Genomic DNA, 226,625 nt, shown 5'->3' with positions numbered 1-226,625 from the left:
GATGTGTAGCTAGCCTACATGAGAAGCCGATAACGTAGTAGAAATGGCCAGCAAACGCTGCCCGAAGGGTTCAGCTAAAAGCGTTTTACTCTTTGTTGAGGGGGATTTGCTTAGAGTGACTAGGCTACTTCCCCCTCGCCGCGATTAAAACGCTTTTATCTCGAACAAAATTTAACCACGAAAGGTCAACACGCCCTGAACAGTGCCAAATAAGAAGCACAAGGAAGCAAAGATGGAGACAACCACATCCCATGAGCGAGTAATAGACGAACAAGCTTATCAGCAGCTTGAAGCGATACTGGCTCAAAAAATAGAAACAGAACGCATTGTCACGCAAGAGGCAAAGCGCTTGGCTTACGGCACCGATGCGAGTTTTTATCGCTTGGTGCCGAAAATGGTTCTAAGGCTCAAAAACTTAGACGAAGTGATATTTACCATTCAAAGCTGTCGCGAGCTAAGCATTCATTTTACCTTTCGCGCTGCGGGCACCAGCCTTTCAGGGCAAGCCGTTTCAGACTCGGTACTCATCACACTGACCGACGACTGGCGTGGTCATGAAATTGTCGACAACGGCAATCAGATCATCCTGCAACCGGGTGTGATTGGTGCAGATGCCAACAAATACCTTGCCCCTTTCCAACGTAAAATCGGCCCAGATCCAGCTTCAATCAATACCTGTAAAATCGGTGGTATCGCGGCGAATAACGCCAGCGGCATGTGTTGTGGTACTGCGCAAAACTCGTATCGCACCGTTGAGAGCATGAAAATCGTATTGAGTGATGGCTCCCTGCTTGATACGGCAGATAACGCAAGTGTTGAAGCATTCAAGCTATCACATAAAGATCTGTTTGAAGGCATTGTCGAATTACATCAACAGACAGCTTCAAACCAAGAACTCGCAGACAGAATCCGCCACAAGTACCGCCTCAAAAACACCACTGGCTACGCTCTGAATGCCTTGGTTGATTACCACGACCCAATTGAGATCATCAAACACTTGATGATTGGCTCAGAAGGCACACTAGGTTTCATTGCTGAGATCACCTACAACACGGTTATCGAACACCCGAACAAAGCTTCGGCGCTGTTGGTGTTTGCCGACATAGAGCAAGCCAGTAAAGCCGTTACTACGCTATCAAAAACACCCGTTGCTGCCGTTGAATTGATGGACGGCAGAGCGCTGCGCTCAGTGGCTGATAAACCGGGTATGCCTGCGTTTATGCCTAACTTGGATTTAGAAGCCGCAGCGATTTTGGTTGAATCACACGCCAGCTCCCAGCCGGACTTAGATTTACAATGTAAATCAATTTTGGATGCATTAGCTGATTACACGATTGTTGAATCTGTCCCTTTCACTTCCGATCCAAAGACAGTCGCAACCCTATGGGGCATCCGAAAAGGCATGTTCCCTGCAGTTGGAGCCGTTCGTGAAGTCGGTACGACCGTTATCATCGAAGACGTGGCTTTCCCTGTCGAAAACCTCGCTAACGGCATTCGAGAGCTGCAAGAGCTGTTCGACAAATACGACTACAGCGAAGCGATCATTTTCGGCCATGCCCTCGAAGGCAACCTGCATTTTGTGTTTACTCAAGGCTTCGACAGCCAAACAGAAATCGATCGCTACGGCGGTTTCATGGATGACGTTGCCGAACTGGTTGCGGTGAAATACCAAGGTTCTCTGAAAGCAGAGCATGGTACTGGTCGTAACATGGCGCCTTATGTGGAGCTAGAATGGGGCAAGGATGGCTACGCCTTGATGCAACAGATCAAAGCACTGTTTGACCCAGAAAGACTGCTCAACCCCGGCGTTATTATTAACGACAGCCCGAATTCACACATCACCAATTTGAAGCCAATGCCTGCTGCCGATGACCTTGTCGACCGCTGTATTGAATGTGGCTTCTGTGAGCCTGTTTGTCCGTCTCGTACCTTAACCCTATCGCCTCGCCAACGTATCGTGCTGTACCGCGAGTTACAACGCCGCAGTGCTGCAGGTGAAGAAATAGAAGCAAGCGAACTTGAGAAAACCTTCGAATACCAAGGCATTGATACCTGCGCCGCAACCGGCCTGTGTGCCGAGCGTTGCCCAGTGGGAATCAACACCGGTGATTTGATTAAAAAGCTTCGTATTGCCAAGTACGAGAAATTTACACCAATCGCCAAATGGACAGCGGATCATTTCTCGACCACCACAAAACTGACTAAGGCTGGCCTCAAAACCAACCAAGTGGCGAGTGAAGTATTAGGCGCGAATACCGTCGGCAAGCTAACCAACGGTCTGCGCTCAATAACTAAAGGTGCAACACCGGTTTGGATGCCGGAGATGCCGCAATCCAATAGTCACTCGCTAGTCTCATCACCAGCGACAGCAGAATCCTCAAGCAATCATAAGAAGGTGGTTTACCTCCCTTCCTGTGCAAGTCGCACCATGGGACAACAAAGCGATGCGGGCGACCAACGTCCTCTAACTGAAGTGACCATGTCTTTGCTTAACAAAGCCGGATTCGAGGTTATTCTTCCGAAGAAGCTAGACGACCAATGTTGTGGCATGCCTTACGACAGCAAAGGGATGACCGATTTAGCCCAATCTAAAGCACAACAACTCGAAGAAGTGTTGTGGCAAGCCAGTCGTCAGGGTGAATACCCAGTATTAATGGACACCAGTCCATGTGCTAAACGCAGTATTGAACAGTTCACCAAACCGTTAGAGGTATTAGAGCCGACAGGGTTTGTGAACCAGTACCTGCTGGAGCACCTGACACTTGAGCCGCTGCAAGAGACCGTAATGCTGCATGTCACGTGTAGTTCTCGTCGAATGGGCTTAGAAGGCGCGATGTTGAATCTTGCTAAAGCCTGTACCGAAGAGGTGATTGTTCCTGAGCATATTCAGTGTTGTGGTTGGGCGGGTGATAAAGGTTTTACCACTCCAGAGCTGAATGAAGCGGCGGTACACCCACTCAAAGAACAAGTGCCGAGCAACTGCACTCGTGGATTCAGCAACAGCCGAACCTGTGAGATCGGTTTATCACATCACAGTGGCATTCCGTATCAATCAATCTTGTACTTAGTAGACGAAGTGGCGCAGTAGCTTCACTCTTAGTACAGAGCAATTAGCTCTCACTTAAAACAAAAATGGCAGCCCAGTCAGGCTGCCATTTCTTTATTCGTTTGTTCGAAAGATGCTACTTAACTGGATGTTGATGAGCTAACCGTTATTAAGCTAGATATTACAAAGCTAAGCGCATCAACTCTTCTGGCGAGTAGTGTTCTGCTTCTGCACCTTTGGCGATTAAGTCGATCACTTGAAATTCGCTCATGTCACCAAACTCTTTGGTTAAGTAATCACGAAACGCTTTCTCGTTCGGCCACTTACCTCGCACGATATAGCCATCTTCTTTATCAAAATCTTCTGTTTCAAAGAATGAAAAATCGGTCATACCAATATTGTGGCAATACAAAACGAGATACATAATTTTTCCTCAAAATGGGGTTACTAATAAAAACTCACAGGGAGATAGAAATCAAGCTCAAACACTTCATCACTGTTGAGAAAATGGTTCCGATGATAATGCACATACGCGGGAGTCGAGCGCTGTTTGAAACCAGAAGCCGGTAACCATTTTTCTAATACCATACTGATCTGTGGTAGCAGTTCACCATAACGGCCATTCAGTCGAAATACAGCATGTAAACCACCCGGAATCACCATTTGGTTCACGACACTGCGATACTTAATCGGCTCATCAATCGCGATACACGCCACATAGCGGCACTGGTCCATTTCAACCCAAGCAGGGTTTGAGTGATGCAAACCAAATTGGCTCGAAAAGTCGCGCTGTTCTGAGTTCGCCCACGCTTTCAATATCAGCCACGCGTTGCGAATGGAACGGTTATAACCCGTATGTCGAACATAAGCCGCCATGCGCTCTGGTGTTTCAACGATCTTAGGTTCGGGTAACACTCTCTGCGCCACGTTCAAATAACCCGCCGCTACTTCGGGATCTTTCAAATAGGGTTTTTCTGCTATCTGTAAGTCGTGTTTACGCCATTCTCCCGGTGACATGTTAAAGGTCGCTTTGAATGCTCGGCTGAAAGATGACACCGAACTAAAGCCACATTTGCTAGCAATCTCTACCACTGACGACGTGGTATCGAACATCAATTGATTGGCCGCATACTCCATTCGAGTGCGTCGAATGTACTGATGTAGCGACTCCCCAACAACGCTTTTAAAGGTGCGGTGGAAGTGTTGTTCTGAATAAGCCGCAATCTCGGAGAGCGCTTTTGCCGACAAAGGCTGACTGATGTCTTGATGAATATGGAACAGAACATCATTGATTCGGGATAAGTGTTGTCGTGACATCGTTTAAATAGCATAAATGGACATGTTTAAGAGCATAAACGGACACGCTAGTTTTTACAATTGCCGTGTAATATCAAGCGATAGAATAAAAACGAAAAACGACGAGACACAACACATGGAAATCGCACAGTCATTACAACAGATTCAATCTTCATACATTCGAGAGATCCTCGCAGCCGCAAGTGATCCAAATGTCATCTCATTGGCCGGTGGTTTACCGGACGAGAAAACATTCCCAATCGATTTAATGAAGCCAACGCTAGAAAACCTAGCGAACATGCCTGAAGTTTTCCAATACGGTTCGACTGCCGGTTACGGCCCGTTGCTTGACCACCTTACACAAAGCTACCAATTGCCAGAATCACACACGGCAATGATCTGTACTGGCTCTCAGCAAGGTTTGGATTTGATTGCACGTGCGTATGTTGACCCGGGTGATGTGGTTGTGATGGAAGCGCCAAGCTACTTAGGTGCGATGCAGGTGTTTGGCCTAGTTCAAGCAAACATTGCAACCGTGTCTCAAACTGAATTTGGCCCGAACCTAGATGAACTGGAAACGTGCTTTGCACAGCAATCACCGAAGATGTTCTATGCCGTGCCTGATTTCCACAACCCAACCGGCGTGTGCTGGGCAACAGAAACTCGTCAAAAAGTCGCTGAGCTGTGTATCAAATACAACGTGGCATTCATTGAAGATGCACCATACCGTGAGCTACGTTTCACAGGTACAGAACTGCCGTTGGTTTCTTCGTTCTGCCCTGACAACTCTATCGTTCTTCGTTCATTCTCTAAGATCGCATCGCCAGGTTTACGTATTGGCGCAGTAACAGGAAAACGCAGCTACCTTGAGCCACTGATCAAAGTGAAGCAAGGCGCGGATTTACACTCAAGTGTACCAATGCAAGCACTGCTTGTTGGTCTTCTAAAACATGAAGACTTTGGCGTACACATGGAAAACATTCGCACCCTGTACAAGTCTCGTTATGAAGTACTGTTCTCAGAATTAGAGAAACAACTGCCTGCAGATTGCGTCTTAAAAGCCGTAGATGGCGGGATGTTCATTTGGGTAGAAATCCCAGAGTGCGACACCTTTGAACTGGCTAAAACTCTACTATCGAATGGTGTAGCGGTTGTACCAAGCCCAGTATTCTATCCAAAGGCCGATGAAGCCAAAGCCGCACTGCGCTTAAACTTCACCAACGCCAACCCAGAAGAGTTGACTGAAGCGGTGAAACGCTTAGCGGAAGTACTGAACCAAGCGTAATCGCTGATTAAGTCAGACAGATTCAATACCAAGGCCCTGATGTATTTTTACAGCAGGGCCTTTTTGGTTTGGGAATACGTGTTGTAATTCGAACCAGATAAAACGGTTTCATTGCATTTCTTAGTCCAAAAACCACACTGGTAATAATGCTAAATAGCCCTACTTTTGGTTGGTTTTTGTCCTTCCTTGGCTTGGTTATACTGCGGCGGATTTTAATAAGCCAATATGGGCAAACCTGAGTAAATCAAACTCAGTATGTATCATAAAAGGCAACGCTCTGGATTTACGTTCCAGCTCGCAGAAAGGAAAAACCATGTCTCAATATGTTGTATGTGCTCTGTATAAATTCGTAGCACTTGATGATTACCAAGAAATTCGCCAGCCACTCACTGACGTGTTAGAAGCCAACCAAATCCGCGGTACTTTGCTACTTGCGAGTGAAGGTATCAACGGCACCGTTGCAGGTAAGCGCGAATCTATCGACGCTCTTCTTCAATGGTTCAAACAAGATTCTCGTTTGGCTGATGTTGTTTACAAAGAGTCGTTCAACGAAGAACAACCATTCAACCGCACCAAGGTTAAGCTTAAGAAAGAGATCGTAACCATGGGCGTTGAGGGTATCGACCCACGCCACGTTGTCGGCACTTACGTGAAACCAAACGAATGGAACGCTCTGATTTCTGATCCTGATGTAATTCTGGTTGATACTCGCAACGACTACGAAGTCGATATCGGTACATTCAAAAATGCTGTAAACCCAAACACAGAAACCTTCCGTGAATTCCCTCAATACGTTGAAGAAAATCTCGATCCTAAGAAACACAAAAAAGTCGCGATGTTCTGTACTGGCGGTATTCGTTGCGAAAAATCAACGGCCTACATGAAAGAGCAAGGCTTTGATGAGGTTTACCACCTTGAAGGCGGCATTCTTAAGTACCTAGAAGAAGTACCAGAAGAAGAGAGCATGTGGGAAGGCGACTGCTACGTATTTGATGGTCGTGTTGCAGTTAACCACCAGCTAGAGAAGAGCGGTTACGATGTGTGTAACGCGTGTCGTCTGCCAATCACTGACGAAGACAAAGCCTCTGAGCACTTCGAGAAAGGCGTAAGCTGCCCTAAGTGTATTGATAAGCACAGCGACGAGCAGAAAGCCCGTTTCCGCGAACGTGAAAAGCAAGTTCAACTGTCGAATGCTCGTGGCGAAACCCACGTAGGTGGCGAAGCCGCTCACCTTATCGATCAACGTAAGAAAGAAAAGCTAGCACACAAAGAGCAGCAACGCTCTGGTAAGAAAGCGAAGTAAGCTTTCTGCTTTCAACACACATAGTTCTAAACATGTAACGATAAATAGTTAGCTATATACATATAAAAGGGCGCAAGTTCGAAGATGATTCCTCGAGTTTGAGCCCTTTTTTGATCGCTTTACGGCTTTGTGTTTTGAACCACATTTCTTTCGATAAATTGCTTCTATACTGTCAGGGCGTGTTGACCTTCCGCGGTTGGATTTTGTTCGAGATAAAAGCGTTTTAATCGCGGCGAGGGAGAAGTAGCCTAGTCATTCTAAGCAAATCTCCCTTAACAAAGAGTAAAACGCTTTTAGCCGAACCCTTCGGGCAGCGTTTGCTGGTTATTTCTACTACGTTATCGGCCTCTCATGTAGGCTAGCTACACATCAAAGCCTCTGCCTTGTAGAAATACCCAGCAATTCGCCGCAAAAACAAGCTCGAAAGATCAACACGCCCTAAAAATCCGACTAGAGAGGAAGTGCCAATGCTCAATGAAAACCATGCCTTTATCTTAGATTTCCCAGATCTTAAATTAGACATTGTTCAGCTCAACCACGACGACGAAAAATTCAAAGCAGACATGCAGAAATACCACCAACTCGACTACGACATCCGTCAGCTAGAAATCTCTGGCAGCCCTATCGATGACGACAGCATGCACAACCTCAAAGTAGAACGCATGGAGCTAAAAGACTCGCTACACAAACAGCTCACGCGCCATCACGCGCTTAAGATCGTATAGAAAAATCAATCCAATACTTTATTCTAAGCCATGCACTACGCATGGCTTTTTGGTTTCATCACATCGCAAATCTAAGCTAATTCGGCTTCTTCAATTATGTTACTGTTTGCTTATTCAAAGGCGTTTGATAAGGAAGCGGACACTGTGGCAAGACAAGAAGAGAATATACAATTCCAGCTCGTTTCAAATCATGAATTCGAAGAACTATTTGCGTGTGTGAAACAAGGTATATTCATACACGTAGATAGCGTTTTCGGATGGGATGACGACTTCCAACGTCAACGACTTTTAAACGAGTACAATCCCTTTTGGTTTCATTGGGTATACCTAGGAAAACAAAGGGTTGGACTTGTGTGTTTTAAGCCTTATGACAACGCATACCATGTTCACCTTCTGATCATTTCCCATCAATACCAAGATCAGTCTATTGGTAAAAAAGTCATGTCACGCATCCACGAAAAAGCCCATCAAGAGCAACGAAACCAAGTCACTCTGTCGAGCTTTAGAAGTAACACCCGCGCCATCAGTTTTTATCAGGCGCTTGACTACCAAATTGTTGATGATAGTGATACTAATTTCGTGGGGATGACTCTCTATTTAAACTAGAAGCGACTTCGCTAATTAAACGCTCTCGCCACTCGCCCTTTGCTGCTCAATTCGTAGTGACCAATATAGGCTGGGATAAATACCGATTGCCCTTTGGTGAGGGTTAAGTGCTCGCCTTTCTGACTCATTAGCACTAGATCATCATCTATTGCCATTAAAATTTCAGCGCCACTTGTGATAACTTCTTCTTGATGAGGACGATGAAAGATATTGAAATTGAAGTCACTGACCGGGATATCATAACAATCACATTTACCCAGTTTTGATGGCTCTAACAACAAGCCTTCGAACGGAATTGGCGTGAATTTTGTGCAGGCGACTAACTCAGCGACATCAATGTGTTTTGGCGTTAAACCTGCTCGTAGCACGTTGTCTGAATTTGCCATAATCTCAAGCCCGGTACCTTTAATGTAAGCGTGCGGAGTGTTCGCATTCAAATACATCGCTTCACTCGGCTCCAATGTGATCAAGTTAAGCAGCAGAACACAAAACAAACCGATATCGTTCGGGTACTGATGGCTAAGCTCAGTAACCAAAGCAAATTCAGCTTGGTCTTGATGAGACTCTGCGTAAGTCAGAAGTTGATCTAATGCTTGATGTTTACATTGGTCATTAAGCGTTAATAGATCACGGAAAAACGCTTCTAAACCTAGAGAGTCAAGGTGGGTCCCAAACTCTTCAACCAAGCCAGCGAGCACGCTAGAGTCTAATCTTCTGAACAAACCTAATATTTCGTTAAATTCTCGAAAGCCATTCATCGCTTGGTATTCAGTGATCGCGTAAACCAATTCAGGTTTATGGTTAGAGTCTTTGTAATTACGATGCCCTGCAGTCAGAGGGATTCCTGCTTGCTCCTCTCTCGCAAAGCCTAACTCGGCTTGGTGCTTGTTTGGGTGGACCTGGACCGATAGCGCTTTTTCCGCTGCCAAGATCTTAAACAAGAACGGCAGTTCACCGAACTCCTGCGCAATATCAGTAGATAAATAAGCGGGTTTATTCTTGTTAATCAGCTCAGAGAGAGGCACCAAATGTTGGTCAAGCTTAACCATTGAGCAACCTTTTGGATGCGCTCCCATCCAAACTTCCGCTTGCGGCTCTTGTGACTCATTCTTAAAGCCAAACAGTTCACGTATCGAAGAAATACTCCCCCATGCATAATTTTGGATGGTGTTTTCCATTGGGAAAAATGAGTGTTCTGAGAAGTGGCTGAGTGACATGGCGTTTTCCGTAGTGAGCCCTTTGAACACAATTCAGAGAGCTAATTTCTAATAACGTAAATAATTAGAAAGACTACAGAGAGTAGCTAGAACCCACATGAGATGAGGTCTTAGACGCAATAGGAAAAATTCTTAGAAAAAGGTGAGAACCATGAAAAGCGTGAAAAGAGTCACATTTGAATGCTACGTATAAAAAACGCTGAAGATAGGGTAGCTGCATAATAACCAGAGGACCACTAGCAGCTATCTTATTCACGAAGAAATCCCTTAAAAGCCAGAGCGAACCTCTGCACTTTTCTGAGGCGATTGAGCTTGTAGGAAAGGCAGTAACAGCAAGCCAATAACGGCCGCACAAGTCGAGATGGTAATGAAGAACCCACTCCAGCCATAAGTTTCTAGAACGAGCGCTAATGGGTAGCCAGAAAGTGCAGCACCCATATAGGCAAATAAGCCAACAAAGCCTGTCGCAGCTCCTGCGGAGTCTTTATGTGAGCATTCCGCGGCAGCCATGCCTATTAGCATTTGAGGGCCAAACACAAAAAAGCCTACACAAAACAGCCCAGCCGCTTGAAACACAAAGTTGGTTAGAGGCATAAGCCATAAAGCGGATACCGAGAGGAAGATACCAATCGCGAACAGGATATTCATGGGACCACGGTTACCACCAAACAGCCTATCCGATCCCCATCCAGCAACAAGTGAACCAACGAAACCGCCAATCTCAAACAGAGACAACGCAGCGTTGGCGTTTATCAAACTATAATCGTGCTCTTCGGTGAGATATAAATTGCCCCAGTCGTTAACTGCCGTTCTTACGATGTAAACCAACACATAGCTAAAGGCAAGCAGCCAAATGTACTTATTGCTGAACACATAGGTTTTCAGGATCTCTCGATAGCTTAACCCTTGCCCATGGCTCTCTTGCGCCAATTCTAGATGGTCATTGCGCCACTTCCCTACCGTCGGAAGCCCCATGGTCGTGGGCTTATCACGTAAGCGCCAACAGACAATAAGACCAATAAAAACACCAATCACACCCGGCCATATAAACCCAGATCGCCAACTGTATTGGAGAGTTAGATAGCCGACGAGAATAGGAATCAATGCCCCACCAACGTTGTGTGCTGTATTCCATATAGCCCAGCGAAAGCCTCTTTCGGAGCGAGAATACCAGGTCGTCAATAACTTGGAACACGATGGCCAGCCCCAGCCTTGGAACCATGCATTAAGCACCCAAAGCGATATAAAAGCCGCCAACGAACTAGAAAAACCAAACGCGATATTGATCAAGCCTGTCGCGATTAGGCCGAGCCCCATGAAGTAACGCGGGTTCGACCGATCCGATATGGTGCCTGAAATAAACTTAGATAAGCCGTAAGAAAGATAAAAGAGCGTGCCAATCAAGCCGATATCGCCTTTGTCTAAGCCAAGATCGGTGATCATGGCTGGCGCGGCATAATTAAAGGTTTTACGAGTGAAGTAAAAACCTGCATAGCCGACATACATTCCTATCATGATGTGAAGACGCCAATAACGATAACGCTGATTGACCTCATCATCGCTTAGAGTATGACTTTTTGACGTTGTTGAGCGCAGAAATCCAAACATATTCGTTCTCACACTTTAGGTAATGTAACGCTGATATTAGTACCCGAAGAAGAGTCATTAGCGTTGATTGCCATCTTGCCACCGAGCGCCTGAACACGCTCTTGCATACCACGAACACCCATTCCTTTGAGAAGATCCTGCGCTGTAAAACCAACACCATTGTCTGTAATTCGAAGATAAGCTTGATCATCTAGAATCAGTTCTATTCTAATTTCACTTGCTTCAGCATATTTGTGGGCATTGTTTAAAGACTCTTGGCACAGTCGGAAGAGAGTAACCTTGAGCGTGTCACTCAAACATGAGTAGTCACCGTGCCAATTTAGCTGGATATCAACGCCGTGATCTGAAAACTCCATTTCCCGTATGAGCTGTTCAACGGAGTCCTTCAGGTCAAGGTCGTCCAACATTTTTGGTCTTAGCTTTGTTAGCAAACGCTTGGTGGTGTCATAAACATTCAACGACAATGATTCAATCGTACCAGCACAGCGAACGCTCATTTCAGCCGCATCGACACGTTTGATAATGCTCGCTTGAGTCCGAATTGCCGTGATGTTCTGGCCTATCTCATCATGTAACTCACGGGCAATATCACGACGAACCGATTCTTCAGCCGTGATTAGCTGACGGGAAAGGTTTTGATTCCTAGAGAGCTCACTGCGTAATTTCGAGTTGAGATCTTTTTGTTTTTGAACAGCTAAACCAAGCAAAATACCTGTGATGGTCTGAGCGGAAAGAGACAAGAGTAAATCAGTAATTTCGAGTTTGGACGTGCCACTGTGGGCTGCAATCAACGCGACGCTATTTAGCAGGGTAGCGAGCAAGGCGCCTTGCCATCCATAACGAACGGCGAGCAAGATAATAGGGATAGCCATACAGAACGGGGCGAAGCGCCTTAGCTCATCTGGCAAACTGGTTTGTATCAAAATACTGACGACCAACAAGAGGCTGTATAAAGCGATGTGACGGATTTTGAACTCAATGACATTGTTGATTAAGTAAGAGCTCAGTGGCGCCCACTTATTTTGGAATAGGTAATTCCATACCAGATAACACATCGGCACTAACATCAAACCACCGGTGGTGCTCACCAACCACACCATGTAAACAGCCGGAACATGAGAACTGACCGCGGCAACATTGATGAGTGCTGTGACCATGATTAAGCTCGCCATCACCAACAAGTGACGATTCAGGTCACCAGAATAATAACGTTTGGCAATTAGAGTGGCTGGAATACTTAGTCCACTGGCGATTAGTATCGTCAGCCATTGAGGTTCATCAAGTAGGAGAGCGAGGGCAATCGCGAGCCCCCACTCTGCAATATAGATAGCAGGCCAATAGTGAGTGCGAGTGTGCAGCGTCATTCCTAACCGGAGTGAGAATGGGAAAAGCAGAATGGCTAACTCAGGGTCATTAATGAAATAGAAGGCAATAACCCATAAACAGAACCATGCACAGCCAGCCATAAAAACCCCGCATAAGGAGGTGGCTAGATAAGAACGCATTAGTACTGGTCTTGAGCGAACAATTTAGCTAACTCAACGTTGTTCTTAACATTGAGTTTGTCCATGGCATTGGCACGGTGCACATGTACCGTTTTATGGCTAACCCCTAACTCGACAGCAATAGATTTCACGTCGAGCCCTGTCGCCAATAACTGGCACACTTCGCTTTCCCTGCGGGTGAGCTGATTTAACGAGGCTTTATTCTTCATTGGTGTCGCAAGTTTTATGGCGATATCTGGCGTAAGGTAGCAGCCGCCATTTGCGCTCGTGTGTACGGCCTGAATTAACTCATCAGGGCTACAGCGTTTACTGAGATAACCTTTAGCTCCTAACTCTAATGACTTTTCAACCATCGCCGGAGAGTCATGTACGCTCAACATAATACTAGCAATGCCAGATGGAATCTCTTCCAATAAGCTCAGGCCACTTTCATCTTGCATTGAAATATCCAAGATAACGACATCAGGGTGACAACTTGGCAGTCCGAGGCGCGCTTCTGCCGCAGAGTTAAACTCCCCCACGACCGTTATATCAGTTTCAAGACTGAGTAATTGAGCGAAGCCAGATCGAACAATGACGTGGTCATCAACAAGCGCAACATTAATCATGATATTAACCAAAATTAAGAGTGAGAAAGAAAAATAGCCCCAACAGGAGCTATCTAAAATTAAGTTTATTGGTAGAGATGATACTGAATCGAACTAACGATTGGTATGATCTCACGTGCTTTAAACCAATAAAGCACGTGAAACTATCTACCCGAAACTCTCTTTGCGAGAACAAGTACTCAGACAAGCTACGCGTTTTGAGCCGCTAGGTGCATCTTCTTCGCGTGACGAATCTTCTTCTCTTCCGCAATAGCAACGAACAACAGTAAAACAATACAAATGGCAGCAGAAGTATCGAGTGCTGCAAATGTCCCTTTCCAACCTGTTAAGCCGAAAATAGGCGTTCCGTCTGCAATCATGCCTAGGCCAAGTTTGGCAAAACTGTCACCAATTAGGTAAGCAAATGTGCCTTTCACGCCATCAGCCACACTGATTGCTTTCTTAGGAACAAAACCTACCGCAGCAACACCAATCAACAGCTGAGGACCGAATACTAGGAAGCCAAGTACGAATAGTGATGCTAGGTACATGAACTCGCTCGTTGCATGCTGATAAAACTCTAGAGATACAATGATCAGTCCAAGCGATACACAAGCAACTAAAGCACGACGTCCGTTAGCAAGGTCTGATAAATAACCCCACATTAATGTACCGACCAGAGCGCCAACTTCAAACAGAGTAAAGCCTGAAATAGCCGTTTCTTTTGATAGACCTAACTCTTGATACGCATAAACGGTAGACCATTGATCGATACCGATACGAACAATGTACAAAAAGATATTCGCGAAGCAGAGTAACCAGATCACTTTGTTTTTAAGGATATATTCAACAAAGATCTCTTTCTTAGTCATTTGATTTTCTTCAGCAATAGTATCTTCTTCGCTGATTTCTTCGTCAAACAACTCTTCAACTGTACCTAAACCGTATGCTTCTGGGGAGTCGTTACCAAAACGCATCCCAATAAAACCAACCACAATCGCGATGATCGATGGGAACACGAACATACCAATTACGTTGCCATCAAAAAAGTAGTTAGCGCCAAACAGCGCTACACCAGCAGCACCTGCACCACCTACGTTGTGTGACATGTTCCAAAGACCTAAATACGACCCACGCTTATTACGAGGCGTCCATTTAGTAATAGTCGAATAACTTGAAGGACCACCGGTACTTTGAAAGAAACCACTCAATGCGTAGAAGGCAACCATCATGAATAAGCTAGCGCTGCCGCCACCCAAGCTGAAGCTAAAGCCCAACATGGCAAGACCAGATAGGATAAGCATGAATGGCAGGAACTGCTTGGTGTTTTTGCCATCCGCGTAGTAGGAAACAACCGTTTTACCAATACCATAAGTAATTGAAAAGCCAAGACCAATAAGACCTAGATCGGTCATTGATAATCCATAAGTAGAAATCATGTCGTTTTGCGCGACATTGAAGTTCTTACGGATTAAATACATGGTCAAATAGCCAATGAATACGACTAGGTACGATTGTAGGAATGGTTTAAACCACATTTTTCTTCTAGTTTCGACCGGAAGATCCAGCGTCGGTTTTCTAACCTGATCTAGGAACTTTAACATTGTGAACTCTCTTATTATTGATGAGGTCTGCACGGAACATTACTGACCATGCACTCTTTGCAATTCGATGATGAAATAATAAGGAGTCTAAAAAGCGACCGCATGAGAGAGGGTCTTAGAATAACTAGGAAAAATTCTTAGTTCAGAATTGGGAGTCAAGAAAGCGTGAACAGCATCACTTTATTTAAAATGTGTTATGCCGTGAAGAGGTATTGGAAAGGTGTCGTTAGTTAAGATATTTGGTAGGTGCCCCAAGCAAACTAAACATCGATTGTATTGAGCAGTTTATTGAAGTCTAAAGTGGCTAATAAAAGCCACATTAGATTCGCTTTACGGTATCGTAACCTAAACGATAAATAATAGAATTTAATTATTCTTAGACACACCCAACTTATTCAGCAACGACGGAAAACCCCAACCGTTCTCACCTTCGACCACAGGTTCTCCGGTCAAATACTCAAACAGCGTTGGAGCCAAAGAGCCATTAGCTTCGATTTTCAATTGCTGAGAGTTATCGCCAATTGGCGCTCCCCAGAATCCGATGAAGGCATCTTTCTCTAAGTAATCCTCACCAGCATGACGACCCGGCACCTTAGTGTTGTAACCAATTCCCGCTTTAGGGAACAAGTTAACCGTGCCAGCCCTATCTTCAAGGTAGATATTAGCCAGTTGATTCACTGAATCTGGTCGAGGTGTTGGTTGCGTCAATGAAGTCCACTCAGCACTGCTACACCACGTTGTCACATCCGCCTTAACCGCTCGATTAATACATTTTTCTACTAATCGAGAGTACTGTGAAAAACCAGCTTCGCTTGGTGATACTAGGTATGGATTTAACCTTTGCGTATTGAGTAAAATCGGCGCTCGATTGTCTTCCAACGACTCATAGAAAAGCTTGTCACCTTCACGTGTGATCAATTCATCGACCCGTTTTAAATCACGGTTGCCAATCACACGAACAGCGCAACGTTGTTGATCGCATGTGCTTTCTCTTACGACCATATAATCAAGACTCTCAGGCAAGCGTTGCGCTATCTGATTAATGATGTCTATGTTCTGACCAGCTGGCGCTGCAATCGGAGACCACTGCGTGAGTTCTTGGTAAACCGGCTGAACCTGCCACCCTTGAGCCGAATTAAAGAAGTCCATCATGAAGTTACCACCAGCAGTCGAGGCAACCACCACATCCAATTCCTTCGAGCTTGGGTAGCTTAGCGCATTGGTGATTTTAGGCCCTTCCCCCTCGTCCGAAGATATTTTCTTAACCACAATTGGATAATCTAGCTCTGCTTGTAAGCCTTCGAATACCTGCTTTTCGGGGTTGAGCGCGTAGAACACTGGCGTTAAACCATGATCTCCTGCCATGCCCCATAGCGTTTTATCGTAAACGCCTGCACTGCGGTAGGTCGCTTCAATCTGGCGAATCCAATAGTCCAGTCGGTTAAGCTCTCCCGTCGGCATCAGAATTTCGTCACTAAAAGGACCGGTAAAGTGTGCGAAGTGATCCGGCCATGGGTTATAAACCAAGGTGTAGTCTGGCATCCCTTTTCCATCTAACACGGCAAACTGAGTGATCGACTGTTTAACCAGAGCTCTCTTTGAAAACTTAGTGAAAAAATCAAAGCCAGATATAGACTGATACGCTTCAATATCTTCAATCAAGGCTTGACGCTTTTCTTGCAAAACCACTTCGACTTCTGAACGTTCTTGAAGCTCTTTAACGCAACGTTTCTCACCATAATCCCGCAGTGACTCACCCAAACCTAGGTTTACTAGCCCATCGTAAGTGGTGTGAGCATTCCAATCGTATTGAGCGTTGCAGTTCAGCGTTTTGAGGTAATCAAGGCGATCAAACATGGTCTGCACCTTGTTGTTTGCCATCAACACATCCAACTGCAGGGCGTCATTGCCGAAGAAGTAATAAGCTCGGTCGATCTCTCGGTCAACAAAGTGGAAATTAGGGATACCCGTACCACCGTTACCAGACACTTTTGCGCCCGTTTTGATGATCGGTAGATTACGTACGCTGATCGTCGGAGTAGAAGAGATACCCACTCGGCTTATATTATTTCGATTCTCTTGATAGAGTTTTTTGAAGAACGGAAGATAATTCGGATCACGGTAGGTTTGTTCAGACATAACTTCCATGAACCTCACCTGCTGTTGATGTTCAGGTTCAATAACCGTTTCTAGCTTAGGTTTGTATTGCGCTCGGTTTTTATGATTTTGGTAAGCAACAGAAATGAAAGGTGAATCTTCATCGACCAAGCCTTCGATCAACCCCTGCTGTAAACCGTCGACCGTCACTTGGACCGCAAAACGTTTGTGCTGTTGGGATTCTAAGAATTGTATTAGCGCATCAGGCTGGTCACTGAACGCTTGTTGCATCCAATCATCGAGCGCTTCTGCACGTTCTTCTTTAAACACAAATTGTCGGTAAGCTTTCAGCAAGTTTAAGCGTACAAAATCAATAAGCGTGATGGTAAGAGCTTGTGCTTTGTTATTCGGCTTATCAGCGTTTTCTGGTTTACCATCTTCTGCAATCGCCAACATTGCAGACTTCATGTCGCCGTCATCCATTCCCAATGCCGCTTTACCGATCAAATCAACGATGATCGGTTGAATCTGAGCGATGATCGCTAGATCTTCAGGGCTATTGGTTAAGTATGTGTAATTCGCAGGGAGCGTGTCCATATCCTGCCAGACACCAATTTCGAATAACGCATCGTAGATAACCACCATGTTGGCAATGAACTGTTCATCGATACGAATACCTTCATGATGTCCCGTTGCTTCAGTCGAGGTATCTGGCTCGTGATGCTCTGAGGTTGGCTTATCTCCAACATGATAGAGGCTATGTTCAAAGCCCTTTAGTGCCTGCTTATCATAAACCGTCGACAAGTAAGATTTGAACACATCTTCACTGCCCAAGCCTGAATAACGGTCGTAATAGCTATAGAGAAAATAACCCAAAGGAATTGAGTACGTCGGGTTTGATAACTGAGCAACGACTCTGGCTTTGGTTTTGACATCTAAAGGGAGAGCGAGAATATACGCATCTAATGTAACGCCACCAATGGTGAAAAGAGCCGCATCACGAGTGAGTTTGGCAGAATAACTCAGGCTTGAAAGCACCTGATTTTTCAATACTTCACTGGAGCTAAACACGCCACCAATGACGGGCGTTGTTGATATATCAGCCGCACTCGGAGCTGACGCAACCGCCAACGATAAGACACTGAATAAACTGGCGTAACTGCGAACGTGAGAATAAGAGCTCATCAAATTTCCTTTAGATCAACACACTTCTATAAATTTAGCTTATTGTTTCAGCCTGTATTTATTAGTCAACCTATGAAAACGTTTGTTTCCTGATTCGAAGCGCTCGAATACTCTTACAGTCGCTTGCCGCTACCGTCTTCCCACATCACTTCGCATTCATCCTTGATGGCGGCCTTTAATAATTCAACCAGTGGGAACGCTCGGCTACCGATATTAACAGGCGCTTCAACCACCTCTTCTTCATTGTCGTCATCAGTATTTTCTTGCTCTACGGGCTTGCTCTGCTCTGCTGCAATAGCAGCACGTAGATTATCCAGAGCTTTAGGAACCTCTGAAGCATCCATAGCGCCTGGGATGGAGCCGCTATGCCCAAGCATCTTGATAAACTGAAGGCCAACTTCACCAAACATCGTGACACTAGCATGAGCTTTACAACTAAAGGTAATTAACATAATGAGCCTTTCTTAATTTTGGTCGTTTACAAACTATGTGGAGTAACTCACTGGAAAGCAAGTAGATAAACATCAAACAACGGTTACAAGTTTGATGCTTAAATCTAATCTTCTAGAGATGACCAGCACCATCGGTGATATACATCACTATTTGGAATTGATTGAACAGCCTTTCATATGAAACCTTGATAGTAGTCACACTAAATAGACATCTAAACCTCTGCATAGCTTGTTATTTAATCTACTATTAACACCATTATCAAAAACTTTGGCACAGATCACATGAAAAGGCTCGTCGGCAGACACCTAGAAGAAATGGCGGACATACGATCCACCCGCAAGCAAAAAATTGTCCACTCCTTTTCACTGACTGCCGCTGCATTATTCATTTTCTATACTTGGGCTTACTTCCAAGGCCAGCATTACACGCTGTCAATGGTCGAATTGTGCTTCGCCATCATTGCCATCTCTAACGCTTTATATGTAAGAAAAGTCATCAATCCTGAGTATTCCGAATTGATTCTGAGCGGTGTTCTTCTAGTTCAGGGCGTCATCCTATTCTTGTACAGTCACGCCATCCCCGATCGCATACTTTGGCTCTACCCAATTCTAGCCGCGGTCATTTTCATTAATGATTTCAGAATTGGCATTATCTTCAGCACCTCGTTTTGCCTGTTCATCAGCACCTTGATTACAGCAATGCCCAACAACTTTTCTTTGCCATTTAACAGCACACACCGATTTGTCCTTAGCTTATTTACCATGAGCTTGGTGTGCCACACATCCGCCTATTACTACACAAAAGCCGTCAGTTATATTCAACGCCTGTATAAAGAAGGCATTGAAGATCTCGCTTACAGAGATCAGTTAACTGGCTTGGCAAACCGTTGGAGCTTTGAACGCTGGGCGACAGAAAAACTAGCTACCGTGGATAGTGAGCGATCACTTACGGCATTGGTCTTTTTGGATATAGATGACTTTAAAGGCATTAACGACAGCTACGGGCACGATGTGGGAGACAGCGTCTTACAGCATTTTGCCAATCGCTTGAGCAACAACATTCGAACCAGAGACAGAAAAAGCCATGAATACGATTATTCCATCGCGCGCTTTGCTGGAGACGAGTTTGTTCTGATGCTCTACGATATTCCTACACGTAAAGATCTAGACGGTATTCTAGATAGGATTTGCGGGCTGTTCGAAAGTGGCTGCCAAACAAACGAGAGAATCAAGGAGTTGACGCTCAGTGTTGGGGTTTCTTTGTATCCGCAAGATGCACAAGAATTACATGAGCTGACGAGATGTGCGGATAAAGCGATGTATGTGGCCAAGCATTCAGGAAAAAACCGCTACGCTTATTATCACGACAACCCGGTGTCGACCTTGATAGAAGAACTACCAACGAGCCTTGTTAGCTCAACACCAGATTCATCTGAACTTGAAGATTGCTTTGAAGCGAAGATCGAAGGGAACAATGTTACGCTATTAAAAACGCGCCAACGCTAGCCATTCCTATCACTGAGTGGCGCTGCTAACCTGCAAGGTACATAAGCCAAAGACTCACTAACCCGATCATAATAATCCATATGACTTGACGTGTTCGGTTTGGGTTATTCCCTTTAGGTCGCCTCACCACGGTTTTAAAAACGGCTTGCTTAGCTGACTGAATAAACGGCGCTTCTATCTCACGTTTTTTCACTCGGCGTTTAACTGCGCTGTTTGCAACCTCTGTAAAGCGCTGACTTTGCTCCGTTGTAAAGTCGTTATCAAAACCTATCCGACCATGCCTTTCGCCATGTTTTTGCTGAACTGCCATAGCGGCCTCCTTGGCGATATATTCTCTATTGAGTATAGACATAATTTCATATTGTTACCTGTTCAAAATTATTGTGACCTGTTCAAGATTTTCGAATAAGTCACTCAACGCTGTACCATCTTCTTTTTAAATCAAATTACATAAACTACAGCCATTCAAGTTTATGAGGGGTTCAAAATGACGAATGTAAGAGCAGTAGATCATGTGATTGCAGCACATGCCACCTCAGATGGTGATGGCGTCAAAATCCAACGACTCGCGGGTTTTAACAACGCACGTTTCTCTCCATTTTTAATGATTGATGAACTTAAATCGGATGAAAGCAAAGACTATGTTGGCGGCTTTCCTCCACATCCTCACCGTGGGATAGAAACGCTCACTTACATGCTCCAAGGTCACTTCCAACACAAAGACCATATGGGGAATGTTGGAGAGCTGCGCAGCGGTGGCGCGCAATGGATGGCCGCAGGCCGTGGTGTCATTCACAGCGAAATGCCAATGATGGAAGAAGGCGCGCTGCATGGTTTTCAGATTTGGATAAACCAACCTGCGACACACAAAATGCAGCCAGCCCAGTATCACGATTTCCAAAGTGAAAGCATCGCGGAACATCAAAGTGAACAAAGTGGTTTATTAAGAGTGATAGCCGGAGGGTTTGAACTTCACAACCAAGCTGACGATGATTCAGAGGTTTTACAAGCGCAAGGTCCATTACAGAAAACAGGTGTGCCATTAAGCGTTGCGGATTGGCGCTCTCATTCTGGGCAAAAAGTGACGTTAGGGACTAATGTTAATCACAATGCCATGACTTATGTGTACCGAGGCAGCATTAAGATCGGCGACAAAGTGATCAAGCAAGGTCAGCTTGCCCTTCTCACCAAAGCTGACTGGCTGTCTCTGAGTAGTTTAGAAGATTCAGGTGTACTGATTTTTTCTGGTGAGCCGATTAATGAACCTGTTGCGCACTATGGTCCGTTTGTCATGAACTCGATGGAAGAAATTGAACAGACGATTCAGGACTACAACAATGGCGTTTTTGAGACTTACTAATTGACGACGTCTTTGCGCTTTTAGCTTTGAATTGAAGTTAAAGATTGAAGATTGAAGATTGAAGATTGAAGAGATTTTGCAACGAACAACAATTTGGTCATCCATTTGATGACTGTAAAAACAAGTGACACTATCCACTGCCGGTTATTATCACTTATTTAACCACGCTCCTAGAGCGTGGTTTTTTTCTATTAAGCCATAGATAAACGATACTCTGGTTGAACGAACTCAGGCCTTCCTACAAGTATTCACACAGGTAAGCTGTCGCTTCTTTAACCTGTAAATCGAATGAAGAGTCACCCGCAACGTCAAAAGACTCACCAGATTGGAATGTCGTCCAATCGTCATCGCCAACACGCTTTACAATTAAAGCACCTTTAACAACAGTCATCTTTTCCGGAGCTGCAGTACCGAATGTGTATTCACCAGCGGCCATCACACCAACACTCACATCAGCACCAGACTGGTTAAACGCTAACGACTTAACACCGCCTTCAAAGTATGTATTTTCTTTAATCATTGTACTTCCTTGTTATCTCAAAATTGCATTACTAGGCTCAACGAATAAGCCTATGCGTAAATTTAGGTGCTAATTGTTTTAACCAATTCGAGACTGTCCTACAAGAAATAAATGAATATAGCTTAGGATCTGTTGACCTTTCGAAGTTAAATTTCGTTCGAGATGAAATCATTTTAGGCGTGGCATTGGGTATACAACCTAATCATTCTAAGTAAATATTCCTTAACAAAGCATGAAGACTGAATGTGTGGGTAAAAAATCACTGAGGCAGTTTGATTCAAAAGAACATTCGATCCTGCTTCTAACTCTTATAAGAACCTTTGCAACCTATCGTTTTATTTTATAGAATCATCACCAGTATGAGTAACTAAAATGAAGAGATAATGGCTAAAAATACCACGAAAAGCAGCGATATATTGGCCAATTCGTTACTCTACGCCTTCTTAATGGCTGGCTTTATGATTGCCCTCACCGTCGGCTATTTCGGCTACCAAGCCTACCAAAAATCTGTAAGCCCAAGTAACGTCCATGGCACATGGATCGAGATTGGTGCTCCACCTTACAAAACAGATATTCTTACACTTTCCGATGATGGTGTGATGATGAACTATCGATTCATCAGTACCTCGTTTGATTTTGATGGCAAAGATGTCACGATCAACACAGGTTCAGGCCCAACGATTTATACCATTAGCGGTACCTACAATTCACCTCGTTTAAAACGGTTAGTGCCGAACACACCATCCAAACAATTCATAAAAGAAGGGTATGAAGATACTGTTGCGGGTGATACTCAAGGACTCATGCAGCAACGACGTGCCGTATTAGCTGAACAATTCAAAAAATAATACTTTCAACAGCGCTTTGTTTAGTAACCCCTCTTACATCAATACTACCTGCCCCTTACAAGCACCGGTATGACGTGCTTCAGATTGTGATGCCGCTTCAGTTTGCGATATTTAATAATAGCTTACCGCACTTTTTCATAACTTCATGTCGTGTAATTTCACTTATGAGACTTTCCTTCTGGGTGCGGTTTTATTTTATAAAACATGGACTCAGCCTCTCATTCATTAAGCAACAGAATTGTAACAAGATACAATTTTTTAGTTGTCCATCGAAAACGGATTTATTTTCAGTCATGAAATTAAAACTCTCTCGAATACTGACGGTGAAGCTCCTTCAAAACTGACGGGAGCCGATTATAGGGCCACTTGGTTCTAAACCTTCAAGGAATGAGAGAAATAGTATGATTCGTATAAACACCTGTGCTGCGAGTATTGCTCTAGCGCTATCTGGTACGGCATTGGCCGCGCCAACAGCACCTAGCATTGATATGTACGGTTCCAACAACCTACAGTTTTCTAAAATTGAACTCGCGATGGAAACAACCTCTGGTTACAACCAGATGGTTAAGTATCACGACAAAGCAAAGGTCGACGTCAAGTTCAACCAATGGAGCGGAACATCAGGAAACACGTACAACATCTACTTTGATGGCGTTAAAGTAGCCACAGGCCCAATCACTGGCAGCCAAACCACGGCTTCATTCGAATACGGCCAAGGCGGCTTATTCGATATGGAAATTGAAGCGTGTGATGAAACAGGCTGTGCCAAGAGTGCCCCCGCTCAGATCACCATCGCTGATACCGATGGATCACACCTAGCGCCACTTGCGATGAACGTGGACCCGAACAACAAGTCATACAACACAGACCCAAACACGGTAGTAGGTACTTACTTTGTTGAGTGGGGTATCTATGGCCGTGATTACACAGTCGATAACCTACCTGCTGACAATTTGACCCATATCCTTTATGGCTTCATCCCAATTTGTGGCCCTAACGAATCAGTGAAATCAGTGGGCGGCAACAGTTACAACGCACTCATGACAGCATGTCAGGGCGTTAACGATTACGAAGTGGTGATTCACGACCCTTGGGCGGCTTTTCAAAAGAGTTTCCCGCAAGCGGGTCATGAGTACAGCTCCCCTATCAAGGGCAACTACGCAATGATGATGGCGCTAAAACAGCGCAATCCAGATTTGAAGATCATCCCATCAATTGGTGGTTGGACGCTGTCTGACCCATTCTTCGATTTCACAACCAAAGCTAACCGAGACACCTTCGTTGCATCGGTTAAGAAATTCCTTAACACGTGGAAATTCTACGATGGTGTAGATATTGACTGGGAATTCCCTGGTGGAGGCGGTGCGGCGCCAGACCTTGGTGACCCTGTGAATGATGGCCCAGCTTACATTGCACTGATGGCAGAGCTGCGCACTATGCTTGATCAACTAGAAGCGGAAAACGGTCGTACTTACGAGCTAACATCAGCGATCGGTGTTGGTCACGATAAGATTGAAGACGTGAACTACGGCGAGGCTATCCAGTACATGGATTACATCTTTGCAATGACTTACGACTTCTACGGCGGTTGGAACAACGTTTTAGGTCACCAAACAGCACTCAACTGCGGTAACTTCATGCGCCCTGGTCAATGTGATGGCACAGGCCTTGATGAAAATGGCGAACAGTACACTGGCCCTGCTTACACCACAGACAACGGCATCCAATTGCTTCTTGCGCAAGGTGTTCCAGCGAACAAACTTGTGGTTGGTACAGCGATGTACGGTCGTGGTTGGGAGGGTGTATTACCGTCATCACTTTCAGATCCTAGCGATCCAATGACAGGCGTGGGTAATGGCAAACTAACCGGCAGCTCTGCGCAAGGCGTATGGGAAGATGGCGTTATTGACTACAAAGGCATAAAAGCGAACATGCTTGGTGCAAACAACCAAGGCATCAACGGCTTTGAATATGGTTACGACGAAATGGCAGAAGCGCCTTACGTTTGGAACCGTACTTCAGGCAAGTTGATCACATTTGATGATGACCGCTCAGTGAAAGCAAAAGGCGCATACGTTCGTAGCCTTGGCCTTGCGGGTCTATTTTCTTGGGAAATTGATGCGGATAACGGCGATATTCTGAATGCGATGCACGAAGGTCTTGCGGGCAGTACGACAGATCCTGTCAACCGTAAACCAACGGCAGCTGCAGGTGCGGACCAATCAGTTGAAGGCCCGGCTTCTGTTTCTCTAGACGGTAGCGCTTCAAAAGACAGTGACGGTACGATTGCGAGCTACGCTTGGTCACAAGTAAGCGGAACGGCGGTAACTCTGGCCAACTCGAATGCGGCTGTTGCGAGTTTCGATGTAGTGGAAGTCGCACAACAAGAGACTCTGACATTCAGCCTAACCGTAACAGATAACGAAGGCGCAACGTCAACAGACACAGTTGTTGTGACAGTAAACCCTAAAGACACAGGTCCAGTAAACACAGCTCCGATCGCAGTTGTTTCTGCTCCGGCTGAAGTGAGTGCAGGTGATGTAGTTGTCGTTGATGCTTCGGCTTCGAGCGATGCGGATCAAGACACGCTGACCTTCACGTGGGATGTACCTGCAGGTATTGATGCTACTGTTCAAGGCGCTTCAGTAAGCTTTGTCGCGGCGGAATACACGCAAGACACGACACTTAATTTCTCAGTGACAGTCAGTGATGGTACAGAGACATCAGTCGCGGCTACTTCAGTGAAAGTTCTTAAGAAAACCACAGGCGGTGGCACGTGTACTAACGCTTGGGATTCAAGTGCGGTCTACAATGGCGGTGATCAAGTGACCCAAGGTGGTAAGGTTTGGGAAGCGAAATGGTGGACAACAGGTGAAGATCCAACAACGACTGGCCAATGGGGCGTGTGGAAAGAGATCGGCCCAGCAAACTGTGCAAACTAAAAATAGGGTTTTGATAAACGCTAACTAAGCGTCGACTAAACACCTAAAAGCAAAGGCCAACCAGATAATGTCTGGTTGGCCTTTTTAGTGTTTGTTTTCTTAACCTGCGTTCTACTTGCTTGATTAGTTAAACTTAGCCAATCAAGTTATCAAAGCTCTCAAACACTTGTGGGCACTTCATTACTCGTCCGTGGCCTTGCCCTTGAGTTGCAATCAAGTTAACGCGACCCATTTCATAGGCTGCACGCTTCGACACATCAAACTTAGTAAACTTATCTTGTTCATCATGAACAATGATAGTTTGAGACTCACGAAGCGCTAGCTTTCCATAAGGATCAACAGATTGAATCGGGTAGTTAAATTGCTCTTCTACTTCTCCGACTACCGCCTCAAACAGTTTCATTGAGTAACCAGAACGAGCAACACTGCCAAATAGGTTTTCTAGATAATCCAGTACAGGTGCAATCAGCAATAGCGGCTTGTTTTCCAATTTAACGTGCTTACATTCCAATGCAGAAGCCGTACCCATGCTGTGACCGACCAAACCTGCTACCTCTCCCACTGAATCGAGAATGGCTTCAAGGCCGTTCACAAACGCAGGGATATGACCATGCACACCATCACTGCCACCATGAGCAGGATGATCATAAGCCATTGCAGTAAAGCCTTTTGCGGCAATGTGCTCCATTAAAGGGAAAAACTGACTCGCGGTGCCAGACCAGCCATGAGTCAGTACCCAAACTGGCCCCGTACCCAAAGAATAGGTTTTTAAAACGCCATCACGACCTTTGATTTCACTCTTGATAAGCCCTTGCGGATCGGCATTTTTCTGCTCAGTACGCATTGGAGTGAGCAGCAGCTTACGTGCCGTTTTCTTCGCATGACTTGGCGCTAAAATGTAGTGCAGATTGGTTGTAGCGCCAATCAAGCTACGCTTGAAGCTAAATTTGTTCGATGTATTGAAATAGATTTTGTCACTCATGACCGTTCCTTGTATCGCCATCATTATTGGCGGATCGAGCTCGGCCCAAAAATCGAACGACCGTGCTATTTGTTAGTATAAAAATGGCGATAGCGCCGTTTATGACTGCTTGCCGCCACTTATCTTAAAATCTTTTGCAAACATTAATTAAGCAAGGTCACATGCTTTGCAAGGTCACATGCTTTGCGAGCTCAATGGTTTGCGTACTAAATGGTTTGCGTACTAAATGATTTGCGAGTTAACCTGCTATATGTATTAAACCGCTTTCCAGCTAGCGATTAAGCGCTGTACACCACTCCAAAAATGGGTGTGGCTCGCTTGTTGACCTCGTAACGAGTAGAACAAGTTCGCACTCAAATAAAGGCCATATAATTCAAAGGTTGCCTGTTTGGGATCTAAATCGGCCCTGAACTGTTTGCTCTCAACCGCTTTTGCTACCTGAATCGTCAAGTAATCAATCCACACTGAAATGGTTTTCTGCAGTGCCTTCTGAATCACAGAGGTTTCGCTGCCTGCATCTTTCCAAGCATCAATAAACATACAGCTGCCTTGGAATGAATGATTCCAACCCAGCCAGTTATCGAGCAGTTGTTTAAGCTTGGCTTCAATATCACCGTCGCCCAACTCTCTCGCCGGAATGATGACTCTCTCAGTGAATATGGCGTTGGAATATTCGAGTACAGAGAGTTGCAGGTTCTCTTTAGAGTTGAAGTGCGCAAACAAGCCACTCTTAGACATACCACACTGCTTGGCTAACTCACCAATCGTCAAACTCTCGAGACCATTCTCACTCGCAAGTGCAAATGCATGGCTCAAAATATACTCTTTGGTTATCTTTCCCTTGCTCATTATTCACCAATAATAAATCTGATTCTTTATTTTTAGCACGTTCGTTCTTTTTTGCAATTTTTATTTGCAAAACACTTATTTTGTTTTCTCTGATGTCAGAAACTGTGGAAAAATGCGACATTATTCAAGGGAAATTGAAATCGACTAACTAAAGGAAAAACAATGAACACACTTTGGGAACAGTTTGCGTTTTCGGCGTCGGTAACAGGCCCTATCTGTTTAATGCTGTTTCTTGGTGTGATGCTCAAGCGAATTGGCTTGATCAATGATAATTTCATTGATGTCGCGTCCAAGGTGGTATTTCAAGTCACCCTACCCGCGATGCTATTTCTTAGTATTGTTCAATCAAATCACAATTTTTCAGCCAGTAGCGCGTTAGTTGCTTTTGGCGTCATCGCTAACTTTGTCTTTTTCTTGTTCACGATTTTCTCAACCAAGTTGGTATTCAAAAGCTCTAAAGATCAAGGTGTGATCATCCAGGGTGGATTCCGCGCTAATACCGCGATCATCGGCCTCGCCTACGTGGCTAATATTTATGGCAACCAAGGCGTGGCATTGGCTGCTATCTATGTCGCATCTCTGACCGTGCTGTATAATATTCAAGCCGTGATAGCACTGACACCCAAAGGCAAAGACACCGGCGCTAAAGCCATTAAAGTGATCGCCAAGTCCATCACCAAAAACCCGTTAATCATCGCTATTTTCTTAGCAGTCGTCTTCTATGCACTTTCAATTCCCATTCCAAAAATGGTGACTGATGCTGGGCAATACTTTGCCAACATGACTTTGCCTTTGGCTCTACTTTGTACTGGTGGTTCTCTAGATATTAGTTCGCTTAAACAAGAAAAGTTGTCTACGTGGTTCGCCTCTAGTTACAAGTTAATCGCGTCACCTTTACTGACTACACTGGCTGGCTGGTACTTAGGGTTTGAAGGGCTCGATCTCGGACTTATCTTCTTGATGAGCGCAGCACCAACGGCAGCGGCAAGCTATGTTATGGCGCGTGCGATGGGAGGAAACTCAACACTCGCGGCTAACATCATCGCTCTTACTACTGTTGTTTCTCTTATCACTTGTACACTAGGTATATTTGCACTCACTGCAATGGATTTAATATAGCTGCGACAAGCTTCAAAAAACCGACACAAGCCTTGAAACAAAGGTCATAAGCCTTGATTTAGGACTAACTGGTTGGGCATAAAGGCTGCTAGATTTCGTGAAAATTTTACTGAGAGATCTGATATGTCTTCCGTTCAACATACGCCTTCACAACACATCGCCAGTATCGAGTTAGGCAGAGTGATTGCTATCTTGGCGATCATTGGTTTGCACGGCCAAATGGCACTCACTTATTGGCAAATAGATGAGGTGCCTTGGATCGGTTATGTGCTCAACCAAACCGCTCGTTTTGCGGTGCCTCTGTTCTTCCTTATTTCAGGCTATCTGATTCAACCTAAGCTCACAACATCACCTTGGACAGCCTTCATCAACTACTCCAAACCACTACTCAAAGTTTGGTTGGCATGGAGCATCATTTGCTTAGTGATGCCATTCAATCTCGCGAAAGTAGAAGAGTTTGGCTATCTAGGCGAACGTGAAGGCTATTGGGGTTTCTTAATGAATACCCCACTCAACTCTTTCTTAGAGGGTGGGTTGGTACATTTATGGTTCATTCCCGCCCTTGTGTGCGCGGTTTTGATCATCGCCTTAATGGTAGAGATGAAACTCGATAAGCTTCTACTACCGGTGGCCATTCTGCTTTACGTCTATGGTGTATTGGCGGGCAGCTACACAAGCTTAACCGACCTTAGTGCCCCTTTCTTCACGCGTAACGGTCCGTTCTTCAGCACGTTAATGGTGACCTTAGGTTTCCTCATTCGTCAGCATCAATGGAAAGTGTCCTCAGCCAAAGCATTAGGGTTATTGGCGTTAGGCATGGTCATCCACTTTGCCGAAGCGGCATGGCTAACCCAATTTGATATCGCCTTTAATATTCACGATTTCTTGTTTGGTACAGCTTTGTGGGGGATTGGTGTGTTCATGTGCCTTTTAGTTAATCCAAACATCGGCGATTACGCATGGGTTCGCGCTATCTCGAATCGTATGCTGGGTATTTACGTTTGCCATCTGCTGATCATTATTTTACTGTTCAATGTCTGCGGAGTATTGGGCATCACTGAGCTCGCTAAAGACATCACCGTGTTCTTCGGCACCTTTACCCTGAGCTTTATATTGATCGCTGGTATAGAAAAAACGCCACTGCGCCACTTGTTACTTCGTTAGTGCTCATCTAGCCAACGACGTATTACAGGCCTAGTGACCCCCCTCAGTCTGTAATTTGCCCCGATGTAACATTCTTTTCTGCAATGAAGTTCGCCTTGCCAGTGAAAGCACTAACTCGCTTTCACTGGCAACTTTAAACTTCAAGATCCCTTTCCCTCTTATGCGTTACTCTCTTTTAACCACTGACGTGGCAACACACCCGATACATGCTGAAATGCGCGTGAGAAACCTGAATAACTGTTGTAACCGACTTCATCGGCAACCCAGTTGATGGGCTTATTTTGCAGTAACAGAGATTGAGCAACGGAAACACGCCACTTTTGCACGTAATCTCCCGGCGTTTCACCCACCTCACGCTTGAACGCTTCTATAAACTGAGTTCGAGACATCGCGGCCAATGACGCCATTTCTGCAACCGAAAAGTGACGAGCAGGCAACCGGTGAATAGCCGTCACCACAGCAGCAAGCCTTGGGTGTGCAAGAGCAGAGAAAACGCCGCTATCGATTTTCTGTTGTTCAATGAGATGACGAAAAATCAACGCCATCAACGCATCACTCAACTTGTCCATTAGGTATTGCTTCCCTGACGATTGTTGTCCTGAAGATGCTTGCCCCGACTCTCGAAACAGAACCTCAATCACAGGCATTAAGTTCGGTGCATCTTCAAACGGAATCACTATCATGTCGGGCAGAACCGATAATAAAGGATTCATCTGCCCTGAACGATACTCCACGTTCGCACACACAAGCTCTGCACCCTCTCCCACACCTTCAATTGCATGTGGTGTGCTATTCGGCAGGTAAATAATACAGGGCTGAGAAAGCTGCCGGCATTCCGTATGAGCACCAGACAAGGTCAACTCCCCCGAGCTTAATACATGAAGGTGCCCTTCTTTGCCTTGTTGCGCGTTAAATGACGACACCCCACACAGGTTTCCAGAATAGAAAACGCCAGTGCGTATCGAGAAGTGTTCCATTAATTGTGACAGCAGATCCATGCACCCTCCGAACGATTCGCTTAGTTTTTAGTTCTTTTGTCCCTCTATAGACCGGACAAGTGGGCTAAATTACTTCAAACAAAATAACCAACACTGACAAGGAACTTGATATGTCACACATGAAATCGACCAGTCAAAAAATCACTCTATTGGCCGCGTTACTAGGAACCAGCTTTTCGTTAATGGCAGCAGACCTTGATATGAGTGTCGACAACAATGATCTCGCCATTAAAGGTTATGACCCTGTTGCTTACTTTGCCAATGAGGGGCCAGTTAAAGGCACATCTGAATTCACAGCGACTTATAAGAATGCGATTTATAACTTTGTGAGCAGTGAAAACCGAGATGAATTCCGATCTAACCCATCGGCTTATGCACCTCAATATGGTGGCTATTGTGCCTTTGGTGTGGCAATGGGTAAGAAATTTGAAACGGACCCACTAGCTTGGAAAGTAGAAGGTGGGAAGCTGTACTTGAACTTAGATAAGTCAGTTCAAAAGCGTTGGCTGGAGAATACGCAAGAATTCATCCAAGACGCCAACAGCAATTGGACCACTATAAAAACCGTGGAAGCCTACAAGCTTTAAGTTCTAAGTTCTAAGTTCTAAGTTCTAAGTTCTAGCCTTCAACGTTTATCCATTGCCCACTAACAAAACGGAAGCGACCGAACGCTTCCGTTTTTATTTTCACGGCTCAAATATAGATAAGCAGCCAATTATTGATAACACCAAGATAAACAGCGATGTAACGCTCAAATCAGAGACAAATCAGTGCGATTTCAGCACGAATCAAAACCATTTTTATTCTATACTCCTAAAGATAAGCTTTTCTTTTCATGGAAGAATAATGATATTACCTAGGATTTTAGCAATCGGACTCTATGCTTTATCAACACTGACTTACGCTGCTCCATGGCAGTTCGTAAAAAGTGAAGATGGCATCATCATTGATAAGAGACCTCACACTGAAGGCTTGGTAGAAATACGAGCACAAATGCAAACGCCCACCACTTATTCTGGTTTTTTGCTGTTATTGGAAGACAGCGCGAACGTGCCAAACTGGATAGATAACGTATCGGAAAGTCGTGTTTTGATGCAGATATCTGAGGATGAAAATATCGTCTATACCCAGTTCAAAGCGCCTTGGCCTGCCAGAGATCGCGATATGGTGACCTACTCAAAATACAGCATCGAGGATGGGCAGTTTGTCTTGTCGATCAAGGATGCGTCTGATTATTTGACGAAAGAGTCGGGGTACATTCGAATTTATGATGTAGATGCCTTATGGACCCTGCAACCGCTGACAAATGGTAATACCTATATCACCTATACCGCTTACGCGAACGCAGGTGGCATCCTGCCAAATTGGTTAATGAACAAATTATCGATTGATAGTGCACTGAGCACGTTTAAAGGACTAAAAGAACAATTACAGAAGTACCAAGGCCAGCAGCACCCTAACCTGCCAAGTGAATCTCGCTAGCGATACCAGTCGATGGGTAGATAACTAGGTGGCGAAGTAAATAAGTAAGTAAGTAAATAGATAAATACTAAGGCCTTCTAGCGAGGTCGCGAGCTAAGATAAGTGCTAAACCAAACACCTGAAGAAACAGGGCGATATTCTTGTAGAAAGCCATTTTTTCATCGAGCCTTTGGATTAATTCAACCAAGGTCAGATTATCCAAATAGTAGTCATCAATTCGTGCTCGTTGGGCTTCTTGAGCACTGTTTATCAGCATCATAAGCTTGGGTAAATTAGCCAACGAGATGGCTGGCACCTCCTCACTCACCCAACTCCGGAGTTGGCCGCGCAGCGCTTCATCGAGGATGGTGGCAGGTTGAGCGGTTTCTGTTGAGGGTTTATCTAGGTGGATCAGAATGGCTTCACGCTTGCGCTCTAAGGTTTCGATCGTATTCCAGGCCAGTTGTATTGAGTACACATTGCCGTATTTACGATCGTTGTATTCCGATTTTTCCGCTTCAATTTTGTCGAGCACCAAGCTCGACATGACAATAGCCATGACGTTCAGTATGAGACCTGCAAGGACAATCGCCCAAGCAGGAGGAAGGCGCAATGCCATAATGCTCCCTAGAACATTTTATCAAAAGGTAGGTAAGCTAAGTTTAGGACAATCAAAGAGATCATGCAGATAAGCGTCAACACCATGCCCACTTTTCTACCCTTTAAGTTTTTTGCCAGAATACCTTTTGCATGAATCACACGCCCCAGAATAAATGCAACACCAATGGCATGAATAAGCCACACACTGGCACCATTCATCTCCAAAAAGCCCATCAAAATAACCGTAATTGGGATGTAATCCATTGCATTACTTTGTGCGGAACGTGCTATCTGTAGCGACTCAACACCGCCATCTGCATGAGCAACCAGATTGATTCGTCTTTGCTTAATGACTTCTATCGCCAACCAAATCATTACGACCGTCAGCAAGGCTGCGTAAAGTGCTGTAACCATTATATTTTCCTATTACTTTGAGTTTGTTGAGCGTATTTCGCTCACCTATCGACGGATGAGTTCGACAACGAATGATATTCGCGCCCGAAAATTTGTAAGAGATCTCTCACACCGAACGTAAGAGATCACAGTCAAGCTTCGCAGAAAAAAGTAAAATTACAAACCCAACCCCTTGTTTTATATGAATCCACGCATATTTATTTTAGTTAACGAGGATATTTATTTCCTAAGGCTAATTGCGAATAAAGCCTCCAAAGTGTTTAATACTCATGTCGACAGGGAGTTGGCAGGAACAGGAAAAGCCTAACGGATTAGGTATCTTCAGGATGAAGATTTGATGGCTTAGGATGAGTGATCAGCAAGGAAGTTTTACTCTAGGATAGAGTCACTTGTCAGGATGATGAGTTAGCATGGACACCGCTAGGAAGGCGATGGATTGGATAGGTTAAAGGATTTAGCCAAATCAAGGAACGATGCAAGGAGCATACGTGACCTTATTAAAAAATAAGTAACAACGTCAGTAGCAGGATGGCTACGAAAAAGAATAAACCCCGTTTGGTGAAAACCAAACGGGGTTTCTTTTTTCAACGTCGAAAAGCTATTAGTAGCTGATCGTTCAAATAGTAGCTAACCGTTCAAATAGTAGCTAACCGTTCAAAGCCACGTTACAAAATAATGTTCATCAAAAACATAGCACCAAACGCATTCAATACTGAAATCGCGATCATCACAGGGATATAACGACCTTCAGTACCAATTGGTCCCATGATGCGTCCCATATATTGCACCTGAGAACCCATCAAGTAGATAGCTGGCGCCAAAATAGCAATATGGTTGCCGTTCAGAATGCCTTGGTCAAACAGCGTGATAACCACACCGACTGCACCACCCATCGACATCCACGCGCCAATCAATACTGCTGCCGCTTCGCCCGGTAAACCAAATACCGCCATGATAGGTGCAAACACACTACCCATCAGATCCAGTGCACCAGTAATCTGCAACGCCTTAATAATCACAAACGCCATCAGAACATTAGGTACTGTAGAGGTTGTAGCAATAACCCAGCCTTTCTTAGCACCTTCAACGAAAATATCAGTAACCATTGGTTTCTTTGCTTTAACTTCGCTCATTATGCTACTTCCTCTTCCAGTTTTTGTTCTTTGTCTGATTTTGTTTTGTCTTCTTTACCTTCAGTAATATTGAGGTAAAGGCGGAATAAGTTCGCACCAACAAACTTGAAGATAAACATCACCGCAACAGCAAGACCTATTGACGATGTCACTGCCAAAGAACCATCCATCGCCGTTAGAGTGAACAACACCGCACCTGAAGAGAAAAAGTTAACGATCGCCGCACCCGCAGTAAACTGGAACATGGTGAACACATCGGTTTCACGCTTAGTCAAATGCCCTTCATCTTTGAGCTGACGTGTCATCGCAGCACCCGCATCGGTACTTTGCAGAGAAGCAATCAGTGCCAAGCCTGAGTTACCTGGAATGCCCATTAAAGGACGAAGTAGTGGAGTTAGTAGTTTACGAGCCGCGTCCAGTGCACCGTAGTGCTCAAGTACGTTAATCATGCCCAATGCAAACATCACGGTCGGAATAAGTGTCAATGCAAAAATGAAACCGTCGCGCGCACCACTACCGCCTTTACCACGCAGTGACGTCGTTGCCGCTTGGATACCATCAGCCGACTCACTCACATCGTAAGCGACCTTACCAAATGAACCGTTGAGCGTCGTAAAATCGAGCACTCCATACCATTCATTGGACTGCATTAAGCCTGAAAAGAACACAATCGCGAACGCGAGTGCGATATAGCTGCCGATCGTGACTTTACGATCGGTTTTGGTTGGATTAGTCATAAGGACCTCTATACATCTCGTTTATGTGGAACAGAACACGTATAGATAGTGCAAACTAATGAGCAAAAGGTTAATGACCAAAATCAAATAGTGCATCGGTTTAAATAGAAGAACCAAAGCAACATATAAAACTGTGATTCAAATTTTAAAGTAGAGGTATACGCTAAAAAAATTAGAATACTTCTCATACAAAACTAAACAAACCTAGCTTCAACACCGCAACCAAAAACGCACATAATCGCCACAATAATCAGGCTTCGAATAGAAAGCTCAAAAAAATCTTTCATCGTGATCTCACGTTTTCACCCAATCTACTGTTTTCTATATAATCTATTGAATTATTAAGATATCTATCACACTGAACAGGGTTATTTAGGTCTACGCTTTTACCCGTGTTAATAACTGATTAACTTCGGAGCGTAATCCATGTTAGGTATCCAGCTTTCTGCTGTTCTCTCTTTATTATTTTTTTCTACGGTAGCAGGCGCTGCCACTTCTCAGTTGGGAGAGCCGCTCAAACTAACCAGTTCATTTGCTGGCTACCTATCGCTGACCATTTTCGTTGTCGCCTACATCGTGGTGATGATGGAAGAATACCTAAAACTCCGAAAATCCAAGCCAGTTCTACTTGCAGCGGGCCTGATCTGGATAATCATTGGTTTTACCTACCAAGAACACAACCTTGTTGAAGTCGCCAAACAAGCGCTCGAACACAACTTACTCGAATACGCCGAACTATTACTCTTTCTACTCGTCGCCATGACATACATTAGCGCCATGGAAGAGAGAAGACTGTTTGATGCGTTGCAAGCGTGGATGGTAGGCAAAGGCTTTAACTTTCGCTCTTTGTTCTGGATAACCGGTATTCTGGCCTTCTTTATCTCACCTATCGCCGACAACCTCACGACAGCTCTACTGATGTGCGCTGTGGTTCTTAAAGTGGCAGGTTCTAACCCTAAATTCGTCAACCTAGCCTGCGTGAATATCGTGATAGCCGCCAATGCTGGCGGTGCATTCAGTCCATTCGGAGACATCACAACGCTCATGGTGTGGCAGGCTGGCTATGTGAGTTTTAGTGAGTTTATTCCTTTGTTTATTCCTTCGGTGATGAATTACCTCGTCCCTGCGTTGATCATGTCTTACTTTGTACCCACCACTCAGCCCGACACAGTCCATCAACACGTTGAATTAAAACGTGGTGCGAGGCGCATCGTATTCTTGTTCATCATGACAATAGCGACCGCTGTTGCTTTCCATGCCGTACTCCACTTCCCTCCAGTAATGGGCATGATGATGGGGCTCGCCTATCTGCAGTTCTTTGGCTATTACTTACGCAAGACTTTGCCCAACTCACTCGCCAAGAAAAAGGCGGTAGCGATCGCCAATAACGATGAAGGCGCCCTGAAACGACTCGGTTCTGTTGTGCCATTCGATGTATTTCGAAGAGTTTCTCATGCCGAATGGGACACGCTTTTGTTCTTCTACGGCGTGGTAATGTGTGTCGGTGGCTTGAGTCTACTTGGTTACTTGGAATTAGCTTCGGGCGTGATGTATAGCCAGTGGGATCCAATTTGGGCCAACGTCATGGTGGGGATCTTATCGGCTATTGTCGATAACATTCCGGTGATGTTTGCCGTGTTATCCATGGAACCCCAAATGTCGATGGGCAACTGGCTACTGATCACCCTAACCGCGGGCGTTGGCGGCAGCTTATTGTCTATTGGTAGTGCCGCTGGTGTGGCATTAATGGGGGCTGCACATGGTAAGTACACCTTTTTTGGCCACTTAAAATGGATGCCAGTAATCATGATTGGTTATGGGGTCAGTATCGCCGCTCACCTATGGCTGAACGGTGATATGTTCTAGTCTAAAGGGGAATCAACTAAAGGCTTTTCAACACGTGTCCAGACGTTGCTTAACTGCACTGCTGGACACTGGTTGCAGGTTAACACTGCTCCTTCTTGTTGAATACGCATCATCAGCCCAGAATCCACTCGGCTATTTCCTGAATTCAACTCGATGTTAATCAAATCATTTTCAATACGATAAGTTCTAGTGACCGTGTTACCGATTGTTTGATAGGTCATTTGTCCTGACTCAAAAAGTAGATAGCTGTTATCGTCCGCGTTCTCATACATCCCTTTGAACAAAACAAGCTGCGGTACTTCAAAGGGGCGACTAGTATCAGTTAAACAACCGGTCAGCAATAACACACTAGTGAAAGCTATTATCAGAAAATGATGGTTATTCATTTGGGCATCCTTGCCTAAAAAACATGGCTAAATAATATGCAACCAAATCATTATTTTCCAGAAAGTGGCGAATTTATTGCAAAGTCACGTTTTTATTGCAGAGTCACGCTTGAGGCCTCTTAATATTCCTCCTCAGTCGTACAAACCTTCAACCTTAACCGACAGAACAGAGTTTCAAGTCGCTAGCTAAGTAGCTTTCTAAGTTTGTTTTCTTCCCTCAATCACTAACAAGCGTTGTTTACGTTCTACGCCACCCGCATAACCCGTCAGCTTTCCATTTTTACCTATCACACGATGACACGGCACAATCACAGACACCGGATTTTTGCCATTCGCCAAACCCACTGCACGCACCGCTTTTGGGTTACCAATCGCATCGGCCAATTGTGCATAGCTCCATGTTTCTCCATAAGGAATGGTCATCAGCGCTTGCCAAACCGACTGCTGAAACGGAGTGCCCTTGGCTGCGATAGGCACAGAAAACTGGATAGCTTCACCAGCAAAATAACGATCGAGCTGTTTGATAGCCAACGCAAAGATCGGAAAGCTATCATCTTGAACACCTAACTGTTCAGGCTTGGTAGTGTGAGTTTCAAACCAAAGGCCGAGCAGCCCTTCATCGTTCGCCTGTAACGTCACGGTTCCTAGTGGACTTTGATAATAAGTAAAACGGTTAGTCATAATCTCTCCTAGCTTGGTAATTCCGATGTTTATTCATTGCTTCTATATCAGAGAGGTATCTCTATTCCACTTGAAACATCGTTTAAGACTGATTCCAACAATGGAACGTGGCGTAACTTCCCCAAGGCGAAACACTCTCTGTATTAATGGTAGGGCGATGCTCGATGAATTTCTTCACCACCAAATCGCCTACTAGCAAGTGGTTAGGTTCACTGAGCCCGCGCAGCAGCGCATATTGAATCGTCCAAGGACCAATACCTTTGAGATCAATCCACTTAGAAGGATGCTCAGCTTCGTTATCGACCATGTATTGGGCAAAACGCTTTAAGGTTTCCTTACGACTTCCCGGCATCCTTAGAAAGCTCACATCAGCATCAGCTATTTGTTTAGGTGTAGGGAAATACGCTTTCTCTGATGAATCAGCAATTTGTTGTAAGTCAGAGCACTCTTGTGAATTAGCTTGCTCTTGTGAATCAAACACCTGATATGAACCTGAGAGCTTTCGCACCAACAAGTTGAGCTGACCAATGGCCGCTGTTACCGAGACTTGCTGCCCGAGAATCGCTCTTACTCCGGCTTCCCAAGCACTCCACACACCAGGGATACGAATACCACTCTTAGCCACCAAGTTGGGATCAATGGTGCTAAAGAAATCTTCAACTTTGCTGATATCAACATCAAGGTCGAACATACGTCGAATATTGGCGATCAAACTTCTTAATTGGCTCATATCATCCAACTCAAACTCAATATCCAAACTGCTCTCTTTGGCTAAAGTGGCCTTGAACCAGCCCTTCGAGCCGTTCACGTTCACTGTGCGTTGGTAATAACCGTCGCCCACCTCTTCTAAGCCTTCGATCATTCGTCGTCGATAAAAGCCCAGCAAATGATCCCAGTCCAACGGGCCATGGAAACTGAGTTGGATATGATTACTTAGATTGTTACTTGGCTTAGCTCTTCGTATTTGACTTGGCGAAAGCTGAAGCTCTTTTTGAAAGGCATCATTGAAGCGGCGCGTGCTGTTAAAACCACTCGCAAAACCGACATCGGTAATGCTCATGCTGCTGGTATGCAGTAACTGCTTGGCAAACATCAACTGGCTATAAAGGCTATATTGCTTCGGTGACACCCCGATGTAATTGTCGAACAAGGTTCGTAAATAACGATCTGAGATGCCTAGTCGAGTGGCAAGGTCGACAATCGACCCCGAATTCAGCGCACCGTTGTCGATTAATTGCATAGCTCGCAGAAAGGTAGTTTCAACACCTTTCCAAGCCGGAGAAAAAGGCGCGCTGTCTGGTCGGCAACGTAAGCATGGGCGATAACCCGCTTTCAAAGCCTGAGCTTGATGAGAAAAGTATTCGACATTTTCTTCTTTGGGTGGGCTTGCAGGGCAAATAGGGCGACAAAAAATCCCGGTGGTTTTCACCGCTGTGAAAAACATCCCATCAAAGCGAACATCTCGCGCATATCGAGCCAAATGGCACTGCTCACTCGTTAACGCGCTGTTGTGATGAATATTCTTAGACATACTCTGTCCTTCTCATTAGCCATACTGTGCTCCAATAACTAAAAGTTTACCGTGAACTGTTATTGTCGCTAGCCATTTTCGGAACTGAAGGTTAGATAAATCACAAAAAAGGGTTTTCTTTTTACGCAATTCGACTAAATTTAACCTTGAGAAGAAACTCTTCTCACAACGTCAACGATAGGTACTTAGCACACTAAGATGCAGAGACCTGTCGAATATAAAAAGGAAAAGGCTATGGTTCTTCACACGTGTCGTATTGTTTTATCAAACCAACAGGTTCTCACCAGTCAATCAGTAGAGCAGTCTCTCAGCTTTCTTGAAGAAGAAGCGAGTAAGGGGATTTCTAAAATTGAGATTGACGCAACGGATGGCAATCAAATCCATTCATACCTGTCACACTCTCTTGAAGAGTCTATTGAGAATCTAATGAATCTCTAGAATTTTCGAAGAATAGTGCTTTGAAGTGATAGGGCTTTTAAAAAAGGTTACGCATACCAGGCTTAAACTGATTTATCCGAGTTAGGGTTATCTCTGACTTGGCAATGAAGATCATCTCTGGTTTAAAACGAAAATGGCTCCCAACTATATAACTAGTTAGGAGCCATTTTTTATTGAATCTAATCAACAAAGCCGTTGCTTACCGCGAATGCCGCTACTCTGGTGCTTGTTCAGCGGCTTGTTGCAACGTGTAGGCAGTCGATGGGTCAATTTCATTAACCAACTTCTCAACCTGAATGATCGCATCAACCGAAGTACTGCTTTTACGGTAGCTCAGGTAAATTGGGCGATACCAGTCTTCAACCCCTTTGACCTTGTGCAATTGACCCGACTCGATAAAAGGTTCAACCATAGAAACAGGTAAATACGCACTGCCACCTTTCTCTAAAATAAAATCGAGCGCAATACGTGCAGTAGAGGTACGTAAATACGGCGCGGGCACTTTTGGGTGACGCTCGGCATGTTCAGAACCGAAGCGCGTTCCCCAATCGACATAAACGTATTTATGTTGGAATACAGATTCCAGATCATCTTGTTGTGTTGATACCAACACCAAAACCAAATCAGCGACTTTTTTACAGTTCAGCTCTTCCGCTTTGATCTGATCAAAAGCGAAAGCCATATCTAAGGTTCGTTCTAACAAATTACGGTTCAGTTGCTCGCGCCCCATCACCTCGGCCATAAAGCCGTAGCCACCGAAAGAGTCGGTCACCACACTTAAGCAGTTTTGTAGATACGCATCCCAGATATTCGGTGTGCCACCCAGTGTTAACTGCAACGCTTTTCCACTTTCTAACGACAGCTCAAATTTGGCTTGTTGTAAGGTGGATACCATCACTTCAGCATAACCAATCAAACGCTCACCAGAAGAGGTCAGCTTGATGTTATTGCGGTCACGAATGAAGAGCTGAGTATCAAAATAGCCTTCAAGCTGTTTAATCCGCGCACTCACCGCTGCTTGTGTTAAATACAAGTTTTCAGCTGCACGCCCAAAGTGGCGCACCCTTGCAACCTCAAGAAAGGTTCTAAATACTTTCACATCCATCAAAAATACATCTCTGTAATAAATCTGCTAACTAGCCGATCTAGGATTGTTTATCGTAAAGGCAAAAACGTTTTGTTTCCTATTTTAGCCTTTTAACAATATTTTCGCGTGAGCAATAAACACTAATTTCTATCTAACCACATTACTGAGGCTGATATGTCTGAGACCGAATTCCGACACGGAAAAAAACGTTTTTATGACACCATTAAATTCCCACGAGGGTTTGCTAAGTCGGGTGATTTTACTCTTTCAGAAGAGGAAATCCTAACCTTGTTTGGTGACACTATGCTTGCACTTGAGACTGGCGAACTTTCGCCAAGCAACTCAGAAGAAAAACATTTCATCAAAGTGTTGTCTCACCCTCATAAGGCGAAGTCCAAGTTAGAGCGTGTTTGGTTGAAGTACATTCAACTGGCTCGTGGACGCCGTCGCTTTCATACCCTAAACGGCTGCAAACGCAGCGAAGTTTCTCGGGAAGAATACGAAAGAGAGTTAGTGTTAGAAGATTAGTAAAACAGCTCAAAGTGATACCTCATCACTTTGAGCTTTTTTTGGGTTCATCTCGGATTAGCGGGAACTTAAAATAAACTCGCATCTTCTTCGTAATTAATAAGTTTAGCCAACCTGTCCAGTTTTACCAATATTTATATAAAATTCATAGTGATACCTTTGAATAATCACTATTCTTAAATATACCCAATGATAATTCACGCCTGTCGGCGAAACTTCCTTATTTTTTGTACGGCAGTGCCACATAGCCACCATACTTTGATCGCATTTTCATTGCCCCCTTACTCTTCATCCAATAAAGTTTGTTGATCCTTCAGCCCCTGAATCAAATCCATCCGACGATATATGACAAACGTATTAATCTTGTTTAACGCCACCAAATATCCATACAATAATTGTGCAATTTTGAGAATTCCAATCACAGATATGATCAAAAAGGCAAAAACTTGACCTAAAACAATAGCGGAATCTGATAACTTATTTTATAATGCGAATTAATGTTTCAGAACACTATAATATTTAATTTCTAGGGGCAAAATCAATGAGACTTATTCCATTAAGCAACAAAGCAAAAGTAGGTAAATGGGCTGCTCGTCATATCGCAGATTCGATCAACAAATTCGCTCCAACTGCTGAGCGTCCATTTGTACTAGGTCTTCCTACTGGTAGCACACCTCTAACTACTTACGCTGAGCTAATTGAACTTTACAAAGCTGGCGAAGTAAGCTTCAAGCACGTTGTAACATTCAACATGGATGAGTACGTTGGTATCGAACCAAACCACCCAGAGTCTTACCGCACATTTATGCACGAAAACTTCTTCAACCACGTTGATATTCAAGCAGAAAACATCAACCTGCTAGACGGCAAAGCTGAAGACATCGATGCTCACTGTGCAGCATACGAAGAAAAAATCCGTTCATACGGAAAAATCAACCTGTTCATGGGCGGCGTAGGCATCGACGGTCACATCGCGTTCAATGAGCCAGGTTCTTCTCTATCTTCACGCACTCGTATCAAAACGTTGACTGAAGACACTCGTATCGCGAACTCTCGTTTCTTCGATGGCGACATCAACCAAGTTCCTAAATACGCACTAACTATCGGTGTTGCTACTCTTCTAGATTCTGAAGAAGTAATGATCCTTTCTCTAGGCCACAACAAAGCGCAAGCGCTTCAAATGGCTATCGAAGGTTCTGTAAACCACATGTGGACTGTTACCGCTCTACAGATGCACCGTAAAGCTATCATCGTTGCTGATGAGCTAGCTCAACAAGAGCTAAAAGTTAAGACTCTTCGCTACTTCCAAGAGCTAGAAGCTGAGAACATTCAAGACCTATAATTTGATGTAGATCTTGATTGTAGAATTAAAACCACTTCTTCTATCGGAAGTGGTTTTTTTTTTATGTCACAATCGCTATCAACTAAAAAATATGGAAATAGACATGTTGTTGAATGAAATTGTCGAGGTCATCGAACTGACTGACAGTGATCACCTCTCAGAGGCATTAGAAGAGTTTAATCTACATAACGTAGTTCACTCTAACCACCTTCCTTTTTTAAATATTGTCTACGATAACGCCAAGCCACACTTGCTAAAAAAACTGTGCAGCATTGGCTTTAAAGGACAAATTCAATGTGAAAAATTGATAAGCGGTGACTATATTATTTTCAATGCAGACACCTATACGCCCGAACAAGCTAGCTCAAAATTCAGGTAAAACAGACTTCAATTTATTAGGAACTGACTTAAATGACAGACACAACTAACCTAAGCAATGAACAACTATCTCTACTTGGAAAAGCTCTGCTTTCAGTACAAAGATTGGAAAACTCACTCTACCAGTCGATTAGAGCACTTTGTAAACAAAACAGTTCTAGTGATACCCAAGCCATTGAAAACCTGACTTCAGAGCAGTTTCTGAAAGGCACTATCACAGAGCTAAAGCCAGTTATACAACAGTTATATGATGTGTTTGGGGAGACCCTTGCGCTTTCATCAGCAGAGTTAAATGAGTTCCTATACAAAAGAAACCTAGTCTCACTGAGTTTTTGGCAGGTAACGACAACAAGTGTAAAAGGAAATGAGAAACTTGCGAACCCAACACAATTTTTGCAAGAGCTCATCGATCAGTGTGATCTGTGGTTGACAAAAGTAGATCATAAATAGCACCGAGCTTACTTTCACTACCTAGAGATAGCTTAAGAGGTCAGCACATTCTCTTTCGCTAACTGCTGATGTATATCATTAACCGCTAGCACTATCGTAGAGCGCACTTTTTGAAAATGGCGCTCTAAAAACATCCGCTTCATATCATCAGACATGCCTTCGACCAACTCCGGGGCGTAGTCGATTGGCATCATTTTTTGAATAGCATTGATACGATTAAGTTCAAAAACGACATCTTGGTCCCAGAAATTCACCTGACCTTCTTGAATATTTACCCACTCTTTTAGAGTAACGAAAACTTCAATATCGTCATACACCTCTTTACTGATCACGCCTAACCCTAACAATAATTTTGTTCGAACCAGAATTTCCCCTAAAGGGCCATCGGTGGTGAGGAGAGGGTCAACAACAAATTTTACTGCGTAGTCATCTTTATAGAAGATACTTTTCAACAAAGCGTCCAGCATGTCTTCTAAGACATCGTAGGCGCACAACAGGCACTCCGCAGCATCAGCTGATTCGGCTAGTTCTTCAAGTAACTCTGATTCGTGTGTTGTATGTATGGGCATGGTTGCTCTAAAAGAATAAAGTGCCACTGGTGTGGCACTTTGATGGTTTATCATTTCAATGCTAGATAAGCTTCTTCCGCTAGTTTAACAACTTCTGAGTCACTATTCAGCTCAGAATAATGCGCTAATGTCTCAGCAAAGCCTTTTTCTGCGAACATTGCTTGAAGTTCAACCGCTTGAGGGTCGTCTTCGTTCTTGTAATGGAACGCAGCAGCGATTGCTTTTACTAGGTGAGCATTCGGTAGGCCGTACTCTAATGTACCGTTTAGAGGCTTAACTAGGCGATCTTGTGGGCTCAGCTTACGAATAGGTTGACGACCAACGCGACCCACTTCATCACGTAGGAACGGGTTAGCAAAACGACCGAGAATCTTTTGGATGTAGGCAGCGTGAGCTTCTGGATCAAAGCCGTAACGCTTAATCAGAACCGCACCACTCTCTTCCATCGTCGCTGTTACTTCAGCACGGATTACGTCATCTTCGATAGAATCTTTAATAGTCTCATGACCGGCAAGCACACCAAGGTATGCCGTTACTAAGTGACCTGTGTTTAGCGTAAACAGTTTACGCTCAACGAAAGCCATTAGGTTGTCAGTGCATTCCATACCTGGGATATTTGGAATCTCACCTTTGAATTGTGTTTGGTCTACGATCCACTCGCTGAACGTTTCAACCGTTACCGCTAGAGGGTCTGTTTCGCCCGCTTCTGCCGGTGGAACAATACGGTCAACCGCTGAATCAACAAAGCCAATGTGCTCTTCAGTGAACGCTTTCATTTCATCAGAAAGGTGCTCTAACACGGCTGCTTTTAATTGGCTAGTACCGCGAACCATGTTCTCTGCCGCGATGATGTTCATTGGTGCAGTGTTGTTTGCAGCTGCACGCTTTTCAATGCCTTGAGCGATAGACTTAGAGATGATTTTAAGAACCGTAGGGCCCACTGCTGTCGTCACAAGATCAGACTCAGAAATGCAATCTACTACTGCGCTTGTCGCTGAGTTTACTGCTGACACGTTCTTAACAACTTCGACAACACACTCTTCGCCAACAATCTTAACTGGGTATTCTTGGCGTTCAATTAACGCATTTACAACCGTTTCATTTACGTCAGCAAACGTAACCTTCATACCAGCATCAGAAAGAAGCTTACCAATGAAACCACGACCGATATTACCTGCACCAAAATGTAACGCTTTCATAATTTTGACCTTATAAATATTTGAATCTAAATAGCTAACCACTCAAACACATGCCGCTTTCAATCACGTCCTAGGCATTAAGCAGTGACCTATTCAGACCGAACCTTTATCTACAGATAAAGATTGAGACCGGAAATGAGGCCAGTAGGGGGATACTGGCCTCCTTCACTCAGGAGCTTGACTAGAGCTTGTTAGTTTCCGTTGAGAATACGTAGAACATCAGCAGGGTTTGTTGTGTTCTGTAGGCATTCCACAGCTTCTTCATCGTCGAGTGAATTGGTAATAGCCATCAGCACCATGTTGTGCTCATCGCCTTGTGCGGCAATACCGATAACCATCTTCGCGATATCATCTTCATCTTCATCTTCGCCCCATTGAATACCTTCGGGGTACTGACAGAAAACAATGCCGGTTTTTTGTACGTACTGTTTCGCTTCGATTGTGCCGTGTGGTACAGCGATAGACTCACCTAGGTAAGTAGACACAAGCTCTTCACGAGCAAACATGCCATCTACATATTCTGGTGATACGTTGCCAAGTTTTACTAATTGTTCGCCAGCAAACTTAATTGCGTCTTCTTTCTGAGTCGCTTTAAGGCCAAGGAAGATGCTGTCATTAGTCAGTGCAAGCTTGTTGCCTTCTTGAGCTGGTGCTGCTGCAGGAGCCGGAGCTTCTACTTTCGCTTCACCACTTTGTGCTTCAACAAGTTCTGCTACTAGGTTGTCGTATACTGCGCCATCTAAGAAGTTGTTCAGAGACATGTGCATTGCACCTGGTACGGTGTTACGAGCACGATCTGTTAAGTCTTTATGCGTGATAACAATTTGCGAATCAGCCGGTAGGTTGTTGATTGCGTAGTTTGTTACTTCAATATCTAGGCCTGCTGCTGCTACCTTTTTACGAAGTAGACCAGCACCCATTGCACTCGAACCCATACCTGCATCACAAGCTACATAGACAGCTTTCACATCCGCTAGGTTTACACCAGCTTCTGATGCTGCACCTTTAGAAGACGCTTTCATGTCTTTCATTTGAGCCGATGCTTTTTCTAGTAAATCTTCGTCATCACCTTGAGCTGAAGTCTTAAGTAGGATTGAAGCTACGATGAAAGACACAGCCGTTGCAGCGATTACAGAAAGTACAACACCGATGTAAGAACCTTTTGGCGTCATCAACAAGATAGCAAAGATAGAACCTGGTGATGCTGGAGAGATAAGGCCAGAATCGAACACTACGTTAGTGAATACACCCGCCATACCACCCGCGATTACAGCAAGAATTAGACGTGGGTTCATTAGAACGTAAGGGAAGTAAATTTCGTGGATACCACCTAGGAAGTGGATGATAGATGCACCAGCAGCAGACTGCTTCGCGCTACCTTTACCAAACACCATGTAAGCAAGTAGAAGACCAAGACCTGGACCTGGGTTCGCTTCGATTAGGAAGAAGATTGAGCGACCAATTTCTTCAGATTGCTGGATACCTAGTGGAGAGAAGATGCCGTGGTTGATTGCGTTATTTAGGAATAGGATTTTCGCGGGTTCAACAAAGATAGAGGCAAGAGGCAATGCACCCGCTTCAACCATTACGTTAACACCAGCCGCCAAACCAGAAGACAGAACTTTAACCGCAGGGCCAATCACGATGAACGCGATGATCGCGCAGATCATGCCGATGATGCCCGCAGAGAAGTTGTTCACTAGCATTTCGAAACCACTCTTCACTTTACCGTGAACAGCTTCATCGAATTTCTTAATTGCGATACCACCCAGTGGACCAACAATCATTGCACCCATGAACATTGGGATATCAGTACCAACGATAACACCCATCGTTGTGATAGCACCCACTACGGCACCGCGGTCGCCACCAACCATTTTACCACCGGTATAACCGATCAATAGTGGTAATAGGTATGTGATCATTGGACCAACCATTGATGCTAACGTTTCGTTAGGCCACCAACCCGTTGGAATGAATAGTGCAGTAATGAAACCCCACGCAATGAATGCGCCGATGTTTGGCATTACCATATTGGATAAGAAACGACCAAAGTTTTGAACCTTAATCTTTGCTTCTGGTGATAACATAGGTAGAACCCCGTAATGTATTGGTTGGTCAAATGACCGAAAGTGTGTACTCAAAAGTCGATTAAAATGTATCACAACATTTTTAAAATGCACCTCAGCCCAACTTTCGTGATAACCATCACACGCAAAAAACACTTTCGGGTTAACGAGTACACCTTAGATCACAAAAACATCATGAATTTAAATTACAAAGCCAAATTAATGAGAATAGATATCATTAACGCAAGATCTAGATCACATTTTATTTTGTAATACTTAAAAATAAATAGTGATATAAATCACACTTAATAAAATATAGCATCTGAGATCTATATAACCCGTATAAAAGAACATCGTGTCACGAATAATAAATATGCACCAAGATGGGTAAAAATCCTAAAACTGTAATTTAATTACAAATTAGGCGACATTTTGCTTAACATTCAAAATGAGAGCGAATACTCACTAAAAACATGGACCAGTGAACTGCAGTTAGTATCAACAGTTGTGTTATTGTATTTCCCTATTCTATACAACAGCCCCTCAACATTAATCAGCAGTTCTACTGCTAATTGAGAAACAGACTATGCCAGACAAGATTTCCACATCAGCACTAGCCAAACAAAAAGGGATAGAAGCAAAGGCTCTATTCAGTGATTTGAAAACAGCTGGCTATATCGTGCGTTCACAGGAGCGTTGGGTACTCACAGAACGAGGCGAAAGCTTTGGTGGGGAGTATGTCGAACACAAGAAGTTTGGTGTCTTTATTGTCTGGCCAGAAAAACTACTCATCGACCTAGATTCTTTCTCTGGAAAAACGCTAACGGCAACTCAACTAGGCAGTGCCTTTCAACTTAGCGCAAAAAAAATTAACCTGTTGCTCAGCGAGCTTGGTTGGATAACACGTGAAGAAGATGGTTGGCATGTCACCTCAACAGGCTTAAAAGCAGGCGGTGAGCAAAGGGAAGATAAAGCGACTCAAAACCTATTTGTGGTATGGCACGATTCGTTAGTTCGCAATAAACGTTTGAAGCAATCTGTTGTCGAATTTCTAGGGCATGATGCTGAAAGCCACTCTACCGATGTCTCGTTTTCTAGCTTTCGTCAGAAATTTGAGGCGAAACACCGAACCTTAGACGGACATTATGTGCGTTCAAAGGGAGAGCTGATCATCGATAACTGGCTTTATATGGCGGGAGTGGTTCATGCCTATGAACGTCCGCTCCCGATATCAAAAGAAGTAATGAGCGATTTCTACCTGCCAAGCGGCAAGGTATACATTCAGTTCTGGGGAACAGATTCAGGCCCTATAGAAGAAGACAAACGAAATGCGACCAAGAAAGTTTACCAAGAGCACGGTTTTAGCTTGATTGAACTTAACCCTGAAGATATCCCAAACCTCGACAGTGTACTTCCCTCTTTATTACGCCAATATGGAATCAAAGCGTACTAACTGGCTGATTTTCGAAAACCAACACACATCCAGATCACACTAATCAAATCATTATGGACATTATTAACCATAGTGATTTGATGTGTTCGCTATTTTTCCCAAGCCAATCTTCTATTATCTTACACCCATCAACTTGAGCTACCGCAGATACTCGATTTATTGGGGCATGTTCGATAGCCATTTAAGCGTTCAGCCTTTTAGAGGCTGACTGTTCTAGAAACGACTTCTATAGAGATATAGCCTAAATGCGTTATCCGTTTATTGTTGACGTTACCGAACATAACACCCTACAACATTTATATTGATAGATATTAGGATTCAACATGACTCATCCAATCATTTCAGATCTAAACACTCGCTACACAGCTAAAAAATACGATGCAGAAAAGCGCATCTCTGCGGAAGACATGGAAGTAATCAAAGAAGCACTTCGTTTGTCAGCTTCTTCTATCAACTCTCAGCCTTGGAAATTCATCATCATTGAGAGTGACGCAGCAAAACAACGCTTCCACAATACTTTCGAGAACATGTTCCAGTTTAACCAACCGCATGCGAAAGAAGCGTCACATACGATCCTGTTTGCTCACGATCCTAAGTACACTAAAGAGAAATTCGCAAAGCGTGCTGACACAGAAGTAAGCTCTGGTCACCTACCCGCTGAAATGTACGAGCAGTTCTTAGGGGCTTACGCATTCGCAGAAATGAACACAGATGAGACTGGTTTCAACGGAAACTGGACTAAGTCTCAAGTGTACATCGCGCTAGGTAACACAATGCACACACTGGCTCGTCTTGGTATTGCTTCAACACCGATGGAAGGCGTAGATGCCGCTATGATCGGTGAAGAGTTTGCTGACGAACTAGACGGTCACGTTGTTGATGTAGCGCTAGCAATCGGCTACCACAAAGACGGCGAAGACTATAACCACGGTAAACCAAAAGCGCGCCTAGCTCTTGATGAAATCGTGACGACGCTTTAACGCGTTAATTAAGATGACGAATGAATCAACAGCTATAACACGTTAAACAGTTACAACGCTTTAATTTTTAAAACGCTTTTTCGTTTTACAAAATATAGTTTCAACAGCACTTCAGACTGTTAAATTACACTGCCTTGTTTTGGCCAGACACTCGTCTGGCCTTTTTCATGTCTGTATTTCGCATCCATCCTTTCTATCTCAGCTTTAGCCATTCCAGCCGCTTTTTAGACCACCAATACCTAATCAATCCACGTGTTCTAATTCGCGAAGCGCAGGAGTTACGCTATAATCCCCTTTGTTGAAACAGGTTCCTCACCCTGCTCTTTCTGAGCAAACATCATTAATTTTCTTGCCAAACCGCTATAAACCCACAAAGTCATAAAGACACCTAAGATTCATTTTAACCACAAAATACAGAGCGTCAAAATGACTCACCAAACAACACAAAGACCAAACAAACACATTTAAAACAGATACTTAAAAACATGGCACAACTAGTGCAATGATGACCTTAGATATTTAAATAAGGTATTATCATTATGACTATTCACGTTAAATCAAATGTTCACTGGGTTGGCGTCCACGATTGGGAAACAGAACACTTCCATGGTAAGGAATACCACATGAACAAAGGTACCAGCTATAACTCGTACCTGATTCGTGAAGAGAAAACGGTGCTTGTTGATACCGTTGATCATCGCTTTACTGAACAATTCCTTGCAAACCTTGAGATGGAAATCGACATCAATGAGATCGACTACATCATTTGTCAGCATGCTGAAGAAGACCACTCAGGTGCCCTTTCAGCACTATTAGCCAAAATTCCAAACACACCCGTCTACTGCACAGAAGCTGGCGTTAACTCTATTGTTGGCCATCACCACCAGCCAGACTGGAACTTCCGAACCGTTAAAACAGGCGACACGCTCGATGTCGGTAACGGTAAGCAACTCATCTTTGTTGAGATGAAAATGCTGCACTGGCCAGACTCAATGGCAACATATCTCACTGGTGACGAGATCCTGTTCAGTAACGATGCGTTCGGTCAGCACTACTGTGATGAGAACCTATTCAACGATCAGCTAGACCAAGTCGAGCTTCATGACCAATGTCTGCGTTACTTCTCGAACATCCTCACACCTTTCGCACCTTTGGTGAAAGCGAAGATAGAAGAAGTATTGAACTTAGGTGTGCCTATCGATGTTATCGCCACCTCTCATGGCTGTATTTGGCGCGACAACGCGACGCAAATTGTTGAGCAATACTACGAGTGGTCTAAAGCCTACAAAGAAGATCGTATCACCATTGTCTACGACACCATGTCGAACAACACTCGCATGATGGCTGACGCAATTGCAAAAGGTATCCGTAAAGGCAGCCCAGAAACAGCAATCAAGGTCTTTAATATCTCTAAGCACGATAAGAATGACATCCTTGCCAATATCTTCCGTTCAAAGGGTGTGCTTGTTGGTTCATCGACCATGAACAATGTGATGATGCCGCAAATCGCTGCACTACTAGAAGAGATCCACGGCTTACGTTTTTCAGGTAAAAGAGCCGCTGCATTTGGTTCTTCAGGTTGGACAGGCGGCGCGGTAAAACGCATCGACGCTCGACTACGTGAAGCCAACTTTGAAGTCAGTGCGCCACAACACATCCATTGGAAACCAGACACAGACGCTCTTCGCCAATGTATCGATTACGGCATAACACTGGCCGAGGTTTGGCGTGTAGAAGCAGATGAAGTGAGCACACCGAAACAAGTATCACATCATGTAACACCGCTTGAAGCTACACAAGCACCGGCAAACACCACTACCGAGCTCAAAGACGCAACAGAGCTGAAGCCAGAAGAAGCGCAAGATAAGCCAGCACACAGTGCAGACTGCACTTGCTGGCGTTGCACAGTGTGTGAATGGGTGTACGACCCACAATTGGGCGAACCCTACCAAGGCGTCGAACCTGGAACTCCTTGGGCGCAAGTACCTGATGATTTCCTTTGCCCTGAATGCCATTTAGGCAAAGAAGTGTTTGTGGAGAAGTAGCATGTCGAACATTGTTATTGTGGGCGGTGGTTTCGCCGCCCTACAAACCATAAAGATGGTACGTAAAATTGACCAAGATGTCGCTATTACCATGATCACCGCCGATGCCGGGGTTGAGTACAGTAAGCCGAATCTTTCGCACGCGTTCAGTCAGGAACAAACGCCGGAAACACTGGCAGTACATAACGCTCAACAATTGGCTGAGCAGTACAACGTGGTCATCAAAACCAAAGCACTTGTGAGCGAGATAGATACTGAGCAGCAGTGTGTTCATGTTGATGGCCAATCTATCCACTATTCAAAGTTGGTAATAGCGACGGGTGCGACGCCTTTTATACCACCAGCGAAAGGGCTTAAACGCAGCGCAACCATTACGTTAAATAGTTTGGAAGAGTTTGATAAACACAAAGCTCAGATCGACCGCGCTCAACGCATCATTGTGGTGGGGGGAGGCTTGATTGGGGTCGAGCTCGCATTCGACCTTCAAACTGCGGGTAAAGATGTCACGATTATCGAACCCGCAAGTTATCTATTGAATAACCTAGTGCCACCTTTCGTTTCGCTTGAATTGGAAAGGGAACTGACAAAAGCAGGGGTTACCGTCGAAACCGACTCTGCGATTTGTCGAACGACTTACCTCCACGATGGAGTTAGGCTACAAACTACCGCCTCTCGATTAATACGAGCAGATATAGTGATTGCCGCAGCAGGGTTAAGGCCAAATACGGCTTTAGCCACGCAAGCGGGAATAGACGTCAACAGAGGCATTGTGGTCGATGACACCCTGAAAACCAGCGCCAACAATGTGTATGCGATTGGTGATTGCGCTGAAATTGAAGGGCGCGTGATGGCCTATTTGCAGCCAGCAATCTTATCGGCAAACGTGTTGGCCAAGCAGTTAACTAAGGATAAAGGCGAGATCAAAGTGGGCGATGCAAAGCTCAGCTTGCCTCATATGATCACCAAGGTGAAAACACCGAGTTACCCGATTCAGCTGGCAGGGCGCGATATTCACACAGCTCAGAGCTGGGAAACTCGATTCGATCCTAAAGGCATTGTCGCCAAAGGCTTCAATGAAGATAACCAGTTGGTTGGATTCATTGTCACGGGAGAGCACATCAAGGCTGCATTTCCTTTACTAAAGGAGTTGCAAATCAGTTCACCATCATAAGTACAAAGGTGTAAAAGCAGTCGACTCATTACATATGTTCGGCTGTATTCAACGCAAAAATACACATCAAATTCGGGAAAATTTGATGCTTATACTAGAGCAACTCGAGTATAAGCAAGCAATAAAAAAGCCAGTCAACAAACTGGCTTTCTTGTGTTCATCTTAGTGCGATGAGCTCATCGCGTTTAAGCAAAGGCGAACATTAACCGATAAACGAGATGTAACCTTGAAGGATAATCAGGTTAACGATATCGATAAAGAAGGCACCAACAATTGGCACCACCATGAAGGCTTGTGGCGATGGACCAAAACGGTTCACCAAAGAGCCCATGTTCATTACCGCTGTTGGTGTTGCACCTAGGCCGAAACCACAGTGACCACCTGCCATAACCGCTGCGTCGTAGTTAGAACCCATTACTTTAAACGTCACAAAGTAAGAGAAGATACCTAACACCACCGCCTGAACCGCAAGGATAACCAAGAACGGAATCGCAAGGTCAAAGATGTTCCAAAGCTTAAGGCTCATTAGCGCCATTGCTAGGAACAGTGACAATGACACCGTACCAAGAATATCGACCGTTTCGCTGTCAGTCTTATGCAGCTTGGTCACTTCAAACACGTTAGTGATGAACACACCGATAAACAACGCGTAAACGAAGTCAGGAATCATCAACCAAGAAATTTCAAAAGTCGCCACCCACTGCTCTAGGTACTTCGCACCTGTGATACAGATAAGAAGGATGAACAACACCTCAATCACCTTCTTCGCCGTCACTTTGTCTTCTTCATACTCGTTATAAGTAACAAGTTCAGGGAAGCGTTCGTGCGTATGCGTGCCAGTACCGTACTCAGATTCAAGCTGGTTTTTATCAATCAGCTTTTGCGCCACTGGGCTACCGATAATACCACCGATGATCAAACCAAAGGTCGCTGAAGCCATTGCGATTTCTAGCGTATTTGCAATGCCAAACGTGTCTGCAAAAGTTTGAGACCAAGCCGCGCCTGTACCGTGACCACCCGAAAGGGTGATAGAGCCAGCAATCAAACCCATCAAGGGCTCAAGGCCTAGTGTCGTTGCTAAGGTTACGCCTACACCGTTTTGGATAATGATGTAAACCGAAGCCACCCCTAAGAATAGGAATACCTTGGCACCACCTTTCATCAGCTGTGTGTAGTTAGCTGCAAGGCCGACCGTTGCAAAGAACATCAACATAAATGTGTTCTGCAAGGGCAAAGAAAACTCAAGATCAAGGCCGTTAAAGTGCAGGGCTGTAATAGCAAAAGCGACAATCAAGCCGCCGACAATGGGCTCTGGGATATTGTACTTTTTGAGAACAGGAAGCTTTGCATTGACGAAATGACCTAGAAACAAAACACTAATCGCGATTAGGAAGGATTCTAGTGGTCCAATTGAAATTAATTGATTCATATAACCTCTATTTTTTTACGTTCTCATCTTCCTTAACGAGTCTAGTTTTATCTGTAATTATCTGTGCTGCTCTACCTATATTTATACAAACTGGAGAGAAATTGTAGATTCGAAAAGCGAACACATTACTGCGTTCACTTGGTGCCATGTTAGTAGCACGTTAACTTTTATAGGAGATAAAAGGATTTGTGACAACAATCACCTCTAAAAAGTTGAAAACGGCGTGAGTATTATTACCGCTGACTCTGCTTTTTTAATACCTAAAAAAGCAAAAAGGAGCTATTGCTAGCTCCTTTTTCATCACCATCACTGGCAATTAGAATTTTTTCGGTGCGTAACCAGTCATAACCTCAATGCGAAGCTCTTTACCGATCTTGGTCATTGGGTGAACAATTACTAATCCTTTAACAGACTTTTTAAGTTTACCCATATCCGCTTGTTCAGCCTTAGTAATCTCACGCTTAAATGGCATATCAACCAGAGACTTACGCTCTTGGTTCACATCGTAGCTTTCTTTATGTTTCAGCTGAGCGATTTTCTTGGTTAGCTTCTTAATCTCATCTTCAAATTGACGAACAACAGGACGATCATTACGAGTTTTAGCAGCCGCTAACTTGTTGCGACACTTGTCTAGACGGTTGTTAATTTGTTGAAGTTCGTTTTTAACACTCATAATAATTTCCTAAGATTTAACAAGCCAATTCGGATTGGGGCGCGGAGTATAGCACAATGGTTCACTTGAACCGAAATTTATCTTAAACATCGCTACCTAAACGAATCATTTAAGACCAACACAATAGCTCCAAACACAGAAACGCCCTTATTCTTTCGTGTAAACAATAAGGGCGAATGAGCATTTCCTACGGAGCTGATTGACCCCATATTTTTTCGCGAAATTGAGGAATAAGTTGGCCAGCACCAAATTCATTCAGGTGATCGTCATCAACGTATGTTGGGTGATTGTTGATATCCCCTAGGCACTGCTGATCATCACAAAATATCGGCTCAGGGTCTATAAGAGTAACTCGACAGTTTTGGCTGATTTTTTCATAAGATTTCGTAATCAATGCGGTTCTTTGTCGGTACTCTTCAAGAGGAATAGAAACCGAAATATCAGATTGATTTAAAATCGAATACTTATACATAGTTTTAGGTACATCTTTCTTAAGCTCAGGGATTGGCTTGACCAAATAAACAGGGTTAGATTGACTAAGCTCGCACATGGTCTTTTCAAAACTGGATAAGATTGAGTTCAGGTACTCTTCCGATCTGGTCTGAAACCTTTTATCTCCTGCGATTAAACTGATCTTTTCGTTCTCACTTTGCCACCCATCTTCATTCGAACCATAAAGATAGCCACCCATTCTGTTAATGACAACAACAGGAACGTTAGGGTAATTAGTTTTAGCTTTAATTAACGATGCTGAGACAAAATCCCCACACTCTTCTGATAACTCACCACTTGAAAGCACTCTTTTGATACCTGAAATCGTCGGACATGCGCTTCTCGTCCAGTCGATGACCGATGTATCGTTAGGTGCTGACGCCTCAACACTTCTCACTATCGATGCGCCATGACTATCGCCTAAAACAATCGCGGATACGGGTCCTGAGCCATAGTGACACTCAGGAGATGGTCCAAATTCGACGTGGCACTCTCCGCTTCGTGGATTCCGGTCATAGACACTTTGTGCAATGACGAGCTGTGTTTTATCCAGGCGCCAAAGTAATCCTTCACTTTCATAAATAACCTGCCCTATCAAGGCAATAAAGGAAGCAAGAACTAGAGGGTAATAGTTCAAAAAGAATTTACCGCCTTTGGGTCTCTCCTTAGGCCGGTAACTTTCAATGAACTTAAATGAAAGGATCCCCATCAAGACCGAAACCATTACTCCGATTATATTGTGGGTAATAGTGTTATTTGTGAGGTTTTTAATGAAAACATTAATAGGCCAATGCCAGAGATAAATTGAGTAGGAACATAACCCAACCCCTTGTATCAGCCGTGATTTATGAAAGGTAAAATTGAGGTCCAAATTCAAAAGCAGAATTATCGCGGTAGCAATGACCGGAATAAGCGTCACATGACTCGGCCAAAGTGTGCTGCTGTCGATCATGAAAGGAGATATAAACAGTGAGGCAATAGCAACTAACAGCAATAACTGAACATTGGATTTTTTGAATTCAATGGGCTCTCTTTTCAAAGCAACTACCGAACCTGCGAGCAGTTCCCATGCGCGGGACGGTAATGTGTAATAAGAAGCCGAGCTCCCTAAATACGCATAGTTATAAGCTAGACTTCCGATTAGAGTCGTTCCAATAGCAACGGCTGCACCTTTAGCTCCGAATAACTTGTAGGTCGCCATTAAAACAAGAGGATATAATACATAGAATTGCCATTCTACGGATAAAGACCAAGTGTGAAGTAACCACTTGCTTTGCGCGGCCACATCAAAGTATCCCGACTCTTTTAAATAGGTATGGTTAGAAACAAACCCGACACTGGTGAGAATATGCTTACCTAATTTTCTTAACGCCCAAGGGTCTAGGTAAATAATGCCAACGAGTAACACAACAAGGCACATAACCGCTAAGGCAGGAATAATGCGTTTTGCTCTCGCTAAATAAAAGTCCTTTAATGAGAAGGTATTAGTTTCCAAACTCGACATGATAATTTTTGTCATCAGGAAACCTGAAATGACAAAAAACACATCCACACCTAAAAAGCCGCCAGTGATAAAACCCGGAAAAAAATGGAAAATGACGACGATTGAGACAGCTAATGCACGTAATGCATTGATGTCATACCTGAAATTTTTATTCATTATTTGTTCGTTATAACCTTAAATCAATAAACGCACTAAAACTACCCACAATGAAATTAGCGTAATACGCTGGTTTCATTACGCTTCTTTTCTCACTTGCAGTTTTAGTAGTACTCCAATAAACACAAAGTACATCACAGCTAAATCACCATTCCTGAAAGGTGAATCGAATAGACACATGAAAGAAAAATAAACGACCGGTAACAATACAATGGGCGATAGCTTGTATCTTGAATTAAACAAAGGGTACATCAGGCTAAGCATAAGAAGGGCAATGCCTACCAAACCGGATGAAGCCGCTTTATCAATATAGTTGTTATGAAGATGCGCATTAACGATAAATCTCTTACCCGAATTTGTTGGCGTGAATGAGAGTTTATCTAATTGCGCTTCTTTATCACCTCCAATGCCGAGCAAGGGGCTATCCACAAAGAAATCGAACCCTGCTTGATACATTTGTAATCTTAAGCCTATGGAAGTATCCATGTTGCCTTGTGATATCTCATGGTACTCATGCAAGCTATAGTCAATACGTTCACTTACCACGTCATATTTCGACATCAAAAACACAGAAAAAACGACCATGACACTAATACCAAGCAGCGCCTTGTACTGACGATGCTGCATCATCATTTTGAATAGGACAACTAAACCAATAAAAATAACGGCTAGTAGAGGCCCTCTTGACCCCACCAAAAACATGGATAGAAAGCCTATAAATGCCAAAATAGCCATTGCTTTGGGCTTTTTCCCTTCATACGAAACACACCCAAGTGCGAGCAATAAAATGACAGAGAAGCCTTGAATTGAAGCTATAACAAGAGCATTAGACGGCAAGCTCCCCCGATCCCCAGAGAGAAAAAAGATATAGTAAGCAACAAGGACGGTTGTACTGACAACAGAAGTGAAACATAAGTTCTGTATACCTGATAACTTAACAAAGCCATTTCGATAAAAAAGGAAAAATACCAGAGCAATCAACGTTGCCCTCAATTCTTGACTACTGAAACCATGCAACTCGTAAGATATAGTGGAAAAAATAGAGAGCAAGAGCAGTATCCACACCCAGCCATCTTCAAACCAGTCATGCTTCTCCTTGTTTTTTCGGTACAAAAGAGCACAACAGGCCGCAATCAATAAAGTGATACCCGCAAGAGGCTTACTCCCCTGACCTAACCACACCTGAACGGTAACAATCCAAAACAAAGGCAGTGTAATGAGTATCTTTTGAATTAAATTCGTGTTGATTCTAACCATAACTAATCTAAAAATGCTGAGAAGAGTTGCACTCTAAAACAAACTTGCCACTGTCGCAAACGAACTGTAGTGACATACAGCGGAAAACAAAGAAACTAGTCGCTTTAGGGCATTGTCTATGAATCATTTACCTAAAATTCATATGTCCAAACTCAGCCCATCTAACGGCTTTGGCATCAAACTCCAAAACCACGACTAGATAGGTTAGCTTAAGCCTTCTGTCTTACGTATTAGGAGTTAGGAGCTTAAACCCTAGACCTTTACTTTATATTTAAGATCTTGGGCTTCATCGCCAGTCATGCCTCGAAAGCCCCAGCAATGCGATGGCTGTTCCTTAATGGTAATCTCGATATCAATGGGAGAGATGGCCAGCTGCTTTTCTATTTCAGAAAATATCTTCTTAATCAGGCGCTTTTTGGTGTTCACCGCTCGCCCTTCCATCATATTGATTTCTATGACGGTATAAGCTTCTGTTCGCCCTTCGGGATAAAAGAAATCATCTCTTTCTAATGGTACAAACCGATGCGCTCGTTTGTCATCAGGTAACCCCATCTCACTGTTCAAACATTGTTGTAAGACATTAGAAAGCTGTAACTTAATCGGATTTAAGCACTCTTTGATACCATAAATAACGATCATGACCATTCCTTTGATGTGATGTCAGGTAAAGAAGAACTAAGAAATAAACAACGTAAGATAAGCGTGTCACTTGTTATCTACCCATTGACTAATTCTTAACCCATATTACCTAATGCCGTAAGTTAAAAAAGTTAAACCGATTAAATTGCGAATAAACGCGACAAAAAACCATGTCTCCCTCTCTCTAACTTCCTGTTCAATACATCACCCCACATTGATCGAACTTCAACGAGCACGCGTATACATCTCTGAATTACGTACGAATCAAATCCGTACAGACTCAATCATGTATGAACTAAGGAGTGCTATGTGCCGAATTCAGCTGAGAAGATCACACGGATAGAAACCGAATCAGAAACACCCGTAGAGACTTCTCAAGAGCTTGCGGTGTTTCCTCTCCCGTTATTCATTTTGCCAAGGGGCAGACAAAGACTGCGTATTTTCGAACCCAAGTATTTGAAAATGGTCGCTCATGCTGCGCAAGGAGACGGCTTCATCATTGCGACTCAGGACGACACCAACTCCGAACGTCTGAGTTCTTGGGGGACAAAAGTGTCTATTGTCGATTTCAATATGTCCGATGATCAAATCTTGGAAATCGATGTTGAAGGCGAACAGTTGGTGCAGCTTCACTCCTCCTTCCGCGACACTGATGACCTAATCAAAAGTGATTTCCGCCCTTTGCCTCATTGGCCACAACACAGCTATAAGGTGCCGAACGTGGTGACTGCGTTTCTTGTCGAGTTGTTTCGAGAACACGATTCAATCAGAGCACTTTACCCCACTCCTGACTTTGAAAGTCCTCAATGGATCTGTGCTCGACTCCTCGAAATGATGCCTATCCCATTGGAAAAGAAAACCAAATTCACAGAACCCGCTAGTTTTCCGTCTTTAGTTCCCTTTTTGAATCAAATCATTACAGGGCAATAAGCACTTTTATTCACTATAATTTTGTATAGTAGAAATTAATTTAAAATAAAGTGATCCCTACTCTCACTCTCCACGTAGTGTCTATCAAATTCGCATGATGGTTGATTACTATGCAAGTGGAAAGCAGAAGAACAGGGAACGGCAAGGAGCATGTCATTATCCCCGACAACAAACTACCTACCGAAAGTAAGGTACCTACAGAGCTCTCAAGCTGGCTGATTTTGGTTGGTTCAGACAGAGATAAGCAGGCATTTACTTGCTTGTTTAAATTCTTTGCTCCCAAAATCAAGCGTTTTGGCATCAGTAAGTTGGGCGGTGAAGCCGCTGCCAACGAGCTAGTCCAAGACACGATGACCAACGTTTGGAAGAAAGCGCATCTCTACAACGAAGAGAAAGGCGCAGCAACCACTTGGGTTTATACCGTTATGCGGAACGCCGCCTTTGATATGTTAAGAAAGGTAAAAGCGAAAGCAGAGCAAACCATCGCTGACGACATTTGGCCAATTGACGCCATGGTAGCCGAATCACAAAGTGATCAGCTTCAGTTTGGCGATCATCTAATGAGCCGTCATGTAATGACTCAAATCGAAAAGTTGCCTCTCGCTCAAAAAACCATTGTGAAAGGTGTCTACTTCCAAGAGTTATCGCAAGAGCAGCTCGCCCAACAACTCGATGTCCCGCTTGGAACTGTTAAATCACGTCTAAGACTCGCACTCGCCAAACTAAAAGTTCACATGGGGGAACAAGACCATGATTAAACATCACCCAAATGCGGCAATCTTGAAAGATTTTGTCGATGGCAATCTAGCGGATTCGGTTTCTCTGATTGTTTCTAGCCATGTAGAGCTTTGTGCACACTGCCAAAAACAAGTGAGCATGCTGACGGCGCAAGCTGCTGACACTGTCTTTGAAAGCGATACATCTGCCTTTGAAAGCGATACCTCAGGGCTTCAACTTTCTGACAGCGAAATGGACGCGTTCCTATCCGATGATGGAGAGTTTGATTTTGATACGATTGCTCAAATCACTGCTGATTCATCTCAAGCTATCGAAGTGACACCCGAAGTTCAGCAAGTTACGGTTGCAGACACCACGTTCACTATTCCTCGCGCGTTGAACTCAGTGGCGAGAAAAGACTGGATGAACTTAGGCAAAATTTCGCGAGCGCGACTCGATTTTGACGACGAAGCACACCACACCAGCTTGCTGCACATCGACAAAGATGGACAAGTTCCTTGCCACACCCACAAAGGCTTCGAGATCACGCTTCTTTTAGAAGGCAGTTTCGAAGACGAAATGGGCGTCTACAACAAAGGCGATTTCATCTGGTTAGATGGAGAACACACCCACCAACCTGCGACTAAAGAAGGCTGTGTGTGTTTAACCGTTTCAAGTGATGCGCTTTACTTCACAAAAGGTGTGAGCCAGTTATTCAATCCACTCGGTAAATATATCTATTAACCCTGTTGCACGCTATAAATATACAGGATGGCATGAAGTTATCCTGTATATCGTCAAATACATCTGGCTTAAAACATCAACGCTGTTGAGACTTAAAACACACCCGGCTCTGTAAGTACGATTAGCAATGTTGAAATATAATAAATAGCTCAAAGCAAGAGCAAAGGAGTTGGCCAATGGAAAAGAAAATTAAAATAGGCATTAGTGCTTGTGTTGCAGGACATAAGGTACGTTTCGATACAGGTCACAAACGCTCTCGTTTTTGTACAGATGACCTTGCAGATTATGTTGAACTAGAACCAGTATGCCCAGAAATGGCAGTGGGTCTTCCAACACCTCGCCCAATCATTCGCCAAGTTCGTCAGCTAGACAATATCATTCACGTTTCTAGACCTGACGGTTCTGGTGATGTGACCAATGATCTGATCGAGTTTGGACAAAACTATTCAAAGAGCAACCAGCACATCGCAGGATTCATTGTGTGTCAAAAAAGCCCAACCTGCGGTATGGAAAGAGTAAAAGTGTACCACCACCACGGTCGCGGCTCTGAATCGACAGGCGTAGGCATGTTCACCAAACAAGTGATGGAAGGCAACCCATTACTTCCAGTTGAAGAGAATGGTCGCCTCAATGACCCTATTTTGCGCGAAAACTTCATGACACGTGTCTTCACTTATCAGAAGTGGCTCAACCTTGTTGACGAAGGCGTAACTAAACACAAGCTGATTCAATTCCACAGCGCTCACAAGTACCTGGTAATGTGTCACCACATTGAAGGCTATAAGAGCCTAGGCAAACTTTTAGCGAGTAACGATTTAGAGATTGATGAGCTGGCTGAAAAGTACATCGAAGGTCTGATGACGGCGCTAATGCACCATGCAAACCGCGGCAGTCATGCTAATACTCTGCATCACTTACAAGGTTACTTTAAGAAACAACTGAGCAGCGCTCACAAACAAGAGCTCACGAATCAGATTTCATCATTCAGAGAAGGGCTAGTTCCTCTGTTAGTTCCACTAACACTGATCAACCACTACTTGATGGAATACCCAAACGAGTACCTTGAATCACAGGTTTACCTAAACCCGCACCCACAAGAACTTAAACTGAGATACGGATATTGAGCGACATTCTATGGATAAGACGAGACCTGCGGATTCACGATAACCCAGCGCTCCTCTCGGCAGTTGAAAACGGCGTAACGACCGCCGTTTTCATTTCGACACCTCAAACGTGGCAGCAACACCATCTTGCGCCAATCAAAGCTGATTTTATCTATCGTCATCTAAAACAACTCGATTCCCAGCTCGCTGAATTCGGGATAACGTTGCTTCACCTGAAAGCTAGCGACTTTGACGACCAATCCAAACAGCTCATCGATTTGTGCCAGCAGCTTGATGCCAAGTGCGTCTACGCTAACTCTGAACCAGAGGTCGATGAACAAGCTCGCGATAAAGAGCTGATTTCAAGCGGCCTAAACCTCAAGATCAGCGATTGTGACGTTATGCTGCCACTCGGTAGCGTTCTCAACAAACAAGGCGAGATGTTCAAAGTCTTTACGCCCTTTAAGAACGCTTGGTTAAAAGAAGTTCAGGTGAAAGGCATCATCTGCAGTCCAGCTCCTGTCGTGCCGACTGAACGTTCACAAACACAGCTTCCTGACGACTTACAAGCCTTAACCCTCTCCGCTGGCTATGATTTCGACTTTCCTCGTGTTGATTCAAGTCGCTGGCCATTAAGCCAAGATGTATTGGGCAATGTGATCCCCAATTTCTTAGGCAATAAAGTCAACGACTACGCACGTCTGAGAGATATTCCCTCAGTTAAAGGAACATCGGGCCTATCACCTTATTTAGCAATTGGCGCAGTGAGCCCACGTTGGTTAGCGATTCAATTGATTCAGCAACAACCCGATCTGTTATTTGATACGCAATTACCGGCCTTTTGTTGGCTCAACGAATTGATTTGGCGAGATTTTTATAAGCATTTGATGTTCCACCATCCTAAACTGGTTAAAGGCGCTAACTTCCAGCAAAAATACAATGGTTTAGATTGGTATCACGATCATCCTAGCTTTAAAACTTGGTGCGAAGGAAAAACAGGATATCCATTGGTTGATGCAGCAATGCGTCAACTGGTTGAAACGGGCTGGATGCACAACAGGCTAAGAATGGTGGTGGCAAGCTTCCTAACCAAGCACCTGCTTATTGACTGGCGTTGGGGCGAACGTTTCTTTATGTCACACCTGATCGACGGTGACTTTAGTGCCAACAATGGTGGCTGGCAGTGGGCTTCAAGTACGGGCTGTGATGCTCAACCTTACTTCCGAATTTTCAATCCAATCACTCAGAGTGAAAAGTTTGATCCAAAAGGAATTTTTATTCGTAAGTACATACCAGAGCTGCAAAATATCCCAGATAAGCATGTGCATTTCCCACATGACTTTATCGCTAAAAACGGAATAGACAGCGAATACTGGCAACCCATCGTTGAGCACAAAGAAGCACGATTGAGAGCCTTAGCCTTCTTCAAATAATTAGAGTGAATATTATGGATAACTCTCTATGGCTTGATAACTTTCTCAACATGTATCGAGAACTCGGAACCGACAATTTCGACGTGCTTAAGACAGTTTATCACCCTGATATTGAATTCCAAGACCCGCTGCATCATGTCAGCGGTATTTCGGCGCTTACGCACTACTTCGAGAACCTCTACACCCAGGTAACGAGCTGTTACTTTCATATAGAACACACTTTCGAAGTGAACGACGAAGCTTCGGTGTATTGGACGATGCAATTCGCTCACAAACAACTTAATGGGCAAAAGCCGATTGAAGTTCAAGGGCACAGCCATATCAAAATGTTGGACAATCAAGTGGTTTATCATCGCGATTATCTGGATGTGGGTTCTATGCTGTACGAGCACATCCCAGTATTGGGTTGCGCGATCAAATCCATCAAAAAAAGAGCGAGCCGATAATGCGTATTATGATCACAGGCGCGACCTCAGGTATCGGCCAATCACTTGCTATAGATTACGCCCAACAAGGGCATCAAGTGATTGCTTGCGGCCGTAATCAAGACAAACTGCAAACCTTAGTTGATTCTCACGAGACAGACTTATCGCACTCGTCAATTGACCCACTCTGTTTTGATCTGACCGATTACCACAATTTCCCAGCACTCGACCAAGATAAGCCGCTCGACCTACTGATCTTGAACGCGGGTGATTGTGAGTACATCGATGATCCTGTCAATTTCGACGCAGAGTTGTTCGAGCGCGTCATCAACATCAACCTAATTTCAATTGGCTACGCCCTTAAAGCTTGGCTAAAAAACATCAAGCCCGGCGGCCGCTTGGTTTTGGTCAGTTCAAGCGCGAGCTTTCTACCATTGCCAAGAGCCGAAGCTTATGGCGCTTCAAAGGCTGCTCTCACCTACTTAGGTCGAACGCTCTCAGTTGATCTCGCCGAGCACAACATTCATGTCTCAATTGTGCACCCAGGCTTTGTTGAAACACCATTAACCGAGCGAAACTCCTTCGCTATGCCTATGATTATTAGTAGCGAGGCAGCCACTCAACGAATCGTAAATGGTATTGCTCAAGGAAAGAGCGAGATCGATTTCCCAAGACGATTCATATTAATAATGAAATTACTAAGAATGCTTCCAACTCCAGTTTGGCAAAAACTCGCTTCAAGGATGGTATAACAATGAAGAAAATCGCCATTATAGGTTCAGGCATCTCTGGACTGACTTGCGCACACATATTAGATAAGCACCACGACGTGACCGTATTCGAAAAGAACGATTATGTTGGGGGCCACACCGCTACCGTTGATATTGAACATCAAGGCTCGGCGTTTTCGATAGATACAGGTTTCATAGTATTCAACGATCGAACCTACCCGAATTTCAATCAGCTACTCGTACAACTCGGTGTTGAAAGGCAACCGACCGAAATGAGCTTCAGCGTACACAACACCACAACTAAATTCGAATACAACGGCCATAGCATCAATTCGTTATTCGCGCAGAGGAGTAACATCTTCAAACCTCAGTTCTGGTCTTTAGTGTCAGACATTCTCAAGTTCAACAAACTGTGTAAGGCTCAATTCGAAAGTAACGAGTTCACACCGGATGTTACCTTGGGCAATTTCCTACGTGAAAACCAGTTTTCCGACTTTTTCAGCCAGCATTACATCCTACCGATGGGCGCAGCAATTTGGTCGACAAGCCTAGAGGAGATGGAAGAATTTGAGCTTAAATTCTTTATTCAATTCTTCTACAACCACGGGCTACTCGACATCGCGAACCGTCCACAATGGTATGTAATTCCTAAAGGGTCGCGCTCTTACGTTGAAATCATCCTTTCACGCTTGAACAAATCCGTCGCTTTGAACACATCGATCAAACAAGTGACTCGTCAAGAAACGGGCGTCACGATTGAATTTGAAGATGGCGCTACACAAGACTTCGACGAAGTGATATTTGCTTGTCACTCAGACCAAGCGTTACGTTTACTCGGCGATGCGACCGAGCAAGAGCAACAGGTTCTAGGCGAGATCCCATACAGCCGCAATGAAGTGGTTCTGCACACTGATACCCGATTGTTACCAGACAGAAAGCTTGCATGGGCAAGTTGGAACTACATGTTGGATGGCGACAGTAAACGACCTGCCTGTGTGACTTACAACATGAACATTCTGCAAGGCATCGAAAGCCAAGACACCTTCTGTGTCACCTTGAATCAGAGCGAAGCCATCGACCCAGAAAAAATCATTCGCAGCTTTGTTTATCATCACCCGGTACTTAACTCGAACACAGTAGAGGCTCAGCACAAGCGCGAACAGATCTGTGGCAAAAACCAGACTCACTTCGCCGGCGCGTACTGGTACAACGGCTTCCATGAAGATGGCGTCCACAGTGCACTCGATGTGACCAAACGCTTCGGTTTAGATTTGAGTACGAGTTCAGCGCTATGAACAGTCAAACCCTGGCATCCGAAATGGAGATCGCATCCGAAAAGAGTGAAGAGCTCAGCGGTATCTATTGGGGCAACGTCAGACACCGCCGCTTTGGCGACATCACACATGAGTTCAGCTATCAGCTGTATATGATGGGGTTGGATCTTGATGAACTGCCCCAAACCACAGCGCGTAGTGCGCTGTTCGGAACTCGATGGTACAACCCGATTCGCTTTGTCGAATCGGATTATCTCGCTGAAAAAAAAGAAAATGCCACCACGGATGAACCAAAATCACTTAAACAACGTATAGCTTCCAAAGTGCAAAAACTTGGTGGGGTTTGGTCTGATTCAAACCGTGTGACGATGCTGGCTCAGTGCCGCTGTTTAGGTATCTACTTCAGCCCAATCAACTGTTTCTTCTGTTACGACGAAACAGGAGATTGTAAGTACATGTTGGCTGAAGTGAGTAACACGCCTTGGCGAGAAAGACACTACTACCTGATCGACATGCACCAAGAATTAAAGGTTAAGAAAGAGTTTCACGTTTCGCCGTTCATGGATTTGAATATGACTTATTTTTGGAAGATTAAGCCACCAGCGAAACGCACCTTGGTCCACATTGAAAGCCGCCGAGACGACAAGCTTTTCGATGCGACACTGGCCTTGACGAAACAGTCAGTAACCAAGACAAACATTAGACGAACGGTATTTAAGATTCCGGCGATGACGATCAAAGTCGTGATGGGAATTTATTATCAGGCTCTCAAATTATTCCTGAAAAAAGTACCGTTTGTGGGGCATCCAGACTCAACATCTTAAGTGTCTTCACAGCAACTAAATAATAGAACTCGACCCAAGCTTGGGTTCGCTCCAACTAAGGGGCACAACCCAGCTTAGTTGGCACAAAATATTAGAATGAGTTATCAGCGAGGTTTACATGGAACAGCTTGCCAAACAAAACAACAACATTGAACAACAAGCTAAAGCCGTTGCTGTTTCAAGCAACTGTAAATATCGAGCTTTAATCTTTAAGGTTCTAGAAAGCCTGCAATTCGCGACGCTTGAGATTATTGAGCGCGACCAGCATTCGGTGTTCGGCGATCGAGAAGCAGACTTGAAAGGTAGAATCGTGATTCACGATGCAACCTTTTTTAGAGATGTCGTGATTGACGGCAGTATTGGCGCATCTGAGGCCTACATTGATGGAAAATGGACAAGCCCAGATCTCACCAAAGTGATTCAAATCATGGCTCGAAATCAATCTCAACTCGACGAGCTTGACGATAAAACGCAATGGATTTCTCGCATCAAAAACCTATTATTGCGTCGTAAGAATGCCAATACCGAGCAAGGCTCTAAACGTAATATTCTTGCGCACTACGACATTGGCAATGAGTTGTATGAACGCTTCTTAGACAGCTCGATGCAATACTCTTCCGCTATCTACAGCGGAGAAGCAGAAACTCTATCCAAAGCTCAGCAAAACAAAATGAAAACCATCTGTGAGCGATTAGAGTTGTCAGAGAAAGACAGCGTGGTCGAGATAGGTACCGGCTGGGGTGGCTTAGCGATATTCATGGCGCAACACTACGGATGCCATGTCACCACAACCACAATCTCAGATGCCCAACACGCGCTTGCAGAACAGAGAGTAAAAGCGCTTGGCTTAACCGACAAAATCACCCTGCTTAAAGAGGACTATCGCAACCTCACTGGTGAGTATGACAAGTTGGTCTCTATCGAGATGATTGAGGCGGTCGGACATGAATATCTACAGACCTTCTTTGAGAAATGTTCTTCACTGTTGAAACCATCAGGCAAAATGCTGATTCAAGCGATCACTATTGCCGACAGTCGTTACGACAAATATCGCAAAGGCGTCGACTTTATTCAGAAGTACATTTTCCCGGGCGGTTGCCTACCTTCGGTCTCAGTGATGACCCAACACCTCGCGACCAGTACAGACCTTGTTGTCCAAGAAATTGATGACATTGGCCTGCACTACGCTCGAACGCTTAATGATTGGAATGTTGCCTTTGAAAACAGTTGGGAAGAGTTAGAGTCTCTCGGCTATTCAGAAGAGTTTAAGCGCTTGTGGATCTTCTACTTCTGCTACTGTGAAGGTGCATTCAAAGAGCGCGTGATCAGTACTCATCACTTAGTTGCTAGAAAACCTCGTTACTTTGGAGCAAAAGATGAAACGGTTTTGGATTATTAATCTCGTTCTGTTTCAAGCGACCTGGGTTTGCAGCGCGTTCTTTACCGCGCAAGCCCCGTTCGTGGCGCCACTGATTGTGGCCGTTCACTTCCTTCTCTCCCCTACTCGCAGTAGCGATCTGAAAATACTCATTTTATTACCATTGGGGCTGTTGCTTGATAGCCTCTTACTTCACTTCGGCGTGTTTGCCGTCGACTCTGAAATTGCAAATCAATCTTGGTTCCCAGTGTGGCTAGTTTGCCTGTGGATCATGTTTTTAATCAGTTTTAACCACAGCCTAAATTGGCTTTTAAAATGCTCGAAAGTGATCTTGTTTGTCATAGGGTTCGTAGCAGGTACTAGTAGTTATTGGGGAGGCATCAAAGCAGGCGCCCTTCTGACTACTTGGCCAGACGCATCGGTGTTAGCTGCCCTTGCAATAAGTTGGGGGATTTTGTTGCCCTTACTGGTGGCCGCTTACTCCAACTTAGTACAACCCAAAATGGCAACAACGAGGTGACTTATGGCTTTTCCACGCAACCCTACGCAAGCGTTCAAATCTGAGAGCGATGTTAGTCGCGTTCGCACTCAAACAAGCGAGCAATCAAGAAACCGACTATTTAGCTTAGCCACCCTAACCCTCATTTGCGCAGCACTCCTTTTTACCGGGAATGCCAACGCTTCTGCTGTCGATGATTTAAACAAGCGTGGCCAAGGTGAGATGAGTTACTTGTTTTGGACTTTGTATTCTGCAGAGTTTTACACCACTCCTTCTAACTCTGAGCGTGCTTTGAAACTTGAGTACTACCGAGCAATTGACAGCGAAGACCTTGTAGACGCAACCAAAGACCAATGGAGCAAACTTGGTTACTCCAACAACAATATCCAACGTTGGTTGAAGCCTTTGTACGCAATGTGGCCTAACGTTGAGGAAGGCAGCACGCTGACTATCCGAGTTGCTGAAGACAACGTAAGTCGCTTCTATTTCGATGAGCAACCCATCGGCACCATCCAAGACAAGCAATTTGGTGAAGCCTTTCTCGCGATTTGGTTATCTGAGAACACATCTGAGCCCGGTCTACGCAAACAACTATTAGGGTTGAACAAATGAATCCAAAAACAACAATAATAAAATTTGCTTTGGCACTGTTTTCACTCACTTGGCTAGCGGGTTGTGGCTCTGCAAGTTTAGAAAACCACGTAGACACTACGCCAGAGCTCAAGCTTGAAACCTTTTTCAATGGCGAGCTAATGGCATACGGCATGGTACTCGACCGCTCTGGTAACTTACTGCGCCGCTTTGATGCCAAGCTCATCGCTACTTGGGACGGAGACAACGGAGAAATCAAAGAGTGGTTCTCCTTTGCTGATGGTGAGCGTTCAACTCGCGTTTGGAACCTCATCAAAACCGGTGACAATACCTACACAGGCACCGCCAACGATGTCGTTGGGACGGCATATGGAGAGACCCAAGGTTCAGCGCTTTATTGGAAATATGATTTAGAAATCGAAGTAGACGGTAGCACCTATGAAGTGGTGCTTGATGATTGGATGTTCTTGATGGACGACAAACGCCTGTTCAATAAAACCGAGATGTCTAAGTTTGGCTTTAAAGTCGGTGAAGTGATTTTGTATATCGAGAAACTTTAATTAACTGCCGTTTCTGATTCTTAGCTCCATCAGCGATAACCTCTACTCCAAAAGACAATCTCAGCCCACCTTTTAATATCAGCCCGCAAACAATCTCTACCCACAATGCAATCTCAACCCACAACAGAAAATTGTGGGTTGTTCTGTTTAATCCCTCGAATAGCATACCTGTATGCTCAAGCCTTTGTGCTAAGATGCGCCACCAGCATACAAATGGGCTAAACTCAGTTGAGCGAACGTGATACACAGTTCCACCAATTATGAGCACTTCCCCATTGGTTTCGCTAAGCGTAGATTCCCTACCATGAATAATTGAAAAGGCTTTAAAGCATGAGCAAGTTGACCTCAGCGGAGCGTAAAGCTCGCGACAATGAACGTTTCTCACAACGTGTAAACGACCGCAGAGAAAAAGGCGAAGACGTAGTTGCTTACGCACTGACCAACAAGAAAGCTGTAAAATTCCTGACTAAGTCGGAAAAGAAACGCTTCAATGAAGCGAAAGTCATTCGCCAAGAAGAACAGCGCGTGAAAGATCAAGAAGAGCTCAACAGAATCGAAGACTCATTCACGACCAAACAGTTCGACGACGAGTAATCTGATTTTCAAAAGCGCTGGCCTATGCCGGCGTTTTTACTTTTTAGTACTCCTTCTTTTTTCTTTCTTGGCTTACATCACTTTCTCAAACCTCAATTCTATCGAGCAATCTTAGTCATGAGCCTCAGCATCTTGGTCTTAGATCTCAGAAAACACGCTTTCAAAGCCTTACTATCTCGATTCAATTCAACAATCCCGAGTCCCCATGATTTTAATCACCGGATCAAGCAGCGGTTTAGGCGCAGCTTTAGCTAAGCAATATGCGAACGCATCAAACAGCCGTCAGCGCTTAATGATCACTGGCCGCAGCTCACAGCGTTTAGCTGAATTAGCGAAAAACCTGCCAGCAGATACCGTTAGCCAAACCTGTGATCTATGTGACCCGCACTCCGTGAGCGAGCTGCTTGATGCCTTGCCAGAAACACCAAAACTGGTGGTTCACAGCGCTGGCAGTGGATACTTCGGTAAGATAGAACAACAAGATCCAGCTGCGATCAGTGACATGCTAAAAAACAATATCGAGTCCTCGATATTTCTGATTCGCGAGCTTGTTCAGCGTTACAAAGATCAACCCGTCACCATTGCGGTCGTGATGTCGACCGCGGCTCAAGGCGCGAAAGCAGAAGAATCCACCTACTGCGCAGCAAAATGGGCAGTAAAAGGCTTTATCGAATCGGTAAGGTTGGAGCTCAAAGGTCACCCGATGAAAATCGTTGCGGTTTATCCCGGCGGAATGGCGACAGAGTTTTGGGGAACCAGCGGCAAAGCGATGGATACTTCAAGCTTTATGACAGCTCAAGAGGCTGCTCAAATGCTGCAACAGGCGTTAACCAGCACTGAGCATGGATTTGTATCAGATATCACGATAAACCGCGGTTAACGGCTAATGAGAGTATCGAACAGGTAAACAGAGCTATTCGAGCTAATTATTTGTGAGGGTGAGCATGAAAGTGTGCGACAATGCTCGGCGTAAATTCATATTCAAGGTTTATTATGAAACTTCTAGTTCGTAACCTATCGCGCTCTACTGCTGAGCAAGACATCCGTGTTCTATTTTCTGAGTTCGGCTCAGTAAAAGAGTGCAGCCTAGTTTTAGACCAAAACACTGGCGAATCTAAAGGCTTTGCATTTGTTGAAATGCCAGAGCACGAAGAAGCGAAAGCGGCACTAAACAAGCTGAACATGTCAAAGCTTGGCAGCAACACGATTCGTGTAAAAGTCGCTAACTCTTAATTAGAGCAAGCACTTAGCAAAGGCTGATTGTTAGCTTATAGCTTAAGATTGATTGTTAACATCAGATCGGTTGTTAACAGCAGATTAATCGTTAACAGCAATCATCAAATGACTGGTCTCTTTATCTAGCTTCACCGTAAGCTCAGATAATAAAGCCCGTAACGATATTCCGCTGAAAAAGCATAATATCGTTACGGGCTTTTTGCTGCTCGCGATTCTCTTTTCAAAACCAACCTATTCACTTATCGTTTGCGCTTATAACCCTTCATATTCATCAATAGCACGCCTTGCTTCTGCCATTGAACATCCTGATTCCATCACTAACTGCGCGACCGTCATCGAGGGCGTAGCGGCTAACAACGATGCCAAACACACCACAGGCTTAGGCAGTACTTTGTCGATTGCGATTGCTATCCAACCGTCTTTTTCATGAGTGAGCAGGGTTTTAAATTCAATGAGTTGATGATCCTGAGCCACCAACAACCAGTTGCGTGAACGTCGCACTCGCTTCAACTGGCATCCACACTCAGTCGCATTCGCCATCACTTGGCTTTTATCACTCACACGATGTACAAAACTATTCAGTGGGACACTAAACATAACTCTCTGCCAACCAACCTATACCAATCATTCAAGCGCTCTCTAACTACCACTCGGCAACTCAACATTCTCTATCAATAAAATCATGCTTAGAATTACACAGACACAAAAAAACCGCCAGTGATGCGCTAAACAGCCTCGCGGTTTTTCGTACTTTACAGCCGAATGATCAGCATCAGCGGCTAAGCATTTTCAATTCAACATGGATAATCAGCAGCAGCTTTTTGAATTGCCCTGATCACAGCAGTTTGAATTTTTCTGGCCTCCTTGCTCAAAACCCTCAATCGCATCAGCCAACGCAGTAAATGATTGCTCGATATTGTCGCGTGAAGTCGCGATGTTCATTCGCATAAAATGATAACTCTCAGCGCCAAACCAGCCGCCCGGAGTTAACCCCATTTTAGCCTGCTCAAACACCACGTTCTTTAGATCTTCTTCCGAGAAACCTAACTCAGAAAAATCAAACCACACTTGGTAAGTGCCTTGCGGTTGGAAGACTTTTAACTGAGGAATTCGCTGCTCTGCAAATTCGGTAATCCACTTAACTGTGCCTTGCAGATACGCCAACATACCATCTAACCACTCTTCACCCTTTTCGAAGGCAGCAATCGTCGCAAACGTCGTCAAGGCATTACCATGGTCAAGATACATCGCCGCGACATTGGTTTTGAACGCTTCAAATAGCTCATTGTTGTTGGTGTACACATAGCCGTTTGAAATGCTGTGCATGCCGAAGGTTTTCGCCGGAGAGCCAATCAAGGTGATGACCTTGTCGTAATCAAAGCTGGTTAAGCTCGTGAAAGCGTGACCTTCAAAGATAATGTCTGAGTGGATTTCATCGCTGATGATCAGCACATCGTGGCGCTTGGCGATCTCGATGACTTGTTCAATTTCTTGCTGCGTCCACACACGACCCGTTGGGTTGTGAGGATTACAGAAAATCATCGTTTTTACTTTGTGTTCGATTATCTGCTGTTCCATACCATCGAAATCAATGCGGTAACCTTGCTCATCATTAATCAGTGGGCTGTTCACCACCTGACGATTAGCCTTGTTCGCCAAGTTAGAAAACTGGTGATACGCTGGCGTATGGATTAGCACACCATCACCTTCACCTTCACCTTCATTGGTGAATTGACGCAGTAACAATGCAATACCAGAAAGCACACCCGGTACCTGAACGAACTTATCAGCAGAGAGGTTCAAACCATGACGCTTTGAATACCATTGCGACAGCGCTTCAAACACTGCTTGCTCATGAAATTCGTAAGAGTACACACCGCGCTCAACCAGACGATTCAGCTCTTGAGTGATCGGCTCTGCCACCTGAAAATCCATGTCGGCAATCCAGTAAGGAAATACATCGACAGTGTTGTAAATGCTCTCTAGCATCTCTGGTTTGCTTTTGATAAACGCATGTTCACCGTAATTCGATGCACTGTTAAACGCTGTCATGGAGGGTTCCTCAAATAGTGTGCTTGGTTCTTTTGCAATCAACTGGATTGCCTGAATACCCTTAAGACGATAGCGAGATAAAAAGGACGAAGTTTTTAAAGAAATCTTGTGATTAATTAAGATTAATCTCGCATCTCGACCACAATTTCAGTCTTGACCGAGTTCGCGATAAAGCAGTTTTTGTGCGCCAAGTGATGCAGTTTTTCGAGCTGTTTGGCGGTCGGCTTTTTGGTACCTAAAAACACAATCTTAGGGCGCAGAGTCACCTTAGTGACAGACGAGCGACCGGATTCATCTTCTTCCAGCACACCAATCGCATCATCCACGTAAGAGTCGATCACGTACTTCTGCTTGGCGGCAATGCCCAAAAACGTCAGCATATGGCAGCTAGAAAGTGCCGCGATAAACGCTTCTTCTGGGTCGACATTCGCTTCCACCGAAAACGGCAGTGGCACAACATGAGGAGAAGACGAAGCAGGTACAGTGACACCACCATCGAACTCCCACGTATGACCGCGACTGTATTGGTTGTCGCTAAAGGCTTCATCTTCCGCTTTTTGCCAGCGAATGACCGCTCCATATTCAGACATAATTAATTCCTTTTATATTGTGTAACGACTTAGCGATCAGCAGGGTGATTAACGCCATCGTTGGTCACCACATCACCAATATCAAAAGGGTTCACCCCTTCCAAACAGCCGATGTTAAAACCGTATTCATTTGGGCTAGAACGGCGTTGATGATGGGTATAGATGCCGCAGTTTGAGCAGAAGTAATGCTTCGCAGTATTGGTATTGAATTGATAAAGCTTGAGATGCTCCGCACCTTTGAGGATCTTGATGCCATCCAGCGCAACAGAGCCCACAATCGCTCCCCTGCGACGACAGATAGAACAATCACAACGACGTGGTTTTTCTATCCCGTTAGGTAAGCTAAGCTCTAATTCAACCGCACCGCAATGGCAGGTTGCCTTGTGAAAAGGTTGGATAACCGTGTTACCGACTAGTTTCATTTTTATCTCTCCAATCACGTCCATGTGGTCAAGCTATCTTAACGAGAACGGTTTACGTTGTCCGTAAGGAAGCTTTGAATTTAGCATTTTTAGAACAATCAACTTATCCATAAAATCTTCAATAGTTCTCAGTTTTACAACGACATCGCCCTACATTAATAATCGTTAATCTAAGCACAACCGATCCTTAATCCTTATGCAAGTAAGCTCTCCCTATCAATAAAAATAGAGAGAGAAAAAACGTGAACATACTTGGATACTTACAAAAAATCGGCAAAGCACTGATGGTGCCGATCGCCGTACTGCCTGCCGGTGGTTTGATGCTAGGGTTGGGCTATGCTCTTGACCCATCAGGTTGGGGAGCTAACAGCGCATTAGCCACCATACTCGTATACGGTGGTAAAGGCATTATGGATAACCAAGCGTGGTTATTCGCGGTTGGTGTCGCTTATGGTTTAGCAAAAGACAATAACGGCGCTGCAGCTCTATCTGGCCTATTAGGTCTACTCGTCGTGGAAATGATCGTGGGTAACGTGAATGTTATCTCACAGATCACCGGTGTCCCTGTTGATCAAATGGGCGCATCTGAACTTATCGCTTCTAATGCAGCAGTGAGTGCATTCACTGGCATCATGATAGGTATTGTCGCCGCCACTCTTTATAACCGATTCCACACCATAAAACTGCCTGCGGCTCTCGGATTCTTTGGTGGCAAGCGCTTCGTTCCAATCATCACTTCTCTAGCCGCGATTAGTATCAGCTTAGTCATGGTTTATGTGTGGCCTGTCGTCTACGGAGCACTGGTTGAGTTCGGTATTTCTATTTCTGAAATGGGCGCGACAGGCGCTGGCCTCTATGGTTTCTTTAATCGCTTACTTATTCCTGTTGGCTTGCACCACGCACTTAACCAAGTTTTCCTATTCGATTTAGTGGGCATCAATGACATTTCTAAATTCTGGTCGGGCACTGGCGAACTCGGTGTAACGGGTATTTATCAAGGTGGCTTCTTCCCTGTTATGGGTTATGGCTTACCAGCGGCATGTTTAGCGATGTACCACTGTGCTAAACCAGAAAACAAAAAGAAAGTCGGCGGTATTCTAGGTGCTTCAGCGTTAACCGCTATCTTAACTGGCGTAACAGAACCGATTGAGTTTGCCTTCATGTTCGTGGCACCTGTGCTTTATGTTATTCACGCGCTTCTTGCCGCTATGTCGCTATACTTTGCTGCTAGTATGCAGTGGATCGCTGGCTTTACCTTCAGTGGTGGGTTAATTGACTTCGTGCTGTCTTACAATCTTCCGCTCGCAGTAAAACCTTACATGTTGATACTTCAAGGTCTATTCTTTGCGACGATTTACTACTCAATATTCCGCTTCGCCATCCTAAAGTTCGATCTCAAAACACCGGGACGTGAAGATGTAGGCGTTGCAGAAGTAAACCAAGTTTCATCGAATGAGAAGGCGGCGCAATACTTAAAAGTGCTCGGTGGACATGCCAACCTAACCAGTATCGATTCATGCATCACAAGACTGCGTTTAACACTTAAAGACATCAGCATTGTTGATGAAGCGACACTGAAAGCGATTGGCGCAATGGGCGTGGTAAAAATTGGGGCTAACAACCTTCAGGTTATTATTGGCACAGAGGCAGAGGAGATCGCTCATGCGATGAGTCAAATCCCTAAAAGCCAAGACCTAACATCGGTCCCACTTCCAAGTTAAACCCAGCGTCACTAAAACACAGCACACGTTGCGATTCACATTACAGCACTCAGGCCAAAGCGATTCGCTTTGGCTTTTTTGCACGCGCAGCGTAAAGAGATTATGGGAGCGAAAAAGAGAAAAAGACGGGCTCTTGACGATGGGCATGCATAGGACGAACAACCGCTTTTAAGACGTTGATTAATCGCGAATTCAAAGGCCATTTCAGAGTGAGTGCGTACTCCTCCTAGGCAATGATGCGTGCTTGCAAGGTTACTCATTTAAACAATAAAACTGTTTTACATTATATGCATAGCATTCAGTTGGTTATAAGCAATAATCTTGATATGTTAGGCGGAATAGATTCGTGTATGTACGATATTAAAATGTTAGGCGCTACAGTGGAATATTATGATGAGTCAAAAATTTTTGAATTCTTCTCGCCAAGTTCAAGAACGATGGTGGCGTATGAAATTTCATCAGAAATTTGGAAAGCAGTTGAAAGCATTATTCTTGTGGCGGTTACATCGAAAGCTAAACAAAGAGTTCCAGTTTAGAGATAAAGTGATTAACAACACAATTCATACAGTTGTTGAGCAGATGAAAAAGATCAATGCTGAATATTTCCCTGCATCTAAACAGTTCTTCAACCTTAGTCTTTATTTTCTACTTGCCGAAAGAGACATCCAAGCCTTGAAAGCAGATGCTTTTGCGCATCCGAACGAAACGAAACGAGGCATAGCTTTGCGTACTCTGCTCTTGACCATATATGAATGGGATATGACAAAGGTGACGGGCAAGAAAATGGGGTTTATTTTTGAGTGCACAGGTTTATCTGATGAATCAAAAAAAGAAGTGTCAGGAGCATTAAAGGAATTACGCAAAGCTCATAAAGTCACTATCCAGCAGTTTCGTGAAGTTAGGCTTAATACTATTGCTCATAGAGATGCAGATGCGTTGAACCAGTACGAGATTATCTCAAAGTTGGATATTAGAGATTTTTCAAATCCAATAACAAATTTCTATAGCGCATCCGATAAGTTATTGAAATCGTTAGTCAAGGCAACGATGGAAATTGGCTCTCAGCGCAGTTTATTCAACCAAATACTACACCCTAAAAAACGCGCCTAACGAATAAGGATTAAGGTGTTGAGCAGCCTACAAAGTCCACTAAAGTTAACGTTCAAAATAGAGGCGAGCCCTTAATCCTGGGGTGTTATCTCTTAAAATAAGATGGGCATGGTGACGCTTTACTACGGCATCAACCAGAGACAAGCCAAGGCCGTTGCCAAATTCCGTTCGACTTTTATCAGCACGGAACATAGGCCGACAAACATTCATCTTGTCTTTATCTGATATCCCGATACCGTTGTCTGCCACCGTGACACCAAAGTAATCAACCACCACTTCAATTTTTCCCTTTTCAGGTGTGTATTTCACTGCATTTTCAACCAAGTTAAAAACAGCCCTGAACAGAAGGCTTTTATCACCCAATATTTCGCACTCTTGGTCTAGCCGACAAACCAAACTCTGTTGCTTCATTTCAGCAATCGGGCTGATAAATTCAATAGCATCTTGAGCTATTTTTCCGAGATCTACACGCTCTGTGGCGATCAACGTTTGCCCGCTATTCAGCTTGGTGATCTCTAACATGCTATTGAATAGCGATAAGATGAGCTCCAACTCATCATGGCAAGCCGAGAATTGCTCTTGATGTTCATCGGTCAATGTGGAATCCGATAATACCTCTTCTAAGCGTAACTTTAGCCGAGCCATGGGAGTGCGCATATCATGAGCCATGCCTACTGTTAACGACTTCAATGACTCTTCATTTTTAGCCATTTGCTCAATCATGAAGTTGAGATGGATCGCCAAAATATCAAATTCATCATCTTGTTTGGATACGGGGATTTTTACGCTTTTTTCACCACACAGCACTCGATTCATCGCTTGGTTGACTCTTTCTAAACGCTTTAAGATCAGAACCGTAAAAAACAGAGCCGCGATCAGCATAACGGCAATAGGAAGTACAATGCCCGAAAATACAATCGGGATTAGAGTTTTTCGATACTCTTCTACCGCCTGTCTATCAATACCAATCACCAAGCGATGCGTATCTCCAATGCTAATGTTGGCGGTTTCAGACATAAGCGAAACAACAGGATAAGACGTGGTTAGTAAAGGGCTTGTTCGCTCAGAAAGGCGATAGTAAAAATTAGTGTCGGATGTTTGCTTTACGGCAAGTAACCTTTCAACGTCCTCTTTACTTTGATTGGCAGCATAGCTGAATTCGGATGACTCATCTTGCAGCTGTCGAATGAGTTGTGCCCGATGGAACGCATCTGAGTCTTTGTATACCTGCCTAATCACGATGACATTAATCACTGTCACCAACACAAACAAACCGACTAGAGTCTTAAATACAGAGGAGCGAGTGAGGGAGTAATCATCGACGAAGGACATAACCTGCCCCCTCTCACTGTATGAAGCAAATCAGGGCAACCTGCTTCTTCAAGCTTCCTTCTTAAATTGGCGACATGAACATCAATGACATTGGTTTTCGGGTCAAAGTGGTAGCTCCAAATAGCCTCAAACAAGCGCATTCTTGAAACAACTTGCTCACTGTGCTCAACGAAATACTGAATCAGTTGAAACTCTTTCGGCTGCAATTGGAGATCTTGGTTTTTACACACTACTCTATGAGCGCGTAAATCGATTTCTAAGCAGTCATATATCAAATTTGTCTCAGTAACGGACTGACGTTTAGTTCTATTGATAATGATATCTACGCGTGCAACAAGCTCAGCCAGAGCAAAAGGTTTTATCAGATAATCATCACTTCCTGCTTGAAGGCCATTCACGCGATCTTCCACGCTGTCCATGGCACTCAAAATTAATACCGGTAAATTTTCTTCTGTCGCTTTGATTGCAGAGAGAACTTTCATTCCATCCAAATACGGTAACATGCGATCAAGAATCACCAGTTGATACTCGGAGCTTAACGCCATCATTAAGCCTTTCTTGCCATCTTCTGCTTGGTCGACCGCATAACCATGCTCTTCAAGACCTTTGGCCACAAATTCTCTTGTGGTGGTGTCATCTTCGATAATTAGTATTTTCACTACTTCCCCCTTTATCGGAGATAAATATTATCGTAAACCAAACACTTATCGCCAAAAAAAAGAAAGGCTCGCGTGACTAATGCGAGCCAGATGCAACTTAGGGGGTAAACTGCAATTCGGTAATAAAGTTTATTTGATCAATAAAGCTTCAAAGGCACTATAGATCTATCGTCATTGAGGTTTCATTTTCAATAGATTAACGATAATTAATCTCTGCCAGATCTCTCGACCAAGTCATTAAAATTATCAAACAGAAAATCCAAAAACAGCCGAATACGCTTAGGCTGATACTTCTTGCTGATGTACACCACATTCAAGTCGGCACTCGATACTGACGTCGAGGTATTGAAGTTCTTCATGTAGCCATTAAGTAGCGTCACAAGGCGTTGGTTATTGATGTCGTCTTGTACATCCAGTACCGATTTAAGCGCAATACCCTCACCTTTTAATGCCCAGTAACGAATCACTTCACCATCGTCTGAAAATCGCTTTGGAACAACGGTAATCGACTTCTTCATGTCGTGGTCTTGGAAATGCCATGTCTTAAGTTCTTCATTGCTGCGCAGCATCGCCAAACAATCGTGCTCGACCAAATCTGGTGGTGTTAGCGGCGTTCCATGCTTGGCAAGATATTCTGGTGAAGCACACAACACACGTCGGCTTGGCGATAAGCGTCTGGATATCAAACTGCTGTCGACCAATTCACCATAACGAATCACGATATCCATGCCAGATTCAGCAATGTTCGAGAGGTTATCGTTCAAGTACAGGTAAGGAATAACGTCCGGATACTGCTGACAAAACTCCGACAGAATAGGAAGAATGTACTGCTTTCCGATGTCTTTAGGTGCTGCAATCTTTAGTGGGCCTTTAACCTCTTTGACGCCATTTTGAATCAGGTTTTCAGCCTCGCTGACATTATCCAATATCTCCAGACACGCCTTGTGATACAGCTCCCCTGAGTCAGTTAAAGACACATGTCTTGTGCTTCGGTTCAGCAGCTTCACACCATAACGCTCTTCCAACGCTTGAAGCCTTGCTGTCATGGTCGCAGGAGAAAGCCCTAGCTCTCGCCCCGCCGCTGCTAACCCATGATGCTTAACAATGCTCACGAACATCGCCATATCTGAAAACTTGTCCATTCACCTCTCCTACTATTCAGTTAATCCGAATAATGATTTTATATTTTAACCAATTATCAAATTTAGTCGAATAAATATAATGACAACCATCAGCAGAACACGCAGGAACTCAGAACATGAACAACGAACTTACAAACCAAGAAAAGCACACATTCGTCATCATTGGTGGAACATCAGGTATCGGCAAAGCATTAGCAATGCAATTGAGAAACGAAGACAACACAGTACACATTGCCAGCCGACACACCGGCGTTGATATCAGCAATGAGACATCGGTTTGTGAATACTTCGAATCGATTGGTGCATTTGATCACTTGGTGATAACCGCGGGTTCATACGCTCCCGCAGGAAAAGTGACAGACCTTGCTATCGCAGACGCAAAAGCAGCATTTGATACCAAGTTTTGGGGAAGCTTAAACGTAGCCAAGCACGCCGCACGTTACATGACTCCAAACGGCTCAATCACACTAACCACGGGCATGCTGTCACGCAAAGTGGTTGCTGGTACTTACGTAAAAACCGCAATTAATGCCGCGCTAGAGAGCGTAACTAAAGTGCTTGCCAAAGAACTTTCACCGATTCGAGTCAACGCCGTCAGCCCCGGCCTTACCATGACTGAAGCTTACAAAAACATGGACGATTCAGCTCGTTCAACCATGTACGACAACGCCAAAAACAACCTACCGGCAGGCAAAGTCGGAGAGGCAAAAGATATCGCAATGGGCTATCTATTCGCGATTAACAACCCATACGTAACGGGGTCAATCATCGACATCAATGGCGGGGCTCTACTCGGCTAACACTTCGCAAAGAAGCAAAGAAGCAAAGAAGCAAAGAAGCAAAGAAGCAAAGAAGCAAAGAACAATCGTTAGGGCGTGTATGTAAACGTCCTAACAAACAAGAATTAACACAGGTACTTCATTATGAAACCAGAAGCGATCCATAAAGAAAAGATCCCCTTCCAAGTTTGGATACTGACACTCGCAGCTTTTGCCATCGGCACCGCTGAGTTTGTTATTGCAGGCATCCTTCCACAAATTGCCACATCCCTTTCGATCACCGAAGGTCAAGCCGGATACCTAATCAGTGCTTACGCATTGGCTATCGTTATTGGTGGCCCGATCTTAACCATCTACCTCGCACGTTTTAACAAGAAGATGGTACTGATTGGCTTAATGGCTTTGTTCATCATCGGTAATATCTTGTCAGCCTTAGCTCCTAGCTACCCACTTCTACTTGCAAGCCGCGTTATCGCAGGCTTAGTGCAAGGTCCTTTCTATGGCATAGGTGCCGTTGTCGCGACCAATTTAGTGTCTGAGAAAATGGCAGGTCGTGCTGTTGGTCAGATGTTTGCTGGCTTAACGCTCGCTAACGTTCTTGGGGTTCCCGCAGGTACTTGGGTGAGCTTGCAATTCGGTTGGCACACCACCTTCTATACTGTGGCGGCACTTGGCACGATTGCGATGATTTCTATCCTGACATCTATCAAATCAACGGGTCACAGCGAAGCGAGAGACATCAAAACTCAGCTGTTGGCGTTCAAAAATCCAATGCTGCTTATCAACTTGGCGATCACCGCTTTTGCTTGGTCTGGCTTCATGACGCTTTACGGCTACCTTGCGCCTATCGCTATGCGCATCACGGGTTACGGTCAAGAATCAGTAACTTGGATCTTAGTGATTGTTGGCGTCGGCTTAATCATCGGTAACACCTTGGGCGGACGCTCTTCTGACAAAGATTTAGGCAAAGCATCGATGTTTTGGGCTATCGCGATGATCGTTTCATTAGTAGTGGTTGGCCTTGTTGTAGACAACAAAATCCTATTCGTTGCAGCTGCATTTGTCTTTGGTATTGCATCATTTGCGAACGTTCCTGCTATGCAGCTTCGAGTAATGAACCACGGTGGCGAAGGCCAAGAGCTAGCAGCAACCGCGAATATCTCAGCGTTTAACTTGGCCAATGCCTTCGGTGGCTTCTTAGGCGGCATGGTACTCGACAGCCAACTAGGCGCAGGAATGATTCCATTCGCAGCCGTTGTTGTCCCAGTGATTGGTTTGTTGCTTATTGCAAAAGCCAACCGAGCTGAAAAGCCACAAAACGACTCTATCTTCAGCCCTGCGGAATCGAAATAGTGACCACCGCACGCTAAATCAATCAACACATGACCGACACAAGGTAAATACCATGAGCAAATTATTCGAAACAGCAGAACTCAAAGATCTAGAACTACAAAACCGTGTGGTTATGGCCCCCATGACACGCGCTCGTACAAGCCAACCTGGAAACGTGCCAAATGAAATGATGGCGACTTACTACCAACAACGAGCAAGTGCAGGACTCATCATCACTGAAGCGACACAAATCTCAGATGACTCTCAAGGATACTCATTCACACCCGGCGTTTACACACGCGAACAAGTGGAAGGTTGGCAAGGTGTCACCTCTGCCGCTAAAGAACAAGGCGCTGCGATATTCTGCCAACTATGGCATGTGGGGCGCGTGTCTCATCCAACCTTCCAAAAAGGCGAGTTGCCGATTGCACCTTCAGCACTGGCTCCGGTAGAAACTCAGGTTTGGATTGCTGATGAGAATGGAAACGGCAACATGGTGGATTGCATTCAACCAAGAGAAATGACCCAAGCCGATATAGATCGTGTGGTTCAAGATTTTGCTAACTCAGCGAAGAAAGCGGTCGAGGCAGGGTTCAACGGTGTCGAGATCCACGGCGGTAATGGCTACCTCATCGATCAATTCCTAAGAACCAATTCAAATAAGCGCACCGACAGCTATGGTGGCAGTCGTGAGAACCGACTTCGCTTTCTAATTGAAGTCGTGGATGCGGTAATTGAAGCGATTGGTGCTGACAAAATGGGCGTACGTTTAGCCCCATTCATCACCTTCAAAGACATGAACTGCCCAGACATCGTACCAACGATTTTAGAAGCGTCAAAGGAACTGCAAGCTCGAAATATCGCTTATCTGCACCTATCAGAAGCCGATTGGGATGACGCGCCTGTGATACCTGAAAGCTTCCGTGTAGAGCTAAGAGAACTATTCTCTAACACCATCATCGTCGCTGGCAGCTACACCCCAGAACGCGCCGAAGAAGTGTTAAGCAAAGGCTACGCTGACCTTGTCGCATTTGGTCGCCCATTCGTTGCGAATCCAGATCTAGTTTCACGCCTACAAAACGGCAGTGAACTATCCGATCTTGATGGCGCCACTCTGTTCGGCGGCAACGAAAAAGGCTATACCGATTACCCAGCGTTGTAGTTGGTTTTGAAGTGCTAACAATGCCTTAAGTTTTCTTTCAGGCAAAAGAAAGGCTCGCGTGACTAGTGCGAGCCTTATGCAGTTTAGGGGGTAAACCACAATCTGATATTAATTTGGGATAATTATTTAACTTATGAGCTAGTATGCACCTGTGCGCATTGATGTACTATTTTTATATGATTCATCGCGATAAATCAATCGATAAAAGTTAGAGTTTGGTCAATTTAAACCATACAGATTGAAATGATTTAGCGATCTACATCTCGAAAATCATCGTAAAACCCATAAAAATCAGATCTATAGGCTTCTCATTTGCCAGTAGCCTTCACCATTGGTCGAGAGTTGGCTGTGTAAATAATCAAGCGTATCTGCGACTATTCCTGAAATGCCTTGTGGTGGGTTGAATAACAACAAACCACTGCCGATTAGGCGATCATCCCCTTTCGGGTCTCGAAGGCGAAGCTCCGACTTAATCGGACTTGGCAGCAAACCATCTTTCACTGCAGTAACACAGTGATTCAGAATCAGTGAGCTCTTGTCATCCGTGTAAAGCGGGTACCAAATTAGTGCAGATACCGTCTCAGACTGTTGATACGCCTTAACCAAGGCATCGATCACTGCGAGATATTCAGAATCGGTTTCATAGGGAGGATCGATAACAATCAGGTGATGATTATCGTGTTTTGCTACGTCGTCAGGCAACGCTTTAAGCCCATCACCCGCGGAAATAGTCAGCTTGCTTGAGACATCGAGGTCACGTTGTAACGTCTCAATATTAGTTTGCAGTAAATCAGCTTCATCTTGCTGAATGTCTGAAAAATAGAAACTGTCTTGGCTGCGGCCTTGTTGGTAAGTGATGGCTGCTGAGCCCGGATAGAGAGAGATAAGTTGATTCGGATTGTAGTATTCCAGTACCGACATAAAAGAAGCGAATGCCGGAGGAAGATAAGCCTTATTGCGCCACAAGTACCCGACCCCTTCAGCAAACTCACCGGCGTGATTACTTGGTGCGGTGGTTAGGTCATAACACCCTGTACCTGAGTGCGTGTCGATAACATTGAGGCGTGAATGCTGCTGCATTAATGACTGAACAAGTGCACTCAATACTGGATGCTTCAGTGCATCACCATGGTCGCCTACATGACATTGATGTCGATATTCCATTCCCTTGCCTCATTTCTACTAACGTCATCTAAACATACTTCATATCATGAGGGCTTGCCTGCTCAATCCATCGTTTTTTGAAATAGGCTCACTTTTCTCTAACCAGTTGACTCTTATAAAAAATAAAGCCCCTGAGCTTACTTAGGGGGCTAAGTGAGTTCAGGGGCTTTCATTATTGATTTAGGTTAATAGCGTAAGTAAATCGGCCTAGCGTGCATAAGCTAGCTTAGCTTGACTAAGGGTACTCACCCTCAACTTCTACTGGCGCTTTCACTTGGTAGTGACAAGGCTGTAGGCCAAGTAACTTAGGCAGTGTGATGCCGACAGAAACTGAAGACCACGTACCGCTGACAATGCCAACCACGAGTGCAATAGCGAAACCTTGCAGCGCAGCGCCACCAAGTAGCCAAAGCGCTGATACGGTAATTAGCGTTGTTCCTGAAGTCACCATGGTGCGTGAGAAGGTCGCTTTAACCGATTCGTTGAGCAGGTTATCAGTATCACCGTTTGGATTGCCGCGTAGCATTTCGCGTACACGGTCGGCGATGATGATCGAGTCATTCAATGAGTAACCGAGAATCGCTAGCACGGCCGCCAATACGGTCAGGTTGAACTCAAACTGAGTAAAAGCGAACAAACCCAAGATAAGCGTCACGTCATAGATGATCGCGGCAAGCGCCCCCAGAGCCAAACGCCATTCAAATCGCACACTCAGGTACAGCATGATCATTAGGAAACACACCAATACCGCCAAGCCACCTTGGTCAACCATGTCTTGACCCACTTGAGGGCCAACCACGCTGCTGTTAAGCACTTTTACTTGGTCACTTACCGATGACAAAGCATCCACTAAGTTTGGCTGTGGGGCGTCTGTCAGTTGGCTGTAACGAATAGTCCAGCGATCCTGTTCTGCCATACCGACTACTTGAACGTCTTGTTGGAAAGCCGTGTCGAGCTTGGTTTTTAACGCATCTTTGGTTACTTGATCAGAGAGTTGAACCTCGGCAACCACACCGCCAGTAAAGTCCAAACCCCAGTTAAAACCTTTCACTGCCACCAGCATCACAGAGCTCATGAACAGCACAATAGAAATCACAGACATCACCTTACGAAGGCGAGTCACATTGCTATTTGAAAAATAGCGGTCTGAAATAGTCATTTTTGAAGTACTCATGCTTAAATCCTTACATCGTGGCGTTGGTCACGCCCCCAAACCAAATTGATGATTGCTCGTGAAGCAAAAATACCCGTAAACATACTGGTTAGAAGACCTAAGCCCAGTGTCAGAGCGAAGCCCTGAATCGGTCCATTACCAATGGTATATAGAGCCACAGCAACGATCATGGTAGTGACGTTAGCATCGAAAATTGACGAGAATGCGCTATCGAAACCACGATCGATAGAGCTAGCAAAGCTGCGCCCTTCTTTCATCTTGTCTCGAATACGCTCGAAGATAAGCACGTTAGTGTCCACCGCCATACCAACGGTCAGTACTAGACCCGCAATACCCGGCAGAGTTAATACCGCACCCGGTAGCAGCGCAATCAAACCAAATAATGTGGTCATGTTAACCACCAATGCACAGTTCGCGACCCAACCTAAGCGGCGGTACCATAGCGCCATAAACGTTAGCGTAAGGCCAAGACCAAGTGCCAAAGCAGCAAAGCCGTTGGTTACATTTTCAGCACCCAAAGATGGGCCAATGGTACGTTCTTCAATGATGGTCACAGGCGCAGTCAATGACCCCGCACGCAACAGTAACGCAAGCTTTTGTGCGTCTGCCAAACTGCCTGCGCCAGTGATTCTGAAGCGGCTACCCAGTTGAGATTGGATGTTTGCCACACTAATCACTTCACTGTCTTGCTTGCTGTTGCCCGCTCTATCACGGCTGTATTCGCTGTACACCGTTGCCATTGGCTTACCGATGTTATGACGTGAGAACTCGGACATTTTCTTACCACCAGAAGAATCCAGCGTAATGTTGACTTCTGCACTGCCCATCTCACCAATGCCACTGCGAGCATCAATAATGTGTTCGCCACTCAACACCGCCTTGCGGTCGACGACCACACGGTTGCCGTCTGAATCTTTCAGGGTTTGAGTACTGCGAGTGGCATTGTCGTACACCGAATAGAACGCCAAAGATGCCGTTGCACCAATCACGTCTTTCGCAGCTGCAGGGTCTTGTACACCCGGCAGTTCAATACGAATACGGCTTTCACCTTGACGTTGAATCGATGCTTCCGTGATGCCTAATTCTTCAATACGGCTGCGCATGATTTGCAGGTTTTGTTGAACCGTAAGGTTGCGTAGCGTTCTTTGTTCTTCTTCAGACTGAGTTAACGTTAGTGACTTGTCTGAGCGGTTACGTAGCCATTGTGGGAACTCTTGACGAATCAGCTTCTGGGCTTTTTCGAAATCGGCGTCGGTACGGAAATCAAACTGAACTTGGTTGTTCACCACTTTACCGCGGGCATAACGCACTTCGCTCGTGATCTCGTCGACCATCGCTTGAGCTTGCGCGTGATAAACCGGCTCCATATCCACTTCTAATAAGAACTGCACACCACCACGTAAATCAAGGCCTAGCTGAATCGGCGCGAAGCCCATGTCAGTCAACCATTTTGGTGCTGCTGGCTCCATCGCTAGCGCAACGGTCGCGTTATCCAATAGGCGCTCATTCAGCACCTCTTTGGCTTTCGCTTGTTGCTCAGCATCTTCCAAGATCACGACTAAACGTTGGTCTTTTTGAAATGCAGATTTGGCTTGGATGCCTTCGCTCGCAAGGTATTGAGTAATTTGAGTCGCATCGATTGTCTGCTCAGAGCGATTGCTGATTTGAACCGATGCATTCTCGCCATACCAAGAAGGTAAAGCACTCAGAACCATGATGATAATGGTGGCGATAAGCACCGCGTATTTCCACTTTGAATAGTGGTTGATTTGTTTTCTTGGAATGCGTTTTTTCACAGTCAAGATCTCTTCTTTTTACCAATCACCGTAAACACGTGCTCAAAAATAGCGCCGGGAAAAAGCAGTGATCGAGCGTTTTAACCAGCTTGGATGGCCAGTTATTTACTGCGATTGGTATAACTAATGCTTTGCGAACACGAACGACAACTAGTCACAACCAAAACAAGCTGATTGAGTAATAGTGAGGCTAATAATTGTGTGTCGCTATATTGGGTTAATTGGCGAGTTCAACGGGCACGAGGTGACCATCGATACGACCAATTTAGGGTCAAACGATTAGCTAAGAAGTTCTCGGAAATGCGAGTATTGAATATTGCCCTCTTTCCACCCAGAAAGCCGGGAGGACGGAGAACTCACAATACTGGTCCAGTGCTGCTTGGAATCCAACAACGGCGTGTTAAAGAGCAGAGAAGCCAGTAATGAAGGGGGTGAAAAGTCGATCAGTAGATGATAAGCAGGCTCAAGATCGGCCACGCTTTCTTGCTCGTTGCTGAGCATACGTCTGAAGTTTGCAGCCTGGAGGCTCGACTCGGTGTCATGATAGTTGGAACTGTCACCATAAGGCACGGTGCCAAACGGAGCCTTATCGCACTCTAAATAGGCCGACGGATTATCCGTAGTGGCTTGTTTACACTGTTTTATCGAGGAAGATTGTTCATTCTGCGAAGATTGCTCTTGAGCCGAATGAATTTGGAATGGCTTAGAAGGAAACGAATAGCCGTTAGAATTCACTAAGCCAAAGCTCAGTAAAAACAACATTAAGACTAATCGGGTACCTAGTTTAAGCAATCTAATATCCAAACAACATTCTCGTAGATCGTCAATCTACAATACAAATGAAACGCTGTCTTGATTTAAAACATTTTTTTAGAAAATGATACGATGCAACCGATTAGGCACTCACGGCATTTAGATTTATATACCTCAAAAAGAGCTCAACAAAGCTTGGTGCATAGATATTATGAATGGTGTAAAAACAAGAAAGCCAAGCGATGTGCGCTTGGCTTTGGGTTAAGTGTTTCAGTCTGCTTTAGGCTTTAGGCTTTAGGCTTTAGGCTTTAGGCTTTAGGACGCATGATGTTCTTAACCTTACGGCTATTTTCACCAAAGATGCGTTGGACAAGTTGATTCATATCTTCACGAGAAATTGAGTTAACCGTCGCTTTCACGTTAAACAAGGCTTCTACACCATAGTCGTGCAAAAGATAACGAGACACGAACCATGCTTGATCAACAACACTAGTATCTAAAGGCGTAAAGTCCGCTTCTAGTTGCTTGCCTGCCGCTCTAATCTCATCATTTGATACGCCCTTCAGAAGGTCTCCAATCACTTTATCAATCGCGACCTCTATCTTATCGGCATTTTTAGGGTCGATCAGCGCACCAATAAACCAGTCATGGCTTGTATCACCATCTTGCGATACACAGTAAGCATAAGGTGAGTAATCTAGACTTAAATCTTCACGTATGTACGCGTCTAAACGAGTAACAAGCAGGCGTTGCAGCATGTCTTCCATAAAGATATCTTTCGCCGTTTTCCCTCTTACTATTCCAGTTTGCTCGGAAGGCTCCGCAATGACTCTTAGCATGTACTCAGTGCTATTAGCCGTGTTGACCGACAAATCAATACGCGCTTTAGATGGGTGCTTGTACGCGACGTTAAAGTCAGGCACAACGGCTTTTTCCAATGGAATAGAAGCCAAGTACTGGCGAACCAGAGGTTTCAGTTCACTTGGATCAATGTCGCCCACAATAACCAGCTGATTATTTCGGAATTGACCAAACAACTGCTGATGGACGCTCTTTATCTCTTCAACAGAAACCGTTTCCACATTTTTACTATCGAGCAGCACATGATCACTGTCCGCTTGATAGGTATTTTGGTTCATTGCATATGCGAACTGACCAGTAGGGCTTGCTAAGTAAGAATCTCGATTTTGAATGAACTCTTGCTTAACCGCCTCCAGTTGCTCTGGCGATACCTTGACTGATGTAACGATCGCGTTGAGTGCAGCAAAAGTTTCCGCTAAGCCATTACTGGTGAGCTTAAATTCGACGCCATGGTGAGTAAAATCGATAAACGGATAAACCTGAATATCTTCACGATCCAAATGCGCATCAAGCTCCGTTCCTGAAAAACTGCCAACACCACTTCTACCGATAGCAGCAAGAGCTAACTCTGACGCTGGATATAACTTAGGATCGAGTGCGGCCTTACCACCTAAGCTTGTGTAGTAAATACCTATGTCATCGCCTGCGAGATAGTCACGCAGATACCACATATCGATACCATTGCTAAGCGTCCACTTTTGAACATATGGGTCTACATACATCTGTTCCACTAACTCAATATCGCCTTGCGAACTAGGAACAGCAAAAGCACTGCTGGTCACCGAAAACAACGGTTTGGCACCCTTTTCGCTATAAGTTGCTTTCAAGCTCTCGATGGCTTGGGTAACGGCGACTTTATCTTCACTTTCATTCATACCAACCACTACAAAATAGTCGCTAGAAAGCAAAGCCTTAATATTGGCATTAATCGCATCAAGATCGAGGTTTGCGACAAACTCTTCAAGGCTCGCTTCATAGTCTCGTTGTGATTGCACGATTTGTTCGTTCACTAAAGCCGTCGCTTTCTGGTTAGCGTGCTGCACGCTGTCCATATTGTCCCAATCGATCTCAACATTATCGAGCAAGTCTTGATAATAATGCTGTTCGCTAATTATCTCATTTTCAGAGACGCCATAATCACGCAGAGATGCCAATGTGGCGATTAGCTCCTTTTGAGTCACCTCACGAGCGCCGACAGGAAAGCCAACATCCACCAATGAATAGCGCTGATATTCCATAGAATAATGTTTGGAACTTATCCATTGAGTTGGCAAAGCCGCATCATTGAACTTGGTATTAAGTCGCTGCCTGATCAGTTGCTGTGCTGTCTCATCAAGCCAAAGTTGATGCTGTTGCGCGCGAGTGTCTACCGCACTTGCCCCTCGGTTGATCATCAAAGAGATACTTGGCGCTTCCGATTCTGCATACTCAATATAATCACCTTCATTAAAGGTGGTAATTCTTTGTTTTACTGGCTTGGGAGTTTGTCCTCGCTGCCAATCTGAAAACTTCTGTTCAATTAATGGAATGACGGTTTTTGTGTCAATGTCACCGGAGACAATCACCTCAACGTTCTGAGGTTGATACCAAGTCTGATAAAAGTTATTTAGCCCTTGGGAAGTCGCGCTGAGTACAGACTCTTTAGTACCAAGTGCATCTTGGCCTTCATACTGACCACCCTCAATGAAGTGGTCTAAAAACTGTTCTGCGAATGGCTTGTCGTCTAATCGTGCATAACGGAACTCACCAAGAATCACACCTTTCTCTTTTTCGACTTCTGAACTTGATAGGTCCAGAGCATCACCAATGTCTCGCATCCACGTCAGGGCAGACTGTAATTGGACATTGTCAGGTAAATCTAATTGATACACTGTTTCTTGGTAAGAAGTGTAGGCATTGATATCAGCGCCAAAGCTAGCGCCTGCATCTTCGAATAGACGAATCACGTCATTTTGAGAGAAATTTTTACTGCCATTGAATGCCATGTGCTCCAAAAAGTGCGCATAACCTTCTTGTTGGTCAGTCTCTTGGAACGAACCCGCGTGCACAACTAAACGAACAGATACGGATTCTTCATGATCTGGATAAACATGGTAGGTAAGGCCATTTTCTAGCTGGCCTGATGTCCATGCCGGATCCGGCTGGATTAAGGTTTCGGTGATACTTGATGTTGAACTACAGCCAACCAAGGTGAGGCATACAGCCGCCGCTAAATAATATGTTTTCATAACAACCTCTTAATGTCATTCATCGACAATATACAGATTGAGTTAACGATTATTATTTAATATTGAACCGGATGAGTATCTTTGTGATCTAGATCTTTATTTTATAAATTGCACTCAGTTATATAAGGCGCAAATTACGAGCATTTAAAAGTCAGTAACTAGTTTAAAAGTGACAAGCTTGAAAGTGATGAATTAAAAAGTAACGAGTTTAAAGACTAACCCTAACCCAAATAAAAAAGCCAAATGACGGTGCATTTGGCTTAGGTTCGATATCTTAGATTTAAGGTTGAAAGCGACTTTTCTACAAGGTCACTCTCTCAATGGGCTTAACTTTTTGGCCTTAACAAGTTCTTCAACTGGTAGCTGTTATCTCCAAAAATTTCTTTAGCATACTCCGTCATATCTTTACTAGAAATTGAATCTGTCGTTCCCTGTAAGTCAAACAGTGCCTCAACACCGTAGTCATGAATTAAGTAACGTGAAATAAACCAAGCTTGTTGAGTAGGCTTATATTGAAGTGGCGTGAGGTCAGCCACTAGCTGTTTAGCAGCGGTTCGAGTCTCATCTTCAGAAATGCCTTTAACGGCTTCAGCAATAACTTTATCAATCGCCTGTTCAACCTGATCTAAGTTTTCAGGGGCTGTTAAGGAGCCCACCAACCAGTCGTAACTTGGCTCACTGTCTTGAGCGACCGAATACACGTAAGGTGCATAATCCAAGCCTAATTCTTCGCGAACATAAGCCGTTAGGCGGCTCGACAACACGCGCTGCAGCATATCGTCCATGAACACATCCTTTGCTGTTTTCTCTCGAGCTTGCTGAGAAATAATACGCAATAAGTACTGGCTGCTGTCTTCATTATTGATCGATATATCGATTCGTTCTTTCGAATCAGTGCTATAGGCAACTTGATAATCAGGAGACACAACGGCTTCCAATGGCAATGAAGCAACATATTGGCGTACGAGAGGCTTAATTTCAGATGGCTTAATATCAGCAACGATGACAAGCGTATTGTCTCTTAACTTCTGAAAGAGTTGGTGCTGAACGTCAAGTATATCTTGAGATGTCACGGCTTCAATATCTTCACTTTCCAGCATGATATGACGACTGCTATCTTGATAGCTATTATGGTTAACCATTTTCATAAACTGACCCACTGGGGTTTCTAGATAAGCCGTGCGATCTTGTGCAAATTCAGATTTCACAGCCTCAAGCTGATCGCTGTCAATTTTAGGTGCGGTCACAATGGTATACAGCGCAGCTAAGCCTTCTGCGAGCGTCTTTTTCTTAGTGCTTATTTCCAGCCCATGATGAGTAAAGTTGATGAAGGAATAAATTTGGATGTCTTTGCGTTTCAAATGGGTATTTAATTCCGATCCACTGAATTTACCAACACCACTACGGATCGATGCTGAAATCGCCACCTCTGACGCAGGAAATAAAGACGAATCTAGGGCTGCTTTTCCACCTTCACTCGCATAATAAACACCAACATTATTACCCACCTCAGGGTTTCGTAAATACCAAACCTCGATACCATTGCTCAATGTCCATTGTTGTAAGTTAGGATCCTCACTCACCTGAATTTGTTTCACAATGTCGCCTTGAGATTCTGGCACGCTAAACGCAGAACTTGCGGTAACGAGCAGTGGCTTGTTACCTTTCTTTTCATAGGCTTTTCTGACATCTTTTAGCTCGTTATCCATTGCTAGCATGTCTTCCTTAGACGATAAACCTAACCCCAAAATATAAGGGCTGGAAAGCAAATCATCTAAGTTATCATTCACGGCCTCCAGATCCGTATTCGCAAGAAACGTTTTCAAGCTCGACTTATAATCAAGCTGTGATTGAACGGGTTGGTTAATCACCAATGCTGTCGATTTACCATCAGCATGAGCCACAGCATCCATTTGATCCCAGTTTAGTTGAATGTCGTCAAGGTTCTCTTGGTATTGCTGAAGCACACTCGCCAACTCATATTCACTTACGCCATAGTCACGCAAAGAGGCGAGAGTAGAAACAAACTGCTGCTGACTTTGCTCTCGGCTATTAACAGGAAAACTGACCGTAGTAATCGAATACCTTTGGTACTCTAATAAGTAGGGTGTTGAAAAAACCCACTGCACAGGTAACGCAGCGTCAACAAAGTCAGAATTCAACCTTTGTTGGATAAGTTGTTGAGCAATATCATCTAACCAAAGCTGATGTTGTTGCTCATGGCTCTGTGTCACTCTTTCCCCACGGTCAATGACTATCCCGATGCTCGGTGGCTCGACACCAGATCCATACGCCACAAAATCTTGAGTATTGTAATCCACTGACGTGTTCTTCACGGGAACCGGTGTTGTGCCTCTTTGCCAATCAGAGAAAGTATCTTCAATCAAAGGGATCACTTCTGCCAATGTGATATCACCAGAGACAATCACTTCGGTTAACTGAGGTTGATACCAGGTTTGGTAATAGTTCTTTAATTCTTGAACATTCGCTTTAGAAACGGATTCTTTATTGCCAATAGGATCGTTACTTTGGTAAGTCGTCCCTTCAACCAGATGATCGTAGAACTTAAACGAGAGAGGTTTATCTTCAACTCGCGTGTATCGAAACTCCCCAAGTATCACACCTTTCTCTTTTTCGATTTCAGCTTCGGACAGCAATAAACCATCGCCAATGTCTCTAAACCAAGCCAGCGCTTTGTCTAGGTTCTTATTGTCGGGCAGATCTAATTTATAGAGGGTTTCTTGATAAGAGGTGTAAGCATTTAAGTCTGCACCAAAACTGGCACCAGATTGCTCAAATAGCTCGACCACCTCATTTCCTGAAAAGTTCTTGCTGCCATTAAACGCCATATGCTCAACAAAGTGGGCGTACCCTTTCTGTTGTTCGCTCTCTTGCAAAGATCCGGCATGCACGAGTAAGCGTACCGAGACCGGTTGTTCTTGGTCAGGGTAGACATGGTAGGTTAATCCGTTATCTAACTCTCCTTTGACCCAGTATGGATCGGATTTCAATAACGTTTGTTGTTGAGGAGTAGAGCTGCAACCTAGCAATGTGGAGCTCAATACGACGACTAAATAGTATGCTTTCATAACGATCTCTTTGAAGGGCTTTCCTCCAATATATCCGATCGCAATAGCATAATAATTTCATATAAATTCAGTCATTTAAATTTTGAGAGACAATCTAAACATGCATGAAACTGTCAACTTTATAAATTACACAAGCTGATAGTCATAGATTATAGATCGGGTGATTTCACATCCCTTAAAACTGATTTATTAAATTCCCTTAAACAGGTTTCTCACATCCCTTTAAAAAGAGCTTGCGAGGCGCGGCTGATCGGTAGCTTTTCGCCTGACACATACGCCGACATTTGGCCAGAGAGCCCTTTCTTCACCTTATCAATGGCCGACACTTTAACCACCACCGAGCGGTGAATCTGCCAAAACTCATCTGGGTTAAGCTGGGCGATCAACTCTTTTAGCGACACGCGAAGAATAAACTCCTCTAGCAAACCGCCTTGACCTTTTTTGAATATCGACACGTACTTGTCTTCCGTTTTGAAGTAAGCAACATCATCGACGGCGATAAGGTGAATGTCTTCTCCGACACTGGCTTTGAGCCACGTGAGATGTTTCTTCTGCTGTTGATAAAGGGGCTGCGATAGATAAGGAGGCTGTGTTTGCTGGGAAGACGATTGTGATAGTTGTTGAAGCTGAGCCATTAACGCCGTGATATCGGGCTGTTCTGGCGTAATACCTGATTGTGTTTGATTGCTCGACAGACGCGCTTGCACCTTCTGGCATGTCGCCAGTAAGCGCTCTTCATTGATTGGCTTAAGCAGGTAATCCATCGCATTATGTTCAAAGGCTTTAACTGCGTATTCGTCATAAGCCGTAATGAACACAATCAATGGCGGCGAATCTAGCTTGTTCAATTGTTTCGCCAGCGAGATTCCATCCAGCTCAGGCATACGAATATCGAGAAACGCCACGTCGGGCTTAAGCTGCTGAATACTCTGCATCGCCTCCAAACCGTTTTGTGCCTTGCTGACGATCTCCAGCTCCGGCCAAACCTCAGCAAGGCTCTTGTCTAGGTGGTGCCTTAACAGTGCTTCATCGTCTGCGATAATCGCCGTTACGCTCGGCTGTATTGCTGGGTTGTTCATGGTTAGTCCTTTAAATTCACACTGTAAATCGTCTATTTTTCGTCACTGTTCTGTGCTTTCTGGTCTGTAATTCTAAGTGGCTGCGTCAGTCAGTGGTAACAAGATCGTAGAGACTACCCCACCCTCAGCTTGTTCAGTAATCGTTAGGCTCGCCTGATCACCATAAAGGGTTTCGATTCTTTGACGAATATTGCTTAACCCAACACCATGCCCCGTATTCGCAGAAGGTATTTTCAACCCTGCACCACTGTCTGACACTTCAATCTTCAACTGCTCGGCTTGTTGAGTAATACGGATATTCACTTGGCCACCCGCCGCTTTGGGCTCAATGCCGTGCGTGAGTGCATTCTCGACCAAGGGTTGAATCAAGAACGGTGGAATCACCTGAAAATCACTAATCTCGTGTGTTTCAATCGAGAACGTTAAGCGCTCACCCAAGCGTATCTTTTGGATATTAAGATAAGCGTCTAACAAGTCGACCTCTTGTGCGATGGTCGATTGCTCAGTGCGGCTGTTTTTCAAGGTCACACGCAACAAGTCGGTGAGCTTTTCGAGCATCAACTTGGCTTTCGCGCTATCACTCTCTATCAACACATTGATGGTCGCAAGTGTGTTGAATAAGAAGTGCGGTTCAATTTGGCTTTGCAGTTGCTTAAGCTGACTCAGCACCACCACCTTTTCTTGATCGGCCTGACTACGCTTGGCCACTTCCAATTCGTTATCAGCGCGCAGTTGTTGCTCTCGTGTGTAGAAATAGTAATAGCAAACCGAACAGAAAATCACACCGAGCAACACGACAGATTTAAGGTCCGAGATATTGGATCCAAAATATCCGTTCAACCAATAGTGCGCGTTCAAGGTACCAAAGGTCATCGCGATCACCATTGAGATACCCACTTCAAGCGTTCGAGATGTCCTCTTAAACAACTTCACCAAGATGAAAGAAGAACCCACGGCGCTGTAACCAAAGCCAAAACTGATTGCCAGGTTAACCGTTAATCCGCCGCCCCAAATCGTATGGGTTGTAATCGCAATAAGAACACAAAATAGCGTGGTGAACGCGAAACTCTTAATCCATGAAAATCGACTGTTTGAAGAAGTGTCCATTAAAATCGCCCTTTGATATTTAAGAGAATCATATGACTATCGGGTAAGCTGGCGTAAGCAGAATCATTTTTACCGCCTAGAAAGCGTGCAGCAAGTTCCAAATCCAACGATGAATTGCCATTATCTAATGCTTGATAATTGAGCCACTGAGTCGCAATAAAACCGCCGTCTTGAGGAGACAACATCACATCGAATGTTGGCGTAATATCTTCAAGCCAGCCATGTGTCGAATCCAAAGACCAGTGAAACATGATGTTGTGCTGAACCAAATTGGCGTGTTGATAACCTTGCGCGTAAGACCCTGCCAGTGATGCTGTCATCGAATTAACCGACAAAGACTCGGCACTTTCTATTGCACTTTGCCATTCAGAATTGCTCCAAGCGCGGCTATCAAACCAATATTCCAAGACCACATTGTGACCCGTGTCATTGGCCCATGTTAGTCCTGCCAACGCTTGATAAGCTTCGCCCTGCTCTTCAAGATAAACCGGTTTAAGCATTGAATCAGGCTGACTGTAGCCAAGGCTTTGTCGTTGATAGACCACCGAGCCATGAAACTCCCAAGCGAGGTTCAACACCGACACTAAACTCGCTCCAAGCAAGCCGTGACGTACATCGTCATAATAAGCGACCCACTGATACTCATGATCGCCCACTAGGTTGTAACGACGTAAGCCAACCCCTTGTTGCTGATTCTGCTTTTCGAATTCATTTACGTCTTGAGAAGTCCATGATGAATCACTGTAAAGCAGTGTCCATTCTCCCGTCATATCGAACAGTGACGCCGAAGCCACACCCGCGCCCTCTTCTGCGACAATACCAACCGGGTTCTGACGGTAAGGCTTGATGATGTCTAACGGTCGGTAGCCATAACCCACCCCCCAATCCAAACGAACCTTACCAAGCGTGACATCGAGGTAGTGGTCACCGATTAATGAATTCGACATATCAACACCACCTTGCCAAAACAACTCACGCACAATAAATTCAGACTCAAAGCTCGCGTCTTGTTCTTGAGGGGTGTTGCTTAGAATATCGTTGGCTTTCACTGCGAACAGACCAAGCCAATTGCCATATCCAACCTCAAGATCCAGCAAGCCATTTAAAGACTGACGATTATCAGACGCTAAAGGATTGAATGGCGACTCTCTCGATTCAACGGCTTCTGCACTCAGTTGCCAGTCCCACGCCAAGCTCAGATCGTCCGCTTGAATCGTGTTACTGACACAAGACAAGGCAAGCAAAGTAGCGATTGAAGACTTTATGTGGAATCGGCGATTGGAAACTTTCATGACGTCCACCTACAGCCCAGACACGCTGTTACGCGATAAGTAAGCAGGGTTGTAGTATTTGTCTTCCAAACTTTGTTCAATCACTTCGCGATACTCAATCACGGTTTTCTTACTCGGCTGAATCTTATCGAGCAAGGTCATCGACACCACTGTTGGTAATCCATCACGCACGCCTTCAGTAAACCAAGCTTGTTTCGCCAGTTTTCCAGAACGCAGATACAGATCCGCTTTAACTGGAAATGCACGATCTGCCGTTAACCACAGGTCAATCGATTGATAACTCGCACCCTTGGTTTTCGCCGCGAGTTTTAGGTGATGGGTATCGAGTGTCTCGCCAGTCGGCATCTCAACTTGTTGCTCGGCAACCCACTCGCCTTGATAATCCTCACTCCAAGTGAGTGTCGAGATATCGCCCACCGAGGCTTCACCCAATAGCTTTTGCATCGGTGTAATACGAATTGGACGGCGCGATTTAGGCATCAACAACCAATAGTTATCTTCTATCATTAGCATCTTTTGACCTGCCTCAACGGCTGATTTAAAGACCACTAATGACTCTCGATTTGGTCTTGTGTAGACGTTGTATTCACGGGTTTTATCCAGTTGTTCGTCTTGGTATAGAGCAACTAATGAGACCACCTTAGACGCTTGTGCGCTGTTTAATCGGTAGCTATCTGCCTTGGCGATCATCTCAGTAACTTGTTGTGAATCGACTGCCCAGCTTGGTGTCGATGCTAGAACCAAAACCAATACAGAACCTAAAACAGTGAGTGAACGAGTAAATTTATACATAAACCAGCGCCTCCGTGATTGGCTTATTCACGCCTTTGCGAGCAGAGAAATAAGCAGCTAGCAAACATATCGTCAGCACACCTAAAGTGGCGTAACCAACCAGTTCCAATGAGAAGTAAATGTTGAGTGGGTAACCTTCGGTTCGACCCGGAGGTGGTGGCATTTGTATATCAACCACCAGTAGCAACACCGACACCAAACCACTCACTAACGCACCGATCGCACTGCCAATCACCGCCAGCAATCCCGCCTCTTTTAAGAAGCCTGCCACGATTTCAGAAGGGTAACTACCCAGTGCCGACAAGGTGCCAATTTCACGAGTGCGCTCAGTCACCGACATGGTCATGGTGTTAAACAGCGACACAAACACCACCAATGCCATCACTGCGCCCATGATGCCGAAGATACGGTCGTAAAGATCTTTAACCTTGGTGTAGAAAAACGCGCGATCTTGCCATGGGGTGATCTCGATCTCTGTACCTTGATCGTTTTGGCTAGCACTATTTCGATCTAAAGCAGTTTGGATACGCTGTTGAACGGTCGAGGTCTTGTTGGTTTCAAATAGGAACACCGACAAGGTACTGACTTTGTCTGAGGCCAAAAGCTCTTGAGCAGTGGTGATATGAACATACAGTTGACGCTTATCCAGCTCAGGCACCCCTGTCGAGTAGATGCCCTGCACCTTAAAATCAAAGGCATTCAAAGCGCCATCACTAGTAGTCGCAAGCAGTGTAACCCAATCACCAACCGCAACTTTGAGGTTACGAGCCAAGTCGGTTCCCAGCATCACTTGTGGCTCTTGGCTGTCGTATCTTGGTGATTTCACATCCGAGAGAGTCTGCCCGCTGCGCACATCTAAGAAAGGCCCTTTCATATCGAACTCGCGCTCATTGACGCCCGTTCCCATAAAGATGGTCGATTTGCTGCCGTTAGACACCAAACCGCTGAAGTAGACTCGCGGCTGCACACCACGCACATCGCTGTCGCCAATAATGCTCTTGGTGAGCGCTTGAACATTATCGAGACCATTGCTCAGCGGCATGTCTTCATCTTGCTCAAAATAACCCGGTGTGCTCAAAGTAAGATGACCAGTATCGCGCGCGGTCGATTCTCTCAAAGATTCGTAGGTGTAAAGCCCGTAACCTCCAGCCGAAATCAGCGCAAATACGGCAATGGCGATGATCAACACCGAAAGCAGACTGCGGCGACCGTTTCTTAATAAATTAAGCCACGCCAAACGCACCGAGGTAGGAAGCAAGAAAGTGCTCATTCTTTGTGTTAACTTGCCCATGAGATCGCCTCCGTGGTTGCAGCTTGTGGCGCCAGTTGACCGTCGATAAGTTCAATCACTCGGTCACAACGCTGCGCCATTCTTGGGTCGTGCGTTGCGACGATAAAAGTCGTGCCCATTTCGTGGCCGAGTTCTTTCATAATGTCGATCACAAGGTTGGCGGTGTGGCTGTCTAGGCTCGCAGTCGGCTCATCGGCAATCACCAAACTTGGGTTGTGGATTAGCGCTCTGGCTATCGCGACACGTTGCTGCTGACCTCCAGACAAGTTGTCTGGGCGATGATGAACGTAATCTCCTAGCCCTACACGCTCTAACATCTCTTGCGCTCTGGTCTGCTGTTCTTGTTTCGAACATTGGTTCAACATCAATGGGTAAGCGACGTTTTCAAGCGCTGTCATCACAGGAACCAGATTGAAGCGCTGAAAGACAAAACCCAACGACTGACGACGAAAACGTGCAGCGGCGATTTGCTCTGTCGGATACGCTTTTCCATCAATATTGATCTCGCCTCGGTAATCCATATCCAACAATCCAACAATATTCAAAAGTGTGCTTTTGCCAGAACCTGATGGCCCACATAACGCCACCATTTCACCACGTTGGATATGTCCATCGACCCCGTTTAATGCATCAACACGTTGACCGCCCGTGACATATGCTTTGCCGATATCTTTAAATTCAATCATTTCGTTGTCCTCTTATTACCGATCCATTCTCAAGCTATCGCAAGCCGCAATTGAGCTTTCACAGCTGTTATTTGGCTTTGGCAACTGTTACTTGGCTTTCGCTATTAGGGCCTTCGCTGTCATGGTCTCGATGTTTCCGGCATCGGTACTTTCCATTTTTTCAAGCCACACCTGTGCTTGCTCGAAGTCTTCAGCACGAATCGATGCGGTAATGGCGTAACGGTAAATCCACGAGGTCGCAGCGAAATGTTGTTGTTGGAAATCATCTTCCGCAAGTAACGAGAGGAACAGGTCATAACCACGATCGAAATGGTTAAACATGTCAGGCAGAGAGGTGTAAGTCACAGCAGCCATGGCGCGAGTTAGGTAAGAATCTGGCAGCCCTTGAACACGAGGTTGCTCATGAATCGGTTGGTCTTCGTCTTTAAGCAGCACCAGTGATTTATCAATGGTCGACAAACCCTTTTCCACATACTTCATCTTGTTCCAAGGTAAGAACGCATCACGCCCCATCAGGGTTTCTGTGCTTCCGAGGTAAACCAAGGTCAATGGTGTCGCACCGTCTTGTTGCAGCGTGTCGTTCAGACGTTCGTAAGCCACCTCAACCAAGTCTTCATTGCCTTGCGCGGCTTGATTGTAGATATCGAGCACGTCTGAACTCGGGTTGGCCTGCGCCAAAGTGGGTGACAATGAAACAAGTGCAATCAGTAATGAACGCTTAAGCAGAGAAGTGGTAGAGCCTGAATTAAATGAGTGTGAAGTAGTCATGATTTCTAATCCCTTTCAAATGTTGACGTTGAAAGGTTAACTAGAATTTGTCGTGCCGTTTTATCAATGCGACGAATGGTAATTATGAGGAGTGAATGGTTTAGAGAGGGTGTGAGTGGCGGGAACAAAAAGCACAAGTAGTGAAAACATAAAAGGCTAGGTACGCCTAAAGCCTCTTATCAACTTAATAAACTTTTAACGATTATTGAGCGAAGCTGCAAGGAAATCGATAAACAATCGTAGTTTGAGTGGCATTGGATCTCGCTCAGGAAACAATGCATAGACATTCTTCTCTGGCATCAGATAGTTAGATAGCAAGGGCAGCAATTGCCCCGACTGAATGGGAGCATTGGCGATAAAATCGGGAAGCCTAGCGATCCCAAGCCCTGCCATGGTCGCACACAGTAATGCTTCGCTGTTGTTGACTCGGTAATTGCCTTTCACTACAACGCTGGTCACCTGATCTTGGTGACCAAAAAACCACTCGGCACTCTCAGATGTATGACGATAGAGCAAAGCGTTGTGTGCACTCAGTTCGCAGATCTCGGTTGGGATCGACAAACCATTCTCATCAAAATACGTAGGCGAGGCGCAGATAACGCTACGGACGCTGGTTAACCGCTTCGCCACCAAACTCGAGTCATTTAAATCCCCAGCTCGAATCGCGACGTCATATCCTCCTTCGACAATATCGACGTAACCATCGTCCATCGTCATGTCGATGTGAATATGAGGATAACGTTTGAGAAATTGTGGGATGAGAGGGGCCAATATCAGACGACCAAAAGACATTGGTGCACTAACCCGCAATGTGCCAATTGCCTGATTTTGCTGACTGGTTGCTGCATCTTCAGCTTTTTGCAGCCAATAATTGGCTTTGGTGAGGTGATCATAAAACTGCTCACCAGATTCAGTAAGCGATACTTGGCGCGTAGTACGATGCAGCAAACGCACTCCAAGGCTCGACTCCAGTTGGATCACCCGTTTGTTGACTGCCGAACGTGACACGCCCAGTTCACGCGCTGCACCCGCAAAGCTCGATTGTTTTACGACCGCAAGGAAATAAGGAATAGCGTCTAAGTACTGCATGATTGTCGCCAATTTGGATACAGTGTGGAGAGTGTAGAGCCTATTCTCTAATCAATCTAGGTCTTTTATGCTGATTTCATCGACTTCAATAATAGAGTAAGACATGAAATCACTGATAAAACCGATAACGGCAAGAAGGCACATAAATGGTATCGGTCGGCAATTCCAGTCTCCGCTATACGTGGTCAGCATTGGCAGTCTTGTCGCCGTAAACTTTGCGTTAGCCAAATATGCTGTGACCATTGGCATTCCACCGGTTGATGTCGCGATAATACCGATAGCAGGTGCCGCTTTATTGTTGATGACGTTATTGGTTATGCGAGGTCAGCTCAACCGAACGGCATTGGTGCATTACCGTTATTATCTTTGGGCTGGTTTACTGGGCGTCGCAATCCCTAATCTGGCGTCAACCTATGCCCTACAATCTCTTAATACCAGTACATTCAGTGTACTCGTCACTTTGTCGCCCATTTTTACCTTGTTATTCACCTTACCTTTTCAAGGGTCCTCGTTAACCTGGCGAAAAGTACTTGGAATCATGGTTGGGGTCGTTGCCGCACTCTCTGTGACTTTGTCACCACAAATGAACACTTCATCCCCTTGGTCAGCACTAGCCATTGCGCTACTCGTACCCATATTTTTGGCCGCTGGCAATGTCTATCGCAGTCGCGCGTTCCCCTCTCTTGCCAATCCAATTGTTCTGGCCGCTGGCATGCTGACACTACAGAGCATGGTATGGCTTCCGTTTACTCATGCGATCGATGGTGAGGTCATTGCAAACGGAACTGGCGTACTTGCGCTGATGGCATGCTTATCGGCACTCAGCTATTTACTGACGTTTCGTTTTCAACGGATCACTGACGGGTTGGGCTTTAGCCAAGTGGGAAATGTGGTGACCGTCGTCGGCGTTTCCATTGGGATCACGTGGTATGGCGAGCCATTAACGCTGCAATTGATCGCATCCGTAATACTGTTGTTGATAAGCCTGTACTTATTTAATCACGCTAAATCTTAATCTCGTTCAAATCCAAATTAGTTCAAATTCAAAGGAGCAACTGCTATGTCACCATTAATCGAACAGACAAAACATCTATATCAAATCGTCGACCAAAAGGATGCCCACGCCCTAATGGCACTACTGCATGATGACGTGTCGTTTCATTTTTCGAACGCCGCACCAGTAGTAGGAAAGCCAGCTGTCGAAGCGGTCAACGCAGCATTCTTTGGATCAATTGAATCAATGACGCATACGTTTTCTGGGATCTACGTAAACGATGATACGGTTGCGTGTGAGGGGCAAGTTGACTATGTGCGCCTAAATGGCAGCTCGTACGCCGCTAAGTTCGCGACTTTCTTATCTTTCAAACAGGGGTTGATACATCAATATAAAATCTTTGCGGATGTCTCTGAATTGTAAGAACTCTTATCCAAGATCTTTTTTATTCTTGGAGATTCTCACCGTAATAACAGCCCCGTAGGATGATAGGGCTTGCAATTCAAAACAGTAGAGTAGGACAAATAAGTCACTACCTAGCCTAAGATAGAGTAGTGACTTAAACAAATTTAAACTGGATAGATTATTGTTCGAGCATTTTCATTTCGACAACAATAGGTAGGTGATCTGTAACCGCAGGCCAATTAGTGTCAGCATACTGTGTATTATTTTGCGGTACAGTTATCTCTTTGATTTTCCAAACTTGCGCTTTGCTGGTCATGACGTAATCCACTTGAATTTCAGGATTACCGGCTGGCCAACTGCGAAAATCGACATTCTGGTCAGTAATATTGTTCCAGTATCGAGAAAGCTCTCGATAGGTCACAGATTCAGGAACATCATTCATGTCGCCAAGCAAAATTTTGATGCCACGTGTATCAATTGCAGTATCGTTCAGCTCTCGAACTTGCCCCACTCGCATTGTTGGATCTTCTTTCGTATCTAAATGAGCATTGAACACTGTTATCGGTGCATTAAAGCCAGGAACGTCGATATGCGCTTCGAATACAATACGTTGCTCACGATTACCTGAAGGAAGCTGGGTGACTTCAGTTTTTAAGATAGGATACTTCGAGGCTATGGCAAGACCATACTGGCCACCATCAAAATCGATGGCACGACCAAATTCAATATTGAGCCCTGTCAGTTCGGCCAACTTTTTAGGCTGATCGACGTTTCCGCTTCGGTCTGTTAATACATCAACTTCTTGAATTGCTACAACATCTGCATTAAGCGCTTTAATCGCTTTAGCAATTTCGGTCAATGATGATACTCGAGCGGCCGCCATATTGAATGTGGCCACTCGTATTGTTGGAGCCTGTTGCTCAGTAAAAGTTTTATCAATCAAATCGGTTTGGGCTTGATAAGGTTCACGGTGTCCTCCAGCCATTGCTGTTGCTGAAATGACTAGGGATAGAGGTAGTAGCAAGCTTTTATATTTCATATCACGCTCTTTTATTTACTAAGTGGTTATTTTTAGAGGTAAATTATTGATCCGAAATATGTGCTAATGTCGTGATATGAATCGCAATATTCTAAGGGTAAAACGCTATAGATCACAAATTGTTACAATTTACATCAAAAATAAGGCTATACCTCAAGTCTAATTTGAGATTACGTTTGTAAAAATGCCTATAAACCACCGAACCAAAAAAATATCGTTTATTAAATCAGTGCCTTACTTGTTTTTCTATCATTTTTTTTTGTGTGAATTATCCTAATTGATATTATTTAATGAGTTTTAAACAAACGCTTTCACTGCATTCCTAAGTTCACACAAACAAAAATAGCCGCTAATCAGCGGCTATTTTTAGTTATCTAAACGAAGCTTCTATTACTTCTACTTCTTCGTCTCTTCAACCACGGCTTTCATCAATACTGATGTATCCATGCGGCCTTGTCCTTCAGCAGACAATGCCTTGTAAGCGTTGTTGGTTTTTTCAGTCAGTGGAAGCTGGATGCCTTGGCGCTCTGCTTCATCTAGACAGAAACCTAAGTCTTTGATCATCCAATCAATTGCAAAACCGAAGTCGAACTTGTCTTGCGCCATTGTGGTCGCGCGGTTTTCCATCTGCCATGAACCCGCAGCGCCGTTTTTAAGGCAATCAACCAGAGTTGGGATATCCAAACCTGATTTTTCAGCAAGTACCAAGCCTTCAGATAAACCGTTCAATACACCCGCGATGCAGATCTGATTAACCATTTTTGCGCGTTGGCCTTGGCCGACTTTACCCATCAGAACTGACGATTTTCCGTAAGCTTCGAATACAGGTTGAAGGTCGTTGAAAAGCGCTTGTTCACCACCACACATGATGGTTAACACGCCGTTTTCTGCGCCCGCTTGACCACCAGACACTGGTGCATCCATAAAGCGAATACCTGCTTGCTTCGCAACCACTTCAAGCTCTTCAGACAGAACTGCCGACGTTGTGGTGTGATCGACAAGAATTGCGTTTGGCTTCATTGCTGCCAATGCGCCTGTTTCGCTGGTTGTCATGCTGCGCACGTCGTCATCGTTGCCCACACAAACCAATACTACGTCAGCTTCCGCTACACATTCAGCCACAGATTCTGCCGCTTTACCTTGGTGTTTATCAGCCCAGTCTAGCGCTTTGCTGTGAGTGCGGTTAAATACCGTTACTTCAAAACCGGCTTTGACTAGGTGGCCTGCCATTGGGAAGCCCATAACGCCTAGCCCGATAAAACTTACTTTCATTTCTTTCTCCTTTTATTTGACCAAGTCATCGCTATGAAAAGATCGAACACTCTCAATCAGTGCATCAATAAGCAGGGTCAAAGCCTTTGGCTGATATTTTCTTTCTTTGTACACTAAATACGCTTGGCGATCACCCCGATGATACTCAGGGAGCACTTGAATCAGATTCATCTCAGGGGATACATGACGAAAAGGCAATGAAGCAAGCCCCAAGCCTTTTTGCGCCGCGGCCGCCACCGCATGGATATCGTTGACGATGAACTTGGGTTTAATCGTGATCATCTGCTCTAAGCGATCGGATTTGTAGAGCGGCATATCAAATACATCATCGACATTAATCCAATCTTGCAGCTCCAGATCGTCCGGCTTTTCTATTGTTTCACGCGAATCCAAATATTCTTGGCTCGCGAAAAATCCGTGTTTGGCCTTGAAAAGTGGACGAGCAATCATGCCTTCCATATCCGAGATTTTAAACGTGATCAGTAAGTCACGATCGGTCTGCGGAATAAGCTGTTGCTGGCTCAGGGTTAGGTCGAGCTGAACGTTCGGATATTGAGTGAGGAATTGCTCTACTGTCGACCCTAGAAAGCCACTATAGAAGTTATGAGGCACTGCGAGCTTAATCTTGCCTTGGATAGCATCACGCTCTTCCAACAAGCTATTAAAGCCTTGATGGATAGACTCCATGCCACTGCTCAGTGCAGCAAAGGCCGCCTCGCCGTCTTTGGTGGCCACCAGCTCACGACCTTTCTTTTCTAAAAGTCGGATATTCAGGCGCTCTTCCAATGCGGTTAACCGACGCGACATGGTCGATACAGGCAATTGCAGCCGTTTAGAGGCCGATAGCAAAGAGCCCTCTTCAACCACTGCACAGAATAAGAACAGATCATCAATGTTTCCAAATATGGAATTCATGCTTCTATATGTGCCTATTTTTCTCACTAATGGATAGATGTAACCTTATCTCATCAACAACAGAAAATCACGGGAGAACACTGTATGAACAACAAACAATTTTGGGTAACCGCGATTTTATCCTCCCTGACCATGGCGACCATCATGTCTGGGTTAATTTCTGGCTACAAAATGGGATTCAGCCACGAATGGCCGCCAATCTGGCTGCAAAGCTTTTTGATTGCTTGGCCGTGTGCCATCACGCTCAACCTCACCGTGCTCCCTTTGATCAGAAAACTCTCAGCATGGATTTGTCGCCCGAGAACGCTTTGCGTACCAGAGATCACAGAACGATGATCAAGGGCTAATGTTCAGGAGCTATGACCTAGGTTCTTCCACCAAAGAGCTACGATAAAAAAGCTATGTTCACAGATAAATGCCTAAATTACGCCCATAAAAAAACCGAGCACTAGGCTCGGTTTTTTGTATTCTACATTCTACTCACAAGAGCAAAGCTATCAATTATTGATTGATATTACAGCTCAGCGTTGTGGTAAACCTGCTGAACGTCATCACAGTCGTCAAGCATGTCTAAGAACTTCTGGAACTTCTCAGAATCTTCTTCAGCTACTGGCGTAGTTGTTTGAGGAACGAAAGTGATTTCCTCAACGTCTAGCGTTAGCTCAGGGAACGCAGTGTGTAATGCAGTCTTCGTTTTGAAGAACTCAGTCGTTGGAGCGAATACAGTGATAACACCGTCTTCTAGCTCAACGTCAGTCACGTCTACGTCTTCCATCATTAGCGTTTCTAGGATGATCTCGTCATCTTCACCAGCAAACTGGAATACAGCTTGGTGAGCGAACATGTGAGAAACAGTACCTTCAACACCGATTTTCGCACCAGTTTTAACGAAACATTGGCGAACGTCTTGGAAAGTACGGTTACCGTTGTCAGTTAGACAGTCAACGATTACGCTTGTGCCACCTGGGCCAAAACCTTCGTAACGAGCTGGTTGGAAGTCTTCACCGCCGCCGCCGTTCGCTTTATCGATCGCTTTGTCGATAACGTGAGCGGGTACTTGGTCTTTCTTCGCTTTAGCAATCAGGTGCTTAAGAGGTAAGTTCATGTCTGGGTCAGAGCTGCCGTTCTTAGCCAGTACGTAAATCTCTTTACCGTATTTAGAATAAACTTTAATTTTTGCGCCTGCAGTTTTCGCCATTGAGGCCTTGCGCACTTCAAAACTTCTTCCCATCGGGATCTTCTCTCTGATTCAATTAACGGTGCAAATTCTAGCAAATTACTGCGTCATTTCAATTCAACAGCTTTGCTGGGTAAGGTTTGTCTGCGTTTATGCGACACCCATTACTCGTTTGTATTTTTCAACAGACTGATCAAACCAAGCCTTTTCTTCTGGATCACCTAGCTTCATTGCTTCTTCAACAATGGCTTCAGGGCCACATTTCGCTTGCTTCAGTTTCCATACAAGAAACGATGCCTGCTTATCCAGTTCGATTTTATTTTTCTCACTGGGTGGAAGGAGTGAAAGGTTGATAGACATTATTAGCCTTCGTCTGTAATACGCTTGGCCGAGAAATATATCATAGAGCAGCCTCATAAAACCAATACTATGAGCAATAGTGGGGGTTGTAGGACGAGAAAGCAGCAAGTCGCTGATGCAGGTCAAGCAACTTTGGGAAAGTGCGTTTGGCTGAAGAGCCGCTATAAGCTGAAAGGCGGAGATTGGAATGGTTAAATTGCGATGAACTTGCTTAATCAATAGCGCACCGTCCTGCTCAGTATGTAACTACCGTTTACAGCTCATTTGCTCGATTAGAAAGGAAGGGAGTATTAAAATTCAGTTTTAATTATGATTAAATAATAAGTGTTTTTTTAATCAAACCGATAGTGTTGATGTTTCATTCACAAACACGGTTAAATTAAAATATGCGCAAAATCATTGATACTCAAGCAGCCCCAAAAGCGATCGGACCATATTCTCAAGGGGTCATCACCGGTGGGCTAATTTTCACTTCAGGTCAATTACCATTGAGTCCTCATACCGGACTTTTGGTCAAAAGTAGTCTGGAGAAGCAAACCGTGCAGTGTCTAGAGAACATGAGAGCGATTTTGCTCCATGCAGACGCTGACATGTCAGATGTAGTGAAAACAACCGTCTACCTTACCGATATGATAAGCTTTTCCGTGGTAAATGAAATTTATAACGATTTCTTTATTAAGAACGGCGCCAATTTTTTCCCCGCGAGAACCTGCATCGAAGTATCGAAACTTCCTCTCAATGCCCTGATTGAAATAGAGGCCGTAGCTGTCGCGCCTTAGTTGTTATTCGTTTCGTTTTTTAGCCCCAGCTTAGAGCTGGGGTTACCTATTTAGTGCGCACTTTGTCTGCTTATGCTCAATCGTGCAAACCTCCTTGAATCAGTGCGACCTCTTGTATTTAGAGGTTTTATCATTGAAGTATCGCGAAATGAGTAAGAATTACATTTTTCGAGAGTTAGAGTGCCAAATGACGAAGGAAGAGGTTGCTGAACTGTGTTTTAAAACTGTGAGGACTGTCACGAGTTGGGATGAAGGAAAACCGATACATCCGGAGTGTAAAAGGCTCATGCGTATGTCTTACTGTAAAGGATGGCGTAGTTTTTTAAGGCTCGGACAATGTTTTCATCAATTTTCGAGCTGCTTGAACCAGAGAATCTCGCTCTGCAATTAAGTTGCTATAGACCTCTCCAGTTTTATTTAAATGTTCTATTGAGGGAGCATTTGAATCTTGTTCTAGCTTTAGCTTTGCACCTTCAACAAGGAAAGAACGGTAGCAAATCTCCGCATTAGACAGTGAGTTAACTTGCTCATCCAGCTCTTCAAAATAAATCGCATTCAAAGCTGCAATTTTTGCCATGGGTGATTGTTCGATCGTTTCGTCACTTCCAAAAAAGTAATAGTTCTCTTGTTTCTTTAACCAAACACTAATTTCAAAGCATTCAATTACTATTAACTCCAGCTTCGAGCGCCTCTCTGCGAGTTTATTCGCGTTTGAATTTAATCTATGGGTGTAATTGCTTCCAACTAAAGCCCCAACAAGAGCAATTAAGGCTCCACTAACAACTGGGATTATTGAGGTTGCCAATTCATATAACTCTGAAGTTTGAGGTGCGTCCATACTAAAGGTCCTTGACTGCTATCTGACAGAAAGTTTATATGTTTGAATATAAAAATTTTGATGTCTATTTTTTGTTGATGCAATTCTACTAACAATTGTCTATTACGAACAATGACTTATAGTTACAAGTGAGATGGTTGAATCATTCTGTCTTGTTTGAAGTAGATAACTAGCGCGCAGCTTGCATCTAGAGCGGGTTAGGTGAGGCTGATAGCTAGGTCGAATTTACCCCCGTGATACATAACAGGAAAAAGCAAAAATATACGGGTAGCTCTAAAGATTAAATATAACGTTACAGAGTCACTGCTAGGTTGAGGGTCACTAGCCCTAATTTGAAGGTTTTTGGGTAGAAGATTAAGTGACACGGTGTGCCACTTAATAATTAATAAGGTTAGACTCCGTCAAAAACGGGCAGTGCTTCGAACATAACTAATACGTTGATAATAATGATACTCACACCGTAAACAAATACACCAATCAACACCAACTCTCCTCCAGGCACTTGGTAAGGCTTCGATTTTTGCTGGTCCTCTTCACTCTCTTCAAGGTTATAAAACGCTGGTCTTTGCAGCCTTGATTTCCTTGCTAACAATGCAGGTACGATGCACGCCCAAATAGCCGCGGCCGATGCGGCATAACCAATGGCTGTAAGAAAGCCGAAAGGAAAGAGAAGGGAAAAAATAAGCGGCGGAATAAATGTAACCGCCCAAGTTTTAGTTCTTCCTTTGGATGTAGCATCAAATTGAAAGAGGTCAGCCAAAAAATCAAACACACCCAAGCCTACCCCTACAAAGCTCGACAAAATGGCAGCCGCAGAAAAAGCACTAATCACATTTGATAAAGTTTCTTCAGCCAAGACCGCTTTTAAGCTAATCAACAAGGTATCGATATTGCCGCCTTCGGCAATAATGGGGCCGAAGCTAAATCTTGGTAAATTACCATAAATACTTAATAACCAAACGGTGTAAATAAAAAGCGCAATAAGTGTTCCACCTACAATAGCCCTTTGTGCGAGCCTTTCTTCAAGGTAGTAATCTCGTAATGTAGATACACTGTGGTGATACCCAAATGCAGTTAAAGCAATGGGAAAAAAGACCCACACGTACTGTGCATACTCAAATTTTAGATGAGCAACATCAAGCAAGGTACTAAGGTTAACGTTGAACCAAAGGCCTGCAGTGCCAAAACTAAAACTGATGATCATAAATAGCATTAACACGATAGAAATACGGTCAACCGTTTTTGTTGAATGCCAAACTAATACTGAAAATATAAGCACAAAAAGAATAGAAGCGAGTTTTGGGGCCAGGCCAAAGTATTCATTAATAATCAGCCCGGATGAGGTGATGTAAGCGTACAGTAAAATCCCCCCTACAAAATAAATCATTAAGTTATTTAGAAAATTAATCTCTTTCCCTAGCAAGTCTTTAGTGATGGAAGAAAAAGACGACCTGTACGGGTAATCCTTTAGAACTTCAAGCAATAGACAACCACTGGTTGTCATGATGAGCATAGTGAAGAGCAAAGCCATTAAAGCACCGATGGTCCAGACCCCAGCACCAGCAGCGGGGAGCCCAAGCATACCAGCACCGATGCAAATGCATGCGACGATACAGGCACCTCCAATCACTGAAGGCGGTTTGGTTGTCATTGTCTGTTTCTGTTTCATACTATCCATAAATGAATACCTTTCCTTTCGTTGGTTCACATTGCTTTCTTAGACGCGGTTATCCGATTCTTTTTTTAGTGGATTTGGCGTTCAAAAAAAGCGCTAGAGTCATCGACTTTAGCGCTTAAATTTCAGAGTGAAATAGTAATTAAATACTAAATTAGGATCATATTTGGACATCTACAGAATAACGTTCGTGTTGTTTTTGGCTTCTAGAAAAATAATTACTCCCATGCTTGTGAAAAGTCCTGATCTTTAAAAGCAGCAGCAAGCCCAGTGACCTGCTGCAATCGTAAAACTTCATCTTTATCCATTCCCAGTTCGTAGCAAATCTTATGATTTGTCCATCCCATGTCTTTAAGCTGGATAAGCAAAGCAGCTGTAAGCTCGACTTGATGTGAACCACGAGCAAGATTATGACGAACCGAAGTCGACATACACTTTTCTTCAGGCAAACTAAGCACCACTGCGGGTACGTAGCCCTTTAAGGCTTGCAGTTCGGGGTGATTTAATAATAATTGATAGCGATGACAACCATCGATGACGACATATTTTTTCACCGAAGTATTCAAACAACTGACTAAAATAGGCATAGTTACGCCATTTTTCTCCATCGACGTTTTTAGAAGTTTACTTTCTGGAGGCGCCATTTTATTTGGGTTGTATTGGTTAGCTTCTATCTCATCAAGTGGGATCATTTCAACATGACAAGCTGGCGGTAAGTCAGGAATAAGCTCGATGAGTACTTTGACTGCTTTATTGTAAATTGCGACCTTATCAATGATTTGTTTGTTCGTGTTATTGATAGATTTCAACCGCTTCTTGGGGCGGTGCTGATAAGCTTGAGTAGGTTCACTTTCCATTCGTATTACTCTCTTCTCCATAAAGGGCATGGTATTTTTTTGCTAAGGACTTGTTGTACCCAAAAGAGAGCCCTCGGCACCAATAGTCATTTTTAATCAGTACTTTACAAATTCTTCTCCAACTAGGAACTTGCTTTTTAGATTCCAATTTACTCTCTGCGTAGTCAGGGATGCAGGTCACTCCTTTTTGAGGACCGTTTTTACGCCACCACTGTAAGAACTTAAAAATTCGGTCTCGGTAATGTTTTTCTACATGTGGCGGCATGGTTTTCAAAAGGTATTTACTGTATTGCCGGTAGCTAAGTCCCGGTGGTAATTCAAATCGATAATAACCAAGGATACGCCCCTGACTTTTTGAGTATCGAGCACCAAAGTTACACCCTTCTACTCTGGCAACTAGTTTTTGCCAGGTATCAGGTTCTAATATTTGATATAGCCACAAACCTTTTCTTTGCTCATCTCCAAAAGGTTGGCAAAGCCGCTGCTGTGAAAGAGGGACGCCGGCCTTATGCATTAAGTCGTAAATACGGTTGTAATCCCAATTGAAGCGCGAGTTCGCGACCCAAATATCTGGAGTTTTCCAATCATAAAGAGGGTAAGCCATATAGACGTCGCCCTGCATTTGAGTCGTCCAATATTTATCATCAAATTTCTTTTTGGCACGATTTTTAATAGTTTTAAAACGATGTAAAGACTCATCCGCTCGTATACCAATGAGCACAGCAATTGGTGTGCCTTTCTTTTTTTGGTACCAATGAGCAAATTTAAAGACGAAATCCTCAAATTCCATGCCTTTTTTAAAAAACGAGAGATGCTCCAGATCAGAAATCACGCCTTCATGTTGTGGTATTTCTCTAACCCATTGCGCTTCCTTATCTGGATCCCAACAAAGCCATTTAGGCTGAAATTGTGAAATTGAATTTCTTAAACTAAGCGGTAAGCAAACCCAGTATGGGTTTACTTCGCCACGAAGTACCATACGCTCAATAAAAGCATGAGTTTCGTGGTATTGGGCTTCGAAGTCTACGATGAGTACATCAACAGGTAGTCGGCCACGTTTTTTTGATTCTTGGATAGTTAAGTTCAAAAGAACACCAGAATCTTTCCCTCCGGAAAACGATACATAAAAGTGGCTAAAGTTGTCGAGAAGGTACAATATTCTTTGGCGCGCTCCTTCGAGCACATTGTAATCCTGCTGAATCTTGTCTCGAGAGAAGTAACCTTTTCTTCTTCCTTTACTAATACTAAGTAGGCGCTTGGTAGTCATGGGTTCACGAATGTCATTTAATATTCAAACCAAGGTACGTAAATTTCGTGTTTTTTATAAATTAATTATTGGTAATTAATTCAATTTCTAGGTACCGATTTGAAGCCTCATCGTAAAGAGCCGCTCTCCCGTTGTGATTTAGGAAAGAACGGCTTGGCTTACATTAAAAACCGAAGTGAAGGTTGCCTCTTAAACCTATAATCCAACTGTCATCGGCTTTTGAGTTAAACGGTAAAGTGTGAAGATATTGCACATTAGGAGTTAACGAGAGAGCCCCCCAATTCATGCGGTAATAGATTTCTGAATTATAAGAATCATCTAGTTCGGCATTAGGCTTAGCCCAACCTAGAGCGATACCAAGCGTGCCAGGCCCTACCCCACTATATCCTGTGCCAAACACGACCGAAGATTTGTATAGAGCCTCAGGTCCTTGCGCGACACCGGCTCTGAAAAATGGTATCCATGAGCCGGTTTTATATATGGATGACCAATTTGCGCCATAGTTTTCGCTAGCTTGCTCTTTTGGCCCATCACTGTGCCAAACTGTTAGGTGTGAATTCTTCAAATAAAAATCGTCTTTCGACTCCACCCAACCTATTTCTAGGGACTTAAAATATTGATTATCATTGATGAACTGTTCAACACCATCGAAAGGCTTAGTCGAATCAGCTTTTGCATCAGAGAAACTTGCATAAAAATAATAGTTTTCCGACATCATATGGCGTAGAACACCGCCGAATGTTGATTCATCTGGGATTGGGATGGAACCGGAACCGGTACTAAACTGTAAGTTAGAAAAACCATAGTAAGGGTTACCCAACTGATAAGTATCAACATAATCAGTCGTATCTAAAAAGCCAACCATCATATCGGTAGATTGTTTATTAAAGGTTTGTGTCCAATAAAGATTCGTTAACCTTAAACCTATATCACTAAAAGCTGGTTGGATTAAGCCAAACCCTCCGACATTACCCATGACAAATTCAGAGGGCGTACTATCTGTATAACCGTGCTTATGATCAACCCTCAGCTGCAAAGCTCCGGTATCACTCTCTTTTTGGTAAGCTAGCCAATTCAATGTAATCCGTGCAATACCAGCTGCCGCACTGCTGTCTTTGTTCGGCAAGCTCTCACTGGACGTTAAACCATAAACATAATAATCCACAGCTCCCTTTAGAGCTTTATCTTCAGCCGCATTCGTCAAGGTTGGCGTGCCAACGACAAACATTACGGCTCCCAAAAGCGTTAGCCAAAAACGCTTTGTCTTTTTCGTAAATGGTACATTCTCGCTCATATCAATAACTTCCTGTTGTTGTCATGGTAGTTGTACAGCTCGGCTCAACTTTTGTTAGTCAGAAGGTATTAAGAGGGGTTTGAAAAATGAATTCTTGTAATTAATGGGTAATTTATGGGCTCATCTTTATCAACTTTTCTCCTTGCACAAACAGAAAGTGAAAGGGGAAATACAGATGTTACACAACAGCGTATAGGAAAAGTTTCAATCAGGTCTAAAAGCCTTAACCAAACAAGGTTCACCTAAAATGGAGTGGCTCCGTTTAACGTATTGAACAGCAAAACATGTTTGTTTGTAAGAAGGAAAATGACAGAGTTTCTGATATGATCTTGGTCACTTAAAAATAGGACGACTACAAGTAACACTGCCCAGTAATGAATAACAAAGTTGGTTTTGGGGAACTTTGCTATCAAATATATAGAGGGTGACTTCATCCTTATGTGCCCAAAAGATTTGGCAAAATGCAAGAGTCGCTGGTTCCTAAGAACCAACGGTAAAATTATGCGAGCGACCTGACAAATCTTCCAATAATTTATAACTAATAAATGAAGCGAGAGCCTTTATTAAATCCCGCATCTCCCCCCCACGCCCAGAACAATCAAAGTGCATAATTATAATTCAATCCTAGTAAGTCAGAGTCTATCTCGTCCTCCTTTCCTGTATGAAAGAGGTGTCTGGAGGTAATTAATAATCATTTTTTATTAAAACTACGTCGTCTCTAAAGATAAAATCAAGAAGATTTATATGAATAAATTCTCAAAAGGATTACGAATTTATGGACACACTTATATGCCGTTCTTTCCAATCATTTATCGACTTCTGCGACAACGAGATCGTTGAGGGCAAAAATGTTCATTGCACCTTTAAAGCCTGTAAGGACAATGACTGGCGTTGGATGAAGATCTACTTAGAAAACAAAGGAGGTAAAAATCTCACGTTCAGTTTTATATAAAACAGATAGCACCATCTGATGTGCAAAAAACTTACACTTCAATTCAAATTTTATTCACAAATTTATTAATAATATTCAAAATATGAGCCATTATATAAAATCCTAGGGGTGCAATTTAATCCCCCTTCTCTAGGTATATGGAGAAACACTATGTTAAGAGCACAACTGGACAACGTAAAACTGCCTATAGGTAATTGTGTACTGCAAAGAGACGAATCGGGGGCTCAACTCCTCCTCAGTAATCAAAAATCATTTTCAATCACTCTACCTGAAAGCTGCATATTAGAAACTCTGATCCAAAAAGAAGAATTTATTTCGACTAAAGAAGAGCTGATCATTGCTGCGTGGGGGAACCCGGATATCATCGGCCCTAACTCTTTGCCAGTCGCTATTACCAACCTCAGAAAAGTCTTAGAACTTGATAGTATCAAAATCGTAAATGTTCCAAGAAAAGGTTACAAGATCCACATTCCTGAGTTTGAAACTTCGCTAGACCCACCGAAACAGATAAAGTTACCTCGTTCTAACTACTTAAGACTCTACCAATGGGCTCTTGTTGGCCTATCTTCCACCATCCTCTCTGTACTAATAATCAGCTATTTCTACTTCTGGCACGAATTTGACATCGTCAACGTCAACGTCAATAACCAATCGAGCCAAATCTGCCTAACTAAAAAGGATGAACTTCAATTCATCTTAGCCTCTCAAAACAACTTAGCTTCTCAGCCCCAGAAAAACTATCACGCTAACCCATAACCCTCGTTGCTTGAATTTTTTCAGATAAAAGAGAGGTAGCCCCTTTGCTGTGTGCAAAGGGGCACAACTTAAAGTGCAGGTTCCAATGTAGCGTTAAAGTGTCTCAATACCTTAGGCTCATAAGTAAACTTTAAACCTGCAATTGATGAAGCACGTTTCTTCACTTCTTTAAAAGCAGCAATAATGTAATCAAGGTGGGCCTGTGTATAGGTTGCTCTGGGAATAGCTAAACGAAACAATTCAGCCGGGCAAGGAAGCTGCTTTCCTGTTTCAGGATCACACCCTAGTAATAAAGAACCGATTTCTGCACCTCGAATACCTGCCACTTTATAAAGCTCACAAGACAAAGCATGTCCAGGAAACTGTTCTGGTGAGATATGAGGTAATAATGCACCGGCATCAACAAAGGCAGCATGCCCACCCGCTTGCTGGCAACGGACCCCTAACGCTTCTAGGCCGTTCACTAAGTATTCGACTTGCTGCAAACGTGATGCTAACCAGTCTTCTTCCATTCCATCATAAAGTCCAACAGCCAAACGTTCCATCGCTCCACCTTCTAGACCCCCATATGTTGGAAAGCCCTCCAATAACACACATAGTGTTTTGCATTCCAACTGCACATCTAAGAAGCTATCGTCTTTGAAAGCGAGTAGCCCACCAATAGGAACCATGGCATCTTTTTTCGCTGACATAGCAAAGAGATCGGCATATTTAAAAGCTTCGCTAGTTATCTCTTGAACACTCCAGTCGGCATAGCCCTCTTCACGCTGCTTAACAAAGTAAGCGTTCTCTGCGAATCGGGCACAGTCCATAACAACTGGAATATCGTGAGACTGCGCTAATTCATAAACAGCCTTCAAATTGGCAAGAGAAACAGGCTGACCACCTGCAGAGTTACAAGTAATCGTACTTACGATATAGGGCACATTTTTAGCACCGATCTCTTCGATTCCTGCCGCGAGTGCTTCCAAGTCAAAATTACCTTTAAAATCACTCTTAATTTCAGTATTAAAAGCTTCAGGTGAAGGAACGTTGATCACTCGACAATTATTATGCTGAGTGTGCCCTTGAGTAGTATCAAAAAAATAATTTGAAAATGCGGCCATTTTGCCTCGTTCGAGCCCCTGATCTCGCTCACGTTTGTTAATCAGGGCAGGGACATATAACTGCTCGGCACCACGTCCTTGGTGTGTAGGAATAGTAAACTGATAGCCAAAGATGTCTTTTACCGCTTGGCTAAGCGTTCGATAACTTCGACTGCCACTGTACGCCTCATCTCCCCTTAGCATTGCAGACTGCATCTCCTGCGTGACAGCTCCCGTTCCACTGTCGGTCAAGAGATCAATAAACACTTTGTCGCTATCCAACAAGAAAGGGTTATATCCCGCTTTCATTAGCGCCTGTTCTCGCTCACGTTCCGTTGTTCTTTTAACAGGCTCGATCACCCTAATTCGATAAGGCTCTGGCAAATAGTGTGAATCCATTGGCTGTTCTTGGTTATTGCTAGTTGCTGACATAGGTATCTCTCCAGACATTTTGATTCTTAAGGATAAGTTGGTTAGACGTAGGTGAAGCATTCCAGCGATACTAGATACCTCAACCGACCCAATCAAAATGAATCAAATAAATACGGCAGGGTATTAATTTCAGCGTAAATTAACGATTAATTAATCGATGGCCTACCCCAAACAACTTTAAATAAAGCATCAGAATCTATGAAACATTCTTCCTCAAGAAGATGGTTTCACCTCAATTAATAATAATAATTAAATAAACAACGAAATTTTAAATTGCCACGATGAAGTGGTGTTATTGAGAATAAAACAGCGAAGATGCCGAAAGGTATTTAAAGAAAACATTCACATTGAGAGTCACATCATGATTTTAGGCAACACATTGGTTGTTGGTGCCGGCCCTGCCGGTATTCAAACGAGCCAAATCCTAGCTCCTTTTAGTCAAAAAATAGCCCTCATCAGCAAGAGTTCCCATCAATGGGAAACTAGAAAAAGACTAATGAAACAACATGGGTACTTAGCTAGTTGCGAGGTAAACAAACCACAATTAGCACCGCTCGTCGGGCTAGTTAGATTTAATGAGTTCTATACTGAATTATCTCCCCTTCCCTCCTATTGGGATACTTTAGTTTTAGCCACTCCAGCTCACACCTATTGCGACGTATTGTCTTCCTTTTCTGAGCTTTGCTTAAAGAATTTAAAACAAATCATTCTTATGTCTTCAATGATTGGTGGATGTCTTATTTTAAAAGGGATGTTAAAAAAGATAGGAGCATCTCCAAATATAATCCTATTCTCTAACTATTTTGCGACCTCTTATTTTACCTCTAACCCAACGCAGAAACACCCGCTTACCGTCATAACCAAAACAGTAAAAAAAAGGGTTTACCTTTACCTATCCGAATCCAATGATATTTTATTGAACGCCTTACGAAACGCCTTAGAAAAGGTTGATGTGCAAGTCATCCCTTTAGATAACCCGTTCAGTGTGGAAGGCAGAAATATTGCTACTTATGTACACCCTGTTTTTTTTATCAATACGTTTGCATTAGATCATATTTTGTCTAATGAAGACGAAGTTAAGTACATGTATAAGCTGTACCCAGAAGGGCCAATCACCATAGGTTTGATTCGGAATTTACTGCTTCATTGGAAGTCAGTGTCTCGCCTACTTGAACATTACTCAGCTCAACCAATTAACCTGTTGCTGTTGTTAAATGATGAACATCACCGAGTACATGAAACGACAATTCCTAAGGATAAAATCGATTCTTTCAACGAGCTTGATCAAGTAGAACAGGAATACCTACTCTACGTACGATATAGCTCAATGCTGATTAATCCAGACCCACTTTCCGAATCCGAACACAACAGCAGAGTTTTTGACGATTCAGCGAAGCCTTATATCAAGGGACAAGTCAGAAAAGGAAAGCTACAACTCCCCAAAAATCCACTGGAAGCTCTGCAAACACTTTACTGGTTAAATCACCTAGCTCAACACTCCAATCTAATCTCGTCTGGAACATTTCAATCAATAGAAGTATTTGAACATTGGATAAAAGAAAGGAACTTGCCAAGTGCTTTAATCCAAGCACTAAAACAGCGCGCGGATGAATATTACGAACATACAAAAACGTCTATCTGCCAATAAATTAAGTTTAATTACTAGTGGTTATTCTAATCAGTTACTTAGCATCTTAGACGTTTTGCGTCAGAAGAATAACCGTAGAAAAAGGAGATTTAAGGTGTTAATTAGAAAAGCGACTCTCAACGATCTATTCTCTATCAATGCTTTGTGTCACGAACAATTAACCGGCAGCCACAGTAATATTAGTCATTCGAATAAAGATAGGAACAAATACAGTTTAAGTGACTACAACTTAAGTAAGTTAAGAATCATTGATTTACTTTTCACGGAGTCATTACTCAAGGAGAAGCTGAACAATAAAAATGTCTATTTTTTTGTCGCTGAAACAAAGAAAAAGACAGTTGTGGGTTACCTCATGGTTAGTGTCCACGCACAAAAAAGATCAATAATTTCACAGCATACACCTCAGTTCTACGCTTATATAGAACGATTTTATGTGTCGTACAAATACCATGGAAAAGGTATCGAATTAGCATTACTTAACAGCTTTGATTATTGGAAAAAATACAAATCTGCGCACTAAAGAGTTATCTCTAAAAGCCGCTAACAGTCGCCGATATTCAGATTAATATCGGCAACTTGCGACACGAACGTCTATCACTTACTTTGGTAATAAGTACCGCGTGCTTCGTCCGCCAGAACCAGATTTGACTAAGCAGCCATGCTCAATCAAAGCGTTCAAATGACGTGTTGCAGTGGCACTGCTCACCTTTGCTACTTTCTGATATTGGCTGGCATTGATACCTTCAGAAAAATCACCATCGAGCATCCTATTCAGTACTTTTACTTGCTCTGTTGTAAGCTTAGTTTGGTCGATACTTCGCCAATAGTTAGTCTTATAAACGGTTTGATCAACCTCAGCGAAAACGCCTGAAAACGTCTCGTCTAACGTATCTAAGAACCACATCAACCATTCGCTAATATCGAGTCCACCTTTCTGGGTTCGCTCCAATATCTCGTAGTAATGCTTGCGGTTAGCGAGAATCCCCACCGACATCGCATAGAAGCGTACCGACTGCTGCTCGGCCTGTGCTAACGCCAAGTCAGTCAACAATCGAGTAATACGGCCATTACCGTCATCTAATGGGTGTAAGGTGATAAACCAAAGGTGAGTTATCGCAGCTCTAAGTAAAGGATCGAGTGACTCATCGGTAAGTGAACCATTAAACCATGTGATAAACGCATCTAACTCAGCATCAAGAATATCTCGGCTAGGCGCTTCAAAATGTACGGTCGGGCGGTCAATTCTTCCCGATACCACTTGCATGGGAGCATCACCTCTTAGCTGACCTCCGATCACAGGGTTAAACATGGTGTAACCTTGAGGAAACAGCCTATCGTGCCAATGCAAAATCCTATCAAGCTCTAATGGCTCAGTGAGGTTCTGCACGGCATCCAACATAATTTCGGCTAGGCCATCGGTTTGTTCGGTCGTAGGAAAAGGGCGATCTTCACTCACGCCAAGCTTGTTGGCTAAAGAAGAACGAACCGAGAAGGCGTTGAGTTTTTCTCCTTCGATCGCACTAGAATGGACAATGTTCGCTAGCAAAGTATCGAGCATTGTTTGCGTTTGGTCTGAGGATTGAGAGGTTATCTTGCCCAATAGGATGCCTTGATTAAGCCGTACTTCTCTTAACCTCACGCCTATTTTCTGATTATCCCAAACAAAGTTTGGCCAATTATCTTGTTGCCAAATCCACATATTACGCCTCATGATGCGAAAGTTACACTTATTCTAATCACATTATGAGCCGTTTAATCTCATCATTCAAATCATAATATGATTCGAATAATGAGATATTCGAATCATTGAGGCTGGAGAAACACTTCTCCAGCTCAAAAAGACTATTCACTCACGGCGAACACATCACAGCGTGAGGCGCAGATGAAATCATTTTTGTGTAGGCCTTTGATTGAGTGGCTCCACCAAGTGACGGTGACTTTGCCCCACTCCAATAAAATCGAAGGGTGGTGGAATTCTTCTTCTGCCAACTCTGACACTTTATTGCTGAATGCCCATGCTTGTTTGTAGTTCTTAAACTTAAACACCTTCTCAAGTTGTGGGATACCGTCTCTTTCGATGATCTGCCAATCAGACAACTCCAACAGTAAAGATTGTTGGTCATCTTTATTAAGAGAAATTGCATCGATACTACAGGCTTCGCATTTTTGTTCATTCAACATGTGTTGGTTCCTTAGGTTCAAAAAGTGGTGGTAGTAATCCCTCGTCTATCGCGAGATCAGCTTGCTGCAATAGATTTTCCTGACTGATTTTGAAGAGCTCAGACAGCTCATCAATCACGTAATATTTCGGTTGTATGATGTCGATGCGATAAGGGGTTCTTAAAACCGTTTGCAGATCGAACCGCTCACGAACGGCCAAATCCCCTCCCAGCGCATACATGGTTTCCGCCGGAGACGAAAGAATGCCACCGCCATAGATTTTCAGCCTATCGCCTTCTTTTACTAAACCGAACTCGACCGTAAACCAATACAAACGGGCAAGATACGCGCGCTGTTTAGGTGTGGCTGCTTGGCCTAGTTTTCCGTAATGCTCAGTGAAGGTCGCAAAATCGGCATTGGTCAGCATGGCACAATGGCCGAAAATTTCATGAAAGAAATCAGGTTCTTGTAAGTAATCGAACTCGTCTCGCGTTCTCAGAAATGTCGCCACTGGGAATTTCTTATTGGCGAGCAAATCAAAGAATCGGTCGAAATCGATCAATGCAGGCACAGGCTGAACTTGCCAACCTGTTGTTTCTATTAGCACTTTGTTTATCTCTGGAAGCTGGGGAACTCTGTCTAATGGCAAATCCAGCAGGGCCAGACCGTGCAAATAGGCATCGCATGCGCGGTCATTAATGACGTCCAGTTGCCTTTTCACTAAGTCGTGCCAAATGGCGTCTTCTTCGAGGCTCCACTCAACCCATCCCTCTTGGCTCACGGGCTTAGAATGATATTGAGTCATTACACACCTCCTTTCGAATGTCTTCCTTTAAGCCTATCTCCACTCCTTATATCCGCCAATTTGCGCGATTTTTCGAAACAAGCGATCGTGTAACATTTTATTTACACAATTCCGACAACCCCTTATTTTGCTGATCTTTTGACTTTGTAAAACCTAAATACCAGACTGAAATCGTTAACTTTTTGTTAAAGGTAAAGGAATGCACGAGAGCAATAAGCCAATTTGGCAACCTAGCGACCAGCGTATCGCACACGCAAACGTAACCCGATTTATGAATAGCCTCGATCAGCAGGGCGTACTCGAGCGGGAATTGAAAAACTACATGGATCTCCATCAATGGTCTGTGGATCAGCCGGAGTCGTTTTGGCAAAACGTGTGGCAGTTTTGTGGAATGGTCGGCTCGCAAGACTGTATTAATAAAGCACAAGGCGAGCGCATCAAAACTCAAGGTGAGAGCCGCTGGCAGCAGCCGAAATCAAATCGCGATGCGGTGTGGTTTCCGAATGCTCAAGTTAACTACGCCGAAAACTTGCTGCGTTTGGCGCAAGAGATGCCGGATGAACGTGCGATTTGGTTTGAGAATGAGCGTGGCGAACAACAGAGTTATACATGGAAAACCCTGTGTGAAGCTGTCTCTAGTGTTCAACAGTGGCTCCTGGATTGTGGCGTGGAGCAAGGTGATGTAGTTGCCGCTTATACCCCTTATCTGCCACAAACCGTGGTCGCAATGCTAGCGACCACCAGCTTGGGGGCGATTTGGACATCAACCTCACCTGACTTTGGCGTCGAGAGTGTGATTGAGCGATTTGGCCAAGTGAAACCCAAAGTGTTGTTCACCTGTGACGGTTACACCTTCAGTGGCAAAACGTTCGATATGACGGACAAGAACCGTGAAATCATCGAACACTTAAACGAATTAAAACAGGTGTGTGAGATCGGTTATTTGAAACCGAACAATGATTTAGATAAGAGCGATTTAGAGAAGAGTCATTTAGAGAAGAACAACGTTGAACACAATGTGTTAACCCAAAGCTGGCACAGCATCATTAATCACTATCAGCCACAACCTCTTCGATTTACTCGTGTCGGCTTCAATGAACCGTTGTTCGTGCTCTATTCCTCCGGTACCACCGGAAAACCCAAGTGTATTGTGCACTCTGTTGGTGGCACTATCATCAACCACCTTAAAGAGCATCAACTTCATTGCGATGTTAAGCCAAACGATCGCGTGTTCTACTACACCACTTGTGGTTGGATGATGTGGAACTGGCATGTCTCTGCACTCGCCAGTGGGGCTTGTTTGGTCATCTTTGATGGCAGCCCGGTTTATCCGCAACCTAACGTTCTGTGGGATTTAGCGCAGCGAGCTGATGTATCGACATTTGGCACCTCAGCCAAGTACCTAGAAGCGATTGAAAAAGCGGAACTCTCACCGATCGACAGTCACAACCTTCCTAAATTAAGAACACTGTGCTCGACGGGTTCTGTGCTTTACCCAGAGCAGTTCGATTACGTCTACAAACACATCAAACAAGACCTGCATTTAGCGTCTATTTCTGGCGGCACGGATATCTGTGGCTGCTTTGTTTTGGGTAACCCAATCTCGCCTGTGTATCGCGGTGAGTGCCAACAGGCAGGGCTCGGGGTCTACATCAAGGTGTTCAATTCTTCTGGCCAAAAGGTCAATCACGAACGCGGCGAACTAGTGTGCACCAATTCCTTACCTAACTTTCCTGTTGGTTTCTGGAATGACACTGGAGAGCGCTACCACAGCACCTATTGGGACAGGTTCGATAATGTGTGGCATCACGGTGATGAAGTCGCACAGAGCGTGCATGGCGGCTATCTGTTTTACGGACGAGGCGACACCACGCTCAACCCTGGTGGCGTGCGAATTGGTACCGCTGAAATCTATCAACAAGTGAACACCATTGACGACATAGTTGATTCTATCGCAGTCGGTAAAGACATCGACCGCAACGAACAGATATGGCTGTTTGTTCAACTACAACAAGGTGTGGATCTAGATGATGAGTTACTGACAGCCATCAAAAGCAAACTCAAATCCTCTTGTTCACCAAGACACGTGCCAAGCCAGATATTTGCGATCAGCGATGTGCCAAAAACACGCTCTGGCAAACTGGTGGAGCTGGCAGTGAAACAGGTGATCAATGGTAAGAGTGTAGAAAACCTCGGGGCTATCGCTAACGCCGAGGTCTTGGAAGAGATAAAGCGCGTTGTTTCGCTTTAGCGATTAGGCCTAGAACGTAGCAAGCTATCTCCACTTTTCACTTGGCTGTCAGATAACATCTGAAGTAAAGGCAGCCGATTGAAAACCGAATCTAAACTACTCTTTAAGCTCGTGAACCCTCGCCTCAGTTTTGCCCCGTACCTTTTCTAAAGTTCTTAATGAGATCTGAACGTCATATTTAAAACAAAAATGTCAAATTATTCATTTTTTGGGCTGAGATAATATTCACTAAAGACGAATCATTTATACAAAAAAAGAGTCCACCACTGGATTGTATCCCAGCTTATGGATATTTAATCGAATTGCAATAACTCTCATTTCCACAGCTCCATTTCTAGTGAAATAATAATTTGATAGCTATCACATTTAGGACGGTTATTTTCCCATACTATCTCGGCATGTTAATTACTTAAGAGTAATTAAAAATCTAGTCATTGTTATTAATAAGCTTGAATTTAATTAGAAACAAGCGGTTAATCCCTACGTAAAATAAAATCATTATTAAATGATCGGAGACATTATCATGCGCATAGTATTAGCTTTAGGCGGTAACGCTCTTTTAGCAAGAGGCCAAGCATTAACGGCTGAGAACCAACGTGAAAATATAATCAAATCAGCGGCGAGTATTGCTGCAATCGCACGCGAGCATGAGATTGTTATCGTTCATGGTAATGGCCCGCAAGTAGGTTTGTTGATGGAACAAAACGCAGCTTATAGCGAATATTCGCCAGAGCCTACCCCATACCCAATGGATGTGCTCGGCTCTCAAACCTGTGGCATGGTGGACTACATGTTACAACAAGAGCTCAGAAACATTGACCCTGAATTAGACGTAGCAACGCTAGTCACGCAAACTGAAGTATGCAAAAAAGACCCTGCGTTTGCTAACCCGACTAAATTTGTTGGCCCTGTATATACAGAGCAACGAGCCAAAGAGTTAATGGCTCAAAGCACAATGCAATTTAAAGCTGATGGCGAGTACTACCGTCGCGTTGTGCCTTCTCCTATGCCAAAAAGCATTGTTGAAATTCAGCAAATTGAAACTCTTCTAGATACAGAAAACCTTGTTATCGCTTGTGGCGGCGGCGGTGTTCCCGTGAGTATTGAACAGGGTAAGAGTACTGGCGTAGAGTGCGTGATTGACAAAGATCTTACGGCTGAATTACTGGCTGAAAAAATCCATGCTGACCTATTTATTATCTTAACCGATGGTTCAATTTTCCGTAACTATGGTAAAGAAGACCAAGCAGAAATGAAGCAAGCAACGCCTGCTGGTTTAGCAGAGTTTTCATTCCCTGCTGGTTCTATGGGGCCAAAAATTGATGCCGTTTGTAAATTCGTTGAAGCTGGCTTGGGTAATGCGGCGATTGGTTCATTATTTGATTTAGATAAAATAATTACCAATGAAGCTGGCACTCTGATAACGAAAGGCGAAGGTGTTATTTATTACTAATATTCTCGAGTGATAAAAACCACTAATATAAATCATACTACAAGCCTCTTATTTAATTATAATGAGGCTTGTTTTATTCGGCCCGTTTAATTCTAGATGAGATAAATATTCATAAAATTGAAAATTAAACCTGAAAATAATTAATACATAATATCTTTGAATATACCAAATCTTAATTATAACGTGATTTAATCCAAATAACGTTTCCAGTTCATTAAAAACAATTCAATACGTTCACATCGGTGCATTCGCATCCGCTTGATTCTCTGGCATCGCCCCAATAAAAGCGGGTAACTGGTTACACGCTTCGACAATCGAATTAATTAGCGGATAAGGTGACATATCAACGCCAAAGCGCAGCGCGTTATACACCTGCGGCACCAAGCAGATATCGACAATGCATGGTGAATCCGTGAGGCTATACACCGAGTCGCCATGTGCTTTTCTGTGCTTTGCCAACTTCTCTTCTAGAGCGCTGAAACCTTGGTGCATCCAATAGTGAAGCCAATCCATTTTCGCCTCTTGCTCGCACGACAATTCTCGCTCCAAATACTGCAACACGCGCAGGTTGTTCAGAGGGTGAATTTCTATCGCAATATCCTGAGCCATCGCCAACGCTTGATAGCGCAGTGGTGTTTGCTCTGGAATGAGCGAGGAGTCAGGGCTGCTCTCACACAAATAGTGTTCATCGAGATATTGAAGAATAGCCAGTGACTGATTGAGTTGAACGTCACCATCCACCAGCACAGGCACTAGTTCACTGGCATTGAGATCGCGATATTGTGGGTCATGTTGCTCGCCGCCATTACGCACCAAATGCACCGATTTCGACTCATAGTTGAGTTGCTTTAGGTTCAATCCAATACGCACCCGATAGGCTGCGGACGAGCGCCAGTAACCGTAAAGTATAATGTTCTTGTTCACGATGCTCTCGCTCATACAGAAATCCTATTACGTGGATTATAGCGCTCGATACTGGCTCACTTTTTGGTCTATCGCGCCAAAAATAGAATGACCCGCCGCATCAAACATCTCAAGCTTGATCGAGTCACCAAACGACATGAATTGAGTCGAAGGTTTACCATCGCGAATCGTCTCTATCATGCGTACTTCAGCAATACATGAATATCCCACACCACCTTCAGAAATCGAGGTGCCATGATCAGTGCCTTGCTTATTCGATACCGTGCCTGAACCTATGATCGCGCCCGCCGATAATGGTCGCGTTTTAGCGGCATGCACAATTAACTCGGCAAAACTGAAGGTCATATCAACGCCTGCATTCGGACAACCAAAAGGTTGGTCGTTGTAGGTCGATATCAACGGTAAATGCACCTTGCTGCCTTTCCATTGTTCACCAAGCTCATCAGGTGTCACAGCGACCGGAGAGAACGCCGAAGACGGTTTAGATTGGAAGAAGCCAAAGCCCTTAGCAAGCTCTGCCGGAATCAAACCACGCAAAGACACATCGTTCACCAACATCAGTAGACGAACCGAATCGTGCGCTTGTTTAGCACTGGCACCCATAGGCACATCTCCGGTGACAATCGCAACCTCACCTTCGAAATCGATGCCCCACTCGTCGCTGGCAAATTCGATATTGTCACGAGGGCCGATAAACGCATCTGAGCCGCCTTGATACATTAATGGATCAACCCAGAAGCTTTCTGGCATTTCAGCACCACGCGCCTTACGCACCAGTTCAACGTGGTTTACATAAGCACTGCCATCCGCCCATTGATATGCGCGTGGCAGAGGTGATTCACAATACTGAGATGCAAACACTTCACTGCCAGTCACATGCCCGTTGTTTAACGAGGTGTATAACTCTTCTAACTGAGAAGCCACGCTGTCCCAGTTATCCAATGCTACCTGCATGGTTGGCGCTAGATGCATCGCATGGAAGATTTCGGTGGCAGCTACACATTGTTTAAGATCTTTACTTACGACCATCAGTAGACCGTCGCGAGTGCCATTTTTCTTGGTTGCTAATTTCATCCTTGTCCCTTATTTCTTATCGTCAGCCATTTCTTTCAAACCAGAGTCTTGCCAACTGTAGACATATTCTTTGTTTTCAACGCTATCGAGTTCATCAGAGAACTGCAGCGCATGGCGAGTATCGATCATCACCGCCACTTCATCGGTAAACTTCTTCTTGTGCGCCTGACCCGCTTTGAAAGCCTTTGGGTGAGGCCCATGCGTAAACCCAGCCGGATGGAAGGTCACCATGCCTGCTTCAATGTTGTCGCGACTGAAGAAATCACCAGCGTGATAGAACAGCACTTCGTCGTAGTCATCATTGTTATGATAAAACGGCACTTTCAATGCTCCGGGGTCGCTCTCTATCGGGCGCGGCACAAAGGTACACACCACAAAGCCTGCGCCAACAAACGTCGTATGCGCAGAAGGTGGCAAGTGATAACGATGTGACATCAGCGGTCTGATATCGCGCCAATTCACTTTCACCACCGCTAAGTCGCCATGCCAACCAATCGCATCCAATGGATTGAACGGATAGGTGATCACGCTGACTTTGTCGTGGCGCTTCACCTGAACCTGAGTCTGGTTTTCTGAATACTGAGCGCGGAATTGATCATTGATAGACGGGATATCAAGCACCGCCGGATCAAACACCGCGTGATTACCGACCATGCCTTTCTCTGGCAGGGAGTAAGCCGCGTCGGTGTTCTCAATCATCAAGATGAACATCGGCTCACTTGGCTCTAAGCGCCAGTTGGTCGAGCGCGGGATCATCACGTAATCCCCTTCACTCACGGCTAGATGACCATAGTCACAATAGAGATCGGCGCTACCTTGGTGAATGAACAGCAGCTCATCACCATCAGAATTACGCACTAAGAAATCCATCTTCTCATCCATGCGCCACACGCGGATTTTGCAGTCCGCATTGTGCAAAAGATGAGGCACCGCCCAAGGGGTTATCTGGCTAGCTTTTTCCACCAGCGTAAAATCAAAAGCGCGAGGACGTAAATCGCCCTCCCACTCCGACCAACCTGTTGGGGCATGTTGGTGATGAAAATGAGCGGCAGGGCCGAAGAATCCACTTCGGCCCGCCTCTCGCTCATAAATTGCCTCTTCGGGAAAATCGGCGTGCGCTTGTTTAGAGCACACACCCTCCCGATGAGGAAACGAGATCCATTTATGCATCGTCTAATACTCCTCGACGAATCTGGTCCTCTTCAATCGATTCAAATAGCGCTTTGAAGTTACCTTCACCAAAGCCTTCGTTGCCTTTACGCTGAATGATTTCAAAGAACACAGGACCAATTACCGTCTGTGTGAAAATTTGCAGCAAGATGCCGTCTTTGGTCGGCGCGCCATCAATCAGAACACGTAGGTCACGCAACAGACCGGTATCTTCCCCGTGGCCTTTTACACGATCGTCAACTTTCTCATAATAGGTATCTGGGGTTGGCATAAAGTCCATACCGCGATCACGCAGAGTCTTCACGGTTTTGTAGATGTCATCGGTGGCGAGTGCGATGTGTTGGATGCCTTCGCCGTTGTATTCGCGAATGAACTCTTCGATTTGTGATTTGTCGTCGGAAGACTCATTGATTGGGATACGAATCTTGCCACACGGTGAGGTCATGGCGCGGCTCACAAGGCCTGTCAGCTTACCTTCAATATCGAAGTAGCGAATCTCGCGGAAGTTGCCCAGACGCTCATAGAACCCAGACCATACATCCATATTGCCTTGTTTCACGTTGTGCGTGAGATGGTCGATTTCATACAAGCCAACATTAGCTTCGGCCATGCGCTGTTCCGCATCGTCATAGAATCGGAAATCGACGTCATAGATGCTCTGCTTGCCATAACGATCCACAAAATAGAGCAGGCTTTCACCGATACCGTAAATGGCAGGAATGCTCAGTTCCATCGGCCCTATTTCTGTCTTGTACTCTTCACCACCGCCCTTGAACGCTTGCTCCATTGCAGCTGTTGCTTCGTTGACACGAAAAGCCATGCCACAGACCGATGGCCCATGCACTTTAGCGAACGCTGCCGCTTGGCTGTGAGGCTGTTCATTGACGATAAAGTTGATGTCACCTTGTCGATACAGCCAAGCCTCTTTTGAGCGGTGCTTGGCGATCTCAGCAAAACCAAGTGACACAAACAGCGCTTTAAGTTGCTCAATTCCCTTGTGGTCAACGGCCGTGTATTCAACAAACTCGAATCCATCCGTACCAAGCGGGTTGTATGTATCCACCATGAACTTTCTCCTTGTACCTATTGGTTTTGTGTTGTGTATTTTTTGTCCTTACTTAAATTTGGCCCACAAGCCGAGATAATGGAATGGGTGGAGGGAAATGGGCAATTTCGATGAAACCCTGTCAATTTGTAAAATATTTGTTACACACAAATCATCAAGACAAGAAAGTGAGTGCTATCAAGGGATTGAAAGATGGTGGTTTGATTTACAGCAGAGTAAGAGATGTTATTGAATTGTTACATCTATCCTTTTGTCAGCTAAGGTAATAAATCGAACATTAGACTGATGATGCAAAAAAGCCGCTGTCGTCAGCGGCTTGATGAGTTCTAGAGCGAACCTAATTCGAATTGAAAATTTGCGTTAATCCCAGTTGAGAATCGACCAATTCGGCTGATCAGCCAGTGCTTTCAAACGCGGGCATGGATTCACCAAGTAAGCAAAGTCAGCGTGTTCGCACAAAGGTAAGTCGTTGATTGAATCCGTATAAAAATGAATGTCTGAGTAGTTAGTTTCTTGATTGTCTAACCACTCTTTTAAACGGGTGACTTTGCCTTCACGGTAGCTTGGCACACCTGATATTTGAGAAGTAAAACGGCCTTGGTTTTCAATCAAATCAATACCGAGTGCATTCTCGATACCAATCTTGCGACCGACCGCTTCCACCAAGAAAGTCACGCTGGCAGAGATGATCAACATATCGATATCATCATTCTCAAGCTGCTCAATCAAAGGTTTCGACTGCTTGAACTGTCTAGGCAAAATATGCTGTTCAACACACTCTTCCACCAAAGCGGTAACTTGCTCTGTTGGCATATCGGCTAAAGGCTGCATGGAAAACGTTAGGTAATCTTCCATGTTCAGTTTGCCTTCCGAATATAAACCCATTAAGCGCTTATCTTCTTCAATAAAGTTGGGCGCAGTGGCAATGCCCTTTTCAACCAAGAATTCATTCCAGAGCATCGCTGCATCGGCATTGATCAGCGTTTCATCCATATCAAATACATACAAAGGTTTGAACATCTTAGGCTCTCACAGGTTGAGTTTCGTTAAGGTTAAAAAGGAGTTCTAGTTGGCTGCATGCTATAACGGGATTATGACATTAAGAGCATATTTTCGTGGCAGTTGTATTTCACGGCTATGACAATCACCACATGCTTGTTTTCCTAAATACAACAGCTTATGGATTCAATCAGTATTGATACGCGACGTATTTAACTATATGTATTTAACTATATGTATTTAGCTAACTAGATGTATTAGCTAACCAAGTGCTCATTAGCAAAAAAAAGAAACTCCGACTGATTCTGTCGGAGTTTCTTATAGAGTTGGATATGCTTTAGCGAGACATCAGCTAATTGAACCTAAACGATTTTCTGCTCATGTTCCTTGCTCGACTCAGTTCCTTTCGACAAGAAACTGGCAACGATCTCTCTCAGTTTCCCTTGATTGACGGGTTTTGGTAAAAATTCATCCATACCCACATCGAAGCACAAATGCTTATCTCGTTGCACGACGTTGGCCGTCAGCGCAACGATCGGAATGTGTTTAGAGGTTCCTTCTTCGAGCGCTCGGATCTGCTTAGTCGCTTCGAAACCATCAAGAACTGGCATCTGGCAATCCATGAAAATCATCACATAGTCATTGGCCTTAAATTTCTCGACACCAATTTCACCGTTGTCTGCAATATCCACCTCAAACCCCAGCTTCTTAAGCATCATTTTGGCAACTTGTTGGTTCACTCTAGAATCTTCAACGACCAAAACCTTACCACTAAACGGAGCAGCAACTGGTTTTGGCTCTTCTTTGATTGGAGCTTGTTTGTCTATTTGTGTCGTTCTAACAGAAGCAGATGTTGTAGCTTCAACAGAACTCGATGATTTGGTTAATGGCACGGGTTGATTATCTTTAAACGCTACCTCACCTCGATTTGGATAGGTAAAGGTTGAGGTATCAGCCGATCTCGCCAGGACTTCACTCAGCGTCCATTTAAGCTGATTATCTTGATAAGGGCGAGCAATGTAGGCAACAAAACCCACTTGTTTGGCGCGTGCTTCATCCTGTTTTCGAGGATCGGCAGAAATCATCACTAGCTTCGGACAAGCTTTGTCAAAACGCTCAATCAAACTTCTTGCTAATTGGAATCCATCAATAGACGGCATCACTTTATCAATCAGCACCAGATCATAAGGCAACGACTTCGCCACAGACTCTGAAACAAGCTCTAACGCTTGAGTGGCGGTTTCACAGCACTCAGACTTAACGCCGAATGATTGAAGTTGTGTTGAGGTAATACGCATGTTCAACTGGCTGTCATCAACCAGAAGTACCGAGACTTTATTAAAATCTATGTTGCTCTCGTCAACGTCTAAGCTCGGGTCAAAGTCAGCGGTAAAGTAGAATGTACTTCCCTTGCCTACGATACTGGTTAGCTCAAGCTTACTGCCCATTAAGGTCACAATCTTATCGCATATCGTAAGACCAAGCCCCGTGCCTCCGTAGATGCGGGTGGTGCTGCCGTCGGCTTGTTGAAACTTATCGAATACCGATTGTTGTTTGTCTTCTGCGATACCAATACCACTATCGGTCACCTCAAATTTCACTCTGAGCTTCTGTTCCGGCTCTATGACTTCTTCTAAACGAAGTGAGAGCATGACATGACCATGTTCGGTAAATTTGATGGCATTGCCGACTAGGTTATTCAGCACTTGTCTTAGCTGGGTGCCATCACCAATCACCATGGTTGGGATCTTAGGATCAATCGCCAGTTGGAATTTGAGCCCTTTTTGCTCGGCTTTAACTCTGAAGGTCGACTCTACATCGGCAGCAATACCCATCATTTTCATCGGCTCTTGCTGAAGCTCTAAACGACCCGCTTCAATCTTCGAGTAGTCGAGAATGTCATTGATTAAATCGAGTAGAGTAAGCGAAGAGGTGTTGAGCATGTCGACATACTCTTTTTGCTCTTTCGGCATATCCATTTCAGAAAGCAGTGATGAAAGCCCGATAATCCCGTTCATTGGAGTGCGGATTTCGTGGCTCATGTTGGCCAGAAATTCACTCTTGTTACGGTTCGCTACCTCTGCAGTATCTTTGGCTTTTTCCAATTCTTGGTATTGTTGACGAATACGTTCAATCGACTGATTGTAGCTACTCTCTAGTGTCGAGATCTCATCACTGTAGGTAGAGTTAGTGGGTGTTAAAAATCGCGGTTTGTTGTCTTCAACCTGTTGATGGTTGATCTGAGAAGACATGGTCATTAAGCGCTTGACTACAAGGCGATAGACGATGGTTAAACACACCAGAGACAATAAGAAGATTTTAACTGCTTCGAAGGCGAGCAATAATAATACCCGATCTTCAAAGTCGTTGAGAATCATACTCAGATCAGACTGCACCGTGAGCGTCGCCAGTTGGAACTCTGAGCCTCCCATCTGATGCACCATATCCCAAGATTGAGAATAAGACTGACCGGACGTCTGTTGACCTAATTCTAAAATTTTTTCATCGGGGCTTTCTATTAACAGATAACTGACCGAGGGTAAGCGGGAGATACCTTCAGCTTGCACAAACAGTTGCTCTCGGTCTTCAACCCACAAACTGGCGGTTAAGCCGGAAAGATAACCATCCTTAACCTGTTCGATCTGAGAACTGATAAAAGAAACTCGATTTTGGTACTCCACATACAAACCTAGACCTGTCACTATGACTGTGAATAAGGTACTGATTGCGATGATTACCCCGATCAACTGTCGGGAGAGTCCAATATAGCGTTTTCCTTTATTCACCATACAAAAATTACCATTATTGTTATCCTAGCAAACTACAATTACTCAACTAGTATAATAGTAGTCATTCATCAAATAACTAGGGAAGGTTATGAAAAAACATCTAATAGTTGCATCCATAGTCAGTTTGTTTTCAAGCAGTTATGCTTTTGCAAGCGAACCTGTTCACTACTACATTATTGCAAGCCAAGCGCAACCTTTTCAGATCGAAACTGACGGGTCATCTCACAGAGGAATGGTTTCGGATATTGTTGAAGCCGTATTTGATGACAGCCAATACGAGATCGATTACCACACCTACCCTTTCAACCGAATGGTCGATAAGCTCGACGCTAGAGAGAATCCAAACTGGGTCACCTATGGCAGCCCAAGTTGGGGAAATATCCAATCTGTAAACTTGTCTAAAGATCCGATTTACAATGTAAAACATGTGTTACTCAGCAGCGGCAAGAAGCCATTTGAGTTCAACACTATCGATGATTTAAACGGAAAAGCGGTGGTATTGCTGGTGGGGTTTGAATATCCAAATCTAGAGCCTTATATCCAACAAGGTAAGCTTAACGAAATTCGAGTTAAAGACTACAGCGCGGCTTTTCGTGTATTAAACCGAACTCCGGGTGATACCGTTTTTGTTGAAATGGAATCTCGAATCAAATACAACCTAAATGAGCAGAAACTCAGTATTGATGACTACCAGATGCAAGAATTTGGCTCAGTGATCAATAACTACCCCATCCATTTAGCATTTGACCCAGAGATGGATCCTAAACTGCAAAGCTTCATCGACCAGCGCCTCGACCAAATGAAAGACGATGGTCAGCTCAACGACATCGTACAGAGTTACTTATAACAACAGCATCAGTTGTAACCTTCGCATAAAGGTATAGCTTAGGTAACGTAATTTAGCTCTCTTCGATGACTAACTCGCTCTTAAGCCTAAAAGGCCGCCCTGATTAGCACAGAAGCTAAATAGGGCGGCCTTTTTTAATTCATCTTTAAGGGCTAAAAGAGTTTACCTGTAATCGACCTACTTAATTTGGAACCACGGAGGTAAATGGATTAGTGTACAGCAATCAAATGCAGTTGCTGAGTACGAAGCTCTTGTCGTACTGCCATCAGAATCTTGCCTAAATGGTTCTCGCCGGTTCCATCGCCACCATCCCCCCAGAAGTGGTCTTTGTGCGAATGTTCTTTTATCACCGAATCTCCGGTATTAGTAAGAAACAACGCAAACTGTGGGTTCTGCCTGAACTTCTCTGTGACAATGAACTGCATCACTTCAACACGAATATCATACCAATCTTCCCGAACTTGCTCTTCATAATCACGGCTTAAAGAGAATGCTTCAGCAGGAGTCGAGGCTTCGAGAATGGTGTTACGCAGCGCTTGAGAGGCAAACTTCATCGCTTGATAATAATGCTCGCTGGTTGCCCAAACTTGATCGTCGATTTTGATAGGACAAGCGGCAAAATTTGACAGGTACCCGTTTGGATCTTCAGGTTCATAGAACAGCACTTCTTTGGCTTTAGCCACCGAATTAGACATAGCCTTCTCCTTACCAACAACATCGCATATTTTTGCTTTAACTTTAAAATTAGTGGCGTTGCATATAACTGTCAAACAACTTAGTTAAAGAGTATGTTTTTAGTCGAGAACAAGTAATGTAGAGGAAGGACAATGGATTTAAATGGTGAGAGGCAAGGAGCATGGTTTACTTATAAAAAGCACAAGTTTCTTCAAAAAAAGCATATAAATCAAAGGGTGGCGGTGCGCCACCCTTCTAAATGCAATGGGGGTTGTTAATGAATTAGACCTAGCTCCCTCGCTTCTTCCAGACTAAAACCGCTTTCTCTAATTTCTCTTAGAGCTTCAATACGACGACGAGCTTCAGCAGATTTCATTTTCTTTTCTGGTTTGAAAGATACTTCTTCTTCAGCATCCCACTTATTTGCAATATTTGTCATTTCATCATGGTTGATAGAATTAATGGACATGTTTTCCTCCGAAAAGCACCATGTAATGGACAGGTAATCTGTAGCAAATGCTATTTCGCTTGTTAAGCAATTCTGTACTGAAATGTGATGATTCCGACGCTTCACAAAGCTAATTAATAAATGCCTCATTAAAACTTTGCCAAAGCCATTTTCTGCCATTACATTTAAAAGATTCCCCATAAGAAATGTGGTTTGATCCACCTCTCATTTTCCTCGTTCTCATTTCCTATTTCCCGCTGAAACTTCATGAAATAATCAAAAAATAATTCGAGTCACTTCATTCTTTTTGTGCTCTTCTCTTTCACAAAATCCAACACATGTTAATGATAATAGTTATCAATATCATAACTGAGTGTTTATCATGTCTAGGGAAAATTTAGAGACACCTCTTCTCGAAGTGAAGAATCTATGTGTCGATTACATTACCGATGACGGCGATTTTAATGCCGTAAAATCCGTAAGCTTTAACATAGGCCAAGGCGAGATTTTTGGTTTAGCGGGAGAATCCGGGTGTGGCAAAAGTACCATCGCATTTGCCATTAACCGCCTGCATAAGCCACCGGCTTTCATCTCTGGCGGACAAATACTGTTTGGCGGGCAAGATCTGCTGAGCTTATCGGACAGCCACTTGAACACCTTACGTTGGAGTGAGATCGCAATGGTGTTCCAGAGCGCGATGAACTCGCTTAACCCTGTACTGACCATTGAAGAACAGTTTGCCGATGTATTGCGCCACCACAAGGGCATGAACAACGAGCAAGCAAAAGATCGCGCCGAAAAGTTACTCGACCTAGTCAATATCCCTCGCCACCGTCTAGCCGAGTACCCGCACCAGTTTAGCGGTGGGATGCGTCAACGTTTGGTGATTGCGATAGCTCTCGCGCTCAACCCTAAGTTGATTATCATGGATGAACCGACCACGGCACTGGATGTGGTTGTACAGCGCGAAATTCTGCAGCAAATACACCAACTCAGAGAAGAGTTTGGTTTCTCAATATTGTTTATCACCCACGACCTCGCACTAATGAGCCAACTGTGCGATCGAATTGCCATCATGCGTCATGGACAGATAGTTGAAATCAACCAAGCCCATGAGATTCGCAATAACCCTCAGCACTCCTACACCCAAAAGCTATGGAGTTCCTTCCCCAATATTCACGAACACGCTCACGCAACTGCGTGCTAGGAGAGCTCCATGTCACAACCTATTTTTCAAGTAAAAAACCTCGTTAAAGAATTCACTGTTGGTGGTGGATTTGGCAAAGAAGAGATCTTTAGAGCACTGCATGGGGTGAGTTTTGATTTACATGCAGGTAAAACATTGGCACTGGTTGGCGAATCAGGCTGCGGGAAAAGCACCTGCGCTCGACTGATGACCAAAGTGTATCCGCCAACAGAGGGAGAAATACTGTTCAATGGCAGAGATATTTCTACCTTAAAAAGTCGTAAAGATATCTTGGATTACCGAAGCCGCGTACAAATGATATTTCAAGACCCATTTGGCTCACTCAATCCAACCCACACCATTGAACACCACTTAACGCGGCCCCTTAAGATCCACAAGCAAGTTGCTACGAAACAAGCTCTCACAGAGCGTCTCAAAGAGTTGTTAACGCTGGTGGAGTTGCCCATCGAAACTCTCACCAAATACCCTCATGAGCTCAGTGGAGGCCAAAGACAGCGCATAAACTTAGCAAGAGCACTTGCAGTCGGTGCTGAGGTTATCCTTGCCGATGAACCCACCTCGATGTTGGATGTTTCAATACGACTCGGTGTTTTGAACCTAATGCAGAGGATGAAGAAAGAGTTAGGGATAGGTTTTTTGTACATTACGCATGATCTAGCAACAGCACACTACATCGCAGAAGAGACGGCTGTGATGTACAAGGGACAGATCGTTGAGTGGGGATCAACCCAGTCGATCTTAACCAACCCACAACACCCGTACACTAAGTTATTGATCTCTGCTGTGCCCGATCCTGATCTACCATTTGGCGAACTCGTGAAAAATGAGCCAAACTATTCAATAGACGCTGATCGTATTCGTGAACAAAGCAGTGAAATACAGCATGAGATCAAGCAAGTTTCAGATAATCACTATGTTAAACAGTGGGATAACGTTGCATGAATGAACTAGACACTTGGTTAGAGCGGATCGGAAATTGGTACAAAGACCGAAAGCATGATCAAGTGGAGAAGTTAGAGCCTTTGATCTTAACGCCTCCAGATGCACTCTGGGGGCCTTTGATCACGGATAAACAGAGCAAAGGCATCGCATGCTGGTTAGACGGATGCTTGAGAATCTTTACGTTTTATCGATATAAAGATGAAATTCTGACGGCATCGACAAAGCTTCCACCACCAAGCCCACCATCTATCTCAAACGAACTTAGTGGCTCGCACCATCAGGAAAAAGCTTTCCAATACCTGATGTTTGCCTATAGCAAGCTTCAAGCTGTGTCTTGTAATCCCAAATCAGAACCTGACTTACAAGAGTGGTGTACACAGCGGCTACAGCACTTGTGTGTATTGGCTTTGGAGTTTACCAACCAACAACAAGAACCGCGCTGGAAAGAAGAATCAGAAAAATTGATCGAATCGCATGTACGCTTTATGGCAAGTCAACACCAGAACGATGATCAAGGTATGGCTCTACGTCAACTGCACTGATCCACTCCTTGTTCAACCCCTGTTCGATCAAACATCAAAGCTGAACCCCATCAAAAATAAGCACCGTAGAAAGCATGATCTCACCTTGATCATGCTTCAGGAACGGACTCCATAAGCTGTAGAATTTAAATGGTAAGCTTTTGAATGTTAATGATTAGCCGAATTGCAGGCAAAAAAAAGCGAGTCCCTTAGGAACTCGCAAAAATCTATTCAGTATGATGTAACAAAATATGAGCCAATCTATTAATCATAAGAAAGGACAAAAGGTTGTCTATTCGGGATAAATAATAATCAACTGGATGCGCTACATTGTCATCAATTTGTCAGCGTTAGGTGCGGTTTTAATCAGCACCTAATGTGTTCAAACTATCCATTCGTCGACCGTAAATACGGGCTTCTTACAACTGAGCAGTGACAGTGATTGGTGGTTAGTGGCCAATCGCCATTTCGTCGAGCGCTAAGAACACGTTTTCGTCTAAATGACCTTCGTGAACTTGTTTACACACTTTACGACGCACAGCTAAACCAGAGATCAAACGCTCAATAGACAAGTGTCGATTGCTGGTGCTGTCACGGTCGTTGTAAAGCTCAATCAAGCGACTCAGTGTTTCGTATGGGATAACGTCCTCCCCTACTCTCAACCAATCAAGCTTCTCAATGAGCTCAGAACACTCTTCTTTGATTGAAGCATGTGAATGCCCTGTCATAGCAGATAAAGCCGTTATACTGCGTTCTAGAGCCTCTGCAGAGGTATATTTAGAGAGAGTAATCATGATCTCGTCAGCGTTGATCTCAACAGAGTGTTTACGCTGCTTAACTCGACGTCCCAATTTGCCTCTTGGCGACGGTGCTTTGCGCTGAATTGGCTCAAACTCACCATCGATAATCTCAGACAACTCTTCCAATTTCTGCTTAGACACCATTTCATTACGCAGTGGGTTCGGTAACGTTGGTGCCATATTACGCTTGCCTGCATTGGTGGTGCGTGCTCTTGAGTAACGTAAGACTTCTTCCACATTACATTTGATATCAACCTGATAATCAGTCGTTTTTCCTTTTTCGATCAACGCGGTGATCGTTAAGTGATAACCCCAAAGGTTAACCAGGAAGGTATCTTCTTGATCCCCTACTTCACCTAACTTTCTGAGCTCGCGGATCAGATCCATCGAGAAACGACGCCAATCGATGTTACGCGCCAATTTCTGGTTGAGCTCACTGAGCAACATGCTATCTGAATGGCGACGTGCCATGCGGCTTCTAAAGTACGAATACATTTGGAAGACCAAGGTATGTTGCTTCAGGATTTCTGGCGGAAATAGGAAGAAATAGTCACGCGTCAGCAGCTCTTCGTAGAACGAAGGTTCCCAAACCAGGATGTATAGGTTCGGTTTAATGCGAATTTCGCCGTCAGAGCCTTCTGTAGGCGCTTCTTCCGATGCGGTAATGGTTCTAGCTAGGAATCGGAAACGATCACTCTTAAAGCCTTCTGGCATGTTCTCGCTAAGCCAACGGCCTGTGAGCTCATGCAATTGGAAATCGGTAAATTCGATACGATCAATACTGTCACGGATCGAATCACGTGCCGGCCCGCTGTCTTTCTTGCCACGCAAGGACAAAATATCCGTGATGTAAAGTGGTGTTTTGTTCGGTGTGTGTTTCGCGTCTAGATGGTAATCATCTTGGTGATGATCATGATATTGAACAGTAAGCGTGAATAACGCGAATAGCGTCATCAGATCATCAACCGTCATAATGTTTTTTGAAGATCGTGTCTCGATCACCGCTCGAGTGCCAGAGATCGAAACCATTGATTTTTGGTAGCTCTTGCGCGTTCTAGGGGGCGCTAAGGCTTGATCAATAATACCCGCCCAATTGGTTGGCGACACAATAAATTGATCGGCTTCGTCTTTCATCGTTGGTGGGGTATTGAGTCCGTGTTCATTCAATAAGCGTTTGTTGACTTTGGTTTGAGCTAGAGCTTTAGATCGCTTTTGCTTCTCATTTTGCTTCACGCTTTCTGTCACTAAGCTAGTAGCACCCAGTACTGATATCAATTGGTTTGGGTTAACAAAGCGATGCAGCATAGTTTTACCAGCAAGACCTTCTTCAAAGCGAACCGGAATTTGCCTGAAAAGACCGATACTGACCGCAGCTCTTAACCTTTGCTGTAAGGCTGCACGAGTAACTTGACCATCGGTTGATTCAATAATCTCGGTAGTAGAAACGTAACCGTCTTTGCTGCTAAACCCACGAAGTGAAATTAGGTTAAGAAGCTCAACGATGCTTTTGGTGACACCTTTGAAGTGTTGATATTGTTCTATCCATTCAACGGCTGTTTCAGATACCTCAAATAAATGACCATCTTTGTGGCTTCGTGCCTTAATTAACAATTTCTCTTCTGGTTTCATTTTTGATCCGTATCACACTAACCGTAATTTCACTATAGTTCCTGAATGATAAAGAAAGAATGATCATAAATAAAGAGAATTTATTGGCTTTTAAATAACTGATCTTTTTGATTAATATGATCTTAAATGATTAAGTGATCTAATGATCAGGCTGTTCTCGTGGTTTTAAGTGGCTGAATTTAAAGGTTTAAAATAAAACCCCTTGGAAAGCATGATCATAAAAACCCCGAAACTATGATCATTAAATCAAAGAAAGCATGATCACAGAACACCAGAAGTATGATCATTAAGTCATTGTAAGCATGATCATTATTGGCTTGAAAGCATGATCATTATACATATACAGCTTATCCACAGTTCGGAAGTCAACATCATCTTCTAAGTCACTTCATACAACTCAATGCGGATATTTATGATGGCCAATCTATCGGAACAATGATCAAGTGATGGTACTTTTTTATCCTTCCCGCCCTATTGAGGATAAAATTTAACCTGTATCTGTTGAAAATGGATAGCTTTGATGTATTTAGCGTAGGTGGGAGTTAACTAGGAAGCATGATCATGAAATTGTCATGTTTGCGTATTCTCGGTCAGTGTAGATTGAATTTTCAATCATTGAGCCCTTATAGGCGTTGAATCCCCATTACAAAAGCATTTGTCCGTAACTTAGCTCTTAAATTACATGCTTCCGGAACGATATTTACTTGATCATTTTTCCGGAGTTTGATCATTTGTAATGTGCAGTTGCTCGGATCAATATTGCTAAGTTTGCGCCTTGATCATGCTTCGTAATTTGGTGTTATTAATTCTCTTACATTAGATGTGTTCCATGATCATTCTTCCGCTCAGGTTAGAATCCTCTGTTATTTTTTTGCACCTCCTCTTCTCTTGTGTTTTGAATTTTTTGTCCATTGAGCGTTTTTTAATTTTTATTGAATTGAAAATCTATAAATTCGAATGCAAATTACACCAACCGTAATCTATGGTTGTGTTTCAATCGTTCCGCAGCTTTTTAGGGATAATTTCATTTACATTGTAAATAAGTGATGCTGTAACATTTTAAATGTGCACTAGAAATAACATGGTTGTGCATGATGAAAATGATGACTTTTAGTATTACTCTGAGGTGATGTTTCATCAAATTGTAAAAACACTGTCTATTTTATGTGAGTTTACTCATAAATGCATGTTCATGTTTTTGTTGTGTTTGTTGTTAATCGCTGTACAATTTGTACTTAGTTAATCATTACGGAAACTGGCAATGAAAAGAGAACAAACGATTGATAAGCTCTATCAGCTAGCCGAACAAACTCAACAAGTTCAGGCTGACCGAATTGAGATTATTTTGGAAGAGCGAAGTGATGAACATTTCCCTCCAATGTCTAAAGCTATGATGGAGACTCGTTCTGGTTTAACGCGTCGTAAACTCGATGAAGCGATCACTAAACTTGAAGCTGATGGCCATCAGTTTACAAAGAACAATGCCAATCACTACTCGATTTCATTGACAGAAGCTCACATGTTGATGGACGCGGCAGAAGTGCCGAAGTTCCATCAACGTAAGCAGCATGCTGACAACAAACCATGGATTATCAACGTACAAAACCAAAAGGGCGGTACGGGTAAATCAATGACGGCAGTTCACTTAGCTGCGTGCTTATCTCTAAATTTGGACAAGCGCTACCGTATCTGTTTGATTGACTTGGATCCACAAGGCTCTTTGCGTCTGTTCTTAAACCCACAAATTAGTGGTGCAGAGCATGACAGCATTTATTCTGCAGTTGATATCATGTTGGATAATGTGCCAGAAGAGCAGGATGTTGACCTAGAATTCTTGCGTAAGAACGTGCTGTTGCCAACTCAGTATCCTAATTTGAAGACTATTTCAGCCTTCCCAGAAGATGCGATGTTTAACGCTGAAGCATGGCAAAGTCTGTCTAGAGATCAGTCACTTGATATTGTTCGTCTTTTGAAAGAAAAGCTTATCGACAAAATCGCCGATGATTTTGATGTGATCATGATTGATACTGGACCACACGTGGACCCGTTAGTGTGGAATGCAATGTACGCGTCGAACGCGCTTTTAATACCATGTGCAGCCAAGCGTTTGGACTGGGCTTCAACGGTTAACTTCTTCCAGCACTTGCCAACGGTTTATGAAATGTTCCCGGACGATTGGAAAGGGCTTGAGTTCGTTCGTCTAATGCCAACGATGTTTGAAGACGACAATAAAAAGCAGGTATCAGTTCTGACTGAGATGAACTACCTGTTGAATGACCAAGTAATGATGGCCACGATTCCAAGAAGCCGCGCCTTTGAAACTTGTGCTGACACTTACAGCACGGTTTTCGATCTGACGGTAAGCGACTTTGAGGGCGGTAAGAAAACTCTGGCTGTGGCTCAAGACGCAGTACAAAAAAGTGCTCTAGAATTAGAGCGTGTATTACATAGCAACTGGCCTTCACTTAATCAGGGATAACAAGAATGGCAATTAAAACATCTGACTTAAATGCAAAGCTATTTGGTAAAGCAAACAAACGTCGCGTAGCTACGCCACAAGAAGCTCAAACTGCGGTAAAAGAGCAAGCTCAAGTGATTGAGCTTTCTGTTGCGGGTGAAGATTTAGTTTCATTTGAATTGGTTCGAATTCCAGCCGCTGATGTAGCAACACGAACGGTTGTTTTTGAAGAGAATGCTCGTGAGCAGTCTTTCTTGAATGAGCACGCGCTTTCTGACGTACTAACTACGCTTAAAGAGCGCGGCCAGCAATATCCAGCGGTTGGCCGTAAGAACAAAGACGGCAAGATTGAAGTTCTTGATGGTAGCCGTCGTCGTATGTCATGTATTTTGGCTGACAAAGAGTTCTTGATCTATGTCGCTGAAAACATTAACGGCGAACATGCTAAGTTTTTATCAGATGTAGCTAACGCTCATAAACCACTTTCTCTCTATGAGAAGGGGAAGGAGATGCAAGCGAAGCTTGATAAAGGCGAAGCTGAAGACCAGAAAGCACTCGCTAAAATGTTCCAGTGCAGTGAAGCTTTGGTGAGTGGCGCGTTGAAAGCGGCCGCTTTACCACTTGAATTATTACAAGCTTACCCAAATGTGAGCGATCTTGGCCGTCCGACTATTGTTAAGTTACACAAACAATTTAGCGGTCTTACTAGTGAGCAGCAACAAACATTACTGACCAAGTGTGGTGCTTCTGAAGGTTTTGTGTGGCAGCGCAGCGAAGCTCAAGGCGTAACTCGTTTAACAAAAGACGTGACAGAGACTTTAGAAGGTTGGGTGCTCGAACTAGCACCAGCACCCGCGAAGAAAGCTTCTCCAAAAGTTGAACTTATTAAAGGTCGAGCGTCATATAGCCGTAAGGGTTCAAACTTGGCGTTAAATCTTAAGAAAGTTGATGATACAACAATGGAAGAAATCCTAGCATTCGTACAATCTAAGTTAGACTAAGTCACGACTTTCATTACTCCTCTAAAGCCGCTTTATGCGGCTTTTTATTTGGCTGTGATAAACTGTGTTTAGATGAATCTGGACGCTAACTATGACAAACCCAACCAATACTTTTCTGCATACACTTTCTAATATTGCCCAACACAATGGTCACCGTTACGGTGTGGTCTTTGATGGCGACTTTGATTGGCAAAACTCTGCTGTTTTAACCTTCCTTGAAAATTCGTACACTCCGAGCATCTTCCAGATTGGTGGAACTCCGTTTGAAGGAGTGATTCATGCTCCAGTCAAAAAAGGCCAACAATTGCTTGGTCGTGAGTCCCAAGTTCTTGTTTGTGATTTTAGAGAGCAGTTTGATGCGAATGGTTTTAGCGCTGCACTAGGTTCGTTAATCGGTGGTGGGCTGTTGTTGGTGTTGCCGCCAAAAGTTGATGACTCTGAAGATAACGAGAGCTTTGGCCAACGTTGGTTAAAGGAGAGTTTCAATAAGCTCATTTCGGTTTCACAACACAACGAAACAGACGATGTTGTTCAAGCGACTAAAGCACTTCCTCTCAAGCAAGACTTTGAAAACAGTTTGGACAAATTCGAACAGCAAAATCTGGCTGTTGAGTTGGTTAAAAAAGTGGTGTCTGGGCATCGTAAACGACCTTTAGTTCTCACGGCAGATAGAGGACGTGGTAAAAGCTCTACATTGGGTATTGCCGCTGCTCAGCTTTTGGTTGAGCGTCATGGATTAAATATCATCGTGACAGCGCCTTCAGTGAAAGCAATCGAGCCTGTATTTTCCCACGCGAGTCAAAGCCTAGAAGACTGTGAAGTGCTCAACGCAACTTACATTTGCTATCAAAGCGGAAGTTTAAGATTCGTAGCACCAGATGAATTACTTAAGTCTAAGCCTGATTGTGATTTGCTATTAGTCGATGAAGCGGCTGCAATTCCAATCCCGATGCTCAAATCTATGGTTGGCATTTATCATCGTATGGTTTTTTCAACCACCGTTCACGGATACGAGGGGAGTGGGAGAGGGTTTGGACTTAAGTTCGAGTCTTGGCTTTCAGAGCATCGCCCGGGGTGGAAAGGTTTTAAGCTCGATCAGCCCATTCGTTGGAATCGCAATGATCCACTAGAGCGTTGGTTGTTTGATTGCTTCTTGCTTGGTAACGACGCGTCGCTAAGTGACTCGGTGATTCATGAGTTAGATAGCTTTTCTGATCTGGCAATCAACCAACTGAGCTTGGTCGAGTTATCAAAGGCAGAATGCTTGGCGAACCCGGAGCCGCTACAGCAATGCTTTTCTCTTCTTGTTGACGCTCATTATCAAACGTCACCAAACGATCTAATGCAGTTTCTCAACAATCCAGCAATCCGTTTGTACGCTGCTTGGCAGAAAAACGAATGTTTAGGTTGTATGTTGGTAACTGAAGAAGGTGGGTTGGATAGCGATCTGATTGCTCAGATTCAACTTGGAAAACGAAGACCTCAAGGTCACCTAGCTCCAGTGTTACTCGCAAACCAACTGGGTTGTACGCAAGCGGCGCTCAGTCGTTGCCTTCGAGTTATGCGTATTGCCGTTTCAACACGTCATCAAGGTTCGGGGATTGGTCGTTGGATGTTGGGGCAGTTGTCAAAGCAAACTAATCAGGCGGATTACTTAGCAACGAGCTTTGGCGCGACCAGTGAATTGATTTCATTCTGGCGCGATAACGATTTTGTACCTGTGCACATTGGCCACCAGCGCGATCAAGCAAGCGGCTGTCACTCGGTATTGATGGTTAAGCCACTTAATAAAAGCGCACAGAATTGGGTCTACAATCTGATAAGTCACTTTGAACGTAGTTTCTGTTTTCTCACTTCTGGTTCTTTGGCTTCTCTCGAGGTTGATATGGTGCGCGCATTATTACCAAGGCAAGCGGAATCTATGGCAGAGTCTGAAATCCAACTCCTCAGGAATTATGTCGATGGTGGTAATAGTTACGACAGCATTGGTTTCAGTGTCCTGAATTTGATTCTACAAAGTAATGGTCATCAAGCGCACATAACTGAATCTGACGCTATAATCGATACAGGTTTCGTTGTTTCAGACTTACTTATCGCGAAAGTCGTGCAGCAGAAAGAGTGGGGGACTTGTGTCGAACAGTTTAATTTAGTCGGACGAAAACAAGCTGAGCTACAGTTTAGGAAAGATGTCGGTACTCTACTATTAAATTTACACTGTAAATAAGTAGGTCAACGATCGTCACTAAATTTGGAACGACAGAGCATATGTCGAGCTGTTAATTAGATTTACAGTGTAAATTAGAAGGCCGGATTTACACTGTAAACTGAACCGCGGTATGTAATGACCTATGTGATTTCAATTATCCAATCTTTATGCAATTTCTCAATTTGTTGAACATGTCCATCATGGCGCTCATTTCCTATCTCAATTCTACCAATCTAATTATCGCCGTTGTTTGGAAGGTATAATTTCATATTCTCACATCAATTCATCCCGAATCGTTTGGTGATGAAGATCCGTCGCTGTATTGCGATCTTATGCTCGTACCCAAGACTCATAGTTTGAAAAAATCGTGAAAGAATCTTTTTTGTAAAGGTGAAGAAGAGATTAGAATCGGTCAGTCTTATTTATGAGTCCCTTTGCAACATCGAAAGTAAGTGATGTGACGCTGATTATTCTACTGTAGTGATTCTAAGCACAGAGCGAATTATATAGACTGCATAACAACAGAGTTATTAAGGGTACACAATTCGAATGTGGGATAGCATCGTTACATTGTCGGAAGATAGGAAGCAAGTGATGGCATGTCTGCCGTCTGGGTTTGTGGTCAACGCAAGCTTTGACAATAAGACATTACCAACAACCTTAGAAGCTTTGAACGCATCAAACTATTTTATTTTCGAAGAAGAGATACTGCGTTTTGTCACTCTTGCTAAAGAAGGTAAGGGAGAAGCTTATCAAGGAATATTAATTGCTGAAGTTCGTAATTCCAGTGTTACGGTTGAACTGTCTGATGATGAGATGCTCGCAAGTCTTGTTGTAACTGGGGCATATAATGGGCAGGCATTACGTGGCAGCGATATCATTCATTGCTTGGCTCAGGCTCACATAACGAAAGGAATTAATAAGCTAGCACTTAGAAAAGTATTGATGATGAGCAGCAAGCTAAAGCCGGGTGAAAAATTTACTCAGCCCGTTGCCAAAGGTTCTCCAGCTGTGAAGGGTAAAGATGCTAAGTTTTCAGCATTGGTTGAAGATATTACTCATCAAGTATTAAAGCCTCGCAGTAAAGACGCCGGTAAGATCGATATGCGAGATCTCGGCGAAACCATTACCGTTGGTCAGAATGACCCGCTAATGAAACGAACTCCTGCCACCAAGGGTATTGCGGGCTTTACCGTCCAAGGTCGAATTATCCCACCCCTTCCGGGCCAAGACAGTTTGATTAAGCCAGGAAAAGGCACCCACATTTCCCCTGACGACCCTAATTTATTACTTTCTTCATCCTCTGGTCTGCCCATTATTAAAGAGCGAAGTATCGAAGTGGATGACGCCTTATGTGTTAGCAATGTCGACGTATCTACTGGGCACGTTAAATTCAAAGGTAATGTGTTTGTCTCTGGGAATATAGAACCTGGAATGATAGTGAAGGCGACCGGAAGCATTACTGTTGGTGGCTTTATTGAATCTGCAGAAGTTCAGGCTCAGGGGGATATAAAAGTCGCGAAAGGAATCATTGGTCATACGACCAAAGAGGATGAGCCAAAAAGTTGTAAGGTACTTAGCAAAGGCTCTATCACAGCAAGCTACGCACAGAATACTGAACTGCAAACCAGCAATGACATTCTACTCAATCTACATAGCATGAGTAACGACATTCGTTGTGGCAACAACCTCATTGTGATGGATACCTTTAAGAAGCATGGCACACTTAGTGGCGGTGAAGCTAAAGTCGGCGGTAAAGTGGAATGTGTTTTCTTAGGCGTTGAAGGGGATACTGCAACTAAGGTTCATGGTTTTGCTCGCTTCGAGGGATATCAAAAAAAGATAGCTCAACTGAAGGAGATTTATAAGCACGCTCAAGAACAAACCATGGACGTCATCCGTCAAGAACTCGAATTTAAGAAGCGACCAAAAGCGGAAAGAAGCGAAGAGCAAGCGTTGGAGATTGAGCAGCAACGAGAAAAAAACAATCAAGCGATAGAGAAGACTAAATCGCAGTTGGATACACTCGAAGCTGAATTTGAAACAAACCTTGCCGAGTGCACAGTAGAGGCGCACGAGAAAGTGTACACCCGTGTATCTGTTTTGTTTGGTGATGAGATGGTGACGACTAAGCGAACGCACGGCGGCAGTGTTTTCTCGTTCAATCAATATGAAATTCAATGTTCTTTCAAAATGGAGAAAGAAGATATCTCATTGTAATTGAGCGACTCTGAAATTGCCCAATACTGAATAGAGCGGTTCGAGCAGTTTTCTGCTCATTAGACCAAATAAGAAAGGGGGAGCTGATGCTCCCCCTTTGCTTTTGCTGATATTGACTTAGTTCGATTCTTTAAGTCACATGAGCGCTTTAACTTGCCGCTTTTACCTTTCCTTGCTTCAAGTCTGACAGAACTTGTGATTTTGGTCCGTCGGCAATAATGCTGCCTTTCTCCATCACAATCACTCTATCCACGATATCCAACATCGACGTTTTGTGGGTGATAAGAATCAAAGTCTCACTAGGTAACAGCTGGCTCAGCTGATGCTTAATGTGCATCTCTGAACGGTTATCCATAGCGCTGGTAGGTTCGTCCATCAATAATACAGGAGGGCGCCCTAGGAAGGCTCTAGCTATGGCTATCGACTGACGTTGACCTCCTGAGAGTAAACCACCACCTTCACCGACTTGGCGTTCTAAGCCTGCGGGATCTTGCTGAGTAAAAGCGGTAACACCTGCACGGTTGGCTGCATCCATGACATCACGATCGTCAACCAACGGGCGTCCCAAGGTAATGTTGTCTCTTACCGTGCCATAGAATAGATTACTGTCCTGCGGCACACAGCCTATATTGCGTCGTACGTCGACATGGTGAAGTTGTTCCATATCGGTATCATCAATGCGAACATGACCTTCTGTGGGCTTGTACAGGCCCATAATCAGGCGTTCAAGTGTGCTTTTACCTGAACCAATTCGCCCAATAATCGCGACCTTTTCACCTGGACTAATATTAAGAGTCAGGTCTCTTATAGAAGCGATTGGCGAATCAGGGTAATGGAATGTTACTTTATCAAGCGCGATATGCCCTTGAATAATAGGGCGGTGGATGTATCGCTTACCTTCCTCTTGCTCACTGGGCATCGACATGACTTGTTCAATCAAGGTCATTGATGACTTCGCTTGGTTATAACGCGTAGAAAGCAATGATAATTGGACAAGAGGACCAATTGCTCTACCACTCAACATAGTAGCGGCAATCAAGCCACCCATTGTAAGAGTGCCTTCTGCCATTAGGTACACACCAAAAATGATCATCCCCACATTGGTACTTTGTTGAACAAAGCCTGCTGTATTTTGGATGCTATCGGTAATACGACGACTTTTGATGTTCCAGTTTGCCATGTGCGCAACAGCTTCTTCCCAGCGGAATTGGAATTGGCTTTGAGCGCTGAATAGCTTAACGGTTTCTAGCCCCGCTAAACTCTCAATTAAGTTTGCGTACTTCTGAGAAGCAAGGCGAGAGCCTTCTTCAATGGTACGACGCAGCGGGCCTTGTATTAACAACGCATAGATGATCAGTATCACCACGCCAACGACAGGAACAAACACAAGGTTGCCAGCCATTAACCAAATTAACGCCAGGAACATAAGAGCGAATGGCAAATCGATTAATGAGCCTATTGTTGCCGAAGTAAAGAACTCACGGATTGACTCGAATTCTTGCAGGTTTTTAGCAAAAGCACCGACAGAAGCAGGCTTCGCTTCCATACGAATCCCGAGCACCTTACTGAACAACTTAGATGAAATCAGGATATCGGATTTCTTACCCGCAACGTCAATAAAGTAGCTTCGCATTAACTTTAAAAGCAAGTCAAAGAGGAAGACGACAAAAATACCACTCGCGAGTACCCATAGCGTCTCAAACGCAAGGTTTGGCACCACTTTGTCGTACACCAAACGAGTAAACATTGGAGCTGCAATAGCGAAAAGGTTGATTAGAATTGATGCGATCAGCACATCTCGATAGATTTTTTTAGATTGCCAAATTGTGCTCCAAAACCAGTGACCTTCGCGCGTTTTTAAAATTTCTGGCGAGCGTTCATCATAACGGAATTGTTTTTTTACTAAGAAGTAACGGCCGATGAATTGCTCTTTTAACTCTTCTATTGGGATGACGATTGGCATCATCCCACTTTCCGTTGTTATGATTTCAGCTTCTTGCTTCTCAATATCGATACTATTAAGAACGCAAGCCTCACCTTGCTTGAGTAACAATACGGCTGGCAGAATTAAGTGAGGGATGTTTTCTAGATCGGAACGGTTTTCTTTGGCCACTAACCCCGCACGCTCTGCAGAGCGAGGGAATAGGAAAGGGGTTAGCTTTCCATCTGAGAGTGGTAGCCCATTGATCAACGCTTCGGGCGAGTTAGCTAACCCGTAATACCGACTAACGTAGATCAGTGAGTTTAATAGTGGATCTTGCATGCGATATAACCTTACAACTATTTATCAACAATGAAGCCTTGGAACACTTCTACGTAGTTATCAGACAAAATATCTAACTGAGTCTGAGTTTCAATTCGTGACGCAATAGTCGTCACACCAAGGTTATGAGCCGTTCTTGAGATAGACGTTAACGTAAATTTCTGTTTTTCGTCATCAAGGTTATGAGTAAATAGGTAATCCAGCTTCACATAGCTAGGGCGGTACTCGTTGATATAATCGAGCGATTGGAAGTTGCGTCCATAGTTATCAACACCAAACACCGCATCAGCGTTGCGAATGGTGTTACACAATAGTGCTGTGTAGTGAGGAACATTGACGAAACAGTTTTCTGGAATTTCAAAATGCAACAGATGAGCGATTGACGCATTTTTCTCAAGAGACTTTCCGATCCAACGGATGAAGCTTGGCTGAGAAATACTGCTTGGCGAGATATTGATAGCAACGGGGCTAGTAAGCTCTTTTGCATTCAGTTTATCAATCATCTTCTCGATAACGTATTGATCGAGGATGTGGCTCATTTCAAGCTGTTCTAATGCGTATAAGTATTGGTTGGCACCGTAACGAACCCCCTCTTTCTCAATCGCAGAGAACACTTCTTGGTGATAGGTTTTGCCAAAACTATTATTTGCAGCTTGGAAGCGGAAAGTTACTAGGTCATTGATGATTGCTTCTTCGACCAACATGCGCCATTGCTGTTTACCCATTACAGCGCCATGGTCGTCAGCAGTTACGTAACCGTAAGCGAGCTCACGGTTCGCTTTCGCGCTAGACAGTGCGTTATCGACCAAAGACATGATTTCAGTACTGGTTTTACGTTTCTTGCTGTATGTCACACCGAGAGCTATGTGTGGATTTGCCATACCTGTTGGATCTGAACCTAGATTTTGAATGCAGTTTACGATGCTGCTCGCGACGAGTTTCAGTTCATTTTCATCAATGTTCGGCATAATGAAGCCAAACTCATCACTAGAAATACGAGCGATAGTAATATCTGGAGATGAAATAGAAGCCTGTAGCTGTTCAGCTAATTGGTGAACTAAGGCATCGCCTTCTTGATAGCCTTTGTCATCATATTCTTCACTAATAAATTCGGCTTTTAGCACCGCCAGACCACCTAAACTAGACTCTTCTAACCACTGAGTTAGTTGAGACATGTAGTAAGCACGGTTACCTAACTGAGATACAGGATCGATATACGCGCGTTCACGAAGTCGTTGCGCTTCTTGTGCTTGGCTCTTAAATGCAAGTTCAACTTGAGTCGACATGTGGTTAATACCATCGACGACTAAGATGAGGTCTTTTGTTTTAGGGCGAACCAGAGGCTCACCGAACTGATTTTTGGCGATTTGATCCATTTTTTTTATGATTAATGACAGCGGACGTAGTGCTCGTTGGAGTATCCATGAAATCGAGATCAAACCCAGTAAGAAAATCGCTCCAAAGAAGGTCACTAGCCGTGTAAATGCCTCCCAAAGCTGAGTATAGGCTGGGCCTGGGTGGCTCACTATCTCAACTTCAGCAAGTTGCATCCAACCACTAGTAATCACGCGGCGATCATGAATCGGTTTAAACAAATTCAGGTTGGTAAACCATTGTGGGACACCACTTGGTTTCACAGGGTATGAACGAAGAATATCATCTCCTGTGTCTAAAAAAATCAATCGTACGACAGAGTAAGAACTACCATCAAACAGTGCGTTGATAACAGACTCTACAGCCACTTGATCCTTTTCTTCGAGGTAAGGGGCGAGCGCCAGTCCAACAGTATTAATGGTATTATTTACTTCAGAGCGTTGCTGCTCTTCTAAGTAGTCACGGGTGGTATTGAATTCGATCATAAAAACTGAGGTCATCAGTAATATGAAAACCGCAACCATTCCGACCACAAGCTGTTTATATAAAGTCATTGTACCTACTCATCGTAATTGATAATGGGTTTGTTTAATTTTAGAGAGCGCTCACGCGAACGTAAGTCGTTCCATAAGCTCAATCTTGAAGATTTTCCTGATAACTTGCCGCTGCCTGCCGCCGACTTGATTAACCATAGGTTTTTACCATTGAAGCTGTATATCGGTCGTAGATCTCTGCGCTTGGAGCCGCGTTTTATTTCAGGGTTTAAGTTGTCTAAAATTAGTGGTTCTGCACTGGGTGTAGAGTAGTAAGCCAACACCATATGGAATTGGTTTAACTCAAGTGCTTTTACATACACTAATCGTAATTTCTTATCTGGGACGCCGAGTTCAAGTAAAGAGAAGTATTTTGCGATAGTGAAATCTTCACAGTCACCCGCGTTACTGCCCAAAAATTCCAGCGGTGTCGCCCAGTAGTCATTCTTTCCCCAAAGTATACTGTCATCGACAAAGTACATTTGGTTGAAGAACCGATTTACCGAATCGAGTTTCTCTTTTTCACTTAACCCTGCGTACGACGTCATATTTGAGCGCCATGTCGACACTCGCTTCCCTGCTCTTTCTCCGTAGGTTACAGAGACTGCGTCGATCCACCTTTGGTCACTCTTGTTCAGTGCCCCGGAAGTAAAAGAGGTAAGGAACAGTAGCAATAACGAAAACCGAGACTTCATTGCTGCTGCTCTTGTTTTTTCACTGCACGTAGGAAGACGTTATCAAGCATTAACCGTCCTTACTCTTTTAGTGCATTGTTTTGAGCACTCAAAATTGGCTTCAACATATATTCAAGCACGGTTCTTTTGCCGGTGATGATATCGACAGAAGCGGTCATACCAGGAATGATAGGCAGCTCTTCATTAGCCCCAAAGCTGTACTTCTCGGTACGAACACGCACGATGTAAAAACTATTGCCTTCTTCATCTTGAGTGGTGTCAGCACTGATGTGTTCTAACACACCCACTAAACCACCATATTTAGTAAAGTCATAGGCACTGAATTTAACCACAGCGCTCAATTCTGGACGGAGGAATGCGATATCTTGTGGAGCAATTTTCGCCTCAACTAATAGGGAATCTTCAGTTGGTACAATCTCAACAATGTCCATACCCGGCTGGATAACACCGCCTACGGTATTAATACCAAGCGTTTTGACGGTTCCTGTTACTGGAGAAACTACTACAGTTCGATTAACTCTGTCTTCAAGGCCAACCGCTGATTCCGTCATTGCAGAGAGCTTATCTTGTGCTTGGTTTAGCTTCTCTTGTTGTTCTGATCGGAAGTTCAATGCAGCATCGATACGACTGAGCATCGCTTCTTTGATTGCTGAACGTAGAAGAGGGATTTTGAGTTCGCTAGAGGTCATTTCTCGGCGAGTGTCGTTAACTTGTCTTTGCAGCTTGAGCAGTTCAATTTTTGGCACCACCCCTTCATCAGCAAGAGGCTTGGTAATATCCAGCTCTTGGCGGGCAAAGTTGTAACTCTGTCTTAAATTCTGAACACGCGCTTTTATTTCAACTAGGTCTTGTTGCTTCTGTCCAACCTGTTGATCAAAAACGGAAAGTTGGTTCTTCAGGTTATTCAGATCTTGACGATATTCTGCTTTTTGGCGATTAACCAATTTGGGGTGAAGGTCGTAGAATAGTGGTGGGAAGGCGAGTTTACCATAATCGAGTAAGACACTTTTTTTCCACTCTTTTACTGAGAATTCTTCATTGATAACCACACTGGTCAGTGAGGCGGACAGCATGAGTACATTAGCCGTTAAGTTCGCAACTTGTTGCTCACGTTCACGAAAGTCAGAGCGGAATCGAGTGTCATCTATTAATAGTAATTGTTGCCCTTTTTGAACTCGTTGCCCTTCTTTGACTAAAATTTCTTTAACCAAACCACCTTCAAGGTTTTGCACCACCTGAATCTGAGAGGAAGGGATCACCTTGCCTTGGCCAACAGTCACTTTGTCGATTTCAGCCCAAGCAGACCAACCAATAGCAGCGACAAAAAACAGAACGATAACCCACAACATAATACGCGCACTGGTGGGCGTATTGAGGAGCAGTGCCGCTGTTTTGTCATCGACATACTCAAGTTCGGTCTCATTCAATTTGCTGAAATTTTTCTGACTCATAACAGTCCTTGTTCGCTAAATAAAAGTGCAAGCTTTGTGAGTGTATTCTTACTTTTGATAAATGTTAAGGCTTTGCTCCTTTAAATCTTTGAATTTATATATTTTTTAACTCTTATTGTTTTTTGAAATCTGTTTTATCAAGTTGGTGCTTTCTCAGCTTGTCATAAAGCGTTTTTCGCGATACTTGCAGCTCTTGCTGTACCTCTTTTAAGCGCCCTTGATGACGATGTAGTGCCTCTATCAAGAGGATTTGCTCAAAGCTATCGGTTCGTTGGCTTAATGACAGTTGTTGCTCTTCAGTCTTTAGATCGATGTGGTCTTTGTCGCTTTGCTCTTGATTATGATTAGGCTCTGATTCAAGCGATGCCAGCTTGGGTTTAGTCAACACTCTGAGCTCTGCATGTTGGCGAAGCTGTCGAATATTTTCACTCCAGTGAGTGGCGATCAATCGTTGAACCTCTTTTTCTGTAATCACCGGAGGGGGTAACTGATATCGACTTGCCGCACCACGAGCAAAATGTTTAAACAAAGAACCAATATCTTCTGTTCGTTGCGCTAGCGGTAGCAAATCAAATCGACGGAACTCACTTACCATTGTAGTAGGAAGTATTGTGGTTGCTAAAATGATATAAGTTGCACTGGTCTTGCATGAGTTTTCACGAAGTAGAGTGGGTTTTAGGTTCGCTAGCCACTGCCATTGGTCTTGAGTTAATGCTTCTGTTTCATGGATATAAAGTGTCCCACCCTGATGTTTCAAGAACAGTTGCAAAACAAACTGATGGAATGTCGCTTCGTCACTGCGTGGCAAATTAAACGCAGCAACAGGGCAAAGCTCTGCGGCTTGATGGCTGTGAAGATCGTGCGTGTACTGCGCCGTGACCCTTTTACCCGTTCCTAAATCGCCGACGAACAGTAGAAGTGGGTTAGTTTTGGTATCTAGAGAGATCAGTTCTCGGCGTAATGTCTGCATTGATGGCGATTGACCAATCAACTTTGGACCCACCTGATTCTGTACCGCCAACTCTTTACGTAATAGATTATTCTCTTCAACCAGTGCCAGCTTATCCGATGCTTTTTTTACTGCGGTCAGCAGGGCATCGACCACAAACGGTTTTTCCAAAAAATCATAAGCGCCAGCTTTCATTGCGGATACGGCTGTTTGCACATCCCCATGGCCTGTCAGTACGATGACCTGAAAATGAGGGTTTTGATTCAGCAGCTTTTGTGTCAATTGAATACCATCCATCACTGGCATGTGAATATCGGTAATGACAATCCCAGCTTGCGTCACATCTATTCTCTTTAGTGCCTCAATGGCATTGGGGAAGCAGGTAATATCGATGCCTTCAATGAGCATGGCTTGTTCTACGGAGTCTCGAATGGCGGGTTCATCATCGACAAAATAGAGTTTAGGCAGAGGGTGCAAAAGTCGAATCCTTAACAGTATGTGAGGTTAGCTATGTGTGAAATTAGCAGTATGTAAAATTCATTTTCTAATCAACGATAACAACGGCACGTTAGCCCTTATCGTTATATAACGGGATGTTTAGCGAGAATACCATGCCTGAAGGCTCTAATCGGTTGGCGCTGATCGTGCCGTGATAAGCTTCAATAATCCGTTTCGATATTGAAAGCCCTAGCCCTAAGCCTTCCGGTTTAGTGGTAAAAAATGGGTTGAACAGCTGTTCTAGCTTATCGTCCGGCATGCCAATTCCGTTGTCCCAAATGATCAGCTGACAAGAGTTATGATGCAGTTGCCATTCGATGCCTATCTGTGGGCTGGCCGGTTGGTCAACGTTTTCCAGGTTTTGTTGCTCCTGCAAGATTTTCTGTTCAAGAACTTGTTGTTGAAGCGCTTGGGTCGCGTTGTGAATTAGATTCACCAGTACTTGCTCGAGTTCGGTTGGATGAATTGCAATATTAATGTGATTTGGCACCGTGCTTAGTCTTAGTGTAATGCCTTGCTTGATCATCAGCGCACTGAGAATACTGGTGGCGTTGTTGACCGCTTGGTGCAGGTTCGCGACATGATGTTCTTGTTTAGTGACCTTGCGAGTAAAGACTTTGAGTCGCGCTATGATGTCGGTAATGGTGTTGTTGAGGCCAATCATTTTCTCAAGATTGCTCTTCACTAAATCTGTCCGTTCCATTTCTAGCAGCTTTAAGCTGTTCTCGCTATAAGTTCGAAGTGCTGCAAGCGGTTGGTTGATTTCGTGGTTAATGCTGGCTGACAGCTCTCCGAGTACCGCTAATTTTGCTGTTTGGGTCAGCTCTTGTTCTGTCTGCTTCAGCTTTAACTGTGATGCTTGGTATTGAAAAATGGTTTGCTGAAGTTGTTGATTGGATTTCTTCAAATAGTGAGTACGTTTATCAACGGTTTGTTCTAGGTTTTGGTTGAGCCGGGTTAGCGCCACTTTCGCGACGTAAGTCTGTCGCCACGACCACGCGATGAGCATCACCAAGCTGTAAATCACCACGAAGATGACATCGATCTGCAGCACTTTAATAAGCTCTGCTTCGGCCTTTTTTAATGCGACAACTTGGTACTGATTGTTACTGAAGGTTGCGGGGTAAAGATTGAACGGCCCAAGTTTAAACAATCGGTTTGCCGTGAGTTCTCTTTGTACTCGATTTGGTTGAATGTTGTTGGGCTGATTGGCGTCGTTAACTTGTGGTTGATAGTTGGAAGAGCGAAAAGCTTCTATGATCGAAATTTCGCTTTGACCGTATTGGCGCTGCAGGGCGATATCGGTTTGTTGCTTCTGGCTTAATGGCAACAACGAGTGATAAAGCCACTGAGTTTGGCTGGAGAGAAAAACCACTTGGTTAGAGTCGAGTACCACAATCTCAAAATCATCGCTGGTTAGGATGTTTTCAAGGTTCTCTAGACTCACTTTGACGGTGATAACCCCAACAATGTCATTCTCTATATACAGGGGCGAAGACAAAAAGTAACCGCGTACGTTGGAGCGAGCACCCAGTGCGACATAGTGTGTGCTGTTACCTTCAATCGCGGACGCAAAATAAGGACGAAACGAGAAGTTCTCACCCACGAAAGTACCTAGCTTCTGGTAATTACTGGAAGCGACCACAGTACCGCTCGGGTCATGAATATAGATGGTGTCAGCTTGGCTTTGATTAGACCATTCAAATAGCAATTGATTGAGCTGCGCCGCGGAAATCTTGTCTGTTTGTGGTGATGAGTCAAAATAAGAGAGCAGACGTGGGTCATGGCTGAGCAAATCAGGGATCTGTTTGAATTTATCCAGTTCAGAGTCGATTTGTAGGTTCGCTTTATTGGCTGCTTCGTTGAGCTTTTGAGTGACCACTTTTTCTTGAAATTGTACTGCCAAAAAATGAGTTGCGCTCAGCCCAATAGCCCCCAATAACAATGAGAATAAAACGAAGGGAGTCATTATGTTAAGCAGTATCTTAGTCACTAGGGTCTCAGCATGTCATCGGTTTGTATAAAGATTATCAATATGATGGATAGAGTACCGAGATCTTGTTAACACAGAGCACCTTCTGTGAGACAAAACCATGGCTTAGACTTGTGTTTCAAAGGATTACAGCGCAAAATCAAAAAAAATTGAAAGGAGCAACCAAATGGAACTGACCGATATTCGTCGCGAATACGCTAAGGGTGGATTGAGACGTAAAGACTTAGCCGCAGACCCGATTGAGCAATTCAATCTATGGCTAGAGCAAGCTATTGAAGCTAAGTTGACGGACCCTACTGCCATGACAGTTGCTACGGTTGATGAAAATGGTCAGCCATTCCAGCGCATTGTTCTGCTAAAGAATGTTGATAAAGACGGCTTCGTTTTTTACACCAACTTAGGTAGCCGCAAAGCACACCAGCTAGAGCACAATAGCAAAATCAGTTTGCATTTCCCTTGGCACCCGCTTGAGCGACAAGTTCATATTACGGGCACGGCTGAAAAACTGACAGCGATGGAAAATATGAAGTACTTCTCGTCACGACCAAAAGAGAGCCAATTGGCCGCAATTGCAAGTAAGCAAAGTAGCCGTATCTCTGCTCGTGGGATTTTAGAAGGCAAATATCTAGAGCTTAAACAGAAGTTCGCGAAAGGAGAGATTCCTGTGCCTTCTTTCTGGGGGGGCTTCCGTGTGCGTGTGGATAGCATTGAGTTTTGGCAAGGTGGCGAGCACCGCTTGCATGACCGCTTCTTGTTCTCACGCCAAGATAGCCGTTGGGATATCGACCGCCTAGCACCTTAATTTGCTTAACTGCTTAACTGCTTAACTGATCCAAAAATACCGTTGATTAGACTTATCAACGGTATTTTTTTGTCTGCATCTCATCAAACCAATATCTAGTCACTGTGCAGAACAACGGAGATCTGCTTTTTAAGCAGGGTTTCTGGGATCATAGAGCCTAGCCCCGAGTCCAACGCATACTCAATCAACTGGCTTTTACTGCGCGCATCAAATTTCTGTTTCAACCTGGCGACATGCCCTTCGACCGTTTTGATTGAAATGTTCAACGTAGACGCGATGTACTGTGGTTTCTTGCCGAATAGCAGCAAGAACAGCACTTCTGATTCTCGCGAAGTCAGTCGTTTTTTGAGCTTTGATATGCGTGGCTTTGATCCTGCAATGGACACTTGATTGTCTTTAATGCAAGTCGCCTGACACACCCAATGGCCTACCTCTAAGATGGCTGTGTCGGTGAGTTCTTGACCATAAAAAATGGTGCCTTGAACTTCGCCATTCCCATCAAGCCAAGGGGTTTTAGTAAAAATATGGGCGTGCCAGCGTCCGTCTGGATAAGGGTGAATATCGAGGATTTTAAGAGTACTGCGTGTATCCATTACATGCTTGTCTTGAGCCCTGAAATCCTGCGCACATTCGGTTGTTTGACTAGGCATATCGAAATCGGTTAAGCCCGTACAAGTTTCGTTGGGTTTTAAGCCAATTAATTGGTTGTAAGCAAGGTTGGCATACACGAAGACAGAGTCAGTATCTTTGCAACCCCAGCAACCTGGAAGTTGTTCAAATAAAGAACGATGTATGGAGTTGAGGGGATCCGGCAAGGCTTTATCTCGTAAGAGGAAGTATTGCAATGATATCAGTTTCTTATAGCGCTGCAATGACAATTAGAAGTCGAGTTATGCATCAAAAATGGAGTGTGATCAATAGTTGAACGTCATGCTGTTTAAGTGCGCTTTTATTGATCGATGGCTAAACAAAAAGGATGAGAAAAAAGCAAAAAAAAAGCCAGCCTGAAGAAGGGCTGGCCAAAGACAAGATATACCTTGTCGACACGTAGAAGATTTCCAGTTTAATTTACGAGGGTCATGTAAATTAAACTGAGGTATCAGATAGATACCCAGAGTGACTTACTACTCTATCGACGAATTTACTCCTAGGCGAGATCGAATATAAGGAGGGAATTCCCCTATAAACACTGACTCAACCTGATACTAGGAGAATCTAAGGTAAATATTTGAGGGCTTTGAGTAATACCAAGAGCTTATAGCTCTCGTAATACTCGGAATCCTAAGTAGTTAGCGGCAGTAGAAGGCGAAACGTACAGTTCAGCAAACACTTTTGCCTCTTCAGGAGAGAAGCTCCACGCGCCCCCCTTAGCGATGCCTTTCTGGGTTGCAGTCCATTCCCAAACGTTACCTACCATGTCGTAGAAACCCGTTGGCGTTGGCAAGAATGATTTAACAGGAGAAGTACTGACGTTTGACCACTGTGTACCAGACCAACCAGTATTAGCTCTACCTGAACGGAATTTGTTGCCCCACCAGAAGCTGGTATCTTGACCCGCTCTTGCCGCCGCTTCCCACTCTTGTTGTGTTGGTAGGCGGTAAGTAAAGCCTGTTTTTTTAGATAACCAACGTGTGTACGCTTTCGCATCGCTTTGGCTGACGCATACAACGGGTGAGTTATCGACTTGCTTGAAACCAGGAGCTTTCCAGTCATTGTCTGACACAGTCGTGATTTCTGCATTCACGAAGGTATCACAAGTGTTCATCAGCTCTGCGTCTGTCTGGTAACCCGTATTTTTCACAAATGCTTTAAAATCTTGAACACGAGTTGGGGTTGCCGCTAATGCAAATGGCTGTTTGATCGTGACTTGCTCAGCGTTATTTTCACCGAGTAGGTAAGTCCCAGATCCAACCACAATCATTTCTGGACTTTGAGCACCATTGCCCATTGGGTCAGCAAACTTAGTCCCCACATTCAGTGAGTTCTGCTTCGCTTGTAATACTGCTCTTAGGTTGTGATCTCGGGCTATTTTCAGCTCTTGGTGGAAAGAAAGGTAACCTTCTTTCTCAATCGTAACCATGTGTTGCCCTGTAGGTAGCATCACTTCAACCGGTGTGCTGCCATAGTTCACACCATTGATAGAAACCTTGTCATTATATTGATTTGAACGAACCACCAAGTTAACCCAAGCAACTTCTTTCTGCTGATCATCGGCTTGCAGATCGCTCTGATCGAAACAGTTTGAGGATTGAATGCCAAGTAAGCGGCAAGGAGTGTTCTTATCTGGACGAGTTTCTAAATTCGCAGCAACCACTGCTCGGTAACGGTTATCTTCGGAGAAGCCAGATGATTTCACGCTGTGTTGTAGAACGTGAATATTCAAAGATGCAGACGCTAGGTGTTCTTTTACTATTTTTGATTCTGTCGCGTTGGATACAAGGCTATTTTGAAATTGTTTTACTGCTTTTTGAAGTGTCAAAGCCACCGTTTGGTCTGAACATTGAGCTAACGTCATGTCGCTGCTACAGCGGTTGGTAAAGCTAACAGTATGTTCTTGTGTTTGAGTGACCTCGCTTCTTAATCTCTCAGCTCTTGCTCTTAGTTTGTCTTGATTCAAATGGGCGATAGACATTTCTACAGCCGATTTTTCGGCTTTGATGGCCTCTAGTTCCATCACTAAGCTTTGAAGCTTTTGCTCTGAATCCGAAATCGTAAGCTTGTGCTCTTTTACCGATTTCCAGGCATCTTGAAAGCGGTTTTGAGCTGGTGAGATATCGAAATCTGGCTCATCAATCATGCGAGTGTAATCTTGCTCTAGGCTAGTTTTCGCCGTTGCGAGTTTTTGCTCTGATTGAGCTAATAACTTGGCTTGACGTGCCATTTGCTCTGCTTGGTTGTCGACTTGATTTTGTTTGTCCGCCATCTTCTTCTCGATAGCCGTTAAACTGGCATGTTCTTCGAAAAGAGAGCTTTCAATGTCGATGACTGATGACGTGATTGCTGGAGATGTCGCTTCAGCGAAAACAGCAGGCGTCATTAAGCATGGAGCAAGTGCAAATAATAGAGTAGGAAAACCTTGGCGCATGTTGGGCTACTTCAGTCGTAATTTAGGTTAATTGAATATTCTAACGAAAACGCCATTTCGTTTGAAGCTACTTTCTATAACTACAACAAGATGGCGAGTATTCATTCAGCTTTGTGAAATAGGCACGGCTATTTATATCAGGCTTAGCTTTATATATTTAGATTTCATTTTCTTTACTAGGAAGGAGTTTCACCCAAATAGTATCGCTGCCGTTGATAGTCACTGTGCGGTTGTATGACTCGTAACCTTCTTTTGAAATGGTTACTTGGTGACGACCGCTCGGTAGCGAAACCTCTAGGGGTGTGCTGCCGTATTTAATGCCGTTGATAGTTACTGAGTCATTGTACTGATCAGAACGTACCATCACGTTTGCCCACTGCTTGTCGCTCTTCTTTGTAACCTTAACGTCGCTGTCCGTTAAACAGTAGCGAGTTGAAACGTTCAATAAGTTACATGCTGCAATCGCTTCCGGTTTTGCTTGAAGTTGAGCTTGCATCTGCACAAAGTAAGAGTTGTTTCCAGAGAAACCGCTCTTGATTGCTTGGCTGTCTTGAACATGAATGTTCAATTGAACACCTTGTAAGTTTTGCTTCGCTAGCGTGCTTTCTGTGAGCTGTTCAAGTAATTTGCTCTTGAAGTTTTGTACTGCTTTCTGCTTCGTCAGGTGTTTACCTTGAGCAATACACTCACCCAGTGTCATTGTTGATGAACATGTGGTGGTGTAGCTCGTTTCAAGAACGGCACTTTCACGAAGTTCTGTTGCAATACGTTTAACGCGAGCTTCAACTTTTGATTCTTTCAAGTTAGCCAGCTCATTATTCAAACGAGCTTGCTTTTGCTTAATTTGAGAAAGGTAAATTTCGTTCTCATTCATCGCTTGCTGATTATCTAGCTGAGACGATTGATTCTCTTTAACCGCAGCCCAAGCATCTTGGTATCCTTTCTGAAAAGAAACCAGATCCGTTTCTGGATCGTCAAGTAAGCGACTGTATTGTTTGTCGAGTACAGATTTAGCTCGGTTACGTTTTGCCTTTAACTCTTCACCTTCACGTAACAACTTACTGTTCTGGTTTTGAAGTTGTTTTAAGGTCTCAGTTGCCGATACTTTGGTCGCTGAAATACGCTCAATATCTGAGTTTTTCTCTGTTAGCTTTGCATCGATAGCTGAAACGGGATCGACTTGATTCAGTTCTTCAGCTGATAACGATGCAGATACCCAAAGTGGGGATAGCGCAAGTAAAAGCGCTGAAATTCGAAAGTTAGTCATAGGTCCCTGCAACTTGTATATTTAAAATTGGCTCGTTAATAAAGTGTCTACTTCCTAGTTGTCAGTCACTAGTTATTAGCAATTAACACAGTACCCGTCTTTATACCGTTTTATTGCCCTCCAATCTACTCAAAAGCTAAGTTTCGGTACTTCGGATACACTTTTTACATATTTACACCGAAATAATTGAGCTATATAAGAAAATATTGTCGTTATGGTGTAGTCATTTGGTTTCCATTTGTGACTTGCTTTGACTTTTGGTGTTCAGATTTATTTGCTCTTGGAACAAGCAAGAGTGGCCTAAAGATTGGAAGGTTGACTTTACAAAGCCCGTAGTTTGGGCTCACTTGATCATACTTCCGGAGACATGATCACGTGGTTATCAATAATGATCTTTCTTTGAAGAAGAGAAAACATCTCTCATGATCATTTACAAATTCATCTTCTGCAGATTTCAGAGTATTATTCTTATCATGTCGACCTAAGTACTTTGCTGTCATGCCAAAACCTTTACCCTTTCCAAACCTAGACTTGTCTCCGCTAGGGCTTACAGGCCCCCGACCAGCGGAAATCATAACTTTGCCTTCGCATATGGACTGTCACGATCATCATTATTCGCAGGTGGTGATTGGTTTAAAAGGTCAGGCTGAATTTGAAGTGAGCGGTAAAGGTAATCTTGTCGGCCCAGGTCAAGGTTGTGTGGTAACGGCGAGCTCTGATCATGCTTTCGGTGGTGTGGTTGGCCAGTCGGACATCCTAGTACTCAATATGCCAGTGCCAACGGATGATGACCCTCTGATGCTAGAGAAGATCAATCAGTTAGAATCATCGAACGTCTACTTCCAATTAGACGCGCAAATTCAAAAGCTTATCCATATGTTGGTGCAAGAAATGCAGGCGAGTCCTAATGATCTGCTACTAAGCCGAGCCTGTAATGACACAGTGATCGCGCTGATGCAAAGACACATCTCGGCATTCGAAACCTCAATCAAAGATTCACGCTTTGATCTTGAAGCGTTGGATCGCTACATAGAACAGCATTTAGCAAATAAGATCTCCGTCGCGCAGCTTGCGGGTAGTGTGTTCTTGGGTGAAAGCCAGTTCCACATGCTATTCAAAGATCAAATGGGTATTACTCCGCATCAGTACGTGTTAGGTAAGCGTATCGACCGATCTCGTCGTTTAATCGAACAAGGTAACCTCAGCCTTGGTCAGGTCGCTGAACTGGCTGGTTTCTCCGGTCAATCTTCCTTTACTCACACCTTTTCACGCCTTCAAGGCATGTCACCATCTCAATACAAAAAGAAAATTTCTGTTAAATAGTGAAACAAAACGGCATATTATTTTAAAGTTTCATATGTGACCTTGTGTTTGTTTTGTTAATAAAGCGAGTTTTTAGCAAAAAACTCGGAGTTTTTGACAAGTAATCCTTATATACTCTAAATACACTGCAGCCATTGTAGAGATCCCGGGCTAATTCCGGGTGTGAGATTAAGGAAAACGCATGTTTACAGCTACTGATGTGTTAAAGCCAGAATTCAACGAGCAGTCGCTTGCTGATCTATGGTCGCTTATCTCACCATTATATATGGTGGATGAAACCCAATGGCTAGAGCAACTTCTGCCGCTAGCTACCCCTTCTGAGTCAGAAAAGCAGCAGATCACAGACAAAACGACATCATTGATCGAAGCTATCCGTGCGGATAAGACTTCTATCCAGATGATCGATGCATTGTTGCTTGAATACAGCTTAGATACTCAAGAGGGCATCTTGCTAATGTGTCTGGCGGAAGCCTTGATGCGTATTCCTGATTCAGCAACCGCTGATGCTCTGATTCGTGACAAACTAAGCGTTGCGGATTGGAAATCTCACCTAAAGAATTCAGACTCAGTATTTGTTAACGCATCCACTTGGGGATTAATGCTAACAGGCAAGGTGGTTGGACTTTCATCTAAAGAGCAGAGTGCAGGTCAAGCGGTTAACCGTTTAGTGAACAAGCTTTCTGAGCCGGTAATTCGCAAAGCGATGCACCAAGCAATGAAGGTGATGGGTCACCAATTTGTTCTTGGCCGCAGCATTGCTGAAGCGCAGAAGAACGGTAAGTCTATGCGTGATAAAGGTTTTACCTACTCATACGACATGCTAGGTGAAGCGGCACTGACTACTGCAGACGCAAACAAATACTTCAAAGATTACCTAATGGCGATTGAAGCCGTAGGTCGAGACAACTATGTTTCTCCAGAATCGAAGGTCTCTTCAAAATCGAGCCCTGCGCCATCGGTATCTATCAAGCTTTCTGCGCTTCACCCACGTTATGAAGTGGCGAATGAAGACCGCGTACTGACTGAACTTTGCGACACGTTGGAGCAGCTATTGCGCCGCGCAGTAGAGCTAGACGTTGCGATTACGATTGATGCGGAAGAAGCGGATCGCCTAGAGCTTTCTCTTAAATTATTCGAAAAACTGTACCGCACTGACCTTGTAAAAGGTTGGGGGAAATTTGGTCTGGTTATTCAAGCTTACTCAAAGCGTGCACTACCGGTTCTAGTATGGCTAAACCGCCTAGCGAAAGAGCAGGGTGATTTGATCCCGCTTCGCTTAGTTAAAGGTGCTTACTGGGACAGCGAAATCAAATGGTCGCAACAAGCTGGCTTTACTGATTATCCAGTTTACACACGTAAAGAAGCGACAGACGTAGCTTACCTTGCTTGTGCGCGTTACCTATTGAGCCCAAGTGTTCGCGGCAATATCTTCCCGCAGTTTGCGAGCCACAATGCTCATACGGTTTCTGCTATTGCCGTCATGACCGACCATAAAGACTTTGAATTCCAACGCTTACACGGCATGGGTGATTCTCTGTACAACCATGCGATGGAAGCTTACCAACAGTCGGTACGTATCTACGCACCAGTTGGTAGCCATAAAGATCTACTGCCATACCTAGTACGTCGCTTGCTAGAAAACGGCGCAAACAGCTCGTTTGTCCACCGTCTAGTTGATGCGCGTTGCCCTGTGGCAGAGCTGACTCAACACCCTGTCGATATGCTTCTGGCGTTCGATACATTGCACAACACTAAGATTCCTCTGCCTCCAGCGGTATTCCCTGAGCGTAAGAACTCTTACGGTGTGAATATTGATATTGAAAGCGAAGCGCATCAGTTTGAAGAGCAAGTCAAAGGCTTCTTAAACAATCAATGGACTGCGGGCCCAGTGATCAACGGTGAATCTCTTGCCGAAAGCATGATCAAGGCTGATCAGAACGTTGAGCAAGTGACGGCACCTTATGATCGTCGTATTAATGTGGGTCAGGTGGCTTTCGCTAACCTTGATCATGTTTCCGCAGCGATCACTGGCGCAGACGCAGCATTCGCTGATTGGAACGCAACTTCGGTTGAAACCAAAGCGGCTGCACTTGATAAGTTGGCTGACCTGATGGAAGACAACCTCGCTGAGCTGGTGGCGATTTGTCATCAAGAAGCGGGTAAGACAATTCACGATAGTGTTGATGAAGTACGTGAAGCAGTCGATTTCTGTCGTTACTACGCAAAACAAGCTGACAATCTACAAGGTTTCGAACTAAAAGGTTTTGATGGCCAAACACGAATCGCTTCTCGACAAGGTCGTGGTGTGTTCGTCTGTATCAGCCCTTGGAACTTCCCTCTAGCGATCTTCCTTGGCCAAATTACTGCAGCACTAGTGGCGGGTAATACGGTTGTGGCTAAGCCTGCCGAGCAAACAAGCTTGATTGCTGCTCGCGCGGTTGAACTGATGAATGAAGCGGGCTTCCCTGCTGGCACGATTCAGTTACTACCGGGTCGCGGTGCTGAGATCGGCAGTGCACTAACAAGCCATGATGCGATTGCGGGCGTTGCCTTTACTGGTTCTACACCAACGGCACAGCGTATCAATGTGTCATTAGCCACTCGTAATGCTAAGCCAGTTCCGTTTATTGCGGAGACAGGCGGCCAGAATGCGATGATCGTCGACAGTACTGCACTGCCTGAACAGGTAGTTCGTGATGTGATTCGTTCAGCATTCGCTTCAGCAGGTCAGCGTTGTTCTGCACTACGTGTGCTTTACATCCAAGAAGACATTGCAGACCGCGTGGTTGGATTGATTCACGGTGCAATGGACGAGCTGAGTGTTGGCATTCCACACCTTCATAAAACCGATGTTGGCCCTGTTATCGACCAAAACGCGAAACAGAAGCTAATGGCGCACTTAGAAAACATGACCAATACCCAGAAGAAGGTGGCTCAACTTTCTCTAGGTAGTGATTGTGAACATGGTGATTTTGTTCCACCAAGTGCTTTTGAAATTGATGACATCAGCTGCTTGAAAGAAGAACAGTTTGGCCCAGTGCTACACATTGTTCGCTTCAAAGCGAGTGAGCTAGCGCAAGTGGTAGACCAAATCAACCAAACGGGCTTTGGCTTAACCATGGGTATCCACAGCCGTAACGAGACAACTTATCGTTGGATCGAAAAACACGTTCGTGTGGGTAACTGCTACATTAACCGTGATCAAGTGGGCGCCGTTGTTGGTGTTCAACCATTTGGTGGTCAAGGTTTGTCAGGTACTGGCCCTAAAGCGGGTGGTCCTCACTACCTATACCGCTTTACTGATGTTCATTTCTCTCAATCACAAGACAAGGCATAAGGAGCATTATCATGGTTCATCAAGTGACAGGTTTTTCTGATGCTTTGCTAGCGTGGGAACAATGGAACCTTACAGACTTTGATTACAAGAGTGCTCAGGTACTTGCGCTTAAATCAGAGATCGAAAGTCAATCTGCGCCTTTGGCGACGGTGGCGACTTATCATCTAGAGCAAGCCTCAGCACTGCTTTCTGAACATCACCTAATGGCAGGTCCTACGGGCGAAACCAATGAGCTATATGCCGCAGGTCGCGGTGTGGCTTTGGTGATTGTTGATGATTGCGAAGTGAAAGTGCCAGCGCTGCAAACTGCAATGGCTTTGATTACTGCTGCGCTATTGGCAGGTAACAGCGTTCAATTGTGCAGTGATGATGTGCAGTTCAATACCTTAGTTGCAGACGCAGCTAAGTCGGCGAACTTGCCAACTAACTTGGTGCAAGTTGCCTCGTACGACGCTGCTCAACAGTTGTTGTCTTGCGATGTACGTAGCGTGGGTTACGTAGGTAACTCGCAAACGGCACAAGCTATCAATTTACAGCTTGCTAAGCGTGACGGTGCAATCGTCGGTTTAGTAGCTGAAACGGATCTGGCGACAATGAATGTTGCTAATGATCCACACCTATCGCTGCGCTTCATTACCGAGCGTACGCGAACTATAAATATAACAGCCGTGGGCGGTAACGCGACCTTGCTCGAACTTGGAAGCGAAGCTCACTAACCTTCAGTAAAATTGGCTCTAAGCACTTTTGGTTTTTTCCATTGTTGGGTTTTCTCCATCTTTGGATTTAATTCATAGTGCATTGGAGCCTCAATACCTAACTCAATGCACTCGCTTGCCTTTACGGTGAGTGTCTTGCATTGAATTAGGCATGGAAGGCTTTCTACAAAATGAGGACTATCAAATGATAGAAAACAGTTTTGCAATAACGACGACGTTCATTGCGTATCTAATTATGATGCTAGCGATCGGTGTTATTGCTTACAAACGTACATCTAACTCAACAGACTACTTCCTAGGTGGTCGTTCGTTAGGCCCATGGCCTGCTGCACTTTCTGCTGGCGCATCAGACATGAGTGGTTGGTTGCTACTTGGCCTGCCAGGTTACGCTTACGCTGCTGGCTTTGAAGCATTTTGGCTTGCTGGTGGTCTACTTGTTGGTACTTGGGCAAACTGGTTAATCAGTGCAAAACGTCTACGTACTTACAGCATTACGACTGAATCACTGACGCTGCCTGAGTTCCTATCTCGTCGTTTCAATGATAATTCTAAGCTGATCCAAACAATTTCTGCTTTCTTTATCCTTTTATTCTTCCTTTTCTACACAAGTTCAGGCTTGGTAGCAGGTGGTAAATTGTTTGAAACGGTATTCGGCCTTGATTACACAACAGCGGTAATTATCGGTACAGTCTGTGTAGTTTCGTACACTCTGTTTGGTGGTTTCCTAGCGGTATCTTGGACTGACTTGGTTCAAGGCTTGCTAATGTCTGCTGCGCTATTGATTGTACCAATCGCGGCAATGAACGGTGGCCTAGGTCAGCTTTCTAGCGACCTACACAACATCAACCCAGAGCTTCTAACGCTATGGAATGATGCGAAGGGTGAGCCACTGTCTGCTATTGCGATCATCTCACTAGCGGCATGGGGGTTGGGTTACTTCGGTCAACCACACATCCTTGCGCGTTTCAAAGCAACACGTAGTAATAAAGACCTAACAACAGCGCGCCGCATTGCCGTTATCTGGACTGCACTGTCTATGATTGGTGCAATGCTTGTGGGTCTTGTTGGTCTAATCTATGTGACGAACTCTGGCGCACCTAAGCTAGACGATGGCGAGAAGATCTTCATGCTTCTTGTGAACGCGATGTTCCACCCAGTAATCGCCGGCATCCTACTTGCTGCCATTCTAGCGGCAATCATGAGTACTGCGGATTCACAACTTCTTGTTTCTTCATCTGCAATGGCAGAAGACCTGTATAAGCAAGTTTTGAAGAAAGACGCAACGTCAGAAGAGATTGTTCGTGTAGGCCGTTTCGCGGTTATTCTAATTTCTCTTGTCGCTCTTGTTCTAGCGATGACACCAGACAGCTCAGTACTTGGCCTTGTATCTTACGCATGGGCTGGTTTTGGTGCTGCATTCGGTCCTGCAATCGTATTAAGCCTATACTGGTCTCGTATGAACCGTAACGGCGCTCTAGCGGGTATCGTGGTTGGTGGTGTTACGATTGTACTTTGGAAGCAGTTCACGGGCGGTTGGTTCGATGTTTACGAAATCGTACCGGGAATCATCCTATCGACGCTTTCTATCGTTATTGTGAGTCTAATGACTGGTGAGCCAGAAGACGAAGTGAAAAAGCAACACGCTGAGTTCAAGAAGAACCTAGTTGAGCTAGACTAATTTACATTGTAAAACATATGTGAATTAGCAAAGAACATTAGATAAAAAGCAATTGTAAAAAGCAATTGTAAAAAGAAATTGAAAAATAAAAGTAATAGAGTCACTTCGGTGGCTCTATTTTTTTATGTGGGCACTACCTTTGTCTTATAAAAAACCAGTAGGATACAGAAGAAGCACGCTGTTATGAGGTTTACAATGTAAATTGAAACCAAATGATAGAAGGAAAATAAATAGAAGAGAAAGGCTTTTCATAGCGCTTGATGTCAAAAAATAACCGATAAAATGGCTATTTTTTGAACTTGGCGCTCACTTTTGTTATTAGCTCGGTGAATTATTACACTGAATTGGACATCATGTGTCAATTATCAGTAACCACTAAAGACCTATAGGACAAAGGTATGCCTGATCTCTATTGCAAAGGATGTAAAAAAACAACACTACATAAGTCTATAATGAAACGTTGTGAATCTGAGCCTGAGACAACCTCTGGCCGTATGATGCAATGGACGTCAAAGCTATTTAGTGGAAACCTGTACTACGACATGGAAACTCAGCACTTCTGTCGAACGTGCAACTGTCGTTGTGAAACAGGAACTACAGTTCCCCAAGTTGGTCTGGCTTAGATTGTAGTAAGTGCTTACTAACTTCGATTTAAAAACCTCCCTAATGGAGGTTTTTTTCGTTTTCTATGCTGCTTTTAGTGAAGGTTCTGCCTCGACGACATTGCCATCAATCTTAACTTCCCAGCCATAGTTCGAGTATTCACTTGCGAGTGCTTGGGCAACATCTTTTGATACCGTTACGTGTGTCCATGAACCGATTCCGTAAGGTTTATATGCGAGTTCTTGCGTTTTCATAATAGAGTCATCCTTTCTCTTTGAGAATTCTATTATTCACTTTGGCCTATATCCTTTCTTTCGTTTCTGGCTCAACTTATTTGTTAATCGGGTCATTTCTATAATAATTTGTTAATAACTGGAGTTTGATTTATAAGGGGTGTTATCGCTCTGTCCGGTTTTATATTTAACGTGAATAGGAATGGTCTATTTAGTTTTCTAAATGTGTGAGCAAGGTTTTCTTCGATTGCTCTTAGTATGGAATATACTGAGCGCAATCTAGAATGTTTAAGGAATATTATGTCTCAGCATCAACTCGATCGTATCGATAAAGAGATACTAAGAATTCTGCATATGAAAGGCCGTTTGCCCGTCGTTGAACTAGCGAAACAGGTCAACCTAACGACTTCACCTTGCTCTGATAGGTTGAAGCGATTGGAAAAAGTGGGCTACATCACTGGTTATCATGCTGAGCTTTGTTCAGAAAAGTTGGGGCTCGATGTTCAAGTGTTTATCCATATTCGCCTCGATCAAACCAGCTTTTCAATTTTTGATAAATTTGCCCAAGCGGTTGAAACGATGCCTGAAGTCGAAGAGTGCTATTCGCTGTCGGGGGACTTCGACACCATGATCAAGGTTCGAGTAAAAGACATGAAGGCGTACCAAGCGTTTATGGCAACTAAGTTGGGTACCCTGCCTGGTGTAATTCAAACACGCAGCGAAGTGGTGATTGAAGAACACAAGAAGGGCTTTGGTGTTAACCCTGAGCTGTTGGCCACCATAAAATAGTGACCGGCTTTGCCTTACCAAGGTTATTTAGATATAAAAAATGGAAGCCAATAAGCTTCCATTTTTTGTTGAACGTCAGATAAAGATCAATCGGATAAACTTCTCCGCCTTACAGCGTAATTGCGGCAGAGATTAAACCAATCACACCGCCGAATACCCCACCCCAAACGACCAACCAACCAAGGTGTTTTTTGATCATGGTCTGAACCATCTCTTTAACCAGTTTTGGAGTCAGTTCATTCAAGCGCTGATCGATGATCGCCTCAATGTTCTCTTTAATTTCATCCATCATTGCAGGCGATTCAAGTTCATCCTTGATAGCATTTTTTACCGAATCGCTCTTGCTGATTTCAATCACAGACTCTTGCATCTTCTCAACAAATGGCGCCTTCATTGGCTGCAGTGCTTCTGTACCACCAACCATCGCCAACATGCCACCAAACTGTGAGTTTTCGATAACATGCACCAGCGATTCGAATGCAGGGTTAAAGTCGATCTTCTTGATCACAGGCTCTAGGTTGAGTGACTTTCCTGTCATCTCACTACTAAGAAAACGGTCGATGTTACTTTCGGTAAAGAACTGTTCCATCATCAGTTGTTTGATGGCTGCCTTGAACTCTTCAAAGCGCGCAGGAATAACGCCAGAACCATATAGGCCGGGTACTTTCTCGAACAACATGTGAATCGCAAGCCAGTTGGTGATAGCACCAGAAAATGCGAATAGGCCTGCATAAAGCAAGTATTGGTTTGCTGTCGCATAGCCGCCAGCAAGCAGTGCTAACGCAATAACGTTAGTTAAGACACTTTTGTTCATGGTTGATCTCTAAAAAGAATACTGCGCGCATTTTAAGAAAAAAACGCCAAGAAAAAAACAAAAGGATCGATGAAGTTTATAGAACCAATGAAAACAGATGAGAAAGGGGCAGAGAATAACAGGCATAAAAAAGGCTAGCCTCCCCCCGAAGTCTAGCCTTATTCCAGAACGCGCAAGCGAAGCGTCATTGCTGTTAATGTCATTATATGATTACGACATAACATTCTGCCATGTGTAATTTACCACCAATTAACATTTTGGTGTGAATTACGCCGCACTTTTAAAATGGAATATAAATTAAGCGCTCGTTGTCTGTTCAAGATCATCACCAATAAACCCACCGGTTTTATCTATCTCATCCGCTACTTATCATAAATCATTGATTTTATTAAATAGGAGAATGATGCAAAAACGTAAAAATTGAGAATAACCGACGAAACCCGACCATAAGCGAGCTCTGCCGCCGTTTTGTCGCCACCATTCATCATAAAGTGGCTAGCAAAGGTATGTCGAAAAACGTGAGTGGCTTGCCCTTCCGGTACATGGTTTGGTAATGCTCGTCTTACACATTTCCATGCGGAGTGGTAAGCAACATCGAATATGGCATGCCCACTTTCTGAACTCCCTAATATCTCTTCATATAAAGCAAGAGAAATAGGAACTGATCGATTCTTCTTACCTTTCGTCTCAGTGTAGGTCAGTTTGTACCTTGTTACTTGAGAACGTTTAAGGGAAAGAGCTTCCCCTATACGGCACCCAGTAGCCAAACAGATTTTAGCAGCGGTGTAAATTTGCTTTACTGAAGGGCTAGCATCAGCGGCTATAGCACTAAGAACGGCAGGTATTTGTTCTTTTGTTAAGTAGCTAAGTTCTTTCTCAGCACTTTTGACAAGCTCAATATCCTCTAAAGGGTTCGGCAGCTTCCATAAGTCATACCTTATTAGCCGACTGAACATAGCGCGTAAGGTTTTTAGCTCAATGTTATGCGTAGCAGCAGAGATAGTAATATTTGGACGGCTAGGATGATGACTAACTCGATTGGCGCGATAGGCTAAATAGTCTTTTTTCGTGAATAGTCGCGCTAAGGGGTTATTGAGCATTGCGATCGTTTTAGCCATAACATCATATGAGTTCTGACCCGTTTTTACCGTGTGGCCATGAACCTCCCACCAGGCATCGAGCAAATCTTTTAGCCTACGATTATCTGCTTTTTCCCCTAACCATGGCTTGTCGTTGATCTCATTCATCGTGAAACGTTCAAAAGCCGCAGCTTCGCCTTTAGTCGCAAAGCGCTTTCGAATACGTTTACCATCGCGGCCGTTTGGGTAGCATTCGCATATCCATGGTTTGTTAGAGCCGTCTTTTAAGTTTCTGATAGACATACTTCAAATACCTTGATACTGTGTGTATATACAGTATCAATGTGTTTGGTGGTACGCAATGTTCAATTTTACCGTAGCCAAACATGATAGATTTCAGGTGAAATTTTGGGTCGATAGGTTTAATATCTGCGCTCAGCATAGAAATTAGAGTTAAATGATGAAAGCGCTACTATCTATCAAACCAGAGTTTGTGGAAAAGATAATGTCTGGTGAGAAACTTTTTGAATATAGAAAAGCTGTATTCAAAAGACCAGAAGTAAAATCTGTAGTGATTTATTCAACAATGCCTGAAGGTAAGATCGTTGGAGAATTTAAAATCGGTGGAATTTTAGAGTGCACTCCTGCTGAGCTATGGAAAGAAACGAAGAAAAATTCCGGAATAAATAAGCTGTTCTTTGATGAGTATTTTGAGAATAAAAAAGTTGCATATGCCATCAAAATCAAAGATTTTGTTCCTTATGATGAACCAATAGATCCGTACAAGAGAGAGCCTAACTTTAAAGCGCCTCAATCTTTTAAATACTTAGATGAATCCTCCACTTTATACATATAGAATCATAATAGCCGAGCAGTCGCTCGGCTTTTTAATAATAAAAGGCTAGGTTGATGAAAGAGATTTATTTCGTATCAGGTATTCATGGGGCGGGTAAGGGTACATTATGCCAAGAAGTGAACGAAAAAACCGGGTTGCCTGTATACTCTTGTAGTGATTTGATTAAGCAGAATTCGGAGTATGTCGAATGTGGTAAAGTCGTTTCAACGGCGGAACGAAACCAAGAAGCTTTGATTCACGGTCTTAATAAAATTAACGAAGATAAATTTATTTTAGACGGACATTTTTGCTTAGTTGGTCAAAATGACGCCATTATAGAGTTAGGTTATGAAGTATTTGATGCTATTGGGCCAGTCGCAGTTATCAACGTTGTTTGTGATCCAGTAATTGTTCATCAAAGAATGCTTGAACGTGATGGAAGTGCTTTGGAAGTTAGCTTACTAGGTAAACTTCAAGTCAATGAGGTTAAGAGAGTTAACGAGTTCTGTGAGGCACGCTCGATAGGTGTTTATACCTATGAATCAGGTAAGTCTACTGAATCACTTCTTGACATGCTGAAGTAAAAATAAAAAGAGCACATTAAGTGCTCTTTTTTGTGCACTAATTAATTAAAATCTTCCTATCGAGTTCTGATAGGTTAATGATGTCATCAAACTGTTTATCAGAAAGTTTAAGGACGCCCCAATAGTCGTCTCGATTTAGTCCAGCCTCATCCGCTAGCTCTTGACGAGTTGGCCTTTTTGGAAGCGCTGCATTATAAGTAAAGTTAATCACATATCTGTACTTACCTTGACGGTAAATAAGACGTAATTCGTTTTCATCGAATACAGAGAATTTTACACATGCATTAACAAACTCATCTTCACTCCTGTAATCAGCTGTAGTATGTACATCTTCAATAACACATACAGACGTAGCTACGGATCTGTATTCTGCAGGGCCTCGTTTGTCAGTGGTTCTATAGATGACGACCACGTCACCACGTCTAAAGTCTAAAACGCCTTCCATTCCACAAATATAAACTTTATGGATACTATTTGAATGAGAGATGTCTTTTACAATATTTGTGCCTTCTGTGATAAGCCTTGAGTCAGGGAACAATTTAGTATGATGCTGAGGGTAAATACTAAGTAGATACTTGTTATTAGCTGTGGTTTGCACAAATGGATAGTCTTTATCTACATCACCAGTTACCTTACTTAGGCTCCTCAATAGAACATTTTCTGTACCGTTGTCCGTTGTCTTAGTTGCGTATTCCTCAAACCCATATCGTTTAAATAAGTCAGAGAGATACTGGTGTTTTTCACCAAAAACAGTGACATATATATCGTCTACATTCGGCGACTTAGCTAGAGCATAATCGAAAATCTTTTTGAGATAGCGATCACCGCGGCGAGTTTGCATAGGGTTAAATTTGAAAGTACCGACCTTCATATGATGCGTATTTGGCAACAGAGGGGCTGTATCATCACCAGGACCGACTTCATACTTGCAATACAAAAAGCCTTCTATAGTACCAGTTGCGTTGTAAAGGACGAGCGCAGTATTATCTGATTTTTTTTCAAACCAACGAGAAAATTCCTCGTAATCAGCTTTTAAAGTGTCGAAAAACGGGTCATCGAGATTAATTTCTGAAAATTTCTGAATAAGTAAATTTTCCATAGAGCTAAGCCTTTTTAATTTTTATGTATAGGGTTTGTTAAGTACTCATTGGCGAGTTCGACCAAATCTAACTCTGAGTACCTATTTTGAGCCCGAACAGGGTATGTGGAATAGACATAATTAATAAAGTCGTCAAAATACATATCTTTTGTTTTATCGATTACTAAGTCTAATATCTGACGAATTCTAGGGGGGAGATCGTTTGAAATATCAGGGCCTTGATAAGACACTACTTTTTTAGATGAACCGTAAGCCGTTCCAGTAGTTATTATTGTAAAGTTTGGAGTGAAGCTAACGTTATTAATGACATCATCAACATACGGGCCATAGTGATTGAACACCCAGTTGATGTGTGTCATCGTTTTGCGATCCGCTAAAGCGCTAAACCAATCTGCTAGATAGACTAATTTAGTTAATCGAGCATTTGATAACTCACTTGGGTATGGATAGTTTAAGCAATAATAGGCTGTAATTATCTGGATTGGATTCATATGCTATACCTCACTACTAGAGGACAACGTTGCTAACATCTCTGCTTCGGGAGAAGGGCTTGGAGATGGACGTTGATCTAATTTATCTAAGAAATCTAGGTCTGTACTCATAGTTTTGTGATAGTTGCTGTTTATATCGTGGGCAATACCATGTCTAACAAATTGGCTTAAGTGACTCCAATTTTTTTCAAAATGCTCACGAGTCTTCTGAACTTGCTCTTCACTTAAATCACAACTTTTAGTGCTCTCAATTAGAATGACTCCTTGAGTTGCGTCTGCTTCTCGAATTGCTCTACCAAAATAACGACAGGACTTCATGTTAAAGTTTTTAAGTTGCTCTCTTTTAAAGAAATATTTGTCTTCAATTGAGTTGTAGAAGCTGTCAGGAGTTGCTTCGTTATACTCTGCTAGAGAGTCTTCATGGACTTCTAAGTGTTGGTAGGCCTCATAAATGATCCCCCGACCCATTGGGAATTTCTGTCTATGGGTTTGGTCATATTCTGCATTTGGAGAATAACGTGCCAGTAAATAAAAATGGTTATTATATACGTAGTAGATGCTAATACGAGCGTGTGTGTTTTCTTTAACGACGGCCTTATCATCGTTCATCAGGTAAGAGAAAGTACCTTTTAACCAGATTGTCACCAGTTCTTGATGCTTTTCTCGTAACTGGCCATTTAGCTTCGCTATTTCTTCTTGGTTGGAAGTGACAATTTCTCGAACATTTTTTTGGTGGGTTAACTTGCTCTCCAATTCATCATTTCGGTTAGAAAGATTCTCGTAATCTTTACTCGTACCAGAAAGGCCGAGAGCTAGTAGTACAATAGCATAGAAAAAGTGCATGTAAGGGTGGCAAATGAATACCCAAATCACTTCCATCATGGACATCATACCCTCAGCCTGAACTGTGTCAGCCCAAGCCCACTCCTTACCGACCTCTTTTGTTATAAAGTTAGGTGCCCCACTAGCAAAACCGCCAGCATAGGTAAAAGAAGCGGTCCCTAGTACAGTCAGAAGCATATACCAATTTTTTTCAATCTTTTGACTAAAGCTCTGAAAAGATTTGGCTTTTGTCGAATGACCAAAACGGAGCTCGTGCTGAGTCTTACTTTCTTGAACCACTTACACCTTCTCCAACACTACAGCCACGCGGCCTACAACTTTGATGTCTTCTTCAGATACTTCCATGGTGCTGTCACCAAATGCGACTGCTAGCTTTTTACCAGGCAACCGTTGAATTTGGTTGATTGATAGGTGACCGTCAATATCAATTAGATATTTTCCAGAAACAGCATCTACGATGTCTTGGTTTACAAGATAAATCCCATCATTCGTTTCTACTTCAATTACATCAGAATCAGCCAAGTCATATTTGTTAATGCGTCTGAGAGCGTATGGGATTTCACCAGTATTGATTAGCTTCCCATCAGAAAGGCAAACAGAGGGTAAAATTACGGAATCAGTTTGCTTGTTGCGTTCTCGGGTTGCTCTTGCTGATAAAGCATTTTGAGGTTTAGCAATATTAGTCGTTCCATGTGCGACCTTAGATAACTCACTGTCAGGAAGTGCTAGCTCTTCAACAGGTATACCCAAGGCTAAGTGAGCACGAACAATTAGTTCATGCGAAGTTCGATCATGAGTATTCCAAGTGCTAAATGTGGTTTTGGGGACGCCATATACAGATGCCATCTCGACAAAATTCTTGCAGCCAGTCAAATGTTTGAGATTTTCTGTAAACTCAGAACCTTTCAGATAGTCAAAAGGCGGGATTTTTTTAATTTTCATAATCTGAACTCAAATTAGCACTGCTGATTGTTATTTTTTATTGAGAGTACGCAAGTAACGATCTATTATCTTTCTCGTACTCAGGTTCACCCGCCGGCCAAAGCTGCATGAACCTGAATGTGTTTGAACTAACGATCAAGGATACCACTATGCTAACCACCAGCCCAGTCATACCCGCCCCTTTCGTGACTTACGAAGAGTACTCCCGCATCTCAGGCTTGCCTTTGGGCATCATCAAAGACTATGTATCACAAGGAAAAATCCTCGTTAAGGAAAAAGGGAAAATCAAAGGAAGAGCCTTTGTAAACATGATTGCCATGCATGAACTCGCGGCTCGTGAAGCGAAAGAGCTGCTTGGCTAAATATTTTGTTCTTCCTTCTTGATAACTGCCCAAATACCCAAGTCTGTTTACTTTTTGGCTATTGATTAAGTTGTCATTTGTATATCCCTTTCTTATAGAGATTGTTAAACATGGATGAACAAGTCGCTATGTGCGTATTACGTGAGCGCAAACAAAAGGCGTTTGTGGGGTATATATTGATAATTTACATACTTGATATTTGGCGTGTAAATACTAATCAAATTAGGGTTATAATTTTAGATGAAGAAATGGCAGCAAGATAAAAACCTGCCGCCACATGGTTATTACGTTTTTTTAAATCATTGTTTTGTTTGGTTCTTCTTCCACTCCAATAAACCCACCGGTCTGGTGATTCCACAATTGAGCATAGATGCCATTTTGTGTAATCAGCTCTTGGTGCGTGCCTTCTTCAACGATATTACCTTGGTCGAGTACAATCAAACGGTCCATTGCTGCAATCGTCGATAAACGGTGTGCAATCGCGATAACCGTTTTGCCTTCCATTAGTTCAATCAAGCTCTCTTGTATCGCAGCTTCAACCTCTGAATCGAGTGCTGATGTGGCTTCATCTAGAACCAACAGCGGAGCATTCTTCAGAAGTACACGTGAGATAGCGACACGTTGACGCTGACCACCAGAAAGCTTGACGCCACGTTCACCTACTTGAGCATCGTAGCCAACATTACCAAACGGGTCAGTTAGGGTTTCGATAAACTCATGAGCGTGTGCCTGTTGGGTTGCGGCATACACTTCTTCATCTGATGCTTCTGGTCGACCGTAAAGAATGTTGTCTTTGATCGAACGGTGCAGCAGTGAGGTATCTTGAGTCACCATACCTATGTTGCTACGCAGAGAATCTTGAGTAACGCTCGAGATCTCTTGGTCATCAATCAGGATGCGACCACTTTCTACATCGTGGAAACGCAGCAGTAAGTTAACTAGGGTCGATTTACCTGCACCTGAACGGCCAACCAAGCCGACTTTTTCACCCGGTTTGATGTTGAGGTTTAGGTTGTTAATCACACCCTTATTCTCACCGTAGTTAAAGCTCACGTTGTCGAAGTTGATACCGCCTTGTGGAACGTCCAAAGGTTTCGCATCTTTTTTGTCTTCGATAGCAATGGGCTTAGACAGTGTTTTAATACCATCAATCACGGTACCTAGGTTTTCAAACAGACCACCTATTTCCCACATGATCCATTTCGACATGCCGTTAATACGCAGAGCTAAGCTGACCGCAATCGCAATTGCGCCTACGGTGATCGCGTTATCTAGCCATAGGTAGATAGAGATACCGGCAATGCTGAACACCAACAAGTAGTTAGCGAATTCAACGCAGATGTTGAAGCCAGTAACCAAGCGCATTTGGCGATGGACTGTGTCTAGGAAGCCTTCCATGCCTTCTTCTGCGTACTCGGTTTCTCTTTTACTATGAGAGAAAAGTTTGACCGTAGCGATGTTGGTGTAGCTATCCACAATGCGACCCGTCATCAACGAGCGAGCATCCGCTTGTTCTGAAGACACGTCTTTCAGCTTTGGTACGAAGTGCAGTTGAATGCCAACGTAAATGAACAACCAAATCAACATTGGAGCCATTAAGCGCCAATCCGATTCCGCGAGCATGAACAGCATCGCTGTAAAGTAAACCGTCACGTAAACAAACACATCAACCATTTTGGTCACTGTTTCACGTACCGCGAGCGAGGTTTGCATCACTTTGGTCGCGACACGTCCGGCGAAGTCATCTTGATAAAAGGACAGGCTTTGCTTCAAAAGGTAGCGGTGCGCTAACCAACGAATCGACATTGGGTAGTTGCCCAGCAAAGTTTGGTGAAGCAGTAGTGAGTAAACACTGATCAAGATTGGCATCACGACCAACAGCAGAACGCCGAGCCCCATCAGTGTCGACTCGTTGTCTGCTAAGAAAGTGTCCGGGTTGCTGGTTGATAGCCAGTCAACCAGTTGACCCATGTAACCGAACAGCGCAACTTCGATGATCGCGATGGTCATGCTCATCAATCCGAGCAAGATCAACGGCTTTTCAAAACCTCGTGTGTAATGGCGGCAGAATGCCAGTATTCCAGTAGGAGGTTGTATCGGCTCTCCCTTTGGAAAGGCTTCAGTAAAGCCTTCAAACTTCTTGTACATAGTTTTCCCTTTATAAGCTACTGCATCTTTGATGCTAGAGCATCGTGATGTGCAGCTTTGTTTTTATAGTCTTGATTTGAATTTTTCAGTTTTAGTTTGAAATTATATAAGTGCCAACGCGTTCTTATAAGTATTAAGCCATTCGATAGATTTTTGTTTAGTTCTTATGTAAGTACTTGGTTTAAGCGACACAGAACACTTCCAAAGAGTGTCTTTCATGAAGCTAATTTTAGATTGAATTAGACAGGAAAAGTTAAGCTTATTTCAAACGTAATTGATGGTTATGCAACGGTGATAATCCTAACGTTAAATGGATTAAATTGTAATCAAAACTCGTGTGGAGTTGAAAAATGAAATGAGAATATTTATCCAGTAAATTCTTTAACGAATATGCATACAGTTGGTTCTTTCTGATGTGCTGTTATCTTGCAGTAAAAATTACCGACTAATCTAAAATTCGCAGTAATTACTTGGGATAAATATTCAAATCATTGTGATTTTCAGTGAATTTTGTCGTAACAAGTTGTTTACAATTCTGAGGTAAATAAAAGATAGGGACGGTTAAAATGTTAAACCTACACAAAAAATCACTGCATATTACTAATGTTCAAAACGCAAATTGCGTTGTTATGGTGCCGCCAAAAGAATTTAAATTTAACGAAGAAACAGCCCGTGATAACGAGTTTCAGCACAGAGTCGATCTGACTGAAGCTGAGGTAAAGTTAGAAACGATGGCCGAGTTTAAGGCTATGGTGGTTTCGCTACGTAAAGAAGGTGTGCAAGTTGTAGAGTTTGATTATCCGGAACTGGGTGTTGAAACCCCTGACGCAGTGTTCCCAAACAACTGGTTCAGTACTTGTAGTGATGGAAGCCTATTCACTTTCCCTATGGCGTGTGAAAACCGTCAAAATGAAGTTAAGCCGAATGCACTTATTGAAGCGTTGGAAGCGTCTGGTCGCATTGTTAATCACAGTGAGTCTATGGAGTCGTACGTTGCTCAAGGTTCTTATCTAGAGAGCACAGGCGTGATGGTGATCGACCATATCAACAAGACCATTTATGCTGCGCTTTCACAACGTTGTGACCGCGAAGTATTGGAAGATTACGCGAAGCGCATTGGCTATTCTCGCGTGGTCTCGTTCCAAACGGCATTACCGTCTGGTCAACCGATTTACCATACCAATGTGATGATGGCGATTGGCGATAATTTCTGCGTGATCTGTGATGAAGTGATCCCAGAGTTTGAGCGCCGCTTTGTTGTGAAGTCTCTTGCCAAAGACAAGCAAGTTATCTCTATCTCAATCGATCAGATGAATCGTTTTTGTGGCAACATCCTTCAGCTTGAAACTGTGAATGGCGACAAGGTGATCGCGATGTCTCAATCGGCTTATGATGCGTTTTCTCCAGCTCAGTTAGCTCAGCTTTCGACACACGGTAAGCTACTACCATTTAACGTGAAAACGATCGAAGACATCGGCGGTGGTTCGGTGCGATGCATGTTGGGCGAGGTGTTCTTACCAACCCGAGTGAATCGTCTGTAGCAAGTATAGAAAGTATAGCAAGCGCTCATTTCCAGCAATGGATCTTCGAATACCACTCTTATCGCAGAGTGGTATTTTTGTTTTTATCTATCACAAATAAGAGAACAAGAGCTCGATACAGGAGTCAACGCGCAAAGCTACTGAAAAAAGCTATGAAGCGTCCTTAAAAGCTCTGTGTTCAATGAACTGAGCCGACAGTGTTACGACTTCCTTAGAGTAGACCAGCGCTGTGTGGTTGAGTTTGAGGGCGTAAGTATCAGTGGCTCCTCTCAGGTTGGCGTCTTCGAGTGTTACTGTGCCATCCCCAGGATTTCTTCCCAATACAATGCGTCCTACGCCAGCGTCGTAGGTGCCAGTAATTACGCCAATCGGCACATCAATATCGTAGTCACCCAAGCCATCGCTTAAAATCATTTTGCTCGAACCAAATATAAATCCAAGCCCATGATTAGACAGTGTTTTGGCGATGGTTGCCCCATTGTGCGGAGTGCCTGCTGTAATAATGCAGGTGTCGGCGAAGTGTGGTTGGTAGAATTTAAAGTAATGACGAATCAGCAAGCCACCCAGTGAGTGACCGAAAAAATAGACCTCATCATACTCATTAAAACGAGCATTCACGAAACGATTGAGACGTTTGGCTGCAGAAGGGAAACGCAGCGAGTTGTAGGCAAACTTGTGCGTTGTAAAGCCGCGTTTTTTGAAGTTTCTATCCAGATATTGCATGATCAACGCAGGCATATATAGACCATGAATTAAAACTATATGTTTGTTTTTATTATTCATTTTTGTCCTCCGTCTGATGGTGTCTCCAGTATATTTAGTCGCAAATCTAAACTCAATAAAACTTGCGGCTAATGGGACACAAAAGACAGAGCCTTCGCTATAGAAAGAATGTGCGTTATAGACAAAGAGTGGGTTACTCTGATCTCACTCCTCCATACACATCAATCGTTAACCCAACTTGTTTGGCATAGGTATTCGGTGTTAGGCCTGTTACCTTATTGAAGCTTCACTTTTTGCTTCAGGTTCAACCAAAACCTTTATCACGCCTTTTTGTAAAATCAGGTTGTTGGGGTAGGTGATAATGTTACCCGAACTGTGTCGAAGAATAACGTGGAACATGGTGATATCGATGATCACACCGCTGATGTCTTCGTCTTTCTCCGCGACTCTTACTCTGTCGCCAATGCGATAAGGGAAGACAAAAAATATTAGTACGCTGGCTGTGAGGTTACTTAGAATGGACCATTGCGCGAATAAAGCGACACCCAGCACCGCAAATATGGATGATAAGAACAGCGAAATATCACCAAAACCCAAGTTAAGAACAATCGTAAACACAGCGATGAAGAGTAGAAACAGAACAATATTGAAACACTTAATCACGAACTGCTTTCGCTTCAATTCGACACGCTTATTTTCCGCTAATGTTTCTATCCAGTTCTTACCTAAGCGTTTGATCACCCAATACACAGTGATAAGAAGTAAACCTAAAACTACTTGTCTAAGCCACATATTGGATTGCAAAAACTCAACCATTAAATAAACCTCAATTTTTTCAAAATAATGACCTCTGCCGCTATGACTACGAGCAGCCCAACGCAAAATAGTGGGAATGCTATTGGGTTATCTGTTCCGGGTATCCCCGCGATATTGACACCCAGTAAACCGGTGAAAAACCCAGCAGGGAGGAAAATACCTGCAATGATAGAAAATAGGTACGTATTTCTATTCATTTTTTCAGCTTGTTGCTGACTTAGGCTCGCTAAAAATACATTAATTTGTTCGATGTAAAACTCAACAGACTCGTTAATTCTCAGGATGGTATCAAGGCTGTTCTTTATATGACTGTTGTGATTACTCAATGGTGCAGGTAGGTCACTCATTAAATCTTCAAAAACGTATTTCTGTGGCTTCAAATAACGCCTTAGTCTGAGTAGCCTTGAATGTAGAGCGTTAATGGATCTTATGTCGATATTGGAGTTAGATTCTAACTCGTCAATTAATAGTTCGACGGGTGCTAGGAAGGTTGAAATACTGTGGTTGATTCCACGGATCATGCCCAACAACACATCAGGCAATGATGTGGGGCCTTGGTTTTGAATGAGATCAGACACCAGATTACTGACCGCTTTTGAAGGAACTTTACGTGTCGATATTAAAGTGCCTTTGTACCATAAGATGCGTAGGCTAAGCATGTCGTCAGGGTTAGCACCTTCGTTTAGATTAATGCCTCGCAGAATCATCAAAAAACAGTCGTGTCCAAACTGTTCGAACCGAGGGCGGGTGTCATCGGTGAGTAATGAATCGATGATGACATTTGGAACCGTATTACTGTGGAGCCATTCTCTCAAACCGTCAGCATCTCTTTGGCAGTGATACCAAGTTGATTGCTCGAATGAGGCTGGGCTGGTGGTGTGTTCATGTGCCACACCCTCAGAAAATTGCCAGCTTGAAATTATGAAAGCGTCCATTCATTTGTCCTTAATGATATGACATAAACATTGATATTAGGCGCCATTCAGGCGCGGTATTGAACTGAGCTAATCTTGGTAAGTTCAATGAGCGATGTGAGTGAGATAAAGTCTAATAAGACAGGTTGGTCTTTGGAGCACGACGGACTCTTCCATTATTGTTTCTATTAAATGTAGCTCATTGTTTCGTCGTTATAAATTAGCACTCTGGCTCCATGTTAGCGACGAAAAAAAAGAAAAGACCGAGGTCTTTTCTTTTTAGGGGAAGTTGAGGAGAGCTTATTCAGGCAACTCGAGTTTTCCGATGGTTTACATAAGCAAAAACACTACCGACACGCAGCAAAAATATCTTGGCTCGCTCGGTATTCTTTAGTTTGCACGTCCATCAGGCCAAGCAAGGAGTCGAACAGGTTATCGTGAGAAAAGCTCTGCTCTTTCCCCGCCTTTCTTAAGCAGGTCTCGCTTATCCCTTTCTGCGCAGCAAAACCATCAGACATCCATAGGATCATCGGTACGTGGGTTTGTTCTTTTGGTGCCAGCGAGTAGGGCATGCCGTGAAGATACACGCCATTCTCCCCTAAAGACTCTCCGTGATCCGAGATATACATCAGTGCGACATTGTACTTGTCGGTCAGTTTCTTCAGTTTCCGAATCGCCTGTGAGAGAAAGAAATCCGTGTACAAGATGGTGTTGTCGTAGGTGTTAACCACTTGCTCTTTGGTGCAGTTTTCAATGTCTGCACGAGAGCAGTCAGGCGTAAATTTCTTATGTTCTTCTGGATAACGCTCAAAGTACGTTGGGCCGTGAGACCCCGAAATATGATAGAAAATGATGCTATCTTGTTTAAGATCTTGAGTATCTTGTTCGAAGTTCTCTAGCATGGCTGTGTCATAGCACACATCTTTATTACACAGCGGGTCGCTGTCTTTGGCGACGAGCGTCATCTCTTTGATTCGATGTGCGACCGCTTTGTCTCCTCCATCATGCTCTCGCCAGATAGAGTGAATGCCCGCGCGGTTCATAATGTCGACCACGTTATCTTGGTTATAGGCTTTGTCGCGATCGTAGTTGTTGCGATTCATGTTCGAGAACATACATGGCACAGAAACCGCGGTGGCTGTTCCGCACGACTGAACATCAGAGAAAAATATCGGGTTGTAAGGCTTGGTATGAGCGTTGGTTTCTCTCTCATAGCCATGATATTGGTAGTTGTACACGCGTGCGGTTTCACCAAGAACAAACACTAATAATGTTGGTTTGGTTGCCGCTTTGGCTTGTGCTGTTTGCTTCGCATCTAACCCTAACTCTTGATAAGGGATGGGCTGTTTTATGTAGGTGTTATTGATATATTTAACCGTTGATGACACATACTCGGTCGGGATGATCATCTTTTTGATGTGCGAATGATTACGACCAATCGATACGTAATCTTTGTAGAAAAGCCCGGCAATAATGGCAATGACGATCAAGGAAGAGAGCAGCCCAATCGATTTCCAGACAAAGAAATCTTTCCAAGATTCTTTTTCAAGTTTGGTAAACAACAGGATGATCGATGGAATACCGCCCATCGCTAGTAACCATAAGATGGAGTGGGTACTTACATAGCTTGCTGCTTCACCACTATTGGTCTCAAACACATTCTCTATCATCCCGTAGTCGACGAATATGCCGTAATTGAACATGCTGTAGCTGACTAAGGTTGAGGTGATCAGTAATAAGATGAAAAACGGTTTGGAGAATATCGGCCAATTAAAGACTTGGAAGATGAAATTAAAAGCAGCAAGGAAGAAGAGCGGGATGGATATAAGAAACGCGACACTTTCAGACTTTGATGCCTGAACAATACTAAACAGTTCTAGGGAGAGAGGGATGTTGATGATAAGCAGATAATACACAGCCAACACAAAGGGCAGTTTGTTTATCGACATGTTTAAGCTTGGTAGATTCATAGGTCTTTTTTCCTGCGTATCTTATCTCTTTATTTTAGTCTCCCTATCAAGAAAGCTCTAATATCAACGCATAAAGATCGAGAAGTGATGGTGAGTGATAACCGGCTAAAGTGAAATGACTCGATAGGGTGTATAGATACAAAAATTCACTTTACTGTGCTGCCTTATCATAGGGCAGAGTAGCAAAGTGAATTTGAGTTATTTACTTACAACGTGGCCGTGAGGAGCACATTAGAAGTTGTATGAACCACCGAAGCTAACACTGTTGAATGCTAGTGTGTGGTCATCGTTTTTGAGAGAACCCTGATAGGAATAGTCATCAACACTCACCGCGTCAGCTTGTGAAATAAGGCGAAGTGTTAAGTGTTCAATCGGCGTGTATTCAACACCTACGCCAAAGTGGAAGCCAGTACCGCTGTCGTCCCCATAGTTTGCTGCTTGATTCGCGTGAAGGTCAACAGAGCTTAAACCAGCCAACACGAATGGACGAATAGTGTTGTCAAACGTATAACCGATATTCGCTGATGCGGAAATAGAGGTTGGCGAGAGTTTTTCTGCGCCATTTTTGTAATCTGCATAATCGTTGTAGCCAAGCTCTACGCCAACAATACGGTTGAATTGGTAACCACCGTATAGGTTATAACCCATACCATCTGAATCTAAATTACCGTGACCATCTGTATCGGAATCTTGATAGACACTAAGTCCACCACCTACATACGCGCCACCATCTGTGCTTGCTGCAAAAGTTGGAAGTGAAACTAAACCGATTAAGCCGAGTGCTAATACTGATTTTTTCATGATAATACCTTGTTTACTCATCCTGTGATGTAAATCACGGTATCGCTGACGAATGATTTATAAAACCCTCACAAATGAAACCTATTTTTTCATTGATAAAGTGACTATCTGTAGCCCTTGATTTATCAAGAGGTAAGGTCATATTTGTTGGTTATATTCTTTATAAATAAAATCCACATATTGACAAAAGGTTAAATTTGCTAAATAAAACGATGTTTTTTAAGGTTGGAGTGATGTCAGGTTTATCTAACTAATTGAAAGATAAAGCATAACAAACATTGTGTTTGTTCTATTGTAGTATTTATTTCGGTGTTTGTTGAAAGCAAAGCAGTACGCTGATTCTAATCATGACAAGGAGAGTTGGATGTTAAACCGAGCAAACACAGGTTTGGTGGTTGTGGACTTGGATGAGGCTTTGAGTGGGATGAGATATTGCATGTTTGCATTTTAGGAGGAATAAACGGGGAGATGTTAGCACCAGCCCCCGTATTTACAGTCAATATGACGGTATTCTATGCTCAGTCCTTGAGCACCAGCGAAAGTATTGAATGTCAGGTAGAAGCTTCCAAGACCAAATTTTTGGTGTCGTCAGTTGGTTCGTGGACAAATAACGACGAGTTAAGCTTTGCAGTAAACGCGTGCTTCTCGTGGTGTATAAATACCAAAAGTTACGGCTGCTAGTAAACCATTCACGAATGTCTCTTGAACTTCAACTTTAGCAACGTTGTCGATACCGTTACATACTTTAGCTGCATCAATTTGCTTTTTCTGCGCTAGACCGTTGATGAAAAAGTGGTGTGACTTTTCAGTTGTTGGTGCTGTTGCTTCGCTCTCTTGAGGGGCCATTACGAAAGTTTGTTGAGCGCAACCTGTTGCTACAAGTGATAGTGCCGCGATGATCATTAATTTTTTCATGTGTATCTCCAGAGATAAAATTTAACTCACGTTAGTTAAGGTGAACGATTGTTGTCTGCTTTGAAGGAGATATATAGCTCCCCTTCGGTTGATGTTGAACATTATTCCAGAGATGATTGGTCGTTACTGTATGGGTTTGTCAGCCGAACCGTTACACAGTGGAAAGGTCATAGTGAATACGGCACCCTTTAAGGTGTTGCTTTGTGCAACTAGGACTGTCGCACCGTGCTGAGCGCAGATCTTATTGACGATAGAAAGCCCTAGACCATGACCACTCTTGGTTTTGTTACGCGCTTTATCTCCAACGTAAAATGGGTCAAATAGGCGAGAACGGTGCTCTTTTGCTACGCCGTCCCCGTCGTCATGCACAGCAATTTGTAACATATCGTGGTGCACGCTTGCTTCTATCGAAATTTGTGAGCGTGCGAATTTCATCGCGTTACGTACTAGGTTATCTAACGCGCGATTGAGCAGCGTATCATCTGCTAATATCAAGCGAGGCTTTTCTGGTAGTGATAGGTCAATATTAAGTTCCGTCTCTTTGTTCCAACGACACATTGCGTGATCGAGAAAATCTCTTATCTCTAATGGCTGTTGTAAGTTATCTCGGTCACAACTGTCGAGTTTTGCGTAATATAGTAGCTCATCGACCATTTTTTCCATCTCTTCTGTGTCTTCAACAATGCTCTCGATAGTATCTTGCTGCCCCTCGTTGAGTGGCGTGTCTTTGAGCATTTCTGCCTGCCATTGAATTCTAAATATTGGAGTTCGCAGTTCGTGAGCTACCGCATTGGTGAGCGAACGATTACTCTCGATCAAGCTATGGATTCGATCGGCCATCAGATTAAAGGATTTATTCAGAGTTCCAATTGCACTGCCGCCTGATGTTTCAGCTCGCGAAGAGAGGTCGCCTTCAGAGAAGCGTAATGTGGCATTTTCAAGCTTCTTAACTCTGCGGAAAATAATCAACAGATGACCCAGGCCATATACGATGAAGCTCGCGATAAAGAATACCCAAATGAGGTCATCTTCGAGCTCTATTTTTTGTCGAACGAGCGTGTCGTCGTTGGGCAGGTAATGATAGATGTTTTTACTGTTAGCTAAGCGAAACCATAACTCCCGATAGTCGTCGTGAAAAATAAATACGTTGGGGTTAGCAGTAAAGAACTCAGAAACTGGAGTCGGTACTTCATCATTCGATTTGAATGTGACGAGGGTATAGCGGGAGGTGTCAACAAACTGATTTATGGCTTGATGAGCGGCTTCGAGGCCCTGATTATTCGCTATGTTTTCTAGGAGCTGTTGGTGGGCCGTTGCTTCGTAATCTTGCAATATATATTCATAGTCGGTATTGAGCTGATAGACACAAATTTCGTAGGCGAGAAGACCAACAATAAAGCAAGTTAACAGCCCTAGTAGGGACTCCAAATAGATACGTCGCATAATCGCTCTCTTTCATTGCGCCCGTACTGAGCGCGGTTAATGCCAGGCGGTCGAAACAAATAAGTAACCTTTTCCGCGAATGGTTTGAATTTTCTCTGCTGGTGCTTTGTCGTCACCAAGTATTTTTCGCAAACGTACTACTTTGTTGTCAATCGTCCGGTCGATCCCGTCGTACTCGATCCCGCGCAGCGTTTGAGTTAAGTAATCACGTGACAGCGGGGTATCAGGGTTGGATGCTAACAGCCAAAGTAAATCAAACTCACTGTCTGTCAGTGATAAAACCGCGCCTGAAAGCTCGCACTTTTTATAGGTGTTTTTCAGAATAAGTTGACCAAACTGAAGGCTACTTGAATCATCAACCAGAGGTGTATTGGTTTCTTGACGGCGTAATAGCGAGCGGACCCTTGCCAGCAGAACTCTTGGTTTGATTGGCTTGGTGACATAGTCATCAGCCCCTGTCTCTAAACCTGCAACGTGATCAAAATCATCATCGCTGGCGGTGAGCATTAAAATTTTACCCTTAAAGAGCGTACGAGTCTGTCGGCAAATTGTCAGTCCATCGGTTACAGGAAGCATTAAATCCAACAACACGATATCAGGCTGTTCGGTAAGGATTCTCTGCGTGGCATCACTGCCGTCATCTAACGCGGTGACATCAAAATCTTGTGCTACAAAGTAATCCTTTAGCATTCGCTGAAGTTTCAAATCGTCTTCTACGATGATCATTTTAGGTTTTGTCATTCCGTTATCAGCCTTGTTGTGCGTTTAATTTATTGAGATTACGTGAGTGCGTTTAATTTTGGCGGCTTCTGATGTTGCATATTAATCACAAATGCGTCACGAAGAAATCCCTGATGCGAATGATTAAACACTTTCCATGCTAGTTCAATGCCGATTTGTAATTTTTGCTTGGGTTTTTCAGTAGGTTAGAAGTGGTGTTTTAGTCTGTTGGCGAAGACGGCCGGAAATGAGAGCTCTAATGTTGAGTTTTTAGTTTTATAACAGAAGAGCCAGCCATGAAGCATCTTTTTAAAGAGGTTTCATGGCTGGTTGGAACCTAATTGGATTTTAAGTCCAAAATTAAGGTCTACGGTTTGAACCTAAGCATGCGTATTTCACTGTTCCGAGTTATGATTTTTGGCAAACAGAACAAAATCGTCTAGTGGCATTGGTTTTGCGAAATAGAAGCCTTGTACTTCGTGACACCCTGCGCGGCCTAAAAATTCAAGTTGCTCTTTTTCTTCAATGCCTTCAGCAAGTACATTGAGTGAGAGTTCGGTTGCTAGCTTACAAATCATGCTCAAGATAGCTTGGTCATCGGTGTTGTTAAGTAAGTCCTTTACAAACTCTCGATCTATTTTCAGTCGATCGATAGGGAGTAGCTTCAAATAGCTAAGAGATGAATAACCAGTACCGAAATCATCTAACGCTATTTCAATGTTTAACTTCTTTAAGTCATTCAATACAGCCACGACCTTCGACACATCACCCAACATGGCACTTTCTGTTACTTCTAATTCCAGTAAACTCGGAGAAAGGCCAGTTTTTTCTAAGGTTAGTTGTGTCAGATCTAAAATGTTCTGTTCCGAAAACTGAATGCTCGAAATATTAACGGCAACCTTTACACCAGCAAGCGCTTTATGATTCTGCCACTGTTGGCAATCAGTGGTAGCTTGTTCGAAAATATGAGCACCCATTGGAATGATTAAATGGGATTGCTCTGCCAGTTCTATAAAAAGGTCAGGCCTTACGAGGTCTCCATTTGGCTTTTTCCAACGCATGAGCGCTTCGGCACCAATGATACGATTGGTCTTTAAGCAAAATTGAGGTTGGTAATAAGGAATAAATTCTCTGTTTTCAATCGCATTGTTTATCTCTTTGATTAACGTTATACGTCTCAACGCAGCATTTGACAGTTCAGGTTGATGCTTAACCGTAATGTCATCGCCTTTTTCCTTGGATACATATAGAGCGATGTTCGCTTGAATGAGCATTTCAGAACTGCTTTGTGCGCCATTTGAACTGCAGGTTGCACCAAGGTTAGCCACTAGTTTTATCTTGTTCTCATCAATGATAATTTCATTTGAAACCACATTAATCAACATAGCAAAAAAAGCATCCGAACCTTGATCGCCATTGTGTTCTTTCGCAGGCACTGCGATACAGAACTTATTTTCATCCAATCGAGCTAGGTTAAAATCAACCATGGTTGTGTATGCGGATAAGCGGTTGGCTAGATGAAGCAAGATTGTGTCCCCGGCTTTATAGCCGAGTGTATTGTTGATATCTCTAAAACGCTTAATATCAATGATTAACACGGTGATGCGTTCATTTTTTTCTTTGTGTTTATTAAGCAACTCATCAAGCGAACGCAAAAACCCAAGACGGTTCGGCAACTTAGTGAGCGAATCATAGTAAGCCAGTGTTTCGATTTCTTTTGTTAATGCTCTGCGTTGCTGCTCTTTATCATAAAGGCTAGAAAAAGCACTTTGTAGTTCCGTTATCTCGTAATATTTTGCTGGTGGTAAAGATGCACTTTCTTCTTTGCCTTGTGCCAATAAACTAAGAGAGCGGGTGATGTTTTTTAACGGAGTCGATACTCGACGAGCGATGGCAAAGTTAATAAACATCACCGTCATAAAGCTGATTATGCTAATAGACATCAAAGATTGATTGATCATCTTTCCATATTTTAGCCATTCATCTACAACTGTATTTACCTCGAGAATCCCTCGTACATCGTTGAGTTCCCAATCGTGTTTAGGAGAGTCGGGGTGGCTATTGTGGCAGTTTACACAAGTTTGGTCATAGAGGCGGTCTGCCCGAGCGACGCGTACTCGGGTTCTGTCTTGCTCTTGTACAAACTCGACGTAGAACTCATCTGGTTTCTTGTTAATCGCTACCCAAGCCCGTTGTTGGAATTCGTCAAAGAGCCTACCTTGACGGTTTTTATAAGGATAAGGGCTGGTAAACGAGGTCGTGATGGTGAGATCTTTATCTGATTTATCAAGCATTTCGATTAAGAAGGTCGCAGGAACGGGGATACTGTTCTCTAAGGATTCGTGCTGGGCTGTTGCCACGAGTTCTTGGCTACCAACAACTTTCTGTACGACATTTGATGAGTAATAGTTACGAATACTATGAAATGTAGTTACATAGTTCTTCGCATTTTCAACCGACACTTTTTGAACGAAATCTTCAAGAATAACGGTCGATATTAAAGAGAATAGTAAAATACAAGCAAGTGCTATTCCTATGATTGGATAAATAATGGTCCAAGATAGTGAACGCTTCATTGTCTACCTTTATTGATATTTTTAATTGCCTGACACTACTGAAGTGGCTTTCCATGTGGCTTGTTGATGATTTGTTAGCATTATATATAATTTTAGAGTGGCTGAATGTAAGCTCGTGTAACTGGTCTTATGAGTTGATTTGCACTCTGGAGTGAGTGTTTTTAGCAAGGAAGGGGGGCGAGGATGTAGATGAAATACATTCCATTACATAGTTACGACAGATAATTTAATTGTTAACCAATAGAATTTCTCCAATCAAAATTTTGGGGAATAACGGTATGAAGTACTATCGAAATACGTTGCTAGCGTTACCTTTGGCTCTCTTGGCTGGCTGTAATTCAAGTTCAAACGCGGGACAATCAACCACCATTTCGCAAAAGAAACCGAAGGCTGACTACGTATTTTCTTCGGCTAAACTTGGTGAGTTGTATCAAGAGAGGCAAGAGCTCCAAGAAGAGGCTATGAAGCTCTCTTACGATGGTGTTTTGTATGAAAAAATTCAGTTTGCTGAAGACATTAGTGATAAGCAAAAAGTGATTAAGCTTTCGGATGGCTTAGGCCAAAGTGTTGATCTGTACTTTCCTGAAGCTGGGTTTGATAGTTGTGGTATTTATACAGAGAGCAAGGGCTTGGACCTATTTGATTGTGATGCAGCACAACGTTTTACTTCTAATGATACTACGTCAATAAAAGCAATGACGAAGGATAAAAAAGTCTCCGTTAAGCTTGAATACCAAAACGAGTTGTCGCAATACGTAACGAGCCTAGGTTCGACGATTCTGAGTAAAACCAAAAATGGTAATAAAGTCACCATTACCACATCGTTTGCCTTCAACGCTTTTTACCGCGATGTGCTTAACGAGACAGGCGCTGTTGAGCGCATTACTTCCACTCTCGGCGCATCAACTTATTCTCAGCTTTTTGATATCGTGAAGTTATACCGAGGCAGTGAGATGACGTTGAAGTTTACCAATCATATTGGCGGCAGTGCTGATGACGAAATCAACATGTACACCGGTCGCATGATCAATAACAACAAGATGACGACGGTTGTGACTCCAATGGGTTCGGTTTTTTCGGGTGGTACGGATCTATTTGCTGCTGGCAACCCACGCATATTGCAACGCTCTGATACTACCAAGGCCATTGAACTGAATAAGCAGGTGGGTGTGCATAGTTGGGCTGAAGGGGATAAAACGGCCAAAGAATTCCCATACACCAATGAGAGTCATCGTCAGCAAGCGACCTATTTTAAAAAGGTGATGGGAGAAAAAGGGATAGACTTCTATATCTTCACTTTAGATTCTGCACCTGCTGCTGGTGAGCACTGGATGACCAAAGCAGACTCAGATAAGTACGGTTTCATTACAAGTATTGAGTAGTCAAAGAAAGTAGCAATAACGACTTCGTAAAGGTTGGTGATGGCTCTGTCATTATCGGCCTTTTTTTGTTCATGTCTTGATTCGTTACTTTGTTGAGTGCAGATTTCCTAGTCTTAAATTTCAGTATTAAGACTCATTGATACTACCTTTCAACTTTCCCCAAAAAAGTGTCTACACGTATTCCTACTGATTTATTTTTTGCTCTTCCTAAGCAAAACTTTTGACCCGTAACCATCACACCTCAAATCTTTAATGATTTTGTTTAGTGGTCTAAATGACATTTAACGTATTGTTTTAAAATGACTTATTTGATTTTGAATGGCGTGTTGTTACAAGATTGTTTTAAATAATCATTTGAACCCTAACTAAATTTCTGTCATTTTATATTTAACTGAACGTTCAATATAAAATAAAAGGACTAAGAAATGCCCAAGGTTGGGATGCCTGATATACGTAAACCACAGCTTGTTCAAGCCACCATGACGGTGATTGATCGAGTGGGTTTGCATGCCGCGAGTGTTGCGTTGATCAGCAAAGAAGCGGGAGTCTCCACTGGCATTATTAATCACTATTTTGGTGGAAAGCATGGGCTGCTCGAAGAGACCATGCGAGAAATACTGCGCCAACTTTCGAATACCGTAACAACAGAATTAAAAGCGCTCCCTGCTGATGCTCACCAGCAAAGGATCAACGCTATCATCAACGGTAATTTCGAAGGCTATCAAGCGGAAAATAAAGTGTCGAAAACATGGCTCGCATTCTGGTCTTATTCGATGCATGACGCTCAACTCAAGCGCCTTCAGCGCGTGAATGAAAAGCGTTTGATTTCTCACTTACTTATTGAATTAAAATCGATTTTTCAACCTGATCAAGCGGAATTGATCGCACACGGCATCGCATCATTAATTGATGGCATCTGGCTGAGAGGGACGCTCAATCCTGAAGGCATTAACGCCGACAAAGCTCGTGCAATCATCAATGACTACTTAGACAAGCAGCTTGCGTTTTACTCGTGTCAGCGCGATCAATGAGTCATCAAAAATTCTAGTGAGTGAGCTCAAAAAGCTCGCTCTCAACAACGATATGCATTCACAAATACATAGACCGATAGAGTCTAACAACAATAATTAAGTCAGAAGATCAAATGGAAATGAACTCGTTATACATCGATGGTAAAGCGGTTGACGCTACCTCAGGCGAAACTTTCGTCAGCATTAACCCTGCAAACGGCGAACCTATCGCAACGCTTGGCCAAGCTTCTTCAGCTGACGTCGAAAATGCGATTGAATCGGCGAAGCGCGGGTTTGCGGTATGGTCAGCAATGACAGCCGTAGAACGCAGCCGCATTCTTTTAAAGGCGGTAGAGATACTTAGAGCTCGAAATAATGACCTTGCGAACCTTGAGGTTGTCGATACGGGCAAGCCATTACAAGAAGCGATCGAAGTCGATGTGGCTTCTGGCGCCGACGTTATTGAGTATTTCGCAGGGCTAGCACCTACGCTGCAAGGCGATCAACAGCCTCTTAGTGAATCTCAATTTTTCTACACACGCCGTGAACCGCTAGGTATCTGTGCGGGCATTGGCGCGTGGAATTACCCTATCCAAATCGCAATGTGGAAATCGGCTCCAGCACTCGCTGCGGGTAACGCGATGATCTTCAAGCCTTCAGAAGAAACGCCGCTAACGGCAATTAAACTTGCTGAGATTTTCACAGAAGCTGGCCTTCCTGATGGCGTATTCAACGTAGTTCAAGGTGACTACCGAGTGGGTCAAATGCTAACGGCTCACCCTGACATCGCTAAAGTGTCGTTCACAGGCGAAACCGGTACGGGCAAAGCGGTAATGTCAGACAGTGCTAAAACACTTAAGTCTGTAACGATGGAGCTCGGTGGTAAATCACCAATGATCATCTTTGATGATGTGAAATTGGACGATGCGGTGTCGGCTTCAATGGTCGCTAATTTCTACACCCAAGGCGAAGTGTGTACTAACGGTACTCGTGTTTATGTACACGAAAACATCTACGACGCCTTTATCGACCAACTTAAAACACGTACTGAGAAGCTGATCATTGGTAACCCAATGGACATGGAGACTCAGATCGGCGCGTTGATTTCTAAAGAACACCTTTCAAAAGTCCTTGAAGCAATTGAGCTGGCTAAACAGTCGGGTGCAACTCTGCTGACTGGCGGTTATCAAGTGACGGACAACGGCTTAGCAAACGGCAACTTTGTTATTCCTACGGTATTCACCGATTGCCATGACGACATGCCTCACGTTCAGCAAGAGATCTTCGGCCCTGTAATGTCAGTGTTGAAGTTTACGGACGAAGACGATGTGATTCGTCGTGCTAACGATACTAAGTACGGCCTTGCTGCTGGCGTATTCACGCAAAACCTTTCTCGCGCTCACCGTGTTATTCATCAAATGCAGGCGGGTATTTGTTGGGTTAATACATGGGGTGACTCACCTGCAGAAATGCCTGTTGGTGGCTACAAACTTTCAGGGGTTGGCCGCGAAAACGGGCCAGAGACTCTACTCCACTATACGCAGACTAAGAGCATTCTTATTGAACTTGGCGACTACGCCAGCCCTTATGCCTAACGCGTAACACTCAATTTTATGGGTTAGCTTAACAGAGCTAGCCCTACTGACTCATCTCAGGGAAATCAAAACATGGAACAACGCTACGATTATATTATCGTCGGCGCGGGTTCGGCCGGCTGTGTGTTAGCGGATAGGCTAACGGAAAGCGGTGAACATAGCGTTTTATTATTGGAAGCGGGTGGTACGGACAAGAGTATTTTTATCCAAATGCCAACCGCGCTTTCTTACCCAATGAATACTGAAAAGTACGCTTGGCAATTTGAAACAGAGAAAGAACCGGGCCTTGATGGACGTGAACTGCACTGCCCACGTGGCAAAGTGTTAGGCGGCAGCTCATCAATTAACGGCATGGTTTATGTTCGTGGCCACGCGTGTGATTTTGACCAATGGGAAGAAGAGGGTGCGGCAGGTTGGAACTACCAAGCATGTCTGCCTTATTTCCGCCGTGCTGAATCATGGAACAAAGGCGGTGATGAATACCGTGGTGACAATGGCCCTGTCGGCACTTGTAATGGTAACGATATGGAGCTTAACCCACTTTACCAAGCGTTCATCGATGCAGGTAAAGACGCCGGTTACCCAGAAACACAAGACTACAACGGCTACCAGCAAGAAGGCTTCGGCACTATGCATATGACGGTAGACAAGGGTGTTCGAGCCTCAACCTCTAACGCTTATCTACGTCGAGCATTGAAGCGTTCAAACTTGACCTTGAAGAAGGGTATCGTGGCGCGTCGTTTCTTACTTGAAGCACAAGACACAAAAGGCCAATCAAGGCTGAAATCCGTTGGTGTCGAGTTTGAAAAGTCAGGCAATACTCAAGTGGCTGTAGCGAACAAAGAAGTGATCTCTTCTGCGGGCTCTATCGGTTCTGTTCAACTGCTTCAGCTTTCTGGTATCGGCCCGAAAGCGGTACTTGAGAAGGCAGGTGTTGAGCTGAAACACGAACTGAGCGGTGTCGGTGAAAACCTACAAGATCACTTAGAAGTGTACTTCCAATATCACTGTAACGAACCTATCACGCTTAACAGCAAGCTTGGCTTGGTCAGCAAGGGCATGATTGGCGCAGAGTGGATTCTGACTCGCAAAGGCCTTGGTGCCACTAACCACTTTGAATCGTGCGCGTTCATTCGTTCTCGCAAAGGATTGAAGTGGCCAAACATTCAATATCACTTCCTGCCAGCAGCGATGCGTTACGACGGACAAGCGGCCATTGATGGTCACGGCTTCCAAGTTCACGTTGGGCCTAATAAACCAGAAAGTCGCGGTACGGTAGCGATCACTTCTGCTGATCCGCATGCCAAGCCAGAGATCATTTTCAATTACATCTCGACTGAGCAAGACCGCCAAGATTGGCGCGATTGTATTCGTCTAACGCGTGAGATTTTGTCGCAACCTGCGATGGATGTTTACCGTGGCGAAGAGATTCAGCCAGGTCTGAGCGTAACTTCTGATGAAGCGATCGACGAATGGGTTAAGCAGAACGTTGAAAGTGCTTATCACCCTTCTTGTGGCTGCAAAATGGGCGCTGATGATGACCCAATGGCGGTACTTGATGAAGAGTGTCGTGTTCGCGGCATTGATAATCTGCGCGTGGTCGACTCCTCTGTTTTCCCTGTTATTCCAAACGGTAATTTGAACGCACCGACCATTATGGTTGCTGAGCGTGCTTCCGATTTGATTCTAGGTAAGCCCGTTCTAAAAGAGCAAAACGTTCCGGTATGGATAGCACCGGAATGGGAAGAAACACAAAGAATCAATAAGCCAGTACGAGAAGCGTAAGTATCTGTTATTGTTTAAAAAATAGCAAAAGCAGCAAAGAATAAAAACAACAAGTAACAAGCAAAAAATAACAAAACTAATTAGTCAAAAGTCAGAAGAACTGCTCTCTATCGGTGTTGATATCGAGCAGCAAAAGGAAAGATAAAAAGGAACCATTATGACGACTCTAAATATTCAGAACGTGAAGACAAAAACGTTAACAGCACTAGCCATCAGCTCATTTGCATTTGGTGCTAACGCTTCTGTCGAACCACAACAATGTGAAAACGTACGCTTCGCTGATGTTGGTTGGACAGACATTACCGCAACAACGGCTGTCACTTCTGAGCTACTGAAAGGCCTAGGCTACAAAACCAAAACTGACCTACTTTCAGTACCGGTTACTTACTCTTCAATGGCGAACGGCGATATTGACGTATTCCTAGGTAACTGGATGCCAACTATGGAAGGCGACATCGCTAAGTACCGCGAAGCGGGAACGGTTGAGACCGTGCGTGCCAACCTTGAAGGGGCAAAATACACACTAGCCGTACCAAAATACGTGTACGACTCTGGCGTAAAAAGCTTCGCTGATCTAGCAAAACATGCCGACAAATTTAAAGACCGCATCTACGGTATTGAACCGGGTAACGATGGCAACCGCTTAATCCAATCAATGATTGATTCTGACGCGTTTGGCTTGAAAGATTTCAGCCTAGTGGAATCAAGTGAAGCGGGCATGGTATCGCAAGTATCTCGTGCTGCTCGTCGTAGCCAGTGGATCGTTTACCTTGGTTGGGCACCGCACCCAATGAACAGCAATGTTGAGATGGAATACCTATCAGGTGGTGACGACTTCTTCGGCCCGAACTACGGTGGCGCAAATGTTTACACCAATGTTCGTTCAAACTACCTGTCTGAATGTGCAAACGTCGGTCAACTTCTGCAAAACCTAGAGTTCACTCTAGAGATGGAAAACCAGTTGATGGAAGAGATTCTTAACCAAAAAGTGAAGCCAGAGAAAGCAGCTCAACAATGGTTGAACAATAACCCTCAACAAGTTGAAGCTTGGTTAGACAACGTAAAAACGCATAAAGGTGAATCAGCGGCTCAAGCGGTTACTGAATACCTAAAACAAGTTAAAGCTTAGTTTTACCTACCTATCGATCTATTTATCAAAGCTCTATAAATAAAAAAGGTGGGCTGACCAATTTATCGATTGGTTTGAAGTAGCCCACCCATAATAAAAGGCAATATTGTGAATTTTATTACGGAAAACAAAATCCCTGTTGGTCAATGGATGGAAGCGGGTGTTGATTGGCTAACAATCAATGCAGCAGGATTCTTTGACGCTATTTCGATTTTTCTAGAAACCGTCATTATGTTTTTAGTCGATGTATTTAAGTGGATGCCACCGGCTTTACCAATCGTGATGACTGCGGCGATTGCATGGTATTTACACCGTAAACCCTCGCTTGTGATTTTCGTGGTTGCAGCTTTGCTGACTATTTTAAACCTTGGCTACTGGCAAGAAATGCTGGAAACCTTTGTCCTCGTGTTTGCAGCGACAACGATTTCCGTATTAATTGGCGTTCCAGTTGGCATTATGGCCGCGCATCGCCCTTGGTTGTATACGGTGCTTAGACCCATCCTTGATTTAATGCAGACGGTTCCAACGTTTGTGTATCTGATTCCGACTTTGGTTTTATTCGGCTTGGGCATCGTTCCTGGCTTAATCTCGACCATCATCTTCGCCATTGCCGCGCCAATTCGTTTGACCTACTTAGGCGTCACCAAAGTGCCTGAAGAGTTGATTGAAGCGGGTAAAGCATTTGGTGCAAGCCGCATGAAATTGCTGATGAAGGTCGAATTACCGGCTGCTTTACCAAGCATTATGGCGGGTGTAACTCAATGTATTATGTTGTCGCTTTCGATGGTGGTTATCGCTGCTCTTGTCGGAGCTGACGGGCTTGGTAAACCTGTTGTTCGCGCATTGAACACAGTGAACATCTCACAAGGTTTTGAAGCCGGGCTGGCGATTGTATTAGTCGCTATCATTCTTGATCGCTTGTGCAAAACACCAAACCAGAAGGAAGCTTAATCATGTCTAACTCTCAGGAAAAAAAGACAATGGACGCGATTACCATTAAGAACCTCGATGTTGTGTTTGGTGATAAGCCGAAGCAAGCGCTTGAGCTGCTCGACCAAGGTAAAACTCGTCAAGAGATCATTGATGAGACTGGCCAAGTGGTTGGCGTAGATAATGTGTCGCTGACCGTTGAAGAAGGCGAGATTTGTGTGCTGATGGGTTTGTCTGGTTCTGGTAAATCATCTTTGCTTCGCGCAGTTAACGGCTTGAATGAGATCAGCCGTGGCTCATTGGCGATCAAAGATGGAGACAAGCTGGTTGATTTAGGTGAACAGTGTGACGAAGCAACTCTGCGTCACCTTCGTACTCACCGCGTTTCTATGGTGTTCCAAAAGTTTGCCTTAATGCCTTGGTTAAACGTGTTAGATAACGTGGCGTTTGGTCTAGAAATGCAAGGCGTAGCCAAAGATGTTCGTCGTGCTAAAGCGCGTGAACAGCTTGAAATGGTGGGTTTGGCAGAGTGGGAAACCAAGTATCCGCATGAGCTTTCTGGCGGTATGCAGCAACGTGTTGGCCTAGCGCGTGCCTTTGCGATGGATACCGACATTCTTCTTATGGATGAACCGTTTTCAGCGCTGGATCCGCTGATTCGTGCGCAGTTGCAAGATGAGCTAATTCTATTGCAAAACAAGCTTAACAAAACGATTCTGTTCGTGAGTCATGATTTAGACGAAGCGCTGAAGATTGGTAATAACATTGCGATCATGGAATCAGGAAAGCTGATTCAACATGGTAAGCCTGAAGAGATCGTACTCACGCCAAAAACAGAATACGTGAAAGATTTTGTCGCACATACTAACCCGTTGAACGTATTGAAAGGCCGTTCGTTGATGCAGCCTTTGGATTCTTTGAAACAAGAATATGAAAGTTGGAAGATCTGTGACTCTAAAGACTTATGGATTGAGCAGAGTGAAGGTACTTTGTCTGTAAAAGGTGAATCGACTTTAGCGCTTGTTGAGTGGAGCGAGTCTGACGACCTAACCGCGATTAACGCGTCTAGTGTGGTAGTGACAAGCCCGGAGATTGGTATGCGTGATGCGATTAAGCTTAAGCAGATCAGTAACCACCCAATTCTGTTGGTTGAAAACAATCAATTGGTAGGGATTTTGGATAACAGCGAGTTTTACAATGCGCTAACGGGTAACTTTCAGATGAATACCGCTGCGTAAAATTTCGTTTTTCAGCTTAGCTATTGAGGCTGGTTTTTTATTGGGTGGAGAGGGTTAAATCTCTCTACCTCTATGATTATTAAAATATATTATTCTTTGAGTTTGTATTCTCTGGTTCATTATTTTTGTCTTCATTGAAGCTTTCATTCCCCCTTCATTAAGCAAAAGTGCCGTACCACGCAAGTTTAGTGGTATAGAAAAGATTGAGAATAGTATGAACATCAGTACAATGCGGAAAAATCAATGAAGTAATTTATCAATTTACAGTGTAATTCGAGCGCGCGTGACGTAATCACTCGAGACATTTCATCGCTTCGACGCTGTAAAACCATTCACAGTATATTAGTACAAAGGTCTGCATCTTGGACAAACATGACGAAATCCTGGTCGCTATTCGCCAAATTATTCGCGCTATCGATTTACACTCGAAGAAGCTGAGTAAAGAGTATGGTTTGACTGGCCCTCAATTGATTTTAATGCGCGCAATCCAAGAGATGGGTAATGTGACGATCAAAGAATTGTCTAATCAAACTAATGTGAGTCAAGCGACGACAACGACGATCATCGATCGCTTGGAATTGAACGGCTATGTACAACGTGTTCGCAGCTCGTCAGATCGCCGAAAAGTACACGCAAATCTGACTGAAAAAGGTCAAGAGCTACTTAACAATGCGCCACCACCGCTACAAGATAACTTCGTTAAAAAATTCCAAAATTTAGAAGCATGGGAGCAAAGCCTACTACTTTCTTCGATGCAACGCGTGTCTGCAATGATGAACGCCGAAGACATCGACGCAGCTCCAGTTCTACAGCTTGAAGGCATTGCAAACGTCGTCAAGAGCTAACGTAGTTTTAAATTGTCTAGCTAAGAAAAAGTTTAAAGAGTTATAAAATGGTCGCATCAAGCGGCCATTTTTTGATCTTGGCCTCCCAATTTTTCTGACTTTACTAATAAAAATCATCTTTTAGTTGTAGCCTATCGATATAAGCTAAGGTTTTCGAAAGACTAAGTATCAAGCGAAGGTATCTATATAGGCTATGGCATCAAGTTTATGCTGACATATGATGATCTTCTCGTTGTGTCTAATCTCCCCCCTTCTAAGCGACAAAACTTTTTTCAAGATAAGCGCATGCCATAAAACGAAAATAACAACCTTAAATGGCTCGTTTGGTGCCTTAAAATGGCCAAAACAGGGTGTTTTAAGTTGCTGTTTTTGTTGGTTTTTAATTTGATGTTTTCTTAAGATCACAATGGTAGTCTTAGCTTGATTTCTTTAGGGGGCTAAATGGATACCAATAACAGCACTTATCATCAGCACAGTTTTGCTCAGCAAGATCTATCAGAGCTTACATTTACGGCCTGTACGTTTATCCGTTGTGATTTCAGACGTTCGAACTTACGTGATGCAACGTTTATTAACTGTAAGTTTATTGAACAAGGCGATATTGAGGGATGCCACTTTGATATTGCCGATTTACGAGACGCAAGTTTCCAGAATTGCCAGTTGGCGATGGCGAACTTTAGTAATGCGAATTGCTATGGGATTGAGCTGCGTGAATGCGATTTAAAAGGAGCGAATTTTACTCGTGCTAACTTTGCCAATCAAGTAAGTAATAGGATGTACTTTTGCTCTGCATATATTACGGGCTGTAACCTGTCATATGCCAACTTGGAGCAGGCCTGCTTGGAAAAGTGTGAGTTGTTTGAAAACCGCTGGATAGGGACTTACCTTGGCGGTGCGTCACTGAAAGAGTCTGATCTAAGCCGAGGCGTGTTCTCCGAAGATGTATGGGGGCAATTCAGTATGCAGGGGGCTAACTTGTGTCATGCGGAATTAGAAGGATTAGACCCTCGCAAAGTGGATACGACAGGGATTAAGATTGTCGCTTGGCAACAAGAGCAGTTGCTTGAAACCATGGGTATTGTTGTGATGCCTGATTGATTTTCCAATTCTGCATATCACGCTGTAAAACTCGGTTGTCGTATCACTCGGTCGTAATCAACCACAGCAGTTAGAAGAAAAGCTCAAAGCTAATAACTTTGGGCTTTCCGTATTTGGCCGCATGCATTTTATAATGAAGTTTAGAAAAGAGAATGCTTGGCGGATATTGAGTTGATTAGTGCATTCCTGAACGCATTTTGTCGGCCAGTGCAAAGAAGACAAACAACACGAAACATACTAGTGCAACACACAATGAAACTAAGATCGTTGTTGCGTCTTTTGACATCAATGGAAGTACGATAGAAGCTACCGCTACCAACATAACAAAGACATGAACGATTCGTCCGATAATTGGATTTTTATGACAGAATGAGGCCCAACGATAACGCATTTTTAACACCAGTATAATATTAGTATTTTTATTCTATTTTACTAATGAGCACTTTGTAAATTACTTTTCATTGTAGGGTACGGTAAATGTGATTAAAGCAAAGTTAATATAAAACTAGTTAAATAACAGTGCATTATATGATAGTTGTTGGGTATTTGATTGTAGTGGTATTTCGTACTCTTCAGGGAGTGATTATTGATAAGAGTTCCATTGCTTATTGTTATCTGTCTCGTCAATGTTATTGAAATTAACATTGATATCTACGTGACGATTAATTTTATGTTATTTATCAAAGCGACTCCTCAAACTGAGAGCGAAGTAATCTTGTGAGTCTTTCGGTTTGATATACTCAGTGTTCATTCGATTAAGATGATGGAGATGATATGTCGAAAACCGCGAAGATCATTAATGAAGATAAATTGCTCAAGAAAGCTCTGGAAGTCGGTTCTAAAATGGCAAAGTTACAAGGCTTTGATTTGCCACACTCATCTCAACCTATAAAAGTTAAGGCTGTGTACTTGTTTCTCGTTGGAGTTAATCAGATCACGCCTTTACCTGAAAGTAAGCTTGATGGCGCGAATATTAAGAAGCGTTTAGCACTATGGATCCACAAGGCTCTGCCTGATAATGATCCCCTGAAGTAATTCGCGATTAACTCAGTGATTCGAATTTGTTTCTTTTGATTGATTGCCAATTTATGTTTACTTGAAAAACCTAGCTATCTCACGCTAGGTTTTTTTGTTTTAGGTATCTGCGTTTCAATATTAGAGCCTAAGCCATCTCTTTTTAGAGCGTCACTGTTTACCTTATTCAGTATTGGAGTCGTCGATATTTTTGCTGATTCCTATCCTTCCTACTCAGGCACTTGAACGCTGTATTTTATGAATTGCACTAACGATTTCCTTTCGTCTATTCCCTTCAAGACTCTCAAATTTATACCGACCCAATAAATACATTAGAACTCAAAGTATTATTTAATACATATAATACTTACGCAAGTGTGATCTGTGTAGCTAAAATTTGATTTTTAGCGCTAATGTGTTGATCTTTGTGTATGGGAAATGCTCATAATTAAAAGGAATTTAATTAGAGTTCAAAGGAAATGTCTCGGTATGATTACGTCAGCGCCTTGGATCTTGTATCCAGAGGTTGTAGAAAAAATGATTGAAAAATGGAATTTTCGTGAGCCAGAAGTTTCGGATGGCAACAATATTTATCAATTAATTTCAGAGTGCCCTCCATTAGATACTAACTCTTCATATTGCAATTTCTTGCAGTCTACTCACTTTAGTAAAACTTGTATTTTAGTGGAGCATGAAGGTGACCTTGCTGGCTTTATTTCTAGTTATCAAAAACCCAGTGAGCCCAATGTTCTCTTTATTTGGCAAGTGGCGGTGGCGCCTAAGTTTAGAGGCAATGCTTTAGCCTACAAGATGCTAAACACCTTACTTAAACGAGAGGGTTTAAAGAGCATTGAAGCGATAGAAACGACTATCACTAAATCAAACCAAGCGTCTTGGGCATTGTTCAAAAAACTGGACAAAAAAAACGGTAACACCGGGAAAGTGACTACTTTCTTAGATGAAAATCTTCACTTTAACGGGCAGCACGATACCGAATACCTCTATCGAATCCTCCTTAAATAATCAAACACTTATAGGAATTAAATAACGGCATTATCATGGATATTTTTAAAAAGCAGGAATCTAACGTACGTTCATACTCGAATAGTTTTCCAGTTACTTTTAGTAAATCAAAAGGCTGCTGGCTTGAAACAAAACAAGGTGATCGTTACATTGATTTTCTTGCTGGAGCAGGATCTCTCAATTACGGTCACAACAATCCAATACTTAAGCAAGCCTTACTTGATTACATTGAAATGGATGGGATTACGCACGGCTTAGATATGCATTCAGAAGCCAAAGCTGAATTCTTAGAAGCGCTTACTCGCTTAATTCTAGAACCAAGAGACCTCAATTATAAAGTTCAATTTACAGGTCCAACAGGAACTAATGCCGTTGAAGCCGCGATTAAATTGGCTAAAAAAGTAAAAGGCCGAAGCAGCATTGTAGCGTTTACCAATGGTTTTCATGGTTGTACTGCAGGTGCACTGGCTGCTACAGGTAACCAACATCATAGACAAGGCGCGGGTTCAAACCTTAACAACGTTACGCGTTTGCCATTTGAGGGTTACGCTGGCATTGATGGATTAAAATTGTTCGAAACGATGTTAGCTGATAATTCTGCCGGTATGGATAAGCCTGCAGCCGTCTTATTGGAAACGGTTCAAGGTGAAGGTGGATTGAATGTTGCTTCAAATGAGTGGCTACAGCGCTTAAATAAAATTTGTAAAGCCCACGATATCTTACTCATTGTCGATGATATCCAAGCGGGTTGCGGTCGAACGGGTACGTTCTTTAGCTTTGAACCTTCAGGTATCAAGCCAGATATAGTCACGCTGTCTAAGTCGATAAGTGGTTATGGCTTACCGATGGCCGTCGTTTTATTAAAGCCTGAATTAGACAAATGGCAGCCGGGAGAGCACAACGGCACCTTCCGTGGTAATAACCATGCGTTCGTTACCGCTACGAAAGCGATAGAAATGTATTGGTCAAATAATGATTTTGAAAATCATATTCAACGTAGCTCAAGCATGGTCGATGATGTCATTCAACGCAATATCAAGCGTTTCCCAGAGCTATTCGTTCAACGTAAGGGACGTGGAATGATGATTGGCATTGAATGTAAAGATGGAAACACGGCTGACGAAATTGCCAAAACGTGTTTTGAAAACGGTATGGTCATTGAAACAGCTGGCCCTAACGATGAAATAGTGAAGTTCTTTTGCCCACTGACTATATCTGAATCGGAACTGATGCAAGGTTTAACCATCTTCGAAGATTCAGTAGAAATTGTAGCAACTAAGTATTTCAAGAAAGTATCGTAATAGGGACAGTAAAATGATTGTTAGAACACTTGATGAATGTCGCAATAGCGAAAGACGTATCGTTTCGGATAATTGGGAAAGTACTCGCATGTTGTTGAAAGATGACAACATGGGTTTTTCATTTCATATCACGACAATTTATGAAGCGACGGAAACACATATTCATTACCAAAACCATTTAGAATCAGTATATTGCATGAGTGGTGAAGGCGAAATTGAAGTGGTTGGTGGTGAGACTTATCCCATCAAACCTGGGACGCTTTATATCCTTGATAAGCACGATGAACACTATTTACGTGCGTATAAAAACAAAGAAATGGTTATGGCGTGTGTATTCAATCCGCCAATTACTGGCGCTGAAGTTCACGATGAAAACGGCGTTTATCCTCTGGTTGATTAACCGACTTTTTCTGGGGTGAAATCTCACCCCAATTTCCATTTATCTAGTCTTTATTGCTTCTCTATAACTAAGGTCTTTTATGACATTTACCGTAGAAAAAATCGGCGGTACATCCATGACAGCATTTGATGCTGTGCTCGACAATATTATTCTCCGCCCGAAAAATCCGTACAATCGAATTTTTGTTGTGTCAGCTTATAGCGGGATGACAGATGCACTTTTGGAGTGCAAAAAAACAGGCAAGCCAGGTGTTTATCAATTGATCGCAATGCGTGATGATTCTTGGGAAGAAGCGTTATCTTACATTGAAAGCCGTATGTTGTTGATCAACGAGCATATTTTTGCAGATCCTATGAATCGTGCGCGTGCTGATAAGTTCATCCGGTCGCGTATTTCAGAAGCGAAGAACTGTATTACAAATATCCTTGAAACGTGTCAATACGGTCAGTTTTCATTGAGGCATTACTTGCCTCAGATCCGCGAGTTTCTCTCTTCAATTGGCGAGTCACATAGTGCGTACAATACGGCTCTTAAATTGAAAAATATTGGTATTAATTCAACCTTTGTTGACCTTTCTGGTTGGGATAACAAGACTCCTCAGAGTTTGGACGATACCATCAGAGACGCTTTTTCAGACATAAATGTGGCTGAAGAGCTACCTATAGTGACGGGTTATGCCTATTGTAAAGAAGGTTTGATGCATACTTATGATCGTGGTTACAGTGAGATGACGTTTAGCTGTATCGCGACTATGACCAAGGCATCACTGGCTATTATTCATAAGGAGTATCACTTTAGTTCGGCCGATCCAAAAGTCGTTGGGGTTAGCTCAGTTAAACCAATTGGAGCGACTAATTATGATGTTGCCGATCAGTTAGCAAACCTTGGTATGGAAGCTATTCATTCTAATGCCGCAGCAGGGTTGCGCGAGAGTGGAATCGAACTACAAATAAAGAACACTTTTGAGCCAGAGCATGAAGGTACACTGATTTCTTCAGATTACCGCCCAGACACCAATCAGATAGAGATTATTGCCGGAAAACAGAAAGTATATGCGTTGCATGTATTTGATCAGGGGATGGTCGGTAAGGCTGATAACGTCAGTTATGAACTAATGGAAATTATCGCGGATGCGAGAGTTAATCTTATCGGAAAAGAGATGAATGCTAACTCTATTACGTATTATCTAGGCGGTAGTTCAGAAAGTTTAAATAAGGTGTTTTATAAGGCAGAGAAGCGATATCCGAAAGCATCTATTTCGGGACGTATGGTCGCTATCATTTCGGCGATCGGCTCTCAAATTGACACCAATAAAACGCTAGCGAATGGCGTATTGGCTTTGATGAGCAATAGTGTTACGCCCATTGCGTTACATTCGTCGATGAGAAACGTGAATGTACAATTTGTTGTGAGCGACGATAAGTATCAAGAGGCCATTTGTGCATTACATGAAGAGTTTTTTGAACAAAAGCAAAAGGTCACATCATCAGTGAATGCTGCTTAAATAAAGAGCGGTGAGCCCATCCCATCGACTAACTGAACGTTTGATCTGTAGGGTTGAGACTGCAAAAAATTCTGTGTAAAGGCCATTTTTATGATGGCCTTTTTCGTACCTGCTCGATGACATATTGTGATTTCACTCCTCATTTTGTAAAACAAGGTTATGAACTTTGAGATGCGGCATTTAATGTCGGTGTTGTTGTTATTTTACGCGAATAATTCAGGAGTAAGGTATGAGTTCTCATCAAATAAAAAATGTCGTGTTTGACGTCGGCAATGTGATTGTACGTTGGTCGCCGCTAGAAATTACTCGCCTGACTTTCGGGGAACTTGATGATCTGGAAACCCAAGCGCGTTCAATTTTCCAAAGTACGATTTGGTTGGATTTGAACAAAGGGTTCTTAACCGAAAGTGAGGCCAAACTTCGCTACCAACAAGAGTTAGATTTATCTTCATTAGAGTGCGATCGCCTGTTCTACTACGTAAAGCAAACGCAGATCTTGCTGTACGGTTCTGTTGACCTCATCAAGCAAGTAAAACGAGCAGGTTATGCCGTGTATGCGTTAACCGATAACGTGGTTGAGATTGTTGAGTATCTAAAAGCCACCTACGAGTTTTGGCCATTGTTTGATGGAGCAACGGTATCGGCAGAGTTGGGTATGCTCAAGCCTCAACCTGAAATTTACCAAGCGCTGCTGTCTAATAATGCTCTTGAAGCTTCAGAAACTGTCTTCATTGATGATATACCTTACAACGTAGAAGGGGCGAAAGCTGTAGGTATTACCGGTATCCAGTTTAGTGATGCTGTGCAATGCGAGAACGCACTACGTGCTTTTGGCGTCGAATTGACGTGATCATGTAGCGAAGTGCTCAAATTATCTATATTTAGTCAGGTTTCTCTATGCAGATAGTCTAAGTAGAAAAGCTAAGTAGAAAATGACGGATAGAAAAGATTGATAAAAGCGAAAATGAATCGGTTAAAAAGAGGTGATATTTCATATGAACATCGCCTCTTTTTGTATTCGTTGTTCTAAGTAGCTTCATTCTACTGATACGTTTTATTCTTCTATTTAGCTTTATTGTTCAGTATTCAAATATCTAATCAATTTTGCAGGTGTGCCGCCGTATAGGCAATCTGGTGGTACATCGCTGTTGACCACAGAGTTAGCTGCAATCACTGAACGAGCCCCAATAGTCACGCCTTGGTTGATCACTGAATTACCGCCAACCCACACATCATCTTCGATTGTTATTGGTAAACAGAAGGTTTCCCATTTACGGCGGCTACGATAAACAAGGGAGTGTGATGGCGTATAGAATTGCGCACTTGGTCCAATTAAAACATTGTTACCGATCTTGATGTTCGCACCATCTAGCATTACTACGTTCATATTAATGAAGGTATCGTCGCCAATCTCGATGGTTTTGCCAAACTCACAATGAAAAGGGGGCTGGATTAAGCTGCTACTACCAACCTTACCAAATAGCTGCTCTTGCAATGTGTGTTGCTGGTCTGGATCTTGGTAGTTGTTGAAAGCCATTAGCGACTTTCTGGCATTGGAACGCATGGTATCAATTTCTTGGTCTGCACCATCATATACTTGCCCAGATAGCATCTTTTCTAGTTCAGTTTTAACGTTTGTATTACTCATGCTTGCCCACTTTCCGAGAGTCTCGGTTTAATACCAATCGTAGTAAATAACTGGTCATCCTAGCTGGTTAAAACGCTCAATAACTACGTTAGAAATTTTGATTGTAGAATAACTACTTATCGAAAATTTCTGCCTTGTTCTTAAGCCTTTTTCCTGCGCTATTTATGATCACTTACTTACTGTGATTGGTATAAATGACGAATACTGCAAGATTAGCGATTTTCAGGCATAAAAAAAGAGAAAAGCGTCAGCCTTTCTCTTCCTATTTTGTGCCTTTAAGCACTAATGCTAAGTGAGCCTAGCTATTCAGCCATAGGCGCGCTTTGCCAAATTAGATTTGCTCAACGAAACCCATTAGGTGCTGTTTCACTTCGTCTGAAGCGAAAGCGCTGTCGACTGAGTACTTGTAGATTTCAGCGTAATCTTCTTGTGTTAGGTCGAATGTTTCACACACACGCTTCACTTCGTTGGTCATGGTTGTGTTCGACACAGTACGGTTGTCTGTGTTGATCGTAACAACGATGCCGTCTTTCTTGAATTCAGCAATTGGGTGGTCGCTGAATTTGTGAATACATTTAGTTTGAACGTTACTTGTTGGGCAAGTTTCAAGCGCAACTTGCTTCTCTTTAACGATGTTGTATGCGTCTTCGTTACCTTGGATGTGAACACCGTGGCCGATGCGTTCAGCGTCAAGCATTGTCACTGCATCGTAAACGTTTTGACCATGCCATTGCTCGCCAGCGTGCACGGTAATGCGGTAGCCTTTTTCAAGAGCGTATTGTGTGTATTCAGGGAATTCAGCACAGAAGCCTGGCTTTTCGCCGCCTGCGATATCAAACGCCACAACACCTTTACCTAGGTAGGGTTGGCCTGCGTCGATTACGTCTTTGATAGAATCTTTAGGGAACATACGAAGCACAGACATGATGTAGTTGCCCTTGATGTCGTATTTCTCTTCAGCGCGCTTCATGCCTTTTACTGCACTTGCAATGATCGTATCAAGAGACAGACCTTTGTTTACGTGCAGGATTGGTGCGAAGCGAACTTCTAGGTATTTAACGTTCTCTAGTGCAGCGTCTTCGTAAAGCTCAAAAGAGATACGTTCAATTGCTTCTTCAGTCTGCATTACTTGTAGTGGCAGGCTGAAACAAGCCAGGTATTCATCTAGGTTTTTGCAATCTTCTGGCACAGTTAGAGATTGAACAACCGCGTCGCGATCTTCAGGTAGTTCGATATTGTACTGTTTTGCTAGGTCAATAATCGTATCTGGGCGAACACTTCCGTCTAGGTGGCAGTGTAAATCAATCTTTGGTAGTGCTAGAAAATCCATGAGTATTCCTTAATTCTATTATTCTTTGAGTGTTTTAACTCACATGCGCTAAATTTACCAAGACAATGATATGATTTAAAGTGACAATTAATCATCATTAACCTGAATTTAGGGAATATCATGGTAGATGTTAAAAGCTTACTTAAATGCGATATGAATTTGCTGCTTTGCTTGCACGTTCTGATTGAAGAACGAAGTGTGAGCAAAGCGGCTGATCGACTCTTTTTGAGCCAGTCTGCGGTAAGTAAACAGCTCACTAAGCTCAGAGCTTTGTTTGATGATCCGCTGTTTGAGCGTGAATCAAAGGGTCTATTCCCAACACCCAAAGCACTAGCGTTAGCACCTAAGATCCACCAAATTCTACTGCAGATCGAAAAGCTGACTGTTCCCGAAGTCTTCGACCCCAAAGACAGTGAGCGTACCTTTACTATAGACCTTGTCGAAACGGCGTACACGGCGATTTACCCGCATTTTATGCCTACGGCACTTGCAGATGCGCCTCACATCACCATCAACAGTTCAACGTGGAGCTGCGATAGCTTCAAGCGCTTACTCAAACGTGAGGTGGATTTTGGTATCGGTATCTTTGAGTTAGATGAGCGCGCTTCTACCCACGTGCAATGTATTCCTGATGAGTTGGATTACGTGGAACTGTGCTTGGATTACTCGGTGTGTTTGATGCGAAATGACCACCCAGCCTTGCAGGAAGAGTGGAACCTCGACACCTTCTTGAAGTATCGACACATACAGTTGGTGACGGGTGGAGCGGGTGACTGGTTATTGATGGAAGTGCTTAACTCAAAGCAGCTTGAAATCAACAAAGCCGCTAATGTTTCAGACATCACCAGTGCCATTAAGCTGTGTAAGCAGAGTGATTTACTTATGTGTTACCCATACAACTCAGTACGCGATTACATTGATAGCGGAGAGTTAGTGATGAAGCCTGTCCCGGTTGATTTGGTGCCAGGAGGCTTGTTCTTGTTGTGGCATAAATATTTCGATTCAGAGCCGAGCCATAAGTGGCTCCGAGATTTGATAGTCAATAAGACCCAAGACACTCCTGATGTCAGTCACAACTTGTCAGTCACAACTAAAGCACTTGATTAGTTGAATACCTATTAAAAAACCAGAACGCATATTCTGGTTTTTTGTTTCTGAGATTAGAGGGAATATGTGAATTTTGGAGCGAGAGTTAAGTTCTTAACTTAGTGAAAGCCAACGGTGTTTGCCCTGTTTGTTGCTTAAAAAAGGCAATAAAGGCGCTATCTGAAGAGAATTCAAGACGATGGGCAACATCACTGACAGGTAAGTGTTGAGCGAGTAGCTCAATCGACTTAATGAGTCGCCATTGCTGACGCCAGTCTTGATAAGTCATTCCTGTTTCAGCCCTAAATAATCGCGTGATAGTTTTAGTGCTCGCCCCAACCGATTGAGCGAGTTCATTGAGTGGTGGAAGCAAGAAATCTTCTCTTCCAACTTGCTCGCTAAAACGTTTTAATCGGCGATCTGTCGGCAGTGGCAATACCAAAGATTGCTGCTTCGCTTGATTGAATTCTTCCCAGAACAACGTACAAGTTGTGGTTGTTTTATTCATGGCGATATCCCAATCCCACAGCGCTATTTTGTTGATCAGTGCTTTCAATAAATCATCGACTTTGACTGTTGTGATTTCTGTCGGGCACTCGAACAGAGCGGTATCAAAATATAAAGAACGATAAGAGACCACATTGGTCATCTGCGCTCGGTGCGGCACGTGTGGCGGGATCCACACGGCTTTGGTCGGCGGTAAAATACACAGTGCATTGTCAAGCGTGAGCGTAATACAGCCGTATGGCGCGTAAAGAAGTTGCCCTTTATTGTGCTGATGGGTTCCAGAATCATGCTGTCCGAGATCTGCAGCAATCCCCACGACGTTTGCTTTGATGCCATTTGCATCAACGATTGAATCTACGTCAAATACGGTTGTTTCATTGATGAATGCCATTTGTCCCAATCTTGATGTTTTTGGTTTTAATGTTGTTAACGAGTCAAGGTTAGTTTCCACTAGACTGCCCGTCAAGTTGATTGATATTGGAATAAATGATGAAAACAAAACCTTCGCTATGGCAGATGATGGTGCTACTGATGTTTCCGCAAGTTGCAGAGACCATTTATAGCCCGGCTTTAGCTTCTATTTCGCAGTCTTTTGCTGTGACCAACGCTCAAGCCGCCCAAACCCTCTCGGTTTACTTTTCGGCGTTAGCGATTGGTGTGGTGGTATGGGGAATCTTGGCGGATAAGTGGGGTAGACGACCAATCATGCTGCTCGGGTTAACTATCTTTGCTTGTTCAGCAATAACGGCAATGCAAACCGAAAGCTTTACTGTTTTGATGTTGGCGAGAGCTACGAGTGCATTTGGTATCGCCGTTGGTTCTGTGGTGACACAAACCATGCTCCGTGATGTGTTTAGTGGTGATGAGCTTGCTAAGGTTTTTAGTTTTATGGGAATTGGACTATCGATCAGCCCTGTTGTCGGGATGCTCTTAGGTGGTCAGCTCGTTCATGTGGGCGGTCACCAAGCAGTATTCTCTGCGTTGTTTGCATTGGTCATGTTAGTGCTAATTTACAATGTAAAGATGCTTCCAGAAACTCAGCAGTCAAAACAGCCAATGCAACTTAAAGCGCTGGGTTTTAAGATGTTAAAAGATCGCCAAATTTGGACCTCTGCCATGCTGGTGGCGCTGTACAACATCGCGCTGTTTTCTTATTACCAATTAGGCGCTTTTACTTTTTCAGAACTTGGGCTCAGTGCAGAGATGTTTGGGTATAGCGGCGTTGTTTTGGGAGCAGGTACATTCCTAGGTAGCTACCTGAACAAGATACTATTAGACAAAGGTTTTTCTCAAAATACATTACTCAGCGTTGCCTGCGGTTTGTTGATGTTTGGCTCTTTGGGCGTGTTAGCGATGCAGCATCATATTGGGTTCTTGTTGCCAATGATGTTGGTGGTGATGGCGTTTGGTATCGCAATTCCTAACGTTTTAAGCCGTGCTTTGGTTAAGTACCGTTCACAAGCAGGCAGCGCTGGCGCGGTGTTAGGTTTGCTTTATTATTTGATGATTGGCTCTGGACTGGCCGTTGTTGGTATGGTGCAAAACTTAGGCGTGAGTTTGGTGTGTTGCGCGCTAATTGTGGCCGCTATTACTTTCACATCCAAGGTTAGAACTCGCTGTTAGTATTGGCTCAACGTTCGGCTAATTGATGATTTTAATACACAATCCTGCTTTTTGACCGAAGCAGGTTTTTAGGTTTTTCTCTAGAAGAAAGATCATATTGTCGCGGTAATACAACCAGTCTCTGCAGAGCGTATTGGTAGTGGCTCAGATTCAAGTCACAGCTATGCGATCGTCGGCTAAGCTCTATTATGTAAAAGTAGGTAAGGCTAGCAAACTTGTCTAGCCATAAATCACAAATGGTTGGTCCATAATTGGTCGAGTTCGCACCAACCGAAACCATTGACTTGTGCGTTGTGTATTTTATCAGAAACCTCTAAGTTGAACGACTCTTGCTTAAGCTCAACCACAACTCCAGAGTCATTCAACCAATGCTTGAGTGCTAACAGTGCATTCATCGCTAACTCAAAGTTTGGCTGGCTTTTTATTGAGGCTAAGCCTTGTTCGATTTTCTTTAGCATCTCAGCTGGCAGTGCTAAGTCCTCAAACGGGAAGCGAGTGAAAAAGCTTAACCACGAAGTGAAGGTGTCGTTCTCATCAATAATGCTGCATAGCGCGACGTCTTTGGTAGTTAGGTAGTTAGTTAGGTAGTGTCCATATTCCACGTTGGTTTTGTGGTCGCCAGACTTAGACAACTGCTCGAAAAGGGTTTGGCATTCAGAGGTGTCTTCAACGGTGAATTCACGAATGGTGTTCGACAACATCGGGTTTTGAATCTTAAAGAAGGTTGAGCCGAAATCCGGTTGGAAAGAATGGTCACCGCCTGTCACTGTGGTCGTTTTCTCGGGCAGTTTTACGCACACCTGATTTTGAGCACAGGCTTTGCTCTCTGCCCATTCCGGGTAGACCCACAACTCGACTCGATTGAGAATCGGCGTGCTGTGTGAATAGGTGCTATTACGGCTCAATCTCAACATCTTGCTAGAGAATATGTCCAATGAGAACGCGCCAGATCCAATCAGCCTATCAGCCGGTGACGAGTGATCGAATACGGAGGCTTCAACTCTGGAAAGTAAGCGCGGTAAATGCCAATCAGGTTGATTCAACTTTACGACAACCACATTGCCTGCCGAGACAGAGACCTCATCAATATGCTGATAACAGCGACGCCATATTTTGCTTTGGCAGAGTGAGTTAAGGTTGCGCGCTATGTCTTGAGGTTCGAGAGTTCTTCCGTTATGAAAGTGAACACCATTACGAATCTGAAAGTGCCACTGTGTCGCATCTTGATTAGGCTGCCAATGATAAGCCAGATCGCCGCTGAGTTTGCCGTGCTTAACGGAGGTTAGGCGTTGGCAAACTTGCATAACTAAGAAACGTTCGGTGCGTCTAAGCACGCGTTGAGGGTGAAGCGCTTCGAGTTCTCGGTGAAACGGGATGTACGCGATATTCTGCGTCGACGGATTGGTATTGCTTAGAAAGGCTTGTAACTCAGCGCCAGCATTGCGGCCATTGAAGCTTAAGGTGCTAAACACCTGTTCTATATTACCCGCATCGGCTTGGGTTTGTGTGTATTGGTAACACGCCTCAATGGGCTCAACCAGACACGTCAGTTGTGCTTTCTTGCTTCGGCCTGAGCTGGCTTGCCACTCAATCCAACCTTGTGCTGTCATCGCTTTTATTAAGGTCTGAACATGACGTTCACTCACGTGCAGCAGTGCGGCCAGTTGGTTGACCTGACAATGCGATACTCCAGGCCCAAAAGCCTGAAATATCTTTTCATACAGTTCAAGCTTGCGCTTAAGGTTGCCCAATTTTCTTTTCCTAACGACGAGGTTGAGTTAAATGTGGATAGCCAGAGTCAATCAGTGCTTTTTCCATCGTATCGAGAACTCGAGAGGTTATCTCTGAGCTTAGGATATCCGACTCAGTTTTGCCTTGAAGCACCAATCCTGAAAAATGGTCGATTTCAAATTCGAATCCATTCCCCGTTACTCGGTTGGTGATGGTCGACTTCTGCCCTTGATGTTCAATCTCAATAAAGGCCGGATTCCACCATTTTTCGTGGATGGTGATCTTGGTATCAGGCCCACTCAAATGTGCTGTTCGGGGAAGGTTCTGCACTGTTGATGCCGATATCTTACCGTTTATATCGCCAGAGAATGTAAAGCACGCATCGGTATCGACATCCGCGCCCTCATACAGACACGACATCTCTACCTGAGGTTTTGAAGGTTTCACACCCAGCGTTCGACACAAATCGTAGAAGAACCAAAGCCCATAGACCCCAACATCGAGCGTTGCTCCGCCTGACAAATCCGGATTGAAGATAAACAAATCGGGCTCATAGTCATGATGGTTACCAAAGCTGGCTTCGATTGAATCTATCTGAATGTTGTTATCGACCAAGAATGATTGGAGCTCACGATACGCGGGAAACACCACGGTTTTCATTGCTTCTAGCAACATAACACCATTTTGATTTGCGAGAGCTTTCATCTCCAGCCAATCATCAAGATTGGTGAAAGCGGGCTTCTCGACCAATACGTGTTTTTTATGGCTTAGAAACAGTTCAGCAAGTGGCTGGTGGTATGGATGAACGGTGGCGATGTAAACCGCTTCTACTGCTGGGTCATTCGCCATGGCTTCATAAGATCCATAAGCCTTGTCGCAACCAAACTTATTGGCGAACGTAGCTGCGCGTGAGTGATCCCTTGCGGCAACGGCATACAATTCACCATGCAGACAGTGCTCGGTTACAGCTGTTGCGAATCGATTAGCGATATTACCTAGCCCTGCGATACCCCATTTAATTTTGCGTTGCGTGTCGCTCATCAGTTGCTCCAAATCGTTGTTTTGTATCAGTGTACTCAGAGACGTCACATACAAATAGAGAACAGATTTCTCAACCTGTTCTCTATTTATTTTATTCTAGTTGAAGATCTGGATCAGCTCTGTGTGTGGCGTTTCCAATCGGCTAGGGCTTGAATGTGTTTTGGTCCAATACCGCAGCAACCACCGATAATATTCGCTCCCAGCGCGTGCCAGCGTTTTGCGTAAACTAAATAACCTTGGCCATCCAGTTCACGTATCTCTTGAAGCATATCATTAGCTTCATGTTCGCTGCTGATAGGTGCAAAGTTATTGGCGTAGACACCAATTTCTAAATCACTACCTAGCTCACCAATCACTTGCTTAGCATCGATAATGGCTTGATCCATCACTTCAGGCACTGAGCAGTTAAACATTATGCCTGTCGCGTTTGATTGGCAGGCAAGTTTGATCGCGTTTGTTACGCTTTCGCCAGAACGAATATTGGCACAATCGCCCTTGGTGTCTTCCAAACTGAATGCGTAGTAACAAGGTTTATCTGACTGCTTAAGAATCGCATGAATGGATTCGAACTCTTGCAGGCTACAGATGGTTTCTGCTATCCAAAGGTTGATGTTTTGGTCTTGCGCATCGTAAAGGGTTTGAATGATTGGCGCCGCTTCTTCGACCTTAAATAAGTCTGGTCGGTAGCTGCCAAATGGCGGTGGAATCGCGCCCGCAACTTTCACTGTTTGACAAGCCTTGTCAGCAACTGCTTTAGCCAGCTCACCAGACAGCGCGGCTAGTTCAAAGCCTCGTTGTTCAAAGAGCTCTTCACCCAAGTGAAAAGGCACACACGCGTAGCTATTGGTGATCAGGATTTCAGCACCTGCATCGACAAAGTTTTGATGCGCTTGGCTAACAAAGTCGGGTGCTTCAATCAGCGCTTGAGCACTCCAAAGCGGTTGAGAAAATGGCGCGCCAATTTCTTTGAGTTCTCGGCCCATGCCGCCATCAAGTATGGTTAGTGTTTTCATATTCAATACTATCTAAACTATTGCTGAAGTTCTGCCGTCACCATATCAGACAACTTTGCTAGACAGAAGCCATCAAGCCTCTGAGTTATCGAGAAAAGGTGTCGGACTGTCTTGGAGATAGCCACGTCATAATTTAGATTACTCTTTCCCAATAATGTGCACCACCACACGCTTCAACGCCTATACGCATGAGTGGCATATTTGCTATTGTAGTCAGTGGTTTAGAGCGGGATACTGACTTATGAAGTAAAACTTTACCATTTGGTCTACGGCATGAAGGCTAAAGTGGTTCTTAGCTCGGTCGATACCGCAGAAATAAGAATAATCAGACATGGTGCCCTCCGATGCATTTAAGTACCACATAAGTGTGGCAGATTCTCGGTAGGGGGAATCCATGTCATTCGTTAGCTTTCAATGGGAGACTTAATGGGGCAATTGCAGTTTGATCTATATGAAGAGTTTTCAAAGCTCGAATCTGAGGGCAGACTACCTGTACATCCAAGGCGGTGGCTAAATTCACTCGCTACAAAACCAATGTATCAAAGCCTGTATAAAAAACTAGACATTGAGCCTAAATCAACAGTCATATGGATAGACGGCAAAAAAAGTAAGATAGATTGTTACAGTAAGAAATTATCTAAAATTTATGCCCTAAAAAGGCATAGCTGCATTTTTACCGATGAAAGTGGGGTTTATCGGTATAGAAACTCAAATTTTGATTGGTTTCCATTGGAAGCGAGAGTCGTTGATCAAATGTGTTTACGAGATAAAACCTTAGATATTGAAACGCAAACCCCTGTTGGGAATATCGATTGCGAGAATGAAAGTACTATTTATGAAGTAAAGCGTAAATCGCATTGGAAGTCTGGGCTTGGACAACTATTGGCGTATTCAGTATTTAGACAAAGTAAGTCTAAGGTTTTGGTATTATTTGATAGTACACAGAAAATTAATATTACGCATGTAGAAAACGTGTGCAAGGAATACGATGTGAAAGTTGTATTTATCGATTGAAAGCTAACAGATAAGGATTAAGGTGTTGCGCAGCCAACACTAAATCCCAAGTGTTGAACAAGCCCGAAGCCACTTTATTAAGTAAATTGTACGATTGAACTTGAAGGGTGCACCGCTTTGAGGCTTTTCTCAAGGCGAGCAAGGTCAAGGTAAGATTACGATAGTAATCTTATCAACCAGTCAGCCATTTTTTGCTTATTTCGTCGTCACGCTTCCTTTGATTTCGTCAATGCCACTCTTCTTATTATCAATGCTTTTCGGCTCGGTGGGACGGCACACCTAGCTGTCTCATTTAGGTGTTTTAACTGTTAATTCAGTGAGATAGTCACCTTGTTCCAATGATAGAATTAGCGTCAGTATTTTATTATAGGTAAGCACTGCGATGACAACGAAAAATAGTATATTTCCACCTAACTCTATGGCGCATGACTCCCCAAATAGAACGCAACCGTTAGGTATAGAAGATGCTCGTTATCAAGAGGCTACCAAAGACAGTTTCTTTCCTAAGTGGTCGATAGCCTATGATGCAGAAGCAAGAAGTAGTAAAGGCGTGACTCCAGCAATTACAGATGCGGCAGTGACTCGTCAAAATGCGATAGCAGCGGAAACTGAAGCGGCCAACCCTCAAACTGCGAATACTAATTCATTAGCATCTAGTGATGCCACCTCTAATGTAATGAAAACGGTATCTGAGTTGTTTAGTTCAAGCTCTAAAAAATGCTTCGCCTCGAGTATTATGCCTGATGTTGATAAAACGCAATCTATCCCATTAAGAGAATACGGTGAAGTTGCGGTGTTAACATCAGGGAAAAGCACTGACTTTAAGAAGCGATTTTCCAAAATGACACCAGAGCAAGAGTTGAAAATTTTGTCTGGTACTAGCTTGGTGGATATGGCATTAAGCGACTTAGGTGCTTGGCGAATAACTCATAATGATGATGAGGTTCTTCCCGCGTGGTGTTTATTATTTTGTGCGTCGGGCATGAAAGCCGAGCACTTGATTAACCGTGAAGAATTTAACCAACTATCGAATGTAAATACAGAGCTTAAATTACGACTTCAAACTGATGAAAGTGGTAAGGAAGATTTAATTGCTTTTCACCGTGACGGTGAAAAGCTTCCTGTTATTCAAGCAGAGCCAAACCCAGAGAGTGGAAGTAAGGCTTTTAAAGCAACGCTCCCAAGTGGCGTTGTTATTGAGTGGAATGGTGTAAGTAAACAAGGCCCATTATTCCATAATGGGGCAGAGCGTAGATTTGGAAGTCTTCGACAAGAAAAAGTACTCCCAATTGACGGCAAGACTCAAGATATCGAGGGTGTTTCGGATGATGCTGTTGAAGAGGTTATAATTGCTTTTCCAAAGCAAAAATTCCTTGAGCCTTTGTATTTAGTGCTACCAAAATTCAAAGAAGAATCAAAAGTTACAATCAACCCTAAAAATATGTACTGGCCTCCGTATAACCCGTTAGCAAAAGATGGTGAAAAAGAGATAAATATAGAATACACACAAGATGTTGTTAAATTCGCAGTACTTGAACCTGCAGAGTGGACAGTTTTCTTTGATACTTTCGATAAATCTAAAACAGTAAAAGATACTGTTACTGGACTTTATAATGCAAGAGAAACCGCTAAAGCTTTGGGTGGTGTTGGTGTTACCGCACTAGTTAAAACCATTGATGGTGTTGATTATGTCGTTCTTAAAAACTATGACAAATGGTCACAGAGCTTGCTTCACGGTGGCGTATTTAAAGCAGATAATGCGCGAGTAATAAAGCTAGGTTTAGGTGCTTTGGACTCTGTAAAAGGAATGGCTAGGTTTGTTAAGGTTAGCGCCCCAATGGAGATATTGGTTGGCTCTGGAATAAATGTACTTCAATTTATAGTGAATGATGAATATACATTGAAAAAGCTAGGTGTAGATCAGGCTAAAATATTTGTTAATATCCTAGCAGTTTCTGGTTTGGCTATCGGTGCCGTATATTTCTTCCCTATATTGGGTGCGACGGCTTTATACTCCGGTGTTACTTTAGTTATTAGCTCAACAGTTGTTTGGACTGTCGACAAGCTTACTGATTTCGAAAGTAAATTTATTGAAAAAGTTTTGGGGTTATCAGAATGATGTACCGTGTTTTGTGGTTTATTTTTGCTCCTGCAATCATCTTACTATATGGGTGGGTCTGTGCCAATTTTCTATCTCCTTTTATTTTTAATGTAACGAAGGTTCTATACGAACCTATAGGTTACATTATTGGTATTTTGTTTGCTGGTTTTTTTACTATTTTAATTATATTCGGTTATAGATTTGTAGAAGTGGCTTTTTTAAAGGAAGCAAAACCAACCAGTAGGAAATTGAAAGCGTCGTTTATTACCGGTTTAGTTTTTGGTTTTTTTATTAATTACGCGACTTATGCTTTAATTATTGAGCCTAAAGGGTTAATGGAATGTCCAGCAGAGCTTGGATATAAAAAAAACCTAATGTCTGAGTATGTAATTGACCTTAAAGAATGCTAGGTTAATTAATCGATAATATGATGTGGATATAACAAATAAGGACTAAGTTGTTGCACATGCAGCACTAAATCCCGAGCGTTGAACAGGCCTGAAGCCACTTTATTGACTAAATTGTACGATTCCATTTGAAGGGCACATCGCTTTGAGGTTTTTCTCAAGGCGAGCGAGGCCAAGATAAGGTTGTGATAGCAACCTTATCAACCACTTATCTGCTTTTCGTTTCTTTCGTCGTCACACCTCCTCTGCTTTCGTTAATGTCATTTCCCTTGTTATCTATACCCGTGATCATTG

At 43.7% G+C, this 226,625-nt stretch carries 201 protein-coding genes and 4 pseudogenes; 96 read left to right on the top strand and 109 right to left on the bottom strand.

All coding sequences use genetic code 11. From position 1 onward, the window contains the following. Positions 1-232: 232 nt before the first annotated feature. Entirely contained in the window at positions 233-3,088 is a 2,856-nt protein-coding gene (locus tag AB4180_RS10040) for an FAD-binding and (Fe-S)-binding domain-containing protein (RefSeq protein WP_102248820.1), read from the top strand. A 139-nt stretch (positions 3,089-3,227) separates the two neighbouring features. Here AB4180_RS10040 and AB4180_RS10035 read toward each other — a convergent pair whose 3' ends face one another. After that, on the bottom strand, positions 3,228-3,470 hold the full coding sequence (locus tag AB4180_RS10035) for a hypothetical protein (RefSeq protein WP_009846141.1): 243 nt from the start codon (positions 3,468-3,470) through the stop codon (positions 3,228-3,230). Positions 3,471-3,493: 23 nt separating this feature from the next. Beyond that, positions 3,494-4,363 carry a GyrI-like domain-containing protein gene (locus AB4180_RS10030; RefSeq protein WP_012601191.1) on the bottom strand — a complete coding sequence of 290 codons (870 nt, stop codon included), beginning with the start codon at positions 4,361-4,363 and terminating at the stop codon, positions 3,494-3,496. 115 nt (positions 4,364-4,478) lie between these two features. On the opposite strand from AB4180_RS10030, the gene AB4180_RS10025 reads away from it, so the two are divergent. From AB4180_RS10025 to AB4180_RS10010, 4 genes are all read left to right on the top strand, one after another. Next, positions 4,479-5,627 (top strand): PLP-dependent aminotransferase family protein, encoded by a 1,149-nt coding sequence (locus AB4180_RS10025; RefSeq protein WP_017100901.1) that lies wholly within the window; start codon positions 4,479-4,481, stop codon positions 5,625-5,627. A 313-nt stretch (positions 5,628-5,940) separates the two neighbouring features. Then, the gene (locus AB4180_RS10020) at positions 5,941-6,930 is read left to right on the top strand and encodes a rhodanese-related sulfurtransferase (protein WP_017089989.1); all 990 of its coding nucleotides are present in this window, start codon (positions 5,941-5,943) and stop codon (positions 6,928-6,930) included. A 467-nt stretch (positions 6,931-7,397) separates the two neighbouring features. Continuing rightward, on the top strand, positions 7,398-7,655 hold the full coding sequence (locus tag AB4180_RS10015) for a YdcH family protein (RefSeq protein ID WP_009846137.1): 258 nt from the start codon (positions 7,398-7,400) through the stop codon (positions 7,653-7,655). A gap of 96 nt (positions 7,656-7,751) precedes the next feature. Next, positions 7,752-8,261: an N-acetyltransferase gene (locus AB4180_RS10010; protein WP_017102374.1), complete on the top strand. Its 510-nt coding sequence runs from the start codon at positions 7,752-7,754 to the stop codon at positions 8,259-8,261. A gap of 11 nt (positions 8,262-8,272) precedes the next feature. Here the strand turns inward: AB4180_RS10010 and manA are convergent, their stop codons facing one another. The 7 genes from manA to AB4180_RS09975 all read right to left on the bottom strand — a co-directional run bounded on the left by manA (position 8,273) and on the right by AB4180_RS09975 (position 18,516). After that, the gene (gene manA, locus AB4180_RS10005; RefSeq protein ID WP_017102373.1) at positions 8,273-9,478 is read right to left on the bottom strand and encodes a mannose-6-phosphate isomerase, class I; all 1,206 of its coding nucleotides are present in this window, start codon (positions 9,476-9,478) and stop codon (positions 8,273-8,275) included. A gap of 267 nt (positions 9,479-9,745) precedes the next feature. Beyond that, complete coding sequence (locus tag AB4180_RS10000; protein ID WP_009846134.1) at positions 9,746-11,086, bottom strand: MFS transporter; 1,341 nt, start codon at positions 11,084-11,086, stop codon at positions 9,746-9,748. Between the two features lie 8 nt (positions 11,087-11,094). Beyond that, positions 11,095-12,591, bottom strand: a complete 1,497-nt coding sequence (uhpB, locus tag AB4180_RS09995; protein WP_032499231.1) for a signal transduction histidine-protein kinase/phosphatase UhpB — start codon at positions 12,589-12,591, stop codon at positions 11,095-11,097. Then, positions 12,591-13,199, bottom strand: a complete 609-nt coding sequence (gene uhpA, locus AB4180_RS09990; RefSeq protein WP_009846132.1) for a transcriptional regulator UhpA — start codon at positions 13,197-13,199, stop codon at positions 12,591-12,593. Before uhpA ends, uhpB begins: the two co-directional genes overlap by 1 nt. Before the next feature lie 188 nt (positions 13,200-13,387). Next, on the bottom strand, positions 13,388-14,782 hold the full coding sequence (gene uhpT, locus AB4180_RS09985) for a hexose-6-phosphate:phosphate antiporter (protein ID WP_009846131.1): 1,395 nt from the start codon (positions 14,780-14,782) through the stop codon (positions 13,388-13,390). Positions 14,783-15,148: 366 nt separating this feature from the next. Beyond that, positions 15,149-18,064 (bottom strand): alkaline phosphatase family protein, encoded by a 2,916-nt coding sequence (locus AB4180_RS09980; RefSeq protein ID WP_102248819.1) that lies wholly within the window; start codon positions 18,062-18,064, stop codon positions 15,149-15,151. 113 nt (positions 18,065-18,177) lie between these two features. After that, the gene (locus AB4180_RS09975) at positions 18,178-18,516 is read right to left on the bottom strand and encodes a DUF1840 domain-containing protein (protein WP_050643617.1); all 339 of its coding nucleotides are present in this window, start codon (positions 18,514-18,516) and stop codon (positions 18,178-18,180) included. A 315-nt stretch (positions 18,517-18,831) separates the two neighbouring features. Between AB4180_RS09975 and AB4180_RS09970 the strand changes: the two genes are divergently transcribed. After that, a complete protein-coding gene (locus AB4180_RS09970; protein ID WP_102248831.1) occupies positions 18,832-20,022 on the top strand; it encodes a GGDEF domain-containing protein in 1,191 nt (396 codons plus the stop codon). A 25-nt stretch (positions 20,023-20,047) separates the two neighbouring features. Here the strand turns inward: AB4180_RS09970 and AB4180_RS09965 are convergent, their stop codons facing one another. After that, a complete protein-coding gene (locus tag AB4180_RS09965) occupies positions 20,048-20,332 on the bottom strand; it encodes a hypothetical protein (RefSeq protein WP_102248818.1) in 285 nt (94 codons plus the stop codon). Positions 20,333-20,509: 177 nt separating this feature from the next. On the opposite strand from AB4180_RS09965, the gene AB4180_RS09960 reads away from it, so the two are divergent. Further along, positions 20,510-21,382, top strand: a complete 873-nt coding sequence (locus AB4180_RS09960; RefSeq protein ID WP_102248817.1) for a pirin family protein — start codon at positions 20,510-20,512, stop codon at positions 21,380-21,382. A 238-nt stretch (positions 21,383-21,620) separates the two neighbouring features. Here AB4180_RS09960 and AB4180_RS09955 read toward each other — a convergent pair whose 3' ends face one another. After that, entirely contained in the window at positions 21,621-21,902 is a 282-nt protein-coding gene (locus AB4180_RS09955) for a pyrimidine/purine nucleoside phosphorylase (RefSeq protein ID WP_009846125.1), read from the bottom strand. A 383-nt stretch (positions 21,903-22,285) separates the two neighbouring features. On the opposite strand from AB4180_RS09955, the gene AB4180_RS09950 reads away from it, so the two are divergent. Beyond that, on the top strand, positions 22,286-22,750 hold the full coding sequence (locus AB4180_RS09950) for a DUF2850 domain-containing protein (RefSeq protein WP_102248816.1): 465 nt from the start codon (positions 22,286-22,288) through the stop codon (positions 22,748-22,750). 401 nt (positions 22,751-23,151) lie between these two features. Further along, positions 23,152-25,692, top strand: coding sequence for a glycosyl hydrolase family 18 protein (locus AB4180_RS09945; protein WP_102248815.1), 2,541 nt, complete (start codon positions 23,152-23,154; stop codon positions 25,690-25,692). Positions 25,693-25,825: 133 nt separating this feature from the next. Here AB4180_RS09945 and AB4180_RS09940 read toward each other — a convergent pair whose 3' ends face one another. Together AB4180_RS09940 and AB4180_RS09935 are read right to left on the bottom strand one after the other, a co-directional pair. After that, the gene (locus tag AB4180_RS09940) at positions 25,826-26,674 is read right to left on the bottom strand and encodes an alpha/beta hydrolase (RefSeq protein WP_029225482.1); all 849 of its coding nucleotides are present in this window, start codon (positions 26,672-26,674) and stop codon (positions 25,826-25,828) included. Positions 26,675-26,929: 255 nt separating this feature from the next. Next, entirely contained in the window at positions 26,930-27,523 is a 594-nt protein-coding gene (locus AB4180_RS09935) for a TetR/AcrR family transcriptional regulator (protein ID WP_065676404.1), read from the bottom strand. 162 nt (positions 27,524-27,685) lie between these two features. Here AB4180_RS09935 and AB4180_RS09930 point away from each other — a divergent pair, with 162 nt between their 5' ends. Together AB4180_RS09930 and AB4180_RS09925 are read left to right on the top strand one after the other, a co-directional pair. Next, positions 27,686-28,642 carry an AEC family transporter gene (locus AB4180_RS09930; RefSeq protein WP_009846120.1) on the top strand — a complete coding sequence of 319 codons (957 nt, stop codon included), beginning with the start codon at positions 27,686-27,688 and terminating at the stop codon, positions 28,640-28,642. Positions 28,643-28,765: 123 nt separating this feature from the next. Continuing rightward, positions 28,766-29,806, top strand: a complete 1,041-nt coding sequence (locus AB4180_RS09925) for an acyltransferase (RefSeq protein WP_102248814.1) — start codon at positions 28,766-28,768, stop codon at positions 29,804-29,806. Between the two features lie 158 nt (positions 29,807-29,964). On the opposite strand, the gene AB4180_RS09920 is transcribed toward AB4180_RS09925, so the two are convergent. Then, positions 29,965-30,804: an AraC family transcriptional regulator gene (locus tag AB4180_RS09920; protein WP_102248813.1), complete on the bottom strand. Its 840-nt coding sequence runs from the start codon at positions 30,802-30,804 to the stop codon at positions 29,965-29,967. A 110-nt stretch (positions 30,805-30,914) separates the two neighbouring features. On the opposite strand from AB4180_RS09920, the gene AB4180_RS09915 reads away from it, so the two are divergent. After that, complete coding sequence (locus AB4180_RS09915) at positions 30,915-31,391, top strand: YHS domain-containing (seleno)protein (RefSeq protein ID WP_009846117.1); 477 nt, start codon at positions 30,915-30,917, stop codon at positions 31,389-31,391. Positions 31,392-31,650: 259 nt separating this feature from the next. Continuing rightward, complete coding sequence (locus tag AB4180_RS09910; RefSeq protein ID WP_102248812.1) at positions 31,651-32,286, top strand: START domain-containing protein; 636 nt, start codon at positions 31,651-31,653, stop codon at positions 32,284-32,286. Between the two features lie 67 nt (positions 32,287-32,353). Here AB4180_RS09910 and AB4180_RS09905 read toward each other — a convergent pair whose 3' ends face one another. From AB4180_RS09905 to AB4180_RS09890, 4 genes are all read right to left on the bottom strand, one after another. Further along, positions 32,354-32,884 carry a hypothetical protein gene (locus AB4180_RS09905; protein ID WP_009846115.1) on the bottom strand — a complete coding sequence of 177 codons (531 nt, stop codon included), beginning with the start codon at positions 32,882-32,884 and terminating at the stop codon, positions 32,354-32,356. 8 nt (positions 32,885-32,892) lie between these two features. Further along, on the bottom strand, positions 32,893-33,279 hold the full coding sequence (locus tag AB4180_RS09900; protein WP_009846114.1) for an MAPEG family protein: 387 nt from the start codon (positions 33,277-33,279) through the stop codon (positions 32,893-32,895). 665 nt (positions 33,280-33,944) lie between these two features. Then, positions 33,945-34,412: a YjiG family protein gene (locus tag AB4180_RS09895; RefSeq protein WP_004737023.1), complete on the bottom strand. Its 468-nt coding sequence runs from the start codon at positions 34,410-34,412 to the stop codon at positions 33,945-33,947. After that, positions 34,412-35,149: a nucleoside recognition domain-containing protein gene (locus AB4180_RS09890; protein ID WP_009846112.1), complete on the bottom strand. Its 738-nt coding sequence runs from the start codon at positions 35,147-35,149 to the stop codon at positions 34,412-34,414. Before AB4180_RS09890 ends, AB4180_RS09895 begins: the two co-directional genes overlap by 1 nt. 426 nt (positions 35,150-35,575) lie before the next feature. Here AB4180_RS09890 and nhaD point away from each other — a divergent pair, with 426 nt between their 5' ends. Continuing rightward, positions 35,576-37,015: a sodium:proton antiporter NhaD gene (nhaD, locus tag AB4180_RS09885; protein WP_012601208.1), complete on the top strand. Its 1,440-nt coding sequence runs from the start codon at positions 35,576-35,578 to the stop codon at positions 37,013-37,015. On the opposite strand, the gene AB4180_RS09880 is transcribed toward nhaD, so the two are convergent. The 3 genes from AB4180_RS09880 to AB4180_RS09870 all read right to left on the bottom strand — a co-directional run bounded on the left by AB4180_RS09880 (position 37,012) and on the right by AB4180_RS09870 (position 39,613). Continuing rightward, complete coding sequence (locus AB4180_RS09880; RefSeq protein WP_102248811.1) at positions 37,012-37,401, bottom strand: hypothetical protein; 390 nt, start codon at positions 37,399-37,401, stop codon at positions 37,012-37,014. The two genes, nhaD and AB4180_RS09880, sit on opposite strands and share 4 nt — an antisense overlap. Positions 37,402-37,599: 198 nt before the next feature. Continuing rightward, positions 37,600-38,082: a methylated-DNA--[protein]-cysteine S-methyltransferase gene (locus AB4180_RS09875; protein ID WP_017097792.1), complete on the bottom strand. Its 483-nt coding sequence runs from the start codon at positions 38,080-38,082 to the stop codon at positions 37,600-37,602. Positions 38,083-38,164: 82 nt separating this feature from the next. Next, on the bottom strand, positions 38,165-39,613 hold the full coding sequence (locus AB4180_RS09870; protein ID WP_017097793.1) for an AlkA N-terminal domain-containing protein: 1,449 nt from the start codon (positions 39,611-39,613) through the stop codon (positions 38,165-38,167). Between the two features lie 234 nt (positions 39,614-39,847). Between AB4180_RS09870 and AB4180_RS09865 the strand changes: the two genes are divergently transcribed. Further along, positions 39,848-40,051: a hypothetical protein gene (locus AB4180_RS09865; protein ID WP_017082971.1), complete on the top strand. Its 204-nt coding sequence runs from the start codon at positions 39,848-39,850 to the stop codon at positions 40,049-40,051. 214 nt (positions 40,052-40,265) lie between these two features. Here the strand turns inward: AB4180_RS09865 and AB4180_RS09860 are convergent, their stop codons facing one another. Further along, entirely contained in the window at positions 40,266-41,156 is an 891-nt protein-coding gene (locus tag AB4180_RS09860) for a LysR family transcriptional regulator (protein ID WP_102248810.1), read from the bottom strand. 156 nt (positions 41,157-41,312) lie between these two features. Between AB4180_RS09860 and AB4180_RS09855 the strand changes: the two genes are divergently transcribed. The 4 genes from AB4180_RS09855 to AB4180_RS09840 all read left to right on the top strand — a co-directional run bounded on the left by AB4180_RS09855 (position 41,313) and on the right by AB4180_RS09840 (position 43,836). Further along, positions 41,313-41,666 (top strand): DUF413 domain-containing protein, encoded by a 354-nt coding sequence (locus tag AB4180_RS09855; protein ID WP_017097795.1) that lies wholly within the window; start codon positions 41,313-41,315, stop codon positions 41,664-41,666. A gap of 541 nt (positions 41,667-42,207) precedes the next feature. Continuing rightward, the gene (nagB, locus tag AB4180_RS09850; protein WP_102248809.1) at positions 42,208-43,008 is read left to right on the top strand and encodes a glucosamine-6-phosphate deaminase; all 801 of its coding nucleotides are present in this window, start codon (positions 42,208-42,210) and stop codon (positions 43,006-43,008) included. 103 nt (positions 43,009-43,111) lie between these two features. After that, positions 43,112-43,387 carry a hypothetical protein gene (locus AB4180_RS09845; protein WP_009846105.1) on the top strand — a complete coding sequence of 92 codons (276 nt, stop codon included), beginning with the start codon at positions 43,112-43,114 and terminating at the stop codon, positions 43,385-43,387. Between the two features lie 32 nt (positions 43,388-43,419). Next, positions 43,420-43,836, top strand: coding sequence for a hypothetical protein (locus tag AB4180_RS09840; RefSeq protein ID WP_009846104.1), 417 nt, complete (start codon positions 43,420-43,422; stop codon positions 43,834-43,836). A 32-nt stretch (positions 43,837-43,868) separates the two neighbouring features. Here the strand turns inward: AB4180_RS09840 and AB4180_RS09835 are convergent, their stop codons facing one another. The 3 genes from AB4180_RS09835 to AB4180_RS09825 all read right to left on the bottom strand — a co-directional run bounded on the left by AB4180_RS09835 (position 43,869) and on the right by AB4180_RS09825 (position 47,694). After that, on the bottom strand, positions 43,869-44,405 hold the full coding sequence (locus AB4180_RS09835) for an MltR family transcriptional regulator (protein ID WP_083784018.1): 537 nt from the start codon (positions 44,403-44,405) through the stop codon (positions 43,869-43,871). A 50-nt stretch (positions 44,406-44,455) separates the two neighbouring features. Then, a complete protein-coding gene (locus AB4180_RS09830) occupies positions 44,456-45,604 on the bottom strand; it encodes a mannitol-1-phosphate 5-dehydrogenase (RefSeq protein WP_017097798.1) in 1,149 nt (382 codons plus the stop codon). 191 nt (positions 45,605-45,795) lie between these two features. After that, positions 45,796-47,694 (bottom strand): PTS mannitol transporter subunit IICBA, encoded by a 1,899-nt coding sequence (locus AB4180_RS09825; protein ID WP_102248808.1) that lies wholly within the window; start codon positions 47,692-47,694, stop codon positions 45,796-45,798. A 565-nt stretch (positions 47,695-48,259) separates the two neighbouring features. Between AB4180_RS09825 and AB4180_RS09820 the strand changes: the two genes are divergently transcribed. The 4 genes from AB4180_RS09820 (at position 48,260) to norW (ending at position 53,322) form a co-directional block, all read left to right on the top strand. Further along, the gene (locus AB4180_RS09820) at positions 48,260-49,126 is read left to right on the top strand and encodes a hypothetical protein (protein WP_009846100.1); all 867 of its coding nucleotides are present in this window, start codon (positions 48,260-48,262) and stop codon (positions 49,124-49,126) included. Positions 49,127-49,449: 323 nt separating this feature from the next. Beyond that, entirely contained in the window at positions 49,450-50,106 is a 657-nt protein-coding gene (locus AB4180_RS09815; protein WP_009846099.1) for an NAD(P)H-dependent oxidoreductase, read from the top strand. A 539-nt stretch (positions 50,107-50,645) separates the two neighbouring features. Next, positions 50,646-52,151, top strand: coding sequence for an anaerobic nitric oxide reductase flavorubredoxin (gene norV, locus AB4180_RS09810; protein ID WP_102248807.1), 1,506 nt, complete (start codon positions 50,646-50,648; stop codon positions 52,149-52,151). A 1-nt stretch (position 52,152) separates the two neighbouring features. Then, positions 52,153-53,322, top strand: a complete 1,170-nt coding sequence (gene norW / locus AB4180_RS09805; protein WP_017097803.1) for an NADH:flavorubredoxin reductase NorW — start codon at positions 52,153-52,155, stop codon at positions 53,320-53,322. Positions 53,323-53,524: 202 nt separating this feature from the next. Here norW and gltS read toward each other — a convergent pair whose 3' ends face one another. From gltS to AB4180_RS09780, 5 genes are all read right to left on the bottom strand, one after another. Next, the gene (gene gltS / locus AB4180_RS09800; protein ID WP_102248806.1) at positions 53,525-54,751 is read right to left on the bottom strand and encodes a sodium/glutamate symporter; all 1,227 of its coding nucleotides are present in this window, start codon (positions 54,749-54,751) and stop codon (positions 53,525-53,527) included. Between the two features lie 316 nt (positions 54,752-55,067). Beyond that, entirely contained in the window at positions 55,068-55,424 is a 357-nt protein-coding gene (locus AB4180_RS09795) for a YibL family ribosome-associated protein (RefSeq protein WP_009846095.1), read from the bottom strand. Positions 55,425-55,611: 187 nt separating this feature from the next. Then, positions 55,612-57,576 carry an acyltransferase family protein gene (locus AB4180_RS09790; RefSeq protein WP_017097805.1) on the bottom strand — a complete coding sequence of 655 codons (1,965 nt, stop codon included), beginning with the start codon at positions 57,574-57,576 and terminating at the stop codon, positions 55,612-55,614. A 78-nt stretch (positions 57,577-57,654) separates the two neighbouring features. Next, positions 57,655-58,833, bottom strand: a complete 1,179-nt coding sequence (locus AB4180_RS09785; protein ID WP_017097806.1) for an O-antigen ligase — start codon at positions 58,831-58,833, stop codon at positions 57,655-57,657. Between the two features lie 252 nt (positions 58,834-59,085). After that, positions 59,086-59,472, bottom strand: a complete 387-nt coding sequence (locus tag AB4180_RS09780) for a tautomerase family protein (protein WP_017070218.1) — start codon at positions 59,470-59,472, stop codon at positions 59,086-59,088. 309 nt (positions 59,473-59,781) lie between these two features. Between AB4180_RS09780 and AB4180_RS09775 the strand changes: the two genes are divergently transcribed. The 16 genes from AB4180_RS09775 to AB4180_RS09700 all read left to right on the top strand — a co-directional run bounded on the left by AB4180_RS09775 (position 59,782) and on the right by AB4180_RS09700 (position 72,508). After that, the gene (locus tag AB4180_RS09775) at positions 59,782-60,402 is read left to right on the top strand and encodes an LON peptidase substrate-binding domain-containing protein (protein WP_102248805.1); all 621 of its coding nucleotides are present in this window, start codon (positions 59,782-59,784) and stop codon (positions 60,400-60,402) included. Positions 60,403-60,512: 110 nt separating this feature from the next. Further along, positions 60,513-61,160, top strand: coding sequence for a sigma-70 family RNA polymerase sigma factor (locus AB4180_RS09770; RefSeq protein WP_009846090.1), 648 nt, complete (start codon positions 60,513-60,515; stop codon positions 61,158-61,160). After that, positions 61,153-61,863 (top strand): ChrR family anti-sigma-E factor, encoded by a 711-nt coding sequence (locus AB4180_RS09765; RefSeq protein ID WP_102248804.1) that lies wholly within the window; start codon positions 61,153-61,155, stop codon positions 61,861-61,863. The genes AB4180_RS09770 and AB4180_RS09765 overlap by 8 nt, the downstream gene beginning before the upstream one ends. A gap of 176 nt (positions 61,864-62,039) precedes the next feature. After that, positions 62,040-62,987, top strand: coding sequence for a DUF1722 domain-containing protein (locus tag AB4180_RS09760; RefSeq protein ID WP_102248803.1), 948 nt, complete (start codon positions 62,040-62,042; stop codon positions 62,985-62,987). Further along, the gene (gene phrB, locus AB4180_RS09755; RefSeq protein WP_102248802.1) at positions 62,984-64,399 is read left to right on the top strand and encodes a deoxyribodipyrimidine photo-lyase; all 1,416 of its coding nucleotides are present in this window, start codon (positions 62,984-62,986) and stop codon (positions 64,397-64,399) included. The genes AB4180_RS09760 and phrB overlap by 4 nt, the downstream gene beginning before the upstream one ends. A 14-nt stretch (positions 64,400-64,413) precedes the next feature. Then, complete coding sequence (locus AB4180_RS09750) at positions 64,414-64,845, top strand: nuclear transport factor 2 family protein (RefSeq protein WP_017098848.1); 432 nt, start codon at positions 64,414-64,416, stop codon at positions 64,843-64,845. Then, complete coding sequence (locus AB4180_RS09745; protein WP_017098847.1) at positions 64,845-65,576, top strand: SDR family NAD(P)-dependent oxidoreductase; 732 nt, start codon at positions 64,845-64,847, stop codon at positions 65,574-65,576. Before AB4180_RS09750 ends, AB4180_RS09745 begins: the two co-directional genes overlap by 1 nt. Positions 65,577-65,578: 2 nt before the next feature. After that, complete coding sequence (locus AB4180_RS09740; protein ID WP_102248801.1) at positions 65,579-66,850, top strand: NAD(P)/FAD-dependent oxidoreductase; 1,272 nt, start codon at positions 65,579-65,581, stop codon at positions 66,848-66,850. Then, positions 66,847-67,653 (top strand): DUF1365 domain-containing protein, encoded by an 807-nt coding sequence (locus AB4180_RS09735; RefSeq protein WP_102248800.1) that lies wholly within the window; start codon positions 66,847-66,849, stop codon positions 67,651-67,653. The genes AB4180_RS09740 and AB4180_RS09735 overlap by 4 nt, the downstream gene beginning before the upstream one ends. 118 nt (positions 67,654-67,771) lie before the next feature. Then, complete coding sequence (locus tag AB4180_RS09730; RefSeq protein ID WP_102248799.1) at positions 67,772-69,052, top strand: cyclopropane-fatty-acyl-phospholipid synthase family protein; 1,281 nt, start codon at positions 67,772-67,774, stop codon at positions 69,050-69,052. Next, positions 69,030-69,551 carry a DUF2878 domain-containing protein gene (locus AB4180_RS09725; protein ID WP_017082959.1) on the top strand — a complete coding sequence of 174 codons (522 nt, stop codon included), beginning with the start codon at positions 69,030-69,032 and terminating at the stop codon, positions 69,549-69,551. The genes AB4180_RS09730 and AB4180_RS09725 overlap by 23 nt, the downstream gene beginning before the upstream one ends. A gap of 3 nt (positions 69,552-69,554) precedes the next feature. Beyond that, a complete protein-coding gene (locus AB4180_RS09720) occupies positions 69,555-70,142 on the top strand; it encodes a chalcone isomerase family protein (RefSeq protein WP_102248798.1) in 588 nt (195 codons plus the stop codon). Next, a complete protein-coding gene (locus AB4180_RS09715) occupies positions 70,139-70,681 on the top strand; it encodes a DUF3833 domain-containing protein (protein WP_017098841.1) in 543 nt (180 codons plus the stop codon). The genes AB4180_RS09720 and AB4180_RS09715 overlap by 4 nt, the downstream gene beginning before the upstream one ends. 330 nt (positions 70,682-71,011) lie before the next feature. Then, a complete protein-coding gene (locus tag AB4180_RS09710; RefSeq protein WP_017098840.1) occupies positions 71,012-71,275 on the top strand; it encodes a hypothetical protein in 264 nt (87 codons plus the stop codon). 205 nt (positions 71,276-71,480) lie between these two features. Next, on the top strand, positions 71,481-72,155 hold the full coding sequence (locus AB4180_RS09705; protein WP_017098839.1) for an SDR family NAD(P)-dependent oxidoreductase: 675 nt from the start codon (positions 71,481-71,483) through the stop codon (positions 72,153-72,155). 113 nt (positions 72,156-72,268) lie between these two features. Continuing rightward, entirely contained in the window at positions 72,269-72,508 is a 240-nt protein-coding gene (locus AB4180_RS09700; RefSeq protein ID WP_009846076.1) for an RNA-binding protein, read from the top strand. Positions 72,509-72,763: 255 nt separating this feature from the next. On the opposite strand, the gene AB4180_RS09695 is transcribed toward AB4180_RS09700, so the two are convergent. From AB4180_RS09695 to AB4180_RS09680, 4 genes are all read right to left on the bottom strand, one after another. Continuing rightward, the gene (locus tag AB4180_RS09695; protein WP_017098838.1) at positions 72,764-73,108 is read right to left on the bottom strand and encodes a ribosome recycling factor family protein; all 345 of its coding nucleotides are present in this window, start codon (positions 73,106-73,108) and stop codon (positions 72,764-72,766) included. 210 nt (positions 73,109-73,318) lie between these two features. Further along, positions 73,319-74,563 (bottom strand): MalY/PatB family protein, encoded by a 1,245-nt coding sequence (locus AB4180_RS09690; protein ID WP_102248797.1) that lies wholly within the window; start codon positions 74,561-74,563, stop codon positions 73,319-73,321. A gap of 122 nt (positions 74,564-74,685) precedes the next feature. Then, positions 74,686-75,153 carry an OsmC family protein gene (locus AB4180_RS09685; protein WP_102248796.1) on the bottom strand — a complete coding sequence of 156 codons (468 nt, stop codon included), beginning with the start codon at positions 75,151-75,153 and terminating at the stop codon, positions 74,686-74,688. Between the two features lie 29 nt (positions 75,154-75,182). Next, positions 75,183-75,575 carry a GFA family protein gene (locus AB4180_RS09680; RefSeq protein WP_050651206.1) on the bottom strand — a complete coding sequence of 131 codons (393 nt, stop codon included), beginning with the start codon at positions 75,573-75,575 and terminating at the stop codon, positions 75,183-75,185. A 242-nt stretch (positions 75,576-75,817) separates the two neighbouring features. On the opposite strand from AB4180_RS09680, the gene nagE reads away from it, so the two are divergent. Together nagE and AB4180_RS09670 are read left to right on the top strand one after the other, a co-directional pair. Beyond that, positions 75,818-77,296 (top strand): N-acetylglucosamine-specific PTS transporter subunit IIBC, encoded by a 1,479-nt coding sequence (nagE, locus tag AB4180_RS09675; protein WP_102248795.1) that lies wholly within the window; start codon positions 75,818-75,820, stop codon positions 77,294-77,296. A gap of 390 nt (positions 77,297-77,686) precedes the next feature. After that, a complete protein-coding gene (locus tag AB4180_RS09670) occupies positions 77,687-78,406 on the top strand; it encodes a hypothetical protein (protein ID WP_133151472.1) in 720 nt (239 codons plus the stop codon). Between the two features lie 45 nt (positions 78,407-78,451). On the opposite strand, the gene AB4180_RS09665 is transcribed toward AB4180_RS09670, so the two are convergent. From AB4180_RS09665 to AB4180_RS09655, 3 genes and pseudogenes are all read right to left on the bottom strand, one after another. Next, positions 78,452-79,738, bottom strand: a complete 1,287-nt coding sequence (locus AB4180_RS09665) for a HAMP domain-containing sensor histidine kinase (protein ID WP_102248794.1) — start codon at positions 79,736-79,738, stop codon at positions 78,452-78,454. Beyond that, a pseudogene (locus AB4180_RS09660) lies at positions 79,722-80,397 on the bottom strand (response regulator transcription factor). The gene AB4180_RS09665 and the pseudogene AB4180_RS09660 overlap by 17 nt, the downstream one beginning before the upstream one ends. A 206-nt stretch (positions 80,398-80,603) precedes the next feature. After that, positions 80,604-81,539, bottom strand: coding sequence for a LysR family transcriptional regulator (locus AB4180_RS09655; protein WP_102248793.1), 936 nt, complete (start codon positions 81,537-81,539; stop codon positions 80,604-80,606). A gap of 116 nt (positions 81,540-81,655) precedes the next feature. On the opposite strand from AB4180_RS09655, the gene AB4180_RS09650 reads away from it, so the two are divergent. The 3 genes from AB4180_RS09650 to AB4180_RS09640 all read left to right on the top strand — a co-directional run bounded on the left by AB4180_RS09650 (position 81,656) and on the right by AB4180_RS09640 (position 84,812). Further along, complete coding sequence (locus AB4180_RS09650; protein WP_102248792.1) at positions 81,656-82,339, top strand: SDR family oxidoreductase; 684 nt, start codon at positions 81,656-81,658, stop codon at positions 82,337-82,339. Positions 82,340-82,462: 123 nt separating this feature from the next. After that, positions 82,463-83,671, top strand: coding sequence for an MFS transporter (locus tag AB4180_RS09645; protein ID WP_102248791.1), 1,209 nt, complete (start codon positions 82,463-82,465; stop codon positions 83,669-83,671). A 52-nt stretch (positions 83,672-83,723) separates the two neighbouring features. After that, positions 83,724-84,812, top strand: coding sequence for an alkene reductase (locus AB4180_RS09640; RefSeq protein WP_102248790.1), 1,089 nt, complete (start codon positions 83,724-83,726; stop codon positions 84,810-84,812). A gap of 297 nt (positions 84,813-85,109) precedes the next feature. On the opposite strand, the gene rlmJ is transcribed toward AB4180_RS09640, so the two are convergent. From rlmJ to AB4180_RS09570, 14 genes are all read right to left on the bottom strand, one after another. Then, complete coding sequence (gene rlmJ, locus AB4180_RS09635; RefSeq protein WP_102248789.1) at positions 85,110-85,976, bottom strand: 23S rRNA (adenine(2030)-N(6))-methyltransferase RlmJ; 867 nt, start codon at positions 85,974-85,976, stop codon at positions 85,110-85,112. A 235-nt stretch (positions 85,977-86,211) separates the two neighbouring features. After that, positions 86,212-87,150, bottom strand: a complete 939-nt coding sequence (gene secF / locus AB4180_RS09630; RefSeq protein ID WP_102248788.1) for a protein translocase subunit SecF — start codon at positions 87,148-87,150, stop codon at positions 86,212-86,214. Positions 87,151-87,152: 2 nt separating this feature from the next. Then, positions 87,153-88,952 carry a protein translocase subunit SecD gene (gene secD, locus AB4180_RS09625; RefSeq protein WP_102248787.1) on the bottom strand — a complete coding sequence of 600 codons (1,800 nt, stop codon included), beginning with the start codon at positions 88,950-88,952 and terminating at the stop codon, positions 87,153-87,155. Between the two features lie 273 nt (positions 88,953-89,225). Continuing rightward, positions 89,226-89,708, bottom strand: a complete 483-nt coding sequence (locus AB4180_RS09620) for a hypothetical protein (protein WP_102248786.1) — start codon at positions 89,706-89,708, stop codon at positions 89,226-89,228. 299 nt (positions 89,709-90,007) lie between these two features. Further along, a complete protein-coding gene (locus AB4180_RS09615; RefSeq protein ID WP_102248785.1) occupies positions 90,008-92,788 on the bottom strand; it encodes a pitrilysin family protein in 2,781 nt (926 codons plus the stop codon). Positions 92,789-93,114: 326 nt separating this feature from the next. Continuing rightward, positions 93,115-95,877: a pitrilysin family protein gene (locus AB4180_RS09610; RefSeq protein WP_102248784.1), complete on the bottom strand. Its 2,763-nt coding sequence runs from the start codon at positions 95,875-95,877 to the stop codon at positions 93,115-93,117. Positions 95,878-96,089: 212 nt separating this feature from the next. After that, positions 96,090-96,956, bottom strand: a complete 867-nt coding sequence (locus AB4180_RS09605) for a LytTR family DNA-binding domain-containing protein (protein ID WP_102248783.1) — start codon at positions 96,954-96,956, stop codon at positions 96,090-96,092. A 72-nt stretch (positions 96,957-97,028) separates the two neighbouring features. Next, positions 97,029-98,063, bottom strand: a complete 1,035-nt coding sequence (locus AB4180_RS09600) for a sensor histidine kinase (RefSeq protein ID WP_017099491.1) — start codon at positions 98,061-98,063, stop codon at positions 97,029-97,031. Further along, positions 98,063-99,355 (bottom strand): hypothetical protein, encoded by a 1,293-nt coding sequence (locus AB4180_RS09595; RefSeq protein ID WP_102248782.1) that lies wholly within the window; start codon positions 99,353-99,355, stop codon positions 98,063-98,065. Before AB4180_RS09595 ends, AB4180_RS09600 begins: the two co-directional genes overlap by 1 nt. A gap of 9 nt (positions 99,356-99,364) precedes the next feature. Continuing rightward, the gene (locus tag AB4180_RS09590) at positions 99,365-100,147 is read right to left on the bottom strand and encodes an outer membrane lipoprotein-sorting protein (RefSeq protein ID WP_102248781.1); all 783 of its coding nucleotides are present in this window, start codon (positions 100,145-100,147) and stop codon (positions 99,365-99,367) included. Next, entirely contained in the window at positions 100,140-101,438 is a 1,299-nt protein-coding gene (locus AB4180_RS09585; protein ID WP_102248780.1) for an FtsX-like permease family protein, read from the bottom strand. Before AB4180_RS09585 ends, AB4180_RS09590 begins: the two co-directional genes overlap by 8 nt. Continuing rightward, complete coding sequence (locus tag AB4180_RS09580) at positions 101,426-102,124, bottom strand: ABC transporter ATP-binding protein (RefSeq protein WP_102248779.1); 699 nt, start codon at positions 102,122-102,124, stop codon at positions 101,426-101,428. The genes AB4180_RS09585 and AB4180_RS09580 overlap by 13 nt, the downstream gene beginning before the upstream one ends. Positions 102,125-102,211: 87 nt before the next feature. Beyond that, positions 102,212-102,892, bottom strand: coding sequence for a hypothetical protein (locus AB4180_RS09575; RefSeq protein ID WP_102248778.1), 681 nt, complete (start codon positions 102,890-102,892; stop codon positions 102,212-102,214). A gap of 195 nt (positions 102,893-103,087) precedes the next feature. Further along, entirely contained in the window at positions 103,088-103,981 is an 894-nt protein-coding gene (locus AB4180_RS09570) for a LysR family transcriptional regulator (protein ID WP_102248777.1), read from the bottom strand. 103 nt (positions 103,982-104,084) lie between these two features. On the opposite strand from AB4180_RS09570, the gene AB4180_RS09565 reads away from it, so the two are divergent. Next, the gene (locus tag AB4180_RS09565; protein ID WP_102248776.1) at positions 104,085-104,996 is read left to right on the top strand and encodes a DMT family transporter; all 912 of its coding nucleotides are present in this window, start codon (positions 104,085-104,087) and stop codon (positions 104,994-104,996) included. Between the two features lie 45 nt (positions 104,997-105,041). Continuing rightward, positions 105,042-105,398, top strand: a complete 357-nt coding sequence (locus AB4180_RS09560) for a nuclear transport factor 2 family protein (protein WP_017084974.1) — start codon at positions 105,042-105,044, stop codon at positions 105,396-105,398. Between the two features lie 160 nt (positions 105,399-105,558). Here AB4180_RS09560 and AB4180_RS09555 read toward each other — a convergent pair whose 3' ends face one another. From AB4180_RS09555 to AB4180_RS09545, 3 genes are all read right to left on the bottom strand, one after another. Further along, positions 105,559-106,419, bottom strand: a complete 861-nt coding sequence (locus AB4180_RS09555; RefSeq protein WP_017082936.1) for an endonuclease/exonuclease/phosphatase family protein — start codon at positions 106,417-106,419, stop codon at positions 105,559-105,561. A 396-nt stretch (positions 106,420-106,815) separates the two neighbouring features. Beyond that, positions 106,816-107,691, bottom strand: coding sequence for an NAD(P)-dependent oxidoreductase (locus AB4180_RS09550; protein ID WP_004732622.1), 876 nt, complete (start codon positions 107,689-107,691; stop codon positions 106,816-106,818). Positions 107,692-107,703: 12 nt separating this feature from the next. Further along, positions 107,704-108,606, bottom strand: coding sequence for a LysR family transcriptional regulator (locus AB4180_RS09545; RefSeq protein ID WP_029221917.1), 903 nt, complete (start codon positions 108,604-108,606; stop codon positions 107,704-107,706). 84 nt (positions 108,607-108,690) lie between these two features. Between AB4180_RS09545 and AB4180_RS09540 the strand changes: the two genes are divergently transcribed. Beyond that, a complete protein-coding gene (locus AB4180_RS09540) occupies positions 108,691-108,942 on the top strand; it encodes a DUF2798 domain-containing protein (RefSeq protein ID WP_017084971.1) in 252 nt (83 codons plus the stop codon). Positions 108,943-109,120: 178 nt separating this feature from the next. On the opposite strand, the gene AB4180_RS09535 is transcribed toward AB4180_RS09540, so the two are convergent. Continuing rightward, the gene (locus AB4180_RS09535) at positions 109,121-109,837 is read right to left on the bottom strand and encodes a YebC/PmpR family DNA-binding transcriptional regulator (RefSeq protein WP_004732617.1); all 717 of its coding nucleotides are present in this window, start codon (positions 109,835-109,837) and stop codon (positions 109,121-109,123) included. Between the two features lie 96 nt (positions 109,838-109,933). Next, entirely contained in the window at positions 109,934-110,143 is a 210-nt protein-coding gene (locus tag AB4180_RS09530) for a DUF3283 family protein (protein ID WP_004732615.1), read from the bottom strand. A 386-nt stretch (positions 110,144-110,529) separates the two neighbouring features. Between AB4180_RS09530 and AB4180_RS09525 the strand changes: the two genes are divergently transcribed. Beyond that, entirely contained in the window at positions 110,530-110,922 is a 393-nt protein-coding gene (locus tag AB4180_RS09525) for a Rid family detoxifying hydrolase (RefSeq protein ID WP_076645019.1), read from the top strand. A gap of 133 nt (positions 110,923-111,055) precedes the next feature. Further along, positions 111,056-111,220: pseudogene (locus tag AB4180_RS09520) on the top strand (regulator); the annotation flags it as partial. 24 nt (positions 111,221-111,244) lie between these two features. On the opposite strand, the gene AB4180_RS09515 reads toward AB4180_RS09520, so the two are convergent. The 5 genes from AB4180_RS09515 to AB4180_RS09495 all read right to left on the bottom strand — a co-directional run bounded on the left by AB4180_RS09515 (position 111,245) and on the right by AB4180_RS09495 (position 116,853). Then, a complete protein-coding gene (locus tag AB4180_RS09515) occupies positions 111,245-111,760 on the bottom strand; it encodes a hypothetical protein (protein WP_102248773.1) in 516 nt (171 codons plus the stop codon). A 391-nt stretch (positions 111,761-112,151) separates the two neighbouring features. Continuing rightward, positions 112,152-113,438 carry an aromatic amino acid transporter gene (locus tag AB4180_RS09510; RefSeq protein WP_102248772.1) on the bottom strand — a complete coding sequence of 429 codons (1,287 nt, stop codon included), beginning with the start codon at positions 113,436-113,438 and terminating at the stop codon, positions 112,152-112,154. Between the two features lie 215 nt (positions 113,439-113,653). Beyond that, positions 113,654-114,292: a ParB/RepB/Spo0J family partition protein gene (locus AB4180_RS09505; RefSeq protein WP_102248771.1), complete on the bottom strand. Its 639-nt coding sequence runs from the start codon at positions 114,290-114,292 to the stop codon at positions 113,654-113,656. After that, positions 114,282-115,559, bottom strand: coding sequence for a DUF3440 domain-containing protein (locus tag AB4180_RS09500; RefSeq protein ID WP_102248770.1), 1,278 nt, complete (start codon positions 115,557-115,559; stop codon positions 114,282-114,284). Before AB4180_RS09500 ends, AB4180_RS09505 begins: the two co-directional genes overlap by 11 nt. A 163-nt stretch (positions 115,560-115,722) precedes the next feature. After that, positions 115,723-116,853: a carbohydrate porin gene (locus AB4180_RS09495; protein ID WP_017091943.1), complete on the bottom strand. Its 1,131-nt coding sequence runs from the start codon at positions 116,851-116,853 to the stop codon at positions 115,723-115,725. Positions 116,854-117,628: 775 nt separating this feature from the next. On the opposite strand from AB4180_RS09495, the gene AB4180_RS09490 reads away from it, so the two are divergent. Both AB4180_RS09490 and AB4180_RS09485 read left to right on the top strand, forming a co-directional pair. Continuing rightward, positions 117,629-117,805, top strand: a complete 177-nt coding sequence (locus AB4180_RS09490; RefSeq protein ID WP_017082925.1) for a hypothetical protein — start codon at positions 117,629-117,631, stop codon at positions 117,803-117,805. Between the two features lie 150 nt (positions 117,806-117,955). After that, positions 117,956-118,561: a winged helix-turn-helix domain-containing protein gene (locus tag AB4180_RS09485; RefSeq protein WP_102248769.1), complete on the top strand. Its 606-nt coding sequence runs from the start codon at positions 117,956-117,958 to the stop codon at positions 118,559-118,561. A 68-nt stretch (positions 118,562-118,629) separates the two neighbouring features. On the opposite strand, the gene tnaA is transcribed toward AB4180_RS09485, so the two are convergent. Beyond that, entirely contained in the window at positions 118,630-120,045 is a 1,416-nt protein-coding gene (gene tnaA / locus AB4180_RS09480) for a tryptophanase (protein WP_029224450.1), read from the bottom strand. A 394-nt stretch (positions 120,046-120,439) separates the two neighbouring features. Here tnaA and AB4180_RS09475 point away from each other — a divergent pair, with 394 nt between their 5' ends. After that, on the top strand, positions 120,440-121,726 hold the full coding sequence (locus tag AB4180_RS09475; RefSeq protein ID WP_102248768.1) for an opine metallophore biosynthesis dehydrogenase: 1,287 nt from the start codon (positions 120,440-120,442) through the stop codon (positions 121,724-121,726). Next, positions 121,686-122,246: a GNAT family N-acetyltransferase gene (locus AB4180_RS09470; RefSeq protein ID WP_338390235.1), complete on the top strand. Its 561-nt coding sequence runs from the start codon at positions 121,686-121,688 to the stop codon at positions 122,244-122,246. Before AB4180_RS09475 ends, AB4180_RS09470 begins: the two co-directional genes overlap by 41 nt. Positions 122,247-122,324: 78 nt before the next feature. On the opposite strand, the gene AB4180_RS09465 is transcribed toward AB4180_RS09470, so the two are convergent. The 3 genes from AB4180_RS09465 to phhA form a co-directional block, all read right to left on the bottom strand. Next, positions 122,325-123,425 (bottom strand): Fic family protein, encoded by a 1,101-nt coding sequence (locus tag AB4180_RS09465; RefSeq protein ID WP_102248767.1) that lies wholly within the window; start codon positions 123,423-123,425, stop codon positions 122,325-122,327. A 143-nt stretch (positions 123,426-123,568) separates the two neighbouring features. Then, the gene (locus AB4180_RS09460) at positions 123,569-123,907 is read right to left on the bottom strand and encodes a 4a-hydroxytetrahydrobiopterin dehydratase (RefSeq protein WP_017084970.1); all 339 of its coding nucleotides are present in this window, start codon (positions 123,905-123,907) and stop codon (positions 123,569-123,571) included. Next, positions 123,897-124,691 (bottom strand): phenylalanine 4-monooxygenase, encoded by a 795-nt coding sequence (phhA, locus tag AB4180_RS09455; RefSeq protein WP_102248766.1) that lies wholly within the window; start codon positions 124,689-124,691, stop codon positions 123,897-123,899. Before phhA ends, AB4180_RS09460 begins: the two co-directional genes overlap by 11 nt. Positions 124,692-124,890: 199 nt before the next feature. On the opposite strand from phhA, the gene AB4180_RS09450 reads away from it, so the two are divergent. Both AB4180_RS09450 and AB4180_RS09445 read left to right on the top strand, forming a co-directional pair. Further along, entirely contained in the window at positions 124,891-126,942 is a 2,052-nt protein-coding gene (locus AB4180_RS09450; RefSeq protein WP_102248765.1) for an acetoacetate--CoA ligase, read from the top strand. 523 nt (positions 126,943-127,465) lie between these two features. Continuing rightward, positions 127,466-128,395 (top strand): carbamate kinase, encoded by a 930-nt coding sequence (locus tag AB4180_RS09445; RefSeq protein ID WP_372081834.1) that lies wholly within the window; start codon positions 127,466-127,468, stop codon positions 128,393-128,395. 234 nt (positions 128,396-128,629) lie between these two features. Here the strand turns inward: AB4180_RS09445 and maiA are convergent, their stop codons facing one another. Genes maiA through hppD form a run of 4 tightly spaced genes read right to left on the bottom strand, consistent with a single transcriptional unit; the run spans position 128,630 to position 132,629 of the window. Beyond that, positions 128,630-129,334: a maleylacetoacetate isomerase gene (gene maiA / locus AB4180_RS09440; protein WP_102248763.1), complete on the bottom strand. Its 705-nt coding sequence runs from the start codon at positions 129,332-129,334 to the stop codon at positions 128,630-128,632. A gap of 21 nt (positions 129,335-129,355) precedes the next feature. Continuing rightward, positions 129,356-130,393 (bottom strand): fumarylacetoacetate hydrolase family protein, encoded by a 1,038-nt coding sequence (locus AB4180_RS09435; protein ID WP_102248762.1) that lies wholly within the window; start codon positions 130,391-130,393, stop codon positions 129,356-129,358. A 9-nt stretch (positions 130,394-130,402) separates the two neighbouring features. Beyond that, complete coding sequence (locus tag AB4180_RS09430) at positions 130,403-131,563, bottom strand: homogentisate 1,2-dioxygenase (protein ID WP_076667470.1); 1,161 nt, start codon at positions 131,561-131,563, stop codon at positions 130,403-130,405. Then, positions 131,556-132,629: a 4-hydroxyphenylpyruvate dioxygenase gene (gene hppD / locus AB4180_RS09425; protein WP_102248761.1), complete on the bottom strand. Its 1,074-nt coding sequence runs from the start codon at positions 132,627-132,629 to the stop codon at positions 131,556-131,558. The genes AB4180_RS09430 and hppD overlap by 8 nt, the downstream gene beginning before the upstream one ends. A gap of 83 nt (positions 132,630-132,712) precedes the next feature. Here hppD and AB4180_RS09420 point away from each other — a divergent pair, with 83 nt between their 5' ends. Beyond that, positions 132,713-132,895 (top strand): hypothetical protein, encoded by a 183-nt coding sequence (locus tag AB4180_RS09420; protein WP_102248760.1) that lies wholly within the window; start codon positions 132,713-132,715, stop codon positions 132,893-132,895. A 94-nt stretch (positions 132,896-132,989) separates the two neighbouring features. On the opposite strand, the gene AB4180_RS09415 is transcribed toward AB4180_RS09420, so the two are convergent. Together AB4180_RS09415 and AB4180_RS09410 are read right to left on the bottom strand one after the other, a co-directional pair. After that, positions 132,990-133,649 carry an HAD family phosphatase gene (locus tag AB4180_RS09415; RefSeq protein WP_102248759.1) on the bottom strand — a complete coding sequence of 220 codons (660 nt, stop codon included), beginning with the start codon at positions 133,647-133,649 and terminating at the stop codon, positions 132,990-132,992. A gap of 341 nt (positions 133,650-133,990) precedes the next feature. Next, positions 133,991-136,417 carry a response regulator gene (locus AB4180_RS09410; RefSeq protein ID WP_012601295.1) on the bottom strand — a complete coding sequence of 809 codons (2,427 nt, stop codon included), beginning with the start codon at positions 136,415-136,417 and terminating at the stop codon, positions 133,991-133,993. Between the two features lie 88 nt (positions 136,418-136,505). Here AB4180_RS09410 and AB4180_RS09405 point away from each other — a divergent pair, with 88 nt between their 5' ends. Next, a complete protein-coding gene (locus AB4180_RS09405; protein ID WP_102248758.1) occupies positions 136,506-137,264 on the top strand; it encodes an ABC transporter substrate-binding protein in 759 nt (252 codons plus the stop codon). A gap of 209 nt (positions 137,265-137,473) precedes the next feature. Here the strand turns inward: AB4180_RS09405 and AB4180_RS09400 are convergent, their stop codons facing one another. Together AB4180_RS09400 and AB4180_RS09395 are read right to left on the bottom strand one after the other, a co-directional pair. Continuing rightward, complete coding sequence (locus tag AB4180_RS09400; protein ID WP_102248757.1) at positions 137,474-138,034, bottom strand: NADAR family protein; 561 nt, start codon at positions 138,032-138,034, stop codon at positions 137,474-137,476. A 179-nt stretch (positions 138,035-138,213) separates the two neighbouring features. Next, positions 138,214-138,408 carry a PA3496 family putative envelope integrity protein gene (locus AB4180_RS09395; protein WP_004732575.1) on the bottom strand — a complete coding sequence of 65 codons (195 nt, stop codon included), beginning with the start codon at positions 138,406-138,408 and terminating at the stop codon, positions 138,214-138,216. 361 nt (positions 138,409-138,769) lie between these two features. Between AB4180_RS09395 and AB4180_RS09390 the strand changes: the two genes are divergently transcribed. From AB4180_RS09390 to AB4180_RS09380, 3 genes are read left to right on the top strand one after another with little or no spacing between them, the layout of a single operon-like run. Continuing rightward, positions 138,770-139,594, top strand: a complete 825-nt coding sequence (locus AB4180_RS09390; RefSeq protein ID WP_102248756.1) for an ABC transporter ATP-binding protein — start codon at positions 138,770-138,772, stop codon at positions 139,592-139,594. 9 nt (positions 139,595-139,603) lie between these two features. Then, positions 139,604-140,536, top strand: a complete 933-nt coding sequence (locus AB4180_RS09385; protein ID WP_017097199.1) for an ATP-binding cassette domain-containing protein — start codon at positions 139,604-139,606, stop codon at positions 140,534-140,536. Then, complete coding sequence (locus tag AB4180_RS09380) at positions 140,533-141,078, top strand: transcriptional regulator (protein WP_102248755.1); 546 nt, start codon at positions 140,533-140,535, stop codon at positions 141,076-141,078. The genes AB4180_RS09385 and AB4180_RS09380 overlap by 4 nt, the downstream gene beginning before the upstream one ends. Before the next feature lie 428 nt (positions 141,079-141,506). On the opposite strand, the gene AB4180_RS09375 is transcribed toward AB4180_RS09380, so the two are convergent. Then, the gene (locus tag AB4180_RS09375) at positions 141,507-143,486 is read right to left on the bottom strand and encodes a replication initiator protein RctB domain-containing protein (RefSeq protein WP_012601303.1); all 1,980 of its coding nucleotides are present in this window, start codon (positions 143,484-143,486) and stop codon (positions 141,507-141,509) included. A 1,261-nt stretch (positions 143,487-144,747) separates the two neighbouring features. On the opposite strand from AB4180_RS09375, the gene AB4180_RS09370 reads away from it, so the two are divergent. The 4 genes from AB4180_RS09370 (at position 144,748) to AB4180_RS09355 (ending at position 151,371) form a co-directional block, all read left to right on the top strand. After that, a complete protein-coding gene (locus AB4180_RS09370; RefSeq protein ID WP_009846016.1) occupies positions 144,748-145,965 on the top strand; it encodes a ParA family protein in 1,218 nt (405 codons plus the stop codon). Between the two features lie 5 nt (positions 145,966-145,970). Further along, entirely contained in the window at positions 145,971-146,945 is a 975-nt protein-coding gene (locus AB4180_RS09365; protein ID WP_009846015.1) for a ParB/RepB/Spo0J family partition protein, read from the top strand. A 91-nt stretch (positions 146,946-147,036) separates the two neighbouring features. Further along, positions 147,037-149,169, top strand: coding sequence for a GNAT family N-acetyltransferase (locus AB4180_RS09360; protein ID WP_102248754.1), 2,133 nt, complete (start codon positions 147,037-147,039; stop codon positions 149,167-149,169). A gap of 531 nt (positions 149,170-149,700) precedes the next feature. Next, positions 149,701-151,371 (top strand): FapA family protein, encoded by a 1,671-nt coding sequence (locus tag AB4180_RS09355; RefSeq protein ID WP_102248753.1) that lies wholly within the window; start codon positions 149,701-149,703, stop codon positions 151,369-151,371. Positions 151,372-151,519: 148 nt separating this feature from the next. Here AB4180_RS09355 and AB4180_RS09350 read toward each other — a convergent pair whose 3' ends face one another. The 6 genes from AB4180_RS09350 to AB4180_RS09325 form a co-directional block, all read right to left on the bottom strand. Further along, a complete protein-coding gene (locus AB4180_RS09350; protein ID WP_009846012.1) occupies positions 151,520-153,634 on the bottom strand; it encodes a type I secretion system permease/ATPase in 2,115 nt (704 codons plus the stop codon). 17 nt (positions 153,635-153,651) lie between these two features. Then, complete coding sequence (locus AB4180_RS09345; RefSeq protein ID WP_009846011.1) at positions 153,652-155,562, bottom strand: LapD/MoxY N-terminal periplasmic domain-containing protein; 1,911 nt, start codon at positions 155,560-155,562, stop codon at positions 153,652-153,654. Between the two features lie 5 nt (positions 155,563-155,567). Further along, positions 155,568-156,236 carry a transglutaminase-like cysteine peptidase gene (locus AB4180_RS09340; protein WP_012600028.1) on the bottom strand — a complete coding sequence of 223 codons (669 nt, stop codon included), beginning with the start codon at positions 156,234-156,236 and terminating at the stop codon, positions 155,568-155,570. 59 nt (positions 156,237-156,295) lie between these two features. Next, on the bottom strand, positions 156,296-157,687 hold the full coding sequence (locus AB4180_RS09335; RefSeq protein WP_009846009.1) for an HlyD family type I secretion periplasmic adaptor subunit: 1,392 nt from the start codon (positions 157,685-157,687) through the stop codon (positions 156,296-156,298). Between the two features lie 112 nt (positions 157,688-157,799). After that, positions 157,800-159,104, bottom strand: a complete 1,305-nt coding sequence (locus AB4180_RS09330; protein WP_102248830.1) for a sigma-54 dependent transcriptional regulator — start codon at positions 159,102-159,104, stop codon at positions 157,800-157,802. A gap of 100 nt (positions 159,105-159,204) precedes the next feature. After that, positions 159,205-161,103: an ATP-binding protein gene (locus AB4180_RS09325; RefSeq protein ID WP_372081830.1), complete on the bottom strand. Its 1,899-nt coding sequence runs from the start codon at positions 161,101-161,103 to the stop codon at positions 159,205-159,207. 190 nt (positions 161,104-161,293) lie between these two features. Between AB4180_RS09325 and pdxH the strand changes: the two genes are divergently transcribed. Then, on the top strand, positions 161,294-161,929 hold the full coding sequence (pdxH, locus tag AB4180_RS09320) for a pyridoxamine 5'-phosphate oxidase (RefSeq protein WP_009846006.1): 636 nt from the start codon (positions 161,294-161,296) through the stop codon (positions 161,927-161,929). A 95-nt stretch (positions 161,930-162,024) separates the two neighbouring features. Here the strand turns inward: pdxH and AB4180_RS09315 are convergent, their stop codons facing one another. The 3 genes from AB4180_RS09315 to AB4180_RS09305 all read right to left on the bottom strand — a co-directional run bounded on the left by AB4180_RS09315 (position 162,025) and on the right by AB4180_RS09305 (position 166,281). Next, positions 162,025-162,807 (bottom strand): helix-turn-helix transcriptional regulator, encoded by a 783-nt coding sequence (locus AB4180_RS09315; RefSeq protein WP_102248751.1) that lies wholly within the window; start codon positions 162,805-162,807, stop codon positions 162,025-162,027. A gap of 377 nt (positions 162,808-163,184) precedes the next feature. Next, on the bottom strand, positions 163,185-165,014 hold the full coding sequence (locus AB4180_RS09310) for a formylglycine-generating enzyme family protein (protein ID WP_009846004.1): 1,830 nt from the start codon (positions 165,012-165,014) through the stop codon (positions 163,185-163,187). Positions 165,015-165,171: 157 nt separating this feature from the next. After that, a complete protein-coding gene (locus tag AB4180_RS09305; protein WP_009846003.1) occupies positions 165,172-166,281 on the bottom strand; it encodes a PEGA domain-containing protein in 1,110 nt (369 codons plus the stop codon). Positions 166,282-166,779: 498 nt separating this feature from the next. On the opposite strand from AB4180_RS09305, the gene AB4180_RS09300 reads away from it, so the two are divergent. The 5 genes from AB4180_RS09300 to AB4180_RS09280 all read left to right on the top strand — a co-directional run bounded on the left by AB4180_RS09300 (position 166,780) and on the right by AB4180_RS09280 (position 173,958). Beyond that, positions 166,780-167,604: an AraC family transcriptional regulator gene (locus AB4180_RS09300; protein ID WP_012600035.1), complete on the top strand. Its 825-nt coding sequence runs from the start codon at positions 166,780-166,782 to the stop codon at positions 167,602-167,604. Between the two features lie 181 nt (positions 167,605-167,785). Beyond that, positions 167,786-170,941: a bifunctional proline dehydrogenase/L-glutamate gamma-semialdehyde dehydrogenase PutA gene (gene putA, locus AB4180_RS09295; protein ID WP_102248750.1), complete on the top strand. Its 3,156-nt coding sequence runs from the start codon at positions 167,786-167,788 to the stop codon at positions 170,939-170,941. 11 nt (positions 170,942-170,952) lie between these two features. Then, positions 170,953-171,657 carry a 1-pyrroline-5-carboxylate dehydrogenase gene (locus tag AB4180_RS09290; protein WP_102248749.1) on the top strand — a complete coding sequence of 235 codons (705 nt, stop codon included), beginning with the start codon at positions 170,953-170,955 and terminating at the stop codon, positions 171,655-171,657. Between the two features lie 187 nt (positions 171,658-171,844). Continuing rightward, a complete protein-coding gene (putP, locus tag AB4180_RS09285; RefSeq protein ID WP_029222791.1) occupies positions 171,845-173,335 on the top strand; it encodes a sodium/proline symporter PutP in 1,491 nt (496 codons plus the stop codon). Between the two features lie 452 nt (positions 173,336-173,787). Beyond that, a complete protein-coding gene (locus AB4180_RS09280; RefSeq protein ID WP_372081828.1) occupies positions 173,788-173,958 on the top strand; it encodes a hypothetical protein in 171 nt (56 codons plus the stop codon). 63 nt (positions 173,959-174,021) lie between these two features. Here the strand turns inward: AB4180_RS09280 and AB4180_RS09275 are convergent, their stop codons facing one another. Beyond that, entirely contained in the window at positions 174,022-174,192 is a 171-nt protein-coding gene (locus AB4180_RS09275) for a hypothetical protein (protein WP_009845996.1), read from the bottom strand. Between the two features lie 279 nt (positions 174,193-174,471). On the opposite strand from AB4180_RS09275, the gene AB4180_RS09270 reads away from it, so the two are divergent. Beyond that, on the top strand, positions 174,472-174,960 hold the full coding sequence (locus AB4180_RS09270; RefSeq protein ID WP_009845995.1) for an Lrp/AsnC family transcriptional regulator: 489 nt from the start codon (positions 174,472-174,474) through the stop codon (positions 174,958-174,960). 109 nt (positions 174,961-175,069) lie between these two features. Here the strand turns inward: AB4180_RS09270 and AB4180_RS09265 are convergent, their stop codons facing one another. Together AB4180_RS09265 and AB4180_RS09260 are read right to left on the bottom strand one after the other, a co-directional pair. After that, positions 175,070-175,774 (bottom strand): DUF445 family protein, encoded by a 705-nt coding sequence (locus tag AB4180_RS09265; protein ID WP_009845994.1) that lies wholly within the window; start codon positions 175,772-175,774, stop codon positions 175,070-175,072. Positions 175,775-176,136: 362 nt separating this feature from the next. Further along, the gene (locus AB4180_RS09260; protein WP_102248748.1) at positions 176,137-177,156 is read right to left on the bottom strand and encodes a tyrosine-type recombinase/integrase; all 1,020 of its coding nucleotides are present in this window, start codon (positions 177,154-177,156) and stop codon (positions 176,137-176,139) included. A 154-nt stretch (positions 177,157-177,310) separates the two neighbouring features. On the opposite strand from AB4180_RS09260, the gene AB4180_RS09255 reads away from it, so the two are divergent. Together AB4180_RS09255 and AB4180_RS09250 are read left to right on the top strand one after the other, a co-directional pair. Continuing rightward, on the top strand, positions 177,311-177,709 hold the full coding sequence (locus AB4180_RS09255) for an ASCH domain-containing protein (protein ID WP_241909231.1): 399 nt from the start codon (positions 177,311-177,313) through the stop codon (positions 177,707-177,709). Between the two features lie 53 nt (positions 177,710-177,762). Next, a complete protein-coding gene (locus tag AB4180_RS09250; RefSeq protein WP_102248746.1) occupies positions 177,763-178,272 on the top strand; it encodes an ATP-binding protein in 510 nt (169 codons plus the stop codon). A 37-nt stretch (positions 178,273-178,309) separates the two neighbouring features. Here AB4180_RS09250 and AB4180_RS09245 read toward each other — a convergent pair whose 3' ends face one another. Genes AB4180_RS09245 through AB4180_RS09230 form a run of 4 tightly spaced genes read right to left on the bottom strand, consistent with a single transcriptional unit; the run spans position 178,310 to position 181,647 of the window. Then, entirely contained in the window at positions 178,310-179,371 is a 1,062-nt protein-coding gene (locus tag AB4180_RS09245) for an N-acetyltransferase (RefSeq protein ID WP_102248745.1), read from the bottom strand. A gap of 14 nt (positions 179,372-179,385) precedes the next feature. After that, the gene (locus AB4180_RS09240) at positions 179,386-179,862 is read right to left on the bottom strand and encodes a Panacea domain-containing protein (RefSeq protein ID WP_102248744.1); all 477 of its coding nucleotides are present in this window, start codon (positions 179,860-179,862) and stop codon (positions 179,386-179,388) included. Positions 179,863-179,865: 3 nt separating this feature from the next. Beyond that, positions 179,866-180,984, bottom strand: coding sequence for a hypothetical protein (locus AB4180_RS09235; protein ID WP_102248743.1), 1,119 nt, complete (start codon positions 180,982-180,984; stop codon positions 179,866-179,868). Continuing rightward, on the bottom strand, positions 180,985-181,647 hold the full coding sequence (locus AB4180_RS09230) for a phage repressor protein CI (protein ID WP_102248742.1): 663 nt from the start codon (positions 181,645-181,647) through the stop codon (positions 180,985-180,987). Between the two features lie 149 nt (positions 181,648-181,796). Here AB4180_RS09230 and AB4180_RS09225 point away from each other — a divergent pair, with 149 nt between their 5' ends. Together AB4180_RS09225 and AB4180_RS09220 are read left to right on the top strand one after the other, a co-directional pair. Then, complete coding sequence (locus AB4180_RS09225) at positions 181,797-182,009, top strand: hypothetical protein (protein ID WP_102248741.1); 213 nt, start codon at positions 181,797-181,799, stop codon at positions 182,007-182,009. Positions 182,010-182,119: 110 nt separating this feature from the next. After that, entirely contained in the window at positions 182,120-182,272 is a 153-nt protein-coding gene (locus AB4180_RS09220) for a hypothetical protein (RefSeq protein ID WP_157936312.1), read from the top strand. A gap of 31 nt (positions 182,273-182,303) precedes the next feature. Here AB4180_RS09220 and AB4180_RS09215 read toward each other — a convergent pair whose 3' ends face one another. After that, positions 182,304-184,157 (bottom strand): ABC transporter ATP-binding protein, encoded by a 1,854-nt coding sequence (locus AB4180_RS09215; RefSeq protein ID WP_102248740.1) that lies wholly within the window; start codon positions 184,155-184,157, stop codon positions 182,304-182,306. Between the two features lie 566 nt (positions 184,158-184,723). Between AB4180_RS09215 and AB4180_RS09210 the strand changes: the two genes are divergently transcribed. After that, positions 184,724-185,698 carry an arginine deiminase-related protein gene (locus AB4180_RS09210; RefSeq protein WP_009845992.1) on the top strand — a complete coding sequence of 325 codons (975 nt, stop codon included), beginning with the start codon at positions 184,724-184,726 and terminating at the stop codon, positions 185,696-185,698. 150 nt (positions 185,699-185,848) lie between these two features. On the opposite strand, the gene AB4180_RS09205 is transcribed toward AB4180_RS09210, so the two are convergent. From AB4180_RS09205 to AB4180_RS09160, 10 genes and pseudogenes are all read right to left on the bottom strand, one after another. Continuing rightward, positions 185,849-186,481 (bottom strand): triacylglycerol lipase, encoded by a 633-nt coding sequence (locus tag AB4180_RS09205; protein WP_009845991.1) that lies wholly within the window; start codon positions 186,479-186,481, stop codon positions 185,849-185,851. A 133-nt stretch (positions 186,482-186,614) separates the two neighbouring features. After that, positions 186,615-186,698: pseudogene (locus tag AB4180_RS09200) on the bottom strand (AraC family transcriptional regulator); the annotation flags it as partial. Further along, the gene (locus tag AB4180_RS09195; protein WP_009845990.1) at positions 186,692-187,237 is read right to left on the bottom strand and encodes a mechanosensitive ion channel family protein; all 546 of its coding nucleotides are present in this window, start codon (positions 187,235-187,237) and stop codon (positions 186,692-186,694) included. The gene AB4180_RS09195 and the pseudogene AB4180_RS09200, both read right to left, overlap by 7 nt. Continuing rightward, positions 187,237-188,172, bottom strand: coding sequence for a CorA family divalent cation transporter (locus AB4180_RS09190; protein ID WP_102248739.1), 936 nt, complete (start codon positions 188,170-188,172; stop codon positions 187,237-187,239). The genes AB4180_RS09195 and AB4180_RS09190 overlap by 1 nt, the downstream gene beginning before the upstream one ends. Before the next feature lie 326 nt (positions 188,173-188,498). Next, entirely contained in the window at positions 188,499-190,121 is a 1,623-nt protein-coding gene (locus AB4180_RS09185; protein WP_102248738.1) for a phosphoethanolamine transferase, read from the bottom strand. Between the two features lie 231 nt (positions 190,122-190,352). Then, a complete protein-coding gene (locus AB4180_RS09180) occupies positions 190,353-190,922 on the bottom strand; it encodes a porin family protein (RefSeq protein ID WP_371701267.1) in 570 nt (189 codons plus the stop codon). A 618-nt stretch (positions 190,923-191,540) separates the two neighbouring features. Beyond that, positions 191,541-191,837: a Bor family protein gene (locus AB4180_RS09175; RefSeq protein WP_017097222.1), complete on the bottom strand. Its 297-nt coding sequence runs from the start codon at positions 191,835-191,837 to the stop codon at positions 191,541-191,543. A 123-nt stretch (positions 191,838-191,960) separates the two neighbouring features. Continuing rightward, positions 191,961-193,280 carry a cell wall metabolism sensor histidine kinase WalK gene (locus tag AB4180_RS09170; RefSeq protein ID WP_102248737.1) on the bottom strand — a complete coding sequence of 440 codons (1,320 nt, stop codon included), beginning with the start codon at positions 193,278-193,280 and terminating at the stop codon, positions 191,961-191,963. A 36-nt stretch (positions 193,281-193,316) separates the two neighbouring features. Then, positions 193,317-194,021: a response regulator gene (locus AB4180_RS09165; RefSeq protein WP_102248736.1), complete on the bottom strand. Its 705-nt coding sequence runs from the start codon at positions 194,019-194,021 to the stop codon at positions 193,317-193,319. A 374-nt stretch (positions 194,022-194,395) separates the two neighbouring features. Then, positions 194,396-196,576, bottom strand: a complete 2,181-nt coding sequence (locus AB4180_RS09160; RefSeq protein ID WP_102248735.1) for an EAL domain-containing protein — start codon at positions 196,574-196,576, stop codon at positions 194,396-194,398. A gap of 278 nt (positions 196,577-196,854) precedes the next feature. On the opposite strand from AB4180_RS09160, the gene AB4180_RS09155 reads away from it, so the two are divergent. The 9 genes from AB4180_RS09155 (at position 196,855) to AB4180_RS09115 (ending at position 207,588) form a co-directional block, all read left to right on the top strand. Further along, positions 196,855-197,958: an alpha/beta hydrolase gene (locus tag AB4180_RS09155; RefSeq protein ID WP_102248734.1), complete on the top strand. Its 1,104-nt coding sequence runs from the start codon at positions 196,855-196,857 to the stop codon at positions 197,956-197,958. A 425-nt stretch (positions 197,959-198,383) separates the two neighbouring features. Beyond that, complete coding sequence (gene betI, locus AB4180_RS09150; RefSeq protein ID WP_102248733.1) at positions 198,384-198,989, top strand: transcriptional regulator BetI; 606 nt, start codon at positions 198,384-198,386, stop codon at positions 198,987-198,989. 113 nt (positions 198,990-199,102) lie between these two features. Next, a complete protein-coding gene (gene betB / locus AB4180_RS09145; protein ID WP_102248732.1) occupies positions 199,103-200,563 on the top strand; it encodes a betaine-aldehyde dehydrogenase in 1,461 nt (486 codons plus the stop codon). Positions 200,564-200,635: 72 nt separating this feature from the next. Continuing rightward, positions 200,636-202,348 (top strand): choline dehydrogenase, encoded by a 1,713-nt coding sequence (gene betA, locus AB4180_RS09140; RefSeq protein ID WP_102248731.1) that lies wholly within the window; start codon positions 200,636-200,638, stop codon positions 202,346-202,348. A gap of 157 nt (positions 202,349-202,505) precedes the next feature. Continuing rightward, positions 202,506-203,477, top strand: a complete 972-nt coding sequence (locus AB4180_RS09135) for a choline ABC transporter substrate-binding protein (RefSeq protein WP_102248730.1) — start codon at positions 202,506-202,508, stop codon at positions 203,475-203,477. 108 nt (positions 203,478-203,585) lie between these two features. After that, the gene (choW, locus tag AB4180_RS09130) at positions 203,586-204,428 is read left to right on the top strand and encodes a choline ABC transporter permease subunit (RefSeq protein WP_009845976.1); all 843 of its coding nucleotides are present in this window, start codon (positions 203,586-203,588) and stop codon (positions 204,426-204,428) included. Between the two features lie 2 nt (positions 204,429-204,430). Then, complete coding sequence (gene choV, locus AB4180_RS09125; RefSeq protein ID WP_102248729.1) at positions 204,431-205,645, top strand: choline ABC transporter ATP-binding protein; 1,215 nt, start codon at positions 204,431-204,433, stop codon at positions 205,643-205,645. Between the two features lie 362 nt (positions 205,646-206,007). Further along, positions 206,008-206,490: a MarR family winged helix-turn-helix transcriptional regulator gene (locus AB4180_RS09120; RefSeq protein ID WP_009845974.1), complete on the top strand. Its 483-nt coding sequence runs from the start codon at positions 206,008-206,010 to the stop codon at positions 206,488-206,490. A gap of 441 nt (positions 206,491-206,931) precedes the next feature. After that, complete coding sequence (locus AB4180_RS09115) at positions 206,932-207,588, top strand: Qnr family pentapeptide repeat protein (RefSeq protein WP_012600074.1); 657 nt, start codon at positions 206,932-206,934, stop codon at positions 207,586-207,588. A 175-nt stretch (positions 207,589-207,763) separates the two neighbouring features. Here AB4180_RS09115 and AB4180_RS09110 read toward each other — a convergent pair whose 3' ends face one another. Beyond that, the gene (locus AB4180_RS09110; protein ID WP_041473012.1) at positions 207,764-207,979 is read right to left on the bottom strand and encodes a hypothetical protein; all 216 of its coding nucleotides are present in this window, start codon (positions 207,977-207,979) and stop codon (positions 207,764-207,766) included. Positions 207,980-208,362: 383 nt separating this feature from the next. Here AB4180_RS09110 and AB4180_RS09105 point away from each other — a divergent pair, with 383 nt between their 5' ends. The 6 genes from AB4180_RS09105 (at position 208,363) to AB4180_RS09080 (ending at position 213,680) form a co-directional block, all read left to right on the top strand. After that, entirely contained in the window at positions 208,363-208,623 is a 261-nt protein-coding gene (locus tag AB4180_RS09105) for a DUF5062 family protein (RefSeq protein WP_009845972.1), read from the top strand. Between the two features lie 468 nt (positions 208,624-209,091). Beyond that, positions 209,092-209,625: a diaminobutyrate acetyltransferase gene (gene ectA, locus AB4180_RS09100; RefSeq protein ID WP_102248728.1), complete on the top strand. Its 534-nt coding sequence runs from the start codon at positions 209,092-209,094 to the stop codon at positions 209,623-209,625. A gap of 35 nt (positions 209,626-209,660) precedes the next feature. Then, positions 209,661-210,926: a diaminobutyrate--2-oxoglutarate transaminase gene (gene ectB / locus AB4180_RS09095; protein WP_102248727.1), complete on the top strand. Its 1,266-nt coding sequence runs from the start codon at positions 209,661-209,663 to the stop codon at positions 210,924-210,926. A 13-nt stretch (positions 210,927-210,939) separates the two neighbouring features. Continuing rightward, positions 210,940-211,326: an ectoine synthase gene (locus tag AB4180_RS09090; RefSeq protein ID WP_009845969.1), complete on the top strand. Its 387-nt coding sequence runs from the start codon at positions 210,940-210,942 to the stop codon at positions 211,324-211,326. Between the two features lie 79 nt (positions 211,327-211,405). Beyond that, positions 211,406-212,830: an aspartate kinase gene (locus AB4180_RS09085; protein ID WP_102248726.1), complete on the top strand. Its 1,425-nt coding sequence runs from the start codon at positions 211,406-211,408 to the stop codon at positions 212,828-212,830. A 229-nt stretch (positions 212,831-213,059) separates the two neighbouring features. Next, complete coding sequence (locus AB4180_RS09080) at positions 213,060-213,680, top strand: HAD family phosphatase (RefSeq protein WP_102248725.1); 621 nt, start codon at positions 213,060-213,062, stop codon at positions 213,678-213,680. Positions 213,681-213,902: 222 nt separating this feature from the next. On the opposite strand, the gene AB4180_RS09075 is transcribed toward AB4180_RS09080, so the two are convergent. Beyond that, on the bottom strand, positions 213,903-214,478 hold the full coding sequence (locus tag AB4180_RS09075) for a sugar O-acetyltransferase (protein ID WP_102248724.1): 576 nt from the start codon (positions 214,476-214,478) through the stop codon (positions 213,903-213,905). 331 nt (positions 214,479-214,809) lie between these two features. Further along, the gene (add, locus tag AB4180_RS09070; protein ID WP_102248723.1) at positions 214,810-215,808 is read right to left on the bottom strand and encodes an adenosine deaminase; all 999 of its coding nucleotides are present in this window, start codon (positions 215,806-215,808) and stop codon (positions 214,810-214,812) included. A gap of 120 nt (positions 215,809-215,928) precedes the next feature. On the opposite strand from add, the gene AB4180_RS09065 reads away from it, so the two are divergent. Then, positions 215,929-216,915, top strand: coding sequence for a LysR substrate-binding domain-containing protein (locus AB4180_RS09065; RefSeq protein WP_102248722.1), 987 nt, complete (start codon positions 215,929-215,931; stop codon positions 216,913-216,915). 85 nt (positions 216,916-217,000) lie between these two features. Here the strand turns inward: AB4180_RS09065 and AB4180_RS09060 are convergent, their stop codons facing one another. Then, complete coding sequence (locus tag AB4180_RS09060; protein WP_102248721.1) at positions 217,001-217,792, bottom strand: helix-turn-helix domain-containing protein; 792 nt, start codon at positions 217,790-217,792, stop codon at positions 217,001-217,003. Positions 217,793-217,890: 98 nt separating this feature from the next. Here AB4180_RS09060 and AB4180_RS09055 point away from each other — a divergent pair, with 98 nt between their 5' ends. Then, a complete protein-coding gene (locus AB4180_RS09055) occupies positions 217,891-219,024 on the top strand; it encodes a multidrug effflux MFS transporter (protein WP_102248720.1) in 1,134 nt (377 codons plus the stop codon). Between the two features lie 230 nt (positions 219,025-219,254). Here the strand turns inward: AB4180_RS09055 and AB4180_RS09050 are convergent, their stop codons facing one another. From AB4180_RS09050 to AB4180_RS09035, 4 genes and pseudogenes are all read right to left on the bottom strand, one after another. Further along, positions 219,255-220,775: an SgrR family transcriptional regulator gene (locus tag AB4180_RS09050; RefSeq protein ID WP_102248719.1), complete on the bottom strand. Its 1,521-nt coding sequence runs from the start codon at positions 220,773-220,775 to the stop codon at positions 219,255-219,257. A 10-nt stretch (positions 220,776-220,785) separates the two neighbouring features. Continuing rightward, positions 220,786-221,796 carry a Gfo/Idh/MocA family protein gene (locus AB4180_RS09045; protein WP_372081822.1) on the bottom strand — a complete coding sequence of 337 codons (1,011 nt, stop codon included), beginning with the start codon at positions 221,794-221,796 and terminating at the stop codon, positions 220,786-220,788. Positions 221,797-221,909: 113 nt separating this feature from the next. Continuing rightward, on the bottom strand, positions 221,910-222,809 hold the full coding sequence (locus AB4180_RS09040; RefSeq protein WP_102248717.1) for a homocysteine S-methyltransferase family protein: 900 nt from the start codon (positions 222,807-222,809) through the stop codon (positions 221,910-221,912). Positions 222,810-222,945: 136 nt separating this feature from the next. After that, a pseudogene (locus AB4180_RS09035) lies at positions 222,946-223,142 on the bottom strand (IS110 family transposase); the annotation flags it as partial. Positions 223,143-223,235: 93 nt separating this feature from the next. Between AB4180_RS09035 and AB4180_RS09030 the strand changes: the two are divergent. From AB4180_RS09030 to AB4180_RS09020, 3 genes are all read left to right on the top strand, one after another. Further along, positions 223,236-223,823, top strand: a complete 588-nt coding sequence (locus AB4180_RS09030; protein ID WP_102248716.1) for a hypothetical protein — start codon at positions 223,236-223,238, stop codon at positions 223,821-223,823. A gap of 382 nt (positions 223,824-224,205) precedes the next feature. Continuing rightward, positions 224,206-225,942, top strand: a complete 1,737-nt coding sequence (locus tag AB4180_RS09025; protein ID WP_198592231.1) for an S-type pyocin domain-containing protein — start codon at positions 224,206-224,208, stop codon at positions 225,940-225,942. Next, positions 225,939-226,334 (top strand): hypothetical protein, encoded by a 396-nt coding sequence (locus AB4180_RS09020; RefSeq protein WP_102248715.1) that lies wholly within the window; start codon positions 225,939-225,941, stop codon positions 226,332-226,334. Before AB4180_RS09025 ends, AB4180_RS09020 begins: the two co-directional genes overlap by 4 nt. Positions 226,335-226,625 lie beyond the last annotated feature (291 nt).

The sequence above is a fragment of the Vibrio sp. 10N.286.49.C3 genome (genome assembly GCF_041469545.1).
Taxonomy (GTDB): domain Bacteria; phylum Pseudomonadota; class Gammaproteobacteria; order Enterobacterales; family Vibrionaceae; genus Vibrio; species Vibrio tasmaniensis_A.
Note: the sequence above shows the minus strand (reverse complement) of the source record. Positions and strands in the feature narration are given on the sequence as shown.

Bases quoted from the DNA above. Each gene is read 5' to 3' on its own strand.
- rlmJ (WP_102248789.1), bottom strand. From the start codon at position 85,976: ATGGAATATCGACATCAATGTCATGTAGGCGACCATGGTGATGCACTG.
- uhpA (WP_009846132.1), bottom strand. From the start codon at position 13,199: ATGATTAATGTTGCGCTTGTTGATGACCACGTCATTGTTCGATCTGGC.
- AB4180_RS09710 (WP_017098840.1), top strand. From the start codon at position 71,012: ATGAGCAAGTTGACCTCAGCGGAGCGTAAAGCTCGCGACAATGAACGT.
- AB4180_RS09620 (WP_102248786.1), bottom strand. From the start codon at position 89,708: ATGTTGTTTTTACTGAGCTTTGGCTTAGTGAATTCTAACGGCTATTCG.
- AB4180_RS09760 (WP_102248803.1), top strand. From the start codon at position 62,040: ATGGAAAAGAAAATTAAAATAGGCATTAGTGCTTGTGTTGCAGGACAT.
- AB4180_RS09820 (WP_009846100.1), top strand. From the start codon at position 48,260: ATGCCAGACAAGATTTCCACATCAGCACTAGCCAAACAAAAAGGGATA.
- AB4180_RS09135 (WP_102248730.1), top strand. From the start codon at position 202,506: ATGACGACTCTAAATATTCAGAACGTGAAGACAAAAACGTTAACAGCA.
- AB4180_RS09720 (WP_102248798.1), top strand. From the start codon at position 69,555: ATGGCTTTTCCACGCAACCCTACGCAAGCGTTCAAATCTGAGAGCGAT.
- AB4180_RS09505 (WP_102248771.1), bottom strand. From the start codon at position 114,292: ATGGAAAGTGAACCTACTCAAGCTTATCAGCACCGCCCCAAGAAGCGG.
- AB4180_RS09305 (WP_009846003.1), bottom strand. From the start codon at position 166,281: ATGACTAACTTTCGAATTTCAGCGCTTTTACTTGCGCTATCCCCACTT.
- AB4180_RS09545 (WP_029221917.1), bottom strand. From the start codon at position 108,606: ATGAATTCCATATTTGGAAACATTGATGATCTGTTCTTATTCTGTGCA.
- AB4180_RS09060 (WP_102248721.1), bottom strand. From the start codon at position 217,792: ATGGCATTCATCAATGAAACAACCGTATTTGACGTAGATTCAATCGTT.
- AB4180_RS09310 (WP_009846004.1), bottom strand. From the start codon at position 165,014: ATGCGCCAAGGTTTTCCTACTCTATTATTTGCACTTGCTCCATGCTTA.
- AB4180_RS09945 (WP_102248815.1), top strand. From the start codon at position 23,152: ATGATTCGTATAAACACCTGTGCTGCGAGTATTGCTCTAGCGCTATCT.
- pdxH (WP_009846006.1), top strand. From the start codon at position 161,294: ATGGAACTGACCGATATTCGTCGCGAATACGCTAAGGGTGGATTGAGA.
- AB4180_RS10040 (WP_102248820.1), top strand. From the start codon at position 233: ATGGAGACAACCACATCCCATGAGCGAGTAATAGACGAACAAGCTTAT.
- AB4180_RS09950 (WP_102248816.1), top strand. From the start codon at position 22,286: ATGGCTAAAAATACCACGAAAAGCAGCGATATATTGGCCAATTCGTTA.
- AB4180_RS09590 (WP_102248781.1), bottom strand. From the start codon at position 100,147: ATGTATAAATTTACTCGTTCACTCACTGTTTTAGGTTCTGTATTGGTT.
- AB4180_RS10015 (WP_009846137.1), top strand. From the start codon at position 7,398: ATGCTCAATGAAAACCATGCCTTTATCTTAGATTTCCCAGATCTTAAA.
- AB4180_RS09680 (WP_050651206.1), bottom strand. From the start codon at position 75,575: ATGAAACTAGTCGGTAACACGGTTATCCAACCTTTTCACAAGGCAACC.
- AB4180_RS09105 (WP_009845972.1), top strand. From the start codon at position 208,363: ATGTCGAAAACCGCGAAGATCATTAATGAAGATAAATTGCTCAAGAAA.
- AB4180_RS09165 (WP_102248736.1), bottom strand. From the start codon at position 194,021: ATGACAAAACCTAAAATGATCATCGTAGAAGACGATTTGAAACTTCAG.
- AB4180_RS09740 (WP_102248801.1), top strand. From the start codon at position 65,579: ATGAAGAAAATCGCCATTATAGGTTCAGGCATCTCTGGACTGACTTGC.
- AB4180_RS09215 (WP_102248740.1), bottom strand. From the start codon at position 184,157: ATGTACAAGAAGTTTGAAGGCTTTACTGAAGCCTTTCCAAAGGGAGAG.
- AB4180_RS09365 (WP_009846015.1), top strand. From the start codon at position 145,971: ATGGCAATTAAAACATCTGACTTAAATGCAAAGCTATTTGGTAAAGCA.
- AB4180_RS09390 (WP_102248756.1), top strand. From the start codon at position 138,770: ATGTCTAGGGAAAATTTAGAGACACCTCTTCTCGAAGTGAAGAATCTA.
- AB4180_RS09075 (WP_102248724.1), bottom strand. From the start codon at position 214,478: ATGAGTAATACAAACGTTAAAACTGAACTAGAAAAGATGCTATCTGGG.
- AB4180_RS09975 (WP_050643617.1), bottom strand. From the start codon at position 18,516: ATGTTAATTACCTTTAGTTGTAAAGCTCATGCTAGTGTCACGATGTTT.
- gltS (WP_102248806.1), bottom strand. From the start codon at position 54,751: ATGAATCAATTAATTTCAATTGGACCACTAGAATCCTTCCTAATCGCG.
- AB4180_RS09515 (WP_102248773.1), bottom strand. From the start codon at position 111,760: ATGGACGCACCTCAAACTTCAGAGTTATATGAATTGGCAACCTCAATA.
- AB4180_RS09785 (WP_017097806.1), bottom strand. From the start codon at position 58,833: ATGGTTAGAATCAACACGAATTTAATTCAAAAGATACTCATTACACTG.
- norV (WP_102248807.1), top strand. From the start codon at position 50,646: ATGACTATTCACGTTAAATCAAATGTTCACTGGGTTGGCGTCCACGAT.
- AB4180_RS09195 (WP_009845990.1), bottom strand. From the start codon at position 187,237: ATGGTTGAGTTTTTGCAATCCAATATGTGGCTTAGACAAGTAGTTTTA.
- AB4180_RS09940 (WP_029225482.1), bottom strand. From the start codon at position 26,674: ATGAGTGACAAAATCTATTTCAATACATCGAACAAATTTAGCTTCAAG.
- betI (WP_102248733.1), top strand. From the start codon at position 198,384: ATGCCCAAGGTTGGGATGCCTGATATACGTAAACCACAGCTTGTTCAA.
- AB4180_RS09860 (WP_102248810.1), bottom strand. From the start codon at position 41,156: ATGGATGTGAAAGTATTTAGAACCTTTCTTGAGGTTGCAAGGGTGCGC.
- AB4180_RS09385 (WP_017097199.1), top strand. From the start codon at position 139,604: ATGTCACAACCTATTTTTCAAGTAAAAAACCTCGTTAAAGAATTCACT.
- AB4180_RS09585 (WP_102248780.1), bottom strand. From the start codon at position 101,438: ATGGGCAAGTTAACACAAAGAATGAGCACTTTCTTGCTTCCTACCTCG.
- AB4180_RS09890 (WP_009846112.1), bottom strand. From the start codon at position 35,149: ATGACTAATCCAACCAAAACCGATCGTAAAGTCACGATCGGCAGCTAT.
- AB4180_RS09260 (WP_102248748.1), bottom strand. From the start codon at position 177,156: ATGTCTATCAGAAACTTAAAAGACGGCTCTAACAAACCATGGATATGC.
- AB4180_RS09610 (WP_102248784.1), bottom strand. From the start codon at position 95,877: ATGAAAGCATACTATTTAGTCGTCGTATTGAGCTCCACATTGCTAGGT.
- AB4180_RS09300 (WP_012600035.1), top strand. From the start codon at position 166,780: ATGCCAAAACCTTTACCCTTTCCAAACCTAGACTTGTCTCCGCTAGGG.
- AB4180_RS09280 (WP_372081828.1), top strand. From the start codon at position 173,788: ATGAAACGTTGTGAATCTGAGCCTGAGACAACCTCTGGCCGTATGATG.
- AB4180_RS09065 (WP_102248722.1), top strand. From the start codon at position 215,929: ATGGTAGATGTTAAAAGCTTACTTAAATGCGATATGAATTTGCTGCTT.
- AB4180_RS09230 (WP_102248742.1), bottom strand. From the start codon at position 181,647: ATGAAAATTAAAAAAATCCCGCCTTTTGACTATCTGAAAGGTTCTGAG.
- AB4180_RS09475 (WP_102248768.1), top strand. From the start codon at position 120,440: ATGATTTTAGGCAACACATTGGTTGTTGGTGCCGGCCCTGCCGGTATT.
- AB4180_RS09210 (WP_009845992.1), top strand. From the start codon at position 184,724: ATGTTAAACCTACACAAAAAATCACTGCATATTACTAATGTTCAAAAC.
- betB (WP_102248732.1), top strand. From the start codon at position 199,103: ATGGAAATGAACTCGTTATACATCGATGGTAAAGCGGTTGACGCTACC.
- AB4180_RS09830 (WP_017097798.1), bottom strand. From the start codon at position 45,604: ATGAAAGCGTTACATTTTGGTGCAGGTAATATCGGTCGTGGTTTCATT.
- AB4180_RS09955 (WP_009846125.1), bottom strand. From the start codon at position 21,902: ATGATTAAAGAAAATACATACTTTGAAGGCGGTGTTAAGTCGTTAGCG.
- AB4180_RS09605 (WP_102248783.1), bottom strand. From the start codon at position 96,956: ATGAACAACCCAGCAATACAGCCGAGCGTAACGGCGATTATCGCAGAC.
- AB4180_RS09375 (WP_012601303.1), bottom strand. From the start codon at position 143,486: ATGAAACCAGAAGAGAAATTGTTAATTAAGGCACGAAGCCACAAAGAT.
- AB4180_RS09615 (WP_102248785.1), bottom strand. From the start codon at position 92,788: ATGAAAACATATTATTTAGCGGCGGCTGTATGCCTCACCTTGGTTGGC.
- AB4180_RS09500 (WP_102248770.1), bottom strand. From the start codon at position 115,559: ATGACTACCAAGCGCCTACTTAGTATTAGTAAAGGAAGAAGAAAAGGT.
- AB4180_RS09495 (WP_017091943.1), bottom strand. From the start codon at position 116,853: ATGAGCGAGAATGTACCATTTACGAAAAAGACAAAGCGTTTTTGGCTA.
- AB4180_RS09655 (WP_102248793.1), bottom strand. From the start codon at position 81,539: ATGGACAAGTTTTCAGATATGGCGATGTTCGTGAGCATTGTTAAGCAT.
- AB4180_RS09780 (WP_017070218.1), bottom strand. From the start codon at position 59,472: ATGATCGTTATTTATGGTATCAAAGAGTGCTTAAATCCGATTAAGTTA.
- AB4180_RS09535 (WP_004732617.1), bottom strand. From the start codon at position 109,837: ATGGGAAGAAGTTTTGAAGTGCGCAAGGCCTCAATGGCGAAAACTGCA.
- AB4180_RS09540 (WP_017084971.1), top strand. From the start codon at position 108,691: ATGAACAACAAACAATTTTGGGTAACCGCGATTTTATCCTCCCTGACC.
- uhpB (WP_032499231.1), bottom strand. From the start codon at position 12,591: ATGCGTTCTTATCTAGCCACCTCCTTATGCGGGGTTTTTATGGCTGGC.
- AB4180_RS09155 (WP_102248734.1), top strand. From the start codon at position 196,855: ATGAAGTACTATCGAAATACGTTGCTAGCGTTACCTTTGGCTCTCTTG.
- AB4180_RS09855 (WP_017097795.1), top strand. From the start codon at position 41,313: ATGTCTGAGACCGAATTCCGACACGGAAAAAAACGTTTTTATGACACC.
- AB4180_RS09240 (WP_102248744.1), bottom strand. From the start codon at position 179,862: ATGAATCCAATCCAGATAATTACAGCCTATTATTGCTTAAACTATCCA.
- AB4180_RS09575 (WP_102248778.1), bottom strand. From the start codon at position 102,892: ATGACTACTTCACACTCATTTAATTCAGGCTCTACCACTTCTCTGCTT.
- AB4180_RS09705 (WP_017098839.1), top strand. From the start codon at position 71,481: ATGATTTTAATCACCGGATCAAGCAGCGGTTTAGGCGCAGCTTTAGCT.
- hppD (WP_102248761.1), bottom strand. From the start codon at position 132,629: ATGGTGGATACATACAACCCGCTTGGTACGGATGGATTCGAGTTTGTT.
- AB4180_RS09430 (WP_076667470.1), bottom strand. From the start codon at position 131,563: ATGCATAAATGGATCTCGTTTCCTCATCGGGAGGGTGTGTGCTCTAAA.
- AB4180_RS09970 (WP_102248831.1), top strand. From the start codon at position 18,832: ATGGCGGACATACGATCCACCCGCAAGCAAAAAATTGTCCACTCCTTT.
- ectA (WP_102248728.1), top strand. From the start codon at position 209,092: ATGATTACGTCAGCGCCTTGGATCTTGTATCCAGAGGTTGTAGAAAAA.
- AB4180_RS09665 (WP_102248794.1), bottom strand. From the start codon at position 79,738: ATGTCCTTCGTCGATGATTACTCCCTCACTCGCTCCTCTGTATTTAAG.
- AB4180_RS09340 (WP_012600028.1), bottom strand. From the start codon at position 156,236: ATGAAGTCTCGGTTTTCGTTATTGCTACTGTTCCTTACCTCTTTTACT.
- AB4180_RS09905 (WP_009846115.1), bottom strand. From the start codon at position 32,884: ATGGCATTGCGCCTTCCTCCTGCTTGGGCGATTGTCCTTGCAGGTCTC.
- AB4180_RS09550 (WP_004732622.1), bottom strand. From the start codon at position 107,691: ATGAAAGTAAGTTTTATCGGGCTAGGCGTTATGGGCTTCCCAATGGCA.
- manA (WP_017102373.1), bottom strand. From the start codon at position 9,478: ATGTCACTCAGCCACTTCTCAGAACACTCATTTTTCCCAATGGAAAAC.
- maiA (WP_102248763.1), bottom strand. From the start codon at position 129,334: ATGAGCGAGAGCATCGTGAACAAGAACATTATACTTTACGGTTACTGG.
- AB4180_RS09395 (WP_004732575.1), bottom strand. From the start codon at position 138,408: ATGTCCATTAATTCTATCAACCATGATGAAATGACAAATATTGCAAAT.
- AB4180_RS09980 (WP_102248819.1), bottom strand. From the start codon at position 18,064: ATGAGCTCTTATTCTCACGTTCGCAGTTACGCCAGTTTATTCAGTGTC.
- AB4180_RS10035 (WP_009846141.1), bottom strand. From the start codon at position 3,470: ATGTATCTCGTTTTGTATTGCCACAATATTGGTATGACCGATTTTTCA.
- phhA (WP_102248766.1), bottom strand. From the start codon at position 124,691: ATGACTCAATATCATTCTAAGCCCGTGAGCCAAGAGGGATGGGTTGAG.
- AB4180_RS09250 (WP_102248746.1), top strand. From the start codon at position 177,763: ATGAAAGAGATTTATTTCGTATCAGGTATTCATGGGGCGGGTAAGGGT.
- AB4180_RS10020 (WP_017089989.1), top strand. From the start codon at position 5,941: ATGTCTCAATATGTTGTATGTGCTCTGTATAAATTCGTAGCACTTGAT.
- AB4180_RS09790 (WP_017097805.1), bottom strand. From the start codon at position 57,576: ATGAATAAAAATTTCAGGTATGACATCAATGCATTACGTGCATTAGCT.
- AB4180_RS09370 (WP_009846016.1), top strand. From the start codon at position 144,748: ATGAAAAGAGAACAAACGATTGATAAGCTCTATCAGCTAGCCGAACAA.
- AB4180_RS09745 (WP_017098847.1), top strand. From the start codon at position 64,845: ATGCGTATTATGATCACAGGCGCGACCTCAGGTATCGGCCAATCACTT.
- AB4180_RS09525 (WP_076645019.1), top strand. From the start codon at position 110,530: ATGCGCAAAATCATTGATACTCAAGCAGCCCCAAAAGCGATCGGACCA.
- AB4180_RS09650 (WP_102248792.1), top strand. From the start codon at position 81,656: ATGAACAACGAACTTACAAACCAAGAAAAGCACACATTCGTCATCATT.
- putA (WP_102248750.1), top strand. From the start codon at position 167,786: ATGTTTACAGCTACTGATGTGTTAAAGCCAGAATTCAACGAGCAGTCG.
- AB4180_RS09220 (WP_157936312.1), top strand. From the start codon at position 182,120: ATGGATGAACAAGTCGCTATGTGCGTATTACGTGAGCGCAAACAAAAG.
- uhpT (WP_009846131.1), bottom strand. From the start codon at position 14,782: ATGTTAAAGTTCCTAGATCAGGTTAGAAAACCGACGCTGGATCTTCCG.
- AB4180_RS09435 (WP_102248762.1), bottom strand. From the start codon at position 130,393: ATGAAATTAGCAACCAAGAAAAATGGCACTCGCGACGGTCTACTGATG.
- AB4180_RS09175 (WP_017097222.1), bottom strand. From the start codon at position 191,837: ATGAAAAAATTAATGATCATCGCGGCACTATCACTTGTAGCAACAGGT.
- AB4180_RS09730 (WP_102248799.1), top strand. From the start codon at position 67,772: ATGGAACAGCTTGCCAAACAAAACAACAACATTGAACAACAAGCTAAA.
- AB4180_RS09510 (WP_102248772.1), bottom strand. From the start codon at position 113,438: ATGGATAGTATGAAACAGAAACAGACAATGACAACCAAACCGCCTTCA.
- AB4180_RS09815 (WP_009846099.1), top strand. From the start codon at position 49,450: ATGACTCATCCAATCATTTCAGATCTAAACACTCGCTACACAGCTAAA.
- AB4180_RS09870 (WP_017097793.1), bottom strand. From the start codon at position 39,613: ATGTCTAAGAATATTCATCACAACAGCGCGTTAACGAGTGAGCAGTGC.
- AB4180_RS09735 (WP_102248800.1), top strand. From the start codon at position 66,847: ATGAACAGTCAAACCCTGGCATCCGAAATGGAGATCGCATCCGAAAAG.
- AB4180_RS09290 (WP_102248749.1), top strand. From the start codon at position 170,953: ATGGTTCATCAAGTGACAGGTTTTTCTGATGCTTTGCTAGCGTGGGAA.
- AB4180_RS09040 (WP_102248717.1), bottom strand. From the start codon at position 222,809: ATGAAAACACTAACCATACTTGATGGCGGCATGGGCCGAGAACTCAAA.
- AB4180_RS09115 (WP_012600074.1), top strand. From the start codon at position 206,932: ATGGATACCAATAACAGCACTTATCATCAGCACAGTTTTGCTCAGCAA.
- betA (WP_102248731.1), top strand. From the start codon at position 200,636: ATGGAACAACGCTACGATTATATTATCGTCGGCGCGGGTTCGGCCGGC.
- AB4180_RS09935 (WP_065676404.1), bottom strand. From the start codon at position 27,523: ATGAGCAAGGGAAAGATAACCAAAGAGTATATTTTGAGCCATGCATTT.
- norW (WP_017097803.1), top strand. From the start codon at position 52,153: ATGTCGAACATTGTTATTGTGGGCGGTGGTTTCGCCGCCCTACAAACC.
- AB4180_RS09045 (WP_372081822.1), bottom strand. From the start codon at position 221,796: ATGAGCGACACGCAACGCAAAATTAAATGGGGTATCGCAGGGCTAGGT.
- AB4180_RS09565 (WP_102248776.1), top strand. From the start codon at position 104,085: ATGAAATCACTGATAAAACCGATAACGGCAAGAAGGCACATAAATGGT.
- tnaA (WP_029224450.1), bottom strand. From the start codon at position 120,045: ATGGATTCACACTATTTGCCAGAGCCTTATCGAATTAGGGTGATCGAG.
- AB4180_RS09255 (WP_241909231.1), top strand. From the start codon at position 177,311: ATGATGAAAGCGCTACTATCTATCAAACCAGAGTTTGTGGAAAAGATA.
- AB4180_RS09795 (WP_009846095.1), bottom strand. From the start codon at position 55,424: ATGAGTGTTAAAAACGAACTTCAACAAATTAACAACCGTCTAGACAAG.
- AB4180_RS09845 (WP_009846105.1), top strand. From the start codon at position 43,112: ATGTTGTTGAATGAAATTGTCGAGGTCATCGAACTGACTGACAGTGAT.
- AB4180_RS09465 (WP_102248767.1), bottom strand. From the start codon at position 123,425: ATGTGGATTTGGCAACAAGATAATTGGCCAAACTTTGTTTGGGATAAT.
- AB4180_RS09530 (WP_004732615.1), bottom strand. From the start codon at position 110,143: ATGTCTATCAACCTTTCACTCCTTCCACCCAGTGAGAAAAATAAAATC.
- AB4180_RS09350 (WP_009846012.1), bottom strand. From the start codon at position 153,634: ATGCAAGATCCACTATTAAACTCACTGATCTACGTTAGTCGGTATTAC.
- AB4180_RS10025 (WP_017100901.1), top strand. From the start codon at position 4,479: ATGGAAATCGCACAGTCATTACAACAGATTCAATCTTCATACATTCGA.
- AB4180_RS09865 (WP_017082971.1), top strand. From the start codon at position 39,848: ATGGTTCTTCACACGTGTCGTATTGTTTTATCAAACCAACAGGTTCTC.
- AB4180_RS09090 (WP_009845969.1), top strand. From the start codon at position 210,940: ATGATTGTTAGAACACTTGATGAATGTCGCAATAGCGAAAGACGTATC.
- AB4180_RS09880 (WP_102248811.1), bottom strand. From the start codon at position 37,401: ATGAATAACCATCATTTTCTGATAATAGCTTTCACTAGTGTGTTATTG.
- AB4180_RS09245 (WP_102248745.1), bottom strand. From the start codon at position 179,371: ATGGAAAATTTACTTATTCAGAAATTTTCAGAAATTAATCTCGATGAC.
- AB4180_RS09405 (WP_102248758.1), top strand. From the start codon at position 136,506: ATGAAAAAACATCTAATAGTTGCATCCATAGTCAGTTTGTTTTCAAGC.
- AB4180_RS09030 (WP_102248716.1), top strand. From the start codon at position 223,236: ATGGGGCAATTGCAGTTTGATCTATATGAAGAGTTTTCAAAGCTCGAA.
- AB4180_RS09560 (WP_017084974.1), top strand. From the start codon at position 105,042: ATGTCACCATTAATCGAACAGACAAAACATCTATATCAAATCGTCGAC.
- AB4180_RS09725 (WP_017082959.1), top strand. From the start codon at position 69,030: ATGAAACGGTTTTGGATTATTAATCTCGTTCTGTTTCAAGCGACCTGG.
- AB4180_RS09180 (WP_371701267.1), bottom strand. From the start codon at position 190,922: ATGAAAAAATCAGTATTAGCACTCGGCTTAATCGGTTTAGTTTCACTT.
- AB4180_RS09190 (WP_102248739.1), bottom strand. From the start codon at position 188,172: ATGGACGCTTTCATAATTTCAAGCTGGCAATTTTCTGAGGGTGTGGCA.
- AB4180_RS09085 (WP_102248726.1), top strand. From the start codon at position 211,406: ATGACATTTACCGTAGAAAAAATCGGCGGTACATCCATGACAGCATTT.
- AB4180_RS09225 (WP_102248741.1), top strand. From the start codon at position 181,797: ATGCTAACCACCAGCCCAGTCATACCCGCCCCTTTCGTGACTTACGAA.
- AB4180_RS09450 (WP_102248765.1), top strand. From the start codon at position 124,891: ATGCACGAGAGCAATAAGCCAATTTGGCAACCTAGCGACCAGCGTATC.
- AB4180_RS09875 (WP_017097792.1), bottom strand. From the start codon at position 38,082: ATGACTAACCGTTTTACTTATTATCAAAGTCCACTAGGAACCGTGACG.
- AB4180_RS09270 (WP_009845995.1), top strand. From the start codon at position 174,472: ATGTCTCAGCATCAACTCGATCGTATCGATAAAGAGATACTAAGAATT.
- AB4180_RS09840 (WP_009846104.1), top strand. From the start codon at position 43,420: ATGACAGACACAACTAACCTAAGCAATGAACAACTATCTCTACTTGGA.
- AB4180_RS09895 (WP_004737023.1), bottom strand. From the start codon at position 34,412: ATGAGCGAAGTTAAAGCAAAGAAACCAATGGTTACTGATATTTTCGTT.
- nhaD (WP_012601208.1), top strand. From the start codon at position 35,576: ATGTTAGGTATCCAGCTTTCTGCTGTTCTCTCTTTATTATTTTTTTCT.
- AB4180_RS09470 (WP_338390235.1), top strand. From the start codon at position 121,686: ATGAATATTACGAACATACAAAAACGTCTATCTGCCAATAAATTAAGT.
- AB4180_RS09485 (WP_102248769.1), top strand. From the start codon at position 117,956: ATGTTAAGAGCACAACTGGACAACGTAAAACTGCCTATAGGTAATTGT.
- AB4180_RS09700 (WP_009846076.1), top strand. From the start codon at position 72,269: ATGAAACTTCTAGTTCGTAACCTATCGCGCTCTACTGCTGAGCAAGAC.
- AB4180_RS09080 (WP_102248725.1), top strand. From the start codon at position 213,060: ATGAGTTCTCATCAAATAAAAAATGTCGTGTTTGACGTCGGCAATGTG.
- AB4180_RS09415 (WP_102248759.1), bottom strand. From the start codon at position 133,649: ATGTTCAAACCTTTGTATGTATTTGATATGGATGAAACGCTGATCAAT.
- AB4180_RS09420 (WP_102248760.1), top strand. From the start codon at position 132,713: ATGGGTGGAGGGAAATGGGCAATTTCGATGAAACCCTGTCAATTTGTA.
- AB4180_RS09965 (WP_102248818.1), bottom strand. From the start codon at position 20,332: ATGGCAGTTCAGCAAAAACATGGCGAAAGGCATGGTCGGATAGGTTTT.
- AB4180_RS09645 (WP_102248791.1), top strand. From the start codon at position 82,463: ATGAAACCAGAAGCGATCCATAAAGAAAAGATCCCCTTCCAAGTTTGG.
- AB4180_RS10010 (WP_017102374.1), top strand. From the start codon at position 7,752: ATGTTACTGTTTGCTTATTCAAAGGCGTTTGATAAGGAAGCGGACACT.
- ectB (WP_102248727.1), top strand. From the start codon at position 209,661: ATGGATATTTTTAAAAAGCAGGAATCTAACGTACGTTCATACTCGAAT.
- AB4180_RS09915 (WP_009846117.1), top strand. From the start codon at position 30,915: ATGTCACACATGAAATCGACCAGTCAAAAAATCACTCTATTGGCCGCG.
- AB4180_RS09265 (WP_009845994.1), bottom strand. From the start codon at position 175,774: ATGAACAAAAGTGTCTTAACTAACGTTATTGCGTTAGCACTGCTTGCT.
- AB4180_RS10000 (WP_009846134.1), bottom strand. From the start codon at position 11,086: ATGTTTGGATTTCTGCGCTCAACAACGTCAAAAAGTCATACTCTAAGC.
- AB4180_RS09325 (WP_372081830.1), bottom strand. From the start codon at position 161,103: ATGACTCCCTTCGTTTTATTCTCATTGTTATTGGGGGCTATTGGGCTG.
- AB4180_RS09490 (WP_017082925.1), top strand. From the start codon at position 117,629: ATGGACACACTTATATGCCGTTCTTTCCAATCATTTATCGACTTCTGC.
- AB4180_RS09640 (WP_102248790.1), top strand. From the start codon at position 83,724: ATGAGCAAATTATTCGAAACAGCAGAACTCAAAGATCTAGAACTACAA.
- AB4180_RS09600 (WP_017099491.1), bottom strand. From the start codon at position 98,063: ATGGACACTTCTTCAAACAGTCGATTTTCATGGATTAAGAGTTTCGCG.
- AB4180_RS09275 (WP_009845996.1), bottom strand. From the start codon at position 174,192: ATGAAAACGCAAGAACTCGCATATAAACCTTACGGAATCGGTTCATGG.
- AB4180_RS09205 (WP_009845991.1), bottom strand. From the start codon at position 186,481: ATGAATAATAAAAACAAACATATAGTTTTAATTCATGGTCTATATATG.
- AB4180_RS09170 (WP_102248737.1), bottom strand. From the start codon at position 193,280: ATGCGACGTATCTATTTGGAGTCCCTACTAGGGCTGTTAACTTGCTTT.
- AB4180_RS09690 (WP_102248797.1), bottom strand. From the start codon at position 74,563: ATGACAGCGTTTAACAGTGCATCGAATTACGGTGAACATGCGTTTATC.
- AB4180_RS09160 (WP_102248735.1), bottom strand. From the start codon at position 196,576: ATGAAGCGTTCACTATCTTGGACCATTATTTATCCAATCATAGGAATA.
- AB4180_RS09345 (WP_009846011.1), bottom strand. From the start codon at position 155,562: ATGACTTTATATAAACAGCTTGTGGTCGGAATGGTTGCGGTTTTCATA.
- AB4180_RS09925 (WP_102248814.1), top strand. From the start codon at position 28,766: ATGTCTTCCGTTCAACATACGCCTTCACAACACATCGCCAGTATCGAG.
- AB4180_RS09765 (WP_102248804.1), top strand. From the start codon at position 61,153: ATGATTAAACATCACCCAAATGCGGCAATCTTGAAAGATTTTGTCGAT.
- AB4180_RS09555 (WP_017082936.1), bottom strand. From the start codon at position 106,419: ATGAAATATAAAAGCTTGCTACTACCTCTATCCCTAGTCATTTCAGCA.
- AB4180_RS09715 (WP_017098841.1), top strand. From the start codon at position 70,139: ATGAATCCAAAAACAACAATAATAAAATTTGCTTTGGCACTGTTTTCA.
- AB4180_RS09930 (WP_009846120.1), top strand. From the start codon at position 27,686: ATGAACACACTTTGGGAACAGTTTGCGTTTTCGGCGTCGGTAACAGGC.
- AB4180_RS09695 (WP_017098838.1), bottom strand. From the start codon at position 73,108: ATGTTTAGTGTCCCACTGAATAGTTTTGTACATCGTGTGAGTGATAAA.
- AB4180_RS09900 (WP_009846114.1), bottom strand. From the start codon at position 33,279: ATGGTTACAGCACTTTACGCAGCCTTGCTGACGGTCGTAATGATTTGG.
- AB4180_RS09570 (WP_102248777.1), bottom strand. From the start codon at position 103,981: ATGCAGTACTTAGACGCTATTCCTTATTTCCTTGCGGTCGTAAAACAA.
- AB4180_RS09055 (WP_102248720.1), top strand. From the start codon at position 217,891: ATGAAAACAAAACCTTCGCTATGGCAGATGATGGTGCTACTGATGTTT.
- AB4180_RS09445 (WP_372081834.1), top strand. From the start codon at position 127,466: ATGCGCATAGTATTAGCTTTAGGCGGTAACGCTCTTTTAGCAAGAGGC.
- AB4180_RS09335 (WP_009846009.1), bottom strand. From the start codon at position 157,687: ATGAGTCAGAAAAATTTCAGCAAATTGAATGAGACCGAACTTGAGTAT.
- AB4180_RS09580 (WP_102248779.1), bottom strand. From the start codon at position 102,124: ATGATTGAATTTAAAGATATCGGCAAAGCATATGTCACGGGCGGTCAA.
- AB4180_RS09750 (WP_017098848.1), top strand. From the start codon at position 64,414: ATGGATAACTCTCTATGGCTTGATAACTTTCTCAACATGTATCGAGAA.
- nagB (WP_102248809.1), top strand. From the start codon at position 42,208: ATGAGACTTATTCCATTAAGCAACAAAGCAAAAGTAGGTAAATGGGCT.
- AB4180_RS09410 (WP_012601295.1), bottom strand. From the start codon at position 136,417: ATGGTGAATAAAGGAAAACGCTATATTGGACTCTCCCGACAGTTGATC.
- add (WP_102248723.1), bottom strand. From the start codon at position 215,808: ATGGATTTTCTAGCACTACCAAAGATTGATTTACACTGCCACCTAGAC.
- AB4180_RS09960 (WP_102248817.1), top strand. From the start codon at position 20,510: ATGACGAATGTAAGAGCAGTAGATCATGTGATTGCAGCACATGCCACC.
- AB4180_RS09920 (WP_102248813.1), bottom strand. From the start codon at position 30,804: ATGGATCTGCTGTCACAATTAATGGAACACTTCTCGATACGCACTGGC.
- AB4180_RS09910 (WP_102248812.1), top strand. From the start codon at position 31,651: ATGATATTACCTAGGATTTTAGCAATCGGACTCTATGCTTTATCAACA.
- AB4180_RS09685 (WP_102248796.1), bottom strand. From the start codon at position 75,153: ATGTCTGAATATGGAGCGGTCATTCGCTGGCAAAAAGCGGAAGATGAA.
- choV (WP_102248729.1), top strand. From the start codon at position 204,431: ATGTCTAACTCTCAGGAAAAAAAGACAATGGACGCGATTACCATTAAG.
- AB4180_RS09770 (WP_009846090.1), top strand. From the start codon at position 60,513: ATGCAAGTGGAAAGCAGAAGAACAGGGAACGGCAAGGAGCATGTCATT.
- AB4180_RS10030 (WP_012601191.1), bottom strand. From the start codon at position 4,363: ATGTCACGACAACACTTATCCCGAATCAATGATGTTCTGTTCCATATT.
- AB4180_RS09355 (WP_102248753.1), top strand. From the start codon at position 149,701: ATGTGGGATAGCATCGTTACATTGTCGGAAGATAGGAAGCAAGTGATG.
- AB4180_RS09380 (WP_102248755.1), top strand. From the start codon at position 140,533: ATGAATGAACTAGACACTTGGTTAGAGCGGATCGGAAATTGGTACAAA.
- AB4180_RS09185 (WP_102248738.1), bottom strand. From the start codon at position 190,121: ATGAATCTACCAAGCTTAAACATGTCGATAAACAAACTGCCCTTTGTG.
- AB4180_RS09110 (WP_041473012.1), bottom strand. From the start codon at position 207,979: ATGCGTTATCGTTGGGCCTCATTCTGTCATAAAAATCCAATTATCGGA.
- AB4180_RS09595 (WP_102248782.1), bottom strand. From the start codon at position 99,355: ATGAAAGTTTCCAATCGCCGATTCCACATAAAGTCTTCAATCGCTACT.
- AB4180_RS09025 (WP_198592231.1), top strand. From the start codon at position 224,206: ATGACAACGAAAAATAGTATATTTCCACCTAACTCTATGGCGCATGAC.
- AB4180_RS09020 (WP_102248715.1), top strand. From the start codon at position 225,939: ATGATGTACCGTGTTTTGTGGTTTATTTTTGCTCCTGCAATCATCTTA.
- AB4180_RS09825 (WP_102248808.1), bottom strand. From the start codon at position 47,694: ATGTTATCACCAGAAGCAAAGATTAAGGTTCAAAACTTTGGTCGTTTC.
- AB4180_RS09670 (WP_133151472.1), top strand. From the start codon at position 77,687: ATGATGAGTCAAAAATTTTTGAATTCTTCTCGCCAAGTTCAAGAACGA.
- AB4180_RS09835 (WP_083784018.1), bottom strand. From the start codon at position 44,405: ATGCCCATACATACAACACACGAATCAGAGTTACTTGAAGAACTAGCC.
- AB4180_RS09460 (WP_017084970.1), bottom strand. From the start codon at position 123,907: ATGTTGAATGAACAAAAATGCGAAGCCTGTAGTATCGATGCAATTTCT.
- AB4180_RS09360 (WP_102248754.1), top strand. From the start codon at position 147,037: ATGACAAACCCAACCAATACTTTTCTGCATACACTTTCTAATATTGCC.
- secF (WP_102248788.1), bottom strand. From the start codon at position 87,150: ATGAGTACTTCAAAAATGACTATTTCAGACCGCTATTTTTCAAATAGC.